The sequence below is a fragment of the Chelatococcus caeni genome (genome assembly GCF_014196925.1).
Classification (GTDB): domain Bacteria; phylum Pseudomonadota; class Alphaproteobacteria; order Rhizobiales; family Beijerinckiaceae; genus Chelatococcus_A; species Chelatococcus_A caeni.
Window position 1 is genome coordinate 1,341,923 of the sequence record NZ_JACIEN010000001.1, and the last position, 225,600, is coordinate 1,567,522.

General features: G+C 68.2%; 201 protein-coding genes, 1 tRNA gene and 2 pseudogenes (2 of these 204 only partly in view). 89 read left to right on the top strand and 115 right to left on the bottom strand.

Annotated elements, in window-relative coordinates; all coding sequences use genetic code 11:
• Together GGR16_RS06395 and GGR16_RS06400 are read left to right on the top strand one after the other, a co-directional pair.
• Positions 1-164, top strand: partial view of an SRPBCC family protein gene (locus GGR16_RS06395; RefSeq protein WP_183316036.1) — the 3' portion only. Its footprint begins 301 nt before the window's first position; the window shows 164 of its 465 coding nt (coding positions 302-465); its start codon lies beyond the left edge, outside the window; its stop codon occupies positions 162-164.
• 37 nt (positions 165-201) lie between these two features.
• Positions 202-612, top strand: coding sequence for a GFA family protein (locus GGR16_RS06400; RefSeq protein ID WP_019404790.1), 411 nt, complete (start codon positions 202-204; stop codon positions 610-612).
• Positions 613-665: 53 nt separating this feature from the next.
• Here GGR16_RS06400 and GGR16_RS06405 read toward each other — a convergent pair whose 3' ends face one another.
• Together GGR16_RS06405 and GGR16_RS06410 are read right to left on the bottom strand one after the other, a co-directional pair.
• Positions 666-3,056: a sensor histidine kinase gene (locus tag GGR16_RS06405; protein ID WP_183316037.1), complete on the bottom strand. Its 2,391-nt coding sequence runs from the start codon at positions 3,054-3,056 to the stop codon at positions 666-668.
• Positions 3,049-3,735, bottom strand: coding sequence for a response regulator transcription factor (locus GGR16_RS06410; protein WP_019404788.1), 687 nt, complete (start codon positions 3,733-3,735; stop codon positions 3,049-3,051). The genes GGR16_RS06405 and GGR16_RS06410 overlap by 8 nt, the downstream gene beginning before the upstream one ends.
• Positions 3,736-3,856: 121 nt before the next feature.
• Here GGR16_RS06410 and phnD point away from each other — a divergent pair, with 121 nt between their 5' ends.
• The 4 genes from phnD (at position 3,857) to phnE (GGR16_RS06430) (ending at position 7,464) form a co-directional block, all read left to right on the top strand.
• Positions 3,857-4,885, top strand: a complete 1,029-nt coding sequence (phnD, locus tag GGR16_RS06415) for a phosphate/phosphite/phosphonate ABC transporter substrate-binding protein (RefSeq protein WP_019404787.1) — start codon at positions 3,857-3,859, stop codon at positions 4,883-4,885.
• Between the two features lie 160 nt (positions 4,886-5,045).
• Positions 5,046-5,843 carry a phosphonate ABC transporter ATP-binding protein gene (gene phnC / locus GGR16_RS06420; RefSeq protein WP_019404786.1) on the top strand — a complete coding sequence of 266 codons (798 nt, stop codon included), beginning with the start codon at positions 5,046-5,048 and terminating at the stop codon, positions 5,841-5,843.
• Positions 5,840-6,643 carry a phosphonate ABC transporter, permease protein PhnE gene (gene phnE, locus GGR16_RS06425; protein WP_019404785.1) on the top strand — a complete coding sequence of 268 codons (804 nt, stop codon included), beginning with the start codon at positions 5,840-5,842 and terminating at the stop codon, positions 6,641-6,643. Before phnC ends, phnE (GGR16_RS06425) begins: the two co-directional genes overlap by 4 nt.
• Entirely contained in the window at positions 6,640-7,464 is an 825-nt protein-coding gene (gene phnE, locus GGR16_RS06430) for a phosphonate ABC transporter, permease protein PhnE (protein ID WP_183316038.1), read from the top strand. The genes phnE (GGR16_RS06425) and phnE (GGR16_RS06430) overlap by 4 nt, the downstream gene beginning before the upstream one ends.
• A 93-nt stretch (positions 7,465-7,557) precedes the next feature.
• On the opposite strand, the gene GGR16_RS06435 is transcribed toward phnE (GGR16_RS06430), so the two are convergent.
• From GGR16_RS06435 to GGR16_RS06460, 6 genes are all read right to left on the bottom strand, one after another.
• On the bottom strand, positions 7,558-7,908 hold the full coding sequence (locus GGR16_RS06435) for a DUF2200 domain-containing protein (protein ID WP_019404783.1): 351 nt from the start codon (positions 7,906-7,908) through the stop codon (positions 7,558-7,560).
• Between the two features lie 341 nt (positions 7,909-8,249).
• Positions 8,250-8,438 (bottom strand): hypothetical protein, encoded by a 189-nt coding sequence (locus GGR16_RS06440; protein ID WP_019404782.1) that lies wholly within the window; start codon positions 8,436-8,438, stop codon positions 8,250-8,252.
• The gene (locus GGR16_RS06445) at positions 8,431-9,810 is read right to left on the bottom strand and encodes an amidase (RefSeq protein WP_183316039.1); all 1,380 of its coding nucleotides are present in this window, start codon (positions 9,808-9,810) and stop codon (positions 8,431-8,433) included. Before GGR16_RS06445 ends, GGR16_RS06440 begins: the two co-directional genes overlap by 8 nt.
• Positions 9,800-11,221, bottom strand: coding sequence for a TRAP transporter large permease (locus GGR16_RS06450; protein ID WP_019404780.1), 1,422 nt, complete (start codon positions 11,219-11,221; stop codon positions 9,800-9,802). The genes GGR16_RS06445 and GGR16_RS06450 overlap by 11 nt, the downstream gene beginning before the upstream one ends.
• Positions 11,218-11,859 carry a TRAP transporter small permease subunit gene (locus tag GGR16_RS06455; RefSeq protein ID WP_019404779.1) on the bottom strand — a complete coding sequence of 214 codons (642 nt, stop codon included), beginning with the start codon at positions 11,857-11,859 and terminating at the stop codon, positions 11,218-11,220. Before GGR16_RS06455 ends, GGR16_RS06450 begins: the two co-directional genes overlap by 4 nt.
• Before the next feature lie 72 nt (positions 11,860-11,931).
• Positions 11,932-13,011, bottom strand: a complete 1,080-nt coding sequence (locus tag GGR16_RS06460) for a TRAP transporter substrate-binding protein (RefSeq protein ID WP_246372930.1) — start codon at positions 13,009-13,011, stop codon at positions 11,932-11,934.
• A gap of 420 nt (positions 13,012-13,431) precedes the next feature.
• Between GGR16_RS06460 and GGR16_RS06465 the strand changes: the two genes are divergently transcribed.
• Positions 13,432-15,624 (top strand): malate synthase G, encoded by a 2,193-nt coding sequence (locus GGR16_RS06465; protein WP_183316041.1) that lies wholly within the window; start codon positions 13,432-13,434, stop codon positions 15,622-15,624.
• Positions 15,625-15,757: 133 nt separating this feature from the next.
• A complete protein-coding gene (locus GGR16_RS06470) occupies positions 15,758-15,928 on the top strand; it encodes a hypothetical protein (protein WP_019404776.1) in 171 nt (56 codons plus the stop codon).
• A 13-nt stretch (positions 15,929-15,941) separates the two neighbouring features.
• On the opposite strand, the gene GGR16_RS06475 is transcribed toward GGR16_RS06470, so the two are convergent.
• The 7 genes from GGR16_RS06475 to GGR16_RS26505 form a co-directional block, all read right to left on the bottom strand.
• Positions 15,942-16,748 carry an MBL fold metallo-hydrolase gene (locus GGR16_RS06475; protein WP_026015591.1) on the bottom strand — a complete coding sequence of 269 codons (807 nt, stop codon included), beginning with the start codon at positions 16,746-16,748 and terminating at the stop codon, positions 15,942-15,944.
• Entirely contained in the window at positions 16,745-17,548 is an 804-nt protein-coding gene (locus tag GGR16_RS06480; RefSeq protein ID WP_019404774.1) for a TatD family hydrolase, read from the bottom strand. The genes GGR16_RS06475 and GGR16_RS06480 overlap by 4 nt, the downstream gene beginning before the upstream one ends.
• Positions 17,548-19,113, bottom strand: a complete 1,566-nt coding sequence (metG, locus tag GGR16_RS06485; protein WP_183316042.1) for a methionine--tRNA ligase — start codon at positions 19,111-19,113, stop codon at positions 17,548-17,550. Before metG ends, GGR16_RS06480 begins: the two co-directional genes overlap by 1 nt.
• A 27-nt stretch (positions 19,114-19,140) precedes the next feature.
• Positions 19,141-20,226 carry a DNA polymerase III subunit delta' gene (locus tag GGR16_RS06490; RefSeq protein WP_183316043.1) on the bottom strand — a complete coding sequence of 362 codons (1,086 nt, stop codon included), beginning with the start codon at positions 20,224-20,226 and terminating at the stop codon, positions 19,141-19,143.
• Positions 20,216-20,902 carry a dTMP kinase gene (gene tmk / locus GGR16_RS06495; protein ID WP_183316044.1) on the bottom strand — a complete coding sequence of 229 codons (687 nt, stop codon included), beginning with the start codon at positions 20,900-20,902 and terminating at the stop codon, positions 20,216-20,218. The genes GGR16_RS06490 and tmk overlap by 11 nt, the downstream gene beginning before the upstream one ends.
• 9 nt (positions 20,903-20,911) lie before the next feature.
• Positions 20,912-22,126, bottom strand: coding sequence for a D-alanyl-D-alanine carboxypeptidase family protein (locus tag GGR16_RS06500; RefSeq protein ID WP_425486561.1), 1,215 nt, complete (start codon positions 22,124-22,126; stop codon positions 20,912-20,914).
• Positions 22,127-22,196: 70 nt separating this feature from the next.
• Complete coding sequence (locus tag GGR16_RS26505; protein WP_343059602.1) at positions 22,197-23,237, bottom strand: septal ring lytic transglycosylase RlpA family protein; 1,041 nt, start codon at positions 23,235-23,237, stop codon at positions 22,197-22,199.
• Positions 23,238-23,743: 506 nt separating this feature from the next.
• Between GGR16_RS26505 and GGR16_RS06510 the strand changes: the two genes are divergently transcribed.
• A complete protein-coding gene (locus GGR16_RS06510) occupies positions 23,744-24,355 on the top strand; it encodes a pyridoxamine 5'-phosphate oxidase family protein (protein WP_183316046.1) in 612 nt (203 codons plus the stop codon).
• A gap of 6 nt (positions 24,356-24,361) precedes the next feature.
• On the opposite strand, the gene rimO is transcribed toward GGR16_RS06510, so the two are convergent.
• The 5 genes from rimO to GGR16_RS06535 all read right to left on the bottom strand — a co-directional run bounded on the left by rimO (position 24,362) and on the right by GGR16_RS06535 (position 28,959).
• The gene (gene rimO / locus GGR16_RS06515; RefSeq protein WP_019401341.1) at positions 24,362-25,678 is read right to left on the bottom strand and encodes a 30S ribosomal protein S12 methylthiotransferase RimO; all 1,317 of its coding nucleotides are present in this window, start codon (positions 25,676-25,678) and stop codon (positions 24,362-24,364) included.
• A gap of 452 nt (positions 25,679-26,130) precedes the next feature.
• Entirely contained in the window at positions 26,131-26,958 is an 828-nt protein-coding gene (locus GGR16_RS06520; protein ID WP_183316047.1) for an SDR family oxidoreductase, read from the bottom strand.
• Positions 26,959-26,977: 19 nt separating this feature from the next.
• The gene (locus GGR16_RS06525) at positions 26,978-27,910 is read right to left on the bottom strand and encodes an SMP-30/gluconolactonase/LRE family protein (protein ID WP_019401339.1); all 933 of its coding nucleotides are present in this window, start codon (positions 27,908-27,910) and stop codon (positions 26,978-26,980) included.
• A gap of 192 nt (positions 27,911-28,102) precedes the next feature.
• The gene (locus GGR16_RS06530) at positions 28,103-28,456 is read right to left on the bottom strand and encodes a DUF1428 domain-containing protein (RefSeq protein ID WP_019401338.1); all 354 of its coding nucleotides are present in this window, start codon (positions 28,454-28,456) and stop codon (positions 28,103-28,105) included.
• Between the two features lie 137 nt (positions 28,457-28,593).
• Entirely contained in the window at positions 28,594-28,959 is a 366-nt protein-coding gene (locus tag GGR16_RS06535; protein WP_019401337.1) for a winged helix-turn-helix transcriptional regulator, read from the bottom strand.
• A 107-nt stretch (positions 28,960-29,066) separates the two neighbouring features.
• Between GGR16_RS06535 and GGR16_RS06540 the strand changes: the two genes are divergently transcribed.
• Positions 29,067-29,771 carry a glutathione S-transferase family protein gene (locus tag GGR16_RS06540; protein WP_183316048.1) on the top strand — a complete coding sequence of 235 codons (705 nt, stop codon included), beginning with the start codon at positions 29,067-29,069 and terminating at the stop codon, positions 29,769-29,771.
• Positions 29,772-29,820: 49 nt separating this feature from the next.
• Here the strand turns inward: GGR16_RS06540 and GGR16_RS06545 are convergent, their stop codons facing one another.
• The 3 genes from GGR16_RS06545 to GGR16_RS06555 form a co-directional block, all read right to left on the bottom strand.
• Positions 29,821-31,170 carry a ferredoxin reductase family protein gene (locus tag GGR16_RS06545; RefSeq protein ID WP_183316049.1) on the bottom strand — a complete coding sequence of 450 codons (1,350 nt, stop codon included), beginning with the start codon at positions 31,168-31,170 and terminating at the stop codon, positions 29,821-29,823.
• 170 nt (positions 31,171-31,340) lie between these two features.
• Positions 31,341-33,983: an autotransporter family protein gene (locus GGR16_RS06550; RefSeq protein ID WP_246372835.1), complete on the bottom strand. Its 2,643-nt coding sequence runs from the start codon at positions 33,981-33,983 to the stop codon at positions 31,341-31,343.
• A 428-nt stretch (positions 33,984-34,411) separates the two neighbouring features.
• Positions 34,412-34,627 (bottom strand): hypothetical protein, encoded by a 216-nt coding sequence (locus GGR16_RS06555; RefSeq protein ID WP_156332802.1) that lies wholly within the window; start codon positions 34,625-34,627, stop codon positions 34,412-34,414.
• 338 nt (positions 34,628-34,965) lie between these two features.
• On the opposite strand from GGR16_RS06555, the gene GGR16_RS06560 reads away from it, so the two are divergent.
• The 3 genes from GGR16_RS06560 to GGR16_RS06570 all read left to right on the top strand — a co-directional run bounded on the left by GGR16_RS06560 (position 34,966) and on the right by GGR16_RS06570 (position 36,897).
• On the top strand, positions 34,966-35,343 hold the full coding sequence (locus GGR16_RS06560; protein ID WP_183316050.1) for a VOC family protein: 378 nt from the start codon (positions 34,966-34,968) through the stop codon (positions 35,341-35,343).
• Between the two features lie 18 nt (positions 35,344-35,361).
• On the top strand, positions 35,362-36,255 hold the full coding sequence (locus tag GGR16_RS06565) for an arginase family protein (protein ID WP_183316051.1): 894 nt from the start codon (positions 35,362-35,364) through the stop codon (positions 36,253-36,255).
• Positions 36,256-36,537: 282 nt separating this feature from the next.
• Positions 36,538-36,897 (top strand): VOC family protein, encoded by a 360-nt coding sequence (locus GGR16_RS06570; RefSeq protein ID WP_183316052.1) that lies wholly within the window; start codon positions 36,538-36,540, stop codon positions 36,895-36,897.
• A gap of 192 nt (positions 36,898-37,089) precedes the next feature.
• On the opposite strand, the gene GGR16_RS06575 is transcribed toward GGR16_RS06570, so the two are convergent.
• Positions 37,090-37,179, bottom strand: a tRNA-Ser gene (locus tag GGR16_RS06575).
• Between the two features lie 131 nt (positions 37,180-37,310).
• Between GGR16_RS06575 and GGR16_RS06580 the strand changes: the two genes are divergently transcribed.
• On the top strand, positions 37,311-37,910 hold the full coding sequence (locus tag GGR16_RS06580) for a class I SAM-dependent DNA methyltransferase (RefSeq protein WP_183316053.1): 600 nt from the start codon (positions 37,311-37,313) through the stop codon (positions 37,908-37,910).
• A 30-nt stretch (positions 37,911-37,940) separates the two neighbouring features.
• Here the strand turns inward: GGR16_RS06580 and GGR16_RS06585 are convergent, their stop codons facing one another.
• Entirely contained in the window at positions 37,941-38,165 is a 225-nt protein-coding gene (locus GGR16_RS06585) for a hypothetical protein (RefSeq protein WP_183316054.1), read from the bottom strand.
• 132 nt (positions 38,166-38,297) lie between these two features.
• Here GGR16_RS06585 and GGR16_RS06590 point away from each other — a divergent pair, with 132 nt between their 5' ends.
• Positions 38,298-38,717 carry a hypothetical protein gene (locus GGR16_RS06590; protein ID WP_019402037.1) on the top strand — a complete coding sequence of 140 codons (420 nt, stop codon included), beginning with the start codon at positions 38,298-38,300 and terminating at the stop codon, positions 38,715-38,717.
• Between the two features lie 152 nt (positions 38,718-38,869).
• A complete protein-coding gene (gene parE / locus GGR16_RS06595) occupies positions 38,870-40,933 on the top strand; it encodes a DNA topoisomerase IV subunit B (RefSeq protein ID WP_019402036.1) in 2,064 nt (687 codons plus the stop codon).
• 11 nt (positions 40,934-40,944) lie between these two features.
• Here the strand turns inward: parE and GGR16_RS06600 are convergent, their stop codons facing one another.
• Positions 40,945-41,628, bottom strand: a complete 684-nt coding sequence (locus GGR16_RS06600) for an alpha/beta fold hydrolase (protein WP_183316055.1) — start codon at positions 41,626-41,628, stop codon at positions 40,945-40,947.
• 186 nt (positions 41,629-41,814) lie between these two features.
• Between GGR16_RS06600 and GGR16_RS26195 the strand changes: the two are divergent.
• A pseudogene (locus GGR16_RS26195) lies at positions 41,815-43,263 on the top strand (DEAD/DEAH box helicase); the annotation flags it as partial.
• Positions 43,264-44,120: 857 nt separating this feature from the next.
• On the opposite strand, the gene GGR16_RS06610 reads toward GGR16_RS26195, so the two are convergent.
• The 9 genes from GGR16_RS06610 to GGR16_RS06650 all read right to left on the bottom strand — a co-directional run bounded on the left by GGR16_RS06610 (position 44,121) and on the right by GGR16_RS06650 (position 52,159).
• Positions 44,121-44,441, bottom strand: a complete 321-nt coding sequence (locus GGR16_RS06610) for a TfoX/Sxy family protein (RefSeq protein WP_082312574.1) — start codon at positions 44,439-44,441, stop codon at positions 44,121-44,123.
• Positions 44,442-44,822, bottom strand: a complete 381-nt coding sequence (locus GGR16_RS06615) for a HesB/IscA family protein (RefSeq protein WP_019402032.1) — start codon at positions 44,820-44,822, stop codon at positions 44,442-44,444.
• A gap of 168 nt (positions 44,823-44,990) precedes the next feature.
• The gene (locus GGR16_RS06620) at positions 44,991-45,419 is read right to left on the bottom strand and encodes a VOC family protein (RefSeq protein ID WP_019402031.1); all 429 of its coding nucleotides are present in this window, start codon (positions 45,417-45,419) and stop codon (positions 44,991-44,993) included.
• A 7-nt stretch (positions 45,420-45,426) separates the two neighbouring features.
• A complete protein-coding gene (locus GGR16_RS06625) occupies positions 45,427-45,786 on the bottom strand; it encodes an SUF system Fe-S cluster assembly protein (RefSeq protein WP_050996591.1) in 360 nt (119 codons plus the stop codon).
• A 34-nt stretch (positions 45,787-45,820) separates the two neighbouring features.
• On the bottom strand, positions 45,821-47,065 hold the full coding sequence (locus tag GGR16_RS06630) for a cysteine desulfurase (protein WP_026015113.1): 1,245 nt from the start codon (positions 47,063-47,065) through the stop codon (positions 45,821-45,823).
• A 201-nt stretch (positions 47,066-47,266) separates the two neighbouring features.
• A complete protein-coding gene (gene sufD / locus GGR16_RS06635; RefSeq protein ID WP_053193942.1) occupies positions 47,267-48,589 on the bottom strand; it encodes a Fe-S cluster assembly protein SufD in 1,323 nt (440 codons plus the stop codon).
• Between the two features lie 10 nt (positions 48,590-48,599).
• Positions 48,600-49,349, bottom strand: coding sequence for a Fe-S cluster assembly ATPase SufC (sufC, locus tag GGR16_RS06640; protein WP_019404377.1), 750 nt, complete (start codon positions 49,347-49,349; stop codon positions 48,600-48,602).
• A 95-nt stretch (positions 49,350-49,444) separates the two neighbouring features.
• Positions 49,445-50,920, bottom strand: coding sequence for a Fe-S cluster assembly protein SufB (sufB, locus tag GGR16_RS06645; protein ID WP_183316056.1), 1,476 nt, complete (start codon positions 50,918-50,920; stop codon positions 49,445-49,447).
• 54 nt (positions 50,921-50,974) lie between these two features.
• Positions 50,975-52,159 carry a cysteine desulfurase family protein gene (locus GGR16_RS06650; protein ID WP_183316057.1) on the bottom strand — a complete coding sequence of 395 codons (1,185 nt, stop codon included), beginning with the start codon at positions 52,157-52,159 and terminating at the stop codon, positions 50,975-50,977.
• A 260-nt stretch (positions 52,160-52,419) separates the two neighbouring features.
• Here GGR16_RS06650 and GGR16_RS06655 point away from each other — a divergent pair, with 260 nt between their 5' ends.
• From GGR16_RS06655 to GGR16_RS06665, 3 genes are all read left to right on the top strand, one after another.
• Entirely contained in the window at positions 52,420-53,079 is a 660-nt protein-coding gene (locus tag GGR16_RS06655; RefSeq protein WP_019404380.1) for an alpha/beta hydrolase, read from the top strand.
• 77 nt (positions 53,080-53,156) lie between these two features.
• The gene (gene tyrS / locus GGR16_RS06660) at positions 53,157-54,410 is read left to right on the top strand and encodes a tyrosine--tRNA ligase (RefSeq protein WP_019404381.1); all 1,254 of its coding nucleotides are present in this window, start codon (positions 53,157-53,159) and stop codon (positions 54,408-54,410) included.
• A 102-nt stretch (positions 54,411-54,512) separates the two neighbouring features.
• Entirely contained in the window at positions 54,513-55,358 is an 846-nt protein-coding gene (locus GGR16_RS06665) for an alpha/beta fold hydrolase (protein ID WP_040405487.1), read from the top strand.
• A gap of 64 nt (positions 55,359-55,422) precedes the next feature.
• Here GGR16_RS06665 and GGR16_RS06670 read toward each other — a convergent pair whose 3' ends face one another.
• Both GGR16_RS06670 and GGR16_RS06675 read right to left on the bottom strand, forming a co-directional pair.
• A complete protein-coding gene (locus GGR16_RS06670) occupies positions 55,423-55,884 on the bottom strand; it encodes a cupin domain-containing protein (protein WP_019404383.1) in 462 nt (153 codons plus the stop codon).
• A 164-nt stretch (positions 55,885-56,048) separates the two neighbouring features.
• Positions 56,049-59,393, bottom strand: coding sequence for a YhdP family protein (locus GGR16_RS06675; RefSeq protein ID WP_019404384.1), 3,345 nt, complete (start codon positions 59,391-59,393; stop codon positions 56,049-56,051).
• A gap of 349 nt (positions 59,394-59,742) precedes the next feature.
• Here GGR16_RS06675 and bcp point away from each other — a divergent pair, with 349 nt between their 5' ends.
• Together bcp and GGR16_RS06685 are read left to right on the top strand one after the other, a co-directional pair.
• Positions 59,743-60,204: a thioredoxin-dependent thiol peroxidase gene (gene bcp, locus GGR16_RS06680; protein WP_183316058.1), complete on the top strand. Its 462-nt coding sequence runs from the start codon at positions 59,743-59,745 to the stop codon at positions 60,202-60,204.
• Positions 60,205-60,276: 72 nt separating this feature from the next.
• Positions 60,277-61,494 (top strand): M23 family metallopeptidase, encoded by a 1,218-nt coding sequence (locus tag GGR16_RS06685; RefSeq protein WP_183316059.1) that lies wholly within the window; start codon positions 60,277-60,279, stop codon positions 61,492-61,494.
• Between the two features lie 17 nt (positions 61,495-61,511).
• On the opposite strand, the gene prfB is transcribed toward GGR16_RS06685, so the two are convergent.
• The 3 genes from prfB to GGR16_RS06700 all read right to left on the bottom strand — a co-directional run bounded on the left by prfB (position 61,512) and on the right by GGR16_RS06700 (position 66,633).
• A protein-coding gene (gene prfB / locus GGR16_RS06690) for a peptide chain release factor 2 (protein ID WP_096335495.1) occupies positions 61,512-62,640 on the bottom strand; the annotation gives its coding sequence in 2 pieces (ribosomal slippage) (positions 61,512-62,570 and positions 62,572-62,640; 1,128 coding nt in all).
• A 131-nt stretch (positions 62,641-62,771) separates the two neighbouring features.
• Positions 62,772-65,186: a penicillin-binding protein 1A gene (locus GGR16_RS06695; RefSeq protein WP_026015462.1), complete on the bottom strand. Its 2,415-nt coding sequence runs from the start codon at positions 65,184-65,186 to the stop codon at positions 62,772-62,774.
• A gap of 169 nt (positions 65,187-65,355) precedes the next feature.
• Entirely contained in the window at positions 65,356-66,633 is a 1,278-nt protein-coding gene (locus GGR16_RS06700) for an N-acetylmuramoyl-L-alanine amidase (protein ID WP_183316060.1), read from the bottom strand.
• Between the two features lie 650 nt (positions 66,634-67,283).
• Here GGR16_RS06700 and GGR16_RS06705 point away from each other — a divergent pair.
• Complete coding sequence (locus GGR16_RS06705; RefSeq protein ID WP_183316061.1) at positions 67,284-69,710, top strand: Rne/Rng family ribonuclease; 2,427 nt, start codon at positions 67,284-67,286, stop codon at positions 69,708-69,710.
• 60 nt (positions 69,711-69,770) lie between these two features.
• On the opposite strand, the gene GGR16_RS06710 is transcribed toward GGR16_RS06705, so the two are convergent.
• Positions 69,771-70,784, bottom strand: a complete 1,014-nt coding sequence (locus GGR16_RS06710) for a heparan-alpha-glucosaminide N-acetyltransferase (protein ID WP_183316062.1) — start codon at positions 70,782-70,784, stop codon at positions 69,771-69,773.
• A gap of 193 nt (positions 70,785-70,977) precedes the next feature.
• On the opposite strand from GGR16_RS06710, the gene eda reads away from it, so the two are divergent.
• The 5 genes from eda (at position 70,978) to xylB (ending at position 75,171) form a co-directional block, all read left to right on the top strand.
• A complete protein-coding gene (eda, locus tag GGR16_RS06715) occupies positions 70,978-71,622 on the top strand; it encodes a bifunctional 4-hydroxy-2-oxoglutarate aldolase/2-dehydro-3-deoxy-phosphogluconate aldolase (RefSeq protein ID WP_183316063.1) in 645 nt (214 codons plus the stop codon).
• A gap of 66 nt (positions 71,623-71,688) precedes the next feature.
• Positions 71,689-72,492: an SIR2 family NAD-dependent protein deacylase gene (locus GGR16_RS06720; protein WP_210289417.1), complete on the top strand. Its 804-nt coding sequence runs from the start codon at positions 71,689-71,691 to the stop codon at positions 72,490-72,492.
• A gap of 77 nt (positions 72,493-72,569) precedes the next feature.
• Positions 72,570-73,184 carry a cold-shock protein gene (locus GGR16_RS06725; protein WP_019404086.1) on the top strand — a complete coding sequence of 205 codons (615 nt, stop codon included), beginning with the start codon at positions 72,570-72,572 and terminating at the stop codon, positions 73,182-73,184.
• Entirely contained in the window at positions 73,165-73,656 is a 492-nt protein-coding gene (locus GGR16_RS06730) for a DUF192 domain-containing protein (protein ID WP_183316064.1), read from the top strand. The genes GGR16_RS06725 and GGR16_RS06730 overlap by 20 nt, the downstream gene beginning before the upstream one ends.
• Positions 73,657-73,701: 45 nt before the next feature.
• Positions 73,702-75,171, top strand: coding sequence for a xylulokinase (xylB, locus tag GGR16_RS06735; protein WP_183316065.1), 1,470 nt, complete (start codon positions 73,702-73,704; stop codon positions 75,169-75,171).
• 55 nt (positions 75,172-75,226) lie between these two features.
• On the opposite strand, the gene GGR16_RS06740 is transcribed toward xylB, so the two are convergent.
• The 10 genes from GGR16_RS06740 to GGR16_RS06785 all read right to left on the bottom strand — a co-directional run bounded on the left by GGR16_RS06740 (position 75,227) and on the right by GGR16_RS06785 (position 89,381).
• Positions 75,227-75,946, bottom strand: coding sequence for a DUF1003 domain-containing protein (locus GGR16_RS06740; RefSeq protein WP_183316066.1), 720 nt, complete (start codon positions 75,944-75,946; stop codon positions 75,227-75,229).
• Positions 75,947-76,002: 56 nt separating this feature from the next.
• Positions 76,003-77,823, bottom strand: a complete 1,821-nt coding sequence (gene edd / locus GGR16_RS06745) for a phosphogluconate dehydratase (protein ID WP_019404090.1) — start codon at positions 77,821-77,823, stop codon at positions 76,003-76,005.
• A 24-nt stretch (positions 77,824-77,847) separates the two neighbouring features.
• Complete coding sequence (gene zwf, locus GGR16_RS06750) at positions 77,848-79,329, bottom strand: glucose-6-phosphate dehydrogenase (RefSeq protein WP_183316067.1); 1,482 nt, start codon at positions 79,327-79,329, stop codon at positions 77,848-77,850.
• Complete coding sequence (locus GGR16_RS06755) at positions 79,326-80,282, bottom strand: carbohydrate kinase family protein (RefSeq protein WP_183316068.1); 957 nt, start codon at positions 80,280-80,282, stop codon at positions 79,326-79,328. Before GGR16_RS06755 ends, zwf begins: the two co-directional genes overlap by 4 nt.
• Before the next feature lie 62 nt (positions 80,283-80,344).
• Positions 80,345-81,277, bottom strand: coding sequence for an ABC transporter substrate-binding protein (locus GGR16_RS06760; RefSeq protein WP_183316069.1), 933 nt, complete (start codon positions 81,275-81,277; stop codon positions 80,345-80,347).
• Positions 81,278-81,357: 80 nt separating this feature from the next.
• Positions 81,358-82,329, bottom strand: a complete 972-nt coding sequence (locus tag GGR16_RS06765; protein WP_425486570.1) for an ABC transporter permease subunit — start codon at positions 82,327-82,329, stop codon at positions 81,358-81,360.
• 71 nt (positions 82,330-82,400) lie between these two features.
• On the bottom strand, positions 82,401-83,933 hold the full coding sequence (locus GGR16_RS06770; RefSeq protein WP_019404095.1) for a sugar ABC transporter ATP-binding protein: 1,533 nt from the start codon (positions 83,931-83,933) through the stop codon (positions 82,401-82,403).
• The gene (locus tag GGR16_RS06775; protein WP_019404096.1) at positions 83,920-85,176 is read right to left on the bottom strand and encodes an ROK family protein; all 1,257 of its coding nucleotides are present in this window, start codon (positions 85,174-85,176) and stop codon (positions 83,920-83,922) included. Before GGR16_RS06775 ends, GGR16_RS06770 begins: the two co-directional genes overlap by 14 nt.
• Before the next feature lie 317 nt (positions 85,177-85,493).
• Entirely contained in the window at positions 85,494-89,015 is a 3,522-nt protein-coding gene (mfd, locus tag GGR16_RS06780) for a transcription-repair coupling factor (protein ID WP_183316071.1), read from the bottom strand.
• Between the two features lie 69 nt (positions 89,016-89,084).
• Complete coding sequence (locus GGR16_RS06785; RefSeq protein ID WP_019404098.1) at positions 89,085-89,381, bottom strand: FAD assembly factor SdhE; 297 nt, start codon at positions 89,379-89,381, stop codon at positions 89,085-89,087.
• A gap of 126 nt (positions 89,382-89,507) precedes the next feature.
• Here GGR16_RS06785 and recG point away from each other — a divergent pair, with 126 nt between their 5' ends.
• Complete coding sequence (gene recG, locus GGR16_RS06790; RefSeq protein ID WP_183316072.1) at positions 89,508-91,613, top strand: ATP-dependent DNA helicase RecG; 2,106 nt, start codon at positions 89,508-89,510, stop codon at positions 91,611-91,613.
• Between the two features lie 2 nt (positions 91,614-91,615).
• Here recG and GGR16_RS06795 read toward each other — a convergent pair whose 3' ends face one another.
• Positions 91,616-92,395, bottom strand: coding sequence for a DUF502 domain-containing protein (locus GGR16_RS06795; protein ID WP_183316073.1), 780 nt, complete (start codon positions 92,393-92,395; stop codon positions 91,616-91,618).
• A 153-nt stretch (positions 92,396-92,548) separates the two neighbouring features.
• On the opposite strand from GGR16_RS06795, the gene GGR16_RS26410 reads away from it, so the two are divergent.
• Positions 92,549-92,995, top strand: coding sequence for a YbaN family protein (locus GGR16_RS26410; RefSeq protein ID WP_343059605.1), 447 nt, complete (start codon positions 92,549-92,551; stop codon positions 92,993-92,995).
• A gap of 24 nt (positions 92,996-93,019) precedes the next feature.
• Here GGR16_RS26410 and glmS read toward each other — a convergent pair whose 3' ends face one another.
• Together glmS and glmU are read right to left on the bottom strand one after the other, a co-directional pair.
• Positions 93,020-94,846: a glutamine--fructose-6-phosphate transaminase (isomerizing) gene (glmS, locus tag GGR16_RS06805; protein WP_019404102.1), complete on the bottom strand. Its 1,827-nt coding sequence runs from the start codon at positions 94,844-94,846 to the stop codon at positions 93,020-93,022.
• Between the two features lie 138 nt (positions 94,847-94,984).
• Complete coding sequence (gene glmU, locus GGR16_RS06810; RefSeq protein WP_183316074.1) at positions 94,985-96,361, bottom strand: bifunctional UDP-N-acetylglucosamine diphosphorylase/glucosamine-1-phosphate N-acetyltransferase GlmU; 1,377 nt, start codon at positions 96,359-96,361, stop codon at positions 94,985-94,987.
• 244 nt (positions 96,362-96,605) lie between these two features.
• Between glmU and GGR16_RS06815 the strand changes: the two genes are divergently transcribed.
• The 3 genes from GGR16_RS06815 to aat are packed head-to-tail and all read left to right on the top strand — an operon-like array spanning position 96,606 to position 101,052.
• Entirely contained in the window at positions 96,606-98,195 is a 1,590-nt protein-coding gene (locus GGR16_RS06815; protein WP_183316075.1) for an OpgD/OpgG family glucan biosynthesis protein, read from the top strand.
• Positions 98,192-100,372: a glucans biosynthesis glucosyltransferase MdoH gene (mdoH, locus tag GGR16_RS06820; RefSeq protein ID WP_050996744.1), complete on the top strand. Its 2,181-nt coding sequence runs from the start codon at positions 98,192-98,194 to the stop codon at positions 100,370-100,372. Before GGR16_RS06815 ends, mdoH begins: the two co-directional genes overlap by 4 nt.
• A gap of 14 nt (positions 100,373-100,386) precedes the next feature.
• The gene (gene aat / locus GGR16_RS06825) at positions 100,387-101,052 is read left to right on the top strand and encodes a leucyl/phenylalanyl-tRNA--protein transferase (protein ID WP_019404106.1); all 666 of its coding nucleotides are present in this window, start codon (positions 100,387-100,389) and stop codon (positions 101,050-101,052) included.
• Between the two features lie 184 nt (positions 101,053-101,236).
• Here the strand turns inward: aat and GGR16_RS06830 are convergent.
• Positions 101,237-101,629 (bottom strand): annotated as a pseudogene (locus tag GGR16_RS06830) (DUF2155 domain-containing protein); the annotation flags it as partial.
• A 264-nt stretch (positions 101,630-101,893) separates the two neighbouring features.
• On the opposite strand from GGR16_RS06830, the gene GGR16_RS06835 reads away from it, so the two are divergent.
• Positions 101,894-102,532 (top strand): GNAT family N-acetyltransferase, encoded by a 639-nt coding sequence (locus tag GGR16_RS06835; protein WP_183316076.1) that lies wholly within the window; start codon positions 101,894-101,896, stop codon positions 102,530-102,532.
• Here the strand turns inward: GGR16_RS06835 and GGR16_RS06840 are convergent.
• Positions 102,508-102,918, bottom strand: a complete 411-nt coding sequence (locus GGR16_RS06840; protein ID WP_019404109.1) for an NADH:ubiquinone oxidoreductase subunit NDUFA12 — start codon at positions 102,916-102,918, stop codon at positions 102,508-102,510. The genes GGR16_RS06835 and GGR16_RS06840 overlap by 25 nt on opposite strands.
• Positions 102,919-103,749: 831 nt before the next feature.
• On the opposite strand from GGR16_RS06840, the gene GGR16_RS06845 reads away from it, so the two are divergent.
• From GGR16_RS06845 to GGR16_RS06860, 4 genes are all read left to right on the top strand, one after another.
• A complete protein-coding gene (locus GGR16_RS06845) occupies positions 103,750-107,499 on the top strand; it encodes a vitamin B12-dependent ribonucleotide reductase (RefSeq protein WP_019404110.1) in 3,750 nt (1,249 codons plus the stop codon).
• A 646-nt stretch (positions 107,500-108,145) separates the two neighbouring features.
• A complete protein-coding gene (locus GGR16_RS06850; RefSeq protein WP_019404111.1) occupies positions 108,146-108,601 on the top strand; it encodes a GNAT family N-acetyltransferase in 456 nt (151 codons plus the stop codon).
• Between the two features lie 501 nt (positions 108,602-109,102).
• Positions 109,103-109,393: a hypothetical protein gene (locus tag GGR16_RS06855; protein ID WP_026015469.1), complete on the top strand. Its 291-nt coding sequence runs from the start codon at positions 109,103-109,105 to the stop codon at positions 109,391-109,393.
• 441 nt (positions 109,394-109,834) lie between these two features.
• On the top strand, positions 109,835-110,443 hold the full coding sequence (locus GGR16_RS06860) for a GNAT family N-acetyltransferase (RefSeq protein ID WP_026015470.1): 609 nt from the start codon (positions 109,835-109,837) through the stop codon (positions 110,441-110,443).
• 26 nt (positions 110,444-110,469) lie between these two features.
• Here the strand turns inward: GGR16_RS06860 and arsH are convergent, their stop codons facing one another.
• From arsH to GGR16_RS06910, 10 genes are all read right to left on the bottom strand, one after another.
• On the bottom strand, positions 110,470-111,243 hold the full coding sequence (gene arsH, locus GGR16_RS06865) for an arsenical resistance protein ArsH (RefSeq protein WP_019404114.1): 774 nt from the start codon (positions 111,241-111,243) through the stop codon (positions 110,470-110,472).
• 46 nt (positions 111,244-111,289) lie between these two features.
• Positions 111,290-112,570: an arsenite efflux MFS transporter ArsK gene (gene arsK, locus GGR16_RS06870; protein ID WP_183316077.1), complete on the bottom strand. Its 1,281-nt coding sequence runs from the start codon at positions 112,568-112,570 to the stop codon at positions 111,290-111,292.
• Positions 112,563-113,978 carry an FAD-dependent oxidoreductase gene (locus GGR16_RS06875; protein WP_183316078.1) on the bottom strand — a complete coding sequence of 472 codons (1,416 nt, stop codon included), beginning with the start codon at positions 113,976-113,978 and terminating at the stop codon, positions 112,563-112,565. Before GGR16_RS06875 ends, arsK begins: the two co-directional genes overlap by 8 nt.
• A gap of 49 nt (positions 113,979-114,027) precedes the next feature.
• Positions 114,028-114,345 (bottom strand): ArsR/SmtB family transcription factor, encoded by a 318-nt coding sequence (locus tag GGR16_RS06880; protein WP_019404116.1) that lies wholly within the window; start codon positions 114,343-114,345, stop codon positions 114,028-114,030.
• A 99-nt stretch (positions 114,346-114,444) separates the two neighbouring features.
• Positions 114,445-114,834: a c-type cytochrome gene (locus GGR16_RS06885; protein WP_019404117.1), complete on the bottom strand. Its 390-nt coding sequence runs from the start codon at positions 114,832-114,834 to the stop codon at positions 114,445-114,447.
• A gap of 111 nt (positions 114,835-114,945) precedes the next feature.
• Positions 114,946-117,417, bottom strand: coding sequence for an arsenate reductase (azurin) large subunit (locus GGR16_RS06890; RefSeq protein ID WP_183316079.1), 2,472 nt, complete (start codon positions 117,415-117,417; stop codon positions 114,946-114,948).
• Positions 117,418-117,428: 11 nt separating this feature from the next.
• Entirely contained in the window at positions 117,429-117,950 is a 522-nt protein-coding gene (locus GGR16_RS06895; protein ID WP_026015471.1) for an arsenate reductase (azurin) small subunit, read from the bottom strand.
• 181 nt (positions 117,951-118,131) lie between these two features.
• Positions 118,132-119,451: a sigma-54-dependent transcriptional regulator gene (locus GGR16_RS06900; RefSeq protein WP_183316080.1), complete on the bottom strand. Its 1,320-nt coding sequence runs from the start codon at positions 119,449-119,451 to the stop codon at positions 118,132-118,134.
• Positions 119,441-120,895 carry a sensor histidine kinase gene (locus GGR16_RS06905; protein ID WP_183316081.1) on the bottom strand — a complete coding sequence of 485 codons (1,455 nt, stop codon included), beginning with the start codon at positions 120,893-120,895 and terminating at the stop codon, positions 119,441-119,443. Before GGR16_RS06905 ends, GGR16_RS06900 begins: the two co-directional genes overlap by 11 nt.
• Before the next feature lie 3 nt (positions 120,896-120,898).
• Positions 120,899-121,780: a substrate-binding domain-containing protein gene (locus GGR16_RS06910; protein WP_026015472.1), complete on the bottom strand. Its 882-nt coding sequence runs from the start codon at positions 121,778-121,780 to the stop codon at positions 120,899-120,901.
• A 458-nt stretch (positions 121,781-122,238) separates the two neighbouring features.
• Here GGR16_RS06910 and GGR16_RS06915 point away from each other — a divergent pair, with 458 nt between their 5' ends.
• A complete protein-coding gene (locus GGR16_RS06915; RefSeq protein WP_246372837.1) occupies positions 122,239-123,507 on the top strand; it encodes a low temperature requirement protein A in 1,269 nt (422 codons plus the stop codon).
• A gap of 481 nt (positions 123,508-123,988) precedes the next feature.
• Positions 123,989-124,984 carry an aldo/keto reductase gene (locus tag GGR16_RS06920; RefSeq protein WP_183316082.1) on the top strand — a complete coding sequence of 332 codons (996 nt, stop codon included), beginning with the start codon at positions 123,989-123,991 and terminating at the stop codon, positions 124,982-124,984.
• A gap of 118 nt (positions 124,985-125,102) precedes the next feature.
• On the opposite strand, the gene GGR16_RS06925 is transcribed toward GGR16_RS06920, so the two are convergent.
• Genes GGR16_RS06925 through GGR16_RS06935 form a run of 3 tightly spaced genes read right to left on the bottom strand, consistent with a single transcriptional unit; the run spans position 125,103 to position 129,785 of the window.
• On the bottom strand, positions 125,103-126,935 hold the full coding sequence (locus tag GGR16_RS06925; RefSeq protein WP_183316083.1) for an SLC13 family permease: 1,833 nt from the start codon (positions 126,933-126,935) through the stop codon (positions 125,103-125,105).
• A gap of 39 nt (positions 126,936-126,974) precedes the next feature.
• Positions 126,975-128,177: a M20/M25/M40 family metallo-hydrolase gene (locus tag GGR16_RS06930; protein ID WP_183316084.1), complete on the bottom strand. Its 1,203-nt coding sequence runs from the start codon at positions 128,175-128,177 to the stop codon at positions 126,975-126,977.
• 57 nt (positions 128,178-128,234) lie between these two features.
• Positions 128,235-129,785, bottom strand: a complete 1,551-nt coding sequence (locus GGR16_RS06935) for an AbgT family transporter (RefSeq protein WP_183316085.1) — start codon at positions 129,783-129,785, stop codon at positions 128,235-128,237.
• Positions 129,786-130,164: 379 nt separating this feature from the next.
• On the opposite strand from GGR16_RS06935, the gene GGR16_RS06940 reads away from it, so the two are divergent.
• The 11 genes from GGR16_RS06940 to GGR16_RS06990 all read left to right on the top strand — a co-directional run bounded on the left by GGR16_RS06940 (position 130,165) and on the right by GGR16_RS06990 (position 145,996).
• The gene (locus tag GGR16_RS06940; protein WP_343059618.1) at positions 130,165-131,301 is read left to right on the top strand and encodes an alpha/beta hydrolase; all 1,137 of its coding nucleotides are present in this window, start codon (positions 130,165-130,167) and stop codon (positions 131,299-131,301) included.
• A 542-nt stretch (positions 131,302-131,843) separates the two neighbouring features.
• On the top strand, positions 131,844-132,548 hold the full coding sequence (locus GGR16_RS26510; protein WP_183316086.1) for a helix-turn-helix domain-containing protein: 705 nt from the start codon (positions 131,844-131,846) through the stop codon (positions 132,546-132,548).
• A 360-nt stretch (positions 132,549-132,908) separates the two neighbouring features.
• A complete protein-coding gene (locus GGR16_RS06950; RefSeq protein ID WP_246372841.1) occupies positions 132,909-134,000 on the top strand; it encodes an efflux RND transporter periplasmic adaptor subunit in 1,092 nt (363 codons plus the stop codon).
• Positions 133,997-137,083: an efflux RND transporter permease subunit gene (locus GGR16_RS06955; RefSeq protein WP_183316088.1), complete on the top strand. Its 3,087-nt coding sequence runs from the start codon at positions 133,997-133,999 to the stop codon at positions 137,081-137,083. The genes GGR16_RS06950 and GGR16_RS06955 overlap by 4 nt, the downstream gene beginning before the upstream one ends.
• 65 nt (positions 137,084-137,148) lie before the next feature.
• A complete protein-coding gene (locus tag GGR16_RS06960) occupies positions 137,149-138,222 on the top strand; it encodes an efflux RND transporter periplasmic adaptor subunit (protein WP_246372842.1) in 1,074 nt (357 codons plus the stop codon).
• Positions 138,223-138,287: 65 nt separating this feature from the next.
• Positions 138,288-139,751 carry a M17 family peptidase N-terminal domain-containing protein gene (locus GGR16_RS06965; RefSeq protein WP_183316089.1) on the top strand — a complete coding sequence of 488 codons (1,464 nt, stop codon included), beginning with the start codon at positions 138,288-138,290 and terminating at the stop codon, positions 139,749-139,751.
• Between the two features lie 13 nt (positions 139,752-139,764).
• On the top strand, positions 139,765-140,277 hold the full coding sequence (locus GGR16_RS06970; RefSeq protein ID WP_019404134.1) for a DUF1269 domain-containing protein: 513 nt from the start codon (positions 139,765-139,767) through the stop codon (positions 140,275-140,277).
• Positions 140,274-142,010 carry a hypothetical protein gene (locus tag GGR16_RS06975; RefSeq protein ID WP_183316090.1) on the top strand — a complete coding sequence of 579 codons (1,737 nt, stop codon included), beginning with the start codon at positions 140,274-140,276 and terminating at the stop codon, positions 142,008-142,010. Before GGR16_RS06970 ends, GGR16_RS06975 begins: the two co-directional genes overlap by 4 nt.
• 37 nt (positions 142,011-142,047) lie before the next feature.
• Positions 142,048-143,112: a patatin-like phospholipase family protein gene (locus GGR16_RS06980; RefSeq protein ID WP_183316091.1), complete on the top strand. Its 1,065-nt coding sequence runs from the start codon at positions 142,048-142,050 to the stop codon at positions 143,110-143,112.
• A gap of 27 nt (positions 143,113-143,139) precedes the next feature.
• Positions 143,140-144,201, top strand: a complete 1,062-nt coding sequence (locus tag GGR16_RS06985; RefSeq protein ID WP_183316092.1) for an AI-2E family transporter — start codon at positions 143,140-143,142, stop codon at positions 144,199-144,201.
• Between the two features lies 1 nt (position 144,202).
• Positions 144,203-145,996 (top strand): SLC13 family permease, encoded by a 1,794-nt coding sequence (locus GGR16_RS06990; protein WP_026015474.1) that lies wholly within the window; start codon positions 144,203-144,205, stop codon positions 145,994-145,996.
• On the opposite strand, the gene GGR16_RS06995 is transcribed toward GGR16_RS06990, so the two are convergent.
• Together GGR16_RS06995 and GGR16_RS07000 are read right to left on the bottom strand one after the other, a co-directional pair.
• Positions 145,993-147,477 carry an alpha/beta hydrolase gene (locus GGR16_RS06995; protein ID WP_183316093.1) on the bottom strand — a complete coding sequence of 495 codons (1,485 nt, stop codon included), beginning with the start codon at positions 147,475-147,477 and terminating at the stop codon, positions 145,993-145,995. The two genes, GGR16_RS06990 and GGR16_RS06995, sit on opposite strands and share 4 nt — an antisense overlap.
• A gap of 118 nt (positions 147,478-147,595) precedes the next feature.
• Entirely contained in the window at positions 147,596-148,834 is a 1,239-nt protein-coding gene (locus tag GGR16_RS07000) for an MFS transporter (RefSeq protein ID WP_019404140.1), read from the bottom strand.
• Positions 148,835-149,229: 395 nt separating this feature from the next.
• Between GGR16_RS07000 and GGR16_RS07005 the strand changes: the two genes are divergently transcribed.
• A complete protein-coding gene (locus GGR16_RS07005; protein ID WP_246372843.1) occupies positions 149,230-149,898 on the top strand; it encodes a hypothetical protein in 669 nt (222 codons plus the stop codon).
• 172 nt (positions 149,899-150,070) lie between these two features.
• On the opposite strand, the gene msrA is transcribed toward GGR16_RS07005, so the two are convergent.
• Complete coding sequence (gene msrA, locus GGR16_RS07010) at positions 150,071-150,583, bottom strand: peptide-methionine (S)-S-oxide reductase MsrA (protein ID WP_019404142.1); 513 nt, start codon at positions 150,581-150,583, stop codon at positions 150,071-150,073.
• A complete protein-coding gene (gene msrB, locus GGR16_RS07015; RefSeq protein WP_019404143.1) occupies positions 150,580-151,038 on the bottom strand; it encodes a peptide-methionine (R)-S-oxide reductase MsrB in 459 nt (152 codons plus the stop codon). The genes msrA and msrB overlap by 4 nt, the downstream gene beginning before the upstream one ends.
• A 157-nt stretch (positions 151,039-151,195) precedes the next feature.
• Here msrB and GGR16_RS07020 point away from each other — a divergent pair, with 157 nt between their 5' ends.
• The 13 genes from GGR16_RS07020 to GGR16_RS07080 all read left to right on the top strand — a co-directional run bounded on the left by GGR16_RS07020 (position 151,196) and on the right by GGR16_RS07080 (position 160,713).
• Positions 151,196-151,639: a DUF305 domain-containing protein gene (locus GGR16_RS07020; RefSeq protein ID WP_019404144.1), complete on the top strand. Its 444-nt coding sequence runs from the start codon at positions 151,196-151,198 to the stop codon at positions 151,637-151,639.
• Positions 151,640-151,770: 131 nt separating this feature from the next.
• Positions 151,771-152,076 (top strand): hypothetical protein, encoded by a 306-nt coding sequence (locus GGR16_RS07025; protein WP_019404145.1) that lies wholly within the window; start codon positions 151,771-151,773, stop codon positions 152,074-152,076.
• A gap of 269 nt (positions 152,077-152,345) precedes the next feature.
• A complete protein-coding gene (locus GGR16_RS07030; RefSeq protein WP_183316094.1) occupies positions 152,346-152,876 on the top strand; it encodes a Spy/CpxP family protein refolding chaperone in 531 nt (176 codons plus the stop codon).
• Between the two features lie 70 nt (positions 152,877-152,946).
• Positions 152,947-153,231 (top strand): heavy-metal-associated domain-containing protein, encoded by a 285-nt coding sequence (locus GGR16_RS07035; RefSeq protein ID WP_246372844.1) that lies wholly within the window; start codon positions 152,947-152,949, stop codon positions 153,229-153,231.
• Between the two features lie 53 nt (positions 153,232-153,284).
• Positions 153,285-153,749: a hypothetical protein gene (locus tag GGR16_RS07040; RefSeq protein ID WP_019404148.1), complete on the top strand. Its 465-nt coding sequence runs from the start codon at positions 153,285-153,287 to the stop codon at positions 153,747-153,749.
• A gap of 151 nt (positions 153,750-153,900) precedes the next feature.
• Positions 153,901-154,119 (top strand): hypothetical protein, encoded by a 219-nt coding sequence (locus GGR16_RS07045; protein ID WP_072249431.1) that lies wholly within the window; start codon positions 153,901-153,903, stop codon positions 154,117-154,119.
• A complete protein-coding gene (locus GGR16_RS07050; RefSeq protein ID WP_183316095.1) occupies positions 154,116-155,567 on the top strand; it encodes a TolC family protein in 1,452 nt (483 codons plus the stop codon). Before GGR16_RS07045 ends, GGR16_RS07050 begins: the two co-directional genes overlap by 4 nt.
• 14 nt (positions 155,568-155,581) lie before the next feature.
• Positions 155,582-156,967 (top strand): multicopper oxidase family protein, encoded by a 1,386-nt coding sequence (locus GGR16_RS07055; RefSeq protein WP_019404150.1) that lies wholly within the window; start codon positions 155,582-155,584, stop codon positions 156,965-156,967.
• Positions 156,968-156,993: 26 nt separating this feature from the next.
• Positions 156,994-157,464 carry a cupredoxin domain-containing protein gene (locus GGR16_RS07060; RefSeq protein ID WP_019404151.1) on the top strand — a complete coding sequence of 157 codons (471 nt, stop codon included), beginning with the start codon at positions 156,994-156,996 and terminating at the stop codon, positions 157,462-157,464.
• A 26-nt stretch (positions 157,465-157,490) separates the two neighbouring features.
• Positions 157,491-157,781 carry a copper-binding protein gene (locus GGR16_RS07065; protein ID WP_019404152.1) on the top strand — a complete coding sequence of 97 codons (291 nt, stop codon included), beginning with the start codon at positions 157,491-157,493 and terminating at the stop codon, positions 157,779-157,781.
• Between the two features lie 181 nt (positions 157,782-157,962).
• Positions 157,963-159,306, top strand: a complete 1,344-nt coding sequence (locus GGR16_RS07070; protein WP_183316096.1) for an MFS transporter — start codon at positions 157,963-157,965, stop codon at positions 159,304-159,306.
• The gene (locus tag GGR16_RS07075) at positions 159,303-159,740 is read left to right on the top strand and encodes a YqaA family protein (RefSeq protein WP_183316097.1); all 438 of its coding nucleotides are present in this window, start codon (positions 159,303-159,305) and stop codon (positions 159,738-159,740) included. The genes GGR16_RS07070 and GGR16_RS07075 overlap by 4 nt, the downstream gene beginning before the upstream one ends.
• A gap of 274 nt (positions 159,741-160,014) precedes the next feature.
• Positions 160,015-160,713 carry a L,D-transpeptidase gene (locus tag GGR16_RS07080; protein WP_183316098.1) on the top strand — a complete coding sequence of 233 codons (699 nt, stop codon included), beginning with the start codon at positions 160,015-160,017 and terminating at the stop codon, positions 160,711-160,713.
• 56 nt (positions 160,714-160,769) lie between these two features.
• Here GGR16_RS07080 and GGR16_RS07085 read toward each other — a convergent pair whose 3' ends face one another.
• From GGR16_RS07085 to GGR16_RS07095, 3 genes are all read right to left on the bottom strand, one after another.
• A complete protein-coding gene (locus GGR16_RS07085) occupies positions 160,770-161,165 on the bottom strand; it encodes a (R)-mandelonitrile lyase (RefSeq protein ID WP_183316099.1) in 396 nt (131 codons plus the stop codon).
• Between the two features lie 292 nt (positions 161,166-161,457).
• Positions 161,458-162,888, bottom strand: a complete 1,431-nt coding sequence (locus tag GGR16_RS07090; RefSeq protein WP_183316100.1) for a DUF1254 domain-containing protein — start codon at positions 162,886-162,888, stop codon at positions 161,458-161,460.
• 450 nt (positions 162,889-163,338) lie between these two features.
• Positions 163,339-165,120, bottom strand: coding sequence for an adenylate cyclase (locus tag GGR16_RS07095; protein ID WP_183316101.1), 1,782 nt, complete (start codon positions 165,118-165,120; stop codon positions 163,339-163,341).
• Positions 165,121-165,257: 137 nt separating this feature from the next.
• Between GGR16_RS07095 and GGR16_RS07100 the strand changes: the two genes are divergently transcribed.
• The 4 genes from GGR16_RS07100 (at position 165,258) to GGR16_RS07115 (ending at position 169,396) form a co-directional block, all read left to right on the top strand.
• Complete coding sequence (locus GGR16_RS07100) at positions 165,258-165,515, top strand: hypothetical protein (RefSeq protein ID WP_183316102.1); 258 nt, start codon at positions 165,258-165,260, stop codon at positions 165,513-165,515.
• An 88-nt stretch (positions 165,516-165,603) separates the two neighbouring features.
• Positions 165,604-166,419, top strand: coding sequence for a hypothetical protein (locus GGR16_RS07105; RefSeq protein WP_183316103.1), 816 nt, complete (start codon positions 165,604-165,606; stop codon positions 166,417-166,419).
• A 255-nt stretch (positions 166,420-166,674) separates the two neighbouring features.
• Positions 166,675-167,034: an HdeA/HdeB family chaperone gene (locus GGR16_RS07110; RefSeq protein WP_183316104.1), complete on the top strand. Its 360-nt coding sequence runs from the start codon at positions 166,675-166,677 to the stop codon at positions 167,032-167,034.
• Positions 167,035-167,587: 553 nt separating this feature from the next.
• Entirely contained in the window at positions 167,588-169,396 is a 1,809-nt protein-coding gene (locus tag GGR16_RS07115; protein WP_183316105.1) for a calcium-binding protein, read from the top strand.
• On the opposite strand, the gene GGR16_RS07120 is transcribed toward GGR16_RS07115, so the two are convergent.
• The 11 genes from GGR16_RS07120 to GGR16_RS07170 all read right to left on the bottom strand — a co-directional run bounded on the left by GGR16_RS07120 (position 169,390) and on the right by GGR16_RS07170 (position 181,589).
• Entirely contained in the window at positions 169,390-169,728 is a 339-nt protein-coding gene (locus GGR16_RS07120; protein WP_019404327.1) for a hypothetical protein, read from the bottom strand. The two genes, GGR16_RS07115 and GGR16_RS07120, sit on opposite strands and share 7 nt — an antisense overlap.
• A gap of 151 nt (positions 169,729-169,879) precedes the next feature.
• On the bottom strand, positions 169,880-172,114 hold the full coding sequence (locus tag GGR16_RS07125) for a xanthine dehydrogenase family protein molybdopterin-binding subunit (RefSeq protein ID WP_183316106.1): 2,235 nt from the start codon (positions 172,112-172,114) through the stop codon (positions 169,880-169,882).
• Positions 172,111-173,088: an FAD binding domain-containing protein gene (locus GGR16_RS07130; protein ID WP_183316107.1), complete on the bottom strand. Its 978-nt coding sequence runs from the start codon at positions 173,086-173,088 to the stop codon at positions 172,111-172,113. Before GGR16_RS07130 ends, GGR16_RS07125 begins: the two co-directional genes overlap by 4 nt.
• Positions 173,089-173,090: 2 nt before the next feature.
• Complete coding sequence (locus tag GGR16_RS07135) at positions 173,091-173,699, bottom strand: (2Fe-2S)-binding protein (RefSeq protein WP_183316108.1); 609 nt, start codon at positions 173,697-173,699, stop codon at positions 173,091-173,093.
• Positions 173,700-174,101: 402 nt separating this feature from the next.
• Entirely contained in the window at positions 174,102-175,004 is a 903-nt protein-coding gene (locus GGR16_RS07140; protein WP_019404332.1) for a helix-turn-helix domain-containing protein, read from the bottom strand.
• A gap of 321 nt (positions 175,005-175,325) precedes the next feature.
• A complete protein-coding gene (locus GGR16_RS07145; protein ID WP_183316109.1) occupies positions 175,326-177,059 on the bottom strand; it encodes an SLC13 family permease in 1,734 nt (577 codons plus the stop codon).
• A 107-nt stretch (positions 177,060-177,166) separates the two neighbouring features.
• Positions 177,167-178,264, bottom strand: a complete 1,098-nt coding sequence (locus GGR16_RS07150; protein WP_183316110.1) for a sulfate/molybdate ABC transporter ATP-binding protein — start codon at positions 178,262-178,264, stop codon at positions 177,167-177,169.
• Between the two features lie 9 nt (positions 178,265-178,273).
• Positions 178,274-179,152: a sulfate ABC transporter permease subunit CysW gene (gene cysW, locus GGR16_RS07155; RefSeq protein WP_019404335.1), complete on the bottom strand. Its 879-nt coding sequence runs from the start codon at positions 179,150-179,152 to the stop codon at positions 178,274-178,276.
• Complete coding sequence (gene cysT, locus GGR16_RS07160) at positions 179,142-180,002, bottom strand: sulfate ABC transporter permease subunit CysT (RefSeq protein WP_019404336.1); 861 nt, start codon at positions 180,000-180,002, stop codon at positions 179,142-179,144. The genes cysW and cysT overlap by 11 nt, the downstream gene beginning before the upstream one ends.
• Before the next feature lies 1 nt (position 180,003).
• Entirely contained in the window at positions 180,004-181,023 is a 1,020-nt protein-coding gene (locus GGR16_RS07165; RefSeq protein ID WP_019404337.1) for a sulfate ABC transporter substrate-binding protein, read from the bottom strand.
• Positions 181,024-181,139: 116 nt separating this feature from the next.
• Positions 181,140-181,589: an RrF2 family transcriptional regulator gene (locus GGR16_RS07170; RefSeq protein ID WP_183316111.1), complete on the bottom strand. Its 450-nt coding sequence runs from the start codon at positions 181,587-181,589 to the stop codon at positions 181,140-181,142.
• A gap of 181 nt (positions 181,590-181,770) precedes the next feature.
• Between GGR16_RS07170 and GGR16_RS07175 the strand changes: the two genes are divergently transcribed.
• Genes GGR16_RS07175 through GGR16_RS07185 form a run of 3 tightly spaced genes read left to right on the top strand, consistent with a single transcriptional unit; the run spans position 181,771 to position 183,873 of the window.
• Positions 181,771-182,286 (top strand): DUF2231 domain-containing protein, encoded by a 516-nt coding sequence (locus GGR16_RS07175; RefSeq protein WP_246372845.1) that lies wholly within the window; start codon positions 181,771-181,773, stop codon positions 182,284-182,286.
• A 52-nt stretch (positions 182,287-182,338) separates the two neighbouring features.
• Complete coding sequence (locus GGR16_RS07180) at positions 182,339-183,385, top strand: type III polyketide synthase (RefSeq protein ID WP_183316113.1); 1,047 nt, start codon at positions 182,339-182,341, stop codon at positions 183,383-183,385.
• A complete protein-coding gene (locus GGR16_RS07185) occupies positions 183,382-183,873 on the top strand; it encodes an isoprenylcysteine carboxyl methyltransferase family protein (RefSeq protein ID WP_019404341.1) in 492 nt (163 codons plus the stop codon). Before GGR16_RS07180 ends, GGR16_RS07185 begins: the two co-directional genes overlap by 4 nt.
• Positions 183,874-183,884: 11 nt before the next feature.
• Here GGR16_RS07185 and GGR16_RS07190 read toward each other — a convergent pair whose 3' ends face one another.
• A complete protein-coding gene (locus GGR16_RS07190) occupies positions 183,885-185,306 on the bottom strand; it encodes an ATP-binding protein (protein ID WP_019404342.1) in 1,422 nt (473 codons plus the stop codon).
• Positions 185,303-186,025 (bottom strand): response regulator, encoded by a 723-nt coding sequence (locus tag GGR16_RS07195; RefSeq protein WP_019404343.1) that lies wholly within the window; start codon positions 186,023-186,025, stop codon positions 185,303-185,305. Before GGR16_RS07195 ends, GGR16_RS07190 begins: the two co-directional genes overlap by 4 nt.
• A gap of 332 nt (positions 186,026-186,357) precedes the next feature.
• Here GGR16_RS07195 and GGR16_RS07200 point away from each other — a divergent pair, with 332 nt between their 5' ends.
• From GGR16_RS07200 to GGR16_RS07245, 11 genes are all read left to right on the top strand, one after another.
• Positions 186,358-186,741 (top strand): c-type cytochrome, encoded by a 384-nt coding sequence (locus tag GGR16_RS07200; protein WP_019404344.1) that lies wholly within the window; start codon positions 186,358-186,360, stop codon positions 186,739-186,741.
• A gap of 140 nt (positions 186,742-186,881) precedes the next feature.
• Positions 186,882-187,046, top strand: coding sequence for a hypothetical protein (locus tag GGR16_RS07205; RefSeq protein ID WP_019404345.1), 165 nt, complete (start codon positions 186,882-186,884; stop codon positions 187,044-187,046).
• Positions 187,047-187,126: 80 nt separating this feature from the next.
• A complete protein-coding gene (locus GGR16_RS07210) occupies positions 187,127-187,594 on the top strand; it encodes a (2Fe-2S)-binding protein (protein ID WP_055458249.1) in 468 nt (155 codons plus the stop codon).
• Positions 187,595-187,605: 11 nt separating this feature from the next.
• A complete protein-coding gene (locus GGR16_RS07215) occupies positions 187,606-189,771 on the top strand; it encodes a xanthine dehydrogenase family protein molybdopterin-binding subunit (RefSeq protein ID WP_183316114.1) in 2,166 nt (721 codons plus the stop codon).
• Between the two features lie 39 nt (positions 189,772-189,810).
• The gene (locus tag GGR16_RS07220; RefSeq protein ID WP_063186527.1) at positions 189,811-190,101 is read left to right on the top strand and encodes a c-type cytochrome; all 291 of its coding nucleotides are present in this window, start codon (positions 189,811-189,813) and stop codon (positions 190,099-190,101) included.
• A gap of 22 nt (positions 190,102-190,123) precedes the next feature.
• Positions 190,124-191,365 (top strand): FCSD flavin-binding domain-containing protein, encoded by a 1,242-nt coding sequence (locus GGR16_RS26210; RefSeq protein WP_343059609.1) that lies wholly within the window; start codon positions 190,124-190,126, stop codon positions 191,363-191,365.
• A complete protein-coding gene (gene soxX / locus GGR16_RS26215; RefSeq protein WP_050996761.1) occupies positions 191,362-191,802 on the top strand; it encodes a sulfur oxidation c-type cytochrome SoxX in 441 nt (146 codons plus the stop codon). The genes GGR16_RS26210 and soxX overlap by 4 nt, the downstream gene beginning before the upstream one ends.
• A gap of 3 nt (positions 191,803-191,805) precedes the next feature.
• Entirely contained in the window at positions 191,806-192,279 is a 474-nt protein-coding gene (locus tag GGR16_RS07230; protein WP_183316115.1) for a SoxY-related AACIE arm protein, read from the top strand.
• Complete coding sequence (soxZ, locus tag GGR16_RS07235) at positions 192,276-192,596, top strand: thiosulfate oxidation carrier complex protein SoxZ (RefSeq protein ID WP_183316116.1); 321 nt, start codon at positions 192,276-192,278, stop codon at positions 192,594-192,596. Before GGR16_RS07230 ends, soxZ begins: the two co-directional genes overlap by 4 nt.
• Complete coding sequence (gene soxA, locus GGR16_RS07240) at positions 192,593-193,375, top strand: sulfur oxidation c-type cytochrome SoxA (protein WP_183316117.1); 783 nt, start codon at positions 192,593-192,595, stop codon at positions 193,373-193,375. The genes soxZ and soxA overlap by 4 nt, the downstream gene beginning before the upstream one ends.
• A 128-nt stretch (positions 193,376-193,503) precedes the next feature.
• Entirely contained in the window at positions 193,504-193,803 is a 300-nt protein-coding gene (locus GGR16_RS07245) for a hypothetical protein (protein ID WP_183316118.1), read from the top strand.
• A gap of 23 nt (positions 193,804-193,826) precedes the next feature.
• Here GGR16_RS07245 and GGR16_RS07250 read toward each other — a convergent pair whose 3' ends face one another.
• The 3 genes from GGR16_RS07250 to GGR16_RS07260 form a co-directional block, all read right to left on the bottom strand.
• Complete coding sequence (locus GGR16_RS07250; RefSeq protein ID WP_183316119.1) at positions 193,827-194,279, bottom strand: pyridoxamine 5'-phosphate oxidase family protein; 453 nt, start codon at positions 194,277-194,279, stop codon at positions 193,827-193,829.
• A gap of 103 nt (positions 194,280-194,382) precedes the next feature.
• Positions 194,383-194,856: a Cys-tRNA(Pro) deacylase gene (gene ybaK, locus GGR16_RS07255; RefSeq protein WP_183316120.1), complete on the bottom strand. Its 474-nt coding sequence runs from the start codon at positions 194,854-194,856 to the stop codon at positions 194,383-194,385.
• Positions 194,822-195,490: a TetR/AcrR family transcriptional regulator gene (locus GGR16_RS07260; protein ID WP_183316121.1), complete on the bottom strand. Its 669-nt coding sequence runs from the start codon at positions 195,488-195,490 to the stop codon at positions 194,822-194,824. Before GGR16_RS07260 ends, ybaK begins: the two co-directional genes overlap by 35 nt.
• Before the next feature lie 60 nt (positions 195,491-195,550).
• Between GGR16_RS07260 and GGR16_RS07265 the strand changes: the two genes are divergently transcribed.
• Positions 195,551-196,471 (top strand): alpha/beta hydrolase family protein, encoded by a 921-nt coding sequence (locus tag GGR16_RS07265; protein WP_183316122.1) that lies wholly within the window; start codon positions 195,551-195,553, stop codon positions 196,469-196,471.
• A gap of 12 nt (positions 196,472-196,483) precedes the next feature.
• Here the strand turns inward: GGR16_RS07265 and GGR16_RS07270 are convergent, their stop codons facing one another.
• From GGR16_RS07270 to GGR16_RS07310, 9 genes are all read right to left on the bottom strand, one after another.
• Positions 196,484-197,482 carry a Gfo/Idh/MocA family oxidoreductase gene (locus tag GGR16_RS07270; RefSeq protein WP_183316123.1) on the bottom strand — a complete coding sequence of 333 codons (999 nt, stop codon included), beginning with the start codon at positions 197,480-197,482 and terminating at the stop codon, positions 196,484-196,486.
• A gap of 31 nt (positions 197,483-197,513) precedes the next feature.
• On the bottom strand, positions 197,514-198,689 hold the full coding sequence (locus tag GGR16_RS07275; protein WP_040405479.1) for a Gfo/Idh/MocA family protein: 1,176 nt from the start codon (positions 198,687-198,689) through the stop codon (positions 197,514-197,516).
• 5 nt (positions 198,690-198,694) lie between these two features.
• Entirely contained in the window at positions 198,695-199,462 is a 768-nt protein-coding gene (locus tag GGR16_RS07280; RefSeq protein ID WP_019404361.1) for a sugar phosphate isomerase/epimerase family protein, read from the bottom strand.
• 60 nt (positions 199,463-199,522) lie between these two features.
• Complete coding sequence (locus GGR16_RS07285; RefSeq protein ID WP_019404362.1) at positions 199,523-200,602, bottom strand: ABC transporter ATP-binding protein; 1,080 nt, start codon at positions 200,600-200,602, stop codon at positions 199,523-199,525.
• A gap of 3 nt (positions 200,603-200,605) precedes the next feature.
• Complete coding sequence (locus GGR16_RS07290; protein WP_019404363.1) at positions 200,606-201,490, bottom strand: carbohydrate ABC transporter permease; 885 nt, start codon at positions 201,488-201,490, stop codon at positions 200,606-200,608.
• A complete protein-coding gene (locus GGR16_RS07295; protein WP_183316124.1) occupies positions 201,490-202,422 on the bottom strand; it encodes a carbohydrate ABC transporter permease in 933 nt (310 codons plus the stop codon). The genes GGR16_RS07290 and GGR16_RS07295 overlap by 1 nt, the downstream gene beginning before the upstream one ends.
• 115 nt (positions 202,423-202,537) lie before the next feature.
• Positions 202,538-203,773 (bottom strand): ABC transporter substrate-binding protein, encoded by a 1,236-nt coding sequence (locus GGR16_RS07300; protein WP_183316125.1) that lies wholly within the window; start codon positions 203,771-203,773, stop codon positions 202,538-202,540.
• Positions 203,774-203,960: 187 nt separating this feature from the next.
• The gene (locus GGR16_RS07305; protein ID WP_019404366.1) at positions 203,961-204,845 is read right to left on the bottom strand and encodes an NAD(P)/FAD-dependent oxidoreductase; all 885 of its coding nucleotides are present in this window, start codon (positions 204,843-204,845) and stop codon (positions 203,961-203,963) included.
• On the bottom strand, positions 204,835-205,296 hold the full coding sequence (locus GGR16_RS07310) for an RrF2 family transcriptional regulator (protein ID WP_019404367.1): 462 nt from the start codon (positions 205,294-205,296) through the stop codon (positions 204,835-204,837). Before GGR16_RS07310 ends, GGR16_RS07305 begins: the two co-directional genes overlap by 11 nt.
• Positions 205,297-205,540: 244 nt before the next feature.
• Between GGR16_RS07310 and GGR16_RS07315 the strand changes: the two genes are divergently transcribed.
• The 3 genes from GGR16_RS07315 (at position 205,541) to GGR16_RS07325 (ending at position 208,975) form a co-directional block, all read left to right on the top strand.
• Positions 205,541-206,170 carry a hypothetical protein gene (locus GGR16_RS07315; protein WP_183316126.1) on the top strand — a complete coding sequence of 210 codons (630 nt, stop codon included), beginning with the start codon at positions 205,541-205,543 and terminating at the stop codon, positions 206,168-206,170.
• Positions 206,171-206,331: 161 nt separating this feature from the next.
• The gene (locus GGR16_RS07320; protein ID WP_183316127.1) at positions 206,332-206,928 is read left to right on the top strand and encodes an HD domain-containing protein; all 597 of its coding nucleotides are present in this window, start codon (positions 206,332-206,334) and stop codon (positions 206,926-206,928) included.
• Positions 206,929-207,037: 109 nt separating this feature from the next.
• Positions 207,038-208,975: a cytochrome C oxidase Cbb3 gene (locus GGR16_RS07325; protein ID WP_246372847.1), complete on the top strand. Its 1,938-nt coding sequence runs from the start codon at positions 207,038-207,040 to the stop codon at positions 208,973-208,975.
• 20 nt (positions 208,976-208,995) lie between these two features.
• Here GGR16_RS07325 and GGR16_RS07330 read toward each other — a convergent pair whose 3' ends face one another.
• The 9 genes from GGR16_RS07330 to GGR16_RS07370 form a co-directional block, all read right to left on the bottom strand.
• The gene (locus tag GGR16_RS07330) at positions 208,996-209,355 is read right to left on the bottom strand and encodes a hypothetical protein (protein WP_183316128.1); all 360 of its coding nucleotides are present in this window, start codon (positions 209,353-209,355) and stop codon (positions 208,996-208,998) included.
• A 1-nt stretch (position 209,356) separates the two neighbouring features.
• Complete coding sequence (gene ctaD, locus GGR16_RS07335; RefSeq protein ID WP_183316129.1) at positions 209,357-211,903, bottom strand: cytochrome c oxidase subunit I; 2,547 nt, start codon at positions 211,901-211,903, stop codon at positions 209,357-209,359.
• Positions 211,900-212,985 (bottom strand): sodium:calcium antiporter, encoded by a 1,086-nt coding sequence (locus GGR16_RS07340; protein WP_183316130.1) that lies wholly within the window; start codon positions 212,983-212,985, stop codon positions 211,900-211,902. The genes ctaD and GGR16_RS07340 overlap by 4 nt, the downstream gene beginning before the upstream one ends.
• Positions 212,986-212,989: 4 nt before the next feature.
• Positions 212,990-213,988: a cytochrome c oxidase subunit II gene (locus GGR16_RS07345; RefSeq protein ID WP_183316131.1), complete on the bottom strand. Its 999-nt coding sequence runs from the start codon at positions 213,986-213,988 to the stop codon at positions 212,990-212,992.
• Positions 213,988-215,040 carry a c-type cytochrome gene (locus GGR16_RS07350; protein WP_183316132.1) on the bottom strand — a complete coding sequence of 351 codons (1,053 nt, stop codon included), beginning with the start codon at positions 215,038-215,040 and terminating at the stop codon, positions 213,988-213,990. Before GGR16_RS07350 ends, GGR16_RS07345 begins: the two co-directional genes overlap by 1 nt.
• Before the next feature lie 64 nt (positions 215,041-215,104).
• Positions 215,105-215,677 (bottom strand): cytochrome c oxidase assembly protein, encoded by a 573-nt coding sequence (locus GGR16_RS07355; RefSeq protein WP_183316133.1) that lies wholly within the window; start codon positions 215,675-215,677, stop codon positions 215,105-215,107.
• Positions 215,678-215,736: 59 nt separating this feature from the next.
• Complete coding sequence (locus GGR16_RS07360) at positions 215,737-216,528, bottom strand: SDR family NAD(P)-dependent oxidoreductase (protein WP_183316134.1); 792 nt, start codon at positions 216,526-216,528, stop codon at positions 215,737-215,739.
• The gene (locus tag GGR16_RS07365; RefSeq protein WP_183316135.1) at positions 216,518-217,714 is read right to left on the bottom strand and encodes a zinc-dependent alcohol dehydrogenase; all 1,197 of its coding nucleotides are present in this window, start codon (positions 217,712-217,714) and stop codon (positions 216,518-216,520) included. Before GGR16_RS07365 ends, GGR16_RS07360 begins: the two co-directional genes overlap by 11 nt.
• Before the next feature lie 12 nt (positions 217,715-217,726).
• A complete protein-coding gene (locus tag GGR16_RS07370) occupies positions 217,727-218,527 on the bottom strand; it encodes an SRPBCC family protein (RefSeq protein WP_246372849.1) in 801 nt (266 codons plus the stop codon).
• A 103-nt stretch (positions 218,528-218,630) separates the two neighbouring features.
• Here GGR16_RS07370 and GGR16_RS07375 point away from each other — a divergent pair, with 103 nt between their 5' ends.
• Complete coding sequence (locus GGR16_RS07375) at positions 218,631-218,807, top strand: hypothetical protein (protein WP_183316136.1); 177 nt, start codon at positions 218,631-218,633, stop codon at positions 218,805-218,807.
• A gap of 6 nt (positions 218,808-218,813) precedes the next feature.
• Here the strand turns inward: GGR16_RS07375 and GGR16_RS07380 are convergent, their stop codons facing one another.
• The 5 genes from GGR16_RS07380 to ku form a co-directional block, all read right to left on the bottom strand.
• Positions 218,814-219,890, bottom strand: coding sequence for a DNA topoisomerase IB (locus GGR16_RS07380; RefSeq protein WP_183316137.1), 1,077 nt, complete (start codon positions 219,888-219,890; stop codon positions 218,814-218,816).
• A 68-nt stretch (positions 219,891-219,958) separates the two neighbouring features.
• Complete coding sequence (locus GGR16_RS07385) at positions 219,959-220,666, bottom strand: BON domain-containing protein (RefSeq protein ID WP_183316138.1); 708 nt, start codon at positions 220,664-220,666, stop codon at positions 219,959-219,961.
• A 368-nt stretch (positions 220,667-221,034) separates the two neighbouring features.
• Complete coding sequence (locus GGR16_RS07390; protein WP_019401351.1) at positions 221,035-221,343, bottom strand: hypothetical protein; 309 nt, start codon at positions 221,341-221,343, stop codon at positions 221,035-221,037.
• A 114-nt stretch (positions 221,344-221,457) separates the two neighbouring features.
• Positions 221,458-223,998 carry a DNA ligase D gene (ligD, locus tag GGR16_RS07395; RefSeq protein WP_183316139.1) on the bottom strand — a complete coding sequence of 847 codons (2,541 nt, stop codon included), beginning with the start codon at positions 223,996-223,998 and terminating at the stop codon, positions 221,458-221,460.
• A 7-nt stretch (positions 223,999-224,005) separates the two neighbouring features.
• On the bottom strand, positions 224,006-224,884 hold the full coding sequence (ku, locus tag GGR16_RS07400; RefSeq protein WP_183316140.1) for a non-homologous end joining protein Ku: 879 nt from the start codon (positions 224,882-224,884) through the stop codon (positions 224,006-224,008).
• 184 nt (positions 224,885-225,068) lie between these two features.
• On the opposite strand from ku, the gene GGR16_RS07405 reads away from it, so the two are divergent.
• Positions 225,069-225,600 carry the 5' portion of an inositol-3-phosphate synthase gene (locus GGR16_RS07405; RefSeq protein ID WP_183316141.1) on the top strand. 569 nt of this gene lie beyond the right edge of the window, so only the first 532 of its 1,101 coding nucleotides appear in the window; the start codon lies at positions 225,069-225,071; its stop codon lies beyond the right edge, outside the window.

Consider the following 225,600-nt stretch of genomic DNA (forward strand, 5'->3'; position numbering starts at 1 on the left):
ACGAGAACATGGTCCGGCTGACGGTCACCCATGACGAGCTCGAGCCGGGCAGCGGCATGGACAAGGGCATCAGGCGCGGTTGGCCGGTCGTCCTCTCCAGCCTGAAATCCTTCCTCGAAACCGGGCGCGGGCTCGACGTCTTCGCCAAGCCGAAGGCGGCCTGATCACGGGTGATCTGCGGGCTTTTCAGGGAGGGCCGTGATGAAGCGCTACACCGGCGGATGCGCCTGCGGGGCGATCCGCTATGAGACGGCCAGCCGGCCGATCTTCGAGAACCATTGCCAGTGCCGGGACTGCCAGAAACGGAGCGGCACTGGCCACGGCTCCTACCTGACCTTCCCCCGGCGAGCCGAGGTGACCGTCACGGGCGAGGCGAAAAGCTGGAGCGTCAAGGGCGACAGCGGGAACGAAAAGATCCACGCCTTCTGCCCGACCTGTGGAACGCCGGTCTATCTCACCTTCCCGGCTATGCCGGACCTCATCGCGGTCCACGCGGCGAGCCTGGACGACCCGGGCCAGTTCACGCCGCAGGTGGTCACCTACAGCATCCGCGGCCTTGCCTGGGACACGATCGATCCCTCGTTGCAGAGGTTCGAGCGCATGGCCCCCTGACGTGATGATGGACGTGGGCGGGCGGCTGGCCGTTCAGCAAGGCGTCCCCCGGCCTAGGGCCCGACGATGAGCTGGATCCAGGTGTCGAGAAAGCGGGTGCGCTTCAGAGGATCGAGAAAGACGAGAAGTTCCGGGCCGAGCGCGACGGTCTGCCGGATGCTGTCGGTGCGGCCGGGCGTGAGGGGAGGGCCGGCGCCGATACCGCCGGCCTCCAGCGCCCGGGCGCCGTCGCGGCCCACGATGAGATCGAGCGCGCGCCGGGCGCCGAAGGGGTTCGGGGCACTGTTGGGAATGGACACCGTCCAGGGCACGGAGACGGTATAGTCCTCGGGCACGACGATCTCGATCGCCGCCCCGCGCGCGATAGCCGCCTGGGCGGCCGACAGCGGCACGTTGTAGGCGAGGTCGAGCTCGCCGGCCGCCATGGCCTGCAGGAGTTCGCCGGCATGGTCGAAGATGCGCACCTGCGCGGCGCCGAAGCCGCGGGTCACCCGCCAGAAGAGGGGCGAGCGCAGCGAATCCTGGGCCGCGGCGACATAGCTGACGCTGTCGATGCCGATATTGACGAGGCCAACCCGGCCGGACAGGCGCGTCGCCGCTCGCTCCAGCAACTGGGCGAGCGCAATGCGGCTGCGCGGCACCTCGGGGCCGGGCAGGGCATCCTTGCGCACGACGATCACTGACGGATCGGCCGCGACGGCGAACACCTCGCCGCGCCAGTGGATGGGCGGGTCGCCTCCCGCCGGCTGGGCCGCGTGCGAGATGACGTAGCCCTCGTTGGCGAGCTGCACGGCGAGGTCCGGCGACGACAGGAGCAGGAGATCGGGCGAGCTGGCGCCGGCCGCCACGGCGATCACGCCGAGGGCGGCCTCGGTGGGCAGAACGGCGCGGTAGTCCACCGTCGTGCCGGGATCGTTCGCCTCGATGGCGGCGATCAGCGGCGCCATCTGTTCGGCCGGCGCCGTGCCGAGGATGGAGAGCTTGGCCTGTGCCGCCGCCTGAAGCGGCAGGAGCGCTGCAACAAGGACGATGGGGAGCGCCAGAGCGATTGCGGTGCCGCCGCCCGGAGGGCGGGGCCGCTGGTCTGCGAGCGGCAGTCTCACCAAGGCGCACAGGCCGCCGCCCTCGCGCGGGGCGAGCGTCACGTCGCCGCCGCAAGCGCGCGCCACGGTGCGCGCGATCGGCAGCCCGAGGCCGGAGCCGGGCGTCGTCTCGTCGCCGCGCACGAAGCGCTCGAACACGCGCTCGAGCAGGTCGGCATCGAGGCCGGGGCCCCGGTCGAGCACCTTGAGCCGCGCTTCGCCGGCGTGGCAGGTGAGGGACACCTCCACCGGGCCCGCAGGGGCATGGACGAGGGCGTTCTCGACGAGATTGCGGACCATCTCGCGCAATACGAACGCGTCGCCCCGCACGGGCACGGGTTCGCCATGGCAACCGGCCAGGCGAAGGCGTTGCGCCTGCAGCGGATCGATGCGGCGCACGGCCTCCTGCACCGTGGCGGCGAGGTCGACGATGGCGCGCGGCTGCGCTTCGAGCCGGTGCAGGATCGTGGCGTCGCTCAGGATCTGGCTCGCCAGCACGCTGGCGTTCACCGCATTGACGTGGATGCGGGCCAGCCGCTCGCGCACGCTTCCGTCCGGCGCCTCGTCGAGCGCTACCTCCGACTGGGCGCGGATGTTGGCGAGCGGTGTGCGCAGCTGGTGGGCGGCATCCGCGGTCACGCGCTTGAGCCCGTCGAGCGTCGAGCCGAGGCGGTCCATGAATTCGTTGAGCGCGGCGACGAGCGCACGCACCTCGCGTGGCACGGGCCCCCGGATCGGTGCGAGGTCCGACGCCGCACGGCCGCGGATGTCGGCCTCGACCACGCCGAGGGGCAGGAAGGCGCGCCGCACCGCAAGCCAGATCAGGCAGAAGGCGACGAGTGCCACGGCAAGCGTCGGGAGGAGTGCGTTGCGCGTCAGCTGGCCGGCGAGCTGCTGGCGAGCCTCCCGGGTTTCTGCGACCAGCACGTCGACCCATCCGCTGCCGCTCGTGCCGGCGTGGTAGCGCGCCACGGCGGCGATCCGGATGGGCGTGCCGCGATAGACGCTGTCGTGGAGGCGCGGTTCGGGCGTGCTGGCCTGCGGCACCTCGAGCCCGAGCGTCGGCGAGCCGGTGACGAGCCCGCCGTTCGGCGCCACCACGCGATAGAAGATGCGGTTGAGCCGCGAGGTGCCGAGGATGGCGAAAGCGGCGTAGGGAATGTCGACCGTGACGTCCCCCTCCTGGATCTCCACGGTATCGGCGATGGACAGGGCCGCGGCGGCGAGCACCCGGTCGAACGCTTCATCCGCGGCACGCACGGCGTAGACGCGGATGGCCATGAAGAGCAGGAGCCCGATGACGGCGAGCACAGCCGCCGCCCCGGCCATGACGCTGCGGCGGATCGAGCGGTCCTCAGGCAAGCGGAGCGTCCCCGTCGCCGGTGCGCAGGAAATAGCCGACGCCGCGCTGCGTCACGATCTCCGTCCCGCAGCCCTCGAGTTTGCGGCGCAGGCGCGAGACCAGCAGTTCCACGGCATTGGGCGAGCCCGTGTCGTCGTGGCCGAACAGGTGTGCCACGAGCCGCTCCTTGCTCACCGGCCGGCCAACCCGCGCCATCAGCAGTTCGAGCAGGCCGAACTCGCGCCGGCCAAGCTCCACCAGCGCGCCGCCCACCATGGCGGTGCGCGAGACGAGGTCGATGGACAAGTCGCCATAGCTGATGAGCGATTGCGCCTCGCCCATGCGGCGGCGCAGGAGCACGCGGATGCGGGCCTCGAGCTCGCGCAGGTCGAAGGGCTTGACGAGGTAGTCGTCGGCGCCGAGGTCGAGCACGCTCACCTTGTCGTCGATCTCCGCCCGGGCGGTGATGACGAGGACGGGCATGGTCGTGCCGGAGCGGCGCATCTCGCGCAGGATGGAAAAGCCGTCCCGCCCCGGCAGGTTGATGTCGAGCACCACGAGGTCCACCGGCTCGTGGGCGGCGAATTCGGCGCCCTCGTCCCCGTCGGCGGTCCAGACGACGCCATGCCCCTCACGCTGCAGCCGGGCGACGATCGCCTCGGCGAGGTCGGCAGAATCCTCGATCAGCAGAATCCGCATTTTTCATGACGGTGCGTTGACAGGCTTATGACAGCGAACCGAGCCTAGCCTATCGCCCGTCAATGACAAGCACTCGGCGTCGCCCACAAGGCGCGACCGGCGGACAAGCGAGGAAACGCACATGATTCGCAACCTATTCCTGACGCTGGGCATCACTGCCGTGGCCGCGGCATCCTTCTCTCCCGGTCCGGCCCGGGCCGACGAGTGCGCCAACCGCGGCGAGCTCGACACGCTCTATTGCGACGCCGACCGGGACCTCGTGGCCGATGCGCCGACCGATCCCGCCAAGTGGCGCGATCCGTCGGCCCTGGTCTGGGCCTACACCCCGGTCGAGGATCCTGCCGTCTACGCCAATATCTTCAAGCCGTTCACGGAGCATCTCGAGGCCTGCGTCGGCAAGCGCACCGTCTACTATCCTGCGCAGTCCAACGCCGCCCAGATCGAGGCGATGCGCTCCGGCCGGCTGCATTTCGCCGGCTTCTCGACGGGGCCGACCGGCTTCGCCGTCAACCTGGCCGGCGCCGTGCCGTTCGCCGCCAAGGGCGTCGGCGAGCAGGTGCGCGGCTATCAGCTGCTCGCCATCGTCAAGACGTCGAGCCCTTACGAGAAGCTGTCGGACCTCAAGGAAAAGCGGGTGGCGCATACGTCGCCTTCGTCCAACTCGGGCAACCTTGCCCCCCGCGTGCTGTTCCCCGAGGAGGGGCTGACGCCGGAGCAGGACTACAAGCCGCTGATGTCGGGCGGGCACGACAAGTCGGTGCTCGGCGTCGGCTCGGGCGACTACGACATGGCCGCCGTCGCCTCCGACGTCTTCGAGCGCATGGGCGTGCGCGGCACCGTCAAGTCCGAGGACTTCCGCGTCATCTACCGCAGCCCGGTGTTCCCGACGTCCTCCTTCGCCCACGCGCACGACCTGAAGCCCGAACTCGCGGCCAAGCTGCGCGAGTGCTTCTTCTCCTTCCGCTTCACGCCCGAGATGCAGAAGGAGTTCAACGGCGACGACCGCTTCCTGCCCATCACCTACAAGGACGACTGGGCCGTGGTGCGCGACGTGGCCGAGAAGTCCGGCACGCCCTACAACAAGGCTGCCTACGACGCCGAGGCCAAGCGGGAGGCCGAGGCCCTCGCCAAGCGCAAGCAGCAGAAGTAACCGCCGACAATGAGCCGATCGGCCGGGCCGAAGAGCCCGGCCGATCGCAGCCATGCATCCGCCGGCCTTCGAAAATCGCGCTGCAGACGCGTGCCGTCGGCGCGGGCAGGGCGCTCTGCGCCGTTTCACCTTTCACGACGATCGTTCCAGGGATCGCCCCATGACACATGCTGCGTCCGCCGCAACGCCCGCCGAGGGATCGGCCGGCCTTCTCGCCATCCGTCATCTGCGCAAGGAATACCGGGCCGGCCAGCCGGTGCTGAAGGACATCTCGCTCGACATCGAGGGGCGGGGCGTCACCGCCATCATCGGACCTTCCGGCACCGGCAAGTCGACCCTCATCCGCTGCATCAACCGGCTGGTCGATCCGACCTCGGGCGAGATCTGGTTCGAAGGCCGCGACCTCGCGCGCCTGCGCGGTGACGCGCTCCGGCTCGCGCGCCGGCGCATCGGCATGGTGTTCCAGGAGTACAATCTCGTCGAGCGGCTCAGCGTCATCGAGAACGTGCTGTCGGGGCGGCTCGGCTACGTGCCTGCCTGGCGCGCCTTCCTGCGCCGGTTCCCGGCCGACGACGTGGCACGCGCCTTCGACCTCATCGATGCCGTGGGCCTCGGCGAGGACTTCGCCACGCGGCGGGCCGACCAGCTCTCCGGCGGGCAGCGCCAGCGCGTGGGCATCGCCCGCGCCATCATGCAATCGCCCGGCCTGATCCTCGCTGACGAGCCCACGTCCTCGCTGGATCCCAAGACCTCCGTCGAGATCATGGAACTGATGGCGCAGATTTCCCGCGAGCGCTCCATTCCCATCGTCATCAACATCCACAATGTCGAGCTCGCCCGCCGCTATGCCCAGCGCATCATCGGCATGTCGCGCGGCGAGGTGGTCTATGACGGCTCGCCTGACGGCCTCGGCGACAGCCACCTGAAGGAGATCTACGGCGGGGAGGACTGGCTATGAGCGCCCCGGCCGCACCGGGCCGGCTGCGCCCGCCCGCCTTTCCCGCCAACTGGCCTGCGCGCCTCGCCTGGGCCGGGCTCGTCATCTACACGATCTACGCGACGAGCGTGCTCGACGTCACGCTGGCGCGCTTCATCGCCGGGCTCGGCAATGCCGGCCACTTCCTGTCGCGGATGTTCCCGCCGAACATGGCGCCCGACAAGCTGGCGCTCATCTACACGGGCATGGTGGAGAGCCTGCAGATCGCCGTTCTGGCGACCTTTGCGGGGGTGCTCCTGTCGCTGCCGCTCGGGCTTGCCGCGGCGCGCAACCTCGCTCCGGTGGCGGTCTACGGGCCGGCGCGGGCCTTCATCGCCATCTGCCGCTCGTTCCACCCGGTGATCGTCGCCATCCTCTTCGTCAAGGCGGTCGGGTTCGGGGCACTCGCCGGCGTGCTCGCGCTCATCGTCGCCACGATGGGGTTCGTCGCCAAGCTCTTCGCCGAGGTGGTCGAGGAGATGAACCCCAAGCAGGTCGAGGCGGTGCGGGCCACCGCCGCCCCGTTCCTCAACGTGCTCATCATGGCGGTGTTCCCGCAGGTGATGGCACGCTTCGTCGGCCTCACCGTCTACCAGTTCGATTCCAACCTGCGTAACTCCACGATGGTCGGCATCGTCGGCGGCGGCGGCATCGGCGCGCCGCTGTTCACCGCCTATCAGCGCTTCGACTACGACGTCGTCCTCACGATCCTGATCATCATCGTCGCCCTCATCATGTTGTGCGAACTGGTGTCGGGCCGGGTGCGGAGGATCTTCCAGTGAATGCCCTGTCCCCCGTCACCCAGGCGGCGAAGCCGCCGCGCGTCTGGCACCGCTTCACGCCGGCCGAGCGCATCGGACGCTCGATGGTCTACGTCCTGAGCGCCATTGCCGTCGTCTGGTCGCTGCGCACCATCGAGGTCATCCCCGAGTTCCTCTACGATGCTCCGGAGCAGACGGCCGACCTTTTCCGGCGCATGTGGCCGTTCGACTGGGCCTTCTATCCCGAGCAGGTGCACGACGCGCTCATCGAGACCTTCCACATCGCCACCCTCGGCACCTTGCTCGCGCTCGTGCTCGCGCTGCCGCTCGCCTTCCTCGCGGCGCGCAACTTCACCAGGAACCCGGCCCTCAACTGGTTGGCGCAGTTCATCTTCGTGTCCTCGCGCTCGGTCAATTCCCTGATCTGGGCACTGCTCTTCGTCGCCATCTTCGGGCCCGGGGCGCTGGCCGGTGTCATGTCGATCGCCTTCCGCTCCATCGGCTTCATCGGCAAGCTCTTCAGCGAGGCGCTCGAGGAGGCGCAGAAGGGGCCGGTCGAGGCCCTGACGGCCACCGGGGCTCCGCGCGCGATGATCCTCGTCAAGGGCTACTGGCCGCAGGTGGAGCCCGCTTTCTGGTCCGTCGCGCTGCTGCGCTGGGACATCAACATCCGTGAATCGGCGGTGCTCGGCCTCGTGGGTGCGGGCGGCATCGGCGTCGCGCTCGATGCCTCGCTCAACAACCTCTACTGGGACCAGGTGGGCCTCATCCTCGCCGTGATCTTCAGTGTCGTCGTGGTCACCGAGATCGTGACGTCGTGGCTGCGGGCGCGGCTGATCTGAGCCATCGGGGAGGGGGCAGGGCTTGCTCTGCCCCGCCCGTCTGCAGAGGGCGCCAATCCTCCAGCTGCAGCCGCATGAGAAATGCGGCCGGCCCTATTTTCGCAGTATCTTCTCCATCGCCTTCCCCTTGGCGAGTTCGTCTATCAGCTTGTCGAGATAGCGAATTTCCCGCATGGTCGGTTCCTGGATGTCTTCCACGCGGACGCCGCAGATCACGCCCGTGATCAGGTCGCGCGAGGGGTTCATCCGAGGCGCACGTCCAAAAAAGTCCTCGAAGGACGTGTTCTTCGCCAACTGGTCGTCCAGCGCCTCCTGGCTGTATCCCGTCAGCCAACGAATGATCTCGTCGACCTCCGCCTTCGTGCGCCCCTTCTTTTCCGCCTTCGCGACATAGAGCGGATAGACGCTCGCCACGCTGACGGAATAGATGCGATGTTTCGTCATGCGTTCTCCCTGGCTCTGCGCAGATCAGCCGATCGAAGGTAGCCGGAATGAAGCTGCCACATCCAGCGGGGGCGTTCATGAACGGCCGAGGCCGGCCGGGATGCCGGAAAGGGACATCCTCCTGGAAGGGCGAGGTCTCGTCGGATGGTCGACGAGACCTGGACGCTGCGGTGAGGGTGCTCGCGCTCGGTGCCGTCACGGCCACCGCGACACGGCTGCTAACGCAGGCCTGAAAATCGCATAAGGAAGATTATGGAACTTGCGACGAGTTGGCTGCAGCCGTTTCCGATGGCGTGATCGCGCAATGCTGCGGCCCTGTTGAGCTGACGAGCACGCCTCAGCTAAGGGCCTCGGCGCCGATCGCGGCCGTGGTGGCGGCGCGGACGCAGAGCGAGCCAGAAGTCCCAGGCCACCATGAGCAGCACGACGGCGAAGACGATGATGAGGTCCGGTTCCGGCACGCGCAGCACGATGATGGCGAGGAAGGCGGCGAAGGCCGCGAAAGCGACGATGCCGAACAGCCTATCCATGACACTCACCCCCTTGTGTCGCCGCGGCGATATGGGCGGCGAGCCACCGTGCCGTCCTCAGCAGGCGCCCGTCATAGCCCCGCCGTCCGACGAGTTGGACGCCGACAGGCAGCCCGTGCGGCCCCTGGAGCAGCGGCAGGCTTACGCTTGGAAGTCCGCAAAGGGTCCACAGCACCGAAAATGCCGGGCTGCCGGTGGAGCCCAGGCCGTGCGGCGCCTCGCCGGGCGTGGCCGGCGTGACGATGGCATCGTAGCGCTCGAAGATGCGATCGAGGCCCACACCGAGCACCTCGCGCCAGTCGAGCGCCGAAAGGTAATCGACCGCCGTCACCGCGCGGCCTTCCGCGAGGGTCGCCTGCATGGTCTCGCTGAGCGCATCCCAGCCGCTCTCGCCATAGCGGCGCAGGTTGCGCGCCATGCCCGCCGTGACGAGCCGGCGGTGGGCGGAGGCCGCCTCGTGGAAGATGTCCGGCAGCTGGACCGTGGCGACCGCTTCGCCCAGCACCTCCTGCAATTCGGCAAAGGCGGCCTTGGTCTCGGCGGCTGCCTCGTCCCAGGCCGGCCCACGCACGAAGGCGAGGTCGGGCCGCACCGGCGGGCGCGACGAGGCGATCGAAAAGAGCTGCGGCGGGGCTTCCACGCGCGTGTCGGGATCGGCCGGGTCGTGCCCGGCCATGGCGTCGACGAGGAGCGCCACGTCCTCGACGGTGCGGGCGAAGCCGCCCACCGTGTCGAGCGGAGCGGCAAGCTGCAGCACCCCTGCCCTCGAGACGAGCCCGTGGGTCGGCTTGAAGCCGACGATGCCGCAGAAGGAAGCCGGCCGGATCACCGAGCCGGCCGTCTGCGTGCCGACGGCGAGCGGCACCATGCCGGCCGCGACGGCTGCCGCCGAGCCGGAGGACGAGCCGCCCGGCGTGCGCTCCGGATCGTGCGGATTGCGCGTGCGCGCCGGGTGGAGGAAGGCGAGTTCGGTTGCCGCCGTCTTGCCCACCACGAGGGCTCCGGCGGCCTTCAGACGCGCGACGAGCGTCGCGTCCCGGTCCGGGCGCCGGCCGGCGTCGAGCACCGTGCCGTTTTCCGTCGGCATGTCGGCGGTGTCGATCACGTCCTTGATCGCCACCGGCACGCCGTGCAGAGGGCCGAGCGGCCGGCCGGAAACGCGGTGCCCGTCGAGGCGTCGGGCCTCGGCGCGCACGCGGGCCGCATCGACGAAGGCGAAGGCGCCGATCGCCTCGTCCTCCGCCGCGATGCGCGCCAGCACGGCCTCCGCCACCGTTGCCACCGTCACCTCGCCGCCCGCAACGCGCTCGCGCGTCTCGACGGCCGTCCATCCGGCAGGATCGCTTGCTGCCGTCGTCTTCTCAGCGGCCATAGACGAGCCTCGGCAGATAAAGGGCGATGTCGGGGAAGATATAGAGCACGATCATCGCCACGAAGACCAGCATGAGGTACGGCAAGCAGCCCTTGAAGATCTGCACCAGATGCACGTGCGCCGGCGCGATCCCCTTCAGGTAATAGGCCGACATCGCCATCGGCGGTGTCAGGAAGGAGGTCTGCAGGTTGAGCGCGACGAGGATGCCGAAGAACAGCGGGTCGACGCCGAAATGCGGCAGCAGCGGCAGGAAGATCGGCACGAAGATGATGATGATCTCCGACCATTCCAGCGGCCAGCCGAGCAGGAAGATGATGATCTGGGCGAGGATCAGGAAGGTCAGCGGCGAAATGTCGAGGCTTGTGACGAATTCGGTGATGACCCGCTCGCCGCCGAGATAGGAGAACACGGAGGAGAAGGTCCACGAACCGACGAAGAGCCAGCACACCATCGCCGTGGTGCGCACCGTCAGGTAGACGGATTCGCGCAGGCGCTGCCACGTCAGCGCCCTGTAGGCGACGGCGAGCGCGAGGCCGCCGAGCGCTCCGACCGCCGCCGCTTCCGACGGCGTCGCGAGCCCGAAGAGAATGGCCCCGAGCACGGAAAGGATGAGCAGGGCGAGCGGCAGGAAGGATGTGGCGAGCAGGAAGAGAAGACGGCCGGTCGAAATCTGCTCGACCTCGCTCTCATCCGGCTTCGGCGCGAGTTGCGGCTGCAGCCAGGCCCGGCCGATGACGTAGATGAGATAGAGCCCCGCCAGCAGAAGGCCCGGCAGCAGCGCCCCCGCATAGAGCTGCACGATGGAGACGCCGGACGAGGCCGCATAGACGATCAGCATGATCGAGGGCGGAATGAGGATGCCGAGCGTGCCGCCGGCGCAGATGACGCCCGAGGCGAAGCTGATGTCGTAACGCGCCCTGAGCAGGGCCGGAAAGGCGAGCAGGCCCATCAGCGTGACGACTGCTCCGACGATGCCGGTGGCGGTCGCGAACAGCGTGCAGGTGACGAGCGCCGCCACCGCCATGGCACCGGGCACGCGCCGCGTCGCGAGCGCGAGCGTGTGGAACAGCCGCTCGACGATGTTCGCCCGCTCGACGATATAGCCCATGAACAGGAACAGCGGCACGGCGGTGAGCACGTCGTTGGCCATGACCGAATAGGTCTGGTTGACGAAAAGGTCGAAGATCCGGTTGTTGAAGAAGCCGGAGACCCAGGTCTCCACCAGCGTCCAGCTGTCGGCGCCGCTGTCGAGCGCACGATAATAGGGGCGCCACATGCGCCCCGCGTCGTAATAGGCGTAGTAGCCGAAGCCGACGCCCATCGCCATGAGCGTGAAGGCAATGGGAAAGCCGAGCAGGATGATGAAGATGAACGCCCCGAGCATCAGGAGCGCGATATGCGGGTCGCTCATCGCGGTGCTCCCGTCGGGCGGTTGTCGTCGTCGCGGTCGGGCACGTCTATCGCCTCGGAGCCGTGCAGCAGCACCTCCCGTTCGTGCTCCTCGATCAGCCTTTTCTCCGTTTCCTCGACGTCATCCCTGGCGCGGACCCACTCCCCCGTCCTCATGCAGATGATGCAGCGCATGACCTGGGCGATGCCCTGGATGAGGAGCAGCACGCCGGCGGCGACGATGACGGTCTTGAACTGGAAGATCGGGATGCCGGCCGGGCTGTTGACGCTGACCTCCCCGAAGCGCCAGGAGCGCTCGGCATATTTCCACCCGGCGAAGATGAGCGCCAGGATGCCGGGAAAGAAGAAGAGGAAGTAGAGGACGAATTCGATCTTGGCCTGGGTGCGCGGCTGCCACAGCCGGTAGAGGAAGTCGCCACGCACGTGGCCGTCGCGCGACAGCGTGTAGGCGCCGCCCATCATGAACAGCGTGCCGTACATGATGTAGGAAACGTCGAACGACCAGCTCGTCGGCGCGTTCAGCACATAGCGGACGAAGACCTCGTAGCCGGTGCCGAAGGTCATCACCATGATGGCCCAGGCAAAGGCCTTGCCTACCCATGCGGACAGGCGGTCGGCGAGCGAGATGAAGCGATCCATGGAACCCCGGCCGTGCGAGAAAGGGAAACGGGCGGCCCGCGAAGGGGTCGCCCGGGATCTCTCAAGCCGGGCTCAGAGCTTCAGCTTGCCGGGGAAGTAGTGCTCATAGGCCAGCGCATAATCGGGCGCGTTCATGAGCTCGTAGAACACCACCCGCTCGACGAACTGCCGCTGGCTTTCCATGACGCGGCGCATGTAGTCGTCCTGCTCCAGCGTCGGGATGATCTTGTCCCAGGCCGCCAGCTGCGCATCGAGCACATCCTGCGGCGTACGCAGCACGTTGACGCCGCCATCCTGCAGCTTGCGCAGGTCGCTGGAATAATTGTCGAGAGCCGACGCGTAGTTCGACGTGCTGGCGGCTTCGACGCCGTATTCCAGGATGGCTTTCAGGTCGTCGTCGAGATCGTCGAAGAAGTCCTTGTTGAACAGGAACTCGAAGGACTCGCTCGCCTGGTGGTAGGACGACAGCATGTAGTTCTTCGCCACGTCCTGGGCGCCGAAGCGCAGGTCGGACGAGGGGTTGTTGAACTCGAAGGCGTCGATGACGCCGCGTTCCATGGCCGGCACGATCTCGCCGCCCGGCAGCTGCGCCACGCTCATGCCCATCTGCTGCAGGAGGTCGGCGGCGAGGCCCACGGTGCGGTATTTGAGGCCCCTGACGTCGGCCGCCTTCTCGACCGGCCGCTTGAACCAGCCGAAGGGCTGCGCCGGCATGGGAAAGCCGTAGAAGCCGTAGACGTTGAGCTTGAGGATCTCCTGCGTCAGCTCGGCATACAGCTCCTTGCCGCCGCCGACGTGGAACCACGCCAGCATCGTCGCAGCGCTGCCGCCCCACACCGGCCCCGTGCCGAAGAGCGAGGCGGCCTTGTGCTTGCCGTACCAGTAGACGGGCACGGTATGGGCGGCGTCGATGACGCCGTCGTTGACGGCATCGAGCACCTGGAAGGCACCGACGACGGCGCCTGCGGGCAGGAGGTCGACCTTGAGCCGGCCTCCGGACATCTTCTGCACGCGGTCTACATATTCCCGGGCGAAATCCATCCAGATATCGGACGCCGGCCAGGACGTCTGCATCTTGATGACGACCGGTGTCTGGGCGCTGACCACGGCCGGAGCCGCAACCGCACCGGCGGCTGCTCCGGCGGCGACCATGCCGCCCTTGAGAAAGCTTCTCCGGGTCTGCTTGGCGTGTTCACGCGTTGCCATGTCCGTACTCCTCCCTGAGCCGGCTCCCGCAACCTTCTTCTTGTTGTTCGCACCGGCTTCCGACGGCCTACGAGGTTGAGGCGACAAAGAAGGTTCCCGCATTTCGCGTGTAGGCGCAACCGCTTTCGGCAGTATTGGTTCCCTCCCCGACAGTCTCCGCAGGCCGAGGCAACCTTCTCGCACTGCACAACTTTCTTCGCCTTTCGCTATCGCACGCGTTCAGGCCGCCCCCCCTCGCCTCGCGTTCCATTTTTTCCCCCGCGTTGAAAGTCCATCTCATTGCGGCGCGGTGCCGGGGGGCTAGACTTGGCCTAAAGCTCGGCCACGCGGCGGCGCATGCCGATGAATGAGATTCTGGAGGTAGCAATGGGCGGTTCTGGCCTGACGGCGAACGGATATATCGCATGCGGCAAGCTCAAGGTCGCGGCACCGCTTCATGCCTTCATCGCCGAGGAAGCGTTGCCGGGCACGGGCCTCGAGCCTGCCGTCTTCTGGCAGCGTTTCGAGGCGATCATCACCACCTTCGCACCGCAAAACCGGACGCTGCTGGAGAAGCGCGACGCCCTGCAGGCGCGGATCGACGAGTGGCACCGCAGCCGTGCCGGTTCGCCGCACGATGCGGCGGCCTATGAGCAATTCCTGAAGGAAATCGGCTACATCGTTGATGATGTGGGTGATTTCTCCGTGGGGACGGCGAACGCGGATCCGGAGATTGCACAGCTCGCCGGACCGCAGCTCGTCGTGCCGGTGATGAACGCGCGCTATGCGCTCAATGCCGCCAATGCCCGCTGGGGCAGTCTCTACGACGCTCTCTACGGCACCGATGCCCTCGACGGCGTAAAGCCGCCGCAGGGCCCTTATGATCCGGCCCGTGGGGCCGAGGTCATCGCCTTCGGCCGGCGCGTGCTCGACCAGCACGTGCCGCTGGCTTCCGGCTCGCATGCCGAGGCTCGGCGCTATGCCATCGACGGCGCTGCGCTGACGGTGCAGCTTGCGGACGGCAGCGTCACGGGCCTCGCAGATGCAGCACAATTCGTCGGCTTCGCGGGCGGCCGCGACGCGCCGGAGGCGCTCGTCTTCGCGAAGCACGGCCTTCACATTGTCGTGCATTTCGACCGCGGCCATCCCATCGGCGGCACCGACGCGGCCGGCATCAGCGACATCGAGCTCGAGGCGGCTCTGTCGACCATCATGGACTGCGAGGATTCCATCGCGGCCGTCGATGCGGAGGACAAGGTCGCCGTCTACCGCAACTGGCTCGGCCTGATGCGCGGCGATCTCGTCGAGACCTTTGCGAAGGGCGGCCGCACGGTGACGCGCCGCCTGGCGGAAGACCGCCGCTACGAGCGGCCCGGCGGCGGCGAGTTGCGCCTCAAGGGGCAGAGCCTCATGCTCGTGCGCAACGTCGGTCACCTCATGACGACCGACGCCGTGCTGGACGAGAACGGCGGCGAGATCCCCGAGGGCATCCTCGACGGCATGGTGACCGCCGCCATCGCCCTGCACGACATCGGCCCCTCCGGCCGCCGGGCGAACTCGACGACGGGCCAGATGTACATCGTCAAGCCCAAGATGCACGGGCCCGAGGAGGTCGCCTTCGCCGATGCGCTTTTCGCGGCCATCGAGGATGCCCTGGGCCTAGCCCGCAACACGCTCAAGATGGGCGTGATGGACGAGGAGCGCCGCACCAGCGTCAACCTCAAGGCCTCGATCCGTGCCGCCAGAGACCGTATCTGCTTCATCAACACCGGCTTCCTCGACCGCACGGGCGACGAGATACACACCTCGATGGAGGCGGGCCCGATGATCCGCAAGGCGGACATGAAGGCCTCCGCCTGGATCAAGGCCTATGAGGACGGCAACGTCGACACCGGCCTCGCCGCCGGCCTCGACGGCCGCGGGCAGATCGGCAAGGGCATGTGGGCCATGCCCGACCTGATGCATGCCATGCTCGAGCAGAAGCTCGGCCATCCGCTCGCCGGCGCGACCACCGCCTGGGTGCCCTCGCCCACTGCCGCGACCCTGCACGCCCTCCACTACCTGGCGGTCGATGTCGCGGCCCGGCAGGCGGAGATCCGCAAGCGCGCGCCGGCCCGGCGGGCGGACCTCATCACGCTGCCGCTGGCCGACCGCGTGAACTGGTCGCCGGAAGAGATCGCGGAGGAGGTCGACACGAATGTCCAGAGCCTCCTCGGCTATGTGGTGCGCTGGGTGGACCAGGGCGTCGGCTGCTCCAAGGTGCCGGACATCCACGATGTCGGCCTGATGGAGGACCGCGCCACGTTGCGCATCTCGGCGCAGCATCTCGCCAACTGGCTGCGCCACGGCATCGTCTCGCAGGATCAGGTGATGGAGGCGCTGAAGCGGCTCGCGGCGGTGGTCGACCGGCAGAACGCCGGCGACCCGACCTATCGTCCGATGGCGCCCGATTCCGAGGCTTCCCTCGCTTTCCAGGCGGCCTGCGCCCTCGTCTTCGAGGGCACGCGCCAGCCGAACGGCTATACCGAGCCCCTGCTCCACCGCTTCCGCCGTCTGCGCAAGGAGAAGGACCGGGCCTGACCGGTCCCTCACCCGCCCTGCTCCGCCCGGGCTGCCGGGCGGATGCGGCCGGAACCGCATGGCGGTCCGCGGCGTTGCTTCCCATATGACCAGTGAGGTCGTGTGGCACTACGCCAAACCGAAGGAGCCGGGCATGGGTGATCCGCGCAAGACCCGCAACGAGCAGGAGCGCGACAAGGCTGAGAAGAAGCAGCATCAGGACGAGCTGCTGGACGAGGCGCTGGAGGAATCCTTCCCCGCCAGCGATCCGCCGTCACAGACCCAGCCCACGCCGAAGCACAAAAAAGAAAATAAAGACAGATAGTTGCGGATCGAACTTAATCAGAAACCGTAATCGTCATGCCGTCATAGGCCGGCTCGACGTGGGCCGGCACTTGCCGGCTCAGGGTGGCGTAGTCGAGATCGGTGTGCAGGTTTGTCAGCACGGCACGCCGCGGCGCCACCTCGTCGATCAGCGCCAGCGCCTCCGCGAGGCTGAAATGGCTCGGGTGCGGCGTGTAGCGCAGCGCGTCGATGATCAGCACGTCGAGGCCGCGCAGCAGCGCCTTCGCCTCCTCCGGCATGGCGCTGACGTCGCTTGCATAGGCGAGGCTGCCGAAGCGGAAGCCGAGGGCATCGATATTCCCGTGCACCATGCGGAAGGGCAAGGCGGCGAGCGTGCCGCCGGGCCCGTCGATGTGCACCTCGCGCCCGCTCGTGAGGCGGTGCTCGACGAGGATGGGCGGATAGTCGCTGCCGGGCGGCGTGATGAAGCAATAGCCGAAGCGGGCCCGCACCTGCGCGCTGGTGCGTTCGTCGAGATAGACGTCGATGCAGCGGCGCATCGTCAGCACCAGCGGACGCAGATCGTCGATGCCGTGCGTATGGTCGGCGTGCTCGTGCGTGAAGAGGACGGCATCGAGGTGGCGCACGTCGCTGTCGAGCAGTTGCTCGCGCAGGTCGGGTGAGGTGTCGACCAGAACGGTCGTCGCCGCCGCCTCCGCCTTGCGCCGCTTCTCGACTAGGATCGAGCAGCGGCGGCGCCGGTTGCGCGGCTCGGCAGGGTCGCAGGCTCCCCAACCCATTCCGACGCGTGGCACCCCGCCGGAGGACCCGCAACCAAGGATGGTCACGGTCAGCGTCATGCGGCGCTTTCCCCGGCCCCGTGGCCGAGATCGGCTTTGGTGAAGAGGCGCCGGAAGTTGTCGGTGGTGATCGCCGCCATCTCGGACGCCGTCACGCCGTGCACCTCCGCCAGCACCTTGACCGTATGCACCACGAAGGCGGGCTCGTTGCGCTTGCCGCGATTGGGCACGGGCGCGAGATAGGGCGCATCCGTCTCGACGAGCAGCCGCTCGCGCGGCACGCGCGCCGCGATGTCGCGCAGCTCCTGCGAGCCCTTGAAGGTCAGGATGCCGGAGAAGGAGACATGGAGCCCGAGCTCGATGCCGACGCGGGCAAGCTCCGGCCCCGACGAGAAGCAGTGCAGGATGGCCTGGAATGCGCCCTTCCCCATCTCGTCACGGAGAATGGCGATCATGTCCTCGTCTGCGGCACGCGCATGGATGACGAGCGGCAGGCCCGTCTCCCGCGCCGCGGCGATATGGGTGCGGAACACCGCCTGCTGCACGTCCCGCGGGCTGCGGTCGTAATGATAGTCGAGCCCCGCCTCGCCGATGGCGATGCAGCGCGGGTGGCGCGACAGCGCGACGAGCTCGGCGGCCGTGACGTCAGGCTCCTCGCCAGCATTGTGCGGATGGGTGCCGACTGTGCAGGAGACGCCGGAAAATCGCTCCGTGATCGCCGCATAGGTCGGAAACTGCCTGACGCGCGTCGAGATGGTGACGAGATGGCCGACGCCGGCCGCGCGCGCCCGCGCCACCACGGCATCAAGCTCGCTGGCGAAGTCCGGGAAGTCGAGATGGCAGTGACTGTCGACCAGCATCAGGCCTTGGTCTCCTGCAGCTCCTCCTCCACGAAACGTGGGAAAACAGGCGCCGGAGCCGGCAGCACGGTGCCCGCGGCGAGGCGCCCGGCAGGACCGAGCGCATCGAACCGGCGCCGATCTTCATCGACGGCGAGAAGATCGAGCAGGCGCGCGGCGGCGGCCGGCGTGACGGGCTGCGCGAGGATGGCGACGTTGCGCAGCACCTCCGCCGTCACGTAGAGCACGGTCGCCATGCGGGCGGGGTCGCTCTTGCGCAGGGCCCAGGGCTCCTGGCCCGCGAAATAGCGGTTCGCCTCGCTCACCACCGCCCAGACGTCAGCGAGCACGGTGTGCAGGGCATAGTTCTGCATCGCCGCCCGCGCCTTGGCGAGAAGTCCGTCCGCCGCGCCGAGCAGCGCTTCGTCTGCGGCAGTGAAGGCGCCGGGTTCGGGCACCCTGCCTTCGCAGTTCTTGGCGATCATCGACAAGGAGCGCTGCGCGAGATTGCCCAGGTCGTTGGCGAGGTCCGCGTTGATGCGGTTGACGATGGCCTCGTGGCTGTAGTTGCCGTCCTGGCCGAAGGGCACCTCACGCAGGAAGAAGTAGCGCAGCTGGTCGACGCCGTAGGTGCCGGCGAGCGCGAAGGGGTCGATGACATTGCCGACCGACTTCGACATCTTCTCGCCGCGGTTGAACAGGAAGCCGTGGCCGAAGACGCGCTTCGGCACCGGCAGCCCGGCCGACATCAGGAAGGCCGGCCAGTAGACGGCGTGGAAGCGCACGATGTCCTTGCCGATGATGTGCACGTCCGCCGGCCAGTAGCGCCAGCGCGGCGAGCCCTCGGTGTCGGGATAGCCGAGCCCGGTGATGTAGTTGGTGAGCGCGTCGACCCACACATACATGACGTGGCCGGGCGCGTCCGGCACCGGCACGCCCCAGGTCAGTGTGGTGCGCGAGATCGAGAGGTCCTGCAGCCCGCCCCTGACGAAGCTCATCACCTCGTTGCGCCGGCCTTCCGGGCCGATGAAGTCGGGATTGCTCTCGTAGAGCGCGAGGAGCCGGTCCTGATAGGCCGAGAGGCGGAAGAAGTAGGTCTTCTCCTCCGTCCACTCCACCGGCGTGCCTTGCGGGCCGAGGCGCACGCCGTCGGCGTTCAGCGTGGTCTCGCTCTCGTCGTAGAAGGCCTCGTCGCGGACCGAGTACCAGCCCGCGTAGGTGTCGAGATAGATGTCGCCGGCGTCCGCCATGCGCTTCCACAGCGCCTGCGAGGCGGCGTAATGGGCAGGTTCCGTCGTGCGGATGAAGCGATCGCGCGCCACGGCGAGCGCATCGCACATCTTCTCGAAGAGCGCCGTGTTGCGGTCGGACAGTTCGCGCGGGCCGATGCCTTCCTTCGCCGCCGTCTGCGTCATCTTCAGGCCGTGCTCGTCGACGCCGGTCATGAAGAAGACGTCGTATCCGTCGAGCCGCTTGAAGCGGGCGATGGCGTCGGCCGCCACCGCCTCGTAGGCGTGGCCGATGTGCGGCGCGCCATTTGGATAGGAGATGGCGGTCGTGATGTAGAAGGTCTCGGGATGGCCCATGCCCAACCGTGTCCGAATATCGCTGGCTCAGGCGGCTTCGCCGTGGCGGAGGGCGCCTGCCAGGTCGTTGAATATCGACAGAACCAGGGGGCGGCGGTCGAGATTGAGCACCTGCGCTTCGCGCGCCGCACCGCGGCTCTTCTCCCACACCTCGACCAAGGGCGCAAGGCGAGCCGCGCCTTCAGCCGCCCGGGCATGAATGGTCTGCGTGACGAACATGTCGATGGTCGCCATCAGGGCCGCGAAGGCCTCCTCGCCGTCCCTGCCTGCGCAGAGCTCGGCAAGGCCGAGCACCTCGCGCATGTCGAGCGCCGGCAGGCGGGCGAGCATCGCCCGCACCCGCTCGACAAGGGCGATGCGCTCCTCGTCGAGGAGTTCGAGCGCGCCTTGCACCGAGCCCTGCGCCAGGGCGGCCGCGCGCGCCCTGAGGCCGGGCTCGATCGCATCCCAGGGCGCACCGAGCCCCTCCACGACCGTCTCGATCTCGTCCGGCGCGAGCTCTCCCAGCGTCAGCTTGCGGCAGCGCGAGCGGATCGTGGCCATGACGCGGCCCGGGCTGTGCGAGACGATGAGGAAGATGGAGCGCGGCGGCGGCTCCTCGACGACCTTCAGGAGCGCGTTGGCGCTCGCGACATTGAGGTCGTCGGCGCTGTCGACGATGCAGATGCGATAGCCCCCCGCGCCCGCGGTGGAGCCGAAGACGGCAAGGGCCCGGCGCACGGAATCGATGGCGATGACGCTCGACGGGCCCTTCTTGTCGGTGCCCGGCGTGCGCCGCAGGACGACGAGGTCGGGGTGCGACAGGGCCGCCACCTTGCGCGCCACCGGATGGTCCGGCGCGACGGCGAGGTCTCGCACCGCAGGCGCCGCGGCGGGATCGGGATTGGCGAGCAGGAAGCGCGCCACCCTGTAGGCGAAGGTCGCCTTGCCGATGCCGCGCGGCCCGCCGATGAGCCAGGCATGGTGCAGGCGGCCTGTCCGCCAGGCGTCGAGGAAGGCGCGCTCAGCCTCGCCATGGCCGACGAGGTCGAAACGCTCGCGCGGATGGGGCGTCAGGCCGTAGCGGTCCGGCTCGACGCCGTCTCCATGCGCGGAAACCGGTTCACGCGCCATCGCCTGCCTCCCCGATCGTTGCCCCGAGAAGCCGGGCTTCCACATGCGACCAGATGTCGGCCGTGACGGCATCGGCGTCGCGGCTCGCGTCGATGACGACACAGCGCGCCGGCTCTTCCTCGGCGATTGCCAGGAAGGCGGCGCGCAGCGCCCGGTGAAAGCCGATGTCCTCCGCCTCGAACCGGTCGGTCGCCTCGCTCCGCACCTGCCGCCGCGCATCCGCCCGCGCCAGCCCCAGCTCCGGCGGAAGGTCGAGGATGAACGTCAGATCCGGCCGCGTGGGGCCGACGACGACCTCCTCGAGGCGGGTGAGAAAGGCCGGATCGAGATCGCCCAGCGCCCCCTGATAGGCGCGGGTCGAATCGCAGAAGCGGTCGCACAGCACCCATTGCCCGCGCGCCAGCGCCGGGCGGATCGTCGTCTCGAGGTGGTCGTTGCGGGCGGCCGAGAAGAGGATGGCCTCGGCCGCCGGTCCGAGCGCCTTGGCCTTGCCCGCGAGCAGGAAGCTGCGGATGCGCTCGGCACGCGGCGCGCCGCCCGGCTCGCGCGTCGCGATGGTGTCGAGGCCGTGTTGCGACAGGCGGCTGCGCAGGCGCTCCACCTGGGTGGACTTGCCCGCGCCCTCGCCGCCTTCGAACGTGATGAACCGGCCCGGCGACCGCGTTTCTCCCGGCAAGACGGCCTCTTACAATAGCTTGCTCAGCGCATCGCGAATGGCGCCGGTGCTGAGTTCGAACAGCGCATCGAAGGCGCGCTGCGACAGGCTGCCCGACTCCACCGCCTCGCCTGTGTATAGCGGGACGACGAGCGCGTCGACATCGTCGCGCGTGACGCGCAGGTGGCCGACCTCCATGCCCGCGGCGACCGGCGCCCGCAGCGGGCCGCGGTAGACGACCTTCACGTCGAGGCGGTCGCTCGTGCCGCGCGGCACCAGCACGCGCACCGCTTCCCGGGCGAGGAGCGGGACGCGCCCTCTCGCGCCGCCATAGACCTGCGCTTGGTCGATCACCTCGCCGGACTTGAAGAGCTCGCGCGTCTCGAAATTGTTGAAGCCCCAGTCGAGCAGCTTGCGGCCCTCGTTGCCCCGCTCGCGCGCGTTGGGCAGGCCGTTGAGCACGACGACGAGCCGCTGGCCGTCGCGCACCGCCGAACCGACCAGCCCGTAGCCCGATTCCGCGAGATTGCCCGTCTTCAATCCGTCGGCCCCAATATCCATGGCGAGGAGCGGATTGCGGTTCTGCTGGCGGATCTTGTTCCAGGTGAATTCCCGCTCGCCGAATATCGCGTACAGATCCGGAAAATTCTCGACGAGGTAGAGCGAGAGCTCGGCGAGATCGCGCGCCGTCGTCCGCTGCTCGGGGTCGGCATAGCCGGTTGCGTTGCGGAAGGTGCTGTTCCGCAGCCCGATCGCCTTCGCCCGCTCGTTCATGAGGCGGGCGAAGTTCTCCTCGGTGCCGGCGATGCCCTCCGCCAGCGCGATGGCTGCATCGTTGCCGGAATGGACGATGAGCCCGCGCAGGAGGTCGGCGATGGGAACGCGGCTGTTGACGATGGCGAACATCGTCGAGCCGCCGGACGGCGCCCCGCCCCGCCGCCAGGCGTTCTCGGAGACGGCGAACGTGTCCTCGAGCGACAGGCGGCCGGCCTTGATCTCCTCGAAGACGACGGCCGCGGTCATGACCTTGACGAGGCTGGCCGGGACCATTGGCGTATCGGGCGCCTTGGCGAACAGGATGCCGCGCGTGCGCGCATCCATCAGGATGGCGAAATCGGCCGAGGTCTGGAAAGTCTGCGCCGTGGCGGTTCCTGCGGCGGCAAGGCACGCGAGCGCCAGGAAAACGGCAATCAGACGCCGGCCGATGCTCCGGCCGAAACCCGATACGGACAACAAAACCGACATCGCTCCCCCATATGGAGGGGGAATGTGCGATGCCGGCGCCGCAAAATCAACGGATGCGGCGAAGCTGCCCTCAGTTGGCCGCCGTTCCCTTGCGGAACGACACGAAGCGCTGCTCCTTGACGAGCGCGAACGGGGTCTCCGCCGCGAAGCGGGCGTTGGCGTTCTGCGGCGCCGCGTAGAAGAGGCTGGCGACGACGGGCTTGCCGGCGGGCGGCACGGCCACCGCCACCGGCACGCCGGCGTTCGGAATGGTGTTGAGGTCGAGCAGGTCGTCGATGGTGGCGACCTCCGCCCGCTGGAGGTGAACCGCCGGCGCGGGCGCCGCGGGAGTGGGAGCCGCGGAGGCCATCGCAACGCCCTGCTGCCCGAAATCGGGACGCGGCACCGGCATCGGGATGGCGCTCGCCGCGGCGGTCGCGACCGGCGCCTGCGCGGCGGCGGGAGACGCATAAGCCATGCTGGGCGCGGCGGCTGCGGGCGCCGGCTGGACCGGCTCGGCCGAGGCCACCATGACTGGTGCTGCGACAGGCGCCACCGGCGCACCGCCGCCGGCCGGGCGGCCATCGATCTGCAGCGTGGCGAGCAGCTTGCGGTCGTCGCTGCCGCGCAACGAGGCCCGGCCCACGTATTCGACCTTCACCTGGGCCGTGCCCGCGCGGCGGAAATCGAGCGCATCGGCGACGCTGCGCGAGACGTCGATGATGCGGCCACCGTGGAACGGGCCACGGTCATTGACGCGCACGACCATCGACCGGCTGTTCGCGAGATTCGTGACACGCACGTAGCTCGGCAGCGGCAGCGTCGGATGGGCGGCTGCGATCGAATGCTTGTCGAACACTTCCCCGTTCGCCGTCAGGCGGCCATGGAAGTCGGCGCCATACCATGAGGCCGTGCCCGTGGCGGTATATTTCTCGTTGAGGTTCGGAACGTAGGTCTTGCCGGCCACCCTGTAGGCTTTGCCGGTGTGGTCACGGCCACCGCCCTTGGGGATCGGCTTGCCGTCGGCGACGACTCGCGGGCTCGGCGCGACGCCATACTTGGGATCGACCTTGGCGGTGCCGACCTTCTGCGTGGCGCTGCTGCAATTGGCGAGGCCGAGCGCCAGGACCACGATGCCGGCGCCCTGCAGCGCGAGGCGAAGGGGCGATCGGCCTTCGTCGGGGCCTTCGGAACCGGAAAATGCCGATGCGATGGACGGGGAAACGTTCGCTTTGGGGGCGCCAAGCTCAGTTGTCGCTCGATCCATCTGCTGCATCGGCTCGTTCCGTTCTTGCCTGTCGATGGCCGCAAGCTACCGTCGGAAGGGCGCGACCGATGCGCCGGACCTTGGACTTGAACTCACCACCGAAGTGTCGCTGTAACCCGATGAATGGAGCGTTAAGGCCTCACATCCGACAAAGCAAGCCTGCAATGCGAAAGTGCAGCCCACGTTCCGAAGGCGAAACGAGCCTTCAGATTGCGACGGAATTGCGGCACATCTGCCCCATTGTCGTCGCGCGGTGCGTTCCACGGTGTCGCGGCTGTCGCGCCTCTGCGCAATAAACCTGTCACGTGATGCCGGCCAAATCGGCTATAGCCTCGTCATCGATCCGAGGTATCGGCGGACCAGGAGCCCCTATGAAGACCATCGCGACCATCGCCGAACTCGAGGCGATCTATGGACAGCCCGGCGAGACCTCGACCGTCAAGGTGACGGATCACGTCACGCCCCATTATGCCGCCTTCATCGAGGCTTCGCCCTTCGTCGCCCTTGCGACGAGTGGGCCGGAGGGGCTCGACTGCTCGCCCCGCGGCGACGGCCGCGGCTTCGTGCGCATCCACGATCCGCGCACGCTGATGCTGCCCGACAGGCACGGCAACAACCGCATCGATTCCCTGCGCAACATCGTGCGCGACCCGCGCGTCGCCCTGCTCTTCCTCATCCCCGGCTCCGGCAGCACGCTGCGCGTCAACGGCCAGGCCCGGCTGACGGCGGACGAGACGCTGCGCGCCTCCTTCGCCGTCGAAGGAAAGCAGCCGCGGACGGTGATCGTCATCGAGGTGCGCGAGGTCTATTTCCAGTGCGCCCGCGCCATCATCCGCGCCGGCCTGTGGGACCCGTCCAGGCACGTGGCGCCGGACGCGCTGCCGACGCCGGGTGCGATCCTCGCCGCCCTGTCGCAGGACCGCGTCGGCGGTGATGAATACGACAAGGCCTGGCCGGAGCGGGCCAGGCAATCGATGTGGTGAGAAGCCTCAGACCGCGGTGCCGTGCAGGTCATAGGCGTCCGAGCGCTCGACCTTCACGGTGACGATGTCGCCGACGCGCAGCGGGCGGCGTGAGGCGACATAGACATTGCCGTCGATCTCCGGCGCATCCCACTTGGACCGCCCCTTGGCGACCGTCGGTCCCGCCTCGTCGATGATGACGGGAATGCGCCGGCCAACGCGGCTCTTCAGGCGCTGGGCGCTCACCTTGGCCTGCGCCTGCATGAAGCGGTGCCAGCGCTCTTCCTTGACCTCGTCCGGCACCGGCGCGGCGATCTCGTTGGCGGGCGCGCCCGTCACCGGCTCGTAGCGGAAGCAGCCGACCCGGTCGAGCTTGGCCTCCTGCAGCCATTCGAGCAGGAAGTCGAAATCCTCGTCCGTCTCGCCCGGAAAGCCGACGATGAAGGTCGAGCGGATGGCAAGGTCCGGGCACTCCTCGCGCCAGCGGCGGATACGGTCGAGCGTCTTCTCCTGATGCGCCGGGCGGCGCATGTTCCGCAGCACCGACGGGGCGGCGTGCTGGAAGGGAATGTCGAGATAGGGCAGCACCTTGCCTTCCGCCATGAGGCCGATGACCTCGTCGACATGGGGATAGGGATAGACGTAGTGCAGCCGCACCCAGACGCCGAGCTCGCCGAGGGCCGCCGAAAGGTCGAGGAAACGCGCCCTCACCTCGCGGCCCCCATGGGTGCTCGGCGCATATTTGAGATCGAGCCCGTAGGCGCTCGTGTCCTGCGAGATGACGAGCAGTTCCTTCACGCCGGCCTTCACCAGGCGCTCGGCTTCCCGCAGCACATCCGCGGCCGGGCGGCTGACGAGATCGCCGCGCAGCTTCGGGATGATGCAGAAGGTGCAGCGGTTGTTGCAGCCTTCGGAGATCTTCAGATAGGCGTAGTGGCGCGGCGTGAACTTGATGCCCTGCTCTGGCACGAGATCGATGAACGGGTCGTGCGCCGGCGGCACGGCCTCGTGCACCGCGTCGACCACCGTCTCGTACTGCTGCGGCCCGGTGATGGCGAGAACGTCGGGGAACTGATCGCGGATCTGGCCCGGCTCGGCGCCCATGCAGCCCGTGACGATGACCTTGCCGTTCTGGGCCATGGCCTCGCCGATGGCGCCGAGCGATTCCGCCTTGGCGGAATCGAGGAAGCCGCAGGTGTTGACGATGACGACGTCCGCACCCTCGTGCGTCTTCGTCAGTTCATAGCCCTCCGCCCTGAGGCGCGTGACGATGCGCTCGGAATCGACGAGCGCCTTCGGGCAGCCGAGGGAAACGAAACTGATCTTGGGAGCGTGCTCGCCCATGCCTGTCGCCACCGCTTGAGCGCCGGCATCGCGACGAGAGCCGCGGACGACGCATCATGTCCTTGATGATGATCGTATTCTCGGATCGCGGGCCGGGCCTTCGCCACCCTGGAACGGCTCCAGCCAAAATCCGGCGCCTCGATTGGCACGGAAAGGGCGCCGACGCAACGGTCTTGATGCCGCAAGGTTTCACAAGAGAAGCCCGGCAGTGCCTGACTGCCGGGCTCAAGGCTTCGGGAGGAGCCTGCCAAGACCGCGTGGAAGAAGACCACATCAACCCGTTGCCGAAGCAGCCAGTCAGACGAAGGCTTCATCGCGTGAAATATTCATAACAGATTCGCACGGCACATACCTCCCGAAAATGCCGCATCGGAAAAGACAGCATTTCCACAACGCCCGCGTGCACTGCACGGCGCGACAGGATCGATTCAATTTTATTCTTATGCGATCTGTTACGACGCCCAGTTGTGCTGGAAATCAGCATAAAGCGTCAGGCCACCGCAGGCGAAGATCGTCTGGCCGGTGATGTACCGGGCCTCCTCCGAGGCGAGGAAGGCGAAGACCGGCGCCATGTCGTCGGCGTCGGCGGCGAAACCCATAGGGATGTGGCTTTCCACCTTGGCCCGCGCCGCCGGGTCCTCGACCCAGCCCCTGTTCAGCTCCGTCGTCGTGGCTCCCGGCCCGACGGCATTGACGCGGATGCCGTTGGCGGCGAACTCCAGCGCCAGCGTCCGCGTCAGATTGGCGAGCCCGCCCTTGCTGATGGAATAGGCGAGATAGCCGGGCTTGGGGATGATCTCGTGCACGCTCGTCGTGTTGATGATCGCGCCGGGAGCCTTGCGCGCGAGGAGATGGCGCGCGACGGCGCGGGCGCAATTGGCCGCGCCGACGAGGTTGACCGCGAGGATGCGCGTCAGGACCGCGTCGTCGAAGGCGTCCCCCGGCGTCGGCGCCTGGATGCCGGCATTGTTGACGAGGATGTCGACATGCCCCCAGGCGGAGACCGCCTCCTCGACCATCGCGTCGACCGCGCGCGGCACGGATACGTCCGCCGCCAGCGCCAGATGCGGGCGCTCGCCGTGCCCGGCATCCGCCGCGGCCGTCTGCACCGCCGCCAGCGCCGCCGCCATCGTGTCGGCATCCGCCAGGTCGTTGACGGCGACCGTCGCCCCTTCGGCGGCGAAGCGGCGCGCGACGGCGAGGCCGATGCCCCGCGCGCCGCCGGTCACGATGGCCGTGCGCCCCTCGAGGCGCTGCGGATTGAGAGCGTGAAAGGTCATGATGCGTCAGGTCCTGGCGTCAGAAGGCGTGCGGCTCGCCGGGCCGGGAGGCGCCCCTCGTGTTGAGGTAGACCGCATAGAGCGAGGTCGTTCCGCAGATGAAGAGGCGGTTGCGCTTGGGGCCGCCGAAACAGACGTTGGCCACCACCTCCGGCACGCGGATCTTGCCCAGGAGAACGCCGTCCGGATTGAAGCAGTGGACGCCGTCGCCGGCGCTCGTCCAGACATTGCCGTGGACGTCGATGCGCAGGCCGTCGAAAAGGCCGTGGCTGCAGGTGGCGAAGACCTCGCCGCCGCCGAGCCGCCCGTCCGCGCCGACCTTGAAGCGGCGGATGTGGCGCGGCCCGTCCTCGACATGGGTCGCGCCGGTGTCGACCACATAGAGCAGCTGCTCGTCCGGCGAGAAGGCGATGCCGTTGGGCTTGACGAAATCGGTCGCCACGGCTGCGATCGAGCCATCCGCCGGATCGAAGCGGTAGACGTGGGACGCGCCGATCTCGGACGGCGCCGCATCGCCCTCGTAGTCGGAATCGATGCCGTAGGTCGGGTCCGTGAACCAGATCGTGCCGTCCGATTTCACGACCACATCGTTCGGCGAGTTGAGCCGCTTGCCCTCGAAGCGATCGACGAGGATCCGCACGGAACCGTCCGGCTCGGTGCGCGAGATGCAGCGCCCCTGATGCTCGCAGGAGACGAGGCGCCCTTCCCTGTCGACCGTGTGGCCGTTGGTGTTCCGGGCCGGCTGGCGGAAGACCGAGACGGACCCGTCCGTCTCGTCCCAGCGCATGATGCGGTTGTTGGGAATATCCGACCAGATGAGATAGCGCCCCGCCGGGAAATAGGCCGGCCCCTCGGCCCAGCGGCATCCGGTATAGAGCTTTTCGAGATGGACATTGCCGAAGACGAGGCGCGAGAAGCGCGGGTCGATCACCTCGAAATCATCGCTCAGCATGGGCATTCTCTCCCGGATCGCCGTTGTTCTTGAGAAGGCGCGCCCGGGCCGCCATCGCTTCAGACGATCGCCGCGCGGGACGCAAGAGGCTTGAACGAGGCGAGATTGGGAGACTTGCCGGCGGAAAGCAAGGCCGGCCCCGAGCCGCTCCGCCCGGTTCCTGCACCGGGCCGGAGCGGTCGGAGTGCGCGGCTAGACGTCGAGGATCCTTTCAAAGCCGCCGAATATCATGCGTTTGCCGTCGAATGGCATCTCCTCGCCCATGGCATGCATGCGTGGGTCTGCCATCATCTTCTCGTTGGCGGCGTCGCGCGCCGCCCGCGTGGGATATTCCACCCAGCTGAAGACGACGACCTCGCCGTCCTTGGCCTGCACGGCCCTGCGGAAATCGGTGACCTTGCCCTCCGGCACGTCGTCGCCCCAGCACTCGACGACACGGGTGGCGCCGAATTCCTTGAACAGCACCGCCGCCTCCGCGGCATGTTTGCGAAACAGCTCCTTGTTCTCGGCCGGCACGGCCACGACGAACCCTTCGACATATGGCATTGCGTTACTCCTCCTTGGATGGCGCTGCAGACCCGCCGGTCCGCAGCACCGATTAATAAGTTGATATCAACATAATATGACACTGTCAAAACCCGGCCATAAGCCGCGCCCTGCCCCGGCCTGCGACGTATCGTGCGTTACCGTACCTGCGGCGCGCCGACGCTCTCCGTCTCGCGCGTGCCGTCCGCTTCGGCGCCCGCGGCTTCCTCCCACCAGTCGCCGAGGGCATCGATCAGCGGCACGATCCTCTCCCCCGCAGGCGTGAGATCATATTCGACGCGCAGGGGATAGCCGCCGAACTCCGTGCGCTGGACGATGCCGGCCGCCTCCAGCTTGCGCAGTTCGAACGCCAGCATCTTGTGCGAGATGGTGGGATTGTCCCGGCGCAGGTCGCTGAAGCGCTTCGTGCCGTCCTTCAGATAGTAGATCAGGAGGGTCGGCCAGCGCCCGCTGAGCACCTGCATCACCTCCTCGATGGGGCAACGGGAGACAAGATCCTTCATCGACGCCTCGTGGTTGCAAAAAAGTGCGTAATTTACTCGGCTCACCGGACGAGTAGGGTCCGGGCTCGCTGCGCAGCGTGATCACCAGAAATCACGGGAGATCGATTTTGGAGCCGATCCTACTTTACGGCTTCCCCTCGGGAAGCTCCATGGGCCTTGTCGCGGCCCTCGAATGGCTGGGCAGGCCCTACCGGCTGTGCCGGGTCGACATGCTCGGCGAAATGCGCGAGCCGTCCTACGCCCGGGTCAATCCGCGCCACGAAACCCCGGTCTTCATCACGGACAAGGGTGAGCTGCTGACGGAGACGATGGCGATCGCCGCCTGGCTCGAGGCGCGGGATAGCGAGCGGCGCATCAGCTTCGCCCCCCTTTCGCGGGAGGCGGACCGGATGCACCAGCTGATGGCCTTCGTCAACACAGGCTTCACCGGCGCCTTCTTCCCGCTCTGGTCGGCCCTGGAGATGAAGGATCCCGATCCCGCCATGCAATCGGCCCTGCGGAGCTGGGGGCGCGCATACGTGATCGAGCGGCATGACAAGCTCGAGGCCATGATCGGTGACGGCCCGTTCCTCGTTGGCGAGCGGCCGACCCTCGCCGACGCCGTCTTCGCCGGCGTGGCCCGCTGGCTCGACTACCACGCCGTTGCCGACCGCAAGCGCTGGCCGAAGCTGTCGGCCCTGCGCGAGCGGCTGGAAAGCGACCCCGCCGTCATCCATGCGACGATGCTGGAGAACGGGGAAGCGTCGGCCGGAAAGGGAGCCCTCGTCGGCCACCTGCCGCTTGCCGAGGTGATCGACAGATACGGCAAATGACCGCGTGAGCCACCCCGTGCTGCCCCGCGTCGGACAGCACGGGGTGCCGTCACCTCATCGCGAACAGTTCCTGGTGAAAGCGCTCTGCCGTCGGCAGGCCATGGGCGTCGAAGTCGTTCCGCAAGGCCTGGCCGAACCCCCACGGTCCGCAGAACCAGATGCTGGCTTCGCGCCAGTCCGGCACGGCGGCGCGGATGCCCTCGCCGCTCAGCAAGCCGTCGCGGGCATCGACCGTCACGTGCAGGCGGATGCCCGCCGCCTCCGCATCGGCCGTCAGCTTCTCGATGGCCCCTTCGTCGTAATCGGCCGTCGTATGGAACAGGTCGATGGTCGGTCGGGGCCGGTCGGGGCGTGCATGCCGTTCCCGCGCCAGGTGCTGCATGCCCGCGATGAAGGGCGTGATGCCGATGCCGCCGCCGATCCAGATCTGGCGGGGATGCCCGTTGTCGAAGTCGAAGCAGCCGTACGGCCCCTCGATCTTCACCTCCTGCCCCACCTTCAGCTTCTCGCGCAGGCGCCCGGTGTGGTCGCCCAGCTCCTTGGCGATGAAGCGGATGCGCCGGTCCTCGCCGCCCCAGGCCGAGGCGATGGTGTAGGGATGCGCCCCTTCGGACCCGTCCGAGGTGGCGAAGGCGAACTGGCCCGGCTTGTGGCCGCGCCAGTCCGGCACCTCGACCTCGACTTCGAGCGCCTTCACGCCGGGATAATACTGGAGCGCGGCGATCCTGCCCCGAAACTGCCGTCCGGCGCCGACGCGATTGCTGAGGGAGATCACGGCCGCATAGGTGCCGGCGGCGAGGAGCAGCGCCATCACCATCCCGATGGGCGACGTCCAGTAGCTGAATGTCGTCAGCACCACCGTGTGGAACACCAGCACCAGGTAGACGATGGCGAGGAGCTGGTGCGTCCTGCGGAAGAGGCGGTAGGGAACGAACCTGACGAGGGCGAGGCCGATCAGCAGCACGGCGGCATAGAAGGCCCATTCGCCGAGGCCCTCGGCCGGGCCGCGCAAGGTCGTGAGGAATTGCCCGACCGGGTTTTCGAGCAGAGGCCTCTGGCCGCGCTCCGGCCGCGCGATCAGGCCCCAGCCGACCGCCCATTTCGGCCCCTGGCTCCACAGCCAGTGGACCACCGCCACGACGAGCGCCGTGATGCCCAGCCACTTGTGCAGCCGGTACATCTTGTCGAGCCCGCCGAACCACCGTTCCGGCCAGCGCGGTCGCAGCGCCAGGATCATGGCGACGCTCATGGCCCCCATCGCGATGATCCCGCTGTATTGGACGAGGCTGGCCCGCAGGGCGAAGAAGCCCGCCGGCTGAAGCACCTGCGGCTCCGCCAGCAGCCACAGCACGGTCAGCGCGGACAATATTCCCCAGAGGGCTCGCCTGATATTCCGCATGTCGACCGCGCTCCGCTGCGCCTCTTTATGATTTGACTATTTAAAGAGGCAGCGGTGATCGTTGACATGCGTCAATCTACGGCGGGCGCGTCGACGCCGGAACATTACGATTATGTCATGAACATTCCGGTCGCTGGTCCGCGGATCTTTCCTTCACTCCGATCTCGCCCCTACCACCGCGCGCGGAAGCCGACGCTGCCCGACAGGACGTGGCTGTCGCCGAAGTTGTCGAGGCCGGTGCGCACCAGCGCCTCGCCGTAGAGCGAATACCGGTCCCCGGCGAAGTTCAGCGAGCCGCCGAGGCCGAGGCCGCCCCACAGCTCTTCGTTCTTGCTGCTGAACGGCAGTTCCGCCACCGCCACGCGCGTGCCGGCGGCGAAGTCGTAGTAGAGGTTGGCGATGGTATAGACATGGGCGCGGTTGAGGCGGCCGGCCGCATCCTGCCAGGAGCCGTTATAGTCGGCCGACAGGCCGAGCCGCCCCCACAGCCCGTCGCCGTCGTCGAGCCGCACCAGCGTCCCGAAGGCGTCGGTGAAGTCGTCGAAGCTCACTGCCGAATAGGCGAGCTGCGCCTGCGGCGTCAGCGAGAAGCCGCCCCCGAGCGCGATGCGCTGCCCCGCCTCGAGGCTCAGCCCGTAGCCGACGCCGCCGTTGCCGTCGGCGAGCTTGCGCGCCGCCGTGCTCGACTTGAGGTCGCTGTCGTACCACGTCACCCGCGTCTGGCCGTCCACATAGAAGCCGCCGTCGCCATACCAGGTGAGGCTCGCGCCGAGGCCGAAGCCGCTCGTATCGATGCTGCCGCGGCCGAAGAGCGAGGTAACGTCCGAGGAGATGGTGCCGTACTGCAGGGACAGCCCGCCCATCAGCCGCCCGCCCGGCTGCTCCAAGAGCAGCGCATCGATGCCCGCCTCGAGCTTCCAGATCGAGGTGTCATAGGTGGTGCCGGTGGTCGAGCTCTTCGGCTCGAAGCGGCCCTTGGAGGCGTCGATGCGCGCCCACAGGCCGGTGCCGTCGCGCGCGCCGTCGGCCCAGGCGCGGTTGCCGAGGCGCTGCTGCAGCGTGCCCGGCTGGTTGAAGGCCTGCAGCACGCCGGCATAGGCCTCGTAGAGCGGCACGCCCGGCTGCCACAGCGGCGTCGCCGCGGCGGTGACCGGATCGATCAGCACCGAGCGCAGGTACCAGTCGCCGTCGCCCGGCGTCGACACCCCGCCCTGGTAGAGCCGGTAGGCATAGGCACCGCCGACCACCGCCTGCTCGCCCTGGAAGACGAAGTCGCCGAGCAGCGAGAAGGTGCCGAGCGAGGCGCCGCCGACCTCGACGATCTTGATGCCCTCCACGGTCTGCCCGCCGGAGCCGCCGAGGTTGACGACCTGCACGTTGGTGGCGCCGGCGGTGTCGCCGGTGACGACGAGCCGGTCGCTCGGCGAAGCGTCGCCACCGAGCACCGCCTCGATCTCCAGCGTGCCGCCGCTGCCGGTGTAATTGCCGGCAATGGTCAGCGTGCCGATGGAATTGCCGGGGGCGACGCGGCCGCCCGCGAGCAGGCTCGTGTCGCCGACCGTGCCGTTGCCGCCGAGCGTTCCGCCGGACTGGACCGTCACCGCCGAGCCGGTCAGCGAGCCGTTCACGACGAGCCTGCCCTCGATCACGTTCGTCGGGCCGGTGAAGGTGCCGGCGCCGGTCAGCGTCCAGGTGCTGCTGCCCGTCTTCTCGAAGCTGTCGAAGTTCTGGTACTGCCCGGCCGGGCCGAGGGCGGAGATGTCGAAGCTGGCGCTGGTAGCGCCACCGAGGCGGAAGACGTCGTTGGTCGCCACGGCGCTGGCGAGCACGTTGCCTTCGATCACCGAGCCGGCCCACAGCTCCAGGATGGACCTGCTTGTCGCGGTCTGGCCGAATTCGATGGCGTTGGCGGAACCGGCGCCCCCACGGATCGTGCCGTTGTTGATGAGGAAGATGTTCGACGTTCCGGGATTGTCGGAATCGACGGCCGCCCTGTTGTTCCCGCCTTCGAGGATGCCGGCATTGCTGATCGTGACGAGCTGAGTGCCCCGAGCGAGGATGGCTGCGTTGCCATCATTGAGCCCGGTAAGGTCGGAGCCGCCACGGATCAAGCCGTAGTTGATTATGGTTGGCGTCCTGGACGGGGCGTTCGCAAAGACCCCTGCCCCCGCGCCCGTGCCCTGGCTGTTGCCGCCCAGGACCACACCGCCGACATTGTTGATCAGCGAGGCGCCGGAGAAGAGGTTGACGCCTGATGCGTTGTTGCCGCTACCACCGCCCACGCCGCTGCCGCCGCTGATCGTACCGTTGTTCACGACCGTCAAGACATTTAGCACCGACAGGCCGACGCCGCCGGCGCCGCTCGTCGTTGCAGAGCCGCCGGTGATCGATCCCAGATTGACGAACCGTGCGTCGCTGCTCGCCAGTTGGCTGTCGACGAACACGCCAACGCCGACACTCATGCCGCCGCCCTGATCGGCTCCCGTGAATGCTCCCGACAGCGTCAGTGTTCCGCTCGGAAAACTGCCGACGAAGCGGATCGAGCCAGCCGATGCCGGTGGAGCGTGAACGCCGGACAGGACGAAGCCCTGCGTGTCGATCGTCAGCGACTTCGTCGGTGTCGGAATGTTGGTGGGCGACACCCCGAAACTGCCCGTGAGCACGATCGTCGAGCTCGTGTCCGGGCTCGCGTTCGCCGCCGCGATGGCGTCGCGCAGCTCCGTCTCGTTACCGACAAAGTATTGCGCCGCCGACGCGGCCGTCGACAACGAGCAGGCCAGCCCCAATGCGGCAAAGCTGACGCCTGCGAGCAACCTGCCTCTTCCCCGATATCCCATGTCAGCCCCCGTCGATGCCGCGCGCCTGCGCGCTTTGAGAGGCCCGGCGCAGCCACTGCAAGTCGGGACTGTTGGAGAGATTCTATTGTCCAGGCAAGCGAATAGTCTTTAAAATGCGATGGATGGTAAATAACCGGCGCAATTTTACATACCGATGACAATGATGGACGCTTGCGGATCAAGCGAGCTGCAGATTATCCTGCAAACATTGCCGCCCCCCCCACCCGAGGAGCGCGACATTTCGTTCGTCGCATCGCCGAGGCAAATTCCAGCTCCGGCGTGGGTTGATAATCTCTATACCGTGCAACTCGAAACCGCCCCCGCGTGCACGCGCGCGGGTGGTCATGATTGGCCGGCCACAGAAGCTGGGCTCAAATCAGGAGGTCAGGCTGACGCAGCGCCTGTCAGCGATCCGCGCGAGGAGCGTCCTCAAGATAGTCCTCGGCGAGCTGGGCATTGGTCTGCGGTTCGATCGCCGCGCATTCCGGCGCATAGAAATTGCCGGGCGTCCGTGTAATCGGGTCGGCGCAGATAGCCTGCAACTCGGCGGTCCGTTGCGCCTGAGACTGGCATGCGGCGCTTGCCGCACACAGTGCCACCACCAATGCCAAGCGCCCCATGGCTTCCCCCTCGCTCCGCCAGCCTGCAGGAGATTTGACGCATTTGCCGGCGCCGCGGTCAAGCCATGGCCAGAGCCGCGGGCCAGTCGAAGCGCACCGTATCGCGCAGGACGCTCGAGAGGCTGTCCGGGAGTTGAGCCAATCCGACGCTGGTCTGATGAGGAGCAGGTGACTGCGCCCATATCAGCCCTACCTGCCCGGCGCGGCCGATCCTGAGCCGCAACACTCCCGAAGCTACGGCCAAGTGGCTCAAACGAGTTGAACAAGCGACGGTCTGCTTCGAGGGAACAATGGCCAGAAGCTGCCGTTGTGGAGCAATGTCAGAACGGGAGGTCGTTTTGATCCACCATGTCTCGGTCGGGACCAATGATGTCGAACGCTCCAAGCGCTTCTACGACGCCGTCTTGCCCATTCTCGGCATTGTTCCGATGACCGAGGATGAGGGCGGGCTAGGTTATGGCAGCGGCACGTTTCACTTCAGCGTGCAGGTTCCGATTGACGGAAAACCTGCAACCGTGGGCAACGGCACTCACATCGCCTTTGCCGCCGAGGACCGTTCGATGGTCGATCGGTTTTACGCCGCGGCATTGAGACATGGTGGCAGCGACGCCGGCGCTCCGGGGCTGCGGCCGAACTACGATGCCAACTATTATGGGGCGTTCGTCCGCGATCCAGATGGCCACAAAATCGAGGCAGTGACCTACTCTGCAAAATAGTCGCTGGCGGACACGAGCATGCCGACCCTTCCCTATGCAATTGTCGAAGCTCCCTCCACGCTGGGCTTGGCGACTGACGGTGCGGAGCACTTGCCTGACCGGCTCCTGGGGCTTGGTCTTGCGGAGCACATCCATGCGCGCCACGCCGGGCGGCTTGCAGTGCCTCCGAAGGACGCAACGCCCGATCCCGAAACCGGCATTCTGAACGCCAGGACAATCGCGGCGTGGTCACCCAAGCTCGCCGACGCGGTGGAAGCGGTGCTTGACGCCGGCGACTTTCCGGTAGTGCTGGGCGGCGATTGCACGATCGTCCTGGGCTCGATGCTCGCGTTTCGACGGCGTGGCCGCTACGGCCTGCTCTTCATCGACGGCAATGCCGATTTCTTCCAGCCCGAGGCGGAACCCAATGGCGAGGGCGCCTCGATGGACCTTGCCCTCGTCACCGGCTACGGCCCGTCGTACCTGACGGACATTGAAGGTCGCGGTCCTCTGGTCCGTCCCGAAGACGCAGTCGCGTTCGCGTATCGCGATCATAAGGATCAGGAGGAGTACGGAAGCCAGCCGCTCCCCGAAAAGCTCAAGGCGATTGATCTCCCCGCCGTGCGCGCGATGGGCATCGAAGCTGCCGCGCGCGAAGCGGTCGACCACCTGACGCGAGAGGAACTGGACGGCTTCTTCATTCATCTCGACGCCGACTGCCTCGACGATGCCATCATGCCGGCTGTCGATTTTCGCGTGCCGGGCGGCCTATCGTGGGACGAGCTACGGGCCACGCTTCGGGTTGCCCTGGCGAGCGGCAAAGCCGTCGGCATCGAGATCACCATCTACAATCCGCGCCTTGATGAGGATGGCAGCGCCGGGCGCGGCCTGGCCGACGTATTAGCCGCAGCGCTCGGGGCAGCAGCGCCCTGACTACGGCGAGCGACGTCTGCTTTCGGGCTCGGGCTGCCGCCTGGAATCGGCAGCCACCACGGAGGGCAATCGGCGGTGTGTGGCGGACCGAAGACGGCGAAGCCGAGAACTACGGCTACGCTATAGCTCTCCAAAACTGAGGCGAGCGCGAATGGCTGCAATTGGGTGGATTCCTGAGAATCCCGTTTCAACGGACAAACGGGCCATTAGATTATAGCCGGATACTATGAGAATCTCGCCGGTAGAGATGGCATTTTCATTTCGTTGACCCGGAGAAGAGGAATGTCGCTGCACAAAATCTACACTTTTTTGCTGACCGCCGACCTCGCGGCTGCCGAAGCCTGGTATACGAAATTATTCGGTCGCGGACCGGATAACAGGCCAATGGACACGCTGGTGCAATGGGAGTTTTTCGATCAGGCTGGGGTTGGGCTTTCAACCGACGATGAAATCGCCAGCAGAGGCGCGATGTTCCTTATCGTGGACGATGTGGCGGCCGAGCGCCATAGGCTGCAAAGTTTGGGGATCGTGCTGGGCGACGATATCGAGGGCGACTATTCGACACTGGCGCAGGTGCGTGATCCCGACGGCAACCTGATTACGCTCGCGACGCCGCCGTCGCCGAGCTATCCGCCGGCATAAGTGCGTTTGAAAAGCAAAATAGTCCCAGGCGTGAAATGCGAGAGCCAATGAAGGTCGGCTTTCGGGGGGCGGGCCGCAACGGCTGAGATGGGGTCGCCTTCTGCCGTCGCTGATTTCAAGATGTATCGGGCTGCAGCGTAGAATCGGCGGTTTTAAGCGTCGCTTGGTGCGAGTGCGGTAATCGACGGCAAATGGCGGATGGGGTGGGATTCGAACCCACGGTACGGTTGCCCGCACGGCGGTTTTCAAGACCGCTGCCTTAAACCACTCGGCCACCCATCCTCGCCGGCAGCACTCTTCTGACGGCACCGACCGCCGTTGACAAGGGCAAAGGCGCGCCTGCGGCGGTTGATCCGCGCGAAGCCCCACTGCCGCGGCCTTGCCGCCCATCGACCGTCATGGAAGATGGCGGCATGGACGATCCTGCCGACGACATCACGGGCCTTTACGAGCGGCATGCGCACGCCTTCGATCGCCAGCGCGGCCGCAGTCTCTTCGAGCGCGGCTGGCTCGACCGCTTCCTCGCGGCGATCGGCGAGGATCGCTCCGTGCTCGACCTCGGCTGCGGCTCGGGCGAGCCGATGGCGGGTTATCTCATCGCAAGCGGCTGCGCGGTCACCGGCGTCGATGCCTCGCCGACCCTCATCGGGCTCTGCCGCGAACGCTTTCCGGGACAGCGATGGCTCGTCGCCGACATGCGCAGGCTCGTTCTCGGGCGGGCGTTCGGCGGCATTCTCGCCTGGGACAGCTTCTTCCATCTTCCCGCGGACGATCAGCGGGCGATGTTCGGTGTCTTCGCCGCCCACGCGCGGAACGGCACGGCGCTGATGTTCACGAGCGGGCCGGCTCATGGCGAGGCCATCGGCGCATTCGAGGGCGAGCCGCTCTACCATGCGAGCCTCGATGGCGCGGAATACGAGGCCCTCCTGGCCGCGGCGGGATTCCGCGTCCTCGATCATGTCGTCGAGGACCCGTCCTGCGGCGGCCACACCGTCTGGCTGGCCCGGCGTTGACGGGCAGATAAACGCCCGGATCGGATCGCCTCAGGCGGCCTTGGACGACGGGCGCCGGCCGAGGACGACGCCCCTCGCCGGCTTCGCCTGGGACTCGTCGGGGGTGATCGTTCGCCAGATGACGGGAACGGGGTCCGGCGCCAGCATCCAGTGCCCGTCACTCTCGCAGCACCGGCCGAAGGCGCGGCCGGCGGCCTCGGCGGCGCGCACAAGGTGGGCTTCGTGCATCTCCTCAAGCAGCGCGGCAGCGATCATGGCTTCCTCCGACTGCGGCCATGAAAGATCATGCATGGTTAATGTTTTCTAAATGCGACACCTCGGGAGCCATGGCGAAACATCCTCGGACGCGGCATTCTGTCACCGGGCAGCACCGAGGGGACAACGACCATGATCGCCGGCACCACATCCACAACCCCGACGCGAGCCGTCGGGCGCCTGTTCCTGCGCACCGCCGTGATCGCCGCCCTGGCCGGCCTCGGCCTCGGCATCTTCATGGGCGCGTCGCACGACCACACCTTCCGCACCGTGCACGCGCACATCAATCTCGTCGGCTGGGTCTCGCTCTTCCTGTTCGGGCTGTTCTACGCCCTGATCGGGACGGTTTCGGCCCGCCTGGCGAAAATCCACTACGGGCTGGCAACCGGCGGGCTCGTCCTGTTCGCGGTCGGCCTTCCCGGCATTGCCTTGGGGCTCCCCTGGGGCGAGCCGGTCGCGATCCTGGCGTCCTTTGCGACCCTGTTCTCCATGGCGCTCTTCGCCTATGTGGTCTTCACGGCCGGCGAGGCGGCGAACCCCGCCGCAGGCTAGCTGGTCCCGCGGGATCTGCGCCGGTCGGGGAAAACAAACCTTGACCGCGCCCCCGCGGACGTGGTGTTTCCGATCCGTTCCCGTCCCTGCGGCAGCCATGCGATACTGCCGGCGGGGCGAATCGGTTTTTGACGAGGGGTTGGGCAGCGGCAATGACGGATGCGGGCGATCTGTTCGGCGGCGGAGGCAACGCAGCGGCGGCCCGCAAGGCGGCGCGCCCGTCCGCGAAGCTCCCGGTGGACCAGGCGTCCTTGCCGGGCCGCGCCAATGGCACGCCGACCGAGGCCGGCTATACCGCCGCCTCCATCGAGGTGCTCGAGGGACTGGAGCCGGTGCGCCGGCGCCCCGGCATGTACATCGGCGGCACCGACGAGAAGGCGCTGCATCACCTCTTCGCGGAGGTGATCGACAATGCGATGGACGAGGCGGTAGCCGGCCATGCGACCTTCATCGAGGTCGAGCTCGAGGAGAGCGGCTTCCTGCGCGTGACGGACAACGGCCGCGGCATACCCATCGATCCGCACCCGAAGTTCCCTGAGAAGTCGGCGCTCGAGGTCATCCTCACCACGCTGCATGCGGGCGGCAAGTTCGATTCCAAGGTCTACGAGACGTCCGGCGGCCTGCACGGCGTCGGTGTCTCCGTGGTCAACGCGCTGGCCGAGCGGCTGGAGGTCGAGGTGGCGCGCAGCCAGATGCTCTATCGCCAGGTCTATGCGCGCGGCGTCGCCATGGGGCCGCTGGAGACCGTCGGACGGGTGCAGAACCGCCGCGGCACCACCGTGCGCTTCAAGCCCGATGCCACCATCTTCAAGGAAGGCGCGACCTTCAATCCGCGCCGCCTGTTCAAGATGGCGCGCTCCAAGGCCTATCTCTTCGGCGGCGTCGAGATCCGCTGGCGCTGCGCCCCTGCCCTCGCCGAGAAGCAGGAAGGCGTGCCGAGCGAGGCGACCTTCAAGTTCCCCGGCGGCCTCAAGGACTATCTCGCGCGCGAGATCGACGGCAGCGAGCTCGTCTGCGACCAGATCTTCTCCGGGCGCATCGACAAGCCGGGCGGACACGGCTCGCTCGAATGGGCGGTGGCCTGGCTGTCGCGCGACGACGGATTCGTCTCCTCCTACTGCAACACCATCCCGACGCCGGAAGGCGGCACGCACGAGTCGGGCCTGCGCATGGCCCTGCTGCGCGGCCTGCGCGACCATGCCGAGCGTGTCGGCCAGGCCAAGCGCGCCGGCCAGGTCACCACCGACGACGTCATGGCGACCTGCGCCGGCATGCTCTCGGTCTTCATCCGCGAGCCGGAATTCCAGGGCCAGACCAAGGACAAGCTGGCGACGCTGGAAGCCTCGCGCATCGTCGAGGGCGCCGTGCGCGATGCCTTCGACCACTGGCTGGCGGCAGCCCCGCAGCAGGCCTCGCGCCTGCTCGACTGGACCATTGAACGCGCCGAGGAGCGCCTGCGCCGCCGCGCCGAGAAGGAGGTGGCGCGCAAGACCGCGACGCGCAAGCTGCGCCTGCCCGGCAAGCTCGCCGACTGCACCAACGCGGGCGCGGCGGGCTCCGAGCTTTTCATCGTCGAGGGCGACTCGGCCGGCGGCAGCGCCAAGCAGGCGCGCGACCGCGCGACCCAGGCCGTGCTGCCATTGCGCGGCAAGATCCTCAACGTCGCCTCGGCCGGCCGCGAGAAGCTGGCGCAGAACCAGCAGCTCGCCGATCTCGTGCAGGCGCTCGGCTGCGGCACCGGCTCCCACTACCGCGACGACGACCTGCGCTACGAGAAGATCGTCATCATGACGGACGCCGACGTCGACGGCGCCCATATCGCATCGCTGCTCATCACCTTCTTCTGGCAGCAGATGCCGCGGCTGATCGACAACGGCCATCTCTATCTCGCCGTGCCGCCGCTCTACCGGCTGACGCACGGCGGCAAGACGGTCTACGCCCGCGACGATGCCCATCGCCAGGAGCTGATGGACAGCGTGTTCAAGGGCAAGAAGGTCGAGATCGGCCGCTTCAAGGGCCTCGGCGAGATGCTGCCGGCGCAGCTCAAGGAGACGACCATGGCGCCGGCCAAGCGCCTGCTCTACAAGGTCGTCGTGCTGGCCGAGGCCAAGGGCGACACGACGGACACGGTCGACCGGCTCATGGGCAACAAGCCGGAGGCGCGCTTCGCCTTCATCCAGGAACGCGCCGCCTTCGCGCGCGAGCTCGACATCTGACCCCTGGAAGGTCAGCTGCGCTGCAGCCAGGCGGCGAGTGCCGCATTGACCGCGTCCGGCCGCTCCATCGTCGAGAGATGGCCGCAACCGGGCACAACGACGAGCGAGGACGCGGGGATGGCGCCCGCCATCTCCTCCGCCGTGACCGGCGGCGTAATCTCATCCTCCTGACCGACGAGAACGAGCGTCGGCACGGCGATCCGCGTCAGTCCGGGGCGCGCATCGGGCCGCGCCATGATGGCGCGCTGCTGGCGCACGAAGGCTTGCGCGCCGGTATCGACCATCATGCCGCGCACCTCCCCTTCGAGCGCCTTGTCCGAGAGCCGCTCCCGCGCGACGAGGCGCTGCCAGAGCACGGGATGCACCTCCTCGAAACGCCCCTGCTCGGCGAGGGCGATAAGGCGGCGGCGATTGGCGCTCGCCTCCTCGGTGTCCGGCCGCGCCGTCGTGTCGAGCAATGCAAGCCGCGTCACCCGCTCAGGCGCCAGGCGCATGACTGCGAGCGCCACATAGCCGCCCATGGACAGGCCGCCCAGGGCGAAGCGCTCCGGCGCCGCGGCGAGGAGGCGTTGCGCCATGCCTTCGAGCGTGTCGTCGAGCCGGTTTTCCGCCACGACGACGGTGCGCTTCCCCGCGAAGGCGCGTATTTGCGGGGCGAAGAGCGTCCCCGTGCAGTTGAGCCCAGGCACAAGCACCAGCGGCTCACCGCCAATGCTATGCAATCGTTCGACAACCGGCCTTTGCGACATTGACTTTGCCCGTGATCCTCTTATGGTCCGCGCAAGCGTAGCGGGCAGTGAGCGGCGACTGACGCGCCGTACGCGTCACAAGGTCTCCCTTGGCCTTAAACCCAATCCGCAGACGCATAATCACGGACGTCGATGTCATTTACTGATCTTGGCCTGAGCGAAAAGGTTCAACAAGCCGTCGCGGCCGCAGGCTACAACACGCCCACCCCCATCCAGCAGACGGCGATCCCGCATGTGTTGCAGCGGCGGGATGTCCTCGGCATCGCCCAGACCGGCACCGGCAAGACGGCGGCCTTCACGCTGCCCATGCTGACGCTGCTGGAGCACGGCCGGGCCCGGGCGCGCATGCCGCGCACGCTCATCCTCGAGCCGACGCGCGAACTCGCTGCGCAGGTGGAAGAGAGCTTCGAGAAATACGGCACCAACCACAAGCTGTCGGTGGCGCTCCTGATCGGCGGCGTCTCCTTCGGCGACCAGGATGCCAAGATCACCCGCGGCGTCGACGTGCTGATCGCCACGCCCGGACGTCTGCTCGACCATTTCGAGCGGGGCAAGCTGCTGCTCACCGGCATCGAGATCCTCGTCATCGACGAGGCCGACCGCATGCTCGACATGGGCTTCATCCCGGACATCGAGCGCATCTGCCGCCTCGTGCCCTTCACGCGCCAGACACTGTTCTTCTCGGCCACCATGCCGCCGGAGATCCAGCGCCTGACGGACACCTTCCTGCACAATCCCGTGAAGGTGGAGGTGGCGCGCGCCGCCTCGACGGCCACGACCATCACCCAGCGCCTCGTCGCCTCCGGCAGTGAGCAGCACCACAAGCGCGAGACGCTGCGGCGGCTCATCCGCAGCGCCGGCGACGAATTGCAGAACGCGATCATCTTCTGCAACCGCAAGCGGGATGTCGCCATCGTCCTGCGCTCGCTGGAGCGGCACGGCTTCAACGTCGTCGCCCTGCACGGCGACATGGACCAGCGCTCGCGCATGCAGGCGCTGGACAGCTTCCGCAACGGCACTATCAAGCTGCTCGTCGCAAGCGACGTCGCGGCACGCGGCCTCGACATCCCGGCCGTCAGCCACGTCTTCAATTACGACGTGCCCCATCACGCCGAGGATTACGTGCACCGCATCGGCCGCACGGGCCGCGCCGGCCGCACCGGCTATGCGACGACCATCGTCGCCCCGGGTGACGAGAAGTCCCTTGCCGCCATCGAGGCCCTGACGGGCCAGACCGTCGCCTGGGAAGGCCCGACCCTCGGCGAGTTCATCGCCTCGGTCGGCCATGCTCCGCAGGAGGATGGCGATCGCCACCGCGGCAGGCGCGGCGGCCGGGATCGCGAGCGTGACCGTGACAGGGGGCGTGGACGCGGCGAACGCAGCCGGGCCGCCGAGGCGGCCCCGCAGCAGCATGCGCCGATCACGCCGGACGGACGCCCCTCGCAGCGCCACGAAGAACGGCGCGGCGATCGGCAGCACCAGCAGCGACGCTATGCCGACAGGGACGACGAGATGGTCGTCGGTTTCGGCGAGCACGTGCCGAGCTTCATCCTGCGGCCGGTCGTCATCCCCGTCAGCAGCGACGATGAAGGCACGGCAGCCCCGGTGGTCGAGGAGACCGCGGTGCCGGTCGAGACCGCTTCGGAAGCCAAGGCTGAGCGCACGTCGGGCCGCCGGCGTCGTGGCCGCCGGCACGACCGGCCCGCCGCGGCGGAGGCTGCGCAGCCGGTCGAGGTTCCGGCCGCTGCCGCGCCGGAAGCCCCCGGTAAGGCCGAGGAGCTGGCGCCGCCGGTGACGGAGGTCGTTGCGCCCGAGGAAGCCCCTGCCCCGCGCAAGGCCGCCTCGCGTCGCACGGCGAAGGAAGAGCCTGCGGCGGAGGCTGATCCGGCCGGCAAGACCCGCAAGCGTGCGCCGCGCAAGGCTGCGGCGACCCCGGACGTCGCGGACGAGCAGCCGGCGCCGAAGCCGCGCGCCCGCAAGGCCACGGCGGAGCCTGCAGCTGAAGCCGAAGCCGCAGCTCCCGCGCCTTCGAAGGCGGCCAGCCGAAAGTCGTCCCGCAAGGGCGCTGCTGAAGCGGTGACGGCCGAAGCCCCGGCGCAGCCGTCCAGGACGCCCCGTCGCAAGAAGGCCGACGCCGAGGCTCCGACCGAGGCGGCCAAGCCGAAGAAGGCCGCCCCCCGCAAGGCTGCGGATGGAGAGGCGGCCAGCGAAGCCGCGCCTGCCGGCAAAACGGCGTCCAGGAAGGCGCCAGTTGCTCGCAGCACGGGTGTGAAGAAGGCGGCCTCCAAGAAGCCTGCCGCGAAGAAGCCAGCCGCGAGGAAGCCTGCTTCCAAGGACGCGGAAGCGCCTGCCGGCAAGCCTGCTGCGAGGAAGCCGCGCAGCAGGAAGGCCGAGGTCGTCGAGGCGGGCGACTGAGCGTACGGTGCAGGAGCGCGGCGCTAAGGCCGCGCTCCGGCGATGCTCAAGGCACGGGCGGAGAGATCCGCCAGCATGTCCGGCTCGTCATAGGCGGCGTCCGGCAGCAGCCAGTAGGACAGGGTCACCACCCGGCCGTCCTTGCGCGCATAGGCGAACGGCCGCGAGCCGAGATGCCCGAGGGCCTCGGCAAAGGCGGCGTCTGTCTTGAGATAGACCTCGCCGTCCACCGCGAGCGCGAACATCTTCCCTTCGGCATAGATGCCGAGACCGCCGAACATGCGCCTGATGCCGACCGGGCGGAAAGGCGCGAAGAGTTCGGCGATGTCGTCCGCGTCGCGCAATCAGGCGCCTGCGAGCTGCTCCGGCCGCGCGGGGGTGATGGCGACGGATTCGCCGCATCCGCAAGCCGACGTCTGGTTGGGATTGTTGAAGACGAACTGGGCCGACAGCTTGTCGACCTTGTAGTCCATCTCCGTGCCGAGCAGAAACAGGACGGCCTTGGGATCGACAAGGATGGTGACGCCCTTGTCCTCGATCACCTCGTCACCGGGCTTGATCGCCTCGGCATATTCCATCGTGTATTCCATGCCGGCGCAGCCGCCGTTCTTGACACCGACGCGCACGCCGACGATCGGCCTGTCGGCACTGGCGATGATCGCCTTGACGCGCTCGGCGGCCGCGTCGCTCATGCCCATGATCTTGAGGGAGCGAATTGCACCCATTCCGGCTCCTCCTTGCAGGGTTCAAGGCCCTGAGGTCGAGATTCCCACTAAAGATAGTCATTGGGCGGCACAACGTCGAGGGCACGGCGCCTGTCGCCGGTCTCATCTGGCGCTGCCCGTGCTGCAGTCCCGTCCCCCGGCTCGTCGGGCGCGCGCGAGAAATGCGACTCAGTAGACCGTCCAGACGCCGGGCGTGAGCAGTTCGACGAGATGCCCGTCCGGGTCGCGGAAATAGATGCTGCGCCCGCCGCGCGGCCATTCGGTCCGCCCCTCGATGGCGACGCCGTGAGTCGCGAGCCGCGCCTCCCAGGCCGCCATGTCCTCGGCAGCCACGCCAAGGCCGACATGCAGCGGCCCCTGCCCGTCGTGCGGCGGGATGGTGCCGCCGGGGAGCGTCACGGTCGCCAGCGTCTCGCCGCGCTTGAAGAGCAGCAGGACGCTCGCCGGCCCGAGCGGATAGGCCGCGAAGCGCTGGTCGCTCACCTGGGCCTCTAGCCCGAGCACCTTCTCGTAGAAACCACACGCCCGGCCGAGGTCGTCCACGTAGAGCGCCGTCTCGACGACGGCCGTGATCCGCGGCCCTGCCTCGCCCGCCATATCGGCCTCACCACATGTCGAGGGCGATGCGCGCCTCGTCCGACATGCGGCTCTGGTCCCACGGCGGATCGAAGACCATGTTGACGACGACGGACTGCACGCCGGGCACGGCGGCGACCGCGCCCTCCACCCAGCCCGGCATCTCGCCAGCCACCGGGCAGCCCGGCGCCGTCAGCGTCATGTCGATCGTCACGTTGCGTCCGTCGTCGATGTCAACGCGGTAGATCAGGCCGAGCTCGTAGATGTCGGCGGGGATCTCGGGATCGTACACCGTCTTCAGCGCCGCCACGATGTCGTCGGTCAGCCGGTCCACCTCCTCGGGCGGCAGCTGGCCGGCGAGCTCGATGTCGGGCGCGTTCGGCTTCACGTCGCTGCTGTCGGCTTGCGTCACGAATGCCTCCTCAGGCGAACAGCCGTTCGGCCTTCATCAATGCGTCGGCGAGGTTATCGACCTCCTCGAGCGTGTTGTACAGGGCAAATGAGGCGCGGCAGGTCGACGTCGTCCCGAAGCGCGCGAGCAGCGGCATGGCGCAATGCGTGCCGGCGCGAACCGCGACCCCGGCGCGATCGATGACGGTGGCGACGTCATGGGCATGCGCCCCCTTCATCTCGAAGGACACGATGGCCCCCTTGTTCGCAGCGCGGCCGATGATGCGCAGGGCGTTCAAGGCGCCGAGCCGCTCATGCGCATAGTCGCGCAGCTTCTCCTCATGGGCGAGGATCGCCGTGCGCCCGAGCTTCTCGACGAAGCGCACCGCGGCACCGAGCCCGATCGCCTCGACGATCGGCGGCGTGCCGGCCTCGAAGCGATGCGGCGGGGCATTGTAGGTGACGGTGTCCGTCGTGACGGTCTCGATCATCTCGCCGCCGCCGTTGAAGGGCGGCATCGCCTCGAGCCACTTGCGCTTGCCGTAGAGCACGCCGATGCCCGTCGGCCCGTACACCTTGTGCCCGGTGAAGACGTAGAAATCGGCGTCGAGGTCGCGCACGTCGACCGGCAGGTGCACGGCGCCCTGGCTGCCGTCGACGAGCACGGGAATGCCGCGGGCATGGGCGATGCGCACGATGTCCTTCACCGGCGTCACCGTGCCGAGCACGTTCGACATATGCGTGATGGCGACGATCTTCGTGCGCTCGGTGAGCAGCTTCTCGAATTCGTCGAGGAGGAAGTTGCCCTCCTCGTCCACCGGCGCCCATTTGATGACGGCGCCGCTGCGTTCGCGGTGGAAGTGCCAGGGAACGATGTTGGAGTGATGCTCCATGATGGAGATCACGATCTCGTCGCCCTCGCCGATTCCCGCCAGCCGCCCGTAAGAGGCAGCGACGAGATTGATGGCTTCCGTCGCCGAGCGGGTGAAGACGATCTCCTCCGTGCTCTCGGCATTGAGATAGCCGCGGACCGCCTCGCGCGCGTCCTCGAAGGCCTCGGTCGTCGCATTGGCCATGTAGTGCAGGCCACGATGGACGTTGGCGTAGGCGTTCTCGAAGCTGTAGGTCATCGCCTCGATGACGGCGCGGGGCTTCTGGGCCGAGGCGGCGCTGTCGAGATAGACGAGCGGCTTGCCGTAGACCTCGCGGGCGAGGATCGGGAACTCGCGGCGCACGGCCGCGACGTCGAAGGTGCCGATCGGTTCGATCCTGTTCATGGTCGCATCACTCGCATGGGCACCCTGATCCTCCCCCTTCAGGGGGAGGTGGCTCGCGAAGCGAGACGGAGGGGGCATCTGCGCTTCACAGATGCCTGCCCCCCACCCGTCTCGGTCCTTCAACCGATCCACCCTCCCCTCAAGGGGAGGGATCAGAACCGCCATCCAATCCCAGAGCGCGGCCTGCGCCGCGCCCGTCGGTCACGTCCGCTCGCCGAGCCAGCCTTCCGCCCGGGCGACGAGTTCCTCGCGCACGGCCTCGTCCTCGACGAGTTCCAGCGCCTCGCCGAGGAAGGCCTGCACCAGGAGTGCCTCGGCCACCGCACGCGGCAGGCCGCGGGCCGTGAGGTAGAACAAGAGGTCGTCGTCGAGCTCGCCGCAGGTGGCGCCGTGGGCGCACTGCACGTCGTCGGCGAAGATCTCCAGCTCCGGCTTGTTGTTCATCGTCGCCGTCTCGGAGAGCAGCAGCGCGGCGGACATCATGCGCCCGTCGGTCTTCTGCGCGTCCGGGCGCACGATGATCTTGCCCTGGAAGACGCCGGTCGCCTCCCCGTCGATCACGGTCTTGAACAGCTCGCGGCTGTCGCAATGCGGCACCGCATGATCGACCACCAGCGTCGTGTCGGCGTGCTGGCGCCCGCGCAGCATGGTCGCCCCGCCGAGCGTCAGGCTGGAATGCTCGCCCGCAAAGGCGAGGAACACCTGGTGCCGCGACAGGCTGCCGCCCGTCACCGCGCCGAGCGAGGTCAGCTTCGCCTCGGCCCCCAGCGTCACGGCCAGGGTCGAGAGCGCGATGGCATCGGCCTGCTCGGCGTTGAGGCGCGCATGGGTGATCGTCGTGCCGTTGCCGGCGACGATCTCGACCACCGAATTGGCCTGGTAGGCCGCCGTGCCGACGCCCTCGTGGCTCTCGTGGACCGTAACCGAGGCGCCGTCCTCGACGAGGATCACGATGCGCGGCGCCGTGGCGAAGGGGCTGGCGCCACCGTTGACGAACCTGAGGTGCAGCGCCTTGTCCACGGCGGTGCCGGCCGCAACCTTGATGAGCGCGCCGTCCATCATGAAGGCACTGTTCAGCGCGAGGGCGAAGTTGCCCTTGGCGACCGCCACCTTGCCCATCTCGGCGAGGAGCGGATGCCCCTCGGCAAGCGCCGCCGCGAGCGGCGTCACCGTGACCCCGGCCGGCAGCGCGGCAAGGTCCGAGCGCTCGGCCACGAGGTGGCCGTTGGCGAAGGACAGCCGCACCGCATCGACCTTGGCGAAGGCGCGCCCCTTGTCGACGAGCGCGGCCGCATCGGCGGGGCGCTCGGCGAGTGGCGCCGCCTCGCGCACGGCGCTGCGCAGGTCGGTGTACTTCCACTCCTCCACGCGCCGGTTGGGAAGGCCGGCAGCGGCGATGAGGGCAAAGGCCTCGTCGCGCCCGCGCGCGATCTCGCCCGAGCCCGGGAGCTTGTCCTTGAGGTCCTCGAAACGCTCTACGAGCGCGACCTCGGCGGCAGTCCTGATCGGTGTGATTTCAGCCATCGTGCCGCCCTCACGCCGCCTGCTCGCGGTAATCCGCATAGCCGCTCGCCTCGAGCTCGAGGGCAAGCTCCTTGCCGCCGGAGCGCACGATGCGGCCATTGGCCATCACGTGCACCGTATCGGGCACGATATGGTTGAGCAGTCGCTGGTAGTGGGTGATGACGAGGAAGGCGCGGGCCGGGTCGCGCAGCGTGTTGACGCCCTCGGCGACGATCTTGAGCGCATCGATGTCGAGGCCCGAGTCCGTCTCGTCGAGGATGCAGAAGCGCGGCTCCAGGAGGGCCATCTGCAGGATCTCCATGCGCTTCTTCTCGCCGCCGGAGAAGCCGACGTTGAGGCCGCGGCGCAACATTTCCTGATCGATGTGAAGCTCTTGGGCTGCAGCCTTCACGCGCTTCATGAACTCGGGCGTGGTCAGCTCCGCCTCCTCGCGCGCCTTGCGCTGGGCGTTCATGATCGCCTTGAGGAAGGTCATGGTCGAGACGCCGGGGATCTCGAGCGGGTACTGGAAGGCGAGGAACACACCCCTGGCCGCGCGCTCGTTGGGCTCGAGCTCGAGGATGTTCTCGCCGTCGACGAGGATCTCGCCGTCGAGGACCTCGTACTCCTCCTTGCCGGCGATGACATAGGACAGCGTCGACTTGCCCGAGCCGTTCGGGCCCATGATGGCGGCGACCTCGCCGGCCTTCACGGAGAGGTCGAGCCCGTTGAGGATGCGCTTGCCCTCGATTTCGACGACGAGGTTGTTGATCTGAAGCATGTCTTTGTTCCGTCCGTTCGTGGCGCCGGATGGGATGCGGGCGGGAAGGATCGTTCCACGTCGCCCGCCGTCTCCGGCCTTGGTTGCGTTGCGTGTCAGCCCACCGAGCCTTCGAGGCTGATGGAGATGAGCTTCTGGGCCTCGACCGCGAATTCCATCGGCAGCTGCTGCAGGACATCCTTGACGAAGCCGTTGACGATGAGCGCCACCGCCTCCTCCTCGTCGAGACCCCGCTGCAGGCAGTAGAACATCTGGTCGTCCGAGATCTTCGACGTCGTCGCCTCGTGCTCGAAGACCGCCGAGGCATTCTTCGACTCGATGTAGGGCACCGTGTGCGCACCGCACTTGTCGCCGATCAACAGGGAATCGCAGTTCGTGAAGTTGCGCGCCCCGCTCGCCTTGCGATGGGCCGAGACGAGCCCGCGATAGGTGTTCTCGGAGCGGCCGGCGGCGATGCCCTTGGAGATGATCCGGCTCGTCGTGTTCTTGCCGAGATGGATCATCTTGGTGCCGCTGTCGACCTGCTGATAGCCGTTGGAGATGGCGATCGAGTAGAACTCCCCGCGGGAATTGTCGCCGCGCAGGATGCAGGACGGGTACTTCCACGTGATGGCCGAGCCGGTCTCGACCTGCGTCCACGAGATCTTCGAGTTCGCGCCGCGGCAGTCGCCGCGCTTGGTCACGAAGTTGTAGACGCCGCCCTTGCCCTCGGCATCGCCCGGGTACCAGTTCTGGACCGTCGAGTACTTGATCTCGGCATCGTCGAGCGCGATCAGCTCGACCACGGCCGCGTGCAGCTGGTTCTCGTCGCGCGCCGGCGCCGTGCAGCCCTCGAGATAGCTGACGTAGGAGCCCTTGTCGGCGATGATCAGCGTGCGCTCGAACTGGCCGGTGTTGCGCTCGTTGATGCGGAAGTAGGTCGACAGCTCCATCGGGCAGCGCACGCCCTCCGGGATGTAGACGAAGGACCCGTCCGTGAACACGGCGCTGTTGAGCGTGGCGAAGAAGTTGTCCGACACCGGCACGACCGAGCCGAGGTACTTGCGCACCAGCTCCGGATATTCACGGATCGCCTCGGAGATCGAGCAGAAGATGACGCCCGCCTTCTTCAACTCCTCCTTGAAGGTGGTGACCACCGAGACCGAGTCGAAGACGGCATCGACCGCGACGCGCGAGCCCGCGCCCTCGACGCCGGCGAGGATCTCCTGCTCGCGCAGCGGAATGCCGAGCTTCTCGTAGGTCTTGAGGATCTCCGGGTCGACCTCGTCGAGCGACTTCGGCGCCGGGTTCTTCTTCGGCGCGGCGTAGTAATAGAGCTCCTGGTAGTCGATCGGCGGGTAGTTGACGCGCGCCCACTTGGGCTCGCGCATCGTCTGCCAGCGGCGGAACGCCTCGAGGCGCCACTCCGTCATCCACTCCGGCTCGCCCTTCTTGGACGAGATGAGGCGGACGATGTCCTCGTTGAGGCCCTTGGGGGCCTTGTCCATCTCGATCGTCGTCTCGAAGCCGTACTTGTACTGCTCGACGTCGATCGCCTTGACGCGTTCTACCGTTTCCTGCACCGCAGGCATTGCACTACCTCCTCTCACGGCTTCAAGGGCCGCGGGTTGGTGACCTACTCGTCCTCAGGCGGCGTTCAGCCCCTTGCGACGAGAGATGAGTGCGCCGACCACTTTCTGAAAGGCCGTCGCAAAGGATTCCACGTCCGCCTCGGTCGAAGCCCAGCCGAAGCTCACGCGCAGCGCCCCCTCGGCGAGCGAGGGTGCGACCCCCATCGCCGTGAGCACATGCGAGCGCCGCACCTTGCCCGACGAGCAGGCCGAGCCGGACGACACCGCCATGCCCTCGAGATCGAGCATCATGAGCAGCGTTTCCGCCTTCAGGCCATCGATCGCGAAGGCGCTCGTGTTCGGCAGGCGCGGGGCCCTGGCACCGAAAACCACCACTCCAGGCTCGACCAGGCGAAGGCGGGCTTCGAGCCCGTCGCGCAAGGCACCGGTCAGGGCGGCATAATCCGCAAGCCCTGCCAGCGCAAGCGCACAGGCCTCCCCGAAGCCCGCTATGCCCGCAACATTCTCCGTGCCGGCCCGATAGCCGCCCTCCTGGCCGCCGCCGCGCACCAGCCGCTCGCGCACCTCGACGCCGGGCCGGGTGACGAAGGCGCCGACGCCCTTCGGTCCGCCGATCTTGTGGGCGGACAGGGTGATGACGTCCGCGCCCCAGGCGGCCATGTCGACGGACAGCTTGCCCGCCGCCTGCACGGCGTCGACATGCAGCAGCCCGCCATGGCGGTGCACGACCTCGGCCACCTCGGCGAGCGGCTGGACGACGCCGGTCTCGCTGTTGGACGCCTGCAGGCTGACGAGCGCCGTCGCTCCACCTTCGTTCGCCAGGCGACGCAGCCGCGCGTCGATGAAACCGAGATCGGCGATGCCGTCCTGGTCGACCGGGATCGTCTCGCGGGCGTTCTCGGGAAAGCGGCTGCCGCCGAGCACGCTCGCATGTTCGCCCGCGCCCATGAGATGGAGCGCGAGCGTCGTGAAGGACGGTTCGCGCCGCAGCGACGGCGTCATCACGGTATTGTTGGCTTCCGAGCCGCCGCTGGTGAAGACGACGTCGCGCGCCCGCGCGCCGACGAGGGCGGCCACCTTTTCGCGCGCCGTCTCGATCAGCGCGTGCGCCCGGCGCCCTTCCGCATGCACGGACGAGGGATTGCCGACCTCCTCGAAGGCACGCAGGATCACCTCGCGCACGGCCGGCCGCAGGGGCGCCGAGGCGTTGTAGTCGAGGTAATGACGCATGCCCGCCATGCTGTCTCCGCCGGCCTCCTCGCCTGCCGATCACAAACCTTGCTTTTTGCCCCTGTTGATGTGGTAGAGAAGAGCGACCACATCACCGGAGCCACCACCCACGCCATCCGGTTGCATATGCAACTCGATGCACGTATAAGTTGGCTCTTAGAACAGTTCTAACCGTGATTTAGAAGTGCGCGACCGGCATGTCAAGATTTGCACGGCCACTGGCGTGGCTTCCGGCGGCGCTGGCTTTATCGCGGTAACGGTGCCGGATCATGCCTGAAGTCATTTTCAACGGCCCTGCCGGGCGTCTCGAAGGCCGCTACCAGCCTGCGAAGAAGAAGGGCGCGCCCATCGCGATCATTCTTCATCCGCATCCGCAGTTCGGCGGCACGATGAACAACCAGATCGTGTACAGCCTGTTCTACACCTACGTGAACCGTGGGTTTGCGGTGCTGCGCTTCAACTTTCGCGGCGTCGGGCGCAGCCAGGGCTCCTTCGACCACGGCCACGGCGAATTGTCGGATGCGGCCGCCGCGCTCGACTGGGTGCAGTCGCTCAATCCGGACGCGCGCAGCTGCTGGATCGCCGGCGTGTCCTTCGGCGCGTGGATCGGCATGCAGCTCCTCATGCGCCGGCCGGAGATCGAAGGCTTCCTGTCGATCGCGGCCATGGCGAACCGCTACGACTTCTCCTTCCTCGCGCCCTGCCCCTCCTCTGGCCTCTTCGTGCACGGCTCCGAGGACCGGGTCGCGCCGGCGAAGGACGTCATCAGCGTCATCGAGAAGGTCAAGACCCAGAAGGGCATCGTGCTCGAACACGCGGTGATCGACGGCGCCAATCACTTCTTCGACGGCAAGGTCGAGGAGCTGATGCAGACGGTCGACGCCTATCTCGACAAGCGCATCGGCACCCCGCACGAAGACGCCGCCTGACGCGAAGACGCAAACAGGCTTCAGATCGCGGGGCGCCTCACGGCGCCCCGTCCCATTCCAACGCAAGACTGACCGACATGACGACGTACCGTTCCGATTTCCTGCGCACGCTGGCGGCGCGCGGGCTCATCCACCAGATCTCGGATGCCGAGGCGCTCGACGACCTCGCCGTGAAGGAACGGATCGTCGCCTATATCGGCTATGACCTGACGGCGCCGAGCCTGCATGTCGGGCACATGACCAACATCATGATGCTGCGCCGCCTGCAGCAGGCCGGCCACAAGCCCATCGTGCTGATGGGCGGCGGCACGACGCGCATCGGCGACCCCTCGTTCCGCAACGAGGCGCGCCCGCTGCTCGACGATGCGCAGATCGCCGCCAACAAGGAGGGCATCCGCAAGGTCTTCTCGAAGTTCCTCACCTTCGGCGACGGCCCGAGCGACGCCATCATGGTCGACAATGCCGAATGGCTCGACAGGCTCGAGTACATTCCCTTCCTGCGCGACATCGGCCGGCACTTCACCGTCAACCGCATGCTGAGCTTCGAATCGGTGAAGGCGCGCCTCGACAAGGAGGAGCCGCTCTCCTTCCTCGAGTTCAACTACATGATCCTCCAGGCCTACGACTTCCTGGAGCTCAGCCGCCGCTACGGCTGCCGCCTGCAGATGGGCGGCTCCGACCAGTGGGGCAACATCGTCAACGGCATCGAGCTCGCCCGCCGCGTCGACGCCACCCAGGTCTTCGCCCTCACCTGCCCGCTCCTGACCACCGCCTCCGGCGCCAAGATGGGCAAGTCGGCCGCCGGCGCCGTCTGGCTCAACGAGGACATGCTGCCGCCCTACGGGCTGTGGCAGTACTGGCGCAACTCCGAGGACGCCGACGTCGGTCGCTTCCTCAGGATCTTCACCGACCTGCCGCTCGACGAGATCGCGCGGCTCGAGCGGCTCGAGGGCGCCGAGCTCAACGAGGCCAAGAAGGTCCTCGCCACCGAGATCACCGCCCTCGTCCACGGCCGCGTGGCGGCCGAGACGGCGGCCGAGACGGCACGCAAGACCTTCGAGGAAGGGGCGCTGGCCGAGAACCTGCCGAGCATCGACGTGCCTTCGGCCGAGCTGCAGGCCGGGCTCGGCGTGCTCGCCGCCTTCGTCAAGGCCGGCCTCGTCGCCTCCACCAGCGAGGCGCGGCGCCAGATCAAGGGCGGCGGCCTCAAGGTCAACGACGAGGTCGTGAGCGACGAGCGGGCGGTCCTCGACCCCGGCAACCTGACGGCCGACGGCGTCGTCAAGCTGTCGCTCGGCAAGAAGAAGCACGTGCTGCTGCGGGCGCTCTAACGCGGTCCAGGATCCGTCGGGACGGGGAACGCGCGATTGGTACGGTCAGCGTCCGCCCCCGACGGAGGTGGCGCGGCCAAGGCATAGCCGTGGAGCGAACGAATGCCCGGATCAGAAAGAACGATCAACCACGGATCCGTGAGCCTTCGGGCGGAGTCGTTCGGAGAACCTACGGCTCCTGCCATTCTAATGATCATGGGCGCGACTGCGTCCATGCTGTGGTGGCCGGATGAGCTTTGCCAGATGTTGGCCGAGGCTGGCCGTTTTGTCATTCGATACGACAACCGGGATACAGGCCGCAGCACCACTCAGCACCCGGGAGCCCCGCTCTACACGATCGACGACATGGCCGATGACGCCATTGCCATTTTGGATGGCTATGGAATCCCACATGCGCATCTGGTCGGCATGTCTCTGGGAGGTATGATCGCCCAGCTCGTTGCTCTGAAGCAGCCGCGTCGCGTGCAGTCCCTAACGCTCATCAGCACATCGGCTTTTGACGAGGATGATCCGGACCTGCCACCGATGGATCCTGCCCTTCTTGCCCATTTCGGCAAGATCGAAACACTTGATTGGAGTGACCGCGGTGCCGTGGTCGACTTCCATGTCGAGAGCTTTCGCATTTCGGCAGGATCGAACGCCAACTTCGACGAGAGCCGTGCCCGAAGTCTGGCTGAGCGGGAGTATGATCGGGCGCTCAACCCCCAGAGCGCGCTGAACCACAGCATGCTTGGCGGCGGTGAGGAGTGGGCGGGGCGACTTTCGGAAATCGTGGTCCCGGCACTCGTCATCCACGGCAGAAGCGATCCGATCCTTTCTTTCGAGCATGGCAAAAAACTTGCGGCCAAGCTTGCCTCTGCCCGCCTAGTGGCATTGGAGGCGGGGCACGAACTGAATGCGAAGGATTGGCGCAGGATCGTCGATGAAATTCGGCGACAAACCGTTTGACGTGGCCACCGCCATCGGCGCCCGGCAGGATTGAGCGGCCCGATGGAACGCCGCCCCTGCCTCGTCATGTCTCCGTGTACGGCGTGCCATCCTTGTGCACGAAGCGGCCGTCGGCATTGGCGCTCATCATGTCGATGTCGGAGCAGGTCGTCAGGTCGTCGGGATGGCGCGACCCGATTTCCAGATAGACCGCGACCTCGTTCGACCTGTTGATCATGTGGTGGCCGTCGCCGGTGCCCTTCGGAAAGGCCGCGCAGTCGCCCGCGCGAAGAACGGTCTCGCCATGGTCCTCGACGAGCGTCAATTCGCCCGCGATCAGGTAGACGAACTCGTCCTCATGGGAATGCCAGTGCCGCTGGCTCGACCAGCCGCCCGGCGGCAGGCGCGTGAGATTGACGCCAAAATCCGTCAGCCCGCCGGCGTTGCCCAGGCGCTGCCGCAGCCTTCCTGCGCAAGGGGTGTTGAATTGCGGCGGATAGCCGGTTCCCTTGCTGACGGGGATGGCAGCGATGTCGATCTTCGGCATGGCAGTCCTCTTGGCGATCAGCGGGCGCGCTGGCCCGAGAGCGTAGGACCGTCGCCTTGCGCTCCGGCTCAAGGTCGCCGCCCTTCTCCGATGGCCCCGCGTCGGGGGGATCAGACCATGATGCCCCACCGAAAAGCCGCCCGAAAGCGGGCGGCTTCTGCTCCTCACCGCTGGCTGGGGCTCACCGGTGCCGGTGGAAGCGGGGTCGCTCCACCCTGCCCGCTGTCCGCACGTCCCGCGTCAAAGAACTTGCGCAGGAAGCCCGGCGCGATGGCTGACAGGGGATTGATGGTCATGGTCGGCCCCGCCATCGGGCCGCGCACGCGGAAGTTGACGGCGAAGAGCCCCTCGTACTGCCCGCCGCCGAGCAGCAGGCCGATCACCGGCAGCTGGCTGAAGATGTTGTTGAGGGCATAGGCCGGCACGTAGGTGCCGGAAAGGTCGAGCGTCTCGTTGCCGAGGTCGAGATGGCCCTCGAGGCTGATGCCGACCTGCGGCCCCCAGATCACCGCCTCGCGCATGTTGATTCGCCCGCTCGCGCGCGTGAAGTCCACCTTGAGCTTGGTGAAGGGCACGTCGTTGACGGTGACCCGCTCGCCCTCGCGCGGCTGGGCCGAGACGATGCGGCGCAGGGCCGGCTCGTCCACCAGCGAGAAGTCCCGGATGTTGAGGATGCCGGCTGCGCGTCCGTTCGCCGGCGGCAGCTGGAGCACGAGTTGCCCGCCGGCCATGCGTTGGTAGATGTCCACGAAGCGCAGCGCCGCGCCGGCGTCGGCCGTCTGCACGATGGTAAAGGATTCGCCCGAGCTGCCGCGCGACAGGGAGGCGGTGACGGGCGAGCGGCCGAACGAGCCGTTGAAGGCGAGCCCGGACACGTTGCCGCCGCGCATGGCGAGCTTCAGGGCCGCATTGGAGACGAGCTCGTTGTTGAAGCCGCCGAGGATGTCCACGGCGACATCGAGATCGACGTCCGTGGCGTCGTCGCCGCCGCCCCGGCCGAAGACCTGACGCAGGAACGGCCGCGCATCGAGCACGTTGCCGCGCACCGTCGCCTTGAAGCCGTCGCGCGCGCGGGCGACCTGCAGGCGCACGTCGTCCCCCGGCGACAGCTTGATCTGCGAGAACTCGGCCTCGCTGAAGCTGCCGTCGCTGCGCAGGACGACCCGGCCGCCCTTTGCAGAGGCGCCCGCGCCGTCGAGCGTGAGCTTCTCGAGGATATAGCCGTCGCTCTTCTCGACGAGGTCGAACGCCAGGCTCGCCTCGCGGCCCGCGGCCTTCGTCCAGCCGGGCAGCAGCTCGTTGACCGCCGCCTTGCTGAGATCGACCGTGATGCTCTTCGGCCGCTTGGCCGCCTCGCTCAGCGACAGGTCGGCCGCGACCGTGACGGGCCCCGTGAGCTTCCGCCCGAAATCGAAGCCGAGCCGCGTACGCGCCGCGTCGTCCGCGGTGACTTTGATTGCTGCCTGCCCGCCTGCCCCGGTGAGGGGCTGCCTGAGCGTGACGGTCGCAGGCAGGTCCGCGAGGCGCGCATCCCCGTCGAGCGTCAGGAGGTCGCCGTCGAGCGTGAGCGTGAAGCTGCCCTTCTCGATGTTCTTGTCGCCGGCAATGCCGGTCACGACGAGGTCGCTCAGCTGGCCGCTCGCTTCCGCCTTGACGTCACGCGTCGTCAGTTCGTCGATGAGCGGCAGGGCCAGTTCGAGGCGGATGTCCGCATTGCCGGACACCTTCGCCGGGTCGAGCTCGACCGCCATCCGATCGCGCATGGCCTCGCTGCGGGCGAGCGCGAGGACCGCGTCCGCACCGCCCTGGATGCGCAGGCTGATGCGCGCCTGCGCCGGCTTGCGCAGGTCCTCCACGGCAAAGAAGCCTTCCGACAGGGAAAGCTTGCGCTCTCCCTCCAGGGACACCTCGGAACGCGGCAGGTAGATGCTGACGCTGTCGCCGTCGACCGTGCCGCGCGCCGCCGTATCCATCAGGACCGGCAGGCCTTTCGCGGCCGCGAGCTGCGCGCCCGACATCCGGAACCTGACGTCGACCGTCTCCCGGGGCAGCGGCTTCTTCTGCCGCGAGGCGGCGAGCTCCTCGCCATTGAGATCGACGGTGACCGACAGCTCGTGGACGGTTCCTGCCTGCAGGTTGTCGATGAGGTAGCGCCGGACCCCCGAGGCGACGAAGGCCGGCCACAGCCGGAGGAGCGCGCGCGCATCCGATTCCGAGCTCGATACCGCCACTTTGAGGCCGCCCTCGTCGTCGGGCGTTCCCGCGCTGCCCGACATCTCGACCGCAAGCTGCTGACCGGTGACGGAGAGACGCCTGAGGACCACGCCCCCCTCGTCCCCGCCGACGATCTCAGCGGCGATGTCGTCGATGGTGAGCGGGTCTTCGCCACCCGTCAGGCGCTCGATCACGGCGGCCTTGCCGGCGAGGTCGAGCCGCCAAGGCACGCCCTGGCCCTCGCCGGCAGAGAGCCGGCCGGCGAGGTTGATGCGGGTTTCGCCCGCAGTGAAAGACGCCGAGGGCAGCTCGAATGCCCGCGTGCCGGGGTTCCAGCTCAGGCGCAGGCCGATGTCGTCCACCTCGATCGGCGGCTGGTCGGGATCGTCGATGTAGACGATGGCGGCATCACCGGCCAGGCTCGCATCGAGCGCTTCGAGATGTCCCTCGCCGTCGACCGACAGCGACACTTCGCCCGAGAGCGGCATGCGCGTCGTCACCAGCGAATGGCTGAGGCCGCCGAACAGGAGGAGGTCCGACACCGGCGCGCGCGCGAGGTGCACCTGCGCCTGGCGGGCTCCCTTCTGCTCGCCGCGCACCACCCCCGAGACGCTCCATGGGCCGTGCTCGCCGCGCAGGCCGAAATTGAAGTGGGTCAGCGTCGCCTTGGCGCGGGTGAACTGCAGCGACACATCGGCGAAGCGCGCGCGCGGCCGGCGCTGGGCATCGACGATCGTCAGCCGCGCGTCGCTCAGGCCGAAATGGTCGATCGTGCCGAACAGGCTATCCCGGTCCGTGATGAGATCGACCAGGGAGACGACGGCGGCGGCGAGCGGCAGTTCCTCCTGGGCGGCCCCTTCCGCCACCACGGGAGGCTGGGCCTGCGGCGCGGCCGGTGACGGGGCCGCTTCCTCGTCGGTCGCGGCGAAGGACAGCTCACCCGTCGACGAGACGTTGAGGCGCAGGTCGAGCCCGCTGAAGACGACGGCGCTCGGGCTCACCCGCCCGACCATCAGCCCCAGGGAGCTGACCGATATCTCGCCCGCCTGCGCCTTCAGGACGCTCGCGCCATCGGCGTTGCGGATGTCGATGCCGGAGACGCGCAGGGTCGGGCCATAACGCGTGTAGTCGATGGCGGCGCTCGCGATGCCGACGTCCCAGCCCCTGCCGACGCGCTCCGAGAGCGCCGCCTCGATGCGCTGCGGCAATCCGTCGATCTCGATGGGCGACCAGGCGATTCGCCCGGCAAGGCCGCCGATCAGCAGGAGGACGAGCGCGACGAGAACCAGGAGCACACGGCGGGCTCGGCGGCGACCCCGGGGGCGCGCACGATGCGCCTTCCCTTCGCCGTCGGCGGCCTCGATACGTCTCCTGGCGAACAGCTTGTTCACTCCGGTCCGTTCCCCTTGGGGCGTTCCATTCGTCTCCCACGATTCGTGCGACACGGGAACGCCAACCCGGCCCCATGGCGGCCGACGGGCTGGCATCCTCGTGATCGCGTGGACGTTTTCCGCGCCGCCCTTGACGAGGCGAACAGAACGGCCAGCCTGCTCCACTGCAAGCAATCGGTGGACGGGCGGGCGGACGCTTCGCCGCCTCACGAAAGGCTTAGCGCAAAGAATCAGACGAAAGGAAGGCGAGACGATGGTTCAGGAAGGCGACAAGGCGCCCGATTTCACCCTGCCCGGCGCAGGCGGCACCGAAGTGCGCCTGTCGGCGTTGGCCGGCAGGAAGGTCGTGGTCTATTTCTACCCGAAGGACGACACCAGCGGCTGCACCAAGGAGGCCATTGCCTTCAATGGCCTGCGCCGGGAATTCGAGGCCATCGACACGCACGTCGTCGGCATTTCCGCCGACAGCGTCGCCCGCCACGACAAGTTCCGCGCCAAGCACGATCTCGCGATCACGCTCGCCTCCGACGAGGACCGCAAGGCGATCGAGGCCTACGGCGTCTGGGGCGAGAAGACCATGTACGGCCGCAAGTTCATGGGCATCCTGCGCACCACCTTCCTCATCGGGCCGGACGGCCGTATCGCCCGCATCTGGCGGCAGGTGAAGGTCGACGGCCATGCGGAAGCGGTTCTCGCGGCCGCGCGCGAGCTGTAGCCCTCATTTGCGAATGCTTAACCCTAACGGACTTTAATCTTCAGGGTTTCCGCCTCCCTGGAGAAACCCGATTTGCGCCGCCTCTCCCCGCCCAACCTGCAACTTCGCTCCGAGGCGAGCCATGCCGGGGTGTCGCGCCGCCATCTGCAGGTCGGGGCTATCGTCGTCTTCGTGGCGGTGCTGGCCTGGGCGGGGGCGGCGACCTGGATGCTGTTCTTTCGCGACGCGGTCGTCGCCGGCCTCATCGTGCGCCAGCAGCGCATCACGCTTGCCTACGAGGACCAGCTTGCCGCCCTGCGCCGGCAGCTCGATCTGGTCGCCAGCCGGCAATATCTGGAGCAGGAGCGCGTGGAAGCGCGCGTGGCGCAGGTTCTGGAGCGCCAGGAAGAACTCGAGCGCCGCCAGTCGCTGGTTGATGCGCTGCAGAGGCAGGCGAGCGGCATCGAAGCCGTCGGCCGTCCGGCGGGCGGGATCGCCGCGCCGGTCGCCGCCGGCACGACGCGGCCCTCCCCTCCGGCCAATCGGCCATCACGCGGCGAAGCCGCGCGGGACAGGCTCGGCGCCTTGCGCTACCTGCCGGCCCCGGAGCGTCTCGCCCGCACGGACCAGGCGCTCGAGAGGCTGACGCATCGACAGACATCGGCGCTCTCCGGCATGCTGGCCTCCTCGCAACGCCGGCTCGACCGATATGTCGACATCGTGGCCTCCGTCGGCCTGCCGACCGGGCCGCTCACCCGCCTGCCCGGAAAGGCGGCGGGGGGAGTTGGTGGGCCCTATGTGCCGGTGCAGGCCGACGCGCCGATGCATTTTGGCAGCCTCGCCGACACGCTGAAGGGCAGCCTGACCCTGGCCGCGCGGGCCGCGGGCGTGGTCGCCGCGCTCCCCCTCGGCCGGCCCGCGGAGACGGAGGAGACGAGCCCCTTCGGCGTCCGGCTGGATCCTTTCCTGCGCGCGCCCGCCCTTCACACCGGGCTCGACTTCCGCGCCTCCTACGGCGCGCCGGTCCGCGCTACCGGGCCGGGCACCGTCGTCTTCGCCGGTTACAGCGGCGGCTATGGCAACATGGTGGAGATCGAGCACGTCAGCGGCGTGATGACGCGCTATGCGCATCTTTCCGGCTTCGCGGTCACGGAGGGCGACACGATCGCCGCCGGCGACGTGGTGGGGCGCGCCGGCAGCACGGGCCGCTCCACGGGCCCGCATATCCATTATGAAACGCGGATCGGCGGTGACCCCGTCGATCCGCAGCGCTTCATCGCAGCCGGCGCGCGCCTCTATGGCAGGCGATAGCCGGCACCCTCGCCCGCTCAGTCGATATCCTCGACCTCGACCTCGCCGCCATAGACGCGCTGGGCGAGCGACGCCTCGATGAAGGGATCGAGCCTGCCGTCGAGCACGTCCTGAGGGCTCGTCGACTGGACGCCCGTGCGCAGGTCCTTCACGAGCTGGTAGGGCTGCAGCACGTAGGAGCGGATCTGATGGCCCCAGCCGATGTCGGTCTTCGACGCCGCCTCGGCCATCGCCTTCTCCTCGCGCATCTGCAACTCGCGCTCGTAGAGGCGCGCCCGCAGCATCGCCCAGGCCGTGGCCCGGTTCTTGTGCTGGGATCGCTCCGCCTGGCAGGCGACGACGATGCCGGTCGGGATATGGGTGATGCGGACGGCCGAATCCGTCGTGTTGACGTGCTGGCCGCCGGCGCCCGAGGCGCGGAAGGTGTCGATCCGGCAGTCGGACTCGTTGACGGCGATGTCGATGCGGTCGTCGACCACGGGATAGACCCATACGGAGGCGAAGCTCGTATGCCGCCGCGCATTCGAATCGAACGGCGAGATGCGGACCAGGCGGTGCACGCCCGATTCGGTCTTCGCCCAGCCATAGGCGTTGTGGCCCTTGACGAGGAGCGTGGCCGACTTGATGCCGGCCTCCTCGCCGTCGGTCACTTCCATGACCTCGACCTTGAACCGGCGCCGCTCGCCCCAGCGGATGTACATCCGCATGAGCATCTGCGCCCAGTCCTGGCTCTCGGTGCCGCCGGCGCCGGAGTGGATTTCGATATAGGTGTCGTTCTGGTCCGCCTCGCCGGACAGCAGGGCCTCGATCTGGCGCCTCGCGGCCTCCGCCTGCAGGGACCGGATGGTCTCCTCCGCCTCCTCGACGACCGAGGCATCGCCTTCGGCATCGCCGAGTGCGATGAGCTCGACGGCATCGGCGAGATCACGCTCGATCTGCTCGATGGCCGTGATGCTCTCCTCGAGGGCGGTGCGCTCGCGCATGATCTTCTGCGCAGCTTCCGCGTCGTTCCACAGCGAGGGATCCTCGGCGAGGTTGTTCAGCTCGGCGAGCCGGCGTTTGGCCTGATCCCAGTCAAAGATGCCTCCTCAGCAGTCCGACAGACTGCTTGACGGCATCAACCAACGTCTCGATTTCGGCGCGCATGCTCGCCTTCATCCTGCAATCGGTGGAAGATTGCGCCCGGCCATGCCGTTCACGCCGGACGCATCAGCGCTCTTAGCCAGCCCGGCCCCGGATGTAAACCGTGGCGAGGCGGCAAGGGGCGATGGAGGCCGTCAATAGAGGCCGCCGGAGCCGCTGCCGACGTCACCGGGCGGGGCGGCACCGTAGCTTTCGGGCGCAGCGTCGCTGTAGCCGACGAGATAGCCGTCCGGAGGCGCCGTCCCGGGCTTGAACGCCTCGAGAATCGTGCGCCCGCCCGCCCCGGCGCGCTGGCCGGACGCGAGATCGACGCGGATGAGCTTGATGCCCGGGGGCACGCGGAACGGCGTCGCCGGCTTGCCGTCGAGCGCGAGCGTCATGAAGTCGCGGAAGATGGGCGCGGCATACTGGCCGGCCGTCGCCGAATTGCCGAGCGAGCGCGGACGGTCGTAGCCGAGATAGATGCCCACCGCCAGATCGGGCGAGAAACCGACGAACCAGACGTCCTTGGCCTCGTTCGTCGTGCCGGTCTTGCCGGCGAGCGGCTTGCCGACGCTCTTGACCACGGTCGCGGTGCCGCGCTGCACGACGCCTTCGAGGATCGAGACCATCTGGTACGCCGTCATCGGATCGATGACCTGCTCGCGGTTGTCGACGAGCTGCGGCTCCGGCTGGTTGCGCCACTCGTCGGCGTCGCATCCCTGGCAGATGCGCTCGTCGTGCTTGTAGATGGTGTGGCCCCACCGGTCCTGGATGCGGTCGATGAGCGTCGGCTTGATGCGCTTGCCGCCGTTGACGAACATCGAATAGGCGGTCGTCATGCGCAGCACCGTCGTCTCGCCGGCGCCGAGCGACATCGGCAGGTAGGGCGCAAGATCGTCGTAGATGCCGAAGCGCTTCGAATAGTCGCCGATCAGCGGCATGCCGACGTCACGCGCCAGGCGCACGGTCATCAGGTTCTTGGAGCGCTCGATGCCGTAGCGCAGCGTGTGCGGGCCGGTGGACTTGCCGTCGTAGTTCTTGGGCCGCCACACCTCGGTGCCGGACATGATCTCGATCGGCCCGTCGACGATGATCGAGGACGGCGTATAGCCGTTGTCGATCGCCGTCGCATAGACGAACGGCTTGAACGAGGAACCCGGCTGGCGCAGCGCCTGCGTCGCGCGGTTGAACTCGCTCTGGTCGAAGGAGAAGCCGCCGACCATGGCGAAGACGCGCCCGGTGTTGGGGTCCATCACCACCATGGCGCCGGACACCTCGGGGATCTGGCGCAGCCGGTACTGCCCCGGCTTGTCGGCGACGGGCTCGACATAGACCACGTGGCCGGGCTTGAGCGCCTGGGTCAGACGGGCCTTGCGCGTCCACTTGATGCCGTCCGGCAGGATCTTGCCGGTCTCGCGCTCGCTCGACAGCTTGCCCGAGATCTCGCGCGCCGGCTGCAGGCCGATGGTGGCCTCGCGGTCGCTCACCTCGAGCACGACGGCGAGCCGCCACGGCTGCACGTCGCCGAGCGCCGGAATGTCGGCAAGCGCCGCCCCCCACTCGCCGCTGGCGAGATCGATCGTCTCGACCGGGTCGCGCAGCCCCCGCGCCTCGTCGTAGCGCACGAGGCCGTCGACGAGGGTCTTGCGCGCCATCGCCTGCATCTTCGGGTCGAAGGTCGAGCGCACCGACAGGCCGCCGTCGTAGAGCGCCTTCTCGCCGTAGCGCTCGACGATCTCGCGCCGGATCTCCTCGGCGAAGAAGCCGGCGGAATAGGTATTGGGCGAGAGCGTGCGGGGATTGACCTCGAGCGGCTGGCGCTTGGCGGCATCGGCCTCTTCGCGCGTGATGTAGCCGTTGTCGAGCATGCGGTCGAGCACCCAGTTCCGCCGCTCGATGGCCGCCTCGCGCTGGCGGAAGGGGTGATAGTTGTTCGGCGCCTTCGGCAGCGCCGCAAGATAGGCGATCTCCGGCAGCGTCAGCTCGTGCACCGACTTGCCGAAATAGTTCAGCGCGGCGGCCGCTATGCCGTAGTTGCCGAGGCCGAGGTAGATCTCGTTGAGATAGAGCTCGAGGATCTTGTCCTTCGAATAGACCGCCTCGATTCGCAGGGCGATCAGCGCTTCCTTGATCTTGCGCTCGTAGGTCTGCTCGTTGGTGAGCAGGAAGTTCTTGGCGACCTGCTGCGTGATCGTCGAGGCGCCCTGCTGCCGTCGGCCGGACGACCGCAGGTTGGAGACCACGGCCCGCGCGATGCCTTCGGGATCGACGCCGTTGTGCCGGTAGAAATTCTTGTCCTCGGCCGACAGAAAGGCCTCAATGACGAGGTTCGGGACGGCCTGGATGGGGAGGAAAAGCCGCTTCTCGCGCGAATATTCGGCGACCAGGCTGCCGTCGCTGGCATGGACGCGCGTCATCACCGGCGGCTCGTAATTGGCGAGCTGCTTGTGGTCCGGCAGGTCCTGGGAATATTTCCAGACGAAAAAGCCGACCACGGACGCCCCGATGACGAAGAGAATCGCCCCGGCCGTGAACAGAAATCCAAGAAAGCGAACTATCAAACGCATCCGTTGAAGGCCCGTCGCCCGTTGCTTCTCCCCGCCGCCACAGCGGCGCCGGTGGTCATCCCCCGATGCGCCGGCGCTCCCTCCCTAACACGAGCCGGCCCCGCGTGACCAGAAACGGCAGCCTGAAAGAGCACGGAAAGCCGAACGATTCGGTTCTTATCCCGCGCATCTATGGAGAAACTGCGGCGTCGGGCTGGGCGGCGAGGCGTGTCGCGAAGAAGCGGTCCACGGCCTCGACGAGGGCGGCGCTCGATTTGTCGCGCCAGGCGTCGGACACGAGGAGGTCGGCGTCCTTGGCGCTCGACAGGTAGCCGAGCTCGATGAGCACGGAGGGAATGTCGGGCGCCTTGAGGACGATGAATCCGGCCGAGCGCAGCGGGTTCTTGTTGAGCGCGACGACGTCGCGCAGGCCGTTCACCACCTTGTTGGCGAAATCGAGCGAGAAGACCCGCGTCTCGCGCTTCGTCAGCTCGGCCAGGATGCCGGCGATCTCGTTCGGATCCTCGACCACGTCGACACCGGCGATCTGGTCGGCGAGGTTCTCCTTGGCGGCGAGGCGCTCGGCCTCGGCGTCGCTGGCGAAGGCCGAGCCGGTGTAGACGGTCGCCCCGCGCACGCGGCTGCTGTCGGACAGCGTGTCGGCATGGATGGAGACGAACAGCGACGCCCCCGCCTTCTGGGCCATGCGCCAGCGCCCGCCGAGCGAGACGAAGGTGTCGCTGGTGCGGGTCATCATGACCCGGTAGCGCCCCGTCTCCTCCAGCCGCAGCTTGAAGCGCTCGGCGAAGGCGAAGACCACGTCCTTTTCGGCGACCCCGTTGACGCCGATCGCCCCGGGATCGACGCCGCCGTGGCCGGGATCGATGACGATGAGCGGCTTGTCGCCCGCGGGCGGAACCGGCTGCGGTGCGGCGGCGGCCGGTAGCGGCTCGGGCTCCACCATCGGCTTGAGCGCCGTCTTGCGATAATTCGCCCGGTCGGTGCGGGAAAGCTCGATGACGAGCAGGGTGCCCTCCCCCAACGCCCGGCTGTCGATGCGCTCGACGAGGGCCGGCTGCGCGAGGTCGATGACGATGCGCGAGCGGCCCGGGGCGAAGAGGCCGAAGCGATAGGAAGCGACGAGCCCCGCGCCCTTGCGCCCGGCATTGGCCGGCAGCTGGAAGTTGACCTCGGGCAGGTCGATGATGACCCGGTCGGGCCGCTCCAGCAGGAAGGCCTTGGCCTCCACGGGGCGGGACAGGGTCAGGCTGAGACGGGTGACCGCACCTTCGACCTTGATGTCGGCGGCCACGGCGACAGCCGCTCCTGAAGGCGCCGCGGAATCCTGGGCCGAGGCAGGGTGCGCGAGCAGCAGGCCGACGGCGGCAAGGCAGGCCGCGAACAGCCTCGCGGCGCGGCGTTTCACCGCCCCGCCCTTCCCGCCTGCCTCGATGCCGATGCGCGCCATTGGGAGCGGCCCCTGTCCCACCGCCGTTTCTTCAAGGAACCATCCATTAAGAGATAGGAAGGCCTTGGTTAATACTTCTTCACCAGCGCGGCCACGCTGGCATTCCATGCGTGGCCTTCCTGCAACAATCGCTCATGACTCTTGCCAAATGGCCGCATGCGTCTGTAATGAAAAGGCGACTCTGTTTTCGGCGTCGCCGTTGGTCGCCTTTTTCAAATCGGGCGGCTGTGCCGCGGCAGTCCCCCTCCCCATGGGCAGGCGGGCGCGGCCTTGAAGCGGCGTGCCGAAGCGGCGGTTGTCATTTCGTTGCGGGATCGTCCGCAACGCTTTCACGTCGGTCCCGGTCCATCCCGCGGCACCGGCGTTTCGAGGCTAAGGATCGGAGGACTATGGGCAGCCCGACAGCGATCGCCCGGCTTGCTCCATCGCCGACCGCAGGACGCGGCGCGATGGTCGGGGGATATTCGTACGGCTTGCTCCAGCTCTTCCACACCACCGCATTCCCGTCACCCCATGCGCCCGTATCCAGCGGTGCGCCAGCGACCTGTCGACGGACGCCGCCTGCCGCCTTCCGGCTGGCGGAGCAGACGTTGTTTCGCACGGAATTGCCCAGCGGCATGCGCCGGAGGTCGCCCGTATGAGAGTTCAACATGGCAAACAAGATGCTCATCGACGCCTCCCACCCGGAAGAAACCCGGGTGGTGGTCGTCCGCGGTAACCGCGTCGAAGAGTTCGACTTCGAATCCGCCAATCGCAAGCAGCTGCGCGGCAATATCTATCTCGCCAAGGTCACGCGGGTCGAACCGTCCCTGCAGGCCGCCTTCGTCGAATACGGCGGCAATCGCCACGGGTTCCTCGCCTTCAGCGAGATCCATCCCGACTACTACCAGATCCCCGTCGCCGACCGTCAGGCGCTGCTGGCCGAGGAGGCCCAGGCCGAGCGCGAGGCCGAGAAGGACGAGGAGCGCGCCGCCCGCCGCCGCCAGTCCAAGCGCTCGCGCAAGGGTGACGACGCGACCGTGAGCGCCGAGCCCGAGGCGGATGAGAATGCCGCCGCGCCGGAGGGCGAAGCGGCCGAGGCGAACGGCGAGGAAGAGGTGATCGAGCACCTCGGCGGCGCCGACGTCGGCGAGGAGGTGCCGGACCGCCGTCATCGTCCCCTGCGCCGCCAGTACAAGATCCAGGAGGTGATCAAGCGCCGCCAGGTGCTGCTCGTCCAGGTGGTCAAGGAAGAGCGCGGCAACAAGGGCGCCGCGCTGACGACCTATCTGTCGCTCGCCGGCCGCTATTCGGTGCTGATGCCCAACACGGCACGCGGCGGCGGCATCTCGCGCAAGATCACCAACGTCACCGACCGCAAGCGCCTCAAGACCATCGCCCAGGAGCTCGACGTGCCCGAGGGCATGGGCGTCATCCTGCGCACGGCCGGTGCCTCCCGCACCAAGGCCGAGATCAAGCGCGATTTCGAATATCTCCTGCGCATGTGGGAGAGCGTGCGCGAGCTGACGCTGAAGTCGTCCGCTCCGGCGCTCGTCTACGAGGAAGGCTCGCTCATCAAGCGCGCCATCCGCGACCTCTACAACAAGGACATCGACGAGGTTCAGGTCTCCGGCGATGACGGCTACCGCGAGGCCAAGGACTTCATGCGCATGCTCATGCCGAGCCATGCCAAGGTCGTGAAGCCCTATAGGGACCCGCAGCCGCTCTTCGCCCGATTCGGCGTCGAGGCGCAGCTCGACGCGATGTTCTCCAACCAGGTGACGCTGAGGTCCGGCGGCTACATCGTCATCAACCCGACGGAGGCGCTCGTCTCCATCGACGTGAACTCGGGCCGCTCGACGCGCGAGCACAACATCGAGGACACGGCGCTCAAGACGAATCTCGAGGCGGCCGAGGAGATCTCGCGCCAGCTGCGCCTGCGTGACCTCGCCGGCCTCATCGTCATCGACTTCATCGACATGGAGGAGAAGCGCAACAACCGCGCCGTCGAGAAGAAGCTGAAGGAGTGCCTGAAGAACGACCGGGCGCGCATCCAGGTCGGCCGCATCTCGGCCTTCGGCCTGCTGGAGATGTCGCGCCAGCGCATCCGCACCGGCGTCCTGGAAAGCTCCACGGTGGTCTGCCACCACTGCGGCGGCTCGGGCTTTGTCCGCGCCACGGCTTCGGTCGCGCTGCACATCCTGCGCTCCATCGAGGAGGCGCTGCTCAAGAGCGCCGCGCACAACGTCGTCGTGAAGACGCGGACCGAGGTCGCGCTCTACATCCTCAACCAGAAGCGCGTGCACCTGCGCGAGCTCGAGACGCGCTTCGACGTCGGCATCTCGATCTTCGGGGACGATACGCTCTCCGGCACCACGAACTTCACCATCGAGCGCGGCGAGGCCGTCCTGCGCAGCGAAACGCGCGCGCCGGCCACGGGCATCCGCATCGAGAGCGCGCCGGTCATCGAGGAAGAGCCGGACGTCGCCGATGAAGAGGAGGACGTGACCGAGGAGGCCCCGCAGCAGGCCCGCGCCGGACAGGAAGGCAGCGAGGACGGCAACGGCAAGCGTCGCCGCCGTCGGCGTCGCCGTCGCGGCGGACGGGGTGGCGAAGGTCGCGAGGCTGCGCCGGCCGACGCCGGGATCGCGGCCGAGTACCAGTCGGATGAGGATGACGACGCGGATGTCCCGGCCGGCGAGCCGGACGCCGCGGCCGAGGTCGTGGCCGAAGCCGCCACCGAGGAGCCGGCCGAGACGCCCGCCGCCGAAGCGGAGGAGGCTGCGCCGGCCAAGCGCCGCCGCACGCGTCGCTCCACGCGCGGCAAGCGGGCGGCTGACGAGGCTGTAGCCTCGCCCGCCACCGAAGCCGAAGGCGCGCCGGAAGCTGCCGCCGAGATCGAAGCTGCGCCCCCCGCCGAGGAGCCGGAGGAGGAAGTCGTTGCTGCACAGCCGCAGCAGCCCGCCCCGGCCCCCGAGGCAATCCCCGCTCCGGCACCGCAGAAGCCGGCCGAGCCCGAGCCGGCGGAGGAGGATGCCAACCGCCCGAAGCGCACGGGCTGGTGGGCCCGCGCCAAGGCCAGCCTCACCGGCGGCTGAGCCGCGAGGAATTGTCGGTTTCAGGAAGCGGCGGGCCCCGGCCCGCCGCTTTCCTTTTGGCTATTCCCTCGCCGCGGCCCGGCAGCGGTTGACGATGGCGGTGACACGCCCCCGGGTGTCTGCCGACGTGTCCGCGAGGTCGATCTCCTCCTGCCGGATCGCCGCGTCGGCACAGGCGCAATAGCGCGTGCACTCAGCCGCCGCGACGCCGGCCTGCTCGCAGCTCGCACGGCACTGCGGCACGAAGCCGACCGCCACGGAAGGCTGGCGCGTGATGCCGAGCGCCTGGGCGGCAAGGAACATGAGGCCGAACAGCACGGGCTGGTGGACGAGATAGAAGGCCAGGCTGTGCCGGCCGGTCCAGGCGATGAGACGCTCGACCATGCCCGGCGTCCGGCTGGTCCGCAGCCATGCCGTCAGGTTTCGGTCGACCGCTATCCTGCCGGCCGCGACACCGAGCAGCACCGGCCCGAACCACGGGAAGAGCGGCACATAGTCGTTCGACATCGGTACCTGCGTGCCGAGGCCGACGAAGGCGAGCGCCGGCAGGTCGAACAGCGGCGATGCGACGAGCCACGGAGCCGCCACGACGGCGATGCCGGCGATCGCAGCGGCGGCCGGCGGCAGCCGCAGGAACGGCAGGGCAAGCAGGCTCGACAGGGCGATGCAATGCAGGATGCCGAAGAAGATGTAGCTCTGCGGAAAGGCGAAGAAGGTCACGATGGTGATCGCCGCCGCCGCCGCGACGATCACCGCGAGCCGCCGCAGGAAGGCCTGCCAGCGAATCCCGCTTCCATGGGCGAGCACGAGGCTGAAGCCGACGAGCAGGAGGAACGAGGCGGCGATGGCCCGGGCAAAGAGCCGCCAGCCTGGATCGTTGACGACGTCGACGCTCGTGAGACCGAGATGGCTCGCGTCCCATGCGCCGTGATAGACCGCCATGGCGAGGAGCGCGACGCCCCGCGCCAGGTCGATGCCGAGAAGCCGGCCGCGGCCATGGACGCCGGCGTCGCGCAGGGAGGCCTCGTCCTGCATGGTCGCGGACAGGGACGATCCGTGTCTGGCGGACGTCATGCATTCACCTCCGGCTCCTTCCGCATCTCCCGCGCGGGCTTCCTCGCTCATAGCCCCTTTTGCCCTCTGCGAGAACGTGCCACCCGATGAACGCCGGTACGGACCATTCTGCTAAATCGTTTGAAACGGGCTTGCGGCAGTCTGCGCTTCGCGTCAAAAGCAAGGGAAAGACCGGTGAGCCATGGAGCCAGAAATGAGCGACATCCATATCGAGCGAATGAAGGCCTGCGGCGTCATCCCGGTCGTCTCGGTGCCGGACGCGGCGGCCGCCGTGTCGCTGGCCCGCGCCCTTCTCGACGGCGGCATCGACGTGATCGAGCTCACGCTGCGCACCGAGGCCGGCCTCGCCGCCATCGAGGCGGTGGCCCGGGAATGCCCGCAGATGTTCGTCATTGCCGGAACGGTCGTGCAGCCGGCCCAGTTCGCCCAGGTGCGCGATGCCGGCGCCAAGGCCGTCGTCAGCCCCGGGTTCAGCGAGACGCTGGACGATGCCGCCAAGGCGGCAGGCCTGCCCTGGCTGCCCGGCGTCGCCACGGCCTCGGAAGTGATGCGCGCGGGCGAGCGCGGCCGCACGGCCCTGAAGTTCTTCCCGGCCGAGCAGGCCGGCGGCATCGCCATGATCAAGGCGCTCGCCGGCCCCTTCCCCAAGGTCGTCTTCTGCCCGACGGGCGGCGTCAACACGGCCAATCTCGGCGATTACCTCTCCCAGAAGATGGTGATGTGCGTCGGCGGGACATGGCTGACGCCGCCAGCGGCGGTCTCGGCCGGCGACTGGGCTGCGATCCGCGAGGAGGCCGCCAAGGCGCGCAGGCGGGTCGACGCGTTGCGCGCCGCCTGATCCGGTTGCGGCTGCCCTCGCCGGCTGCTTCAATGCACCCCACGTGGGTAAATGCGGCCGTGGGTGATGATTGCATCTGGTCCTGCAGCTCTCGACGAGGATCTCGGGGTGCTGGCCGAATGGCTGGCCTCGGCCGAGGTCGTCGCGCCCTTCACCGGCGCGGGGATCTCGACGGAGAGCGGCGTGCCCGATTTCCGCTCGCCGGGCAGTCCCTGGCTCACGAACCAGCCCATTGCCTTCGACGCCTTCGTGGCGAGTGCGGAGGCCCGGCGGGAGGCATGGCGGCGCAAGTTCGCCATGGACGACCTCTACGCCGGTGCGGCCCCCGGACGTGGGCATCATTTCCTTGCGGGTCTCGTCGCGACCGGCAAGGCGCCGGCCATCATCACCCAGAACATCGATGGCCTGCAGCAGGCGGCGGGCGTGCCGGAGGAGCGGGTGATCGAGCTGCACGGCAACGGCACCTACGCGGCCTGCCTCGACTGTGCGCAGCGGCAGGAGCTGGCGGAGATCCGCCCGGCCTTCGAATCGAGCGGGCGTCCACCCGCCTGCCCGCATTGCGGCGGCATCGTCAAATCCGCCACCATCTCCTTCGGCCAAACCCTGCCGCAGGCGGCGCTGCAACGGGCTCTGGCGCTGGCGGGCGCGAGCGATCTCTTCATCGCCATCGGCTCCTCGCTGCTGGTCCATCCCGCGGCAGGACTGCCGGTGATGGCGAAGCGGCACGGGGCGCGTCTCGTCATCATCAACCGTGAGGCAACACCGCTCGATGAGATCGCCGATCTTGTGCTCAACGGCGAGATCGGCGCAATCTGCATGCGACTCGCCGAACTGTCCGGCGACGCCGGGCGGAGCATTAATTATTCATGAATTCTGACTTTGCGCTGCGTCTGTGAGTGTTATCCTTGTCTGGGGAATCGTTCTCTACGATTCGGCTGGTGGTTTTCATGTCCGACGATTTTTCTTCAAATGGTTTCGACCCCAAGGTCGGCGCGCCGGATGAAGCGCGCCTGACGGGCAATGCTGATCTGGAATCGGTCGCCGAGCCGGTTGTCGAGCTCGCCGGTCACATCAAGTGGTTCGACGTCGCCAAGGGCTTCGGCTTCATCGTGCCCGACAACGGGCTGCCGGACGTGCTCGTGCACGTCACCTGCCTGAAGCGCGACGGCTATGAGACCGCGAGCGAAGGCGCGCGCGTGGTCTGCGAGGTGGCGCGCCGCGCACGCGGCCTGCAGGCCGTGCGCATCATCTCCATGGATGAATCGACGGCCCTCCATCCGAGCGAATTGCCGCCGCCGCGCACGCACGTGACCGTCGTGCCGACGAGCGCGCTCGAAACCGTCACCGTGAAGTGGTTCAACCGCCTGCGCGGCTTCGGCTTCGTCACGCGCGGGGAAGGCACCCCGGACATCTTCATCCATATGGAGACCCTGCGGCGCTTCGGCATCACCGACGTGAAGCCCGGCCAGCAGCTGCTCGTGCGCTTCGGCAACGGGCCGAAGGGTCTCATGGCGGCAGAGGTGCGCCCGGCGGACGGGGGCCATGCTCCCGCCACCCATTGAGGCCGGTGCCGCGGTGAGCTCATGGCGGCGCCTTCGGCTCGGCCTGGCCGCTGTCGTCTTGCTCGCCTCGGCCACGGCCGCGGTGGCACAATCCCTTGAGAACCTGACGATCCACACGGCGAGCGGCAGCCACGCCTTCGCCGTCGAGGTCGTGCGCACGCCGGAGGAGCGGGCCGTCGGCCTCATGAACCGCCGGTTCCTCCCGGCCGATCGTGGCATGCTCTTCGATTTCGGCGAGACGGCACCGGTCTCGATGTGGATGAAGAACACCTATATCTCGCTCGACATGCTGTTCATCCGGGCCGACGGCACCATTGCGCGCATCGCTCAGCGCACCGAGCCGCTGTCGACCCGCATCGTGCCGTCCGGTGAGCCCGTGCTGTCGGTGCTGGAGCTCAATGCCGGCACGGCGGCGCATATCGGCGCAAGGCCCGGGGACAAGGTGGAGCACCCGCTGTTCTCCGGCCGGTAGGACGCTGCAGCGACGAGGACGGGCGGTTCCGCGCCCGGTGAACGCATGTACCTCGGCATCGACATCGGCACATCGGCCGTGAAGGCCGTTCTGGTCGGCGAGAACGAAGCGCTGCTCGCCGAGGCGGAGGAGGCGCTCGCCATCGCGCGTCCGCACCCGCTCTGGGCCGAGCAGGACCCGCAGGACTGGTGGCAGGCGACGGAAACGGCCGTGGGCCGGCTGCGGCGCGCCGCACCCCGGGCCTTCGCCGCCGTGCGCGGCCTCGGCCTGTCCGGCCAGATGCATGGGGCGGTGCTGCTCGATGCGGCCGGCGATGTGCTGCGCCCGGCCATCCTCTGGAACGACGGTCGCGCCCATGCGGAATGCGCCGCGCTGGCCCGCCGCCTGCCCGCGCTCGGCCATATCGCCGGCGTGCCGGCCATGCCCGGCTTCACGGCGCCGAAGCTCCTGTGGCTGGCAACGAACGAACCCGAGACCTTCCGCAGGGTGGCCAGGGTCCTTCTGCCCAAGGACTATATTCGGCTTCGGCTCACGGGCGAGGCGGTCACCGACATGTCTGACGCGGCCGGCACGCTGTGGCTCGACGAAGCGCGCCGCGATTGGTCGGACGACATCCTCGCCGCGACCGGCCTCACGCGGGCGCACATGCCGCGCCTCATCGAAGGCACGGCCGCGGCCGGCAGCCTGCGAGCCGAGACGGCACAGGCGCTCGGCCTGCCGCGCGGCCTGCCGGTCGCCGGCGGCGCGGGCGATGCCGCAGCGGGAGGCATCGGCATCGGCGCCGTCAATGACGGCGATGCCTTCCTCTCGCTCGGCACCTCGGGGCAGTATTTCGTCACCACCAACAGCTTCCGGCCTTACCCGGAGGCCTATGTGCATGCCTTCTGCCACGCCCTGCCCGGCCGCTGGTTCCAGATGGCGGCGCTGCTCAACGGCGCGAGCGCGCTCGGCTGGGCGACGAAGATCCTCGGGGCCGACGATATTGGCGCTCTCCTTGCCCGCACCGAAGCCGCCTTTTCGGGCCGGCCGGCCCGCCCCCTGTTCCTGCCCTATCTCACGGGCGAGCGCACGCCGCACAATGACCCGCATGCCCGCGGCGTGTTCTTCGGCCTCGCGCCGGACGCGACGCGCGAAGAAATGGTCCAGGCGGTGCTCGAAGGCGTCGCCTTCTCCTTCGCCGAGGCGCAGGAATGCCTTGCCTATGCCGGGACGCATGCAGCCTCCGTCGCCGCGATCGGTGGCGGCTCGCGCAGCCGTTTCTGGATGCGCCTGATGGCGAGCGCGCTCGAGCGTCCCATCACGCTCTACAGCGGCGGCGCGAAGGGCCCGGCCTTCGGCGCCGCCCGGCTCGCCCGGATCGCGACCACGGGCGAGGACCCGGCCGCCGTGTGCCGGACGCCGCCGATTGCCGAGATGATCGAGCCGGACCGGGTTCTCGTCGAGGCCTATCGGCCGGCCTTCGCTCGTTTCAAGCACCTCTATCAGGCGCTGAAGAGCGAATTCCAGACGGATTAAGCAAGACTTATCAGCGCATTACACGATCCAGCTCAACCATATCCTTCGCGGCCGGCTATTTGCGGCGAAGGGTGCTGATCTCTTCCATCAGCTCGATCTGCAGTTTCTGCAGCTCCGTCAGCCGCTGCCATTGCCGGGTGAGGAGATGGTCGATCTTCTCGTGCAGATGGCGGATCTCGAGCTCGGCCTTGAGATTGATGAGATAGTCGTTGCGGGACCGCAGCCGGTCCTTCGCCTCCTGCCGCTTCTGGCTCATCATGATGATGGGCGCCTGCACGGCGGCAAGGCACGACAGCACCAGGTTGAGCAGGATGAAGGGATAGGGATCGAAGGCCTGCCCTGCGGCCGATCGCGCATTGAACGTGATCCAGACGGCGAGCGTGATGCTGAAGACGATGATGAAGGTCCAGCTGCCGCCGAAGCGTGCCAGATTGTCGGCCATCCGCTCGCCGAACGTGCGCTGGCCGCTGTATTCGTGCTCGACATTGGCGGCGAGCGTGGTCTCGCTCGTCATGCTCTCGGCGACGCGCCGGTCGAGATCCGAGAGCTCTCCCCGCTCCTGCCTGAGCAGGTCCTCGACATAGCCGGCGCGATGGCGCGCGAGGTCCAGCCGGTCGATGGCCCCCGTCTCGGCGAGCTGCGGCTGTTCGTGCAGCACGCGCTGCAGCAGCTGGGGGCTGACGACGTCCAGCGGCACGGTGTCGGACTTTTTCGACGCCCGCTGTTCCCTCCGAGAGCCGCCCTGCCCACGCGTGCGGTCGTTGCGCTCGGCCATGCTGCACCTCCAGGGGAGCCGTTTGCCGTCACCCTATCCGTGCGCAGCCTGCCATCTCAAGCCGGGAAGATGGCCGCTCCCTTGTCCGCCGTGCCGACCAGGTGGCGGAAGCCGGCGAAGAGCTCCCGGCCGACGCCGACGTGCGAGGCCGACAGGTCCGCCTCCACCGGCGCGCGCGCCGCAAATTCCCTCGCGTCGACCAGGACGTCGAGGCGACCGCTGACGGCATCGACGCGGATGACGTCGCCGTCGCGGATCCTCGCGATGGCGCCGCCGTCCGCGGCTTCGGGCGTGACGTGGATCGCAGCCGGCACCTTGCCCGAGGCGCCCGACATGCGCCCGTCGGTGACGAGGGCGACACGCTGGCCGCGGTCCTGCAGCACCGCGAGCGGCGGCGTCAGCTTGTGCAGCTCCGGCATGCCGTTCGCCTTCGGCCCCTGATAGCGCACCACGGCGACGAAATCGCCCGTGAGGGTGCCGGCCTTGAAGGCCGCCTGCAGTTCCTCCTGGCTGTGGAAGACGCGCGCCGGCGCCTCGATCACGTGCCGCTCGGGCGCCACGGCCGAGGTCTTGATCACGGCCCGGCCGAGCGGGCCGTCCAGCACCCGGAGCCCGCCGGTCGCCTGGAAGGGCTCGCCGACGCCGCGCAGGATGTCGGTGTTGCCGCTCTCGCTCGCCGCCTCGCGCCAGGCGATGCCGCCGTTCTCGTCGAGGCCGGGCTCCACGAGATAGCCGTCGAGCCCCGTGCCCCAGACAGTGGTCACGTCCCGGTGCAGCAGGCCGCCGCCGAGGAGCTCGCGGATGAGAAAGCCCATGCCGCCGGCGGCGTGGAAATGGTTCACGTCCGCCTTGCCGTTCGGATAGACGCGCGCGAGCAGCGGCGTCACCTCCGCGAGGTCTGCGAAGTCGTCCCAGGTGAGGGCGATGCCGGCCGCCGCCGCCATGGCGACGAGATGCAGGGTGTGGTTGGTCGAGCCACCCGTCGCGTGCAGGCCGACGACGCCGTTGACCACGGCCTTCTCGTCGATGATGCGCCCGACCGGCGTATATTCGTTGCCGAGCGCCGTGATGGCGATGGCGCGTTTCGCCGCCGCCTGCGTCAGGGCATCGCGCAGGCTGGTGTTCGGATTGACGAAGGACGCGCCCGGCAGGTGCAGGCCCATGATCTCCATGAGCATCTGGTTGGAATTGGCCGTGCCGTAGAAGGTGCAGGTGCCGGGCCCGTGATAGGACTTCATCTCGGATTCGAGCAGCGCGTCGCGCCCCACCTTGCCCTCGGCGTAGAGCTGGCGGGTCTTGGCCTTGTCGTCGTTGGAGAGGCCCGAGGTCATCGGCCCCGCCGGCACGAAGACGGCCGGCAGATGGCCGAAGGACAAGGCGCCGATGACGAGGCCGGGCACGATCTTGTCGCAGACGCCGAGGAAGACGGCGGCATCGAACATCTGGTGTGACAACGCGACCGCCGTCGACAGCGCGATGACGTCGCGCGAGAACAGCGATAGCTCCATGCCGGCCTCGCCCTGGGTGACGCCGTCGCACATGGCCGGCACGCCGCCGGCGACCTGGGCAGTGCCGCCCGCCTCGCGCACGGCGGCGCGGATGAGCTCGGGAAAGCGCTCGAACGGCTGGTGCGCCGAGAGCATGTCGTTGTAGGCGGTGACGATGCCGAGGTTCGGCGCGTCCGAGCCGGCGAGCCGCTCCTTGTCCTGCGGCCCGCAGGCGGCAAAGCCGTGCGCGAGATTGGCACAGCCGAGATGGCCGCGCCGCGGTTTGGCCTCGGCCGCGGCGGCGATGCGTTCGAGATAGCGCGTGCGCGCGTCGCGGCTGCGCCTTGCGATGCGTTCGGTGACTTCACCGATCCGCGCCTGAACGGTCATGGCAATCTCCGTTGATCCGCTGCGCTACAGCGCGCCGTCTTCGTACCAGGTGCGGCCGTCGCGCTCGATGAGGGCGATCGACGCGGAGGGGCCCCACGTGCCCGCCGTGTAGGACTTGGGGGCGTCGCGCGTCTCCTGCCAGGTCTCGATGATGGGGTCGATCCAGGTCCAGGCCGCCTCCACCTCGTCGCGGCGCATGAACAGCGTCTGGTTGCCACGCACCACGTCGAGGATGAGGCGCTCGTAGGCGTCCGGATTGCGCACGCCGAAGGCCTCGGCGAAGCTCATGTCGAGCGGCAGGTGCTGCAGGCGCATGCCTCCGGGGCCGGGATCCTTGATCATCAGCCACAGCTTCACGCCCTCGTCCGGCTGCAGCCGGATGACGAGGCGGTTCGGCGTGATCGGCCCGGCGCCGGCATCGAAGACCGAATGGGGAATGGCGCGGAAGGTGACGACGATCTCCGACACCCGTGTGGCGAGCCTCTTGCCCGTGCGCAGGTAGAACGGCACGCCGGCCCAGCGCCAGTTGGCGATCTCGGCCTTCAGGGCGACGAAGGTCTCCGTGTTGCTGACATGGGCGCCGAGCTCCTCGAGGTAGCCCGGCACCGCGCCGCCGGCCGACGCGCCGGCGCGGTACTGGCCGCGCACCGTGAGCTGACCGGCATTGTGCGGGCCGATCGGCACCAGCGCCTTGAGAACCTTGAGCTTCTCGTCGCGGACAGGGTCGGCCGCGATCGAGGTCGGCGTCTCCATTGCGACGAGGCAGAGCAGCTGCAGGATGTGGTTCTGCACCATGTCGCGCATGGCACCGGCGGTGTCGTAATAGCCCGCCCGCCCCTCGACGCCGAGGGACTCGGCCACCGTGATCTGCACATGGTCGATGTGCGCGGCGTTCCACAACGGCTCGAACAGCGCATTGGCGAAGCGCAGCGCCATCAGGTTCTGGACGGTCTCCTTCCCGAGATAATGATCGATGCGGTAGATGCTTTCCTCGGGAAAGACGCGGCCGATGGCCTCGTTGAGCCGCTGCGCCGAGGCAAGGTCCTTGCCGAGCGGCTTCTCGACCACGACGCGTGAGCGCCCGTCGACGAGGCCGTGCGCGCCGATGTGTTCGCAGATCGGGCCGAAGAGATCGGGCGACGTCGCGAGATAGAAGACGCGGACGAAATGCTCCTCGGCCTCGGCGGCGCGGGCAAGGGCGTCCCAGCCCTCCTTGCCGCCGGCATCCGCCGCGACATAGCTCAACCGGGCGAGGAATCTCTCGAGCGCGAGAGGCTCGATATCGCGCGCCGCGACATGTTCTTCGATCGCCTTCTTCGCCAGCGCGCGAAACGCTTCATCGCTCAGGCTGCGGCGCGAGGTGCCGACGATCCGCGCCTCGTCCGGCAGTTGCCCGGCCTGGTCGCGGTGGTAGAGCGCCGGCAGCAGCTTGCGCTGGGAGAGATCGCCCGTCGCCCCGAAGACCACGAGCACGAACGGAGAAACAGGAATAACACGGCTCGTCATACCATTGTTCTTTCGTGCAAAATCGCTTCCACGTCCTGCCGCGACGGCAGGTCGGCGCCGCGTCGGCTGCAGGTGATCGAGGCGGCGCTCGCCGCATAGTGCAGCGCTTCGGTGACGGTCTCGTGGTCGATCGTCGCGATGGCCGGCCGGTCGAGCTTGCCGCGTCCGGCGAGGAAGGCAAGAAGCGCGGCATGGAAGGTGTCGCCGGCGCCGACGGCATCGACGAGCCTGATCGGCCGCGCCGGCACGTGGAGAACGGCCCCGTCGGCGAGATAGGCGCTGGCGCCCTTCTCGCCCCGGGTCACCGCGACGAGCTTCACTCCTGCCGCGAGCCAGGACGCCGCCATCTCGCCGACATCGGCCGCCTCGCCATAGGCGGTGGCGATGTCCTCCGCGCTCGCCTTGACGATGGTGGCATGGGTGACGAGCCGGGCGAAGCGCTCCCGCCAGGCGCCCATGTCACCGATGAGGTCCGGCCTCAGATTGGGATCGATGCTGACGACGCGGCGCGCGCCTTCCCGCGCGAGAAGCGTCTCGATGGTCGAGCCCACCGGCTCGACGCCGAGGCTGTAGGAGCCGACGGCGATGGCGGCGAAGCCGCTGCAATCCGGCAGCGCCTCGGCCGGCAGGTCGCGGTCCGCCGCCTGCTCGCCATAGAACCGATAGTGCACGCTGCCGTCGTGGGTCGCCGTCGCCAGCGACAAGGTGGTCGGCCGGTCGCTGCGCCGCACGTGGGCGACATCGACGCCGTTGCGCACCAGCGTGGCGACGAGTTCCTCGCCGAGCGGATCGCGGGCGATGGCGCCGCAGAACGCGGCGGGGCAGCCGAGGCGCGCGAGGCCGACGGCGACATTGAAGGGCGAGCCGCCGACGACGGCTTCGGCATCGAGCCCCCCCGCGCCGCGCGCCTTGATGAAGAGATCGACGAGCGCCTCGCCGCAAACGAGAATCATGACCCTGGCATGCCTCTTGTTGTGCGGGCGCCGGTCGCCGGCGCCCGCCAAGGTGGGACGGCTCAGCTGCGCGGCGCCGACCAGCCCTTGTAGTCCTTCACGTTGTCGCGCGTGACGAGCGTCGAGGGCATCAGCACCATCGGCTGGTCCGGCTTCTTGCCGTTCATGATGCCGTAGCCGACCTCGACCGCCTGCTGCGCCATGGCGTAGGGGTCCTGGCTGGCGGAGGCCTCGACCATCGTGTTGCCCTTGAGAGCGGCCTCGATGTCCGGCGCACCGTCGACCGAGGTGATGATGATGCCGGTGCGGTTCAGCTGCTTGGCGGCGAGATCGGTGCCGATCGCCTGCGGGTCGTTGATGGCGAAGACGGCATCGATCTTCGGGAAGCGCGTGAGGTGCCCCTGCATGACGTTGAGGCCGCCCTCGCGCGAGCCCTTGGCGTCCTGATCCAACGACAGCACCTTGATGCCCGGCGTCTTCTCGAACACGGCCTTGCAGCCGTTGACGCGGTCGATGACCGCCGAGACCTGCGGGCCGTTCTGGATGATGACCTCGCCCTTGCCGCCGAGCTTGTCGACGATGTACTGGCAGGCGATCTCGCCGGCCTGGACGTTGTTGGTCTGCACCGTCGCATCCGCGCCGGAGGCCGCGACGTCCACCGCCATCACGACGATGCCGGCCGCCTGCGCCTTCTTCACCGCCGGCTCGATGGCCTTGGGATCGACGGCGTTGAGAAGGATGAGATCGACGCCGGAGGCGATGAAATTGTCGATCTGGGTGAACTGCTTGTTGAGGTCGTAGTCGGCCGAGACCGAGGTGACGCGTGCGGCCGGGTTGATCTCCTTGGCCTTGGCCTCGGCGCCCTTGGCGAGCGTGACGAAGAACGGGTTGCCGAGCGAGCCGAGCGTGATGCCGACCGCCTTGAGGTCCTTGGCGCTGGCGACGGAGGTCGCGAGTGCAAGAGCGGCACCGGCAAGCAGAACGCGTTTCAGCATGATGTTTCCCTCCCTGGTCCTGTCGTTGAGCGTCCGCGGCGCCGGACCAGTACGGCGCCGATCATGAGCCGGACGGCCTGTCAGGTGCGGGCGCTGCCCTGCAGGCGGAAGCGGTCGAGCGCCACGGCGCCGATGATGACGAGGCCCTTGATGATGAACTGCCAGATGTCGGACACGCCGAGCAGGATGAGGCCGTTCGACAGCACGGCGATGATCAGCGCGCCGATGAGCGTGCCCCAGATGGAGCCGATGCCGCCGACGAAGCTCGTGCCCCCGAGGATCACGGCGGCGATGGCATCGAGTTCGTAGGACTGGCCGAGCTGCAGGCCGTTGGCGGCATAGAGCCGCGCCGCCGACATCGCTCCGCCGAGGCCGGCGAGCAGGCCGGAGACGGCATAGACGAAGAGCAGCACGGCCCAGACCTTGATGCCGGACAGGCGCGCCGCATCGGCATTGCCGCCGACGGCATAGATGTGAACGCCGAGCACCGTGCGCCGCAGGATGAACCAGGAGGCGAGGATCACCGCGACGGCGATGACCGCGAGCCACGGGATCGAGAGGATGCCCGGGATGATGACGAGCGAGCCGTTGCCGATGAAGGCGAAGGGCAGCTCCGGGTTGAACACCGTCGTGTCGTTGCCGAGCAGGCGCGCGATGCCGCGCACGGCCGTCAGCGAGCCGAGCGTGACGATGAACGGCGGCAACCGCACGAAGGCGATGAGCGCGCCGTTGAGGAGGCCGAAGAACAGGCCCGTCGCCATGGCGGCCGGCACGCCGAAGACGCCGAAATCCTGCGAGGCGATGACGGCGACCATGGCCGAGGCGGCGAGGATCGAGCCGACGGACAGGTCGATGCCGCCCGTCAGGATGACGAAGGTCATGCCCGCGGCGAGCACCGTGTTGATCGCCGCCTGCTGGGCGACGATGGACAGGTTCTGCGCCGTCAGGAACCGTCCGTCCCCGGTGACGTAGATGGTGAGCAGGTGAATGAGGATGCACAGGATGACGAGCACCGGCAGCATGCCGACGGTGCGCACCAGTCCCTGCAGCATGATGCGCCGATGTGTGGCGAGCGCGGCTTCTTCGGCTGCGGACATGGGGACGTTCCCTCTCGTCTGGTCGCTCATTCGGCCGCCATGAGCGAGCGGTCGACACCGGTTGCGAGCGCGATGATGTTTTCCTGGGTGATGGCGTAGCCGGTCTCCCCGCCGACCTCGCCCGCGATCTCGCCCTCGCGCATGACGAGGACGCGGTCGGCGATGCCGACGATCTCGGGCAGTTCCGACGAGATGACGAGGATGCCGACGCCGGTCTTCGCCAATTGGTCGATGATGCGATAGATCTCGGACTTGGCGCCGATGTCGACGCCACGCGTCGGCTCGTCGAGGATGAGCACCTTGGGCTCCGTCTCGAGGAGGCGCGAGAGCAGCACCTTCTGCTGGTTGCCGCCCGAGAGGGAGCCGACCGTCACCTCCGGGCTCGCGACGCGGATGGCGAGCGACTTGATCGCCCGCGCCGCCCGCCACCTGCCCTTGCCGCGGTTGAGGACGCCGGCCCGGGCGTCGCGGCCGATGACGCCGAGGTTGAGGTTCTCCGCCACCGTCATGTCGAGGAAGAGGCCCTGGGCCTTGCGATCCTCCGTCAGATAGACGAGCCCGGCGTCGATGGCATCCTGCGGCCGGCGGATGTCGGCCGGCTTGCCGGCGACGACGATCTCGCCGCTCGTGCGCGTGTCGGCGCCATAGACGAGACGCGCCAGCTCCGTGCGCCCTGCGCCGACGAGGCCGGCAAGGCCGAGCACCTCGCCCGCATGGAGCGTGAAGGAGCAGTCCTTGACGCGTGTGCCGTCGCCGACGTCACGCACCTCGAGCACCGGCGCGTTGCGCACGCCCGGCACGTGGTCCTTCTTGTAGAAGGACGACAGGTCGCGGCCCACCATCATGCGCACGATGGTCTCGGGCCGGATCTCGTCACGGCCGAGGGTGCCGACATAGGTGCCGTCGCGCAGCACCGAGACCCGGTCCGACAATTCGTAGACCTCGGCCATGCGGTGCGAGATGTAGATGATGGCGAGCCCCTCGGCCCTCAGCTGGCGCACGAGCGCGAACAGCCGGTCCGTCTCGCGCGAGGAGAGCGCCGTGGTCGGCTCGTCCATCACGAGGATGCGCGACTTGGCGTGCACCGCGCGGGCGATCTCGACGAGCTGGCGCTCGGCGATCGACAGGTCCGCGACCAGCGTGCGCGGTCCGAAGGTGGCGCCGAGGCGCTTGAGGATCTCGCCGCAGCCCTCCGCCATCGCCTGGCGATCGATCATGCCGCGGCGGCCGATCTCCATGCCGAGATGGATGTTCTCGGCCACCGTCAGGTTCGGCGCGAGCGCCAGCTCCTGGTAGATGATGGCGATGCCGTAGGCCTTGGCGGCGAGCGGGCCGTCGATCACCACAGGCTCGCCGTCGATGCGGATCTCGCCGCCGGGATCCGCCTGATAGGCGCCCGACAGCACCTTCATCAGCGTCGACTTGCCGGCGCCGTTCTCGCCCATGAGCGCGTGGATCTCGCCGGGATAGATCGTCAGCTGGACGTCGTTGAGCGCCTTGACGCCGGGGAAGGTCTTGGAGATGGCGCGCATCTCGAGGATGGGCTCAGGCGAAGACATGCTCGCTGCCTCCCTTGACGCCGACGGCCGCCTCGCCGGTCAGGATGCCCGCGCGCGGGCTGAAATGGACGAAGAGCGGCAGGCTCGCGGCCCCGAGCGCGCCGGCATAGGGGCCGAAGTGCCCGGCCCGCACGACCGGCGGCGTACGCGCCTCGGCGACCCCCGCAGCGAGCGCCTTCTCGAGCCGCGCGATCAGCCGGTCGATCCAGACCCGGTCGAGATCGCTGTCGACGGCGACGAGCGAGATGTCGAGCAGGGCGCGCATGGCGAGCAGCGGCCCGGCCAGCGCATCGACGCAGTCGTCCATCCATTCCTCGACCGCGTCGGGATGAGCATTCATCGCCCCTGGCAGGTCGCCGAGGCCGGTCACCTGCGCGCCGCAGTGGCGCAAATGGCGGATGAGGGCATTGAGCGAGGCCCGCGTCAGGAGGATGTCCGTCTGCGGCCCCTGCGGCGCCGACGGCAGCCGGCTCGGCCCGGCGGGCATCACCGCGACGTCGGCGGCATTGCCGGTCTCGCCGCGCAGGTAGTCGCCGCCCATGGCAAGGCCGCCGCCGATGCAGGGCCCGATGAAGAGATAGAGGAAGTTGTCGGCCTCGTGGCCGAGCCCATGGAACAATTCGGCGATGGCCGCCGCGGCGCCGTCGTTCTCCTCCACGGTGGCGAGGCCCGTGGCCCGGGCGAGCTCGCCGGCGAAATCCGTCTCGTCCCACTCGTGCAGCGACGGCACCTCGACGAGGTCGAGCTGCTGCAGCCAGCTGCCGAGATTGTAGGGGCGGCCGATGCCGATGCCGGTGATGCGCTCGCGCATCTCCGGCGTGCAGAAGGCGCGCAATTGCTCCACGTCGCGCTGGACGATGTCGAGCGCCACGGCCGGCGACGGCAGGTCGATGTCGTGGGTGTACTGGGCAAGGAGGTGGCCGCCGAGGTCGACGAGCACCGTCTCGATGCGGCTGCGGTCGAGCCGCACGCCGATGCCGTAGGCTCCCGCCCTGTTGAGGCGCATAATCGTCGCCGGCTGGCCGCGCTGGCCGCGGTGGCGCTTGCCGACGGTCTCCACGAGCCCGAGGGCGTCGAGTTCATCGACGATCTGGCCGACAGCCGTGCTGGTGAGGTCCGCGGCGCGGGCAAGGTCCGCCTTGGACGCTTCGCCGAGACGGCGCAGGCAGCGCAAGACGAGACGCTGGTTGTACTGCCGGATCTGCAGGGAATTCGTCCCCTGCCCGGCCCGCATGGCACGCATGGCCCGTCCCTGTCGTTCCCCGGCCGCTTTGGCGACCTTTTTATAAATCACGTTGACTTATTAAGGAGCGTTCTGCCGCCGCTGTCAAGTTTGCCGTGCAAGGATGGTGAGAGCCTCGGGGCGGAATGACCGCACAGGCGATAAAACCTATATATATGACAATGGATTACCATGATATCTTTGCGCCTATGCCCAGTTGGTCATGGCCGGGCTCGTCCCGGCCATCCACGCTTTTGACGCTGCTTAACTTCTCAAGGCGTGGATGCCCGCGACAGGCGCGGGCATGACGGCGACCCGGTTTTCTGCGGCTGCGAAAATCACGCCGCCTTGCGCTGTTCGGCGATGCGCACGAGGTCGCGCAGCACGCGGGCCGTGCCCTTCAGGCGCGCCTCGGCGCTGTCCATGTCCTGGATGAAGACGATGCGCATGTCCGGCCGCACCTTGGCGAGCGTGCCCTCGCCGGCGACATAGGCGATGAGGCCTTCCGGATTGGCGAAGGAATTGTCGCGGAAGGCGACGATGAGGCCCTTCGGCCCGGCCTCGACCTTCTCGACATTGGCGCGCCGGCACAGGGCCTTGATGGCGACGAGCTTGAGGAGCTGGTCCACCTCTTCCGGCAGCGGGCCGAAGCGGTCGATGAGTTCGGCGCCGAAGGCATCGATCTCGTCGTCGCGCTCCAGCGTCGACAGGCGCTTGTAGAGGCCGAGGCGCAGCTGCAGGTCGGGCACGTAGCCCTCCGGGATCATCACCGGCGTGCCGATGGTGATCGACGGCGACCATTGCTCCTCGGCCTCCTCGTCGGTGACACCGGCCTTGAGCTGGGCCACCGCCTCCTCCAGCATCTGCTGGTAGAGTTCGTAGCCGACCTCCTTGATGTGGCCGGACTGCTCCTCGCCGAGGAGGTTGCCCGCGCCGCGGATGTCGAGGTCGTGGCTGGCGAGCTGGAAGCCGGCCCCGAGCGTGTCGAGCGACTGCAGCACCTTGAGCCGGCGCTCGGCCGTCACGGTGAGCGTGCGGTTGGCCGGCACGGTGAAGAGCGCATAGGCGCGCGTCTTCGAGCGGCCGACGCGCCCGCGCAGCTGATAGAGCTGGGCAAGGCCGAACATGTCCGCCCGGTGAACGATGAGCGTGTTGGCGCGGGGGATGTCGAGGCCCGATTCGACGATGGTCGTCGACAGGAGGATGTCGAACTTGCCCTCGTAGAAGGCCGTCATGGCGTCTTCGAGCTGGCCGGCCGGCATCTGCCCGTGGGCGACGACGACGCGCGCCTCCGGCACCTCGGCGTCGAGGAAGGCCTTGACCTCGGCGAGGTCCTCGATGCGCGGGCAGACGTAGAAGGCCTGGCCGCCGCGGTAGCGCTCGCGCAGCAGCGCCTCGCGCACGACGAGCGGATCGAAGGGCGTGATGAAGGTGCGCACGGCGAGACGATCGACCGGCGGCGTCGCGATGAGCGACAGTTCGCGCACGCCGGTGAGCGCGAGTTGCAGCGTGCGCGGAATGGGCGTCGCCGACAGGGTCAGCACGTGCACCTCGGCGCGCAGCTCCTTCAGTCGCTCCTTGTGGGCGACGCCGAAGTGCTGCTCCTCGTCGACGATGATGAGGCCGAGGTCCTTGAAGCGGATGGCCTTGCCGAGCAGGGCATGGGTGCCGACGACGATGTCGACGGTGCCGTCGGTGAGCCCCTCCTTCACCTTCTTCATCTCGCCCGCCGCGACGAAGCGCGACGCCTGGGCGATACGGACCGGCAGCCCCTGGAAGCGCTCGGCGAAGGCCTTGTAGTGCTGGCGCGCCAGCAGCGTCGTCGGCACGACGACCGCCACCTGGCGGCCCGACAGGGCGACCGCGAAGGCCGCGCGCAGCGCCACCTCCGTCTTGCCGAAGCCGACGTCGCCGCAGATGAGCCGGTCCATGGGCCGACCGGCGGCGAGGTCGTCGAGCACGGCGTCGATGGCGTTCTGCTGGTCTTCCGTCTCATCGTAGGGGAAGCGCGCCGAGAACTCGTCGTAGAGCCCTTCCGGCGGCTGGATGCGCGGCGCCTCCTTGAGGGCCCGCGCGGCCGCGATCTTGATCAGCGCCCCGGCCATCTCGCGGATGCGCTGCTTGAGCTTGGCCTTGCGCGCCTGCCAGGCGGCACCGCCGAGCTTGTCGAGCACCGCCTCCGTGTCCTCCGAGCCGTAGCGCGACAGGAGCTCGATGTTCTCCACCGGCAGGAACAGCTTGTCGCCGCCGGCATAGTGCAGCTCGAGGCAGTCGTGCGGCGCTCCAGCCGCGTCGATGGTCTTCAGCCCGACGAAGCGGCCGATGCCGTGGTTGACGTGCACCACGAGATCGCCGGCCGTGAGGCTCGACACCTCGGCGATGAAGTCCTGCGCGCGCTTGGCCTTGCGCTTGGCGCGCACGAGACGGTCGCCGAGGATGTCCTGCTCGCCGACGATGGCGAGGTCATCGGTCTCGAAGCCGTGCTCCAGCCCCCAGACGACGAGCGCCGCCTCGTTGCGGGCGAGCGCCGAGACATGGGCGAGACGCGAAATCGGCTTCGCCTGCGTCAGGCCATGGTCGGCAAGCACATGGCCGAGGCGCTCGCGCGAGCCCTCCGACCAGGCGGCGAGCACCACATGCTTGCCCGCCTTCTGCAACTCGCGCACGTGGCGCACGGCGACGTCGAAGACGTTCGCCGTCTCGTCCGCCCGCTCGGCGGCGAAGCTGCGCCCCTGCCGGCCGCCGACATCGACCACGAGCCGTCCGCTCGTCTCCGGCTGGGCAAAGGGCGTCAGGCGGACAATCGCTTCTTTTCCAACCTGTTCCGCCCATTCGCTCGCACCGAGATAGAGCGCGTCCGGCGGCAGCGGCTTGTAGGGCGCACCGCCGACGACCGGCTGGTCGAGGGCGGCCTTGCGGGCATCGTAATAATCGGCGATCTGCGCGAGACGCTCGCCCGCCGCGTCATCGGCGAGCGCGTCGAAGACGAAGGGCACGCCCGGCAGATAGGTGAACAGCGTGTCGAGGTGGTCGTGGAACAGCGGCAGCCAGTGCTCGACGCCGGGATGGCGCCGCCCCTCGCTCACCGCCTCGTAGAGCGTGTCGTCCCGCGTCGCCGTGCCGAAGGCCGCCACATAGCCCTGGCGGAAGCGGCGCATGGTCTCGGTGGTGAGCTGCAGTTCGCTCATCGGCACGAGGTCGAGCGCGCGCAGCTGGTGCGTCGTTCGCTGCGTCTCGGGATCGAAGGCCCGGATCGATTCGAGCGTGTCGCCGAAGAAATCGAGGCGCAGCGGCTCCGGCATGCCCGGGGCATAAAGGTCGACGATGCCGCCGCGCACCGCATATTCGCCCGTGTCACGCACGGTGCCGGTGCGCAGGAAGCCATTGACCTCGAGCCAGCTGACGAGCGCCTCCATGTCCATGACATTGCCGGGCGCGGCCGAGAGCGTCTCGGTGGCGATGCGGGCGATGGGCGGCACGCGCTGCAGGATGGCGTTGACTGTCGTGAGCAGGATGCGCGGCTTGTCCTCTCCCGCCCGCGTGCGGGCGAGCCGGGCGAGCGTCGTCATGCGCCGCGCGGTCACGGCGGCGTTGGGCGACACCCGGTCGTAGGGCTGGCAGTCCCAGGCGGGAAAGGAAAGGACATCGATCTCCGGCGCAACGAACGACAGCGCCGTCTCCATCGCCGCCATGCGCTGGCCGTCGCGGGCCACGTGCACGAGCGTCGCCGCCTTCTCCTCGCCTTTGGCGAGGGCGCGTGCGAGATCGGCCGCGACGATGGCGTCGAGCCCGTCGGGCACGCTCGCGACGGTGAGGCTTTCGGCCCGCTTCAGGGCCTCGATGGCGCGTTTGAGCTGCATGGCATTCTTGGATGATGGATGTGTCTGCCGGCTGTCCGAAGCAGCCGGGGCGCCGCAAGTTCCCGGGCGTTACGATCGGGCGGGCGCGCCGTCGGCGTGGAAGTCCCGCATGCGGCGGAAGAGCGGCGTGTCGTAGGCTGCCGGCACCGGCTCGCTGCCGCTGATCCAGGAGAAGAGGTCCTTGTCGATGAGCTCGATCAGCCGCTCGAACTCGGCGATCTCCCCTTCGTCCAGCTCCGCCACATGGGCATCGGCGAAGCGGCCCATGATGAGGTCCATCTCGCGCATGCCGCGATGCCAGGCGCGATAGAGGATGCGCCGCCGGCGCATGGCGAGGTCGCTGTCGTCCGGCTGGTTGTCGTTCACGGTTTGTCTCCTTCGCGGCCGAACACGCGAGAGTCGTCGCGCCGGGCTTGGGCGGGTATATAGCGCCCGACAGGATGTCTGTCAGCCCGCCCGCGATTCCCTTTCGAGCCTCGAGCAGCTCCAGCGATGCGCCCCTCGCCCCTCGATCCGCTCTTCGCCGAAGTGACCTCGCTGCCCGGCGTCGGCCCGCGCATGAGGCTCCTGTTCGACAGGCTCATCGGCGAGCCGGGCAAGTCCGCCCGCGTGCTCGACCTGCTCTTCCACCTGCCCCATGGCGCCGTCGACCGGCGTGCGCGCCCGACGGTGGCCGAAGCCGTGCCCGGCGAGATCGTCACGCTCACCGTCCGCGTCGCCTCGCATCATCCCTCGCCGCCCGGCCGCTCGCGCGCGCCCTATCGCGTCGTCGTGGAGGACGAGACGGGCGACGTCACCCTCGTCTTCTTCAACGCCGACCGGCGGCGCCTCGACAAGCTGCTGCCCATCGGCGAGGAGCGGTTCGTCTCCGGCAAGATCGAGCTGTGGGACGGGCGGCGCCAGATGGTCCACCCCGACCGCGTCGTCGATGCCGCCGGCCTTGCCGACATGCCGGTGGTGGAGCCGACCTACGGCCTCACCGAGGGGCTGACGGCGCGCTATGTGAACCGCATCGCCCGCGCCGCCCTGGCCCGCGTGCCGGAACTGCCCGAGTGGCAGAAGGAGAGCTGGCTGGCGCGCAACGATTTTCCCGATTTCCGCACCGCGCTCGAGCGCCTGCACGCGCCGCAGGACATGGCCGCCTTCGCCCCGGACAGTGCTGCCCGCCGCCGCCTCGCCTATGACGAGCTGCTCGCGACCCAGCTCGCCCTCGCGCTCCTGCGCAAGAGCCTGCGCCGTGCGCCGGGACGGGAGAACGTCGGCGACGGCCGCCTCGTCGCCCGCCTGCGCGAGGTCCTGCCCTTCGCCCTCACCGGCTCCCAGGAACAGGCGGTGGCCGACATCCGCCGCGACCTCGCCGCGCCGCAGCGCATGCTGCGCCTCTTGCAGGGCGACGTCGGCTCCGGCAAGACGGCGGTGGCGCTGATGGCCATGGCGAGCGCCGTCGAGGCCGGCCGGCAGGCGGCGATGATGGCGCCGACGGAGATCCTCGCCCGCCAGCATTTCGAGCGCCTCGCGCCGCTCGCCGAAGCCGCCGGCCTGCGGCTCGGCCTCCTCACCGGCCGCGACAAGGGCGCCGAACGGCGCCGCACACTCGCGGCGCTTGCCGATGGCGGCCTCGACATCGTGGTCGGCACCCATGCGCTGTTCCAGGAAGACGTCGCCTTCCACGACCTTGGCCTTGCCGTCGTCGACGAACAGCACCGCTTCGGCGTGCACCAGCGCTTCGCCCTCGGCGCCAAGGGCGCGGCCGTCGACGTGCTCGTCATGACGGCGACCCCCATCCCGCGCACCCTGGTGCTCACCTATTTCGGCGACATGGACGTGTCGGTCCTCAAGGAGAAGCCGGCCGGCCGCAAGCCGATCGACACCCGCACCGTGCCGCTGGAGCGGCTCGACGAGGTGGTGGGCGCGACCGGCCGGGCGATCCGCGGCGGCGCGCGCGTTTATTGGGTCTGCCCGCTCGTCGCCGAATCGGAGACGCTCGACGTCGCGGCGGCAGAGGAGCGCTACGCGAGCCTCGTCTCGGTCTTCGGGAGCGAGGCCGTCGGCCTCCTGCACGGCAAGATGCCGGGGCGGGAGAAGGACGCCGTCATGGCGCGCTTCGCGGCGGGAGACCTCAAGATCCTCGTCGCCACCACGGTCATCGAGGTCGGCGTCGACGTGCCCGAGGCGACCGTCATGGTCATCGAGCACGCGGAGCGATTCGGCCTCGCCCAGCTGCACCAGCTGCGCGGGCGCATCGGCCGCGGGGCGGCCGCCTCCACCTGCCTTCTCCTCTACAAGGCGCCGCCCGGCCCGGTGGCCGAGGCGCGCCTCAGGATCATGCGCGAGACGGAGGACGGCTTCCGCATCGCCGAGGAGGACCTGAAGCTGCGCGGCGAGGGCGAGATCCTCGGCACGCGCCAGTCCGGCGCTCCCGACTTCCGCCTGGTGCGCACCGAGACCGATGCGGACCTCATCGCCGCCGCCCGCGACGATGCCCGGCTCGTCATCGAGCGCGATCCCAGGCTCGCGGGCCCGCGCGGCGAGGCGCTGAAGCTGCTGCTCTATCTCTTCGAGCGCGACGAGGCCATCCGCCTGCTGCGCGCCGGCTGAGCTTACGGCTGCGCCGGCTCCAGCCCCTTGCGCTTGCGCGCCGGCAGCGCCTTCGCCGGCGCCGGCTTCGAACTGTCCGGCTGGATGACACCGCCGGACATGATGAGCTTCGCCGCCTCCTCCACCGTCATGGAGACCTCGATGACGTCCTTGCGCGGCAGGTAGAAGAAGAAGCCCGTCGTCGGGTTGGGCGTGCACGGCATGAAGACGCCGACATAGTCACCGGCATCCGGCAGCCGCTCGGCGATGGTCCTGGCCGGCGGCGTCGACAGGAAGGCGATCGACCACACCTCGCGCGAGGGATAGGGGATGAGCACCACCGAGCGGAAGGAGGTGCCCTGCTCCGAGAACACCGTCTCGAAGACCTGCTTCACGCCCTTGTACAGGCTGCGCACCACGGGCATGCGCGCCAGGATGCGTTCGCCGAAATTGAGCAGCGAGCGCCCGACGAGATTGGCCGTCAGGAAGCCGAGCAGGGTCAGGCCGATGAAGGCCACGACGAGGCCGAAGCCCGGGATGGCGAAGGGCAGATAGGTGTCCGGCAGGTAGGCCGCGGGGATGAGCGGCTTCACCCAGCCGTCGATGAGGCTGATGATCCAGGTGACGATATAGGCCGTGATGGCGAGCGGCCCGGCGACGACCACGCCGGTCAGGAAATAGTTGCGCAACCGGGAGCCGGCCGTGTGCGGCCGGACGGCCGACGCGGCGGCCACCTCCTGAGCGATCTGATGCGCCGTCGGGACGAACCTTTCGTCCTCCGGCTGCTTCTGCCTGTCATCCATGCGATACAACCTGTTCCATGAGGCTTGCCGGGGCGTGTCATGCAGCCGCATCCCCGCCGCGAGGCCCTTTCACAATTGATGGGGCTTTGCCATTTTCCTTGCAAGCACGCCGATCATCGCAGGCATTTCGGACAGATCGAATCGGAACGGCACGTGGAAGGCAGGAGGACCGATCAGGATCGCCACGGCGGCGCAACCGACGCAGGGCGGCGGATTGCGACCCGCTCGCCGGCTGCGCGCCTCATCTATCTCGGCCTCGGCTGCCTCTTCGTACCGGTCGGAGCCATCGGCCTCGTCATGCCGCTCCTACCGGGCACGGTCTTCCTCATTCTCGCGGCGGCATGCTTTGCCCGGTCCTCGCCGCGTTTCGAGCAATGGCTGCTCGAGCACCGCTATCTCGGGCCGTCCGTCCGCGCCTGGCGCGCCAACGGCTCCATCCCCCGCCGTGTGAAGTGGATCGCCTGCATCAGCCTCGTCGTCAGCTACGGCATCGTGCTGGCCTCGGCCGCGCCGATGGTGGGCCGCATCGCGGCCGCCGCCTGCTTCATCGCGGTGGCGGCCTATATCATCACGCGGCCTGAGCCTGTCGCGGAATTGTGAGCGGCGGGCGGCCGCCCACCGGCCTCATTCGACGGTCACGGACTTGGCGAGGTTGCGCGGCTGGTCCACGTCCTTCCCCATGAAGAGCGCCGTGTGATAGGCGATCAGCTGGGCCGGTATGGCATAGACCAGCGGCGCGATGATGGGGTTCATGGCCGGCATGGCGACGGTCGCCATCGTCTCCACGGCCGCCTCGCGCGCCGCATGCGCCTCGCCGACGAGGACGATGCGCCCGCCGCGCGCGGCCACCTCCTGCATGTTCGACACGGTCTTCTCGAAGACGGCATCGCTCGGCGCCAGCACGATGACGGGCACCGTCTCGTCGATGAGGGCGATGGGGCCGTGCTTCAGCTCGCCGGCGGCATAGCCCTCGGCATGGATGTAGGAGATTTCCTTGAGCTTGAGCGCGCCTTCGAGGGCGAGCGGATAGGCCATGCCGCGCCCGAGATAGAGCACGTCACGCGCCTTGGACAATTCACGCGCCAGGCCCTCGATATCCGCCTCGCTCTTCAGCGCCTCGGCCATGAGGCCCGGCACCGAGATGAGGGCGGAGACGAGCCCCTCCTCGTCCCGTTCGCTCAGGGTGCCGCGCGCGCGCCCGGCGGCGATCGCCAGCGCCAGCAGCACCGCGAGCTGGCAGGTGAAGGCCTTGGTCGAGGCCACCCCGATCTCGGGGCCGGCGAGCGTCGGCAGCACGGCCGTGCTCTCGCGTGCGATGGTCGAGGTCGGCACGTTGACGACCGACAGGATCGAGGCGCCGCCCGCCTTGGCATAGCGCAGCGAGGCGAGCGTGTCGGCGGTCTCGCCCGACTGGGAGATGAACAGCGCCACGTCTGTCTCGAACAGCGGCATCTCGCGGTAGCGGAACTCGGAGGCGACGTCGATCTCCACCGGGAGGCGCGCCAGCCGCTCGAACCAGTAGCGCGCGACGAGCCCGGCGTAATAGGCCGTGCCGCAGGCCGAGATGACGATGCGGTTCACCTTGCGGAAATCGACGGCGAGCTCGGCCGGCATGCGCACCCGGCCCGCGGCGAGGTCGACATAATGGGCGACCGTGCGGCCGACGACCTCCGGCTGCTCGTGGATCTCCTTCGCCATGAAATGGCGGTGGTTGCCCTTGTCGGCGATGAAGGCGCCCGGCGAGAACCGCTGGCGCTCGCGCTGCACCACCTTGCCCGAAATGTCGCGGATGACGGCGCCATCGTGCGACAGCACCGCCCAGTCGCCGTCGTCGAGATAGGAGATCTCGTCCGTCAGCGGCGCCAGCGCCAGCGCATCGGAGCCCAGATACATCTCGCCCTCGCCGTAGCCGATGGCGAGCGGCGCCCCGTGGCGCGCACCGATGAGAAGGTCGTCCTCGCCGGCGAAGACGAAGGCGAGCGCGAAGGCGCCGCGCAGCTGCGGCAGGACGGCGGCGACGGCATCGGCCGGCGCCTTGCCCGCCCGCATCTCGCGCGTCACCAACTGCGCGACGACCTCGGTGTCCGTCTCGGTCTCGAAGACGACGCCCTCGGCCTGCAGCTCTTCCTTGAGCGCGCGGAAATTCTCGATGATGCCGTTGTGGACCACGGCGAGACGGTCCGTCGCATGCGGATGCGCATTGGTCTCGTTGGGGCGCCCGTGCGTCGCCCAGCGGGTGTGGCCGATGCCGACGGGGCCGGACAGCGGCGAGCGCGCCAGCTTGTCCTCGAGATTGCGCAGCTTGCCCTCGGCCCGGCAGCGCTCCAGCCGCCCGTTCTCCAGCGTGGCGACGCCGGCGGAGTCGTAGCCGCGGTATTCGAGGCGCTTCAGCGCATCCACCACGAGCGGGGCGGCCGGCTGCCGCCCGAGTATTCCCACGATGCCGCACATGGATGGTCTACTCCCCGAAAGGCCAGAACAGTCGTATCGTCGATCACGACGGATCGACGTGGTATCCGATCGCGATGCGCAGGCTCAAATCACGTTCGATATCCGTTTGTGACGTAAGAGCGCAGATGAGCATGCGCCTCATTCGGCCTTTTTGGTAGAAGCGCCACTAAACGTTTCGCGGAATTTCTGTGCCCAGCCGTCCTTGGTAACCTGCCGCGCGCGGCCGACGGCGAGCGCATCGGCCGGCACGTCCATCGTCACCACCGAGCCGGAGCCGACGAAGGCGCCATCCCCGATGGTGACCGGCGCGACGAGGGAGGAGTTGGAGCCGACGAAGGCGCCGGCGCCGACCTCGGTGCGGTGCTTGCGGAAACCGTCGTAGTTGCAGGTGATGGTGCCGGCGCCGATGTTCGCCCTGGCGCCGATCGTCGCATCGCCGAGATAGCTCAGATGGTTGGCCTTGGCGCCGGCCCCGAGCGTCGCGTTCTTGACCTCGACGAAATTGCCGACCCGCGCGCCCTCGCCGATGTCGGCGCCCGGACGCAGGCGGGCATAGGGGCCGACGGATGCGCCGGCGCGGACCCGCGCCCCTTCGAGATGCGAGAAGGCATGGATGACCACCCCGTCCTCCACCGTCACGCCCGGCCCGAAGACGACGTGCGGCTCCACCACCACGTCCCGGCCGAGGCGCGTGTCGGCGCTGAGGAAGACCGTCTCCGGCGCCTGCAGCGTCACCCCTTCGCGCATCGCCCTGAGCCGCAGCTGCGCCTGCAGCGCCGCCTCTGCCTGCGCAAGCTGGACGCGGTCGTTGATGCCCTGGACTTCCGCTTCATCGGCAACGACGACATGGGCCTTGAGGCCCCGCGCCCGCGCCACAGCCACTGCGTCGGTCAGGTAGAACTCCCGCTGGGCATTGTCCTGGCCGATCGCGTCGAGCAGCGCGAGCGCTTCGCCGCCGGCAAGCGCCATCAGGCCCGCGTTGCACAGGCCGACGCGCCGCTCCTCGTCGTTCGCGTCCTTGTGCTCGCGGATGGCGAGAAGGTCCTCGCCTTCGATGATAAGACGCCCGTAACCGTTGGGATCGGCGGCCTCGAAGCCGAGCACGGCCACGGCGGCACCGCGGGCGAGCTCCGCCCGCAGCCGGCCGAAGGTCTCGGCGGTGACGAGGGGCGTGTCGGCGAAGGCCACGATCACATCGTCATAGCCCTGCGCGATCTCGTCGCGCGCCGCGAGGACGGCATGGGCCGTCCCCAGGCGCTCCGCCTGGACATGCACCGCCGCATCGGCCCGCACGCGGCGCGCCTCGGCTGCGACGTCCTCGCGATCGGGGCCGACGACGACGGATACCGCATCCGCCCCCGCGGCCGAGATGGCCTCGAGCACATGGGCGAGGAGGCTGCGTCCGGCAAGCGCGTGAAGGACCTTGGGCTTGCGCGATTTCATGCGCGTGCCCTCGCCCGCGGCCAGTACGACGACGAGGCAGCGACGCGCCGCCGCCGAATCCGATGCCTTCATCAATGTCATCTCCCGCGTCTCATCCGCTGTGTGGAAGCGGACAGCGTCCAAATTTCGGCCTCTTTACGACCGCAAATCGTTGCCACTGTCAAAGGTGCATGCGTCCGGCGTGGAAGCTGTTCGCGACTCTACGAAATTTCGCCGCTGGCATCGAAAGCGTGATAGAAGCCCGCCGACACCCACGCCAGCATCCCGAACCGAACAATAGGTCGAGTTGACTGCCAAAGTGCCGAACGAATCGCCTATGTCCTCCGGCCCCATCGCGTCCGCTCGCCATCCCGACCGCCGGGAGGCACTGCGCCTCGGCCTCGGCCTCGCCGGCGGGGCCGCGCTCGGCTTGGCGGCGAGGCCCGCCCTCGCCCAGGAAAAGCCCTTTCCGCAGATCGCCATAGAGGCCGTCCTCGCCGAGGGGCAGCCCTTCCACGCCGCACGCGTGGCGGAGGTGGCGAGCGCCATCGCCCGCAAGGCCTACGTTCCGCCGCCGACGTCCCTGCCCGACGCTTTCTCCAACCTGTCCTTCGAGGACTACTCGGCCATCCGCCTGCGCGAGACGGCGCGCGTGTGGGCCGGCGAAGGGCGCAGCTTCTCGATCGAGCCGCTGCATCGCGGCTTCATCTATACGAATGCCGTGACGATCTATGTCGTCGAGGACGGCACGATCCGCCGGGTGGCCTATGATCCGAGCCGCTTCGCGTTCGGCGCGCAGCAGCCGCCGGCCGACGTCGGCAACCTGGATTTTTCCGGCTTCAAGGTGTTCTTCGGCTCCGGCCGCGAGCCCAAGCGCGAGGTCGCCGTCTTCCAGGGTGCGACCTTCTTTCGCGCCATCGCCTCCGGCCAGAACTACGGCATCACCGCGCGCACGCTCGCATTGCAGCCGGCGGATTCGCGGGGCGAGGAATTTCCGCTGTTCCGCGCCTTCTGGATCGAGCGGCCGGCGCCCGGCTCCGACAGCCTCGCCATGCACGCGCTCCTCGATGCGCCGAGCGCGGCCGGCGCGGTGCGCTTCACGCTGCGCCCCGGGGACATGACGATCACGGACGTCGAGGTGGCGCTCTTCCCCCGCACCAACCTCGACCACGTCGGCATCGGCGCCATGAACGCGACCTATGTCTTCGGGCCGAACGACGGCGCGGCCGACGACGTGCGTGTCGCCGCCTACGAGGTCAAGGGCCTGCAGATCCTGAACGGCCAGGGCGAGTGGATCTGGCGCCCGCTCTCCAATCCCGAGACGCTGCAGATCTCCGCCTTCATCGACGAGAACCCGCGCGGCTTCGGCTTGCTGCAGCGCGATCGCGACTTCTCGGCCTTCCAGGACGACCTGCGTCGCTTCGAGCTCAGGCCGAGCCTGTGGCTCGAACCCTTCGGGGAATGGGGCAAGGGGAGCGTGCAGCTCATCGAAGTGCCGACGGATTCGGACCGCAACGACAATGTCATCGCCTACTGGCGCCCGGCCCAGCCCTACAAGGCCGGCGAGGAAGCGAACATCTCCTATCGCCTCTTCTGGTGCTGGACGCCGCCGGAGCGCCCGCCGCTCGCCATCGTCGCCAACACCCGCGCGGGCCGGGGCGCTTCCGGCAACAGGCGGCGCTTCGCCATCGACTTCGTCGGCGAGCGCCTTGCCGATCCTGCCGCCATCGTCGAGATCAAGCCGTCACTTTCGGCTACGCCCGGCCAGATTCTCGATCTCAGATTGTGGTCTTATCCGGAAAGGCGCACACTGCGCGTGACTTTCGAGCTCGATCCAGGAAACGAGACGGCTTCCGAGCTGCGCCTGCTGCTGGAAGCGGCTGGCAAAGCTGCGAGCGAGACGTGGCTATATCGTTGGACGCCATGACGGACCACGCTGATCCGCGCCTGATGACGACGACCGTTCCCGATGCGATGCCGCCCGAGGCGCCGCTCGCAATGCCGACCCAGTCGCTGCGGCGGTTCGAGCCGAGCAAGGAGCGGCGTCGGCCGATCCGGCGCTTTGCCGTGCCCTGGCTCGCCCGGCTCGCCGTCTTCGGCGGCGGCGCCGCCCTCACCGCCTATGGCGTGTGGGAGATGGTGCAGGTCGTGTCGGTCAGCCGCACCACCGTGCTGCAGTGGGTGCTGGTCGCGCTCTTCTCCGTCAATTTCTCGTGGATCGCGCTGGCCTTCAGCTCCGCCGTCGTCGGCTTCATCGCCCTGCTCTGGAGCCGGCGCCCCCCGCCGGTGCCGACGACGCTCACGCGGCGCACCGCCGTCGTGATGCCGATCTACAACGAATCGACCGCCCGGGTCTTCGCCGCCGTCGCCGCCATCCGCGAGTCGATCGAGGAGACCGGCCTCGGCGCCCATTTCGACTATTTTCTCCTTTCCGACACCACCGATCCCGATGTCTGGATCGCGGAGGAGCAGGCCTTCCTCGCCCTGCGCCAGCGGCTCGGGCCGGATGCCCGCCTCTACTATCGCCACCGGCCGAAGAACACCCACCGCAAGGCGGGCAACATCGCCGATTTCGTGACGCGCTGGGGCGGCAGCTACGACCACATGCTGGTGCTCGATGCCGACAGCCTCATGACGGGCGAATGCATCGTGCGGCTTGCCGCCGCGATGGAGGCCGATCCGGACGCCGGCATCATCCAGAGCCTGCCGCTCGTCATCAACCGCAACACGCTGTTCGCGCGCCTGCAGCAGTTCGCGGCGCGCATCTACGGTCCCGTCATCGCCAAGGGCCTCGCCGTCTGGATGGGGCGGGACGGCAACTACTGGGGCCACAACGCCATCATCCGCACCGCCGCCTTCGCGGCCCATTGCGGCCTGCCGGACCTGCGGGGCAAGCCGCCGTTCGGCGGCCACATCCTCAGCCACGACTTCGTCGAGGCGGCGCTCATCCGCCGTGCCGGCTGGTCCGTCTACATGCTGCCGGAGCTCGAGGGCAGCTACGAGGAAAGCCCGCCCTCCCTCATCGATGTCGCCGCGCGCGACCGCCGCTGGTGCCAGGGCAACCTGCAGCACATGCGCGTCATCGGCGCGCGGGGCCTGAAGCTCGCCAGCCGGCAGCATTTCGCGACCGGCATCATGTCCTATCTCGCCTCGCCGTTCTGGCTCATGCAGCTCGTGGTCGGCCTCGTGCTCGTGCTGCAGACGCGCTACGTGAAGCCCGAGTATTTCACGAGCGAGTTCGCCCTGTCGCCGATCTGGCCGCGCTTCGACGCCGAGCGGGCGCTCGCACTCTTCGCGCTGACCATGGGCGTGCTGCTGGCGCCGAAGATCTTCGGCCTCATCCTCGCCCTGCTCAGGGGCTCCATCCGCCGGCCGAGCGGCGGCGGCCTGCGCCTCACCTTCTCGGCGCTGATCGAGATCCTCCTGTCGGCCATGCTGGCGCCGATGATGATGCTCATCCAGTCCGGGGCGGTATTCCAGATCCTCGCGGGGCGCGACACCGGCTGGCAGCCGCAGCGGCGTGACGACGGCTCCATTCCCTTCCGGGACATCGTGCGGCGCCATCGCATGCACGTCGCTCTCGGCATCGTCACGGGCGTCTCGGCCTTCCTCATCTCGACCTCGCTGTTCGCCTGGATGTCGCCGACCATCCTCGGCCTCGTGCTCGCCATCCTGCTCTCCTGGCTCAGCGGCACGCTGGCGGCGGGCCTCGCCCTCAAGCGCTGGGGCCTCCTGCTGACGCCGGAGGAAGCGGTCGCCCCGCCGATCGCGCTGCGTGCTTCGGAGCTCACCAGGGAGCTCGCCGTCCATGGCTTCGACGAGACCGACGGGCTGCGCGCCATCCATGCCGATCCGGCCCTTAGGGCGGCGCACGAGGCGATGCTGCCCCCCGCGGAGCCGCGCCGGCGCGGCGCGATCGACGCGGAGCGCGCGCTGGCGCAGGCCAAGCTTGTCGACGCCCGGTCCATCGACGATGCTGTAGCCTGGCTGCGGCCGAAGGAACGCATGGTGCTGTTGCACGACCGCGCGCTGGTGGCGCTGCTCGCCGGATTGCCCGGCGAGGCGCCGGCCGACCGCCCGGCCTACGACGAGGCGGCGGAATAGCGGACGCCGAACCGATGAGCGAAGGTGGGCGCAGCGGCGAGATCACGGCGGGGCTTCTGCTCAAGGCCTACGCCTGCGGCCTATTCCCGATGGCCGAGAGCGCCGATGAGCCGGGCCTGTTCTGGGTCGAGCCGCGCGAGCGCGGCATCCTGCCGCTCGACGATTTCCATCTGCCGCGCCGCCTTGCCCGAAGCGTCGCTGCGGACCGGTACGAGATCCGCATCGACGGAGATTTCGAAGCCGTCATCGCGGGCTGCGCCTCGGCGGCGCCGGGCCGCGAGCGCACCTGGATCAACCGCCGCATCAGGTCGCTCTACGGCGAGCTGTTCGACCTCGGCCACTGCCACACCGTCGAGGTGTGGGAGAACGGGAATCTGGTCGGCGGCCTCTACGGCGTGGCGCTCGGCGGCGCGTTCTTCGGCGAGAGCATGTTCCACCGTACGCGCGATGCCTCGAAGATCGCCCTCGTCCATCTCGTCGCCCGCCTGCGTCGCGGCGGCTTCACGCTGCTCGACACCCAGTTCGTCACCGAGCACCTGCGCCAGTTCGGCGCCACGGAGGTGCCGAAGAAGAAATATCTGCAGATGCTGCAGAAGAGCATAACGACGTCGGCCGACTGGTGGACGCTCCCGGCCAGCGCCCATCAGTTCGGCACCTATATCATTTCGACAATTCGATGAGTTCTTTCAGCGCCTGGCACGGTGCCGGCCAAATCGATGCCCGCCGATGACGCGGCCACATCATTCAGCGACGCGAGCCGGCCGTTGCAACTGCGGCACGGGAACGTGACGCCAGGCCCGTGGAGGGAGCTCAGCCGCCGCGGCCCGGCGCCGGCGCGTTGGCCGCGGGCTGCGTGGGCGCCGGCTCCGGAATGATCTCGGTTCCGCCCGTGCAGCCGGTCAGCCAGATGTCGTAGACCGGATGCTCGATGCCGTGCAGGCCGGGCGAGGCCGCGAACACCCAGCCGGTGAAGATGCGGCGGTATTCGTTGTTCACCGTCACCTCGTCCACCTCGATGAAGGAGGTCGTGTTCGGCGTCTCGGTGTCCGGGCGCGTGTAGCAGACGCGTGGCGTCAGCTGCAGGGCGCCGAACTGCACCGTCTCCTCGATGGCGACCTCGAACGAGACGATGCGTCCGGTGACCTTGTCGAGACCGGAAAAGATGGCCGTCGGGTTGCTGATCTTGTCCGCGCTGGCGTGCGAGACGGCCAGCGTGCTCAGCACCAGGGCGGACAGAAGGGGCACAGCCAAGCGCATCAACCAAGCCTCGTTCGCGGAAGACCGGCATGCCCGCCGGCGCCACTGCCTCTCGGCACCGTGTCCCGGTTAACATGGCGGAGATGGTGGAAAAAGGGCGCGCGCGCAGAAAATGACGGCAGCCGCGATGTTCGGTCTGCAGTGCGCGTCGCCCCTGTCGCACATGCCCCTCTCCAGCCCCTTGCGCGAACGGCCGCTGTACACGTCCCGGCAGACAGTTTAGTGACCCGTTCCCCGCCGCCTGACGCCGGAGAGCGCAAGCCCATGCAATGTCCCCGGATCACGACGCCGCGCCTCGTGCTGCGACCCTGGCGCCAGGCCGACCTTGCGCCCTTTGCCGCCCTCAACGCCGACCCGCACGTCATGGAATTCTTCCCCGGCTGCCTCGGCGCCGCCGAGAGCGATGCCCTGGCCCTTCGGATCGTCGAACACTTCGCCGCGCGCGGCTTCGGCCTGTGGGCCGTGGAGGTCGCCGGCGGTGCGCCGTTCATCGGCTTCGTCGGCCTTTCCGTTCCCCGCTACGAGACGCCCTTCACCCCGTGCGTCGAAATCGGCTGGCGCCTGGCGGCCTCCCATTGGGGACGGGGCTATGCGAGTGAAGCGGCGAGAGGTGCCCTCGCCTGCGGATTCGACCATCTGGGCCTCGCGGAGATCGTCTCCTTCACGACGGAGGCGAATGCCCGCTCGCGCCGCGTCATGGAGCGGCTGGGCATGCGCCGTGACCCGGCTGACGATTTCGACCACCCGCTGCTCGCAGCCGACCACCCGCTGCGCCGCCATGTGCTCTACCGTTTATCGAAAAGCGCTTGGACGAAACGAAACAGGGCCGCGATGGCGGCCCCGGATCAGAGAATCGAGCTGGTGGATGCGCCGCCGCTTCAGCTGCCCGGCGACCACGCCTGATAGTCGCCCGTCGCCTGCGGCCTGCGGCCGCTCGCCAGCGTCGAGCCGGCGGGACGATAGGCCTTCGGCGTGCCGGTGAAGTTGGGCCGGTGCGGCTTCTGCCAGTCGCGCGGCTTGTAGTCTTCCTGCGTCGGCGGCACGTCCACCGTGTGGTGCAGCCAGCCGTTCCAGCCAGGCGGGGTCATCGAAGCCTCGGCCTCGCCGTTGTAGATGACCCAGCGCCGCTCGATGCCGAGCGCCGGATCCTTCCTGCCGCCGCGGGTCCGGTAGTACTTGTTGCCGAACTCGTCCTCGCCGACGAACTCGCCGTTGCGCCACGTGTTGAAGCGCGTGCCGAGCGTCTGGCCGCTCCACCAGGTAAAGAACTGAAGCAGGAAGCTCTTCAAGGCTGACCCCGGTCTCGTTGCATGGGCTGCGATCGCGGGCTGCGACGCAGCGAAATCGCGCGGAATATGACCGTCTCGCCGCGCAATGTCCAGCTACGCCTTGCCGCAGGAGACGGCGGAGAATCGCCGCCGTTGGTGCCGGCCGTCCGTCAAGAGGGCATGGCTCCGGCCGGCTTCGCAGTCATCCACACCGGCCGGCGCGGGGCGGCGCCATTCCCCCTCACCCCACGACCGCGATTCGTTCGTTGGCCGGCATTGTTTTCAGCACCGCTGATGCCCCTGCCGCGCCACAACTCCCGGTCGGGAGGCAGTGTCGATAACCGCCCTTGAGATGCATGTCGCCCGCCCCCGCCATGCGCTGATCGCCGCCCGGCGCGTGGCTGCGGCACCTGCGCCTCGTTCAAGCATCACTTCAACGCGGGGTAAATCCTGCCACAGTTTTCGATACTTACGCAGGACGCGCAACACCGTCCCCGTTGTTCACATCCCCGTCACAAGATATAGGGGGCGCGAGAGTGCGCTCGCACTAATTCTTGACGGATAAGGCTTTCTAGCACTAGTTTAGGCGTTACGTCGCGGCGGCGCCGCACCGGGCTGGAACCGGCCCGGAACAGTTCCCGCAGAGGGGTGGCGAAGGCAGCCGGGCGGCGTCGGACGACGTTCCTGGAGCGGTCTTTGTCCTTGCGGGACAAGCGGTCGCCGGTGGCGGTTCACGAGCGAGGCGGGTCCAACCTGCCCGAGCGTTTCGAGGCAACAGACAGAGCTGCGGGTGGGGGCCGCCGGTTGGCGGCTTCGAGGGCGGATTCTGCCCGGCTCATGGGGATGACGACAATGCGGATCGAGCGGCGATACACCAAGGCGGGCCATTCTCCTTATTCCACGATCGAGTTCCGGCTCGCCACCAGTGAGATCCGCAATCCCGATGGCTCCGTCGTCTTCCGCCTCGAGGGCATCAGCGTGCCCGCGTCCTGGAGCCAGGTGGCCACGGACGTGCTGGCGCAGAAGTATTTCCGCAAGGCCGGCGTGCCGGCGCGCCTGAAGAAGGTGGAGGAGAACGACGTCCCCTCCTTCCTCTGGCGGTCCGTGCCGGACGAGGAGGCCCTCGCCGCCCTGCCCGAGAACGAGCGCTACGGCTCCGAGACCTCGTCCACCCAGGTGTTCGACCGGCTCGCCGGCTGCTGGACCTACTGGGGCTGGAAGGGCGGCTATTTCTCGAGCGAGGAGGACGCCTCCGCCTTCCTCGACGAGCTGCGGTACATGCTCGCCAACCAGATGGTCGCGCCCAACTCGCCGCAGTGGTTCAACACCGGTCTGCACTGGGCCTACGGCATCGACGGCCCGGGCCAGGGCCACTACTACGTCGACCACACCACGGGCCGTCTGGTGAAGTCGAAGTCGGCCTACGAGCACCCGCAGCCACACGCCTGCTTCATCCAGTCCGTCGCCGACGACCTCGTCAACGAGGGCGGCATCATGGACCTGTGGGTGCGCGAGGCGCGCCTGTTCAAGTACGGCTCCGGCACCGGCTCCAACTTCTCGGCCCTGCGCGGCGAGGGTGAGAAGCTCTCGGGTGGCGGCAAGTCCTCCGGCCTCATGTCCTTCCTCAAGATCGGCGACCGGGCGGCCGGCGCCATCAAGTCGGGCGGTACCACGCGCCGCGCCGCCAAGATGGTGGTGGTCGACGTCGACCATCCCGACATCGAGGCCTATATCGACTGGAAGGTGAAGGAGGAGCAGAAGGTCGCGAGCCTCGTCGCCGGCTCCAAGATCGTCAAGAAGCACATGAAGGCCGTGATGAAGGCCTGCGTGAACTGCGAGGCCGAGGGCGACGCCTGCTTCGATCCGGAGAAGAACCCGGCGCTCAAGCGCGAGATCAAGCTCGCCCGCCGTGCCATGGTGCCCGACAACTACATCAAGCGCGTCATCCAGTTCGCCCGCCAGGGCTATTCGGACATCGCCTTCGACACCTACGACACCGACTGGGATTCGGAGGCCTATGCGACCGTCGCCGGCCAGAACTCCAACAATTCGGTGCGCGTCGACGACGCCTTCCTCAATGCCGTCGAGGCCGACGGCGACTGGGAGCTGAAGGCGCGCCTCACCGAGCGCGTCACGAAGACGCTGAAGGCCCGGGACCTCTGGGAGAAGATCGGCTATGCCGCCTGGGCCTCGGCCGATCCGGGCATCCAGTTCCACACCACCATCAACGACTGGCACACCTGCCCGGCCTCGGGGCCGATCCGCGCCTCGAACCCGTGCTCGGAATACATGTTCCTCGACGACACGGCCTGCAACCTCGCCTCGGCGAACCTCTTGCAGTTCTACGACCGTGCCTCGCGCCGCTTCGACATCGGCTCCTACGAGCACGCCTGCCGGCTGTGGACCGTCGTGCTCGAGATCTCGGTGCTGATGGCGCAGTTCCCGTCGAAGGAGATCGCGGAGCTGTCCTACGAGTTCCGCACGCTCGGCCTCGGCTATGCCAATATCGGCGGGCTGCTGATGACCATGGGCCTGTCCTATGATTCCGACGAGGGCCGCGCTCTCGGCGGCGCCCTGACGGCCATCATGACCGGCGTCTCCTACGCCACCTCGGCCGAGATGGCGGGCGAGCTCGGCCCCTTCCCCGGCTACAAGAAGAACGCCCAGCACATGCTGCGCGTCATCCGCAATCATCGCCGCGCCGCCTATGGCAAGAGCGAGGGTTACGAGAAGCTGGCCACGCCGCCGGTGCCGCTCGACCACGCCTCCTGCGAGAAGCTCGCCCAGGGCGAGGAATTCGTCACCCACGCCAAGCACGCCTGGGACAAGGCGCTCGAGCTCGGCGAGCAGCACGGCTACCGCAACGCGCAGTCGACCGTGATCGCGCCGACGGGCACCATCGGCCTCGTCATGGACTGCGACACCACCGGCATCGAGCCCGACTTCGCCCTCGTGAAGTTCAAGAAGCTCGCCGGCGGCGGCTATTTCAAGATCATCAACCGCGCCGTTCCCGACGCGCTGCGCGTGCTCGGCTATTCGGAAGCCGAGATCGCCGAGATCGAGGCCTATGCGGTGGGCCACGGCTCCATCGCCCAGGCGCCCGGCATCAACCACGGCTCGCTGCGCGCCAAGGGCTTCTCGGACGACAAGATCGCCGCCGTCGAGGCGGGCATGAAGTCGGCCTTCGACATCAAGTTCGTCTTCAACAAGTGGACGCTCGGCGAGGACTTCCTGCGCGACACCCTCAAGGTGCCGGCCGAGAAGCTGAGCGACCCGGCCTTCGAGCTCCTGCCCTTCCTCGGCTTCTCCAGGGCCGAGATCGAGGCCGCCAACATCCACGTCTGCGGGGCGATGACGCTCGAAGGCGCGCCGCACCTGAAGGCGGAGCACTATCCGGTCTTCGACTGCGCCAATCCGTGCGGGCGCATCGGCAAGCGCTACCTCTCGGTCGAGAGCCACATCCGCATGATGGCGGCGGCGCAGCCCTTCATCTCGGGCGCCATCTCCAAGACCATCAACATGCCCAACGACGCTACGGTCGAGGACTGCAAGAGCGCCTATCTCCTCTCCTGGCGCCTGGCGCTGAAGGCCAACGCCCTCTACCGCGACGGCTCCAAGCTGTCGCAGCCCCTCAACGCCGCCCTCATCGCCGATGAGGACGAGGACGAGGAGGACGCGGTCGAGGTGCTCCTCGCCCAGGCCCCGGCAGCACGGGCGGCACAGGTGGCCGAAAAGATCGTCGAGAAGGTCATCGAGCGCGTCGAGCGCGTGCGCGAGCGCGAGAAGATGCCCGACCGGCGCACCGGCTACACCCAGAAGGCCATCGTCGGCGGCCACAAGGTCTATCTGCACACCGGCGAATATGCCGACGGGCGCCTCGGCGAGATCTTCATCGACATGCACAAGGAAGGCGCCGCCTTCCGGGCGATGATGAACAACTTCGCCATCGCGGTGTCGCTCGGCCTGCAATACGGCGTGCCGCTCGAGGAATATGTCGAGGCCTTCACCTTCACGCGCTTCGAGCCGGCCGGCTTCGTGCAGGGCAACCAGTCGATCAAGAACGCCACCTCGATCCTCGACTACGTTTTCCGCGAGCTCGCCATCTCCTATCTCGGTCGCCACGACCTCGCCCACATCGATCCGGGCGAGATCGGCCACGACGTGCTCGGCGGCGGCGTTGCCCAGGGCAAGGCCCCTGCCCCGCAGGCAACGGCCCCGCAGGTGGTCTCGCGCGGCTTCGTGCGCGGCCGGGCGACGAACTTCCTGTCGATCGCCGGCGGCGGCGACAGCCGCCCCGCCCCGACCGCCGGCCGCGGCTCCACGGTCGTCGCCCTCGCCTCCGGCGCCACGGCCCTGAAGGGCGAGCCCGCCTTCGAGGAGGACGAGGAGACCGTGGGCGAGGCGCAGATGGCCGAGCTCGGCTTCGCCGCCCCCTCCCAGCCGGCGACGGGCACCGAGCGCTCCATCGCCGACCGCCGCGCCGAAGCCCGCATGAAGGGCTACGAGGGCGAGGCCTGCCCGGAATGCGGCAACTTCACGCTCGTGCGCAACGGCACCTGCATGAAATGCGACACCTGCGGCGGCACGACCGGCTGTTCGTGAGCGGTCCTAGGTGTTGGCGGAACGCTCAAAGTTCCTTTGAAATGTCATTCAGATTGCCTCATTGACGCAACAGCCCGCCGCAGTCACATGCGGCGGGCTGTTTGGCTAGGCCAGGTTGCCGAAGGGCCAGAGGCGCGTGCTACTCCAGGCCTCGAAGCCGTAGCCGAGCTCGCCAAAGGCTTAGAAGGTGCCGGCGTCACAGTCCGCCGACAGACTGTCCCCCAGGCCCGGATGAACACCGAGCGGCTGGTCGCCAAGTCGTGCCAATTGTAGCCCCCCGGCCCTGAAGGAAACCCTGCCCATACCGTGGCGCCATAAGGCCCGACATGGTAGTTGCCGCTTGAGCCCCACGATGCACGCGCATCGACGTCGAAGCCGCCTCGACTCCTTCGGCCTCCAGGCGACATCATTGGAAGGTGAACAACCTCGATGAGGTTCCGAAGTTGCCCCGGCCGAGGGGCCACATGTTGACCGCCGACCGGAACTGCCAATTCGCCGTGGTCCTCAAGGACAACTGGAGGCTGATTTTCGAACCCGCCCACGCGCCCCTCCCCCGGCGAGAGGATGGTCCATCAACCGACAATGCCGTTGAGACGCCCTATATCGCAGGTTTAAACGTCCGGGTTGGTCCGAAGGAGACGGTGCCGTGCACTACCTTATCAGAGCCGCTCAGCCCCACGATGCCGAGGGCATCAGTCGCGTCATCCTAGCGGCGCTGCGCGAAACCAACTCCAAGGACTATCCTGAGGAGGTAATCGCACGTGTCGAGCAAAGCTTCTCGCCCGCCGCCGTGTCCGACCTCCTAACGCGGAGGCTCGTCTTCGTCGCGACCAACGGCGATGCCATTGTCGGAACGGCAAGCCTCGATGGTAGGGTGGTCCGAACTGTCTTTATTGAGCCGGCATGGCAACGCCTCGGCATCGGGCAAGCGTTGATGGCCGAAGTCAAGCGCGCGGCAGTTGAACGAGGCGTTGTGACCCTGATTGTTCCCTCATCCATAACGGCTGAGCCATTCTACACGAAGCTGGGGTTCAATTCGATCCAAGACCGCTACCACGGGGAGGAGCGAACGATCATGATGGAACGTCCGCTGGACCGATAAGCAAGTTGGCTGCGGTTGCGGCTCTCAACCGCGATCTCGACGAGGCGCAGGAGATCACCAGCGACCGCCCGAGCAAGCGTTCAGTGACTGCCCGCGCCACCTCGATCAGCGCCTTCCCGGCGAGTTCGACCGTTGCGACAACCTCGACGACCGTGCGGCCGAACCTGACGAGCGAGTTGGCCGCGTCTCCTGGTCGCGCTCGTATTCCGCCACGTGTCCGGAGACGCTGGCGCCCTTGAGCACCCCGCCGACGGCGTTAGAGTTGAAGCCCGCCTGGACACTCCAGGACGAGCCCTTGTCGTGATCGTCGTGACGGTTGAGGAATGCTGGCCAGGCGTCGTCGAAAGGGGGCATTTCCGACGGGATGAGCCGTAAAGCTCCTGGAGGAGATATTCAAGGACGCGTTGCAATCGACTTTCGGCGGTCACCTAGGCCGTGAACCCATAAACGCCGGATGATTGAAACGCTGGAAAGCAATCACCCGCCGGCCTACAATCTGACATGCCGCTCGCTCGGAAAATAATTCTGCACGTTCCAGTTTCAGATGAGAACTTGCTCTATGGCTTTGTTGAGCAATGTCTGATTGACGATGTGTCGCTTGTGGCCGTGGTCGGACCAGGCTGCGCGAGGGTTGAAGACATTATCGACGATATCGTCGTCGGTGACGGAAGCGACAGGACACGCTTTCTCTGCACAACTTCTCATCCCGATGACCCCTTCGAGGAGGTGTTGAACATGGCAAGGGCATGGGAGTTCGAACGCAGCGATCCCGTCGAAGAGGTCCGGCTGTAAGAGACCCAGACCGTCCGCAATTTGGCTTCAATGTTACGCCGTTTTCCGATTCATGCTCCGCATGAGCCGATATGACCTGAGACTTGACTTCGAATGGCGCCCTATCGAGCCGCTGTTGCCCGGAACTCGGCAGCAAACGCCAAGCAGCAGATACGCGCCTGCATAGCAGGATATATTTCCAGGCGCGCTTACTGAAAGCCCCGTGCGGTGGTTCCCGTTCTGCGAAATTGCCGCCCCATGATCGGGCTTGGTTTTGAGGGTGCCCACGCTAAGATTAAAGCCATGATCACCCAGTCGTTCAATGAAGCGCAATTCCATGCACCTGAGAGGGGATGCGGGAGCGGTGCTGCGTTGACGACGGCCTGATCATCCCGCGGACCCTCCCAAGGCGGGTGGGGTCCTGACTTCTGCTCTCCTCGTAGCCAAATCTTGGAGAGCTTGATGAACAACGCCCTCCTTCCCCAGAAACCTCCACCGCCTGTTCGACGCATCAATCGTACAGGGATCGAACTTGTCGCTCCTAGTCCGGAGCGGCTACCTGGCTACGAGGCCGCTCTTGAGAAAGGGTGGTCCTCCGACACAACCCGGGACGTGAGCCAGGAGCAGCTCACCGCACTGCGTGCTGATCCAGGATCCTTCATCGAGGGCCTCACTGATCAGAACGGTACTGTGACGCTTGCTGACGGGCGGGTTGTGCCGCGTCTGCCATTCCATCTGTTCTGGATCTGGGATGGCGAGTTTTGCGGAAGCATCATGTTGCGCTTTCGGCCTGGGACAGAGGAGTTGCCGCCCTACACCCCCGGGCACATCGGCTACTCGGTGGTGCCGTGGAAGCAGCGCCGTGGCTATGCCACGGCTGCCTTGGGGCTCCTACTTCCGATTGCAAAGGCAGAGGGCCTTGAGAGAATTTTGATCACCTGCAAGGACACGAACCTTGCCTCGATCAAGGTCATCGAAGCGAACGGCGGCGTCCTGGCTCGGGTAGAGCGTATAGAAGGAATGCCTTGTGAGATGAGGCTGCTTTACTGGATACCCTGCCCTGCGCCGTGAGAGTTTCGAGGACCGGATCGGCTTCGTCACCTGCCCGTTCCTTTCGCCTGCCGCGCGATGGCGATGGCCGAGAGGTCCTTCGCCGCATCGATCGGTGCGGCCGCTCCGATCCTACTACGTTCGGAATAGCGGTCGGTCAGCGTCCGGACATGGGGGCGCAGGAGCACCGTGAAGCGCACGAGTTCCTCGACGACGTCGACGATCCGCTCGTAGTAGCTCGATGGCCGCATGCGTCCGTTCTCGTCGAATTCCTGGAACGCCTTGGCGATGCTCGACTGGTTCGCAATGGTGAACATCCGCATCCAGCGGCCGAGAAGGCGCAGCGTGTTGACTGCGTTGAAGGATTGCGAGCCGCCCGAGACCTGCATGACGGCCAGGGTTCGCCCCTGGGTCGGGCGCAGGCCGCCGATGCTGAGCGGCAGGTGGTCGATCTGGGCCTTCATCACGCCCGTGATCTGACCATGCCGCTCCGGGCTGCACCACACCTGCCCCTCCGACCACATGGCGAGTTCGCGCAGGTCGCGCACGGCGGGATGATCGTCGCCCTTGACCTGATCCGGAAGAGGCAGGTCGGACGGATCGAAGATACGCGGCTCGGCTCCGAAATGCCGCAGTAGTCTCGCTGCCTCCTCGACCGCGAAGCGCGAATACGAGCGTTCGCGCAATGATCCGTAGAGAAGCAGGATGCGCGGCGGGTGGTCGAGCCCGCCGTTCGGCAAATCGAGCACCGGATCGCGCGGAGCATGGCGGCGGTCGAAGGCGGGCAGCGTGTCGGGATCGGGAAGCGTGCGAATTCTCATATGTTCTCCATCGTTTGCGGGCAACGCGAGAGCGTCTGCCGTGCCCTCAGCCCGCGTCCGCTCCGGATTCGGCAATCACGTTGCCTTGGGCAGGATGGCGGTGTTCTCTCCGGGCACGCTGCTTGACCATGTCGATGAGCACGAAGGCGGAAAGGCCGAGGAGGCCCGCCACGGCCACGCTCCACAACGACGTTTCGACCGCCGTTCGCGACATCAGGAAGGCAAAGGCAAACGGGCCCAGGGCCGAGGTGAACTGGCGCGCTGCCGATACCCATCCGAGCCTTGCGCCATAGCCGTCGCGGCCGAACAGCTCCAGCGGCAGCGTGCCGCCCACGATGCTGATGAGACCCGAGCCGAGCCCGAAGAGAACCGCGAAGAGGACGGCACCGGCCAGCCATGGGGCCGTCGCGGCGAGAACGGCGACGCCGAGCGCAAGAAGCACGGCGGCGATGGTGGCGAGATGCGTCTGCGCCAGCCGGCCGCCGAACAGCATGTTGACGAGACGGCTGGCGACCTGCGCCGGTCCGAACAGCGTCGAGACGAAGAGCCCCGCCGCGCCCAGCCCGAGCGCCGTCATGAGTGGCACCATGTGCATGAGGAGCGCCGAGAGGACGAAGCCCTCGATGGCGAAGCCGGCGAGCATGAGAAGGAAGGCCGTCCGCCGCGAACGCGGGGCGAGCGTGCCGCCTCCGTTCGCCGCCGGTCCCGCGACGGAATGCACCTCCTCGGGGGCCGGCACCGCCAGCCGGGACCGACGGCGCGCCATGCGCAGGAGAGCCCAATGGACCGGCATGCACAGGCCGAGGTTGAGGGCGGCGAAGACGCCATAAACCTCCCGCCAGCTCAAGTGGGCGTGGAGGGCCGACGTCAGGGGCCAGAACAATGTCGAGGCGAAGCCGGCGATCAGCGTCAGATGCGTGATGCTGCGCTGGGCCTGGGGTGAGCCGGCCTGCACGATGGCAGCGAAGGCCGCGCCATAGAGCACGAAGCAGGAGGTGAGCTCCATCGCGAGAAGAGCGGTCACGAAGGTCGCGCGCCCGGGCGCCAGGGCACACAGGACAAGCGCCAGTGCCGCGGCAGCCGAACCGATGGTCATGAGCCATGCGGCGCCGAAGCGGTCCATCCAGCGCCCTGCCGTCGGGGCGAGCAGGCTGCCGGCGAGGAGGGACGCCGACAGCGCCGCGAAGATCCATTGTTCCGAAAGAGCGAACTCCCGCGCGATCGCCGGCGCCAGGACCGGGAAGCTGTAGTAGAGCGTGCCGTAGCCGGTGATCTGGGTCAGGCCGAGAGCCCAGATGGCCCAGGCGGGAAATGCGCGATCACGCATCGAGCACCGCCGATCGGGCCGCTGAACCCTGCGCCCCGCAGCCGCAACCCGCACGCCCCGACTGTCTGGCCTCGGCATCGGCAACGCAGCAGGCCTCGACGTCTTCCGGCGCCGGACCGCCGCAGCAGCCGGCAGCCGTTTGCGTGGTCCCGGCGACCTGCGTCGTGCATACGCCCGTCTCCGGCAGCACGAGATGCACGTCATCCGCCGCGGCCACGTCGCCGGCGAGCGCGGCGGCCACGGAACGGACCTGCTCATAGCCGGTCAGCAGCAGGAAGGTGGGCGCACGGCCGTAGCTCTTGATGCCCACCGTGTAGAAGCCTGGCTCGGGGTGGGAGAGCTCGCGGTGGCCGTGCGGCGGTACGGATCCGCAGGAATGCACGTTCGGATCGATGAGCGGACCGAGCGCCCGGGCGCTTTCCAGCCACGGATCGAGATCGAGGCGCAGTTCGCGCGTCAGCGACAGGTCCGGCCGCTGGCCCGTGGCGACGACGATGCGGTCGACTGGCCCGAGACGGCGCTGACCGTCGGCTGTCTCGCCGGTCACGACGAGGCGGCCGGCCTCCTCGTGCAGCCCGGTGATGGCAAAGCCGGTGGCGAGGGCAACACGGCCGCTTGCGACGAGCCGGCGCATCTCGGCGCCGAGTTCGCCGCGCGCCGGCAGCCGGTCGGCGCTGCCGCCGCTGTAGACGCGCGAGAGATCGCGGCCGCGCGTCGCCCACAGGATCGATGTCGACGGCTCGGCCTCGGCGAGACGGGCAAGATCGAGCAGCACGTTGGCCGCGGAATGGCCGGCGCCGACCACCAGTGTGGTCGCTCCGGCAAAGAGGTCACGCTCCCGTCCGGCCACATCCGGGATGCCGTAGGCGATGCGCCCGGCGAAGGCCGTCTCGCCCTCCACGGCGATGCCGCTGGCTCCGAGCGGATTCGGCGTTCTCCAGGTGCCGGAGGCGTCGATGATCGCCCGTGCGAGGTCCCGGCGGCGGCCGCCGGGAGCCTCGACCGTCACGACGAACGGACGCTCCTCCCGGCCGCGGCTGACGACCTTGTCGAGGCCTTGCCGCGAAACAGCCGTGACGCGGGCGCCGGTCTCGATGGCGCGTGCCAGCGCCGGCACCGCGGCCAGCGGCTCGAGATAGTGTGCAACGATCTCGCCGCCGGTCGGGAAGACGTCCGCCGGCGGCCGGTGCCAGCCATGCCTGGCGAGGAGCGCGGCCGCCATCTCGTCGACGCAGTATCGCCAGGGCGTGAACACCCGCACATGGCCCCACTCGCGCATGCTGGCGCCCACGGTGGAACCGGCCTCGTAGAGCTTCACCGGCACTTTGCGGGCGATGAGATGGGCGGCCGCGGCAAGGCCGACGGGTCCCCCGCCGATGATGGCGACGGGCAGGGTCTCGATAAACATATTCGATCCTCCCAAAAATATCGAATTAATGAGCACGAAAGAGACGGCCTCAGGCCGCCTTTCCCTCTTCCCCGGCGCAGGACGATTCGATGCAGCATTCCTCCGTAAGGAAGCCGATGAGGCTCTCCATGGCGGGATAATGCGCCCGGCAGATCAGCGTCGTTCCCTGCCGCTCCTGCGTCACGAGCCCGGTCGAGATCAGCCGGTGCAGGTGGTGCGACAGGGTGGAGGCCGCAATCCCTAGCCTTTCCTGCAGGCGGCCGACCGGCAATCCCGCGCCGCCCGCGCGCACCAGCGTGCGATAGACCTCGAGCCTGGTGGGATTGCCCAGCGCCTCGAGTTGCCGGGCCGCTTCTTCGATTTTCATGGAAACAGGCTATGCTTCGGACAGAGCCGCGTCAACAGCTATTTCGATGGAGATCGAAATTCAATGGCGATCGCGGCGCGCCCCTATCCCCTGGATGGGTCACTCGGGTTGGCCGTCCGCACCGAAGGACTGCAGATAGGCCGTGAGATCCCTGACCTCCTGCTCGTTCCTGATGCCGGCGAAGACCATCTTCGTTCCCTTGATCGTGCCGCGAGGATCCTTGATGTAGGTCGCGAACGTCTCTTCGGTCCACGTGATCCCGGATCGCTTGTTGGCCGGCGAGTATGTGTAGCCCTCGACGGAGCCTGCGGTGCGGCCGAACAGCCCGTTGAGCTCCGGGCCGATCTTGTTGGGCGCGTTCGGCCCGACTGCGTGGCATGCGGTGCATTTGTTGAAGACGCGTTTTCCCGCCTGCGCATCCTGCGCGAGGGCGAGGCGGGGGACCAGGAGAAACATGGCGGCGAACGCGAGCGTGAGCAGTCTTGTCATCGGGAGCCTGTGCTTCAAGGGACCGGAAGGCGCGATATGCCCGCCTGAGCGACGGGCACGAAGAAGCCCACGGGTGCCGAAGCGCCCGTGGGCCGCGAAGTTGCGGGAGGATCAGGCCGGGCTCGCCGGATATTCCGGCGACTTGAAGGACAGATGCCGGACACCCTCCGGAGCATCCGCGATCTTGCGGATGTTGCCCCAGGTCTGTTTGTAGTTGGGGATGATGAACTCGTTGACGCCGGCCGAGACCACGTTTCCCTGCACGCCGGCGGGATAGGCGAAGAGCATGAACGCCTGTTTGCGGCGCGCCGTCGGGGTCGGATAGGCCATCGCCTGGGTCGAGCCGTTGTCGTTATAGACCTCGACGAGGTCGCCTTCCTTCAGCGTGAGCTCCGCCATGTCATCCGGGTTCATCTCGATGAACGGATAGGGCCAGCGGTCCATGACGAACTCGTTCTCGACGTCGAGATAGGCGCTCTGCCACACGTCGTTGGTGCGGCCGTTGTTGATGAGGAAGGCGAACTTCTCCCTTTCGGCTTCCTTTCCGGCCGCCTGGAGGCCGCGCCATGCGGTCTCCATGAACTGCGCCTTGCCGTCGGGCCGGCTGAACTTGCCGTCGGCATAGAGCCGCTTGGTGCCGACGATCCGGCCGTTCTCGACGGCCACCGCCGGCTCCTGGAAGCCGTTGGTGCCCATCGCCCGCAGCCGCTCGTAGGTGACGAACGCGCCGCCTTTCTCATGGGCGTGGTAGCCGTCCATGAAGGCGTCTTCCTCGCTCTTCCAGTCGAAGCCCTTGAACTTGTCGGCGACCTCCGCCTTGCCCGCGGCGCGGAAGACGCGTTCGAGATGGTTGGCGAGCCGCGCCGCGATCAGGCAGTCGGGCATCGCCTGGCCCGGCGGGTCCATGTAGCGCTCGGTGAGCCGCATGCGCCGCTCGCCGTTCATGGAGGTGAGGTTCATCTCGCCGGAGGTCGCCGCCGGCAGGATGACGTGGGCCGCCTCGCCGATCTTCGTCGGCACGATGTCGACGTCGACGCTGAACAGTCCGCCCTGCCGGATGGCGCCCATGATCGCGGCGACCATCGCCTCCCGATCACCGTAGGGGACGGAATTCATGGCGTCCTTCACGAGATCGGTGCGCTTCTTGTAGACGCGCTTGAACTCCATGGCGTTGAGCGTCGTCTTATAATGATCGCAGGCCCAGACGTGATGGACGCCGCCGCCCCCCTCGATGAGAAGCTTGTCGACATAGGCCGCCGGCCGGCCGACATGGGCATCCGACGGGCGTGAATAGCCCTCCTGGTGGCCGCCCATGCGCACGCAGCCGCCGCCCGGCCGCCCGATGTTGCCGGTGGCGAGGGCAAGGTTCACCAGTGCGCCATTGGTGCGGTAGTTGTCGTTGCCCCAGATCAGCCCCTTCTCGTAGGCGAACATCGTGCGCCGGCGGGCTCCGCCCTCCTTGGGCCCGGCGATCCATTCCGCCGCCCGGACGATATCCTCTGCGGCCAGGCCCGTGATCTGCGCCGCCTCCCCGACTGTCATCCTGTTCGCCGCCAGCGCCTTGTCGAAATCGCTCGTCGAGGCATCGATGAAGGCTTTGTCCGTCCATCCCTTCTCGGCGACGTGGGTCAGGAGCGCGTTGAACAGCGCAAGGTCGGTGCCCGAGTTGATGGCAAGATGCAGGACGTTGTCCTTGCCCGCCTCCACCTCGCAGGCATTGACCGTGACCGTGCGGCGGGGGTCGACGATGATGATCCGCGCGCGATCCACCGGCTCGTTGCCGAACTCGGCCTGCTTCTTGGCGAGCGACGTGCCGCGCAGGTTCGGCACCCAGTGGTTGAGGAAATAGTTGGTCTGCGTCTCGAGCGCATTGGTTCCGACGGCGACGATCGTGTCGGCGAGTTCGGCATCCTCGTAGCAGTTGTTGAGTTCGCCGACGCCCATGTCGCGGCTGGCGTGGACCTCCGAATTATAGGCGGGCCGGTTGTGGATGCGGATGTTCTTCACCTTCATGGCGCCGAAATAGAGCTTGCCGGTGCCCCAGGTGTTCTCGTAGCCGCCGCCGGCGCCGCCGTGGTCGAAGGCCGAGACGAAGAGCCCGTCCTCTCCCTGCTCGTCGATGACGGCGGCGGTGACGCGCGCCACGAGGTCGAGCGCATCGTCCCAGCTCGTGGGCTGCAGTTGCCCGTAGCGCCAGACGAGCGGATCGGTGAGCCGTTGCAGTTGCGTGTTGCGCTGGCGCGAATAGCTCATCTCCGCCATGCGCGCCCCGCGCACGGAGCCGAGGCCGGAATTGACGACGCACTCCTTGTCCGGCTTGATGACGAGATGAACGTCCCGCCCGTCCTGCCGGACGGTGTTGTACATCGACGGCGCGTACCAGGCGGCGGTCTCCGCCTCCTGCTGCGCGGCGAGATCGACGCCGAACTTGTTCTCGGACGCAGCCGTGCCGCCTTCGTAGCGGGCATCCCAGCTGTAGGCCTTGTAGCCGCAGCCGACGATGCAGTAGTGGCAGACGACGTTGTGTTCCTTGGCATCGGCCGGGATGATGGGCAGCCGGCCGATCTGACGCTTGTAGGCCATTCTCCCCTCCCTCACAGCACGTTCGACAGGCGGCCGTAGATGAGCTCGTCGACGCCCTCGGCGTAGATGTCGCCCTTCTCGTCGACGCGCAGCGCGTATTGCGGCAGGTTCTGGGTCGCGTGGCCCCAGATCTGCTGCCCGCCGCGCTCGCAGTCGAAGCGGGAATAATGACCGGGGCAGTTGAGCGTCCTGTCGGAGGCGTCGTAAGCCATCGGGAAACCCTTGTGCGGGCACAGGGTGGTGAAGCCGACGATGTCACCGTCGGGGCCGACGCCGGTCGGCACGCGCGTGCCGAGCTTGATGAGGACACCCGGCGCATCGTCGTCCGGATAGGCGACGTCGAAGGGCTCGTTCACCTTGAGATCGCTCACATTGGCGAGCCGGTTCGGCGGATAGTTAACGAGCGCGGCGCCGGGGGCCGCCTTCGCCTCCTGCGGCAGCACCGTCGCAGCCGCAGCCCCCGCCGTCATGGCGCCCGCCCCGGTCAGGAAGCGCCGCCGGCCCACGTCGATCAACCTGTCGCATCTTTTCATGGCTGTCCCCTCCCGCAGGGAATCATCGTCCCGGAGGGGCCTTGCAGGACGCGGGCCAGAGCGAGAATTTCTTAAATATCAATCTGGTAACGAGAAAAGGCGCAGACGGCATTCCACCGCGTGTCCGGAGTTCCGAACATGGTGCGACGCCGAAGGTTCGGGGCCCCGAACATGCGGGACGCTACTGCACGGCGATGCCGAGGCGCCGCATCTTCTCCCAGAGCGTCGTGCGGCCGATGCCGAGGAGCCGCGCCGCGGCCCCGATCTCGCCGCCGGTTGCGGCGAGCGCACGCACGATGTGCCGGCGCTCGGCCTCGAGCCTCGCATCCTCGAGGGAGCCGAAACCGGACGGCCCCGGCCCGCCGTATTCCGCCTTGTCGGGAAAGAGGTCGCCCGGCATGAGCCAGGGGCCGAGCGCGAGTGCCATCGCCCGCTCCATGCGGTTGCGCAGCTCGCGGACGTTGCCCGGCCAGGCATGGGCCCGCGCCGCCTCTTCCGCGAGGGCGCTGACGCCCTTGACCGCAGTGTCGTTCAGGTCCGCGAATTCAACGAAGAAGCGGTTCATCAGCCAGGGAATGTCGTCGGGCCGGTCCCGCAGCGCGGGCATGCTGACGGTGATGACGTTGATGCGGTAGTAGAGATCCTGCCGGAAGCGCCCCGCTTCGACGAGCGCCGGCAGATCGGCATTGGTCGCCGCGATGATGCGGCCGTCGAAGGCGACCGGCCGCTCGCCGCCGACGCGATGGAAGCTGCGCTCCTCGATGAGACGCAGCAGCTTGGCCTGCAGCTCCGGACGCAATTCGCCGATCTCGTCGAGGAAGAGAACGCCGCCGGCTGTTCGCTCGGCATAGCCGATGTGGCGCTGCACGGCGCCGGTAAAGGCGCCCTTCTCGTGGCCGAAGAGTTCGCTTTCCATCAGGTCGGCCGGAATGGCGGCGCAGTTGACGGCGACGAACGGCTTCGCGGCAGCCTCCGAACGGGCGTGCAGGAAGCGGGCGGCGACATCCTTGCCCGTACCGGTCTCGCCGCAGATGAGGACGGGAGAGGACACGCTGGCAAGGCGGGAGAGCAGCCGCTCGACCTCCCCCATGGCCTGCGATACGCCGAGGACAGGCGTCTCATCGCCCGCGGCGGGGCGGACGAGCTCCGTCAGCCGGACGAGGAAATCGTCGAGATCGAAGGGTTTCGTCACATAATTGGCGGCACCGGCACGCATCAGCCGCACCGCCTGGTCGATGTCGCCGAAACCGGTGATGAACAGGAACGGCGGAGCATCCGGCCTCTGTGCGATCTCGCGAAAGAGGGCCTCCCCGTCGATGTCGGGCAGGCGGATATCGCAGACGACCGCCTGCACGCGGGCGTCGCGCAGGGCGGAGACGGCCTCGCGCCCGCGCTGCCACCAGCGGACGGTGAGACCCTCGAGCGAGAGGCGCTGCACGAGGCTCTCGCCCATGATGGGATCGTCCTCGACGAGCGCGATGGTGGCGGGCTCAAGCGACATCGGACAGCTCCTGCGCGGATCGCAGCGGGATGACGAGGCGGAGCAACGTACCGCCTTCGCCGGGGTGATCGACCTCGATACGCCCGCCAAGCTCGCTCACGAGGCGCCTGGTGGTCCACAGGCCGAGCCCGCCGCCATCGCGCAGCGGCGTCACGGCCATGGGCCCGACGAGAACCTGCGCTGCGGCCTCCGGCAGGCCTGGCCCACGGTCACGCACCGAGGCGACGAAGAGACCGCCGCTCACGCTGGCGTTGAGGACGACGCCGGCCCCCTCGGGCGAGGCGGCCACCGCGTTCAGCAGCAGGTTGAGGATAGCCTGTCGCACCGGCGTGCTCGGCAACGGCAACGTGCCGTCGAGCGCGTTCTCGAGCGTCACGGAGACGGACTTGCGCCGCGCCTCGGGCGCAATCAGCAGCTGAAGGTCGGCGAGGTCGGACGCGACGAGATCGCGCGGCCGTTTCTCCTCGCGGTAGACGGCCAGCGTGGTGCGCACGACGTCGCGCATGCCGACGAGGCCGCGCTCGAGCAGGCCGATGGCATTGGCGCGGACATGCGCAAGATGGCCGTGCGTCCGGAGCGTCGCGAGCGCATTGAAGAGCCCGCCGAGCGGATTGTTGATCTCGTGCGCGAGCGCCGAAGCAAGGCGCCCGAGGCTGCCGAGGCGCTCCTCCTCGGCCAGCTTCTTCACGAGCGTCTCGCGCTCATCCATGGACGCCGCCAAGGCGTTGTAGGCGCGGAAAAGACGGCCGAACTCGCCACGCTGGCGTATGACGACATCCTCGGCGATGGGCACTGCGGAAGCGCCGCGGGCAAGCCCCAGATGGTTGGTGAGGATGGTGACCGGCCGCATCATGCGCGCCACGAGGAGCCAGCCCGCCGTCGCGAGGAGGAGCGTGAGAAGGCCGTTCGTCGCAACGAGCGCGAGCATGACGCTGCGCCGCTCCGCAGCGAGATGGCGCGTGTCGAACACCGCCTCGATGAAGCCGACCGTCTGCCCCGGATAGGACAGCTTGCGCACGGCCGTCGCCGTGTCAGCCCCCGCTTCGAAGCTGAAGCTCTCGGCACCGGCCACCTGCACGCGCTGGCGCTCCTCGTTCGACGATCCAACGGGATGCCGGCGCGGATCGGAGGCGGCGATCACCCGGCCGTCGGCATGGCTGACGACGGTTTCGAGCGGGCGCAGGCTCCTGTGCAGGTCCCGCGCGCGTTCGATCGCATCGAAGACTTCCCAGGTATCGTCACGCAGCATGGAAGGCGCGACCGCCGAGGACAGGCCGTCGAGATAGCTCTGGGCCAGATCGCGCAGGTGCCGCTCCTGCGTGTCGGCGAGCCGGGCGAGGACGCGTTCGGAGAGGATGAGGCCGACGAGCACCATCAGGCTGGCGACGGCCAGCGGCACCTTCACCGTGATGGGCCAGGAGCGCGGATCGAGGCGGCTGAGCATCGTTCAGCCCGCCCGCGCCAGAAGGTCGACCTTGGCGGCAATCGCGTCGAACAGGCTCGCCTCCTCGCGGGCAAATCCGTCAAGGCGCAGCATGGCGAGGACCGCGCGTCCGTCGAGGTGCGCCGGCATCGCAAGGAGTGCCTCGGCGAGCTTCGCGAGCCGGATCTCGTCGAGTGGCGTGCGCGGCGCCGCAACGGGCGGAAAGGCGAGCCATTCCGATCGCCGCAGAACGCGCGTGCGCCCCGTCAGCTCGGGCTCGATCTGGGCCATGACCTCATAGACATAGCCGTCGACCGAGCCTGATCCCGCGAGGCCGCTCGCAACAGCGCGGATGACGTTGCGATGGCCGTAGGTGAAGAACGCCCGGGCGAAGAAGCGTTCGGGCCGCAGGCCCATCTCCGCCAGCAGGGCGCGCGTGACGAGGAAGCCGGAATTGGAATCGGGATCGGAGAAGGCGTGAATGCCGCCGGCGAGATCGGAGACGTCACGCGCTTCGCTGTCGCTGCCCACGATGACGTAGGATTGATAGAGCGGTCGCGAGCGCCAGAGCGGGACGGCAACCAGCTGCAGTTCGCTGCGGTGCGTGACGAAAGGATAGCCGCAGATCCACGCCGCATCGATCTGGCGCGTGGTCAGGAGCGCCGTGATCTCCTGGTAGGTCCGCCGCGTGATGAGGCTGACCGGATGGCCGGTGGCACGTTCGAGATAGCCCTGAAGCCGGCCGAGCAGCTCGAGATCGTTGTTGAGGAAGACCGGCGTCAGGCCGAAGCGGATCTGCCCGGCTGGCGCTGCTTCGCCGGCCTGCGCGCCACGCGCCAGGAGGACGGCCGCGGCAGCGGCCAACACCCGTCGACGATCCGGCGAGGCCGAACCTTGCGCGAGCATGTCCCTCCCCCTCGTTCTTGTGATTGTACAAAATGATAGCTCCGACCACGCCAGGCGGAAACCCTGGACAGTGGGCACTTGCGCAGCAGGTCGATGGAGCCTCCCGAGCCGCGGCTGACGATTGAAGGACAATGCTCGGCCGAGACCGCTCTTTTCATGAATTCAGGCCGCCACACTCTCCGCTGACCTTGGAGCGCGCGAGCGCGCGCTGCGGTTACGGGCCCTGAATGGGTATCCTCGATACGCTGACTTCTCCCTGGTTTCGCCCTGAAGAACGGTTCGAGCGGACGGTTGCTGCCGTTCGCCTGGGACGGGCGTGACATGCGCTCCCCATCTCCCAAAGCAGCGACCTGCCATTCCGCCTCGCATCCATGGCGTGTCGCCCGTCCACTTCTCTGCTTTCGCTGTCGGCGGGGGTCCGATAGCCTCTCGTCGCCTTGACTACGAATGCACCGGCCATGAGCACCGCGACCCCCGTACCGGACAGCCTGCATCACCATGCGCGGAGAATGGGCGGGCGCGACCCGCGCGAAGCGCATCGTGCGGCAACACCGCTCGAGCTGTTCTTCGACCTGACCTTCGTGACGAGCTTCTCCTTCGCGGCGTCCCGCTACGCTCACGCGCTGGCGGAAGGCCACTACGCCGTCGCCCTGATCGGCTTCGGCTTCGCGAGCTTCGCCATCTGCTGGGCCTGGGTGAATTTCTCGTGGTTCGCCTCGGCCTATGACACGGACGACTGGGTGTTCCGCGTCGCGACCATGGGGCAGATGATCGGAGTGCTCATTTTCGCGGTCGGACTGCCGCCGATGTTCGCCTCCCTCGAGCACGGCGGATATCTCGACAATTCGGTCATGGTGCTCGGCTATGTGATCATGCGCGTTGCCCTGGTCTTCCAGTGGCTGCGCGCCGCCAGCCAGAATCCAGCGCGCCGGCGCGCCTGCCTGACCTATGCGGTCGCGATCTTGATCGCACAGGTCGGCTGGGTTTCGCTCAGCCTCTCGCATTTGACGCTCGGCCCGACCTTCGCCTTCGTCGTCGTTCTCGTCCTGATCGAGCTGGCGGGACCCGTCATCGCCGAGCGCAGGGACGGCGGTACGCCCTGGCACGCCCATCACATCGCGGAGCGTCACGGTCTGTTCGCCATCATCGCTCTCGGCGAGGGCGTCGTCGGCTCAGTCGCCGCGCTGTCGATGGTGGTCGAGGAGCACGGCTGGTCTCTGGATGCGGGACTGGCAGGCCTCGCCGGCACCGGGCTTACCTTCGCCATGTGGTGGGTCTATTTCATCCTGCCCTCGGCGCGAATCCTGCACACGCGACGCGACAAGGCCTTTGGCTGGGGCTACACGCAGATGGTGATCGTCACGTCGATCGTGGCGACGGGGGCCGGTCTTCATGTCGCGGCCAGCTTCATCAAGCACGAGGCTCACATCGGCCCGCTTGCGACCGTGCTCACCGTTGCGGTTCCGATCAGCGTATTCGTCGGTTCCATATACGCGCTCTACAGCTATCTCATGGGCAGGTTCGACCGCTTCCACACCTGGCTTCTGCTCGCGACCGCGGCGGTGGTGGCGCTCGCCGTCATTGCCCCGCCGTCCGGCGTCGATATGGCAGTCTGTCTCGTCATCCTGATGTTCGCGCCCGTCGTCACCGTCGTCGGCTATGAGTTGAGGGGCTATCGCCACCAGCTCGGCGCCTTGGCCCAGGAGGAGGTCAGGCCGGCGGAATAAGCGAACCGATATAGCCAGCTTCGCTGCTTCGTCGTGCAGAAGCCCTCGTGCTGCAGTCCTGTCAGACGTCCAGCCTGCAGGGATCGAGGTCGTGATCGGCCTTTCCTGTCATCGAAGTGCCTCAGATTTGGTCTGTCGATTAGCGACCAGGCCTTTGCAATCCTTCCCATTAGCCCTTTGCGGACGTTGGAAAGAGCCGTAAAAACCATCTCGGCAGGTTCGATCGCTCAACTGTTAGCGACCGCTTCGTCCGCAACAACGACCTATATTCTTCTTCGCCGCTATTTCCGCTTCCGGGCAGACGCAGAGATTACCTCTCGGACCAAAAATTGGGCGCGCAGCCGCCAAGCTCGTCCCTCAGATGAGGGCAGCTTTCCCGGCGCCTTCGCCCTAAGTCTCCCACGCCGCTTCCCTTCCGCGCGCCGCGGAAGCGATTCAGGCCCATAGCTGAGAAAATACAGTCAAAACAAGGAAGCAACCGATGAAGAGACGTCAACTCGGCCCTGACCTTACCGTTTCCGCCGTCGGGCTCGGCTGCATGGGCATGAGCCACGCCTATGGGGGGCAGGACGAGAACGAATCCATCCGCACGCTCCACCGAGCGGTCGACCTTGGGGTCACCTTCTTCGACACGGCGGAAGTCTATGGCCCCTTCGAAAACGAAATCCTCGTCGGCAAGGCGCTGAAGCCCCACAGGGACAAGGTGGTGATCGCCACCAAGTTCGGCTTCAAGATCGATCCGAGCAAACGGGGGGTGGGCGCCATGGCGGGTGTCGACGGCCGGCCGGAGCACGTCCGCGCGGTGGCCGAGGCATCGCTGAAGCGGCTCGGCGTTGACGTGATCGACCTGTTCTATCAGCACCGCGTGGATCCGCAGGTGCCGATCGAGGACACCGTCGGCGCCATGGCCGACCTTGTGAAGGAGGGCAAGGTGCGCGCTCTCGGTCTTTCGGAGGCGGGAGCTGACATCATCCGCCGGGCCCATGCCGTCCATCCGATCTCCGCGCTTCAAAGCGAATATTCCCTCTGGACGCGTGATCCGGAGGGGGAAGTCCTCGACACCTGTCGCGAGCTGGGTATCGGTTTCGTGCCGTTCAGTCCGCTCGGACGCGGCTTCCTGACGGGCAAATTCCAGAAGCCGGACGATTTTGATGCCGGGGATTTCCGGCGGGCGCTGCCTCGCTTCAGTCCGGAGAACATGACCGCCAACGTCGCGCTCGTGAAGTTGCTCGAGCAGATGGCTGCTGACAAAGGGGTGACGGCTGCACAGCTCGCGCTGGCGTGGGTCATGGGCCAGGGAAATTTCATCGTGCCGATCCCCGGCGCCCGGAAGATCGTCCATCTGGAGCAGAACGTCGCCGCAGCGGATATTGCTCTTGCGCCGGAGGAGATCGCCACGCTTGGCAACATGCTGGCGCCGGAAAAGTTCGCCGGCTCACGCTATGGCACTGTCGGCGCATGGGTGAGCAAGAAGTGAGCTGAACGGCGTTCTTGGTCGACGCCATCCAGCCATTCGGCGTGTAGGGCCTTCGTCTTAGCCCTGGCCTGATGATCGAGGCGGGACACTTCGACCTGTTCAAGAATCGATCGCACGGTCAAAACGGCCAGATCAGTGGGACGAGAAAGACCGAGACGACGAAGAACCAGAGCATCAGCGGCAGGCCGAGCTTCCAGTAGTCGCTGAATGCGTAGCCGCCCGGGCCCATGACCATCAGGTTGGTCGGGGTGGCGATCGGGGTCAGGAACGCCGCTGCCGCCGCGACCGCCGTGCTCATCAGCACCGGCTGCGGTGAGATGCCCATGCCGGCCGCGGCTGCAACGCCGATCGGGATGACGATCAGCGCGGTCGCGGTGTTGCTGATCAACTGCCCCATGATGGCGGTCAGGATGAACAACCCGGCGAGCAGGGCCGTCGGGCCCGCGTCGCCGACCATGTAGACGAGGCGTTCGGCCATGAGCTGAGCGGCCCCGGTTTCGACCATCGCCGTGGAGAGCGGCATCATGGCGCCGACGAGGATGACGGTGGTCCAGCTGATCGCCCGATAAGCCTGCTCGACGCTCATGATCCCCGAAAGGACGATTGCGCCGGCTGCCAGCAGCCCGGCGATCGCCGGCGGCACGATCCCCGTGGCGAGCAGGATGACCATTGCGACGAGAATGGCGACCGCCTGCTTCGCGCCCGGCCCCATGGGCACCGCCTGGCGGCGGACGAGTTCGGGCGAGCTGACCACGAGGACATCCGGGTCGTCGAGGTGGATGTCGAGGGCCTTCCACGTCCCCTGCAGCAGCATGGTGTCGCCGGCCTGCAGCTCCACGCCGCCCGCATCCTTCGTCGAGCCCACTGCGGCGTCCGCACCGGCCCTCTGTACGGCAAGGACGATGAGATCGCCGCTCTCGGTCACCATGCCGGGAAAGACCGTCTCACCGATGAGGCCCGAGCGCGGGGGGATCACCACCTCCGCGAGGCCTGATCGGGTGTTGAACAGCGTCTGCGCCCCCTCGCCGTCCTTCGCCTCCTCCCGGAAGGCGAGGTGCTTGTCGGCCGCGAAGGTCGCCGCCGCTTCCGCGTCACCGCGCACCAGCAGGTAGTCGCCCTCGGCGAGCGTCGCCCGGCGCAGAGGCCCCACCGTTGCACCGTCCTGAACGGCGACGAGCTGCAGGCCCGGATAGGCCGACAGATCGACCGCTGCCGCCGCCTGTCCGACGAAGGGCGCCGTCGCGCGTACGCGCATCTGGTAGATGCCGCTGGCGAGCCCGTATTGCTCGACCAGCGTCTTGGCGTGGCGGCTGAAATCCGGCGGCATGGTCGCGCCGTTGCGCTCGGGCAGCAGTCTCTGGCCGAAGAAGATGATGATCGCCATCGTGCCGGCGAGCAGCGGTATGCCGGCGAGGGCAAACTCGAAGAAGCCGAACTCGCCGGCACCGGCATCGGCACTGGCCTCCGAAACGAGGACGTTCACCGGTGTGCCCGTCAGCGCCAGCATGGACCCGGCGTGGGCAGCGAAGACCAGCGGCATCAGGAGCTGGGAGGAGTACCGCTTCAGGCGAACCGCGATCACGACGACGACGGGGAGCAGCGCGGCAACGGCCCCGTTGACGCTGATGAGGGCGGTCAGCACTGCGACCAGGCTCATCATCAGGACGAAGAGGCGCGTCCTGCTCTCCTCCCCTGCCCCCTTGATGAGCAGTTGCCCGGCCCAGGCCGTGACGCCGGTCATCTCGAGCCCGGAGCTCACGACGAACAGGGAGGCGATGAAGATGACGGCGGGATCGCCCATCCCCCCGAGTGCCTGCGGCAGTGTCAGGACGCCGGTCGCCCACAGCGCGAGCGCCGTCATCATGGAGACGATGACAACCGGGACCTTGTTCGAGACGAAGAGGACGACGGCCAGAGCGACGATCGCGCCGGTGTAAGCTATCGGGCTCAAGCGTTCACCTCCTCCCCGCTTGCCGTTCCGGCCGCAAGATCAGTCCTCGAGCGTCGCCAGGAGCACGCCGAGGCGGCAGCCCTTCTCGTATTCGACGAGATTCACGTATTCCTTGAGGGTGTGTATCTCGGCCTGGCCGGCACCGATGGTGATGGTCGGAATTCCATGCTTGTCGAGCCAGTTGGCGTCGAGCCCGCCGTTGGAGAACAGATAGGTCGGCTCGCTGCCGAGCAGTCTCAGCGCTCTGGCGGCACGCTCCACGACCGGGCTGTCCTTGGCGAGTTCGAAGGGCGGATAGGCCGGGGCGTGCGTGAAGCTGACCTCGGCGGTCTGTCCCTCGTGGTCCGTCACGGCCGCCGCAGCCTTGGCGAAGGCCTCCTTGTAGCCTTCGACGATCCGCGTCGCGAAGGCGGCTTCGGGGCTGCGCGCCTCGCCGCGGATATAGGCAAAGTCCGTCACGACATTGGTCGCGTCGCCCGCCGGCTTGCCGTCGCGGCCGCCGAAGATGCCGACATTGCTCGTGCCGCTGCCGTCAGGCCTGACCACCTTGCCGAACCAGCCGGCGCGGTGGGCCTCGGCGAGCGCGATCGCGCCGACCAGGGTCGCCGAGATGCCCTTGTCGGGCGCGACGCCGGCGTGGGAGGCGCGCCCCTTGATCTCGACCTCCCAGTTCTCCTGGCCGACGGCTCCGACGATCAGTTCGGATGCGAGCTGACCGTCGACGTTGATACACATCACCGGTCCGCCGAGGTCCGCCGGGTTGAGCTCGCGCGCGCCGTGCAGGCCGCTCTCCTCGCGCACGGTGAAGAGCAGCGTGATCGGCGGATGCGGAAGATTGTTCCGGATGAGCGTCTCGGCGAGCACGACAAGGAGGGCGACGCCCGTGCGCGCATCGCCGCCGAGCGCCGTCGTGCCATCCGAGACGATGCGGTCGCCCTCGCGCCGGGGCTTGGCGCCGGCGCACAGCGGCACCGTGTCGAGATGCGTCGAAAACAGCAGCCGCGGCCCGGGCCGCGTGCCGGCGAGGTCCACGATGAGATTGCCCGTCTGCGTCGGCAGCGGGATGCGCTTGTTCACGTCGTCGAAACGGATCGCGGAAGCGGGAACACCGATCTGCTTCAGCGCGTCACTGACGGCGGCGGCGATGGCCGCTTCCTGTCCTGTCACGCCTTCGACCGAGAGGAAGCGCATGAGGTGATCGATCGCGGCATCGACGTCGAGAGGGATGGAGGGGCTGCTCATGATGTCCACCCGATCAGTTAGGTGTTGTCTCGTCGGGGGCTGCGGCGGTAGGGCCCGTCACAGGCCCCATGGCAGGCCGAGCATCTTCCAGACGGCGAAGAGCGCGGTCCACAGCACGAACATCCAGACGACGTAGGGAAGCATCAGCGAGACGATCGTGCCGACGCCCGCCGTTCGGTCGTATTTCTGGCCGAACCCGACGATGAGGGCGAAATAGGCGTTGAGTGGCGTGATGGCGTTCATCGGCGAGTCACCGACGCGGTAGGCGGCCAGCACCGCCTCCGGCTCGACGCCGAGCTTCATCAGGAGCGGCACGAAGACCGGCGCGAAGATCGCCCACTTGGCGATGGCGCCGGTGAGCAGCAGGTCGATGATGGCGACCACGACGATGAAGCCGATCAGCAGCGGCAGCGGCCCGATGTTGGCGGCCTGCAGGGCGCCCGAGAGGCTAAGCGCCATGACGGTGCCGATGTTGGTGTAGGTGAAGTAGGAAACGAACTGGCTCAGCACGAAGAACAGGAAGATCGTGCCGCCGAGGCTCTTGACCGACTTCTCGATGGCCGCGATCACCTCGGGCAGGGTACGCAGCGTGCCGGCACCGATGCCGTAGGTCCAGCCGGAGACCAGGAACACCAGCATGATGAGGGCTATCAGCCCGTTCATGAACGGCGAGTTGCCGATCAACTCGCCGGTTTCCGGATTGCGCAGCGGCGATCCCGAGGGGATCGTCAGCAGGCAGAAGACCGCGATCAGCCCGAGCAGGCCGAGGCCGGCAAACCGCAAGCCGCGCGATTCCTGTTCGCTGAGCATGGCGTTCTGGTCCGTCGTCGTGCCCTCGGCGGCCTTGGCGGGGTCGTAGGGCCCGAGACGCGGCGCGATGATCCGATCCGTGATGAAGGCGATGAGGACCGTCAGGAAGAGCACGGAGGCGATCGAGAACCAGACGTTCGAGGCAAGGCCGATCGAGCGGTTGGGATCGACGAGACGCGCCGCGTCGTTCGTGAACTCGACGAGCACGGCGTCGAGCGGCTTGATCAGCATGTTGACGGTGAAGGCGCCAGCCACGGCGGCAAAGCCGAGGGCGAGCCCGGCGAGCGGATGCCGTCCGACGGCCAGATAGGCGATGCCGGCGAGCGGGATGAGGACGAGATAGCCGGCATCGGCGGCGATGCTGGCAAGAATGCCGACGAAGGACAGGATATAGGTCAGCGCCCAGCGCGGCGAGACGATCACCAGCTTGTGGATCAGCGCCGTGACGAGCCCGGATTCCTCGGCGACGCCCGCGCCGATCATCGCCACGATCATGAGCCCGACGGCCGTGAAGCCCATGAAATTCGGGATCAGCGACGTGTACATGAAACGGATACCGTCCACCGTCAGCAGGCTGCGGATTTCGGTGCGCGCGCTCTCGATCTCGTGCGTGTCGGGATTGATCCGCTCGAAGGCCACCGATGCCCCGAAGAGGCTGAGCAGCGCCGACAGCACGACCACGATGCCGATGAGGATCAGAAAGATGACGACCGGATGGGGCACCATGTTGCCCACCTTCTCGACGCCATCGAGAAACCGCTGCATCGTCGTTTTCGGTACGGCAGTTGCTGTGGACATGCCATGCCTCCCCAGGAGCTGCGCGCTCGCGCGGAGCGGGCGGTCCAGTCATCTGACGGCCCGCACCTGGCATCGGCCCAACGTTCCCGGCACAGGTCTCCGGCTCGGACCTTAATTGCTTGGGCGTGGAGGTCATCGGCAAGGAATCCCAAACTTTGGCCTCCTTGTCCCAAATTCCGGATACAAAAAGCCCGGCTTCCGGGGCCCGCTTGCTGCTGTCTGGGCGGGGCAATACTGTATATTCTTGAGCCTCCCACCTTCCCCACCATCCGGATGGAGAAACGCCAGCGATGCCAGTGCGCCGTTATGGGTCACCCTCCGCATCCGGATCCTCCCGCCGTTCCAGCGATGCGCAGCCGCATGCGGGTGCCGGTTGAGCGTGTGGTCAGGCTACGCCTGGCGACTGGTGGCTGCCTGCCTCGCCCTCGGCGCCGCAGGCTGCGCGTCGAGGCAGGGGCTGCTGCAGCCGGTCGAGCCGGCCCCCGATACGGATCGGGTGACCATCCTCGCGGCAACGACCCGCGCCCCTGATCCGGATGCCGGCATTCTGTTTTCCGGCGATCGCGGCGACGGCGTTTCGTTCAGCAGCATCGTCGTTTCCATCCCGCGCGCGCGGGAGGTCGGCACCCTCCAGCTGCCTCGCACCGTGCCGGGCAATCCGGCGACGGATTTCGTCGTCGTCTCGGCCGAGCCGGTGGCGAGATCGGAGCTCACCGGCTGGTTCAGGTCTGCCAGTGGGCATAAACGGCGCATCTTCGTCTTCGTGCACGGTTTCAACACGCCGTTCGACCGCGCCGTCTTCCGCTTTGCGCAGCTCGCCCATGATACGGACGCGGCGGCCGCACCGGTCCTGTTCTCATGGCCCTCGCGCGGCCGCCTGCTCGACTACCGGCGTGATTTCGACAACGCCACCTACTCGCGATCCGACCTCGCCTATCTGCTGAAGGCCGCGGCGAACAGCCCGTCGGTCGGCGAGATCGTCATCCTCGCCCATTCCATGGGCGGCTGGCCGGCGGTCGAGGCCGTCAGGCAGCTCGCCCTCGAACGGGGCGGCGTTCCCCGCAAGATCAGCAATCTCGTCCTGGCCTCGCCCGATCTCGATATCGGCGTGTTCCGACGGCAGGTCGAGGATATGGGTCCCCGCCGCCCGCACATCACGCTGTTCGTCGCCCGGCACGACAGGGCGTTGCAACTCTCCCGCTTCATCTCGCGCGGGGCGACGCGCCTCGGCGGGATCGACCCGGCCCGTGAGGATTATCAGCGGCAGCTGTCGGGACTGTCCGGCGTTACGGTGCTCGACCTGACCGCCATCAGGGCCGGGGACCGGGTCAATCACGATCTCTTCGCCGCCAGCCCCGATGCCGTCCGCCTGATCGGCGACAGGCTGCTTCAGGGCCAGGTGATCACCGATTCCGACGTTTCTCCCCCGCTCCTCGCGGCCGACGCCCTCGGCTCAGCCGCCGGCCTCATCGTCACCGCGCCGATCCGCGTGTTCGACATGGCGGCCTCGCGGTGAGGGTTGACGCCGCGACGCCAGGAGGAGCAAAGTCATTCAGCGTGGTGAGAGCCCCACGCGGGGCCACTATCCGCCGATTTCACTGGGCACACCCGCTATTTCCAGTCTCGACACAAGCCGCCGGATGCCAGCTAGGACACGAATACCCTGACGGGAACGACAGACAGCTGGAGAATTCCATGCATGCGCGTTCGTCTGGCCACTCGGATACGGAAACCGGCTCCTTTTCTGTAGATTACTGGCCGGCAGAAGAATGGCATGCCAGCAGGCCCACCGGATGGAATGCCGCCGGAAGCATCGGCCCTCTCCCGGCACGGGCGGTCACGAACCCCGCTACCGCAGAAAGTGTCTCCTGGAGGCTCGGAGACATCGTCTTCACCCGTACCCTCTGCTCGGGAGCGCCGTTGCTGCTGAGGCGCCGCACCCCGGGATCCTTGGGCGATCACTGGCGTGTTACGTTTGCTCGCCCTCTTCGACAGGACGGGTCTTTCCCGGTCGTCCCGCACGAGGCCAGGAGTGCCCGCCCCCGGTCTCCGCCCGGGGTGGGACCGATCAAGGACTGGGAGATTCTGACCCTCCATATTCCCCGGCGGTCGGACTGGGCTGACGAGGACGAGCAGTCACGGCGGCGCGAGGTGAATCCGCAGATGGCCGGCCTGCTCGCAGGTTTCATGGGCACACTCTGCCGCCTGCTGCCGAACATGTCCGCCGAGCATGCGCATAGCCTCTCTGCGGCCACGCGCGCGCTGGTCGCGGCCTGCGTCACGCCTTGCCTCCTCCGCACGATCGGTGATCTTCCTCACGCATCCCGGCTGATCGACCGGGCACGGCTCCTCGTGCGCCAGAACATGGCCTGCCCCGAGTTCGGCCCGCGGCACCTGGCGCGGCTGCTGGCGATGTCGCGGTCGAAGCTCTACCGCCTGTTCGAAAATCATGGCGGCGTCGGCCATTTCATCAACCGGGAACGCCTGCGCGAGGCGCACCGGCGGCTGAGCTCCCATCAGGACGTGGCCTCGATCCACGTCATCGGTAACGAGGTCGGCTTCCTCGACCACTCGACTTTCAGCCGGGCATTCCGGCGGGAATTCGGCTACAGCCCGACAGAGGCACGCCTGCGCAGCCAAGCCCAGCAGCCCTCCCCCACTGGCACGTTCCTGCCCGAAGGAACAATGAGGCTTGGGCCCGGGCCAATGCCGCCAGCCTCTTCGCGCCGTGATACCGCGGCAACTGGCGCAACGCAGGCTTAAGGGCTCGGCGGCACATTCCGACGGCGCGCCGTGGACGCCTCTTCTCCGCGGCTCGCAATGCGGCGTCCCTTGCCTACACGGGTTGCCTGTCCGCCTCCCTCGGCCCGAAAGGATCACGAAACCCGGCGCGGAATTTGGGATGACCGGCGCAAAAGTGGGATTCTGTGCTCATCCACGCTCCGGGGACTGTTGCTAGCCTCCCCCTGCCAACTGGGGAAAGCTGAACGGCTCGGGCCGTCCAGGATCTGATCGCGGCCCTTTGCGCCGCACGATCGCCGGAGGAACGACGCGATGGGCTTCAGCGGCGGGTGCCGCGTGCCCGTTTCGGGTGTGGCGCAGCAGAGGTTGCGGGGTGCCGGCATGATCAGCTTGCGCGCGTGCGCGTTGCTTGCCCTGACCATGGTGCTCGCGGCGACAACCGCCTCCTGCCGGCCGGCCGGCGACGAGCCGCCTGCTCCCGTCCGGATGGTGCAGACCATCACGGTGGAGCCGGCGCCCAAGATGGCGGATTCCACCTTCACCGGCCACGTCGAGGCGCAGGATCAGGCGGTGTTGTCGTTTCGCATCGCAGGCCGGCTCTCCGAGCGCAGCGTCGGCGTCGGGGCCAGCGTCAGCGAAGGCGACACGCTCGCTCGCCTCGATCCCGAAGACGAACTCAATGAGTTGCGCTCCGCCAGGGCTGTGCTGGCAGCCGCTCTGAGCGATTCGAGGAAGGCGGAAAACCAGTTCGAGCGGCTGCGCCACCTGCAGGAGCGCAACGTGGCGACGAGAGCTGATCTCGAGGCAGCCGAGCAGGCCCTTACGGCGGCCCGCGCCCAGGCCGATGCCGCGCAGGCCCGCGTGAGGAGCGCGGAGGACTTCGTCGGCTTCACGACCCTGAAGGCGGACGCGCCGGGCATCGTCACCAGGGTCGGGGCCGAGCCGGGGGAAGTGGTTCCTGCCGGCCGCATGATCGTGCAGCTCGCGCGGCGGGAGGGCCGCGACGCCGTTTTCGAGATACCGGACGATCTCATCCGCCGGATCGGGCCGGACGTAGAGGTGCGCGTGGCGCTTGCCGGCGATCCTTCGGTCTTCACAAGCGGCCGGGTTCGTGAAATCGCGCCGCAGGCCGATCCGGTGACGCGCACGTTCCGGATACGGGTCGGGCTGAGTGATCCGCCGCCGAGCTTCCGGCTCGGTACCGCCGTCACGGGCACGATCCGCGGCAGCGACGCAACCGCCGTTGCTCTACCCGCGGCCGCCTTGACCCGGAGCGAAGTGGGAACGGGCGTCTGGCTCGTCGACCCCGGCACCCTGACGGTCTCGCTGCGCAAGGTCGACGTGCTGCGCGACGATCCGGCGACAGCTCTGATCGGGCACGGCCTTGCCGCGGGCGATATCGTGGTCACGGCCGGCACCAGCCTCCTGCGGGACGGCCAGCAGATACGGCTGGTCGGGACGGAAGCGCCATGAGGTTCAATCTCTCCGAATGGGCGCTGAGGAACCGCTCCATCGTGATCTATCTCATGATCGTCGCGGTCGCGGCCGGCTTCTTTGCCTTCGTCCAGCTCGGGCGGAACGAGGACCCGGCGTTCGTGATCAAGACGATGGTCGTCTCGGCCGCGTGGCCAGGCGCGACCATGGAGGACACGTTGAGCCAGGTCACGGAGCGACTGGAACGCCAGCTCGAGGAGACGCCCGGCCTCGACACGGTGCGCAGCTACACCACGCCTGGCGTGACGACGATCTTCGTCAGTCTCAAGCAGTCGGTGCCCGGACGCGACGTGCAGGACACCTGGTTCAGGGTGCGCAACCTCGTCACCGACATCCGCCACACCCTGCCCGCCGGAACCCTTGGACCGTTCTTCAACGACCGGTTCGGCGATACCTTCGGCATCATCTACGGCTTCACGGCCGACGGCTTCACCGACCGCGAGCTGCGCGACCACGTGGAAGCCACCCGCTCGCGGCTGCTGCTCGTGCCCGATGTCTCCAAGATCGAGGTCATCGGCGCCCAGGACGAGCGCATTTTCGTGGAGTTCTCGGTTCGGGAATTGGCCAATCTCGGCATCGACCGCGGCGCCCTGCTGGCAGCCCTGCACAGCCAGAACGTGGTGCGGCCGGCCGGCATCATCCAGACGCAGGACGAGAAGTTCTCGGTGCGTGTCTCGGGTGCCTTCCAGTCGGAAGCAGACCTCAACGACGTGAACTTCGCCGTGGGCGACCGGATGGTGCGCCTTGCCGACATCGCGACCGTGCGCCGGGGTTATGCCGATCCGCCGCAGCCCATGTTCCGGGTCAACGGCCGGCAGGCGATCGGCCTCGGCATCGCCATGCGCGACGGCGGCGACATCCTCGCGCTCGGCAGGAACGTCAAGGGCGCCATGGCGGAGATCACCGCCAACCTGCCGCTCGGCATCGAGCCGACGCTGGTCGCCGACCAGGCGGTGACGGTCGACCACGCCATCCACGATTTCATGACGTCGCTGTGGCAGGCCGTCGTCATCATCCTGACGGTCAGCTTCATCAGCCTCGGCGTTCGCCCGGGCCTCGTGGTGGCCCTGTCGATCCCCCTGACGCTCGCCATCGTCTTCGCCTGCATGCAGGTCACCGGCATCGACATGCAGCGCATCTCGCTCGGCGCCCTGATCATCGCGCTGGCGCTTCTCGTCGACGACGCCATGACCACGACCGACGCCATGGTCACGCGCCTCGCCGCGGGCGAGGAGAAGATGAAGGCGGCCACATACGCCTTCGAGAAATATGCCCCTGCCATGCTGGCCGGGACGCTGGTGACGATCGCGGGCTTCGTGCCCATCGGCTTTGCGGCGAGTTCGGCGGGCGAATACACCTTCTCGCTCTTCGCGGTGGTGACGATGGCCCTCGTCATATCGTGGTTCGTTGCCATCGTTTTCGCCCCGGTGCTCGGCGTTGCCATGCTGAAAGCCCCGAAGAGCGCCCATGCGGCCGGTCCCGGGCGCCTGGTGCTGACGTTCCGCAAGCTGCTGTCGGGAGCGATCAGGCTGCGCTGGGTGACGATCGCCGTGAGCGTCGGGCTGTTCGTCGCGTCCGTGCTGGCCCTGCCGCTGGTGCCGCGCCAGTTCTTTCCCGCGTCCGATCGCCCCGAACTCCTCGTTGACCTGACCCTGCCCCAGAACGCTTCCATCTATGCGAGCGCGGACCTTGCCGCACGCTTCGATGCGACGCTGCGAGACGATCCGGACGTCGAGCGCTGGAGCACCTATGTCGGACGCGGGGCGATCCGTTTCTACCTGCCGCTGAATGCACAGCTGCCGAACGATTTCTTCAGCCAGGCCGTGATCGTCGCGAAGGACGTGGCGGCGCGCGAGCGTCTGCAGATGAAGCTCGAGGCGCTTCTCGCGCGGGATTTCCCGAACGTCGTCGCGCGCGTCTATCCGCTCGAGCTCGGCCCGCCCGTCGGCTGGCCGGTGCAGTACAGGGTCAGCGGGCCGGAGATCGCGGAGGTCCGCGCCATCGCGATGCGGCTCGCCCAGCTGGTTGCGACCAACCCGCAGGCCAAGCAGGTCAACTTCGACTGGATCGAACCCGCCCGCGAGCTACGCCTGCGCGTCGACCAGGACGAGGCGCGCCGCCTCGGTCTGAGCTCCCAGGCGCTCGCCGCCATTCTCAACACCGTCGTCACGGGCACGGTCGTGACCCAGGTGCGCGACGCCATCTACCTGATCGACGTCGTCGTCCGCGCCCAGGACATGGACCGCGCCTCGCTCGACACCCTGCGCAGCATGCAGGTGGCCCTGCCGAACGGCCGTTCCGTCCCCATCTCGCAATTCGTCAGCTTCAGCTATGGCCTCGACACGCCCCTTGTCTGGCGGCGCGACCGGGTGCCGAACCTGACGGTCGCAGCCGACGTCACCCCCGGAACGCTGCCCGAGACGGTCGTTTCCGCGCTGCAGCCGGGGATCGACGAATTGCGCCGCACCTTGCCGGCGGGCTACGGCATAGCGGTCGGCGGCACGGTCGAGGAAAGCGCCAAGTCGCAGGCCTCCGTGATCGCCGTGGTGCCCGTGATGCTGCTGATCATGCTCTCGGTGCTCATGGCGCAGCTCAAGCAGTTCCGGCTCCTCGCCATCGTCCTCAGCATCGCTCCGCTCGGCCTCATCGGCGTCGTCGGCGCCCTCCTCCTGTCGGGCAAGCCGCTCGGCTTCGTGGCGATGCTCGGCGTCCTCGCCCTCATCGGCATCATCACCAAGAACGCGGTGATCCTGGTCGGACAGATCGAGGACGAGCGGGCCGCCGGCAAGGGCGTTGTCGAAGCGGCGCTCGACGCGAGCACGACGCGCCTGCGGCCGATCGTCCTCACCGCCATCTCGACGGTGCTGGGCATGGTCCCCATCGCGCCGACCGTGTTCTGGGGGCCGATGGCTTTCGCCATCATGGGCGGGCTCCTGGTCGCGACCGCGCTCACGCTCGTTCTGCTGCCCGTCCTCTACGTCACCGCGTTCGGAGCCGACGCGCCCGCCCCGCGAGAGGCCGGCGTGCGCCGCCGAACACCTGCGGGAGTATCGGCGCCATGACATACGGCGAGGCCATGCACGCGAGACCGGCAGCCTTGCGGATCGGCGCGCTCGCGGCCCTGACGATGGCGCTTGCCGCCTGCCAGAGCGAAGAGGCGCGCGAGCCCGCGGCGCGACCGGTCAGCGTCGTCACGGTCGAGGCCGGCAAGGTCGCGAACGACATCGAATTTGCCGGCGAGATCCAGGCGAAGAAGGACGTCGGCCTTGCCTTCCGCATCGGCGGCCGCGTCAGCGAGCGGCCGGTCAACATCGGGGATCGCGTCGGGGCCGGCCAGCTCGTCGCACGTCTCGACCCTTCCATCGAGCAGAATGCGCTCGCGGTGGCCAAGGCGGCGCTCGCGGCTGCCCGGGGCGAGCTGGTCACCGCCCGCAGCGCCTTCGATCGCCAGGAGCGGCTGATGGCACAGGGATTCACGACCCGGCCACGCTTCGACCAGGCGCTGAGGGCACAGGAGACGGCCCAGGCCCAGCTCGAGAACGCCGAGGCGCAGGTGGCGCTCGCTCGCGATCGCCTCGCCTTCACCGAGCTGCGTGCGGACGCCGACGGCGTGGTGACGGCCCGCAACGTCGAGCCGGGTGAGGTCGTGCAGCCGGGTCAGGTCGTCGTGCAGATCGCCCGCGACGACGGCCGCGATGCCGTCTTCAACGTCCCTGCGCGATTGCTGGAGGCGCAGGCCGGCGACGCGACCATCCGCGTCGCGCTGGCTGACGCGCCCAAGGTGGCGGCAAGCGGCCATGTGCGCGAGATCTCCCCCCAGGCCGATCCGCAGACGCGGACCTTCGAGGTGCGTGTCGGCCTCCAGGACCCGCCGGAGGCGATGCGGCTCGGTTCGACCGTAATCGGTACTCTCGAGCTCACATCGGCCGCCATAGTCTCGATACCGGTCGGTGCGTTGACCCAGCAGGGCGCAGCGCCGGCCGTGTGGATCGTCGATCCCGGACAGATGACGGTGTCGCTGCGAAACGTCGACGTGCTGCGCTTCGACCCCGGAAAGGTCGTTCTTTCCCAAGGCCTCGAACCTGGCGAGATGATCGTCTCGGCCGGCATTCAGGCCCTGCATCCGGGCCAGCGGGTGGCGCCGTTGCAGGTCTCCGAAGAGGCTCCGCGTCAGGGAACGTCGGCGGTGCCGCCCTCCTGACGAGGCAGCTTTCCCCTGCGCCGGGCATCCCGACGCAGGCCGCTAGATCAAGGCTGGTCCTGGCAATGATCGCTTCGCGCAACAGATCCGTCGACATCGTGCCCCTGGTGGGGGATGCCGGGCAGCTCAGGACCGGGCTCCTCGTCCTCGGTCTGTTCAGCTACGGTCCGCTGACCGGTTCGGCACGCGCCGTCGACGACCGGTCCGGCGGGCAGCTGTCGCGCATCCTGGAGCACGGCGCGCTCGGCGAATCTGCCGGCGCGACGCTGCTTCTCCATCAGGTTCCCGGAATCGCCGCATCACGCGTCCTGCTCGTCGGTCTCGGGAGGGCGGAAGACTACTCGGACACGGCCTATCGGCGTGCGCTGGCCGCTGCTGCCTCAGCCCTGGCCGATGATGCCGCTGCGGACGCGATCGTGGCACTAGCCGAAAACGAGGTGCCCCGGTGCACCCTCGGCTGGCGGTTGCGGGTGGCGGGCCAGCTGCTCGCCGAGCAAGGTTGCCATTTCGGCGTTCACGCGCCGGCGCCGTCCCGCTGCGTGCGCGTCGTCATGCTGCTGATTGCGCAGGCCCTGACCTCGGAGTTGGTCGGCGCGTTGCGGCAAGGCGTGGCAATCGCGGAGGGCGTGGCCCTCGCCAAGGAAATGGGGAACCTCCCGACACACCCCGGCACGGCCGATCTCATCTGCGAGAGCGCGCAGGCGATGGGATGGGAGTTCGGCTTCGAGGTCAAGATCCTCGAGCATCGCCATTTCGAGGGGCTTGGCATGCCGGCATTCGCCCGCTCGGTGTGCACCGCCGGCTCCGCCTCCAGGATCATCGTGATCGGCTGCAAGGGACGACGGGAGAAGCGGCGTCCTGTCGTCTTCGTCGGCCATGGCACCGCTCAAGGAACGCGCGGTGCCGGCGCCGTTCTCGGCGCCTTGCGGGCCGCGGGCCTGCTTGGGCTCCCTGTCCATGCGGTCGGGCTGGTCTCTACGATCGAGGCCGCCTCTTCCCCCCTCCCCAACCTGCCTCGGCGCCTGCCCTTGCCGGCGGAGCCGATCGCGCTGCCGGGCGAGCCCGCACATCGCGCGCAGCTGCGGTGCGACGTGCTGACCTATGCCGGGCGCCTGGCACCGGCCTGCGTCATCGACGTCTCCACCGGGGTCGGGGCCTGCGCCGCGGTGCTCGGTTCCTATGCCAGCGGGCTCTTCGCCAATGACGACGCGCTGGCGAGCGAGTTGCTGACCTGCGGAAGCCTCGCGGGCGACCGGGTCTGGCGCCTGCCCATCTGGGACGACGAGCAGGCACGGGCGGACGATCCCACCGGGCCTGCAGTGCGGCCGCGAATGGCGGTGAACGCCCTCGCCCGGTGTGCCCGGAGCTTTCCCTGGGCACATCTCGATGCGGCGGCGACCGCGACCGATGAAGGAGAAACGGGGGTCTCAACCGGCCGCCCCGTCCCACTGCTCGCGGAGTTTCTGATGGGCCGCGCGACGCGAGCCGAAGTGCAACAGGCCCACCGTCACCCTTCTTCACGCCGATAGAGGAGCAGCACCGATGAGCGATCTTGTCTTCATTGCCTTCCCCACCGAGCAGAAGGCGGAGGAGGTGCGCCAACGGGTTCTCGCGCTGCAGCGCGAGTATCTGATCGAGCTGGGCGATGCGGTCGTCGTGGTCAAGGACGACAAGGGGCAGATCAAGCTCAACCAGATGCTGAACCTGACCGCCGCCGGCGCCGCGTCAGGTGCGCTCTGGGGCGCCCTGGTCGGGCTCATCTTCCTGGCGCCGCTGCTCGGATCCGCAATCGGGGCCGCATCGGGCGCCCTGGGAGGCAAGCTCAGCGACGTCGGCATCAACGACCAGTTCATGAAGGACGCAGCGGACGCGCTGCAGCCCAATACCGCAGGGCTCTTCCTGCTGATCCGCAAGATGACCACCGACAAGGTCCTCGCCGATCTCAGGGGCATCGGCGGCACGCTGATGCGCACCTCTTTCGACGAGACGAAGGAGGCTGCCCTGCGCGAGGCTCTCGCAGCCTGCGCCGAGGCGGCGCCGCCGGCCGCCTCATGACGCCGGACTGGAGGCTGGCGGCGGAGGCGGAAAGGGCCGCATGGGCCGTGGCCACCGCCCGGCTCGACGACTTCCGGCCACTGTCATCGGCGGAGGAGGATGTCGTCGCCAAGCTGCTGACCGGCCAGTTCGATCGCCTGGGGGACGGCACGCGCCCGGACGCCCCGGACCCGTTGCGGGTCGTCCGGGCCGCGTTCCTGCGTTTCCTCATCCTCGGCGGCGAGGAGGGCTGCCGCCCGCATGAGAAGGGCATCAGGATCACCGGCGCATGGATCACCGGCGTTCTCGATCTGGAGGCCTGCAGCGTGTTTCGGGACATCGGCCTCAACGACTGCCATTTCGAGGCGGCGCCGGTGCTGCGGGCGGCGATCATCAACCGGCTCTTCCTCAACGGCTCACGGCTTCCGGGCCTGCAGGCCGAGCGCCTGGAGGCGCGCGGCGGCATCTATCTGCGCGGCGCGGAGGTGGAGGGCGAGATCAATCTCGAACAGGCGCGCCTCGGCAGCAACCTCGAATGCGACGGGGCGGTCATCCGCAACCCACGGAACCATGCCCTGCGGGCCCAGAGCCTGGAGGTGCGCAACGTTTTGCTGCGCGGAGCGGACCTGACCGGCAGCATAGCCCTTTCGGGCGCACATCTGACCGCGGACCTCGATGCCGCCGGCGCGCGCATCAGCCGCCCCGAAGATGTCGCCTTCGACGCGAGCGAGGTCGAATGCCGCGGCAACGTCATGCTGCGCAGTGCCCATGTCGAGGGCGCGGTCCGGCTGATCGCCTCCCGGATCGACGGTGACGTGGATTGCACGGCAGCCGTCATCGAGAATGCCGGAGGCGGTGCACTCGATCTCAGCCGCACGACGGTCAAGGGCGCCTTCTTCCTGCGCCGCGACGCCCGGCTCGACGGGATGCTGGCGCTGACGGGCGCCTCGTTGGGCACCATCCACGACGAGGCCGCCAGTTGGCCGGGGCCAGGCGACCTTCTGCTCAACCGCTGCCGGTATGAGGCTTTCATCGACGGGCCTGTCGACGCCGGGAGCCGCCTCGACTGGCTGGCCCGCCAGGCACCGGAGCGCTGGGGCGAGGATTTCTGGCCACAGCCCTACGAGCAACTGGCGAGCGTCTTTCGCGAGATGGGGCATGGCGAGGATGCGCGCGCCGTGTTGATCGTGAAGGAACGGCTGCAGCGCAAGGCGCGGCGCGCCCGCGCCCGTCATCCACTCTGGCGGCTGCTGCTCGCCGTGTCGGACGGTGTCCTTGGCGCAACGCTCGCCTACGGCCGGCAGCCGCTGCTCGCCATCCTGTGGCTGTTCGGCTTCTGGCTCCTCGGCGTCGCGGTCTTCACGCTTGCGGAACGACAGGGCGCCGTGATGCCCAACAGCCCGGTCGTCCTGCGCGCGCCAGACTGGACGCTTTGCGGCTTCGAGGAGCAGGAGCGACGGCCGCTGATCGCCTCGGGCGAGACGCATGGGCTGGCGGCTGCCGGACAGACACAGCTCGCCTGCTTCCGCGATCGCTGGGAGGCCTCGAGCTATCCGGCCTTCAGTCCCTGGATGTACTCGCTCGACACGTTGCTGCCCGTGCTCGATATGGGCCAGAGGGCCTTCTGGCGCCCCAATCCCACCAAGCCGGGCGGCGGGATCGCGATCAGCTATTTCTACTTCCAGTCCATCGTCGGCTGGGCGCTGAGCCTGCTGGCCGTGGCGGGCTTTTCAGGATTGGTGAAGTCGTCGTGATGCGGCCGGCTCGCCCTGCAACCGGGATGGAAGAGACGTGACCAGGAGCCCTTCGTCCCGCCCCGCGCCGCAAGCCCGCAACGGCCGGCCGGCCCCCCTCGCCATCGACCTCGCCCTGCAGGGCGGCGGAGCCCACGGCGCCTTTACCTGGGGCGTGCTGGACAGGATCCTGGAGGAGGACTGGCTCGAGATCGAGGCGATCTCGGGCACGTCGGCGGGCGCCATGAACGCGGCCGTGCTCGCGTCCGGCTATGCCGGCGGCGGGCGCGAGGGCGCGCGCGAGGCGCTCGGCCTCTTCTGGCGCCGCGTCGCCGAGGCGGCTCGCTTCAGCCCCTTCCAGCGCAGTCCGCTCGACGTCCTGCTCGGGCGCTGGACGCTCGACCATTCACCGCTCTTCGCCGCCATGGACATGATGTCGAGGGTCGTTTCGCCCTACAGCCTCAATCCGGCGGGCGCGAACCCGCTCGCGGGCATCCTGAGCGAGGTGATCGCCTTCGACAGGCTGGCCGACAGCCGCATCAAGCTCTTCATCACCGCCACCAACGTGCGCACGGGCCGGGGGCGCGTCTTCCGCAACGGCGAGATCACGGTGGACGTCCTCCTCGCCAGCGCCTGCCTGCCGACCCTGTTCCAGGCCATCGAGATCGACGGCGACGGCTATTGGGACGGCGGCTATTCCGGCAACCCGACAATGACGCCGCTGATCCGGGAAAGCAGCGCGCTCGACACCATCCTCGTCCAGATCAATCCGGTGGAGCGTCCGGGCACGCCGCGGCTGGCGCGCGACATTCTCAACCGGCTCAACGAGGTCTCCTTCAACGCCGTCCTGCTCAAGGAGCTGCGGATGATGGCCCTTCTGCGCCAACAGGCGAGTTCCGACGCCGGGGAAGGGTCCCGCTGGGCCCGCATGCGCATCCACCGGATCACCAGCGTCGTCATGACCGAGCTCGGCTATTCCTCCAAGCTCAATGCCGAATGGGCGTTCCTGTCCATGCTGCGCGACGAGGGCCGGCGCGCCGCGGAAGCCTTCTACCGGACGCACAAGGATGATCTCGGCAGGCGGTCGACGCTCGCGCTCGACGAACTGACCGAGGGGGTGTGACGCGCCACAGGGAGCCAGGAATTGCAGATGATCGCCGGCAAGGCCCAGCCAATCGCGCCGATCGTGATCGCGACCGTCCTGACGGTCGCGGCGCTGGCCGTAGCCAGCTCCGTCTTCGCGCCGATCGCTTTCGCCCTGTTCATCATCGCCCTCGTCTGGCCGTTGCAAAAGGCCCTGCAGGCCTTCCTGCCCCGGCTCGTGGCGCTTGCGCTCAGCGTCGTCGTCATGGTGGTCGCCTTCGGGGCCTTCGGTTCGCTGATCGTGTGGGCCTTCGGCCGCGTCGGCCGGTGGATCATCAGCGATGCGGCACGCTTCCAGTCCTTCTACGACGGCATCGTCCTGTGGCTCGAAGGACACGGCGTGGCCGTGGCCGGTGTCTGGTCCGAGAACTTCAACGTCTCCTGGATGCTGCGCACCGCGCAAACGATCACCGGGCGGCTGAACAGCACGATGAGCTTCTGGCTCGTCGTGCTCGTCTATGTGGTTCTCGGCCTCCTGGAGGTCGACGACTTCGGGCGCCGGCTGTGCGCGATGCGCAACTGCGGGATGGCCGAGATCCTGCTCCGGGGCAGCGTCAGGGCGGCTGCCAAAATCCGCCGCTACATGCTGGTGCGGACGTGCATGAGCCTGATCACGGGCGTGCTCGTCTGGGCCTTTGCGAGGACCGTCGGCCTCCAGCTCGCCGAGGAATGGGGCTTCATCGCATTCTCGCTGAACTACATCCCTTTTCTCGGGCCGCTGGTGGCCACCGTCTTCCCGACGCTCTTCGCCATGACGCAGTTCGAATCCTGGCATGCCGTGATCGCCGTCTTTGCCTGCCTCAATCTCATCCAGTTCATCGTGGGCAGCTATGTCGAGCCCCGCGTCGCCGGCAGCGCCCTTTCGATGTCGCCGGTAACCGTCCTGTTCTCGGTCTTCTTCTGGAGCTATCTCTGGGGTGTCTTCGGAGCCTTTATCGGCGTGCCGATCACCGTCGCCCTCCTCACCTTCTGCGCCCAGCATCCGGCAAGCCGCTGGATGGCGGAACTGTTCGGCTCGCCGGAACAGGATGACGCGGCGACGGCAAGCGATGCGGCCCTGGAGGCCTGACTTGACCGCGATCGAAAGCACCGCCGCCGTCACAGCCGCCGCGATCGCACTGTTCGCCTGGAACAGGTTGCCGGTCGTCATCGTCGCCACGGGCGCCGCCCTGGCGCTGTGGGCCACCGGGGTCGTGACTCTCGACCAGGCACTCGCCGGCTTCGGCGATCGTGCGGTCATCTTCATCGCCAGCCTGTTCATCGTCAGCGCCGCCCTGGAGAGGACCGGCGTCACCGCCTGGGCCGGCCAGTTGCTGATCGCGAAGGCCGGCGACACGCGCACACGCCTGCTCATCATCATCATGACCGCCTCCGGCCTGCTGAGCGCACTGATCAGCGGTGGCGGAGCGGTGGCCGCGCTCATGCCGGTGGTGGTGATGGCGGCGATCCGGCTGCATCAGTCGCCGGCGCAGCTGCTGATGCCGCTGGCCTTTGCGGCCCATGCCGGTTCGAACGTCCTGCTGACCGGCGCGCCCAAGAACATCCTCGTCTCGGAAGCGCTGGAGGATGCCGGATTGCAGGGCTTCGCCTTCGCGGAATTCGCGCTCGTCGGACTGCCCCTCCTCGCCGGCACGATGGCGCTCATCCTGCTGCTCGGAAGGCACCTGCTGCCCGAACAGAGCGGCGCACGGCTGCCTGCGGACTTCAGCCGCCACGCCGAAACCCTGGTCGAACATTATGGGCTTCGGGATGGCGTCTTCCGGCTGCGCGTGCGCACCACCTCGCCGTGGGTCGGCAAGGCGCCGGCTGAACTCGACCTCGCCGGTCCGCGGCTCAGCCTCATCGCCGTGCAGGCCGGAGCCTCCGGGCTACCGCTGCGCGCACCGACCCTGTCGGAGGGAGACTATCTCCTGGTCCGGGGGGATGCGGAAGCGGTCGCGACGCTCGCGGCCGACATGCATCTCGCCCTGCGCGACGACGAAGCCGAGAATGGCCTTTTCAACCGGCGCTCGGGCCTTGCCGAGGTGGTCATCCCGCCGCGCTCGGCCCTGATCGGCAGCGCCATGTTTCCGGGCATGGTCACCGAGAGCGGCGACCTCGTCGTCCTCGCCGTCCAGCGCGCCGGCGTCGATCTCGATCCGGCGGAGGTGCTGCAGGCCGGCGACACGGTGCTGCTGGAGGGGACCTGGAAGGCGCTCGATCTTCACCTCGACGATCCCGACGTGCTCGTCGTCAACTCCCCCGAGCTCGTCCGGCGCCAGGCCGTACCCATGGGTGCGGGAGCGGGTATCGCCCTCGCGGTGCTCGGGGGCTTCGTCGTGCTGCTCGCCACCGGGATCGTGCCTCCGGCGGTCGCGGGGCTTATCGCAGCGGGCCTGCTCATCCTTGCGGGCACCGTCACCGTCGAGCAGTCCTATCGCGCGATCAACTGGACCACCGTGATCCTCGTCGGCGCGATGATGCCGCTGTCGACCGCCATGGTGCAGTCGGGCGCCGCGCAACTGGTTGCCGATCACCTCGTCGCACTGACGGGGGGCAACGGTCCCGTCGTCTTCCTCACCGGCCTCTTCGTGCTGACGGCCGGTCTCGGCCAGATCATGAGCAACACCGCGACGACGATGCTCGTGATCCCCATCGCGATGGCCGCGGCCGAAGGGCTCGGCGTCTCGCCGCGGCCCATCCTGATGAGCCTGTGCGTCGCCGGCGCGGCCTCGTTCCTGACCCCGATCGCCACCGCGACGAACATGATGGTGATGGGCCCGGGAGGGTACAGCTTCAACAGCTATTGGAAGCTCGGAGCGCCGCTGATGCTCTGGTTCTTCGTCGTTGCCGTATTCTACGTGCCGCTGGTCTGGCGCTTCTAGCGCCGCGCCGGCATCGCAGAGGCCCGATCCGCCCGAGGCAGCGGCTCGTCGATGCGGTCGATGAGATAGGGAAAGAACGGGTTCGACGACATGCGCAGCAGCGAATCGAGATTGACGATCAGTGCGCCGCGCTCCCCGCGTGCGGCAACCGCGCCGAGCCTGATGCCGAAGTCCTCCGCCGGGTCGGGTTTCAGCCCATAGAGCGAATCCGTGACCGGGAACGGCAGGGCGACGTGCGACAGCGAGAACACGTCGAAGGGATAGATCAGGCCGAGACCGCGCACGGTTTCGCTCGTCTGCCCCGCGTTCGTAGCCCGCTCGACGACCTCGCTCGAATCCTCGTCTGCATTCGTGATGATCGCCACCCGGAAGTTCCGTGGCGGCGGCGGCAGAATGCGCGTCAGCACCGTGTCGGATGCCGAATTCAGCAAAGGTCCGAGCTTGGTCGACCGGTTCAGGTCGAACAGGACGAGCTCGCTGCCATTGGCCGGCAGATGCGCGTAAAGCGCCGTGATGACCGCCCGGGTGCTGACGGTGAAGTCCATCACCGACTGGAAGGTGATCACGGGGGCGAGATCATCGAGACGGCGCGCGCGCGACAGGCGCACGATCTTTTGCTGCAGCGCCTGGGTCAGCAGGTGCGACTGGCGGGCGCCGTTCACCGGAAAGGAGTTGTACTTGAAGGGATTGAACTCGGGCAGGATGCTCAGCCACGCCGCCTTGGCGAAAGCCGGCAGGATCGCCGGCAGGCCGGCGAGCCCGGCAAAGCGCGCAAAGGCCGTGATGCCGATCATGGGCGAGATCAGAATGACGCGTTCCGGCCGCGCCAGCGTCGCGTCCTCGAGCGCTTCGAGGGCGTACATCAGGGCGAGTGCGCCGCCGTTCGAGAAGCCGACGAGATGGAGCGGCGCATCGGCCGGCGCCCGCTTGCGCCCTTCCCTGACCGCAAGATGCGTCGCCGCCAGCCAGTCCTCCCACTCCGCCTCGACGAGCCCGGCCGGCACCGTGCCGTGCCCCGGCAGCCGGATGGCGACGGCGACGAAGCCCCGATCGCGGTAATGGCGCGCGACGTGGCGCAGGCTGTAGGGAGAATCCGTTAGCCCGTGCAGGAAGATGGCGACGCCGACCGGCGTTCCCCGCGGCTCGAGGATGTAGGACCGGTTCCAGTCCTGGTCGAAGCGCCCGGGATAGATGGCGCTGCCGTCGAAATAGCGATTGACCGGAATGCGTTCGTCGGGCGCGAGCTTCTTCGTCACCTCCTCACGCACATAGGCGAAGGCGGCCTCCTCCGCCCGCAGGTAGTCGTCCCAGGAGGCGTGTTCGAGCTGCTTGGGAGAAAGTTCGTCCGGGATCGCGGTATGCCAGGGCTCGAGCGAGGGCCCTCGCTGGGTGTCGTAGATGCGCAGCGCCAGCAGGGACAGCGCGGCAACGAGGAGGATGACGGCTCCTCGTCTCAACGTCCTGGCGATGAAGCCGCGCATCTGCCCCCCACTTCGCGCCGCCAGGGCCGGCCAGCGGTGCTGTCTTCCGCCGGAGTTTAGTCCAGCATCCGCACTTCGGGAACAATCGCGCTCTGGATGCCTGGAACGGCCGCGCTCCTCAGAATGAAGGGTTTGAAGCCGCTTGCAGCCTCGGCCTCGCCTTCAGCATCAGCCAGCCGACGATGGCGAGATTGACCAGGTTCCAGGCGAGGCCGTTCAGGAAGGCCATGCGGTAGGATGCGAAGAGATCGAAGATCAGCCCCGAGACATAGCCGCCGAAGGCCATGCCGACGATGGTCGCCGACATGACGATGCCGATGCGCATGCCGGCTTCCCTCGGTGGCAGGTAGTCCCGGATGATGACCGCATACATCGGCACGATGCCGCCCTGGAACAGGCCGAAGATGCCGGTGACGATATAGAGCGAGCTCAGCCCGTCGAACCAGAGGTAGAGGAAGAGCGCCAGTCCCTGCATCAGCGAGCCGAGCGCCAGGGTCGCCGCTCCGCCGATCCGGTCCGCGACGAAGCCGGACCCGATCCGGCTGACGATGCCGAGGAAGAGCATCAGGGACAGCATTTCGGCGCCGCGCGCGACGCCGTAGCCCAGATCGCCGCAATAGGCGACGATATGGACCTGCGGCATCGCCATGGCGACGCAGCAGCAGAAGCCCGCGACCGCGAGCAGCCCCTGCAGCTGGTTCGGCGACAGTCCGAGGTCACCCCGCGCGCCGGCGCTCGATATCTCGGCCGCCGCCAGCGTCTCGGCCGCGGGCCGCCGGCGGAAGAACAGCGCGAGCGGCAGCATCACGGCGAGCGCCACGACACCGATGCCGATATGCGTGGCGCGCCAGCCGTGGCTTTGAAGGCCCCAGGTGATCACCTGCGGCCAGATCACGCCGGCGAGATAGCTGCCGGAAGCGCCGAATACGACCGCAAGCCCGCGATGCCGACGAAACCAATGCGACAGGTCCGCGATGAGCGGTGCAAATCCCGCGCCGCCGCCGATGCCGATCAGCAGACCATGCGCCAGAGCGAAGTGCCAGAGGGTGCTCGATAGTCCGGCCAGGACATAGCCCGTCCCGAGCAGGACAGCCCCGCTCACGATCGGCACCACGATGCCGTAGCGATCGGCGATGCGGCCCATCACGATATTGCCGAAGCCGAAGCCGAGCATCACGCAGGTATAGGGCAGCGAGGCACCCGCCCGCAGCGTGCCGAACTCCGCCTGAACGGTCGGCAGCACCACGACGACCGACCAGGTACCGACACAGGCGACGGTCCCGAGCAGGAGCGACAGCGCCAGCCGCAGCCAGGAATAAGCGGAATCCGGCGCATAGCGCTGCTCTTGGGGCGTCATGTTTCCTCGATGGCCGCTTTCGCAGAACGGTCTCTCAGCTGCGCCAATGATTAGGCACCGGCACCGGGCGGACAAGCGCGTTTGCCGCAGCGGTGCACGGCGTCAGCAGCAGGGCGACGTCGATCGGCGGCCACGTCGGACAGCCCGGGGAGCTTCTCGGTCAGGAGCTCGGCCTGAAGTTCAAGGCCCGTGCGGGGCGCCGCAGACGTGTCGCCCCCTCGCCACGCAGTAGCCTACCGTATCTTACGCTCCGGTCCGGCGCACACGGCTTAAGATCAACCCGTTCGATCATCAGGTCCCCTGAAGGCAGGCGGGGACATGAGCAGCCAGGGAATTGAGCGCCGGTCGATGGTTCGGTCCAAAGCCTGCGAGGAATCGATGATGGAGACGCCCCAATGCCGTCACGTAGAATTCTCATCCCGATAATATTCTCGCTGTCGGTGTTTTCGCTTGGTGCCGCTTTTGCACAAGAGCCTCCGAACGCGATCACGGCTCCGGCGAGCAAGACCATCGGCACCGGCAAGCCAAGGATGGAGCCGGCCCTCATCGTCATGAACGCGAAAGGCGCGCGCCTCGAAGGCGACAAGCTCGTCCTCACGGGGATTTCACCCAACGCGATCATGTTTGCGGATCGTCCGGTCCGCGCCGCGGGCCATGCCTCGACGAGCACTCTTCTCGAAGAATGGACGCCCGACACCGGCAGCTTTGCCAAGGACCCGCCGAACGCGACCGTTTCGGTTCTGAATGGCCGTGAGGACTCGGTAATCGACGCCGTGGTGACGCTGACCTCACCGAAGCTCGATGGGGATACGCTGACTTTTGACGTCGCAGTCCTGGAGGGGGATCTCTCCGGCGGCGACGGGCCGGCATCCGTGTTCATCGACATCATCGGCTTGCCGTTCACGCCGTTATCCTTTGCCGGCGCAGCTCGCCGCACCGCCTTCCGCGGAGCATGGTATGCAGGCGCGGCAGCGGGGGCAGCGGCAGCAGCCGCTCCCTATTATCATTATCCTCCCTATTATCGCCCGCCCTGCGGGTACTATCCCTACCCGCCCTGCTACTGAAGCAGCGGGAGCCGACGATGCCGGTGCGCTTCGAATGCACGCGCACCGGCTGGCCATTTGACGGGCTTGGCGGCCTTCCCTTCAGACGAACACAGCAGCCGCCATCGGATGATGGCGGTGCACGGCATTCCGGCAGAGCTGACAGCCTGCCTGAATACCGGGCCCGCAAGCGTCAAGCGGTGGCGCGGCGCGGCAGCTTCCAGCCCGGGCGCACGAAATGGCAGGTGTAGCCGCCCGGGTTGCGCTCGAGATAATCCTGATGCTCCGGCTCGGCCTCCCAGAAGTCACCCGCCGGCTCGAGTTCCGTAACGACCTTGCCCGGCCACAGGCCCGAGGCGTCCACATCGGCGATGGTGTCCTCGGCCACGCGTCGCTGCTCGTCCGACGTGTAGAATATCGCGGAGCGATAGCTCAGGCCGATGTCGTTCCCCTGCCGGTTCTTCGTGGTCGGGTCGTGAATCTGGAAGAAGAACTCCAGCAGTTCCCGGAAGCTCGTCGTCGTCGGATCGAACGTGATCTCGATCGCCTCGGCGTGCGTACCGTGGTTGCGGTAGGTCGCATTCGGCACGTCTCCGCCGGAATACCCCACGCGTGTGGAGATGACACCAGGGAGGCGGCGGATGAGATCCTGCATGCCCCAGAAGCAGCCTCCGGCCAGGATGGCCTTCTCGGTTGCACTCGTCATGGGCTTGTTCCCTTCTCTGCAAAAAGCTGCCGAAACGCGCCGTAACCCTCGCTCTCGAGGTCGTCGTAATGGACGAACCGCAGCGAGGCCGAGTTGATGCAGTAGCGCAGGCCGCCGGCTTCGGGCGGACCATCGGGAAACACGTGTCCCAGGTGACTGTCGCCATGGGCCGATCGCACCTCGGTGCGCACCATGCCGTGGCTCAAGTCGCGGCGCTCGATGACGTTTGCCGCATCCAGCGGCTTGACGAAGCTGGGCCAGCCGCTGCCGCTGTCGTACTTGTCGAACGAGGCGAACAAGGGCTCGCCCGAGACGACGTCGACATAAAGCCCCGGCTCCTTGTTATCCCAGTACGCGTTGGCAAACGGCCGCTCGGTCCCGTCCTGCTGCGTCACCCTGTACTGCTCCGGGCTCAGGCACGAAAGAGCCTCGGGATTCTTGTGATATGTCTTCATCCGCTATTCTCCTTCCCTTGCATGGGCGCCGTGGCCGACAGGCGAGCGGCACGTCGAGCGGCCCCGGGCGCCGCCTTTGTCGATCGAGGTGCCGCCATCAGGCGATGAGCGACCGAGCCTTGGCCCGTCCCCCACGGCCTCGCGGCGAGGAGGAACCATGAACGCGCACTACGGCAAGCTTGCCATCAACCTCGCGATGAGCACGATCATCATGTATCTCGTGATGTTCGCGATGATCGACAACCTCGGCGCATTCTTCAACAATCTGAACATGCTCTATATGGCGTTGATGATGGTCGCACCCATGGCCATCCTCATGCTGCTCCTCATGCGGTCGATGTATCCGAACAGAACGGCAAACCTGTTTCTCCACGCCTTCTTTGCCGTGGTGTTCATCGTGGCTTTCCTGTTCATCCGAGGGCAGACGGTGATTGGCGACGAGCAGTTCCTGCGGTCCATGATCCCGCACCACTCCGGCGCCATCCTGATGTGCCGCGAAGCGACCCTGACGGACCCGGAGATCATCGATCTGTGCCAGGCCATCATTCGCTCGCAGCGCGACGAGATCGAGCAGATGGAGCGAATTCTCGCGCGCTACTGACGCGCATTACCCGACCGACGCTGTCCGTCCGAGCGGAGATTGACGTGGATCAATGCAGGGAGATCCGCGCAGAGCGTTCACTGGAGCGCTGAAAAAGCGAACATTGCCCCCCATGCTGATGGAGAACGACGATGGTCAACTCCATTCTTCACGTTCGCAGCAACGGCCTGTCGCCCCCGGCAATTCACGTTTCGGTTCCCGCGGCTGCGGCCACGCTCGCGAGCTTCGTTCTGATCTCGTTCTGGCTGTGCATGCTGCTTGGTCTGGTTGCTCCTGATTGGGGGCTTCACCGGCCGTGGCTGCAGTTCTATCTCGGCCTGTCGGGCTTCGATCTCCGCAGTCTTGCCCTCGGCACCGTTCAGAGCATCGCCTTCGGTCTCTACGCCGGGGCCGCTATCGCATTGTTGTTCAACGTCTTCAGCCGGCGACTGGGATAGAGGCCAGCATGGCATCCCGCCGGGCGCGTCGGCGGCTCTTGCCGGGAGGCGCTTCAGTGTCCGGCGCTCTCCTTTCTTCGGCACGGTCCTCATAATTCATCCATACTGGAGAAACGGCCGTTCGCCGCGACCGACGCCTTGGGCGCGTCGATGGTCGCTTCAGAAGGAGAACCGCCATGAAGCCAGCCACTTATGCTGCCGTTCTCATCGCCATCACCGCGCCGGCGGCAGCCCAGGTGCAACCCCGGACGCCGCCGGACCATGTGCCGATGGCGCAGATGATGCAGAACATGCCGCAGGGCGGCATGGGCATGATGCAGCCCGGCATGCGCGGCGGCATGATGGGCCGCTTTTCGGCGGAAGACATGAGCGCCTTCGCCGATGCCCATATCGCCGCATTGAAAGCCGGCTTGAAGCTGTCAGCCGATCAGGAACGGCTTTGGCCCCCGATCGAGGAAGCCATGCGTGAGCTTTCACGTCTGCACCTTTCGCGCATGCAGGCGATGCGCCAGAACCGGCAGACGATGATGCGCGATCCCATCGCCGGGCTCCGCAGCATGGCCGATGCCATGAGCCAGGGAGCGGACGGGATGCGGAAGCTCGCGGACGCCGCGGCCCCGCTCTATGAAACTCTGGACGAGGCCCAGAAGCGGCGGCTGCGGGTTCTCGTCCGTTTCGGCCCGCGCGGGATGATGGGAGCCGGCATGATGGGCGGCGGCATGATGGGTGGCCCCCGCATGATGATGCGCGGCTGGTCGGGCGGCAGCGACTCGGGCGACGGCGACGAGGATGACCGCTGAATTGAAATTGCGACTGGCCGGCGAGGACGGCTCTTGACCTTCCCATGGTGGGAAGGGGCAGGAATGGCGCATGGTCCCCGAAGCGGAGAGCGAATCCATGTGCGGGTGCAATGCCCATCAGTCGCAAACGAACCTCGTCCCGGAGCCCGGCCGTGAGGCCCTGAGCCTGCGGGTGGAGGACATGACCTGCGGCCACTGTGCCGCCGCCATCAAGACCGCCATCGAGACGCGCCTGCCGGGTACGCAGGTCGAGACGAACACTGCCTCCCGGCTCGTTTCCGTCCGAGGCGGAACGGACCTGGCGGCGATCAAGGCGCTCGTGATCGAGGCGGGCTACACCCCGTCCACGGTCTGAGGCAGCCCTTGCCCGCCCCGGTTTTCCGGGCGGGCGAAGTATCCAGCCTTGCCATGGCCAAGATCGCGCTTATCGTTCATCCGATGCTGCAGGCATTTCGCAGATTGGTGATTCTCATCGCCGCCCTCGCCTTCTCGGCGACGAGCGTCGGCTGGGGCTATGCCAATACGCCCGGACAAATGCCTGCAGCAGGAGGCGCTGTGGCGGAGACGCCGCGGCATGCGCACGTTCATCACGGCCATGGCCAGGATGCCGACAGCGATCACGGCCCGGCCGCCGGCCAGGCCTGCCCCGCCACGAACGACGGCTCGTGCAAACCCGAGAGGCACCAGGGCGCTGGCATGAACTGCTGCGCCCTCGCCTGCCATGTCGCCATACCGCCGGCCGTTTGCACGCCGTCTCCGCACAGGATCGTCGGCGCCATCGAGCCGGCCTTCTTTCGCGTCGGCATCAAGGAAGCCCTCGCGGCACGCCTCGAGCGGCCGCCGAGATCGATGAGCGCGCAAGCGTCGGCCTGATTCCGGCACCGGACCACAAGCGGTCCACCACATTCCCCGGATCCTGGCCGACCTCTTTCGCCGGTAGCCGTATCACGTGCTGTCGTTGAGCGAGCGGTTCGTGGCGCGCCCGCGCCACCCGCGCCCGCGTCGGCCTGTCCGAGGTCCAATCATGAAAGCCTTTTTTGCGACGGCTTGCGCCGTCCTCCTGTCCGCATGTTCCGGCCCCCCTCCCATCACGGCGGGTGCCGATCCGGCCGATCCCGGCGCGCGGGTGCCGCCCCTGCGCTACGTGCCGGTGACGGCCGGCACGGCCGATTACCAGCCCGTCGCACCCCGGGCGTGGTCCAGGAGCAACGAGAGCGTCGCTCCCCGCGGGAGGAGCGAATGACGTCAGTAGCCCAACCCGATCCTGCCGTGCCGATGAAGCGTCTCGCCGCGGCCGGCGCGCTCGCCTTCGCCCTCGGCGGCTGCGCCGCCTTCACGCCGGACGGCGGCATGGGGCCGGTCGCGGCGCAGGTCTCCGCCGACCTCGGCAAGGACACGGTCAAGATCGCCTCCGCAGCTGACGCCGCCGCGGCGCAGCAACGCGTCAAGACACTGCTCGCCCGGCCGCTGACGGCAGACGGCGCCGTGCAGGTCGCGCTTCTCAACAACCGCGGCCTGCAGGCGGCCTACAACACCCTCGGCATCTCGGAAGCGGCCTTCGTTCAGGCGAGCCTGCCGCCGAACCCCGTCATCGGCATCGAGCGCCTGTCGGCCGGCGGCGAGCTCGAGATCGAGCGGCGCCTCGTTGCCAATATCCTCGCGCTTCTCACGCTGCCGGCGCGCAGCGGCATCGCGAAGACCCAGTTCGAGGCAGCCCGGCAGCGGGCCATCGAGGCGACCTTCCGCACGGCGGCCGAGACGCGGCGGGCCTATTATCGCACTGTCGCGGCGCGGCAGACGGTCGCCGTCCTCGACGAGGCCCGCACGTCGGCCGACGCCGCCGCCGACCTCACCCGCAAGCTCGGCGAGACGGGCGCCGCCAACAAGCTCGACCAGGCCCGGGCCGGCGCCTTCTACGCGGAGATCTCCAACCAGCTGGCCGAGGCGCGCCTTGCAGCCGCGACCCAGCGCGAAGCCCTGACGCGTCAGCTCGGCCTCTGGGGCGCCGACATCAACTACAGGCTGCCGGGACAGCTGCCGCCCCTGCCGCGGCTGAGGACGGCCAAACAGGTCGAGGAGGAGGCGGTGCGCCGGCGCGTCGACCTCATCGCGGCCCGCCTCGAGCTCGAGGCCATGGCGAAGGGCCTCGGGCTGAGCGAGGCGACGCGCTTCGTTTCCATGCTCGACGGCAGCCTGCGGCGGAACTACGAGCGCGTCATCGAGGACGGGCACAAGGAGAAGGCCTATCCGAAGGGCTTCGAGCTCGAGATCGAGATCCCCATCTTCGACCTCGGCGAGGTGAAGGTGCGGCAGGCGCGCGAGACCTACATGCAGGCGGTCAACCGCCTGCTGGAGAAGGCCGTCAACGTGCGGTCCGAGGCGCGCGAGGCCTATCTCGCCTATCGCGGCCGCCACGACATCGCCCGCCAGTACCAGAACCGCATCCTGCCCCTGCGGAAGACGGTCAGCGAGGAGGCGCTGCTGCAGTACAACGGCATGCTCATCGACGTGTTCGAACTGCTGACGACCGTGCGCGAGAGCATCGCCAGCAACGTCGCGGCCATCGGCGCCAGGCGCGATTTCTTCCTCGCATCGGTCGATTTCGACACCGCCATCATCGGCGGCGGCGCCTCCGGCGGAGCCGGAGAAGGCCCCGTCGCGCTTGCGGCCGCCGAGGCCGGCGCACACTGAGAAAGGCAAAGCTCATGACGGTTTCCCGTCGATCGTTCCTCGGCGCCTCGGCCGCGCTCGTCAGCGCCGGTGCCGTCTCCGGCCGCGTCGAGGCTGCCTCCATCCCCGAGGCTCCCACCATGAAAGAGGCGGTGACGCAGCCGCCGCTCGTGCCGGCGACCGGGCCGGACTACCAGCCCGTCGTCACGCTCAACGGCTGGACGCTGCCCTGGCGCATGAACGGCGAGTGGAAGGAGTTCCACCTCGTCGCCGAGCCCGTCGTGCGTGAGCTCGCGCCGGGCATGGTGGCGCATCTGTGGGGCTACAACGGCCAGTCGCCCGGGCCGACCATCGAGGCGGTGGAAGGCGACAAGGTGCGCATCTTCGTCACCAACAGGCTGCCCGAGCACACCACGATCCACTGGCACGGACAGATCCTGCCCAATGGCATGGACGGCGTCGGCGGGCTGACGCAGCCGCACATCAAGCCGGGCAAGACATTCGTCTACGAGTTCGTGCTGACGAAGAGCGGCACCTTCATGTACCACCCGCATGCCGACGAGATGGTGCAGATGGCCATGGGCATGATGGGCTTCTTCGTCGTGCACCCGCGGGATCCCGCCTTCCGCCGCGTCGACCGCGACTTCGTCTTCCTCATGTCCGCCTACGACATCGAGCCGGGGGCCTATGTGCCGAAGGTGGCGGAGATGACCGACTTCAATCTCTGGACCTGGAACAGCCGCGTCTTTCCGGGCATCGACCACATCGTGGCGGCCAAGGGCGACAAGGTGCGCATCCGCTTCGGCAATCTCACCATGACCAACCACCCGATCCACATGCACGGCTACGACTTCAAGGTCTCGTGCACGGACGGCGGCTGGGTGCCGGAGGAAGCCGCCTGGCCGGAGGTGACCATCGACTGCGCGGTGGGCCAGATGCGCGCCTTCGATTTCGTCGCCGACAAGGAGGGCGACTGGGCCATCCACTGCCACAAGTCGCACCACACCATGAATGCCATGGGCCACGACCTCAGGACCTTCATCGGCGTCGACAAGAGGGAGGTGGCGAAGAAGATCAGGAAGCTCGTGCCCGACTACATGCCCATGGGCACGGCCGGCATGGCGGACATGGGCGAGATGGAGATGCCGCTGCCCGACAACACGCTGCCGATGATGACGGGCTTCGCCCAGTTCGGCGCCGTCGAGATGGGCGGCATGTTCTCGGTGGTGAAGGTGCGCGAGGGGCTGGCGCGCGATGACTACAAGGACCCGGGCTGGTTCGAGCACCCGCCCGGCACCGTCGCCTACGAATGGACGGGCGCGCCGCCCGATGCCGAGCGCGCCGCACCCGCACCGACAGAAGGCGCTGCCGAATTCCGGGCCGTGAAGCCCGGCGGCGCATCCTCCCACGGCAACCACTGACCCCGATCATCGACCCCGGAGCAGACATGAAGATCCAGACGATCCTTGCCGCCCTTGCGGCCCTTTGCATACCGGCCGCGGCGCTCGCCGACGCCGGCCATTCCCATGGCGACGAGCGCGCCTACGGCCAGCCGGGCGATCCGAAGAAGCCCGCCCGTATCGTGCAGGTGACGATGCGCGAAGCCGACGGCCGCATGGAGTTCGTGCCCCGCACCATCGAGGCGCGCAAGGGCGAGCAGGTGAAGTTCGTGCTGCGCAACAACGGCGCGATCGACCACGAGATCGTCGTCGCGACGCTCGCGGAAAACCTCAAGCATGCCGAGGAGATGCGCAAGAACCCTGACATGGAGCACGAGGATCCCAATGCCCGGCGTCTCGCCCCTAGGGAGACCGGCGAGATGGTGTGGAAGTTCACCAAGGCGGGCGAATTCGACTTCTCCTGCCTCATTCCCGGCCACCGCGAAGCCGGCATGACCGGCAAGATCATCGTCAAGTGACGAGAACCGAAGGAAGGATGAGAAGGATGCGCAAATTCGCGATCGCCATGACCTCGTTTCTGTCCCTCGCCCCTGCCCTTGCGCTGGCGCAGGCCGCCCCCGTCGACGGCCAGGTGACGAAGATCGACACGGCGCAGAACAAGGTCACCCTCAAGCATGGCCCGATCAAGAACCTCGACATGGACGCCATGACGATGGTCTTCGTGGTGGCCGATCCCGCGATGCTCGAGACCGTCAAGGTCGGCGACAAGGTCCGGTTCGAGGCCGACCGCGTCAACGGCCGCATCACCGTCACGAAGCTCGAAAAGGCGAAGTAAGCGCCGTCGGGGGCGCCAGCGGCGCCCCCTTTCCCGGGCGAAGACGCCGTCCAAGCGGATGTCAGGCGTTGTTTTTTCGACCGATCGCGATCGCGGGGGGCGCGATGCCTTGCGCAGTTTCAATCCGGCCGGGAAACGCTGATTGTGGACGGCGCGCCGCCCGGACGCACGGAATCGACGAATGCTGCAGGTCCTCACCAACCGCGTCTATCGCCGGCTCTTCCTCGCCCAGGGGATCGCTCTCCTGGGGACCGGCCTTGCCACGGTCGCGCTCGGCCTCCTTGCCTACGATCTTGCCGGCGCCGACGCCGGCGCGGTTCTCGGCACGGCCCTTGCCGTCAAGATGGTCGCCTATGTCGGCGTGGCGCCGGTCGCCGCCGCTTTCGCCGAGCGCCTGCCGCGGCGCACGATGCTCGTCAGCCTCGATCTCGTGCGCGCCGCCGTCGCCGTCCTCCTGCCCTTCGTCACCGAGATCTGGCAGGTCTATGTCCTCATCTTCGCCCTGCAGTCCGCTTCCGCGGGGTTCACGCCCGCATTCCAGGCGACCATCCCTGACGTGTTGCCGGACGAGCGGGACTATACCCGCGCGCTGTCCCTGTCGCGCCTCGCCTACGATCTCGAGAGCCTCGCCAGCCCCATGCTGGCGGCAGCCCTGCTGACCGTCGTCAGCTTCCACGGCCTGTTCACCGGCACCGTGATCGGCTTCCTGGCCTCGGCCCTGCTCGTCGTTTCCGTCGTGCTCCCGAGCCCCAAGCCGGTCGAACGGCGAAGCATCTACGACCGCACGACCAGGGGGCTGCGCATCTATCTCGCCACGCCGCGCCTGCGCGGCCTGCTCGCGCTCAATCTCGCCGTCGCAGCCGCCGGTGCCATGGTCATCGTCAACACCGTCGTCCTCGTGCAGGCCGGATACGGCCTCGGCCAGAGAGAGACGGCGCTCGCGCTGGCCGCCTTCGGCGGCGGCTCGATGATCGCCGCGCTCCTCCTGCCGCGCCTGCTCGACAGCGTTCCCGACCGGCGCGCCATGCTTGCCGGCGCCGTCCTGCTCGTGCTCGGCCTGTTCGTCGGCCCTGCCATCGCGAGCTACGCGCTCCTCCTGCCGCTCTGGTTCGCGCTCGGCCTCGGCTATTCGCTGACGCAGACGCCGGCCGGCCGCCTGTTGCGCCGTTCCTCGCATCCGGAGGATCGTCCCGCGCTCTTCGCCGCGCAGTTTGCCCTGTCGCACGCCTGCTGGCTGGTGACCTATCCGGCCGCCGGCTGGCTCGGCGCCACCGTGGGCCTCCCCTTCACGTTCACGGCGCTCGGCATCGCCGCCGGGCTGGCGGTCGTTCTTGCAATGCGCCTGTGGCCCGCCCCCGATCCCGACGAGATCGAGCACATCCACACATCGTTGGAGGACGGCCATCCCCATCTGGCGGATGCGGTACCCATCGCCGGCGGCCATCGCCATCGCCACGCCTTCGTCATCGACCGGCTCCATCCGCAATGGCCCCGTGCGCCGCTCTCGGACGACGCCGCCTCATGAGTGACCTTGCCGTCTATGCCGGACTGTTCCTCGCCGCTCTTGCCGCGGCAACGCTCCTGCCGATGCAGTCGGAAGCGGTCCTGGCGGGACTGCTGCTGTCGGAAGCCTATTCGCCCTGGCTGCTGGTCGCCGTCGCGAGTGTCGGCAACGTGCTGGGGTCATCCGTCAACTGGCTGCTCGGGCGCGGCATCGCGCGTTTCCGTGATCGGCGCTGGTTCCCTGCGAAGGCCGATGCGCTGGAGCGTGCGCAGCGCTGGTACGGTCGCTACGGCCGATGGTCGCTCCTCATGAGCTGGGCGCCCGTCATCGGAGATCCGCTGACCGTCATGGCCGGGGTTCTGCGGGAGCCGTTTCCCACCTTCCTTCTGCTGGTCACCATCGCCAAGGTCGGCCGCTATCTCATTCTCGCTGCGGTGACGCTCAGTCTCGTCTGAAGGCTACGCCCCGCAGCGGCGGGCCTGTGCGGCCAATCGTTTTCCGAGCGAGATCGGCGTAGCGTTTGTACGGGCGGAGACTAGGCCGAGGGGCAACGCACGTCGCCTGATGCCCTGTGGCAAGACTGCACGACCGCCCGGAAAAGCCGCGCACAGCAAAGGGCGAACTTGCCAATCGAGCCACGGCGCGGCAGTCTCACCGGCAAAGATGTTCAGCGGGTGACTGCGGAACTATTCTCTCGCCGGGCGACAGGACATGGGAAACTCCGACATCATGATCAGCAATGGTGGAACTGCCGACGCCGGCAAGATAAACGAGACGGCTCTTCCTGGGCTTCTCAACCGCCGCTCGTTTGTGCTCGGCTCTGCCGCCGGTATCGGCGCGCTGGGACTGGCCGGCTGCGTGACGTCCGACGGCATGAGCCTTGCCGAGGCAAAGCTGGCCTACGGGCCGGTGCCCGACGAGAAATTCCCCATCCCGGCGGTCGATGTCAGCAAGGTCGATCCGAAATATTTCCGTCGCACCGTTCGCTACGACACCAATGAGGCGCCCGGTACGATCATCGTCGATCCGGCCAATTACTACGTTTATCGCATCGAGGACGACGGCAACGCCACCCGCTATGGTGCCAATGTCGGCCGCGACGGCTTCCGGTGGAGCGGCGACGCCTATGTCGGGCGCAAGGCCGAATGGCCGACCTGGACACCGCCCAAGGAAATGATCCGGCGCCAGCCCGAGGCGGCCAAATACGCCGGCGGCATGCCGGGCGGTCTCGACAACCCGCTCGGCGCCCGCACGCTCTATCTCTATCAGAACGGCGCCTATACGCTCTATACGATCTACGCCAGCAGCGATCCGGAATCGATCGGCAATGGCGTCACGAGCGGCTGTGTCGGCCTGCTCAGCCAGGACATGATCCACCTCTACGAGCGAACGCCGGTCAAGACGAAGGTGGTCGTCCTGCCGGCATAGGCAACGGCGTCAGGTCCCTGTCCAGGCGCCGGGCGGAAAGGCCGAGGCGTTCGCCCTCAGTCGCCGTATTGTTCGTCAGATACCTTCTCGAGCCAGGTGACGGTGCTCCCGTCCACGGCTTCCTGGATGGCGATATGCGTCATGGCGACGTCGGGCGATGCACCGTGCCAGTGCTTCTCGCCGGCCGGGAACCAGACCACGTCGCCGGGCCGGATGTGCTCCACGGGGCCGCCTTCGCGCTGAACGCGGCCGTAGCCGGCCGTGACGATCAGCGTCTGACCTGCAGGATGCGTGTGCCAGGCGGTTCGAGCGCCCGGCTCGAACGTCACGGCGGCTCCGACGGCCCTGCCGGGAGCTTCCGCCGCGAAGAGCGGGTCGATGCGAACCGTCCCCGTGAACCAGTCTTCCGGTCCCTTGGTCGAAGGCGTATCGCCTGCTCGCGTGATCTTCATGGGTCGTCTCCGTTCCGCTTCGAGGGGCTGCTGCCCGTCCATTACATAGCGCATCAGGCGGCGGCATTGGGTGCCGCAATGCTGTAATGAATCCGGCTCAATCGGCCGCAGCGGCGACCGCTTGCCCCGAACGGAGACGAAGCCCGTCCTCTTCGGCGAGGACGTCGAACATGGGGCGTTCCCAGCCGGCCGCGTGTAGAAGCGGCCGGAGCCGCTTCTACAACTTGGGTTCCATCCTGGCATCTCCAGGAGTGGTTCCGGAAGGACGCTCCGGACAGGCGGGTGACAGCCTCTAGGATGCTCTCTTCACCGGCGGGATCGTCCAGGTGCCATCGAGGATCGAAGGGTTGCTCTCATCCGGCCAGTACATCCGCAGCATCAGGTAGAACTTGCCGGCCGGCGCCGGCAGCCAGTTCGATTCCTTGTCCGCGCCGGGCGAGTCCTTCTGCAGGTAGAGATCGAGCGACCCGTCCGCATTGTACTTCAGGTCCTGCCGCGGGCTGATGGAATAGCGGTTCAGCGGATTGTCGACGAAGAAATATTGCTCGTCGTACATCGTGAGCGACCAGAAGCCCTCGACCGGCGGCGTCTGGCCCTTGTCGAAGTGCATGACATATTTGTGGGCCCCGTCGTAGCTCTCGCCATCGTGTTCTTTCAGGGACGTCGGATAGACCGCATCCTGCGGCCGGTTGGCTCCGAGGCCGATGGCGGTGACGAGCGCCCGCATGAGGTAGTCGGTGCCGTACAGGCCCGTCTTGGTCGTGAAGCCCCAGCCGTTGATGTCCTGCACGTCCTTGTTGATCTTGAACTGCAGCATGATGCGATCGAAGGCGATCTGCGGGATGCGCTCCGCGAAATCCGCCCGCAGCTTGCTGGCATCGAAGTCCTGGCCGGCAACGAGGCCGATCTTCGCGAATTTGGCGAGAGCCGGCGCGTCGGCCGCCGAAGGCGGGTTCTTCTTCATGAGCTCGGCCAGCAGCGAGAAGAACTCCACCGCGCTCATGCGGTTCACCTGCTCGCGCACGGCGGTCTTCATGTCGATCGAGGCATCCACATGCCCCGCCGGCACGGTGTAGGCCTTGTCGTAGGCGCTCAGCGGAACGAGCTTGAACTCGTCCTGCAGGGCATGAACGGCGGCGTAATCCTCCGGCGTGCCGGTGCAATAGATCCGGCCGAGGAGCCACACGATGTTGGTCGGCGACTTGTATTCCTTCATGCCGTCCGGGAGCCTGCCGCTCCAGCCGGGGCCGGTGATCGCAAATGTCTGCGCCCCCGTGCCGGTCGTGCGCTTGCCCGGAACCTGGAAGACGTTCGTCCAGCCGTCGAGCATCGGCAGGAGGAAATAGCGGTCCTTCATGTCCGGGACGCTGAGGACCCACGGCTCCTCGCCGACATCGAGGAATGCGGTCGTGTAGAGCGTGTCGGCGTTCGGCGCCGTCACGTCCCGGAAGGATGCATTCGGATACTCGCGCATCTTGATGAGCTGGCCCATGGGCGCCCGCGTGCCCTCGGGCTTGGCGACATTGGTCATGACCCGCCGCGTCATCTCCATGGTGACCAGCGGATAGCCGAAGATGTAGGCATCCGTGGCCAGCCAGAAGTCCTCGAGCCCCTGCCCGACACCGCGAAACGCGTCGAAATTGGCGAGGCCGGTTCCGCTCGCGAGCCCTCCCGCAAACAGGCTCAATCCCCCTAGTCCAAGCTGCCGACGGGTCATTTTCATAGCTCGTCTCCAATGTTTACGTGATGCGAGGCATCCGCGAAGGACTTCCGCGGCAGGCCGTAGGCCAGGCACAGGCTGGATCAGAGCGACAGCCAGACGCTGCGGAACCCCGGGTTCATCCGGGTTGGCCGGCCGATGTCACGGCCATGTTTCCGCGCGGGTGAAGCGTATCGCCGACAGCGACGAACCTTGTCTCGAGCGTGCGAGAAAGGCTCGCGCAAGGATCCTCCCCTCGACTGCCGCCTGCCAGTACACCGATGGTCGATCTGCTGGTCAGGCTGCTGGGGAGCGTAGTCGTCGCGCGATCAGCGGGAAGTAGGTTACGGTAACAAACGGTCTTGCCGGAGCTGATCGAGATGTTCCGCACGCCAGGGCAAAGCCGCCCGACGGGGCCATGCGGCCCTCTTCGGAAGGGTCCGTCACCTCGCCCGCGCACGGGCCTGGCGCGGATCAGGGCACGGGAAATCCCGCCGCCCGCGCGGCATCGGTCAGGATGCGGCGGTCTTCGGGACGATAGTTGCGCTTGATCAGCTCGTCCTCGAGGTTGTCGAAGAACCGCGGCCGCATCGCGAGGAACTGGTCGCGACTTGCGGCAGCTTCCTGCGTGAGGCCGGCCCGCGCATAGATGAGCGCCGCAACGACGTGATAGAGGGGAAATTTCTCCATATCGGCCCGCCGGATCAGCGTAACGGCCCGTTCGTCGTCCCCCTGCATGTAAGCGATGAGCCCGAGCACGCCGGTATAGTATCCCGCGTTGCCCGGATTGCGGATGAGCGCCTGTTCCAGCAGTTCGGACCCGCGCTGCCAATGCCCCGCCATGGCGAGGCGGCTTCCGTATTCGCCCAGCAGTTCCGTGTCGTTGGGGTTCAGCGCCAACGCCCGCTCGCCGACGCGCAGGGATTCCTCAGCCTCGCGATTGAAGAACCGCGCCATCATCAGCGCCTGAAGGGCGCGCACGTTCTCCGGGTCGAGACGGACCGCCCGCTGCGCCGCCTCGAGAGAACGCTCGATCGGACCGCCTGCATCGTTGCGCCAGTTGAAGCCGAAACGATCCTCATCGAGGTAGATATACGACAGCATCGCCCAGGCCGTGGCGTAGCCGGGGTAATGCGCGACGGCCCGCTCCAGGCAGTTGCGGACGCTCGCATGTTCTTCGGTGCCGAGGACGGCCCGATAATTATAAAAGCGCAGCGTGCAGCGATAGGCTTCGAGATCGTCCGGAGGCACGCGGGCCGTGCGCTGCTCGTCGGCCCGGAAGATGATCCCGTAAGGCTGGGCGACGGCGGTCGCCACCTTGTTGGCGATATCGACCTCGATCTGAACGATATCGCTCGAGCGCAGATCCTCGTCATAGGTCTGCGACCAGAGAACCTGGGAGGTTTCCGCATCGACGACCCGGCTGGTGACCCGAAGCCGTCCGCCGAAAATGCGCACGCCGCCTTCGAGGACGTAGCGGATGCCGAGCCGCCGGTTGAGTTCGGCCGCGTCCGCGGTGGCGGGCAGGCTGCGTGAGGTCTCGCTGCCGAGAACCCTGATCTCCCTGAAACGCGCGATCTGCGACAGCACCTCCTCGGTCAGGCCGGCTGCATAGAGCGCCGCGTCGGCCTCCGCTCCCAATTCGGCGAAAGGACGCACGATGAGGACAGGCATGTTGGGCGATGCACCCCCTGCGATCGCCGAAGGGCCCTCGCGGTTCACGGCGAGATAGACGGCGCCGAGAACGCTGGCCGCCAGGGCGATGGCAAGCGCCATCCGCCAATCGACCAGCCGGCGGATGGAGAATCGTGCCGGAGCCACGGAGGGAGGAAGGACATCCCCGTCCGGCTCGGAACCTGCCGGGGTTTCATCCCCCTGCCGCGGCTGCTCGACGAAGACGGGAGCGTACCCGCCCTTGGGAATGTCGATCCTGACCGGATCGTCCTGGCCGGCGACGAGATAATATCGTTCGAGCGCCCGTCGCAGCCGGCCGGCCTCGATGCGCACGACCGGATCGTTCTGCGCGTCGAAATTCGCGTCGCGGCCGAAGACCTCCACCGCAATGGCGAAGGCCTTGATGCGGTCCGCCCGACCGGCCACCGATTCTTCGACGACATAGCGCAGGAATTTATGGGCGCGCTCCGGCGCCTTGAACTCGGGGCTCGCGAGGATCCTCCCGAGCTGTGCGATGACGGCATCCGGTGACGGCCGGATGTTCCATCCCCCCTCGGCGGCAAGCGGCCTCGTCTCCGACATGGTCCCCCCTTCGCCGAACGCGCCATGCTGCTCTATGCGCGATCCGCCTCGGCGCCGACCATGTTTGTTACGGTAACATACTCCCAAGTCGCGGGCGATGGGCGAAGATCAGCCGAACAAGGGGAGGCTCGTCTGCAATGCATCGAGGCGTGCTCGCTGCGATCCATCAATTCCCCGCTAAACGCCGGGCCATCGAAGAACTCGCCCTGAAGAGCGAGACTTTTCGTCTGCTTTGTACCGATCTCGCTGATGCCGAAGCAGCTCTGTACAACTGGAAAGGTTCGGATTCTCCCCTCAAGGACGAGCGCTGTGCGGAATATCTGTCACTCGTCACGGCGCTCAAAGCCGAGATCCTGGAAATCCTCGATGCGGAACAATCCAATGCGGCCGAATGAAATTGCGCATGACGGGCCACATTGCTGGCTTTCCCCTGAGAAGGGCAACAGGCCGGACGGCCGAGCCCGGACCGAGCGGGATTTCGCCTTGTCGAGACTGAAGCGGTTCGCCGTCGCCGGCGCCATGGGCTGCACGCTGCTGTCCGCCCCCGCGGCGGGAGCGGATCTCCAGCCGCAGCCGCCGGTGCCGGCGCAGCCGGCGCCGAGCTCCTGGCAGTTCCAGGCGACGATCTACGGCTGGGCGACGTCGCTCACGGGCACCGTCGGCGTTCGCAACCTGCCCGCGGCGAAAGTCGATGCATCCTTCGCCGACGTGCTCGAGAACCTCGACGGCGCCCTGATGGGCTCCTTCCTCGCCAAGAACGGCGACTGGATGTTTCTGATCGACATCGTCGGGGCGCAGCTTTCCGACAGCGCGACGCTGAAGATAGCGAACGCGCCCACCGTCAAGTTCAGGCAGGGCCTGTTCATCGCCTCCGCCATCGCGGGTTACCGGCTGCCCCTCGGCGACCCGAACCTCGACGTCAGCCTCACGGCCGGCGTGCGCTACCAGCAGCTCACCGCCAAGATGACGTTGTATCCCGGCCTTCTGCCGGGCCTCAGCCTGACGAACGAGGAAACCGAGGACTGGCTCGACCCCATCGTGGGCGTGGCCCTGCAGTACCGGATCAACGACCGCTGGTTCGTCAACGCGCTTGCCGACATCGGCGGTTTCGGCGTCGGCTCCGACCTGACCGCCCAGGGTCTCGTTTCCGTCGGCTACAAGTGGACGGACACGGTCTCGACCGCGATCGGCTACCGTGCGCTGTACACCGACTACAGCACCAGCGGCCATCGCACGGGCACCTTCCGCTATGACACGACGATGCACGGGCCGTTCCTGAGCCTCGCCTTTCATTTCTGATGCTCGCGCGGACGACCGAGGGCACCGTTTGAAGCACCGGAGGCGGCGCTGGGCGCCGGTCGCCACGGGGTAATCTACCGTATCTTACGCCCCGGTCCGGCGCAGACGGCCTAGGATCGGCTTGTTCAATCACCACGTCCCCTGAAGCCAAGCGGGGTCTTCGGCGGATCCGCGCCCCGGCGACGCGAGGGCGCAAGGGGGCGATCACGCAGCAGGCATTTCTTCCCGTTTCATCCAGTGAGAAAGGTTGGCCTCATGCTGAAGAACATCGCTTTTGTCGCCATTTGCCTGGCATCGGCAGCAACTGGAGCATTCGCCCAGGACGCGACCCCGCTCTCGACCTATGCAGACAAGGACGGCTATCTCGACGTCCAGGCGCTGACGTGCGCACAGCTCGCCGGCACGTATCAGGAGGATGCCGACGCCCTGACCTCCTGGTACAGCGGCTGGTACAACGGCCTTGCCAGGAAGCACATGTACAACGTGCAGCGGGCCAAGGAGCTCGAGCACGAGGTCATCGTCTACTGCAAGGCGAACCGCGACAAGAAGGTCATCGAGGCCATCGCCGTCGTCTTCAAGGACGAGCGTGCCAAGCTGGGCATTAAGATGAATTGACCGGCCAGAGCCCCCGCTCAGCTCCCTCGGCCTCGACCCTGGTGCGGAAGCCCCGGGGGTGGAGGCCGGCGGGACCCGGCTCAGGCCTCATCGATCAGAGCCCGGGGATAACGGCCGCTGCGAGGCAGACGGGCCGAGAAGACGGTATGGGCGCATCGGCCGTTCCGGATGGCGATGCCGCGCGTCCTTGATCCTGCGAAGAGATTCCCGCCCTCGGCTGCCGGCCGACAAGGGCCTTGCCGCGAGCAGTCTTGCAGCCGCGGCGCGAGCGATTGCATGCCTCGATGGGCGCGCGTTCCTGACGGACGCAGGTCCTGGCGTAGCCGCAATCGAAGCCGGGGCCCCTCATCGGCCTGCGCGCAACAGGCAGTCGGTGCATCAGGAGGCGCAAACGACGCAAGGAAGCGCAGGAAAGAGACTTGAATTCGGCATATGAATCCTTCTGTTGGTGAAAAATATAGTGATTTTCGAACAAAATTGACGGCATATATTTATATTGCCTTCCGCGTAACCTTCGGAAATCCTGCGCTGCCACACCACGCAGGAGGCTGCCATGCCTGTGGGAACCGATGACGATGACAGGCTTTACGGAACCAGGTTTGCCGATGTTCTAGAAGGTCTTGGGGGCGATGACGATCTCGTCGGCTATGCCGGCGACGACAGCCTTTTCGGCGGGGATGGCAACGACCGCCTGTGGGGTGGTCCCGGCGCCGACCTGCTCGATGGCGGCGCCGGCCGCGACACGGCGGTCTATCTCTCCTCGCTCGCCGGCGTCACGGTCGACCTGCGCCTCTCCGGACCGCAGGAGAGCGCCGGCGACGCCGCAGGCGACGTTCTTGTCGGCATCGAGAACATCACCGGCTCGCGCTTCGACGACGTCCTCATCGGCGATTCCGGGAACAACACGCTGCGCGGCGGCGCGGGAGCGGACATCATCGATGGCGGCGATGGCATGCGCGACAGGGCGAGCTACGCCTTCTCGCCCGAGGCCGTCGACGTCAACCTCGACCGCCCGGGACCGCAGATCGGCGGCGATGCCCAAGGCGACATGCTTTACAATATCGAGGACCTGACGGGCTCCAGCCATGACGACCGGCTGACCGGCGACAACCGGGACAACGTCATCAATGGCGGCGCCGGAGCCGACATCATCGACGGGCGCGGCGGTTCCGACACGGTGGAATACACCGGCTCGCCCACGGGCGTGAACGTCGACCTGACGCGCAGCGGCCCGCAGATCGGCGGCTATGCCCAGGGCGACGTGCTGATCTCCATCGAGAACGTCTACGGCACCGAGCACGACGACTACATTGCCGGCAATTCCGGCGCCAACCGCCTGTCCGGTGGAGCCGGAAACGACGTCATCATCGGCGGGACCGGCTGGGGCTACGATCACATCAACGCCGGCACCGGCGACGACCTCGTGGTGCTGAACGGTGTAGGCCGCGCAGACGGCGGCGAGGGCACCGACCACCTCGTCCTCGACTTCCGCGCCGCGCAGACCCAGCTCGCGCCGGGCCCAGGTGGCAATTGGGAGTTCGTCGGCTTCAGCGCCACCCATAATGCCGATACGGGCGAGATCTACCTGTCGAGTCTCGGCGTCGGCAAGTCGGGAGCTGCGGTCGGTTTCGAGCAGCTGACCATCGAAGGCTCGACCGGCCGCGATTCCTTCATCGGCACCCCGGGCGCCGACGTGATCCGCGGCCATGAGGGCAACGACTTCATCAGCGGCGGCGGCGGCGCCGACTTCCTCGACGGCGGCACGGGCTTCGACCGGCTCATGATCGACGAACGCGATGCGACCGACGACCTCCTCGTCGACGTCGCCTCCGGCATCATCCCCGGCGGCGCGACGGCGATCGGTTTCGAGCACCTCGTCGTCATGACCGGATCCGGCAACGATACCGTCTACGGGCTCGACGGCGACAGCGGCCTCGGCAACCTGGCCGGCGTCACGCTGACGGGCGACTATTTCCTCCTCGGCGACGGCGATGACGTCGCCTATGGCGGCGCCGGGGGCGATCGCCTCGACGGTGAAGCGGGCAATGACCGGCTGTATGGCGAAGCCGGCAACGACCATTTCTACGGCGGCGACGGCGACGACCAGCTGTGGGGCGGCGCCGGGGCGGACGTGTTCAACTACGTCGGCAACGAGACCGGCTACGACCGCATCGAGGATTTCGAGGACGGCAGCGACCGGATCCGCTTCCTCGGTGGACCTCTCACGAATGTCGACGAGGTCCTCGCCGCCTCGCGCGAGGTCGACGGCGGCGTGGCGATCGAATTCGGCGATGGCGGCATTTTCATCGCCGGCATCGAGCTGTCCGATCTCGATGCCGGAGATTTCCTGTTCGGCTATTGATTCTGGGCAGGTCCGCCGGCCGGGGCACCGCGCCCTCGCGCCGGCGGAACCGGCACCTTCGTCGGCAGGGGCCGGCTGACGAGGTTCATCAGGATCTGCTCGGCCCGTCGGCCGATGGTGACCTCGCCGATCTCCGGCGTCTCGAACACCCGCTCCTCCGCCACGAGCGCGACCAGCTGGCGTGCGTTGTCGACCGTCACTTCGATGCGCCTGTAGGCCGCCACGCTCAGCGCCTGGGCCGCAATTACCTGGGCTATGAGGTCCTTGATGACGATCTTCTGTCGCATGTCGCCCTTGAAGGCCCCGTCCAGCATATTGATCGTCAGCAGCATCGCCACGCCTCCCGCTCCCCGCTTGCTCTAGGAGGCCGTTTTGCCGGCGGCGGAACAAGTCAAATGCGCGCCATTTTCTTTACCGATGCGGAACCGAGGCGCCGCCGAGTGAAGGAGGCCGGCATGCCGTCGCATGCCGGCCCCTGTCGCGCTAGGAGGTCAACACGTCCTCGATGCGGATCGGCAGGGTGCGCACGCGGATGCCCGTCGCGTGGAAGACCGCATTGGCGATGGCCGGGGCCATGCCGACGAGGGCGATCTCCCCGAGCCCCTTGACCCCGAGCGGATTGACGTGCGGGTCGACCTCGTCGACGAAATGCGCCTCCAGGTGCGGGATGTCGAGGTTCACCGGCATCAGGTAGTCGGCCATGTGGGCGTTGACCGGTCGGCCGTCACGCCCGTCGAGTGCCGTGCGCTCCATCAGCGCCATGCCGATGCCGCCGATCATGCCGCCGATGCACTGGCTCCTGGCGAGGCGCGGGTTGACCACCCGCCCGATGCCGTAGGCCCCCACGGCCCGGCGCACCCGGATGGTGCCGACGTCGGGATCGATGGCAACCTCGACCATCACCGCGCCGAAGGCGTGCATCGAATAGCGATGTGCGACCTCCGGATCGCGCTGGGCCGAGGCATCGGCCTCGATCGCGCGTCCGGCGCTCGCCACGATATCGCGATAGGGCTGCCCGGGCGCCTGATCGCCACGTCGCCTGAGGCGGCCTGCCGCCCATTCCACGTCCTCGACATTCGCGCCGAAGACGGGCGAGCGCTGGTCGGCGACGGCGAGCTTCGCCGCCTCCTCCTGCGCCGCGAGGCAGGCGGCGCGGATGGCGGAGCCGACGGACGCCATGGTCCACGAGCCGCCATGCGAGGGTGCCGGCGGAAAGTCGGAGCGGCCGAGGCTGAAGCGCACCCGCTCCATCGGCAGCCCCAGCGTCTCGGCCGCGACCTGCGTCATCGAGGTATAGGTGCCCGGTCCCATGTCGCTCGCCGCCACCTCGACCTCGGCCGTGCCGTCGGGCCGCAGGCGCACCAGCGCGCTCGCCGGCGCGTGATAGGCGGGATAGGTCGCGGACGCTGCGCCCATGCCGACGAGAAGGCGCCCGTCGCGCATCGCGCGGGGCTTGGGATCGCGCCGTGACCAGCCGAAGTGCTCCGCCGCCTGGTCGTAGCATTGCAGCAGCGAGCGGCTGGAGAACGGCTTGCCCTCGGCCTCGTCGATCTCGGGCTCGTTGCGGCGGCGCAGCTCGACCGGGTCCATGCCGAGCGCATAGGACAGTTCGTCCAGGGCGCATTCGAGCGCGAAGATGCCGCTCGCCTCCCCCGGGCCGCGCATGTGGTTGGGCGTGCCGGTGTCGAGCGGCGTCAGCCGGTAGCGGGTGCGGACGTTGGGACAGGAATACATGTAGCCGGTGGCGGCGGTCAGCGCCTCCAGGAACTGTTCGTAGCGGCTCGTCTCACCCGTCCCCTCGTGCACGACGGCGGTGAGCTTGCCTTCCCGCGTCGCGCCGAGCCCGATCCGCTGCAGCGTGCGCGGCCGGTGGCCGGTCGTGAAGAACATCTGCTTGCGCGTCAGCACGAGCTTGACCGGGCGCCCCACCTGCCGCGCCGCGAGCGCGGCGAGGGTCACGTGCGGCCAGGTCCTGAGGCTCGTGCCGAAGGCCCCGCCGATGAAGGGACAGTTCACCTGCACATGCTCGGCCGGGATGCCGAAGATGGCGGCGATCTCGGCCTGCTCGTTGACGACGAACTGGCTCTTGCTCCACAGCGTCAGCCGGTCGCCGCTCCAGGCCGCCACCGTCGCATGCGGCTCCATCGGGTTGTGGTTCTCGCGGGCGATGTCATAGGTCTCGTCGACCTTCACTTCTGCATTCGCCAGCGCATTGTCGGCTTCGCCGCGCGCGGTATCGGCGGGAATGCGCGCGTCGGGCTGCGCCGCCGCTTCCGGGATGATCGCCTCCGCCCGCGGGTCCTGGGGATCGACCGTCGGCTGTTCGCTCTCGTAGCTGACCTGAAGGGCAGCCGCCGCGCGCTCCGCATGGTCGAGCGTGTCGGCCACCACGATCGCGACCGGCTGGCCGTAGAAGCGGACCTTGTCGTCCTGCAGCACGTGCAGCCGCTCGCCGACGGCCGGGTCGATGTAGGTCTTGTGGGCGCCATAGGCGAGCCGCGGCGCATTGCGGTGCGTGATGACCGCGACGACGCCGGGCATGGCTTCCACGCGCGCGCTGTCGATCGCGGTCACGCGCCCGAGGCCCACGGTCGCACTGACGATCACCGCGTGGAGCTGGCTGTCCTGGTTGAAATCGGCCGCATAGCGCGCGGCTCCGGTCACCTTGGCGCGCCCGTCGACGCGGGGCAGCGGTTGTCCTACGATCGTGCCGGTCATGCCACTTCCCCCGTCATCTCGAGAGCCCGGACGATCGTCCGGGGCAGGAGTTCGAGCTTGTAATGGTTGTGGCTGAGGGGCCGGGCCCCCTCGCCCGCCAGCCGCGCCGCCTCCTCGAATGTCCGGCGCTCCGCCGGCTGCCCGACGAGCGCTGCCTCCGAGGCGCGCAGGCGCCAGGGCTTTGTGCCGACGCCGCCGGCCGCAAGCCGCGCCTCGCGGATCACGCCGCCCTCGATGACGAGGATGGCCGCAGCCGAGACGAGGGCGAATTCGTACGAGGCGCGGTCGCGCACCTTGAGATAGCGCGCCCGGCGGTTGTCCGGCCCGCCGGGAACGCGCAGCTCGACGATGAGTTCGCCCGGCGCCAGCGTATGTTCGAGATGCGGCGTGTCGCCTGGCAGGCGGAACAGCTCCTCGATCGGGAAGGTGCGCTCGCCCTGCGGCCCGCGGACGCGCATCGTGGCATCGAGCGCCACGAGCGCGACGGCCACGTCGGAGGGATGCGTCGCCACGCAATGCTCGCTCGTGCCGAGAATCGCATGGCCGGCGTTGAGCCCGTCGATGGCCGCGCAGCCCGACCCCGGCGTTCGCTTGTTGCAGGCGGCGTCCAGCATGCGGAAATAGGGGCAGCGCACCCGCTGCAGCAGGTTGCCGCCCATGGAGGCCATGTTGCGCAGCTGCGGCGAAGCGCCCTCGATGAGGCTCTCGGCGATGACCGGCTGCAGGCGCTGCACGTCCGGATGGGCGGCGACATCCGACATGCGGGCCAGGGCGCCGATGACGAGGTCGCCGCCCTCGACGCGGATCTCGTCGAGCGGCAGGCCGTTGATGTCGACGAGCCGCTCGGGGCGTTCCACCTCCTCGCGCATCAGGTCGACCAAGGTCGTGCCGCCGGCGATGTAGCGGGCGCCGGCAGCGGCGGCGGCAATGGCGGCCTCGGCGCTCTGCGCCTTCTCGATCGTGAACGGCAGCATGCTCACGTCCTCCCGGCTGCGTCGGCGACGGCCGCGACGATGCCCGGATAGGCGCCGCAGCGGCAGATGTTGCCGCTCATCCAGAACTGGACCTCCTCCGGCGATCCGGCATGCCCCTCGGCGATGCAGCCGATGCCGGACATGATCTGGCCGGGCGTGCAGAAGCCGCACTGCAGCCCCTCGTGCTCGATGAAGGCCGCCTGCAGCGGGTGCAGCTCGCCGCCGTTGGCAAGGCCCTCGATCGTCTCGATGCGGGCGCCGTCGTGCATGGCCGCGAGGGTCAGGCAGGACACGATCCGCCTGCCGTCGACGAGGATGGTGCAGGCGCCGCAGGCCCCCTGGTTGCAACCCTTCTTCGTGCCGGTGAGGTCCAGCCTCTCACGCAGCACGTCGAGCAGCGACTGCCGGGGATCGACATCGAGTTCGTGAACCTGGCCGTTGACCGTCAAGCGCACGCGGGACGCCATGGCCGCCTCCTGTGCTGAAGGCGCTGCGCCCTGGGCGGCAGCGCCCGGGATCGCCGCGAACGAGGCGGCACCACCGGCCAATTGTAGCACGCCACGGCGCGACAGCGCCCCGGCATCACCCGGGTTCGGGTTGCGGTCTATCATTGGAACCCTCCTGAGAGGCCGCGGCCCGACGAGGTAACGGAACACAGATGCCGCAGCTCTTTTGCCTGCGGGAAGGCTAGCCGCGCGCCAGCTGAGGCAACCAGCGCATGGAGTGCTGCGTTTTGTACGTGGGTGCTGTCATGTCGCTCACGAAACCGTGCTCGCCCGCGCCGACGCGGCAGTCCCGCCCCGCGCGTACGACGGCGTGCGCGATGGCCGGCACGAAAGGCGCCACCTCCCGGATTCGGCCGCTACTTCGGTCCGGGACGAGGATATGCTGGAGCGCGCCGCCACACCGGGTGGGAAGGTATTGCCGCGATGCGAGCGGATCGACCGCGCCGGGCGATCGCGGTCCGATTGTTCAAAAAATGAGCATCCACGCGCCGGGCGGCGGGCCGGCCGTCAGAGGCGGCTCAGGCGCCGCCAGAGGCCGGGCGTGACCTTCAAGGCCTTCTGGAAGACGCGGGTGAGATGGCTCTGGTCGACGAAGCCGCACTGATGCGCGATCTGGTCGATGCGCAGGTCCGATTTCAGCAGCAGGCCCTTGGCCCGCTCCAGGCGCTGCGCAAGCAGCCACTGGAGCGGCGTCGTGCCCGTCGTCACCTTGAAGGCGCGCGCGAAATGGCTGCGCGAGAGGCGGCAGGCGGCGGCCAGCTCGTCGAGGCCGATGCGTCCGTCGATATTGGCGAGCAACATCTCCTTGGCCCGGCGCTCCTGCCAGGGCGCCAGCGCGCCGCGCGGCGGACGGGATGCGGCCTGCCCCCCGTACGATGCCGTAAGATGCGCGAGCAGCGCCAGAGCCACATAGTCGACGAACAGGCGGCTTGCTGCGTCCGGCCGTTCGAGGGCCGGCAGCAGGCATTCCCCGAGGTGCCGGATGACCTCGTCGTCGAGGATGACGTCCGGCGAGGCGCGTAGTGCTGCGAGGCGCGGCCGCTCGTGCTCCTCCTGGAAGCGGTCGAGCGCTTCGCGCGGCATGTAGAGGGAAATGCAGTCGACGGCCGCCTGCACCACCGCCGAATGCTCCTGGTTGAGGTCGGCGATGAGGGATTGTCCATCCCGGATGGCCGGCCGCAGGACAGCCCGTCCGTCGACCCAATGGGGCGCAGCCGGCAGGTCGAGCCTCTGCAGGCACATCAGATAGCCGTCCTTGCGCTCGAACTGGACGGGGAAGCCGGTCCTGGCCTTCTGCCACGTCATGCGCGAGGCCATCAGCTCGGCCGACTGGAGCGTGCGGATGGCGAGCGCCTCCGGCTGCTCGGCTCCGTGGAAACTGGCGGAATTCCGGTCAACTCGTTCCGTCATCGGCGTATCTCCGGAGTGGACGACCTGAATCGATCTGGCAAGACAGCCCGATAAGTATTTCCACCGTCGACCAAAAGACGCCCGCTCGATCAGGCGCCATGCAGGACGGTCGGGAATGCTGCCGCTTCGGTGCGGGAACGGCGCGGCAGGATCCACGTGGACGGCGAAGGGGAGAAATAGCGCGGCCGGCGGCGGAGGCATGTGCACCGACCGGGCATCAACGGCATCCCCGCTAGCTTGGATTGGATTGATTCCAAGATAGCGGCGCCGGTGCCAAACGCCAAGACGGACGTCGGCACCCGCTGCTCGTTGGCGATAACCTCACATCCAGAAAAAGGGGATGGCGAGAATGGCCGTCGCGCAGGCCGCGAGCGTCGCCGGCCAGCCGATGCGCAGGAAATCGGCGAAGCGATAGCCGGCGATGCCCATGACGATGGTGTTGTTGTGGTGCCCCACCGGCGTCAGGAAGTCGATCGAGGCACCGAGGGCGACGGCGATCAGGAAGGGCTCCGGCGGCAGGGCAGCAGCGCCGGCGATGTTCATGGCGATGGGCGCGAGGACGATCGCCGTCGAGGCATTGTTGACGAAGGGCGTGACGACGACCGCCAGCAGGAGCACGGCACCGATCATCACGAGCGGGTGCTCGCCCGGCAGGGCATGCATGAGGCCGTCGGCGAGCACCGCCGCAGCGCCCGTGGTCTCCACCGCCTGGCCGAGCGGGATCATGGCCGCCAGCATGATCAGGATCGGCCAGTCGAGTTCGGCAAGACCGCGCCGCAGGTTGAGGCTGCCGGCCGCCGCCAGCACAAGGACGACGCCGCCGAAGGCGAGCGGCGGGGCGGCGCCGAGAATGCACGCGACGACCCCCGCCGCGAAGATGCCGAGCGGCAGGCGGGACGTGCCGCCGTCCTCCGGGCGTTGCGGCGTCGGCCAGAGGGACAGCAGCTCCGTCTCCTCCACGGCCTCGTCGATCGCGTCGCGATCACCTTCGAGATAGAGGATGTCGCCGATGCTGAGCTGCAGGTCGTCGAAGCGGCCCTCGATGCGCGGCGTCTGCGCGGCGACGGCCAGGATGCGGATGCCCCGGCTGTGGAAGCTCTCCAGCGAGCGCAGGCGCGAGCCGACGAGCGTGCTCTCGGGCATGATCACGGCCTCGACCCGCTCGGGCCTGCCCGTCAGCGGGGCGGAGAACGGCAGGCGGGCCAGCATGCCTTCGGCGATCCAGTCACTGACGCGGGTGCTCTCGGCCTCGAGCAGCAGGATGTCGCCTACCTCGAGCTGCGCCTGGGGACGCCGCAGCACGTGGCGGTCATTGCGGATCAGGGCATGCACCCTGACCGGCAGCGCCGCGACGGCCGTGCCGACGAAGGCCGAGCCCGGCGGGATGACGGCTTCGGTGACGACCCGCCGCCGCATCTGCCCCGGATGGCCCGGCATACCGGCGCCCCCGTCGCGCAGCGCCCGCCCGGCCCAGAACACCGTCACGATCACCCCGGCCAGCATGACGGGCACGCCAGCATAGGCGAAGTCGAAGAAGGCGAAGGCCCGGCCGGTGCGTTCGCCGAGCTGCTGGGAGACGATCAGGTTGGCCGGCGTCCCGCTGAGCGAGCACAGGCCGCCGAGGAGCGCCGCGAATCCGACCGGCATCAACACCCGGCGCGGATCGAGCGCCGTGGCCCGGCAGACGCTAAAGACGACGGGGATCATCAGCGCCAGGGCGGCGATGTTGTTCATGAAGACGGAGATGACCGCCGTCACGGCGCACAGGATGGCGCTCGTGCTGCGGGTGCTCCACCCCGCGGCGCTGATGCGGCCGGCGAGCCCCGAGAAGAGGCCGGAACGACCGAGCACCTGCGCGATCAGCAGAAGCTCGACCACCGTCACGAAGGCCGGGCTGGAGAGGCCCGAGAAAATGGCCGGGGCAGGCAACAGCCCGGCGAGCGCGGCGAGCCCCAGGCCCGACAGCGCCACCACCTCCATGCGCAGCCTGTCGAGCGCGAAGACGACGAGCATGCCGACGAGGAGAAGAAGGATGCCCGCCTGCTCGAAACTCATGCCGCGCTGCCCCGCATGCCGCCTCGCCGTTGACGGACGAACGCCGTCGATCGCACCGATAGCACGGGGCACGGCCCGGGCGCGATGCGGCTGCGACGAAGGTGCGGTCAGCTGCCTGTCAGCGCATAGGCCGGCGGCACTGCTTCGGCCGTCTCCGCGGCCGCCGCGGCATCGGAATAGAAGCGCCACTTCGTCGGCCGGAAGGCGATGCGCCCCCCGAGCGCGACCGGCTGGTCGGCCGGCAGCTCGATCTCGACGCGTTCCCGGCCGCCGCCGACGGCGAGTTCCACGCGCCGGTTGCCGGCGACGCGGCGCACGGCCGAGACGATGCCGGCGATGCAGCCGCCGCAGCCGTCGACGAGCGTGATGTCGTGGGGCCGGAAATAGAGAGACCCCTGCCCGTCCGGAGCTCCGTCGGCCTTCAGCCCCGTCGCGCGGTCATCGAGCCAGATCGTGCCGTGCTCCGCCCGGGCGGCCAGCGTGCTCGAATCGCCGATGAAGCCATAGACGAAAGGCGACGTCGGCCGGTCGTAGACCTCGTCGGCGGTGCCCACCTGCTCGATGCGCCCCTCGCTCATCACGACGACGCGGTCGGCGAGTTCGAGCGCCTCCTCCTGGTCGTGCGTCACGAAGAGGCTGGTGTGGCCGGTCGCATCGTGGATCTCGCGCAGCCAGCGCCGCAATTCGCGCCGCACCTGGGCGTCGAGCGCGCCGAAAGGCTCGTCGAGAAGCAGCACCTGCGGCTCGATGGCAAGCGCGCGGGCGAGCGCCACGCGCTGCCGCTGGCCGCCCGAGAGCTGGTGCGGATAGCGCCGCTCCAACCCCGTGAGCTGCACGAGATCGAGCAGCTCCGACGCCCGGCGGCGGATCTCCCGGTCCGACGGGCGGGTGGCCGCCGGCCGCACCCGGAGGCCGAAGGCGATGTTGTCCGCCACCGTCATGTGCCGGAACAGGGCGTAGTGCTGGAAGACGAAGCCGACGTTGCGCTCCTGCACGCTGCGCCGCGAGGCATCCTCGCCGCCGAAGAAGATGGCGCCCCGCGTCGGCCGTTCGAGGCCGGCAATGAGGCGCAGCAGCGTCGTCTTGCCGGAGCCGGACGGGCCGAGCAGCGCCACGAGCTCGCCCGAGCGGATGTCGAGCGAGACATCCCGGAGCGCCGGGAATTGCTCGAAGGCCTTGCTGACGTTTCGGATGGAAAGGTCCATGGCTCGCTCCTAATGCGGGGCCGCGGCGCCGGCGATCGCGTGGCCGTAGCGCATTTCGAGGATTGTCTTGAGGACGAGGGTCACGAGCGCCAGCAGGGCGAGCAGCGAGGCGACGGCGAAGGCCGCGACGAAGTTGTACTCGTTGTAGAGGATCTCGACCTGCAGCGGCATCGTGTTGGTGAGGCCGCGCACGTGGCCGGAGACGACCGAGACCGCGCCGAACTCGCCCATGGCGCGCGCGTTGCAGAGCAAGACGCCGTAGAGCAGGCCCCACTTGATGTTGGGCAGGGTGACGTACCAGAAGGTCTGCCAGCCCGAGGCGCCGAGCGCGATGGCCGCCTCCTCGTCGCCGGTGCCCTGCTCCTGCATGAGCGGGATCAGCTCGCGCGCGACGAAGGGGAAGGTCACGAAGATCGTGGCGAGCACGATGCCCGGCACGGCGAAGAGGATCTCGATGCCATGGCTCTTGAGCCAGGGCCCGAGCGCGCTGCCGGCACCGAAGAGCAGCACGTAGACGAGGCCGGCGATGACCGGCGAGACCGAGAACGGCAGGTCGATCAGCGTCGTCAGGAAGGCCTTGCCCTTGAACTCGAACTTGGCGATGGCCCAGGCCGCCGCGACGCCGAAGACGAGGTTGCAAGGCACGGAGATGGCGGCGACGAGGAGCGTCAGCCGGATGGCGGCGAGCGTCTCCGGCTCGGCCAGAGCCGCGAGGAAGACGCCGGCGCCCCTCCTGAACGCCTCGACGAAGACGATGACGAGCGGCAGGAAGAGAAAGAAGGCGAGAAAGGCGAGGGCCACGGCGATCAGGATGCCGCGGGCGAGCGGGGTCTCTGTCGTCGGCCGCAGCGGCACGGTGGCGGCGGGGGCGTCGATATCAAGCGCCATAGCCGAATCTCCTGCGGCTCCAGGCCTGCACGAGGTTGATGACGAGCAGCATCACGAAGGAGATGGCGAGCATGACCGCCGCGATCGCCGTCGCCGCCGGATAGTCGTATTCCTCGAGCCGGATGACGATGAGGAGCGGTGCGATCTCCGACACATAGGGGATGTTGCCGGCGATGAAGATCACCGAGCCGTATTCGCCGACGGCGCGCGCGAAGGCGAGCGCGAAGCCCGTCAGGATCGATGGTGCGAGGCCCGGCAGGAGCACGCGGGAGATGGTCTGCCAGCGGCGCGCGCCGAGCGTCGCCGCGACCTCCTCGACCTCGCGGTCGATCTCCTCCATCACCGGCTGCACCGTCCGCACGACGAAAGGCAGGCCAATGAAGACGAGCGCGATGACGATGCCGACAGGCGTGAAGGCGACCTTGAAGCCGAGCGCGACGAGCGGCGCGCCGATCCAGCCGTTGGGCGCGTAGATCGCAGTCAGCGCGATGCCGGCGACGGCCGTCGGCAGGGCAAACGGCAGGTCGACCGCGGCATCGACGATGCGTCGGCCGGGAAAGCGGTAGCGCACCAGGACCCAGGCCACGATGACGCCGAAGACGACATTGACCGACGCCGCGACGAGCGAGGCGCCGAAGCTGATCTTCAGCGCCTGAACGGTGCGCTCGTCCGTAGCGATCGCCCAGAACTGCGGCCACCCCAGAGACGCCGAGCGCCAGACGACGCCGGCGAGCGGGATGAGGACGATGAGCGAGAGATAGACGAGGGCGAAGCCGAGCGTCAGCCCGAAGCCGGGCAGGACGCTCGGCCGGCGCCAGCGCCAGCGGGGAGCGGCAAGCACGAGCGACATGTCAGCGCCTCGGCTTGTAGACCTGGTCGAAGATGCCGCCGTCGCCGAAGAAGCGCGGCTGCACCTCCTTCCAGCCGCCGAAGTCGTCGATAGTGACGAGCTTCACCTCGGGGAAGCGCTTGAGATCCTCAGGATCGGCGGCCTCCGGCTTGGAGGGGCGGTAGAAGTGCTTCGCCGCCAGCCGCTGGCCGACATCCGAATAAAGATAGTCGAGATAGGCCTCGGCGACCTTGCGCGTGCCCTTGGCATCGACATTGCCGTCGACGAGAGCGACCGGAGGCTCGGCCTTGATCGAGATCGACGGCACGACGATCTCGAAGGCGTCCGGCCCGAGTTCCTCGAGCGAGAGGAACGCCTCGTTCTCCCAGGCGAGCAGCACGTCGCCGAGGCCGCGCTGCACGAAGGTCGTCGTCGAGCCGCGCGCCCCGGTGTCGAGCACGGGCACGTGGCGGAAGAGTTCCGTGACAAAGGCCTGGACCTTGGCCTCGTCGCCGCCGAAGGCTTCGCGCGCGTAGGCCCAGGCGGCGAGGAAATTCCAGCGCGCGCCGCCCGAGGTCTTCGGATTGGGCGTGATGACCTCGACGCCGTCCTTCACCAGGTCGCCCCAGTCCTTGATCCCCTTGGGATTGCCCTTGCGCACCAGGAAGACGATGGTCGAGCTGTAGGGCGCGCTGTTGTTGGCGAGCCGCCCGCGCCAGTCCGGCGGGATCTTGCCGGTGCGCTGCGCGATGGCGTCAATGTCCGCTTCGAGCGCGAGGCTGACGACGTCCGCCTCGAGCCCGTCTATGACGGCCCGCGCCTGGGCGCCGGAGCCGCCGTGCGAGGTGCGGATCGTCACCGTTTCGCCCGTATCCGCCTTCCACTTCTCGGCGAAAGCGGCATTGAACGCCCGGTAGAGCTCGCGCGTCGGATCATAGGAGACGTTGAGGATGGTGGTGTCGGCGAGCGCCATACCGATGCCACCGAACTGGACCATGGTGGCAAGAGCGGCGGTGAACAGGAACGTGTTGCGGTTGGCCATGAGATGTCTCCGCACTTCCTAATCCCTATCGGATTAGTCGTGTATTGGAATTCAACTTCCCGCCGCGATCAAGTCCCTTCAATCTACAAAAATATTATGTGTAACCGCCCGCCGGCCTAGCTTGCGAGGTGCCGCAGGCCGTCCGGCACCTCTTCCGCGAGGCTATCAGCGATCGTGGTGCCGTCGAGAACCTCGCGTGTGGCCGTGGCGACGCGGGCGAAGACCCGGCGGATCTCGCAGGCTTCCTCGTCCCGGCAATCTTCGCAGCGCCGGTAGGCGATGCGGCTGAGGCAGGGCAGCGGCGCGATCGGCCCGTCGACGATGCGCAGGATCTCGCCGAACGTGATCTCGTCCGCCCGCTTCAGGAGCATGTAGCCGCCGAATTTTCCCCGGCGGCTCGCCACGATGCCGTGATGCTTGAGATCGAGGAGGATCTGCTCGAGGAACTTGCGCGGAATGCGCTCCTCCTCCGCGATGTCGCCGATCATGCGCGAGCCGCCCGGCTCGTCCGCCTTGGCGAGGGCGACGAGAGCTCTCAGGGCATATTTGGCCTTCTGCGAGATCATCGTGGCGTCGGATGCCTCCGGGCAGGTGCGCTCTGCGGGAGCGCGCGATCCATCCTTATTCTCTATCGCTTCGGTCGTCTTTCGATCAAGGGGCCCGTGACCCGCTGGCGCCCATCCGGGAACATAGGCGGGAGCCCGACCGTTGGATGGCGGAACAATGTCGAAGCCGCAGGAGGACGCGATGGATCCGCATTATGCAACGGGAAGCGGCAGCGCCGCTGCCGTCGGGCGCCATCCGATCCACCCTCTGCTCGTCCCCTTGCCCATCGGCCTGCTGATGGGCGCGCTGGTCGCCGACATCGTCTTTGCCATGACCCAGGATCCCTTCTGGGCACGAGGGGCCTATTGGCTGCTCGTCGGCGGTGGCGTCACCGGTGTCCTCGCCGGCGCCGCGGGCCTGGTGGAGCTCCTCGGCGTCCGCCGCGCGCGCCGGCTCGGCATCGCCTGGGCGCACGGCCTCGGCAACCTCGCCGTCCTCGTCCTGACAGGCGTGAACATCTATATTCGCACGGGTGCCCCCGAGGCGGCCGTCGTCCCGGCTGGTCTCGCACTGTCCGCCGTCGTCGTCCTCGGCCTCGGCGTCACCGGCTGGCTCGGCGGCGAGATGACCTATCGCCACGGCATCGGCGTCACCCGCAGGCTCGGCGCTCCCCAGGAAGCTCCCCCGGGAACTCCCCAGGGACATCCGGCCGAATAGGCGCCGAGCCTCGCCGCGATCAACGCTCGGCAACGGGTGACCGGAGTCCGCCATGGCCAATGTCAGCCTGTTGTCGACCGCCACCGCCGTCCCGCCCTACACCCTCTCCCAGGAGGAGATCGCGCGCGCCGCCTGCGAGGTCTTCGCCCCGCAGATGCCCGACTTTGCGCCGCTCGCCGCAGTCTTCCACACGGCCGGCATCACCAAGCGCCACGTCACACGGCCCCTCCAGTGGTTCCTCGAACCGCGCGGCTGGGCCGAGCGTAACGCGGCCTATCTCGACATGGCCTGCGACCTTTTCGTGGAAGCCGCCGGGACCGCGCTCGCGAGGGCCGGGATCGCGCCGCAGGACGTCGGCACCGTGGTCACCGTCTCCTCGACGGGCATTGCCACGCCGACGCTCGAGGCCCGTGTCGCCGGTCGGCTCGGGCTGCGGCCGGATGTCGAGCGCGTGCCGCTCTTCGGCCTCGGCTGCGCCGGCGGCACCTCGGGCCTGTCGGTGGCGGCACGCCTTGCCGGCTCCCGCCCCGGCGAGGTCGTGCTCATGGTGACCGTCGAGCTCTGCAGCCTCGCCTTCCGGCTCGACAAGCTGACGAAGGAAAACATCGTCGCCACCGCCCTCTTCGGCGACGGGGCGGCCGCCTGCGTCCTCGCCGCAGACCGCGACGGCCTGGCCGTCATCGAGGCCTCTGGCCAGCACACCTGGCCGGACACGCTCGACATCATGGGGTGGAAGGTCGAGACGGAGGGCTTCGGGGTCATCTTCGACCGCTCGATCCCGCCCTTCGCCGAGGAGAATGCCGCCGCCGCCATCGGCACCATCCTGGCGCGGGGTGGCCTCGCGCTCACCGACATCGACCGCTTCATCTGCCATCCGGGCGGCGCCAAGGTGGTCACGGCGCTGGAAGCCTCCCTCGGGCTCGCGCCCGGCAGCCTCGATGCGGAGCGCGACGTCCTCGCCGGCTACGGCAACATGTCCGCCCCCACCGTCTTCTTCGTGCTGGAGCGCATCCTCGCCCGCGGCCTGCCGCCGCGCGCCGCCCTCACCTCCATGGGACCGGGCTTTTCGGCGAGCTGCGTCGCGCTGCGCGCCGCATGACGCCGGCGGTCGTCATCCTCGCCCTCGTCACCGCCCAGCGGCTCGCAGAGCTGTGGCTCGCCCGGCGCAACACGCGCCGCCTCCTCGCTCGCGGCGGCCGGGAGCACGCGGCCGGCCATTATCCGCTCATCGTGCTGCTGCATGCCGCCTGGCTCGCGGGGCTCTGGCTCCTCGCCCGCGACGCGCCGCTCGCTCTGCCCTGGCTCGCCGTCTTCCTTGCCCTGCAGGGGCTGCGCATCTGGATCATCGCGACGCTCGGGGAGCGATGGACGACGCGCATCATCGTCCTGCACGGAACGCCGCTCGTCCGCTCCGGCCCCTTCCGCCTCATGGCGCATCCGAACTACGCGGTGGTCGCGGCCGAGATCGCCGTGCTGCCGCTCGTCTTCGGTCTCGGCTGGTATGCGCTCGTTTTCTCGCTGCTCAACGCCGCCGTTCTCGCCATCCGCATCCGCGCCGAGAACGCCGCCCTGCGTTCGGTGGCCTGACGGCGGCTGCCTCAGCCGACCCGCGGCAGGCTGATGACTGCCCTGAGGCCGCGCTGGCGGTTGGTGAGCACGACGTCGCCGCCATGATGGCGGGCGATGGCGCGGGCGATCGACAGGCCGAGGCCGACCCCGCCGGTCTCGCGGTTGCGCGAGCGCTCCATGCGGAAGAAGGGGGCGAAGACGCGCTCCACATCCTCGCGCGGGATGCCCGGCCCGTCGTCCTCGATGACGATATCGATGTTCTCGCCCGAGCGGTCGAGGTGGACACGCGCGCGCTCGCCGTAGCGGACGGCATTCTCGACGAGGTTGCGGATGGCCCGGCGCAGCGCGTCGGGCCGGCAGCGGTATCGGATCCTGGCGCCATCGACGAAGGTGACGTCCTGGCCGAGCTCGGCGAGGTCGTCGCACAGGCTTTCCACGAGCGCCGAGAGATCGACCGTGCGCGTCGCCTCGACGGTCGCTTCCTCGCGGGCGAAGGCGAGTGCCGCTTCCGTCATGGTCTGCATCTCGCCGATCGTGTTCAGCATCTTCTCCTGCACCTCGGTGTCGGAGACGAATTCGGCGCGCAGCCTGAGCGACGTCAGCGGCGTGCGCAGGTCGTGGCCGATGGCCGCGAGCATGCGCGTGCGATCCTCGACGAAGCGCTGCAGGCGCTCCTGCATGCGGTTGAAGGCAACTGCCGTCTGGCGGATGTCGTCCGGCCCGGATTCCGGCAGCGGCGGCACGGATTCCCCGCGCCCGAGGGCCTCCGCCGCGACCGCGAGCCGGCGCATGGGCCGGGCGATGCCGCGCGCGACGACGATGGCGATGACCGACAGCACCCCGGCGGTGATGGCGAGCGAGACCATCGACTGCGAGGTCCAGATCGAGCCCGGCATGGACTTGGCATAGGCCGCGTTGAGCCATGTGCCGGTGTCGAGCCCCACGGCGAGCCCCATGCCGTTGCCGTCGTCGAAATAGAGGAACTTCGCCGGCCGCGACAGCGGCCAGGCATGGGCCGGCAGGTTGACCCAGGGGCCCGGTGCGTCTGCGGCGATGGCGGCGATGTTGCCCGCCCTCACCTCCTCGACGCCCTGCGGCGTCGGCGGCGCCTTCGGGCGGCGCATCAGGGTCGGCAAGGGCGTGGCGAGCCGCCGCTGCGCGTCGCGCTGCCAGGCAAGCGTGTCCGCCGGCTCGTCACCCGAGACCCAGAAGCGCGTATAGGCCGTGGCGCTGGCGCTCAGGATGTCCTCCTTGAGCGAAGCGGGCGTCGCCTCGAGCACGCGGGCGAGCGAGGCCGCGCGGCTCAAGAACTCGCTCTTGGCCGCGGCCTTCAGCGCCTGGCTGCGCTCGTCCCAGGAGATCAGGAAGCCGATCCCCTGCGACAAGGCGAGCGCCAGCAGCATCAGGACGATGATCTGGGCAGCGAGGCTGCGCGCCCACAAGCGGCTCATGCCTCCTCCACTTCGGCGGCGAAACTGTAGCCGCCACCCCAATGGGTCTTGATCAGCATCGGGTTCTTCGGATCGGATTCGATCTTCTTGCGCAGGCGGCTGACCTGGTTGTCGATGCTGCGGTCGAAGCTCTCGGCCACGCGCCCCACCGTCAGGTCGAGCAGCTGGTCGCGGCTCAAGACCATGCCGACATGGTCGAGGAAGGCCTTGAGCAGGCGGAACTCGGCCGTGCTCAGGGCAATCGCGACGCCGTCCTCGCCGACGATCTCGCGCCGCCCGACATTGAGCACCCAGCGGTCGAAACGCAGTGTGCGCGCCTGCAGCCGGTCGCGCCGCTGCGGCGGCAGGCTGTTGACGCGCCGCAGCACCGCCTTGATGCGGGCGAGCAGCTCGCGCGGGTTGAACGGCTTCGTCAGATAGTCGTCGGCGCCGATCTCGAGGCCGATGATGCGGTCCGTCTCCTCCGCCATGGCCGTGAGGAGGATGATCGGCAGGTCGGTCGTGCTGCGCAGCTGCCGGCAGACGCTGAGCCCGTCCTCGCCCGGCATCATGATGTCGAGCACGACGAGGTCAGGCGCGCTGCGTTCGAGCAGCCGGCGCAGGGCAGCGGCATTCTCGGCCACGCTGATGCGATAGCCGTGCTGGGCGAGGTACTTGCCGACGAGATCACGGATGTCGCGATGGTCGTCGACGACGGCGATGTGCGGTGTCGGTTCCATGGAGCGCTCCACGCCCCCTAGATACGTTAGCCGGCCGCTGCCGCGCTCGAAAAAAGTGTAACAGAATGTAGCCGCACGAGCCCGGCAGCTGATCCGGGCCGGGCGCCTGCAGCAATCCGGCGGCACGTCGCTGTCCATGCGGCCCGGCTCCTGCAACCCGCGGCCAGCGATACATTTAGCGACAAAAAGGGCGGGCCCGCGGCAAAGTTCTGCGACAAGCCCTGCCCATCCTGCGGCCATCGATCGGCGGCCGCCATCCAGTCTTTCCCTCGCGGCCGCGTCTCCCAAGCCCGGTATCCGGGCGCACCTGCATGAATCGCGAGAGGAAACGGATGATCGCGCGAAGGATCGCCATCGCCACCCTTACCCCCTTGTTCCTCGTGCCGCTTCCCGCCGCGGCGCAACAGGCCGCCCCCGACGGCGAGCGGCTGTTCCGCACCCGCTGCGCCTCCTGCCACAGCACCGACCCCGGGCAGAACCGCATCGGCCCGCACCTCGCCGGCGTCCTCGGCCGCGATGCGGGCAGCATCGACGGCGCCCGCTATTCGCAGGCGCTCAAGGCGGCGGACATCGTCTGGGACGAAACCACGCTCGACAGCTATCTCGCGGACCCGCGCGGGCGCGTGCCCGGCACCACGATGACGGTCGCCCTGCGCAACGACAGCGAGCGCGCCGCCGTCATCGCCTATCTGCGCGACCTGCCGGCGGCGAAGTGAACCCGTGAACGCGGCCGCCGAATGTAACGGAATGTGTCGAGGAGCCCATTCCGTGACAGGCCGCGACAAAGGCCGTCGGCAGAGACAACCTTCTGCGACAGCTGCGCCCTAGGCTTCTCTCGTCAACCCTGGAGGAACCCATGATGAAGCACATCGCAGCGGCTGTCGCCGCCCTCGGGCTCGCCGCCTTCGCCACCGGAGCCCTTGCCCAGGGGCAGGGCTGCGCCTGGCAGGCGTCCGCCGGCGTGGACAAGGAGGCGCCGGCCCAGTCCGCCGCGGCCTCCACGGCCGACAAGAAGAGCTGATCGCGGCTCGGCCGGCACGCGCTTGTCGCCCACCGGCGCGTGCCGGCGCCCTCCGCCCTTTCGCCCGAAGGAGTTCCTCCATGGCCCGCCTGACCATCAACGGCACTCAGCGTGACATCGACGTCGAGCCCGATACGCCCCTGCTCTGGGTGTTGAGGGAACAGGCCGGGCTGACCGGCACCAAATACGGCTGCGGCGTTGCCCAGTGCGGCGCCTGCACGGTCCATATCGACGGCGTCGCCACCCGCTCCTGCGTCATGCCGGTGAGTGCGATCGAGCCCGAGCAGCAGATCGTCACCATCGAGGGCCTGTCTCCCGACGGCTCGCACCCCGTGCAGAAGGCCTGGCTCGCCCTCGACGTGCCGCAGTGCGGCTACTGCCAGGCGGGCATGATCATGGCCGCCGCCTCGCTCATCGCCCAGAACCCGAGCCCGACCGACGCCGACATCGACGCCGAGATCACCAACATCTGCCGCTGCGGCACCTACAACCGCGTGCGGGCCGCCATCAAGGCCGCGGCCGACGGCAGCGCCACGAGCAACGGCTGAGGAGGCGAACCATGACGATCGTTCAGAGCGTATCGCGCCGCAATTTCCTCGTCGGCTCCGCGGCCGCCCTCGGGGGCCTTTCCCTCGGCTTCCACCTGCCCCTGCCCGGCAAGGCGCTCGCCGCCGACGCCGCGCCCGAGATCAACGCCTGGGTGGTGGTGAAGCCGGACGAGACCGTGGTGATCCGCATCGCCCGCTCGGAGATGGGCCAGGGCACCCTCACCGGCCTCGCCCAGCTCGTCGCCGAGGAGCTCGATTGCGACTGGGCGCGGGTGACCACCGAATATCCGACGCCCGGCGAGAACCTCGCCCGCAGCCGCGTCTGGGGCAACTTCTCGACCGGCGGCAGCCGGGGCATCCGGGAATCGCACGACTACGTGCGCCAGGGCGGCGCCGCCGCCCGGCAGATGCTGATCGCCGCCGCAGCCGCCGAATGGGGCGTGCCGGCCGCCGAATGCACGACCGACAAGGGCACCATCACCCATGCCGCGAGCGGCCGCTCGACCACCTACGGCAAGGTGGCGGACGCGGCCGGCCGCATGACGCCTCCCGCCGAGGTGACGCTGAAGGATCCGAAGGACTGGACCATCGCCGGCCAGCCGCTGCCGCGGCTCGACACGGCCGACAAGCTGACCGGCAAGCAGATCTACGGCACCGATCTCCAGCTCGACGGCATGCTGAACGCCGCCATCAAGGCCTGCCCGGTCTTCGGCGGCAAGGTCCAGAGCTTCGATGCGGCGGCCGTCGCCGACATGCCCGGCGTGCGCAAGGTGGTGCAGGTCGGGGAGACGGCGGTCGCCGTCGTCGCGGACACCTGGTGGCGCGCCAAGACGGCGCTCGACGCCCTGCCGATCGTCTGGGACGAGGGACCGAACACGGGCGTCACCAGCGCCACCATCGCCTCGATGCTCGAAGAGGGGCTCGACGCGGACGAGGCCTTCATCGGCAACCAGGCGGGCAATGCGCGTGAGGCGCTCGCCGGCGGGGCGAAGACGGTCTCGGCCGTCTATGGCTTCCCCTACCAGAACCACGCCACCATGGAGCCGATGAACGCGACGGCCCTCTACACCCCCGAGAAATGCGAGGTGTGGGTGCCGACGCAGAACGGCGAGGCGAGCCTCGCCGCGGCGGCCGAGGCCTCCGGCCTGCCCGTCAACCAGTGCGAGGTCTACAAGATCCACCTCGGCGGCGGCTTCGGCCGGCGCGGCATGCAGGACTACGTCACGCAGGTCGTCCACATCGCCAAGGAGTTCCCCGGCACGCCGGTGAAGCTCATCTGGTCGCGCGAGGAGGACATGCTGCAGGGACGCTACCACCCCGTCACGCAGGGCAAGCTCACCGGCACGCTCGATGCCGATGGCAATCTGACAGCGCTGCACATGCGCATCTCGGGCCAGTCGATCCTCGCCGCCGTCATGCCCCAGCGCATGCAGGACGGCATGGATCCGATCATCTTCCAGGGGCTCACGGCCGACAGCCCGGAAGGGCATCTCGGCTACACGATCCCGAACCTCCTCATCGATCACGCCATGCGCAACCCGCCGGTGCCGCCCGGCTTCTGGCGGGGCGTCAACCTCAACCAGAACGCCATCTATCTCGAGTGCTTCCTGGATGAACTCGCCCATGCGGCCGGGCAGGATCCCCTCGCCTTCCGCCGCAAGCTGATGGCGAACCATCCGAAGCACCTCGCCGTGCTCAATGCCGTGGCCGAGCGCATCGGCTGGGAAGAGCCGGCGCCCGAGGGCCGCCACCGCGGCCTTGCCCAGATCATGGGCTTCGGCAGCTATGTGGCGGCGGCGGCGGAGGTCTCGGTGGCGGATGGCCGGCTCAGGATCCACCGCATCGTCGCGGCGACCGATCCCGGCCACGCTGTCAATCCGGCCCAGATCGAGCGCCAGGTCGAAGGTTCCTTCGTCTACGGCCTCTCGGCCTGCCTCTATGGCGAATGCACCGTGAACGGCGGACGCATCGAGCAGGAGAACTTCGACACCTACGACGTGATGCGCATGGCGGACATGCCGGCGGTGGAGACCATCGTCATGCCGTCCGGCGGCTTCTGGGGCGGCGTCGGCGAGCCGACCATCGCGGTCGCCGCGCCGGCCGTGCTCAACGCCATCTTCGCGGCGACGGGCAAGCGCATCCGCCAGCTGCCGCTGAAGAACCACTCGCTCGTGTGAGCGGTGGCGTCCGTGGCCACCACGCGCCATCGCCGCCTGATGCGCGGAGGGCTTGCCCTCCTCGCCGCCCTCTGGGCCGCAAGCCCCCACGCGGCCCAGAGGGCGCCGCTGCCGGCACCGGCCGGCGCCACCGCCTGTTCGGGCTGCCACGCCCCCGCGGGCAACGGCCCGGTCCCGGGCCTTGCCGGCCGGCCCGCCGCCGAGATCGCGGCCGCCATGGCGGCCTTCCGCAGCGGCGAGCGGCCGGCCACCGTCATGGATCGCATTGCGAAGGGCTTTTCGGATGAGGAAGCGCGCGCCATCGCCGAGTGGATCGCGGCCGGGCCGTAGCACGGTCAGCCGCAGGACGGTGGTGGCGGGGCTCGCCGCCGGCACCGCCGCGCTCGCGGCCCCGCGCGTTCTCGCCCAGGCCCCGCCCCATGTCGCCGTCGTCGGCGGCGGCTTCGCGGGGGCGAGCGCGTCCCGCGCCCTGAAACGGCAGGGCACCGACATCCGCGTCACGCTCGTCGAATCCAAGGCACGCTATGCGGCCTGCCCGTTCAGCAACGCCGTCCTCGCCGGCCTGCGCGACCTCGACGCCCAGTATTTCGGCTATGACGGCATGAAGCGCGACGGCATCGACGTCGTTGCCGCGAGCGCAACCGCGATCGATGCCGAAGCCCGCCGGCTGCGGCTCGACGACGGTTCCGACCTCGCCTTCGACCGCCTCATCCTCGCGCCCGGCATCGACCTGATGCTCGACGCGATCCCCGGCTATGGCGCCTCGGGCGCGGAAGTGATGCCGCATGCCTGGCAGGCTGGTGAGCAGACGGCGCTGCTGCGCCGGCAGCTCGAAGCCATGGACGACGGCGGCCTCGTCGTCATCGCGGCGCCGGCCAATCCGTTCCGCTGTCCGCCCGGCCCCTACGAGCGGGCGAGCCTCGTCGCCCATTACCTGAAGGCGCACAAGCCACGCTCCAAGCTCCTCATCCTCGACGCCAAGGATAGCTTCTCGAAGCAGCGCCTCTTCGAGGAGGCCTGGGAGGAGCTCTATCCGGGCCTGATCGAATGGGTCTCGCTGTCCTTCGGCGGCCGGGTGACGGAGGTCGACGCCGCAACGAAGACGCTGACGACCGAGTTCGGCAGCCACCAGGCGGCCGTCGCCAACGTCATCCCGCCGCAACGCGCCGGCGCCATCGCCGCGGCCGCCGGCGTCGCCGACCGCACCGGCTGGTGCCCGATCGATCCCGTCACCTTCGAATCCCGGCTCCGGCCCGGCATCCACGTCATTGGCGATGCGGCCATCGCCGGCGCCATGCCGAAATCCGCCTTCTCGGCCAATGCCCAGGCGAAGGCCTGCGCCGCCGCCGTCGCCACCCTGCTTGCGGGCGGGCAGCCGGCTGCGCCGAAGCTCATCAACACCTGTTACAGCCTCGCCGCGCCCGACTATGGCATCTCCATCGCCGGCGTCTACGAGCCGCGCGAGGGCCTTCTCGCCGAAGTCGCGGGCGCCGGCGGCGTGAGCCCGCTCGATGCCCCCGCCGATGTCCGCGCCAGCGAGGCGGTCTATGCCGAAGCCTGGTTCGACACCATCACGGGCGAAGTCTTCGGATGAGGTGGTGGAACAGCCTTTGCGTGCTCGCGATGCTCGCCCCGCCTGCGGCGGCCGAGCCGCTGCGGCCTTACGTGGTGGAGGGTGACGCCATTACCCGCTCCCTCACCGGCCGCCCCGGCGATGCGGAGAACGGCCGGCGCCTCGTCATGGACCGGCACAGGAGCCTGTGCATCCTCTGCCATGCGGCACCCTTGCCCGATCCGCACCTGCAGGGAACCCTCGCTCCGACGCTCGCCGGCGCCGGCAGCCGCCTGAGCGAGGGGCAGATCCGCCTGCGCGTCGTCGACATGAAACGTCTCGTCCCTGACAGCATCATGCCGGCCTATTATCGCACCGGCGGGCTCGCGCAGGTCGCCGCCTCGTTCCGCGACCGGCCGATCCTGACGGCCGAGGAGATCGAGGATGTCGTCGCCTTCCTCGTCACGCTGAAGGAGTGAGTCATGCGGGACAAAGCGACCACCAGCGGCCTCCGCCGGCGCGACCTCGTCGCCGGCGGTGCGGTGCTGGCCCTCACGCTCGTCGCGCCGCGCACTGCCCGCGCCCGCCCCTCGCTGGAGGAGGCCATCCGCGCCTTCACCGGCGGCGCCGCCGTGAAGACCGGGCGGGTGCAGCTCGCGGTGCCGCCACTCGTCGAGAACGGCAATGCGGTCGGCCTCTCGGTCAAGGTCGAGAGCCCGATGAGCGAGACCGACCACGTGCGGCGCATCGCCCTGTTCAACGAGAAGAACCCGCAGGCGGACGTCGCGGTGTTCCACATCGGCCCGCGGGCGGGGCGCGCCGAGGTCGCAACGCGCATCCGCCTCGCCACCTCCCAGACCGTCGCGGCCATCGCCGAGATGAGCGACGGCAGCTTCTGGTCGCATCGCGCCGACGTGATCGTGACGCTGGCGGCCTGCGTCGAAGACCTCCTATGACCCGCGCCCTCATCAATGCGCCGAAGACGGCGCGCCGCGGCGAGATCATCGAGATCCGAGCCATGCTCGCCCACCCGATGGAGACCGGCTTCCGCACGGGCACCATGGGCAAGGCGATCCCGCGCGACATCATCAACCGCTTCGTCTGTACCTGGAACGGCGAGGAGATCTTCTCCGCCGACCTCTTCCCGGCGATTGCGGCCAACCCCTATCTCGCCTTCACCGCGGTCGCGACCGACAGCGGCACCATCGCCTTCGCCTGGACCGGCGACGACGGCGAGACGCGCACGGCGGAGACGGAGATCACGGTGACATGACGGGGCGCGCGCCGCGTCTTCTCGCCGGCCTCCTTGCCGCCTGCCTTGCGGGCTCGTCAGCCCCTGCCGGCGATATGCTCGACAAGCGCTCGGGCGCCGACTTCATGAGCCCCGAAAACCGCGCCATGCAGGCGGACGACATGAGCAATCCCGGCATGTTCGCGGTCCTCGACGGCGAAGAGCTGTGGAACCGCCCCGAAGGCGCGAACGGGCGCAGCTGTGCCGGCTGCCACGGCGAGGCCGCAACGAGCATGCGCGGCGTCGCCACCCGCTATCCTGCGTTCGACGAAAGAAGCGGCCGCCCCATCGACCTTGCCGGCCGCATCGGCGAGTGCCGCCGGACGCGGCAGGAGGCGTCGCCCCTGCCGCACGAGAGCCCGGAGCTCATCGCGCTGACGGCCTATGTCGCCCACCAGTCACGCGGCATGCCGATCAGCCCGCCGCAGGACGAGCGGCTGGCCCAGTTCCGCGAGAATGGCCGCCGGCTCTACGAGCGGCGCATCGGCCAGCTCGACCTCTCCTGCGCCTCCTGCCACGACGCGCGCTGGGGCGAGCGCCTCGGCGGCAGCGTCATGCCCCAGGGCCATCCGACGGCCTATCCGCTCTACCGGCTGGAATGGCAGGCCGTCGGCTCCCTGCAGCGGCGCCTGCGCAACTGCATGATCGGCGTGCGCGCGGAAGCCTTCGCCTTCGGCGCGCCGGAGCTCATCGAGCTCGAGCTCTACCTCATGGAACGGGCGGCGGGCCTCACTGTGGAGACGCCGGGGGTTCGCCCCTGAGGAAATGTTTGTCGAGATGTCGCAAGCCCGGGAGCCGACACGCCCTGTGACAAAATCGGCCCCTGACGGGCAAAGTTCTGCGACGGCAGGCCCCGACAATGCGGCCGCTTCATCACCGAGGAGCCGTCATGAGCAGCCGCCTGCCTTTCCACGACGACGAGGCCTTCGCGAGCTGGTCCGAGATCAGTGACCATCTCGCCGCCAATCCCGTCGACACCGTGCTCAACACGCTCGTTCTCTTCAGCGTCGCCGTCCTCTTCGTCGTTGGTCTCTTCGCGGGCCCCAGGAGCGACTGGAGCCCGGCCCACGCGGAGCCGGCGAGCTTCTTCGGTCCGGCCAAGACCGACGAGAGCTGGCGGCCGGCGCCGAACAAGCAGGAACTCCTGTCATCGTGGTCGTGCGAGGGCCGGTCCCCCCTCACCATCTGAGAAAGCTGCGCCCGCCGGATCCGTCAGCAGGTGACGAGATCCGTGTGCCCGAAGCCCCTGGAATAGTCGAGCACTGAGATGACTGTCGGCGTCAGCCGGAAGATGCGCACGTCGTCCGGCGTCGGCATGGGAAACGGCAGGGGCCCCTGCTCGGGATATTTCTGCGGCAGGAGGGCGAGGACCTTCTCGGCTTCGGCCCGATCCGTCACGAGATGGGCATGGGCCGCCATGGAGAGGCCCGAGATCGCCATCAGATCCGACGTGTCGTGGTCGATCGTCAGCGACACGCGGTCGTCGGCGGCAAGGTTTGCCGCCTTCTGGCTGTCGGGCCCGCAGAGGAAGTAGAGCGTGAGGCCGTCGTTCACATAGCCCACCGTGGTCGCCTGGGGCCAGCCGTCCGGCCTGAGCGTGGCGACCGTCATGATGCGATGCTCGTCGAGCAAGGCCAGTATCGTCTTCCTGATCGCTTCGTCCATCGATCGCCTCTCGCGCTGAAGGGCACCGGCGAAGAACGAGCATAGCGGCCCCGCCTGCCCTCCCGCCTTGACCGGCATCAACCGGAATGCGCGGCTCGCGGCGTCAGGCGATCACCGGCGCGACGCGGGCATCGAGCAGCGCGATCACGTCCTGCGGCCTCAGCTGCACCTGCAAGCCGCGCTGGCCGCCGTTGACATAGACGAGATCATGGGCGAGCGCCTGCTCCTCGACGGCGGCGGGCACCTTCCGCATCTGCCCGAAGGGGCTGATGCCGCCCACCTTGTAGCCGGTTATCCGTTCGGCATCCGCCGGCTTCATCATCTGCGCCGACTTGCCGCCGAAGGCGGCGGCGAGCTTCTTCATCGACACCTCGTGGTCCGAGGGCACGATCACGCACACGGGCTTGCCGTCGACGTGCGCCATCAGCGTCTTGAGCACGCGAGCGGGCGCCTCGCCCAAGGCTTCGGCCGCCTGCAGGCCGGTGCTCTCGGCATCGGGATCATAGGCGTAGCTGTGCAGCGTGAAGGCGATGCCCGCCCCTTCAAGCATCTTCGTCGCGCGCGTCGCCTTCGACATCCGGGTCTCCTGCAGTGATCGGGGCGCCGTTCGGCCCCTCCTTCTCGCGGCCGGTGGCGAGCCTTGCCCGCACCAGGCTGGCCGCCGCCGCGCCGGCCGCTTCCATATAGGCGGGGTCGCGGTGGAGCAGCACGACGGAGAAGGCCCCGTCGATGAGCAGGATGACCTGTCGCGCGAGCTGCCGGGCATCCGTTCCCTCGATGCCGGCATCCACGAACACGCCGCACAGCCAGTCCTCCACCCGCTTCTTGTGCGCGCGGCCGGCGACGATGGCCGGATGGCCCGGCATGTTGATGAGCTCCACCGACGTGCGCAGGAAGCCGCAGCCCTTCCACTTCGGGTGGCGCGCCGAGCGGGCGAGGTTATGGAAGATCGCCTCCACCTTGTCGGCGACGTTTCCCGCGGCCTCGTCGAACCATTGTCTGAACACGACGAGATTGGGCTGGTCGCGCGTCTCCAGATAAGCCGCGATCAGGTCGTCCTTGCTGCGGAAGTGATAGTAGAGCGTGCGCTTGGTGACGCCGGCCTTCGCAGCGACGGCATCGACGCTGACGGCGCGGATCCCTTCGCCGTGGAAAAGCTTCACCGCCGCCTTGATGATGCGCTCGCGCGTCGTGACCGACCTTTCGCCCATGCCCCAACGTATACCGACCAGTGAATATACACAACGCGCCCCGCCCCCTATCCTCCCTGCATGAACGAGCGAGCCCATTTTCCTTCTGTCGAGGACGGCGAGGCCTGCGAGATCGTCTGCACGGACGGCGTGCGGCTCGGCGCCCGCCTCTGGCCAGCGCGCGCGGACAGCGCCGGCAGCGTCATCATCAATCCGGCCACGGGCGTCCTCGCGCGCTATTACCACCGCTATGCCCGCTTCCTCGCTGGGCACGGCTTCGAGGTGCTGACCTACGACTATCGCGGCATCGGCACCTCGCGGCCGCAAAGGCTGAAGGGCTGCGGCTATCGCTGGCGCGACTGGGGCGAGCGCGACATGGACGCCGCCATCCGCCTGATGCACGCCCGCCGGCGGACGGGACCGCTGATCGTGGTCGGCCACAGCATCGGCGGCTTTCTGCCCGGCCTTGCGCGCAGCGCCCCGCTGGTCGACCGGATGCTGACCGTCGGTGCCCAATATGCCTGGTGCGGCGATTATGCGCCGGAGCGGCGCTTCGCCCTGTTCCTCAAATGGCACGTCCTCATGCCGGCCCTGACGGCGGTCTGCGGCTATTTTCCCGGCCGCCGCCTCGGCTGGCTGGAGGACCTGCCGGCCGGCGTCGCCACCGAGTGGAGCTTCCGCCGCCCCCGCTTCGAGCAGAGCCACCCGCGGGCCGAGCAGCCCGACGTCCTCGCGCGCATGGCGGCGGTGACGGCGCCGATCCTCGCCGTCACCATGGCGGACGACGAATTCGGCACCGTGCCGGCGATCCGCCGCGCGCTCGGCTATTACACCAGCGCCACGCGAACCGCCGTGCGTCTCGCCCCCGCCGATTACGGCCGGGAGGCCATCGGCCATTTCGGCCTGTTCCACGACAGCCACGCCTCGGGCTTCTGGCTCGACACGCTCCTGTGGCTGCGCGACGGCCGCAATCCCTGGCCCGGACGTGTCATTGCGGTCTGAACCGGCGCTGCGTCAGACGCCTTCCCAGGCCTCGCTCTTCGCCGACCGGTAGAGCGCATCGAGGATGCGCATGTTGGTGACGGCATCCTCGATGCCGGCCGCGAGCGGCGCGACGCCTCGCACGGCCCGGGAGAAGGCCTCGCCCTGCAGCGTGTACTGGTCGCAGGGCGCGATCGCGACGACCCGCGCCGCCGCATCGTCATGCGCGGCGCCGTTGTCGACGAGGATGCGCGTGCCCTCCCCCTGCGGCGCATTGAAGGGGATGCGGATCTCGATGCGCCCCTTCGTGCCGAGCACCTCGACGCGCTGGAAGGGCACGAGTTGGGTCGAGACCGAGAAGACGAGCTGGCGCTCGCCGCCGAAATCGGCAAGGCCGCTCGACAGACGGTCGGTGCCGAAGACGGGGTCGCGCTCGATGAGGCTGACCACGCGCTGCGGCTCCGCCTCGAACAGGTAGCGCCCGCTGACCACGGCGTAGCAGCCGATGTCGTAGAGCGCGCCGCCGCCGATCTCCGCCATGTTGCGGATATTGGCCGGATCGGCATTGAAATAGGAGAAGAGCACGTTGACGAGGCGCAGTTCGCCGATCTCGCCGGCGCGGACCATGTCGCGCACGGCGAGCCACTGCGGGTGATGGCGGATCATGAAGGCCTCGGCGACGAGGACCTTGTCCGCCACCGCCTCGAGCTGCCGCGCCTCGGCGGCATCGAGCGCGATGGGCTTCTCGCACAGGACATGCTTGCCCGCCGCCGCGGCGGCGAGCGTCAGCGGCACGTGCAGGTGGTTGGGCAGCGGATTGTAGACGGCTTCGATCTCCGGATCGGCCAGCAGCTCCTCGTAGGAGCCGTAGGCCCGCTCGATGCCGAGCGTCGACGCCATGGCGCGAGCCGCCTCGAGATCGCGCGAGGCGACCGCCACGACCTTGCACGACGGGCTCTTCATCATGGCGGGCACGACCTTCTCCCGGCCGATCCTGGCCGTGCTCAGGATGCCCCAGCGAACAGGCTCCACGGACCCATCTCCCTTGTTGGCCGCCCGCGCGTCAGGCGGCGCTCGCCGTCTCCGGCAGCCCCTTCCACAGCGCGCCGGCGGCATCTTCCTCGAGGGCCGGCGGCCGGTCGAGCGCCGTGGTGATGGCGATCGCCTGCCCGGTCGCGGCGGATTCGAGGATGCGGTGCATCACTTCGAGCACGTGCAGCGCGAGCCGTCCCGTCGAGCGGTGGGGCGTGCCGGCGAGCGCGGCGCTGGCAAGATCGGCGAGGCCGAGCGCCCGGTAGTTCGCCCTGTCCGGCATCTCCGGCGGCCAGTTGGGCGCGCGCCAGTTGGGTGCTCCGAGCGCCAGGGCGCCGGCATCGTGGCCCCGCCACTCGCCGCCCCGCTCGGTGGTCTCCACCACGCCCCCGAAGAAGTTCGGGTCCGGCACGCGCATGGAGCCTTCCGTGCCGTAGAGCTCGATGGCGGGATGGCCGTGCTTCCACACATCCCAGCTCATGGTGAAGGTCACCTGGGCGCCGGAAGCGAATTCGATCAGCGCCATGACGCTCGTCGGCGTCTCGACGGTGATGCGCTCGCCCTTGCGCGGCGATTCCGCCGTCACGACCCGCTCGGGAAAACCGATGCTCGCCATGGCGAAGACCCGGGCCACGGGCCCCACGAGATTGATGAGCGCCGACAGGTAATAGGGCGCCATGTCGAGGATCGGCCCGCCGCCCGGCTTGAAGAAGAACTCCGGATCCGGATGCCAGTGCTCCATGCCGTGCGACATCAGGAAGGCGGTGCCGGACAGGATCCGCCCCACCGCCCCCTCGTCCACCAGCTTGCGGGCGAGTCGCCCGCCCGCGCCGAGGAAGGTGTCGGGCGCGCAGCCGAGCAGGAGCCCCCGCGCCTCGGCTTCGTCGACGAGCTTGCGCCCCTGCGCGAAATCGACCGCGAGCGGCTTCTCCGAGAAGACGTGCTTGCCGGCTTGGAGCGCCGCGAGCGAGACGCCGAAATGCGCAGCGGGAACGGTGAGGTTGACGACGAGGTCGATGTCCTCGCTGGCGAGGAGCTGGTCCACGCTCATCGCCTCGATGCCGGCGGAGGCGGCCTTCGCCTGCGCCACCTCCGGCCGCATGTCGGCGCAGGCGCGCAGGGTGAGGCCGCGGTAGGCGAGGATGTTCTTCAGATAGATGCCGGAGATGACGCCGCAGCCGACGATGCCGACGTTGAGACTGGCCATGGCGATCACCCTTCGATGCCGTTGAGGAAGGCGAGGCTCGCCCGGGCCGTGCGGGCGGGATCGGCCGGCTTGTCGTGCTCCACCACCATCCACCTGGCGCCCGCCGCCCGGCAGACACGCCACAGGTCGCGCCAGTCGAGGACGCCCGCGCCGACGTCGGCCCAGCCGTCCTGATCCTCGTTCTCTCCGGCCGGTGCGATGTCCTTGACATGGGCGGCGGTGATCCGGTTGCGGTAGCGCTCGATCCAGGGCTTCGGGTCGACATGGCCGCGCACCAGCCAGGCGACGTCCACCTCCCACGTCAGCGGGCTCGCGCCGGCGCCCTCGAAGAGGAGTTCGAGGGCCGTCGTCGGCCCCGCCTTCGGCTGCAGCTCCCAATGGTGGTTGTGATAACCGAGGCGGATGCCCTCCTTCGCGAAGCGCTCGGCCATCTGTCCGAGTTCGCGGCCGACGGCGCGCCAGCCCTCCGCCGCCATGTCCCGGTCCTCCGGCGGCACCGCCGGCATGTAGAGATCGGTGATGCCGAGGGTGCGGCAGGCCTCGACGACGGCCTCCGGCCGCTCGCGCAGGGCCGCGAGGCTGACGTGGCTCGACGAGGCGGCGAGCCCTCGCGCGTCGAGCTTGGCCTTGACGCGCGCGGCGTCGTCGAGTTGCGAGCCCACGGTCTCGACCCGGCGGTAGCCGGCCTCGGCCGCCGTATCGAGGATGCGGTCGAGGTCTTCGAGCGAGCGCAGGGTGTAGAGCTGGATCGACAGGCAATCGGTGACGGACATGAGAGCCTCATGCATAGCGGAAAGGCCGGCGCGGAACGCCCGCGCCGGCCGAGGGAGGGTTCACAGGCGCTCGCCGGTATCGGCGGCGAAGAGGGAAGCCTGTTCGGGATCGAGGCCGAGGCCGACGCGCTCGCCGCGCGTGATCCGGCTCGTCCCGGTCGTGCGCACCTGCAGGGTATGGGTGCCGTCGGAGCACCACAGCACCGTGTCGGCGCCCATCGGCTCGACGATGTCGACGCCGAAGCCCTGCCAGAGGCCCGCCTCGGCGAGCGCCAGATGCTCCGGCCGCACGCCGAGCACGACCTCCTGGCCGACGGGCGGCGCGCCGTTGAAGGCATAGCCGGCGAGCGGCAGGCGCAAGGTGCCGGCGACGAAGGACAGGCCGCCGCCCTCGGCCTCAAGCCGGCCGTTGAGGAAATTCATCTGCGGCGCGCCGATGAAGCCGGCGACGAAGAGATTGGCCGGCCGGCCGTAGATCTCGGCGGGCGAGCCGATCTGCTGCACCTTCTGGTCGCGCATGACGACGATGCGATCGGCCAGCGTCATCGCCTCGATCTGGTCGTGGGTGACGTAGATCATCGTCGCCTTGCCGAGGCGCGCGTGCAGGCGCTTGATCTCGACGCGCAACTCGTTGCGCAGCATGGCGTCGAGGTTCGACAAGGGCTCGTCGAAGAGGAAGACGGCGGCATCGCGCACGAGCGCCCGGCCGATGGCGACGCGCTGGCGCTGGCCGCCGGAGAGCTGGTCCGGCCGCCGGTCGAGCAGGTGGCCGATCTGCAGGAGCTCGGCCGCCTGGGCCACCCGGCGCCCGATCTCCGCCTTCGGCGTCTTCGCCATCCTGAGGCCGAAGGACATGTTCTCGCGCACGCTCATGCGCGGGTAGAGCGCGTAGGACTGGAAGACCATGGCGATGCCGCGGTCCTTCGGCTCCTCCCAGGTCACGTTGCGCCCGCCGATGAAGATCTGGCCGTCGGCAACGTCGATGAGACCGGCGACGGCGTTGAGCAGCGTGGACTTGCCGCAGCCGGAGGGGCCGAGGAGAACGACGAACTCGCCCTCCTCGATGTCGAGCGAAAGCCCGTCGAAGACGCGGACCGCCTCGAAGGCGACGGAGACGTCACGGATGGAGACAGCCGACATGGATCATCCTTTCACTGCGCCGGCGGCGATGCCGCGGACGAACCAGCGCCCGGAGACGAAGTAGACGACGAGCGGCACCAGCGCCGCGAGCATGGTGGCGGCCATGTCGACGTTGTAGGCGCGCTCGCCCTGGGTGGAGTGGACGATGTTGTTGAGCTGCACGGTCATCGGCAGGTTTTCGCGGCCGGCGAAGGTGAGCCCGAAGATGAAGTCGTTCCAGATGCCGGTGACCTGGAGGATGGTGGCGACGACGAGCATCGGCACCGACATCGGCAGCATGACGCGCAGAAAAATGGTCCAGAAACCGCCGCCGTCGATGCGCGCCGCCTTGAACAGTTCGATCGGGATGCCCGCGTAATAGTTGCGGAAGAGCAGCGTCATCGTCGGCAGGCCGAAGATGACGTGCACCAGCACGATGCAGGTGAGCGAATTGTAGATGCCCATCTGCGAGAAGATGCGCACCAGCGGATAGAGGAACACCTGGTAGGGGATGAAGGCCCCGATGAGCAGCACGCCGAAGAGGACGTTCGCCCCCTTCACCCGCCAGAACGACAGGGCGTAGCCGTTCACCGCGCCGAGCGCGATGGACAGGATGACCGACGGCACGAGGATGCGCACCGAGTTCCAGAACCCGACGCTGATGCCGTTGCAGTCGAGTCCCGTGCAGGCCGACGACCAGGCCTTGCCCCACGCTTCGAGGGTCGGCGCCATGGGCAGCGCAAGGATGTTGCCGAGCCGGATCTCCTCCATCGGCTTCAAGGAGGTGATGAGCATGATCCACAGCGGCAGGAGGAAGAAGACCGCCGCCGTGAGGAGGAAGGCATAGAGGCCGATGCGGCCGGGCGTGAGGCGGCGCGGCCGCGGGCCGCTGGGCAGCGACGCGCTCATCAGCGCCTCCCCTTGCTGCGCACGTAGCGGGCGTAGATCCACGGCGCGATGATGATGACGACGGTCACCAGCATCAGCGTCGCGGCGGCGGTGCCGAGCGCGATGTTGTTGCGCTCGAAGAGGTGGTCCATGACGAACTTGGCCGGCACTTCGGTGGCGATGCCGGGCCCCCCGCCCGTCATGGCGACGACGAGGTCGTAGAGCTTCACCACGCTGATGGCGAGGAGCACGGTGGCGGTCACCACCATCGGCCGCAGCAGGGGCAGGACGATGGAGAGGTAGTAGCGCCAGGGCGGCACGCCATCGACGCGCGCGGCCTTCCACAGGTCCTCGTCGACGCCGCGCAGGCCGGCGAGGAGGATCGCCATGGTGAGCCCCGCCCCGTGCCAGATGCCGGCGATGACGAGGGTGTAGATCGCCATCTCCTGGTTGACGAGCCAGTCGAAGGTGAAATTGGAAAAGCCCATGTCGCGCACGAGCTTCTCGAGCCCGAGGCCGGGATTGAGGAACCACTGCCAGGCAACGCCCGTCACCACGAAGGACATGGAATAGGGAAAGAGGAAGACGGTGCGGAAGGCGCCCTCGCCCCTCACCCGCTGGTCGATGAAGACCGCGAGCAGGAAGCCGAGCACGAGGCAGCCGGCGATGAACAGGACGCCGAAGATGACGGTGTTCTGTGCCGAGACGACGAAGCGGTCGTTGACGATCAGCCGCTCGTATTGCGCAAGGCCCACGAAGTCGAACTTCGGCAGCAGCGTCGAGCTCGTGAAGGACAGCCGCACGGTCCACAGCATGCAGCCGACATAGACGACGAGCACGATGAGCGCCGTCGGCACCAGGGCGAGCGCGGCGGGAAGGCCTCGTCCGATGCGCGGGCGTGCCGCTGGCGCCGCGGCGCCGGTGGCGGCGGCACGGACGGTGACGGTAGCCATGGGACCTCCTCCCGGTTCCGCCCGCCTCCCGCAGGAGCGGCGCGGCGGCTTGCGTTGGCAGAGGTTGGAACGGGCGTGAGGCCGGTCCGGGCGATGGCCGGACCGGCGCCGCGGGTCAGCTTGCGCTGCGCATTGCCGTGACGACCTTCTCGACGAAGGCGTCGGCCGACATGGAGGACGTGTTCCAGTACTGGGTGATGGCGTCCTGCATGGCGCCGGTGAAGTTCGGCGTGCTGATGATCTCCGTCGCCTCGACCTGGTTGGCGGGATCCTTCAGCACGGCGTGGGACTTCTGGGCGCAGGCATCCATGCTCGACACATCGACGTCGAGACGCACGGGGATGGAGCCCTTCTTCTTGTTGAAGGCGAGCTGGGTCTCGGGGTCGAGCAGCACCGCCGCGAGCTTCTGCTGCGCCGCCTGGGCGCCGGCGTCCTTGGTCACCGGGAAGACGAAGACGTCGCCGCCGATGACGAGCTTGCCATCGCCGACGATGGTGCAGCCATATTCCTTGCCCGCCGTCTGGCCGGCGGCGATGAACTCGCCCTTCGCCCAGTCGCCGTTGAAGTGCATGGCCGCCTTGCCGGTGATGACGAGCGAGGCGGCATCGTTCCAGTTGCGCCCCGGGCTGCCGGGGTCGACGAGGCCGCGCATCTTGCCGTAGAGCTCGGCCACTTCCTTGAACTTGTCGCTCTTGGCGGCCTCGACGTCGCGGACTCCGAAGATCTTGCGGAAGAGGTCCGCCCCGCCGTGGCCGACGAGGACCGCGCTGAACAGATTGCGCTCCCAGGTGGGCTGGCCGCCGAGCGCGATCGGGATGATGCCGTTGGCCTTCAGCTTCTCGCCCGTCTCGATGAGCTCGGGAAAGGTCTTCGGCGGCTCGAGCCCGGCGTCCGCAAAGACCTTGGTGTTGTAGAACATCCAGTTCTGGCCGTGGATGTTGACGGGCACGGCGTAGAACTTGCCGTCGCGGACGCTCGCCTCGATGATCGGCTTCGGCATCAGCTCGCGCCATTTGCCGGCCTCGGCGATCGCCTCGACGTCGATGAGGAGGCCGTTCTCGATGAGCTCGTCGAACTGCTTGCCGGTGTTGAACTGCGCCATGGTCGGCGGATTGCCGCCCACCATGCGGTTGACGGTCGCCGCACGGGCGTTGACGCCGCCGGCGATGGCATTGTCCACCCAGGTGCCGCCGCCCTTGGTATAGGCGTCGGCGAAGACCTTGACCGCGGCGGATTCACCGGCCGAGGTCCACCAGTGCATCACCTCCGCCTTCTCCTGCGCGAAGGCGGACGTACCGCAGAGCAGAGTGACAGCAAGCGTGCACGCTGAAAGGCGTGAGAACGAGCCCATGGCTTCCTCCCAGAAGCGTTGCGATCGACGTTTGTAATCGATTACATTTTTTCAGCAGGTTGGGGCGGAAGCCGACCGGTGTCAAGCGTGAATTGATGATACGCCAGCACCCGGCGCCCCGCCGGAGGGCGCGCCACGCCCGATATGTCTGGTGCGATTGCCTTTTCTCAAGCCGCGGGCTGTGGCGCTAGCCGAGGAGCAGCGAGCGGTGCACTGCCGCTCCGGTGAGCGCCCCGTCGCCCACCGCGAGTGACACCGTTCCCGTGGCCCGGGCGACATCGCCGCAGGCGAAGGCTCCGGGGATCGATGTCTGCTTCATGGCATCCGTGCGGATGAAGGGCCCGAGCGGCCCTTCCTCGTGGGCGCAGCCGAGTTCCTCCGCGAGCGGGCTTGCAGGACGGGTCGTGGACACCGTGAAGAGGCCGGCGAGCGCGATCGTGCGGCTGTCGGCGAGATGCACATCGGCATGGCCGGCGATGCCGTCGACCGGCACGGCCTCCACGCTCACGCCACGCGCGGCGAGCTGCGCCAGCTCCTCGTCGCCCGGCGAGAAGGCGCCGTTGGTGAACAGCGTCGTCGGCCCCCACTCGGGGATGAGCAGCGCCTGGTGCATCGCGGCGGGCCCGGTGGCGAGCACGCCCAACGGGCCGCCGCCGAGCTCGTAGCCGTGGCAATAGGGGCAGTGGAAGACGCTCCTGCCCCAACGCTCCGCGAGGCCGGGCACGTCGGGCAGCCGGTCGACCACCCCGAGCGCCAGGACGAGGCGCCGTCCCTCGAAGCTTTCCCCGGCCTCCGTCGCGATGCGGAAGCCGCCGTCCACCTGCTCGGCGCTCTCGGCCCTGCCCTCGGTCCAGGCGACGTTCGGATAGGCGAGCAACTGCTCCCGCGCCTCCGCCGCGATCCGCTCAGGCTCATGGCCGTCCCGGCTCAGGAAGCCGTGCGAATGCCGCGCGAAGCGGTTCCGGCGAAGCCCCGCATCGATCACCATGATCCGGCGGCGGGCGCGCGCCACCTGGAGGGCTGCGGCCATGCCGGCATAGCTGCCGCCGACGACGATGACGTCAAACTGCATCGGGCTTGTTCCTCATCTGTTGCCGATGGGCGGCGAGGCGCCGGGCAAAGTCCTCGGCGAGCTGCGCCAGCGTCAGGCGGCTGAACCGCTCCAGCAGGAGCGCCTCCACCTCTCGAAAGGTATCGTCGAGCGCGGCGTTGACCGCCTGCTCCACGAGGCACTCAGGCGCCTCGTTGCGGTGGCCGATGGCGAAGACCGCGGGCTCGCCGAGCGCCGCATGAATATCCCGCAGCGTCACCGCCTCGAGGTCGCAGGCGATCGACCAGCCGCCGTTGTGTCCCTTCTCGGACTTCACGAGGCCTGCCTCGCGCAACCCCGCCATCGTCCGCCGCACCACGACCGGGTTCGTGCCCATGCAGCGGGCGAGCACGTCCGACGTCATGGGCGCATCGTGGGCGGCCATATGCAGCAGGGCATGCAGGACGGAGGAAAGACGGCTGTCGCGCTTCATGTAACTTTTGATATTACGAAACTTGGGAATGTGCAAGCGGCGACGAAAATGGTGGCGGAAGCCCACACAAGCACTTGCCGGGTCAGATGAAATCCGTGTTCGGTCTGCGCTGATGGCGTACAGGCAGGCACCCGATGGCGGCAGATGCTGGTGCAAGGTGCAGCGAGCGCTATAGTTCTCGACGGCTGGGGGCGAGCCGGCAGGTTTGCTCCCGATCGCGGCGTCTGCGTTCGAGGGGCTCCGGATGATCGTCTCGCTGCCGGGAATCAGCGCCAGGAGCGGCCGCCTGCTGTCGCTCCTCCTGCTCCTCTCCCTCCTGTCTGCCGTCGACGGCGCCGGCCGCCCGGCAGCGGCGCAGGATGTGATCCACGTCTGCCACGGCTACGGCTGCTGGTTCAGGGCCAGCCTTGCCCTCGATGCCGCCGATGCCCGGCGCTTCGCCGCCATCCTCGCGGCGGGACGTCGATCCCCGGCCGCCGAGCGCGCCGCGATCTCGGACGCCGTGCGCTATTTCGAGCGCCGCGCCTTCGACGTGATCGGCATCCGCGACGAGCCGCGCTCACGCTTCGGCGCCTCGGGCGAACCGGGCCAGATGGACTGCATCGACGAATCGGCCAACACGCGCGCCCTCCTCCTCTATCTCGCCGAGCACGATCTCCTGCGCCATCACACGGTGGGGTCCGTCGCCTCGCGCGGCTTCCTCCTCGACGGCCGCTATTTCCACTCCACCGCCGTCATCCGCGATGCGGGCGGCACCGACTGGGCGGTCGATTCCTGGTACGCCCCGATGGGCGGAGCGCCCGACATCCTGCCGCTCAGCGAGTGGAAGGTGCAGGGTCTTTCCAGCCAGGGCGCACGGCGGCGAACTGGCTGACCTGCAGCCGCGGCCTCGCAGGAACGCTCCCGGGCCTTTCCACACGGCACCGGCGGTGTCGAAAATGCGTCGGAACGATCGGCTATCGAGAGATTCGGCGCCTCGTGGGGCCGAAACCGCCCGTGCGCTGGCGCAGCACGAAGACCCCGAAGGACAGCGGCATGCGACCCGTGATCGACAGCGAAAGGCTCACCGGCATCATCGACTTCATCCAGGCGGCGGAGCGGCTGAAGGACACGCTGCGCAGCGGCAGGACGTCGAACGGCCGCGCCGAAAGCACCGCCGAGCACAGCTGGCGCCTGTGCCTGCTGGTGATCATGTTCGAGAAGGAGCTCGCCGGCTGCGATCTGCATCGCCTGCTCAAGCTGTGCATCGTGCACGATCTCGGCGAGGCGATCTCGGGCGACATCCCGGCCATCGACCAGCGCGCCAACGACGACAAGGCGGCCCGGGAGCGGGCGGACCTGATGCAGCTCTGCGCGCCCCTGCCCGAGGACCTTAATCGCGACATCCTCGCCCTGTGGGACGAATACAACGCCGCCGCGACGCCGGAAGCCATCCTGGCCAAGGGTTTCGACAAGCTGGAAACCATGCTCCAGCACAATGTCGGCCGTAATCCGCCCGGCTTCGACTACGCCTTCAACCTGGATTATGGCGTGCATCACACTGCCCGCCACCCGCTTCTGGCCGAGATCCGCGCTCTGGTGGACGAGGCGACGCGGGCGCGCATGCGCGCATCGAGCAACATCCCCGGCTGATCGCGACGCGGACGATACGGCGGAACAGACGGGGCCGGGCGCGGTTGGGAGGGACCGACGCCATCCTTGCCTCTCCCTGCCGTGCCGTGATGGAACCGCGCCACCCGTCATGAGATTGCTTCTCGTCCTCCTCGCGATCGTGGCCACGCTGGTCGCCGCCGCCTTCCTGGTGCGCTTCGAATACGCGCCCGTGCCAGCGACCTCCGACCTCCTCAATCCCGAGCGCCGCACGCTCGACGTGGCCTATGACGTTCTCGGCAGGGAGATCACCCGGAGCGAGGCGGAAGAGCTGCAGCAGACCGATGACGGCAGGCGGCGCCTGTCGCCGGCCGAGGGCGCCATCCGTGTCGACGAGGACCTGCGGCAGCTCGGCCGGCGGGCGTTCTACAACGAGACCTTCGGCAACGAGTGGTTCATGACCGACGTCATGGGCCTGACGCGCGGCGCGCTGACGCCCTTCCAGGTCGCCAAGGCGGTCCTCAAGCTGCGGGGGCGCGGCACCACCGACCTTCAGGTGGAACTCGCCGAAACCGTGACCTTCGGCGGCAGGACCTACGAGAAGGGAACCCTCGTCTCCACCGGCATCGACGTGCCGCGCGGCAGCTTCGCGCCCCTCGGCATGAAGGTGATCTACGACCGCGGCACCATCCGCGTGGGCGCGACCTGCGCCCTCTGCCACGCGACGGTCGACCCCGAGAGCGGCCGTGTCGTCGAAGGCGCACCGAATGCCGATCTCGCCGTCGGCCCCCTGCTCGCCATGGCGACGAATTCGGCGGCCTATCTCGGCCACGTGGATATCAACGGCATCGACCGGCAGGGTGGCGATCCCGCCCGCACCGTCACGGGGCGCAACGGCGAAGCCCTGCCTTTGCCCGATCCAGCGGCGACGGAACGGGCCGTCGACGACATGCTCGCCGCCTGGGCGCCGGGCAATTTCGATTCGACCCCGGACGGGATCAACAACCCGACGCAGATCCCCGACAGCTTCACCCGCCACGACCATCCCTTCGGCTGGAGCGGCTTTGCCGCCGTGGGGCCGTTTCGCGGGCTCAACACGCTCACCAACAACGTGCACGGCCTCAATGCCGACATGACCACCATCGCCGAGGCGGCCGATGCGCTGCTGGACATGGATCCCGAACTCTACCTCGGCATCCTCCTGCAGAATGCCGCCAACCCGGACCTGCGCTTCGATCCGGACGGCGGCCGGCGGCCGAGCGAGGTCCTGAAGGCCGCGACACCCTGGCCGGCCGGGCCCGCCCTCATCCGCTCGGTGGCCCTGCCCTCGTTTCCCAAGGGCAGCTACGTCGCGACCAACAGCGTGCTCGCGAGCGAGCCGGATCATCCGGTCTGGCACCATGTCAGCGCCATGTCCGCCTTCCAGGAAACGCTCCTGCCGCCGCCCTCGCCGCCCGCCGGCGACGCGGTCGCGCTCGGCCGGCAGGTCTTCGAGGAGGCGGGCTGCGGGCAATGCCACGCCGGGCCCGGCTATACCAACAACCGGGTCCTGCCGGTCGCCGAGATCGGAACGCAGCCGTCGCGGGCGCAGGCGCTGATGAAGCAGGGCCAGAACCTGGCGCCACCGGTCCTCTATACACCCGACACGTCCGTGCCGTTGCCACAGGCGCCGAAGACGCTTCCCGTCCTCGTCGGGGAGGACGAGGCGGCGCAGCTGCAACTCGCCTTCGCGGCCGATGGCCGGGGTGGCTACAAGGTCAAGGGCCTCGTCGGGCTGCGCTGGACGGCACCCTATCTGCACGACGGCGGCGTCGCCGTGGGGCCGGACCCCGAGCGCGACATCGGCCTGCCGGGCACGGTCCATGCCGGCGTGCGGCCGGACCCGGCCAATTCCTTGCGCGCCCTTGTCGATCGCGAGCTGCGGCGCCGCGTCATCGACGCGAACAGGCAGGACGCCCGGCCGCGGGCGACGAACGTGAGCGGCGAAGGCCACGACTTCTACGTCGATGCCGCAGAAGGCTTCACGGAGGCGCAGCAGGATGCGCTGATCGCCTTTCTCCTCTCGCTCGACGGCCGTGACCGCCGCTAGCTGGCGGCCCTCCCGGGCCGTCAGCGCCCTGCGAGACAGCTGTCGACCAGCGCCAGGGCGAAGCCGCTCCAGATGACGGCCACGAGCGCGAGCAGCACAGCGATGCGGGCGATGGCGTGAAGGGCTGCGGCGCGCGGCGGCTCGGGCGCGCCGAGCGCCCGGGCGAAAGCCTCCTGCCGGAGGATGAAAGCGACGGCGGCCAATGCGGCGGCGACGGTCGGGACGGCGACGAGGGGAACGGCGAGTGTTTCCGGCACCGCCGGCAGGCAGGCGGCCGTATGGCCGGCATAGATCAGCGTGAACTGCACCGCCCACAGGAGCGGCCCGGCGAGGATGTAGAGGAGTGTGCCCCAGAAGGACGCCGTCGGCTCGCTGCGCATGTCACCCCGCCATCCGTGGGAAGCCGTGAACGAGAAGGAGCGACAGCAGGATCTGCACCGCGCCGTAGGGGTAGAGAATGGCGCAGTTGTCGAAATTGACGCGCCGCACGGCATCGAGACAGCCGACAAGGCTGCGCGCGATCGCGTAGCCCGCAAGGAGCACGACGGCGATGCCGACCTGCACGTTGAGGACGCTCGCCATGTAGGTGGCCGCCGCATAGGCGTTCTGGCCCGGCCGCAGCCCGCTGTACCAGTGGCCGAGCACTTCCAGCACCACGGCGCCCGTCATCGCGAGGGCAGCGAAGGCGAGGAGCAGCGGTGCCGTGGCCGATGGCCGTCCCGGCGCCGGCAGGCGCCGCCCCGCGAGGAGCATGGCCGCCGCCCCCGCCGCGACGAGCGCGCCGCTCGCGAGCGGCCAGGTGGCCGGCGGCAGGGCCGGCGCGCCGTGCGGCGACCACGCGTCCGGCGAGACCACCCAGAGATAGAGGTAGGAGAAGACATAGGCGATGTAGAGCGAGGTGGCGACGAAGACGAGGACGATCATCGCCCACCAGGCGTGCGAGCGCGGTCCACTCACATAGGTCGGCAGGACGATGCCGGCGCCGATCGGCACGTCGCCCTTGACGGGGCCCGGATCGAGGCTCCAGCCCCACCAGATGCAGGCGATGATGCAGGCGATGCCGGACAGGACGGCCGGCACCACGAGCTTGACGGTGAGCAGCAGGAAGAAGCCCGCCATGAAGATGGCGGCGAGCACGTGCGACCAGCCCGGCCCCGGCATCTGCAGCACGTATTCGGGCTTCGCCTCGACCGGCGAGCAGACCAGCGTCTCGCGCCCGCCCGTCGGCGCATTGGGCAGGAAATGGCGCCCCTCCTCCACCTCGCGGGCGAGGTTCGGCTGGTCCCAGAGCGGCTCGCGGCTGCGCACCAGGGGAATGCTGCGCGCGGCATAGACGTCGCCCGGCAGCCATTCGAGCGTGCCCGCACCCCAGGGATCGCCTGCACCGCCGCCGCCGGCGGTCGGGCGGAAATTGCGCAGAAGATCGACGATGAAGACGAGGACGCCGGCGGCAAGGATGAAGGCCCCCACCGTCGAGATCATGTTCAGCATGTCCCAGCCGACGTCGCCGGGATAGGTCCACACCCGCCGCGGCATGCCGCGCAGGCCCGTCAGGTGCATCGGCAGGAAGGCGACGTTGAAGCCGATGAACATGAGCCAGAACGTGATGCGCCCGAGAGTCTCGGACAGGCGCCGGCGGCTCACCATCGGCGCCCAGTAATAGAAGGTGGCGAACAGCGGGAAGACCATGCCGCCGATGAGCACGTAATGGAAATGGGCGACGACGAAATAGGTGTCGTGCACCTGGAGATCGACCGGCACGAGCGCCACCATCACGCCCGTCAGCCCGCCGAGCGTGAAGATCGCGAGGAAGCCCAGCACGAAGAGCGACGGAGTGGTGATGCGGAAGCGGCCCTCGCTCGCGGCGATGGTCGCGATCCAGGAGAACACCTGGATGCCGGAGGGGATGGCCACCGCCATGCTCACGGCCGAAAAGAAGGCGAGGCTCAGCGCCGGCAGGCCTGTGGCGAACATGTGGTGCACCCACAGGCCGAAGCTGAAGAAGCCGGTGCCGATGAGCGCGACGACGATGAGCCGGTAGCCGATGAGCGGCCGCCGCGCCATGGCCGGCACGATCATCGACACGAGACCGGCCGCCGGCAGGAAGATGATGTAGACCTCCGGATGGCCGAAGAACCAGAAGAGATGCTGCCACAGGAGCGGATCGCCCCCCTTCTCGGCGGAAAAGAACGGCCAGCCGAAGGCCCGCTCGATCTCGAGCAGCATGGTGGCGAGGATGACCGCCGGAAAGGCGAACATGATCATCGCCGCGAAGATCAGCATCGCCCAGGCGAAGATCGGCATCTTCGTCAGGCTCATTCCCGGCGGGCGTGTGCGCAGCGTGCCGACGACGATCTCGATGGCGCCGGCGATCGCGGATATCTCGATGAAGCCGATGCCGAGCAGCCAGAAATCGGCGTTGTCGCCCGGCGAGTATTCCGTCAGCGTCAGCGGCGGGTACATGAACCAGCCGCCCTTCGGCGCAAGGCCGTAGAAGATCGTGGAGAAGAAGACGAGCCCGCCGATCACATAGGCCCAGATGGCGAAGGCGCTGAGGCGTGGGAACGGCAGGTCGCGCGCCGCCAGCATCTGCGGCAGCAGCAGCACGCCGAGCGCCTCCATCGCCGGCACGGCGAAGAGGAACATCATCGTCGTGCCGTGCATGGTGAAGAGCTGGTTGTAGAGGTCCTGGCCGACGACATCGTTGCCCGGCACCGCGAGCTGGGTGCGCATGACGAGCGCGACGACGCCCGCGAGCAGGAAGAAGAGGAAGGCGAAGCCGAGATAGGCGACGCCGACGACGGTGTTGTTGACCGCGCTCAGGATGCGCCAGCCGCGCGGCGTCGCCCATACCCGCTTGAGCTTCTCCTCCTCGCCCGGCGGGCGGGGCAGCGCATTCGGCAGGTCGTCGGGTCCGGCGCGGTTCATGGCTGTTGCCGCAGGAAGTAGAGGAAGACGAGGCCGCCGGCATAGACGGCGAGCACCAGGATGGAATCGTAGCCCATGCGCAGCAGCGACCTGTCGCGCCGCTCGGCGAGCCCGGCGAGGAACAGGGCCGTCACGACGACCGCAAGCAGCACGCCGAAGACGGAGAAGGCGCCCGCCCGCGTCATCACCGGCTCGCCGGGCGCGACGAGGTCGATGAGGAAGACCATGGCGACATTGATGAGATTGGTGCCGAGGATGTCGGAAATGGCCATGGTGAAGAGACCCTGCCGGGCCGACGACAGAGCCGTGCTCAGTTCCGGCAGCGACGTCGCGAAGGCGACGAGGACGAAGCCGATGAAGCTCGAGCCGATGCCGGTCTGGTCCGCCAGGGCCTCGCCGGACTGCGCGAGGATGAAGCCGGCGATGAGAATGGTGATGCCGGCCGCCGCCGTGCGTGGCACGAGCGAGGACAGGCTGCCCTGCGCGCAGCCGCCGTGCGTGCCCTTCCGCCCGCCCTGCCCGCCCCCGGCAGGCTCCTCCACGATCGCGCGGTCGACCCGGCCGTCGCGGGCGGCGAGCCACGGCCGCCGCCCTTCGGCGCCGGCAAGCACCCACACCGAGACGAGATAGGCCAGCATCAGCCCCCAGGCCCACAGCCCGATGCCGAGGACGGGGACGTCGCCGACGATCATCGCCGCGGCGGCCGCGGCGATGAGGATGACGTTGAGGCTGCCTTGCAGCATGACGCCCGGCTCGGGGACGACGGCGGTCAGCGCCCTGCGGCCGATGACGAAATCGACCACCGCGAGCAGCGCGACCTGAAGGGCGATGCTGCCGAAGATGCTGTTGAGCGCGAGATCGGCATTGTCCCGCGCCGCCGAGGTGAGGACGACGCCGATCTCGGGAAGCGACGTCACGCCGGCGAGCAGGACGATGCCGATGACAGCCTGGCCGAGCCCCGTCACGGCGCTGATGGCCGCGGCATAGCGGGCGAGCCGGGCCCCGGCCAGCCAGACGACGATCGCCGCGACGGCGAAGAGCGCGACGTTGAGCAGCGGGCTGAAGGAGGAGAAGTCCGGCATCGCCCTACTCCAGCAGGTCGAGAAACGCGCCGAGGGCCCGCAGCTCGTCCGGCGCAAGGTTGCGATAGGGCGGCATCAGGTTCTCGGGCTTGATGTGGTCGTTCTCGGCGATCCAGCGCGCGAAGGCGGCGGCATCGTTGGGCAGCGTCGCGGCGCCGATGGAGCGCCGGCTTCCCACGTGGGTCAGATCCGGGCCGAGGCGGCCCTGCGCCCGCGTGCCGGCGATCGTGTGGCAGGCGCCGCAGCCGTTCGCCGTGAACAGGGCCGCCCCCCGCTCCTCCTCGGCGCTCGCCGGCACCCGCGCCGGCATGGCCTCGCGTGCGAGCCAGGCGTCGTATTCCGCCGCCGGCATGGCGACGACGTGGAAGGCCATCAGCGCATGGGCCCCGCCGCAATATTCGGCGCATTGGCCGCGGCTGATGCCGGGCTCCGCCGCCTCGAGCGTCAGCACATTGATGCGGCCCGGGATCATGTCGAGCTTGCCGGCGAGCTGCGGCACCCAGAAGGAGTGGATGACGTCGTCGGAGAGAAGCCGCACCATGACCTTGCGGCCGACGGGCAGGCGCAGCTCGTTGGCGCTCTCGACCTCCCGCCCCTCCGGCGTGCGGTAGACCACGCGCCACCACCAGCGCTTGCCGGTGACGGTGACGACATGCTCTCCGGCCGCGCTCATCCGGGTGGCACCGGCCTGCATCACGAGGAAGCCGTAGACGAGCAGAAACGTCAGCACCACGATGGGCAGCACGATGCCGCCGCCGGTCAGGAACCACTCGCGCGAGAGCACCTGCCGCCAGCGCACGGGCCCCCGGAGCGCGACCGCGACGAGGATCGTCACCATCGCCATGACCGCCATGGCGACGCCGGCCGAGGTCCAGAACAGCGGGTCGATATCGAGCGCCTCGCCGCCCTTCGGCACGAGGGCGGACTGGATGCCGGCGCATCCCGCCAGCGGCAGCATCGCGGAGCTGCAGGTGCAGGCGAGGACGCGCGCCGGGCGTGCCATCACTCGCCCTCCCGGCGGGCCTCGGCGGGCACCGGCGCCCGCTCGCCCCCGCTGTCGAGAAAGGCCGCGATGTCGGCGATCTGCTCCGGGCTCAGCCGCTCGGCGATGACCGACATGATGCGGCCGTGGGTCGTTCCGCTGCGCACGCCGCTGCGGAAGAGGCCGAGCTGCGCCTCCACGTAGTGGCCGGAGAGACCGTCGAGCAGCGGAAACTGCGCGGAGGTCTCGGGCGCGTGGCAGGAACGGCAGGCGGGCAGTTCCTGGCGCGGCACGCCCTCGCGGAAGATCCGCCGCCCCCGCGCGACACGCGCATCTCCGGGCCTTGCGACCGCAGCGGGCCGGTCCGCCTCCGCAAAGTGGCGGGCGATCCGCCCGATGTCCTCGGCCGACAGAACCGCCGCCAGCGGCTCCATGATGCCGCTTTGCCGCCGGCCGTCGTGGTATTCGCTCAGCGCCCGGGCGAGATAGCCCTCCTTCTGCCCGTGCAGGACAGGGACGGACGCATGGACGGGCCGGCGCCTGCCGTCGCCGTGGCAGGCGGCGCAACGCGCGAGCGGCGACGGCTCGTCGATGCCGAAGCCGAGTGCCGGGGTCCTTTTCTCCCGGGCGGGGACCGTGTCGTCGTCATGCGGCATCCGCTGCAGATAGGCGACCACGGCCCAGACCTCGTCATCGCGGTCCCGCCCCGTCCACGCCGGCATGCCGGTGAACTTGAGCCCGTGGCGGACGATCCAGAACAATTCGCGCGTCTCCCAGCGGCTCGCCGCGCCCTCGAGGCGCGGCGGCGACGGCAGCATGCCGCGGGCGATCGGGTGGCGCGCATGGCCGGGCTGCGAATGGCAGGGGGCGCAGCCGGTCGCGAAATGCTCCCGGCCAAGCTGCGCGAGCGCGGGATCGGTCAGATCCGGCAGCAGCACGCCGAGACTGTGGAGCGAGATGGAGCGGCGCAGTGCAAACTTGATGAGGTGGTCGACCGGACGGAAATGCGGCCTCGTGGCGGCGACGTTGTAGAGGCCGGAGACGGCCAGGAGACCGAGCCCGATCGCCACCATGCCGACCCCTGCAGCAAAGCCCCAGGCTGCACGGCGAAGGCGTGGGCTGCGCCTGGCCATGGGATCAGGCCGGCCGCGCAGGGCCCGGCCACTCCTGCGCGCGATCGACCCGCGACAGCCAGCGCGCGGTCACGACAATACCGGCCAGGACATAGGTCATGGGACAGGCGACAAGCATCAGGAGCCCGGCCGTCTGCTGGTCGGCGAGCAGCCCGGCCGCCGGCACCTCCCCGTGCGAAGCGAACGCCGCCGCATAAAGCGGGGCCGGCGCGAGGACGAGCAGCGCCCCGACGAGACAGAACACCTTGCCGGTGACGAGCAGGGCAAGAAGGCTGCGCCACGCCTCGCCATCGGCCGCGGCGAGCGCCGCATGCCAGAACCACAGCGCCGCGAGGAAGAGCGACAGATGCATCGCGGCCATGGCGGCGGGCTGGTGCATGGCGAGGGCGAGCATCGACGGCAGGTGCCATATGGCGATCAGCGCAAGCTGCGTGACGGCGGCTGCGAGCGGCCAGCGTGCCCCGGCCAGCACGACGGCGCGCCGCCGCAAGACGAGGGCGGCCACGGGCGCGACGACGTTCATCGCGCCGATGTGCACGGCCATGTGGTCGGTCAGGGAGCCGCCTTCGCTCAGCATGATTGAGCAAACAACCGGCTGCCGCTCCTGTTCCACGGCAGCCGCGGGCCGCGGCGATTTCAGTCGGGCGCCGTGCCCGGCGCCGCCATGCGGCGATGCTGCTCGGCCAAGAGGCTCGCCGGCAGGAGATGGGCCATCGCCGCCTGGATCTTGTTGCTGAAGCCGCTGATGACGCCGGCCTCGCCCTTCATCATCGCCTCGAAGCCGAGCCGGGCGACCTTCGCCGGGTCTTCCTTGCCGCCGTCGTCCGCGCCCACCTTCGTGTCCATCATGTCCGCCCGCTCGAAGAACGCGGTGTCGGTCGGGCCCGGCATCAGGCAGGTGACGGTGACGTTCGTGTCCTTGAGCTCGTTGCGCAGGGCCCAGGCGAAACTGTCGATGAAGGCCTTGGTGGCGTTGTAGACGGCCTGGAAGCTGCCGGGCATGAAGCCGGCGATGGAGCCGGTCAGCAGGATGCGGCCGCGGTTGCGGGCGCGCATGTCCTGCCCGACGCGGTGGATGAGCAGGACGGTGCCGGTGACATTGGTGCCGATCACCTGGCGGATGTCGTCGAAATCCTGGTCGAGGAAAGCATGGCCGAGGCCCCGCCCGGCATTGGCGAGGAGAAGGTCCACGGGCCGGCCGCCGATCGCGTCATAGAGCATGCCGACGCCTTCCTCCGTGGCAAGGTCCGCCTCGAGCGCATCGACCTTGACGGCATACGGCCTGAAGTCCTCGGCGGCCTGGACGATCGCCTTCTCGTCGGCTGCGATGAGAAGATCGTAGCCCTCGGCGGCACAGCATCGGGCGAGTTCGTAGCCGATGCCGGTCGAGGCACCGGTGACGACGGCAATTCCACGATCAGCGGCCATTCGCTGCCTCCATTCCCGGCTTGAGCACCACCTTCGTCGTCTCGTTCTGCTCCTCGTCGAACAGGCGGTAGCCCTCCCGCGCCTCCTCGAGCGGCAGGCGATGGCTGATGAGGAAGGTCGTGTCGATGCGCCCCTCGCGGATCATGTCGAGGAGGCGTGGCAGATATTTCTGCACGTGCGTCTGCCCGGTGCGGATGGTGAGCCCCTTCTCCATCACGGCGCCGATGGGGAAGTGATTGACGAAGCCGCCGTAGACGCCCGGGATCGAGACCCGCCCGCCCTTGCGGCAGGCGTGGATGGCCTGCCGCAGGGCGTGCGGACGGTCCGTCTCCAGCATCACCGTCTGCTCGGCCCAGTCGAGGATGTTGTCGGGCGCCATGCCGTGGCTCTCCATGCCGACGGCGTCGATGACGGCGTCCGGGCCGATGCCGCCCGTCATCTCGACGAGGGCGGCATGCACGTCGACGTCCTTGAAATTGATGATCTCGGCGCCGAACTTGCGCGCGAGTTCCAGCCGGTGCGGATAGTGGTCGATGGCGATCACCTTGTGTGCACCCATGAGGAAGGCGCTCTGCACCGCGAACAATCCGATGGGCCCGCAGCCCCAGACCGCGACGGTATCGCCCTCCTCGATCTCGCAGTTCTCGGCCGCCATCCAGCCCGTTGGCAGGATGTCCGACAGGAACAGCACCTTGTCGTCCTCCAGGTCGTCGGGCACGGCGATGGGGCCGACATCGGCGAAGGGCACGCGCACATATTCCGCCTGTCCGCCGGCATAGCCGCCGGTGAGGTGGGAATAGCCGAAGATGCCGCTCATCTGGTGCCCGAACAGCATCTCCGACATGTCCGCCTTGTCGACGGGGTTGGAGTTGTCACAGGCCGAATACTGCAGCTTGCGGCAGAAGAAGCACTCGCCGCAGGCGATGACGAAGGGCACGACCACGCGGTCCCCCTTGCGCAGCTTCTTCTGCTTGGCACCGGTCTCGACGACCTCGCCCATGAACTCGTGGCCGAGAATGTCCCCCGCGCGCAGCGTCGGGATGACGCCGTGGTAGAGATGCAGGTCCGAACCGCAGATGGCGGTCGACGTGACCTTGATGATCACGTCGCGCGGATTGACGATGGCCGGGTCTTCGACGGTGTCGACACGGACGTCGTTCTTGCCGTGCCAGACGAGCGCTCGCATCCTCGTCCTCCTTCAGGCTCTGGCGGCCGGACGCGGGGCCGCGTCGGCGATCTCGCCGGTTTCCATCAGCTGCTTGAAGCGCTTGAGCTCGCGCCGGGTCTGGATCTCGGGCTCGCGCCCGGCGAGCTTGGCGAGAAGCTGGCCGAGCCTGCCGCCCGGCGGCACATAGGTGATGGCGGCCTCCACCTCGGTGCCGCGCCCGTCCGGCGCGTCGCGGAAGAGGATGCGGCCGCTGTGCTTGACGTCCGCGTCGTCGCTGGACCGCCAGGCGATGACCTCGCCGGGGACTTCCTCCGTGATCTCCGTCTCGAAGGTCACATCCATCTCGCCGGGCCCCTTGACCACCCAGCGCGAACGCTTGTCGTCGATGACGGTGATCGACTGGACGTTCTCCATGAACTGCGGCAGGCGGGAGAAGTCGCGCCAGAAGGAGAAGAGATATTTGCGCGGCCGGTTGATGGTCACGGTGCGCCCGACATGGACGGCGTTGTGGCGCCCTGGCAGACGGCGCCTGCGCACGGTGTGGCGCGGGGCATCGCCCGCGTCGATGCGCCGGTTGTTGCGCATGGAGCTGCCGCGCGTGATCGCGAACGCGGCAACGCCCGCGGCCAGGGCGCAGAAGGCGATCACGAGCACCGCATTCCCGTGCCCGTGCCCGTCGTTCCGATGGTGGCGCCCGCCGGCGAGATGGTCCCGGATCTGGCGGCCCCAGGTGCCTACCGTCGAACCCTCTCCCCAGTTGACGCCCAGGTTGGCACCCAGGTTGGCGCCCCACGTATCCCGCCTGTGCCCGCGGTGTCTGCCGAGATGCATGTCGTGCTCCCTGCTCGATGCGCCGAGCCCAACCGGCGGGCCCGGTGAATGTTCCGGGGAACGTTCGCATGCGCCACCCGTTCGGCCGGCAAGGAGGCCAGAGATGAACGAAGACCGGCGCGACGGGGGCGGAACGCAGGACGGCGAGCAGAAGGTCTATTCGGCCGAGGACGTCCGCCAGGGTGAGATCATCCTGCGCACGCCCCTGCGGCGGGCCATCTTCATCGCGGGCCTCGCCGCCGCCGTCATCCTGCCGCTGCTCCTCATGTGGCTCGCTTGAGGCTGTCTATCCCCCTTCCCGCTCGAGCCAGGCGAGCACCACCGCCTCGTTGCTGGCAAGCCCGGCCGGCGGGCGGCCGAGCCCGGCGCGCACATCGGCGAGTTCCTCGGCGAGCCGGCCTTCCTCCCACGCGCTGATCAGCCCGGGATGGATGTAGCAGCGCCGGCAGATCGCGCGCGTGTTGCCGAGCTGGGCGGCCACCGCGTCGATCACCTCGTTGAGGCTCCGCGCCCTTTCACGTTTCGTTTCCGGCAGCGGCGTCCCGGAGAGGAGGCGCGCAGCCAGCACCGTACCGCCCCATGTGCGGAACTGCTTGGAGCTGAAGGGCTCGCCGCCGCTCGCGGCGCGGATGTAGTCGTTCACGTCCTGGGAGGCGACCGGGCGGCGGCTGCCGTCCTCGTCGCGATACTGGAAGAGGTGCTGCCCGGGCAGATCCTGGACGCTGCGGATCACCTTGGCGATGCGCCGGTCCTCGATCCGAAGGTTCCATTCCTTGCCGGACTTGCCGCGGAAGGCGAAGCGCAGCGACGCGCCGCGCACCGCGACATGGCGGGCCCGCAGCGTGGTCAGGCCGAAGCTCTTGTTCTGGCGCCGGTAGGTCTCGTTGCCGATCCTGATCATGGCGCGGTCGAGCAGCCATACGACCGCGGCCAGCACCCGCTCGCGCGGCACCCCCTTCAGCGCGAGGTCGCGCCGCACCCGCCGGCGCATCCGCGGCAGGGCGCGGGCGAAGGCGGCGAGCGTCGCGTATTTCACCTCGTCGCGGCAGGCGGTCCAGAGCGGATGATAGCGATATTGCTTGCGGCCGCGCTGGTCCCGCCCCGTCGCCTGGATATGGCCGCGGCCCGTCGGGGCGATCCACACGTCGGTCCATGCAGGCGGAATGGCGAGGCTGCGGATGCGCGCCATCGTCGCCTCGTCCTCGACACGCCGGCCGGCGGCATCGACATAGAAGAAGCCGCGCCCGGCGCGCCTGCGCCGGATGCCCGGCTCCCCGTCGTTGATGTAGAGAAGATCGGCGGCCTCCGCGCTGGCGGGCGGATCGGGCGGGAGGACGGAAGCCGTTTGCGCATGGGCGAGCATGGCGTCTCACGAAAGCGCCGGCCGCGAGCCGGCCGGCGCAGGACGGCGGGCTGCCGATCCGGAAAGTGTCAGAAGGTCGTGTTCACGCCCGTGTCCGGGCCTGTCGCTCTGGCATTCACCCTCAGATTGTTCTGGACATGGGTGACGCCCGACACGTCCTCGGCGATATCCTCGGCCCGCCGCTTGTCGTAGCGGCTGTAGACCTCGCCGGAGAGGGTCACCTCATGCGATTCGACGCTCACCTCGATGCCCGATGCATCGAGCGAGGGGTCGTCGCTCAAGCGGTCGCTCACATCCTCCTTGATGCGCTCGTCCGAGCGGGTGTAGCCCTTCGGGCCGTGACCGCGGTACTGGTCCTGCCGCCGGCGCCTCTCGGCCTCCTCGTCGCCGAACCAGGACGAGATCTCGTCACTCGCCTTGTCCCAGAAGTCGCGCTCCTCGGGCCGGCGAGCACGATAGTCGCGCGCGTAGTGTTCCCGTCCGCCGTAGGGCTGGCGCTGGCGGCGCCCGCCGGTGCCGTAGGTGCCCTCATAGAGGGCCGAATAGCGCCCGGCCCCGGTCGGGGCGAGGTCATAGCGCGGGTCGCGGCGCGGCCACTCGTTGTAGCCACGGCCGTAGCGGCGCTCGTAATAGTCCTCGTAGGGGTTGTTGCGGCGCACCTGCCGCGCCCATTCATCCTCGCTGATCGGCCCGTAGTCACGGTCGCGATAGCGCAGGTCGTCGGTTTCGAAATACTCCCGGTCGTCGCCGTACCAGGGGGAACGTTCTCTCGGCATTGTCCGTGCCCCTTCTTAGTCTCGTTGAGGTCCGGCACAGCCTGCCCTGCACGCTGTCGCAGGGCGCGGCTGTGAATGCCCTCCGAACCCTGGCGGGGCTGGAAAGGTTCCGGAGCCGGGGGAGCATGCCGCCGGGCGACCCGCCGAATTTTTCATCCTATTTTTTTCATCACGGAGCGGAACAACGCCCTTCGCCGATGGTTGGTTGAAGTCCAGCCGGCGGTGGTGCGTCGCCCCCATCCCCCCTTCCCCTGGTCTGCGACGTAGCGGACGCCGGCTGGGCCCCTTTTCCGGGGTCCGCCGTGGGCACACGACAGCGCGACCCGAAACGAATTCATCACGCCCCGCCCACTGCCTGTCGCGGCTCCTCACCCGAGGGCCGCGACAGCCATGATGAAGACGATGGCCGCACCGGCGATCGCGGCCGCGACGATGATGGCGCGGCGGCTGTGGGGTGGCGAGGAAGGCTGCGGCGTCAGGGCATGGCTTTCCGCGTGCAGTTCCGCAGTCGTGACGGGCGTTCCGGCCGCCTCGTCGTCGGTGCCGAGCGGCGCGGCTGCGGGGTCGGGAAAGGGCACCTTGTCCCCCGTCTTTCCGAGGTCGATGTCGCGCCGCAGACGCTCCACGGTCGCCGGCGCTTCGGGCGGCGGCACCTGCGTCGGTCGTGCCTGTTTCATGGGACTCACCTTGCTTGCGGGCTGTTGCGAAAGGGCGCCCGGAGACGCGCGTGTGCCTCCCAACCACTCCCCAAGCGGACTGTTCCCGGCCCGATGACGCGGCCCGGCTCCTTCTCAGCCCTCCTCGGCGCCCAGTTTCCCGAGCATGGTCTTCGTGATCGCCTGGCGCCCCTCGGCTTCACCCGCCCAGGGATCCGGCATCGACAGGCGCCTCTCCATGTCGGCGATGGTGAAGGCCTGGGCGGTGTCGAGGGTCCGCAGTTCCTCCCAGCCCACCGGCGTCGCGACCGGCGCGTTCTTCTTCGCCCGCGTCGAATAGGGCGCGATGGCGGTGGAGCCGCGCTCGTTGCGCAGCCAGTCGACGAAGATGCGGCCGGCGCGCTTTGCCTTCGAGGCCTGGGCGACATAGCGGTCCGGCTCTTCCCCGGCGATGAGCCGGGCGAAGCCGCGGGCGAAGGCCTTGACCATCGGCCAGTCCGCCCGGCGCACGAGGGGGGCGATGACATGGATGCCCTTGCCGCCGGTCAGCAGCGGCACGGTCTGAAGGCCGAGCGCCGCGAGCCGCTCGCGCAGGTCGAAGGCGGCGGCGCGCACGGCGGCGAAGTCGAGCCCCTCGTCGGGATCGAGATCGAAGACGAGCCGGTCCGGCTGGTCGAGGCGATCGATGCGCGAGCCCCAGATGTGATATTCGAGCGTCCCCATCTGCACGCCGGCGACGAGACCCGCGAGATCATCGACATAGAGATAGACGCCGCGCTCGCCGTCGCTCTCGGTGATCTCGCGGCGCTTGAGCTCGCGGGCCACGGTCTTGTTGCCGTGCTTCTGGAAGAAGCACTGTGTGCCGGCCCCCTCGGGACAGCGCACGAGGCTGAGGAGACGCTCCGAGACGAAGGGCAGGATCCGCCCGGCCACGCGCTCGTAATGGGCCGCCAGATCGGCCTTCGTCACGCCCTGCTCGGCGAAGAGCACCTTGTCCGGGTTGGACAGCCTGATGCCGCCGATGACATCCCGCGCTTCGTGCTCCTGCATGGCCGTCCCCCTGGGTGTCTCCAGCACCACCTCGCGCGCCGGCTTGTCCTCGCGGATGCCCTTCAGAACGCCGTGGCGGACGGCGCCTTCGCGCGTGAATTCAGTAAAGCCGACTTCGACGACGATGTCCGGCCGCACGAAGCGGGCCCGGCGGGCGATGTCGCGCGGCAACTCGGCGAAGGGCGAGGTCTTGCGGCCGCGGCTGGCGAGGAGCTGCTCCAGCCGCGCCAGATGGTCGCCCTCGAAGGCCCCCACCCGTCCTTTGTAGACGAGCTTGCCTCCCTCGTTGACGCCGATCAGCAGGGAGGCGACGGTGCGGCCCTTCTTGTCGCTCGGCCTGTAGCCGCCGATGACGAACTCCTGGCGCGCTCCGCATTTCACCTTCAGCCAGCTGCGCCCGCGGCCGGAGCGGTAGGCGTCCTCCGCCCGCTTGGCGACGATCCCCTCGTGCCCGGCCGCGCACAGCCGCCGGTTCACCTCGGACGCATTGCCGACGACATGCGCCGAATAGATGAGCGGCGGCCCGGCCTCGCCGAGGAGCTGCTGCAGCAGGTCCTTGCGCTCGGTGAGGGGACGCCCGCGGACGTCCTCGCCGTCGAGCCACAGGAGATCGAAGGCGAAGAACGTCAGCCCTCTCCCGCCCTCCTGCAACGCCGCCTGCAGGGTGGAAAAGTCGGTCTTGCCCTTCTCGTCGAAGGCGACGATCTCGCCATCGATCAGGGTGCCCGACGTGTCGAGATGGCTGGCCGCCTGCGCGATTTCGGGGAAGCGATCGGTCCAGTCCTTGCCGTTGCGGGTATAGACGCGGCAGGTGCCGCCGCCGATGGCGACCAGGGCGCGGTAGCCGTCGTATTTCATCTCCGACAGCCATTGCCCGCCCTCGGGCGCGGCGTCGACCAGCGTGGCGAGCTGCGGCTCCACCCAGCGCGGCAGCGCATGCCCGCCCCGGCCGCCCTTGCCGGCCTTTTTCTCCGCAGCCTTCGCCGCCGGCCGCCGGGCGCGCCGCTTGGGCGCGACGTCCTCGGGGGCGATCGTGCGCCCCCCAGCGGCGATTTCCTCCATCGTGCGCCCGGAGGCGACGCTGCGGGTATGGCGCGCCAGGATGTCCGGCGGGCGGCGTCGGCCGGAGGTTTCCTCCTGATGCTTGATCAGCAGCCAGTTCTCCCGCTTCTCGCCCGGCTTCGGCGCGATGCGCACGAGGGCCCATTCGCCCGACAGCCGCTCGCCGTGGAGGCGAAAGGTCAGCTTGCCGCGGCGCAGGCCCTCGTCAGGGTCGCCGACAGGCTCCCAGGTGCCGCGGTCCCACAGCATCACGGTGCCGCCGCCGTACTGGCCCTTGGGAATGATGCCCTCGAAGTCGCCATAGGCGAGCGGATGGTCCTCGGTCCGCACCGCGAGCCGCTTGTCGGCAGGGTCGAGGCTCGGGCCGCGCGTCACCGCCCAGCTCTTCAGAACGCCCTGCCATTCGAGGCGGAAATCGTAGTGGAGGCGCGTCGCGGCATGTTTCTGCACGACGAAGAGCAGCCCCTCGCCGGTGCCGGCCTCGGCCGTGACGTCGGGTTCGGCTGTCCTGGTGAAATCCCGCCGCTCCCGGTATTCCCTGAGGAGATGCCGCGCCTCGGCCATGGGCCCCTCACGCCGACTTCTTGCGCCGCGAGGCCGGGGCCGCCTTCGCGGCCGGCTTCTTCTGCGCCGGCGGCTTCTTCTGCGCCGACGGCTGCTTGCCGGATTTCTCGAGGCTCTCCTTGAGGGCCGACATCAGGTCGACGACATTGCCGCCGCGCGGCCGGGCCTCCTCCTCGGCCCTCACGCGCTTCGGCTTGCGCCCCTTGACCTTCTCGTCGATGAGGGTCCGGATGGCCTCGGCATAGCGGTCCTCGAAGGCGCTCGCGTCGAAGGGGCCGCTCTTGCGGTCGATCAGCTGCTTGGCGACCTCGAGCAGGTCCTTCTCGGCGGCCTTGCGCGAGATCGAGGAGAAGAAGGCGTCGGTCTTGCGGATCTCCTCCTCGTAGTGGAGCGTCTCCGCCAAAAGGCCGCTGCCGCACGGCCGCACGGCGACGAGATATTCCCGGCCGCGCATGGCGAGCTGGCCGAGGCCCGCCTTGCGCGTCTCCGCGAGCGCGTCGCGCACCACCCGGAAGGCGTCTTCCGCCAGTTCGTCGGTGGGGGCGAGGAAATACGGACGGTCGAAGTAGAGCGGAGGGATCTCGCAGGCATCGACGAAATGCACGAGCTCGAGCGTCTTCTTCGTCTCGAGCCTGATGGCGTCGATCTCGTCCGGATCGATCAGCACATATTCGTCGTCCTCGACCTCGTAGCCTTTCCAGACATCGTCGTTCTTCACCGGCCCGACGCCGGGCACGACCTTCTGGTACTGCACGCGCTTGCCCGAGGGCTTGTGTATCTGGCGGAAGGAGATGCGCGCCGACGTGTTCGTCGCCGAATACATCTCCACCGGGATGGAGACGAGCGACAACCGCAGCTGGCCCTTCCAGACCGGGCGCTCGGCCATGGCCTGCTCCTCGGCTGATCCCTGCGAAATGGTCCCTTCGCTCAACGGCTTCGCGGCGCGGATGTTCCTTCTCCCGCCCCCCTTCGGCGCCGGCACCGAGCATCTACTCTGGAACAAGAGCGGAGCGACGTTGTTCGGAGCGGACATTCGGTCCGCCGGGGCGGCCGCGTACGGAGGTGACAGCATGCAGCAATCCGCTCTGAGAGTCGGCATCGTCGGCGTCGGCAATTGCGCCTCGTCCTTCGTGCAGGGTCTCGGCTACTACCGCGACGCGCAGTCGAACACGCCGATCCCCGGGCTGATGAGCAGCGACATCGGCGGCTACCGCGTCGAGGACATCGCCATCTCCTCCGCCTTCGACGTCAGCGCCGAGAAGGTCGGCCGCGACGTTGCCGAGGCCATCTTCGCGCCTCCCAACAACACCATCCGCTTTGCGGACGTGGCGCCGACGGGTGTCACCGTGGCCCGCGGGCCGACGCTCGACGGCATCGGCCGCTATCTGCGCGACGTGGTGCCGGAATCGTCGGAACCGGTCGCGGACGTCACCGAGGTGCTGCGCAGCAGCGGCACGGACGTCGTCGTTTCCTACCTGCCGGTCGGCTCGGAGGAGGCTTCGCTCTGGTATGCCGAGCGCGCTCTCGAGGCGGGCTGCGCCTTCGTCAACTGCATCCCCGTATTCATCGCCTCGCGGCCGGAGTGGCGCCGGCGCTTCGAAG

What these genes read in the sequence shown, in the direction of transcription:
- GGR16_RS07230 (WP_183316115.1), top strand. Translation starts at nt 191,806, where the DNA reads ATGCGGGACAAAGCGACCACCAGCGGCCTCCGCCGGCGCGACCTCGTC.
- phnC (WP_019404786.1), top strand. Translation starts at nt 5,046, where the DNA reads ATGACACATGCTGCGTCCGCCGCAACGCCCGCCGAGGGATCGGCCGGC.
- GGR16_RS06445 (WP_183316039.1), bottom strand. Translation starts at nt 9,810, where the DNA reads ATGGCCGCTGAGAAGACGACGGCAGCAAGCGATCCTGCCGGATGGACG.
- GGR16_RS06920 (WP_183316082.1), top strand. Translation starts at nt 123,989, where the DNA reads ATGAAGAGACGTCAACTCGGCCCTGACCTTACCGTTTCCGCCGTCGGG.
- GGR16_RS06670 (WP_019404383.1), bottom strand. Translation starts at nt 55,884, where the DNA reads ATGCCGAAGATCGACATCGCTGCCATCCCCGTCAGCAAGGGAACCGGC.
- soxZ (WP_183316116.1), top strand. Translation starts at nt 192,276, where the DNA reads ATGACCCGCGCCCTCATCAATGCGCCGAAGACGGCGCGCCGCGGCGAG.
- GGR16_RS06985 (WP_183316092.1), top strand. Translation starts at nt 143,140, where the DNA reads ATGATCGCCGGCAAGGCCCAGCCAATCGCGCCGATCGTGATCGCGACC.
- GGR16_RS06995 (WP_183316093.1), bottom strand. Translation starts at nt 147,477, where the DNA reads ATGCGCGGCTTCATCGCCAGGACGTTGAGACGAGGAGCCGTCATCCTC.
- GGR16_RS06500 (WP_425486561.1), bottom strand. Translation starts at nt 22,126, where the DNA reads ATGTCGGTTTTGTTGTCCGTATCGGGTTTCGGCCGGAGCATCGGCCGG.
- GGR16_RS07100 (WP_183316102.1), top strand. Translation starts at nt 165,258, where the DNA reads ATGCATCGAGGCGTGCTCGCTGCGATCCATCAATTCCCCGCTAAACGC.
- glmS (WP_019404102.1), bottom strand. Translation starts at nt 94,846, where the DNA reads ATGTGCGGCATCGTGGGAATACTCGGGCGGCAGCCGGCCGCCCCGCTC.
- GGR16_RS07175 (WP_246372845.1), top strand. Translation starts at nt 181,771, where the DNA reads ATGGATCCGCATTATGCAACGGGAAGCGGCAGCGCCGCTGCCGTCGGG.
- GGR16_RS07205 (WP_019404345.1), top strand. Translation starts at nt 186,882, where the DNA reads ATGATGAAGCACATCGCAGCGGCTGTCGCCGCCCTCGGGCTCGCCGCC.
- GGR16_RS06860 (WP_026015470.1), top strand. Translation starts at nt 109,835, where the DNA reads ATGAACAACGCCCTCCTTCCCCAGAAACCTCCACCGCCTGTTCGACGC.
- GGR16_RS06730 (WP_183316064.1), top strand. Translation starts at nt 73,165, where the DNA reads ATGCTCCCGCCACCCATTGAGGCCGGTGCCGCGGTGAGCTCATGGCGG.
- GGR16_RS07320 (WP_183316127.1), top strand. Translation starts at nt 206,332, where the DNA reads ATGCGACCCGTGATCGACAGCGAAAGGCTCACCGGCATCATCGACTTC.
- GGR16_RS06620 (WP_019402031.1), bottom strand. Translation starts at nt 45,419, where the DNA reads ATGGCGGGCGAGGCAGGGCCGCGGATCACGGCCGTCGTCGAGACGGCG.
- GGR16_RS07290 (WP_019404363.1), bottom strand. Translation starts at nt 201,490, where the DNA reads ATGAGCGCGTCGCTGCCCAGCGGCCCGCGGCCGCGCCGCCTCACGCCC.
- mdoH (WP_050996744.1), top strand. Translation starts at nt 98,192, where the DNA reads ATGACGGACCACGCTGATCCGCGCCTGATGACGACGACCGTTCCCGAT.
- GGR16_RS06875 (WP_183316078.1), bottom strand. Translation starts at nt 113,978, where the DNA reads ATGTTTATCGAGACCCTGCCCGTCGCCATCATCGGCGGGGGACCCGTC.
- GGR16_RS06795 (WP_183316073.1), bottom strand. Translation starts at nt 92,395, where the DNA reads ATGGATGACAGGCAGAAGCAGCCGGAGGACGAAAGGTTCGTCCCGACG.
- GGR16_RS06580 (WP_183316053.1), top strand. Translation starts at nt 37,311, where the DNA reads ATGGACGATCCTGCCGACGACATCACGGGCCTTTACGAGCGGCATGCG.
- GGR16_RS06510 (WP_183316046.1), top strand. Translation starts at nt 23,744, where the DNA reads ATGAAGACCATCGCGACCATCGCCGAACTCGAGGCGATCTATGGACAG.
- GGR16_RS07350 (WP_183316132.1), bottom strand. Translation starts at nt 215,040, where the DNA reads ATGGTGGCGATCGGGCTCGGTCTCCTGGCCGTCTCCGGCCTCTACAAC.
- GGR16_RS07115 (WP_183316105.1), top strand. Translation starts at nt 167,588, where the DNA reads ATGCCTGTGGGAACCGATGACGATGACAGGCTTTACGGAACCAGGTTT.
- GGR16_RS07165 (WP_019404337.1), bottom strand. Translation starts at nt 181,023, where the DNA reads ATGGCCAACCGCAACACGTTCCTGTTCACCGCCGCTCTTGCCACCATG.
- GGR16_RS06700 (WP_183316060.1), bottom strand. Translation starts at nt 66,633, where the DNA reads ATGGCGCGCATCGGCATCGAGGCAGGCGGGAAGGGCGGGGCGGTGAAA.
- cysT (WP_019404336.1), bottom strand. Translation starts at nt 180,002, where the DNA reads ATGTCGCTCGTGCTTGCCGCTCCCCGCTGGCGCTGGCGCCGGCCGAGC.
- GGR16_RS06720 (WP_210289417.1), top strand. Translation starts at nt 71,689, where the DNA reads ATGATTGCATCTGGTCCTGCAGCTCTCGACGAGGATCTCGGGGTGCTG.
- edd (WP_019404090.1), bottom strand. Translation starts at nt 77,823, where the DNA reads ATGACCGTTCAGGCGCGGATCGGTGAAGTCACCGAACGCATCGCAAGG.
- GGR16_RS06755 (WP_183316068.1), bottom strand. Translation starts at nt 80,282, where the DNA reads ATGATTCTCGTTTGCGGCGAGGCGCTCGTCGATCTCTTCATCAAGGCG.
- recG (WP_183316072.1), top strand. Translation starts at nt 89,508, where the DNA reads ATGCGCCCCTCGCCCCTCGATCCGCTCTTCGCCGAAGTGACCTCGCTG.
- GGR16_RS06565 (WP_183316051.1), top strand. Translation starts at nt 35,362, where the DNA reads ATGCCGACCCTTCCCTATGCAATTGTCGAAGCTCCCTCCACGCTGGGC.
- GGR16_RS06900 (WP_183316080.1), bottom strand. Translation starts at nt 119,451, where the DNA reads ATGTCGCTTGAGCCCGCCACCATCGCGCTCGTCGAGGACGATCCCATC.
- GGR16_RS06655 (WP_019404380.1), top strand. Translation starts at nt 52,420, where the DNA reads ATGCCTGAAGTCATTTTCAACGGCCCTGCCGGGCGTCTCGAAGGCCGC.
- GGR16_RS07220 (WP_063186527.1), top strand. Translation starts at nt 189,811, where the DNA reads ATGCGCGGAGGGCTTGCCCTCCTCGCCGCCCTCTGGGCCGCAAGCCCC.
- GGR16_RS07030 (WP_183316094.1), top strand. Translation starts at nt 152,346, where the DNA reads ATGGCGCAGATGATGCAGAACATGCCGCAGGGCGGCATGGGCATGATG.
- GGR16_RS07355 (WP_183316133.1), bottom strand. Translation starts at nt 215,677, where the DNA reads ATGCTGAGCGAAGGCGGCTCCCTGACCGACCACATGGCCGTGCACATC.
- GGR16_RS07260 (WP_183316121.1), bottom strand. Translation starts at nt 195,490, where the DNA reads ATGGGCGAAAGGTCGGTCACGACGCGCGAGCGCATCATCAAGGCGGCG.
- zwf (WP_183316067.1), bottom strand. Translation starts at nt 79,329, where the DNA reads ATGACGAGCCGTGTTATTCCTGTTTCTCCGTTCGTGCTCGTGGTCTTC.
- GGR16_RS06585 (WP_183316054.1), bottom strand. Translation starts at nt 38,165, where the DNA reads ATGATCGCTGCCGCGCTGCTTGAGGAGATGCACGAAGCCCACCTTGTG.
- cysW (WP_019404335.1), bottom strand. Translation starts at nt 179,152, where the DNA reads ATGGCGCTTGATATCGACGCCCCCGCCGCCACCGTGCCGCTGCGGCCG.
- mfd (WP_183316071.1), bottom strand. Translation starts at nt 89,015, where the DNA reads ATGCAGCTCAAACGCGCCATCGAGGCCCTGAAGCGGGCCGAAAGCCTC.
- GGR16_RS06435 (WP_019404783.1), bottom strand. Translation starts at nt 7,908, where the DNA reads ATGACGAAACATCGCATCTATTCCGTCAGCGTGGCGAGCGTCTATCCG.
- GGR16_RS06855 (WP_026015469.1), top strand. Translation starts at nt 109,103, where the DNA reads ATGCCGCTCGCTCGGAAAATAATTCTGCACGTTCCAGTTTCAGATGAG.
- sufC (WP_019404377.1), bottom strand. Translation starts at nt 49,349, where the DNA reads ATGCTTCAGATCAACAACCTCGTCGTCGAAATCGAGGGCAAGCGCATC.
- parE (WP_019402036.1), top strand. Translation starts at nt 38,870, where the DNA reads ATGACGGATGCGGGCGATCTGTTCGGCGGCGGAGGCAACGCAGCGGCG.
- GGR16_RS07050 (WP_183316095.1), top strand. Translation starts at nt 154,116, where the DNA reads ATGACGTCAGTAGCCCAACCCGATCCTGCCGTGCCGATGAAGCGTCTC.
- GGR16_RS07145 (WP_183316109.1), bottom strand. Translation starts at nt 177,059, where the DNA reads ATGAGTTTCGAGCAGGCGGGCATCCTTCTTCTCCTCGTCGGCATGCTC.
- GGR16_RS06725 (WP_019404086.1), top strand. Translation starts at nt 72,570, where the DNA reads ATGTCCGACGATTTTTCTTCAAATGGTTTCGACCCCAAGGTCGGCGCG.
- GGR16_RS06465 (WP_183316041.1), top strand. Translation starts at nt 13,432, where the DNA reads ATGGGCGGTTCTGGCCTGACGGCGAACGGATATATCGCATGCGGCAAG.
- GGR16_RS06885 (WP_019404117.1), bottom strand. Translation starts at nt 114,834, where the DNA reads ATGACAAGACTGCTCACGCTCGCGTTCGCCGCCATGTTTCTCCTGGTC.
- GGR16_RS06765 (WP_425486570.1), bottom strand. Translation starts at nt 82,329, where the DNA reads ATGCTGCAGGGACTGGTGCGCACCGTCGGCATGCTGCCGGTGCTCGTC.
- GGR16_RS06930 (WP_183316084.1), bottom strand. Translation starts at nt 128,177, where the DNA reads ATGAGCAGCCCCTCCATCCCTCTCGACGTCGATGCCGCGATCGATCAC.
- GGR16_RS07150 (WP_183316110.1), bottom strand. Translation starts at nt 178,264, where the DNA reads ATGGACCTTTCCATCCGAAACGTCAGCAAGGCCTTCGAGCAATTCCCG.
- GGR16_RS07020 (WP_019404144.1), top strand. Translation starts at nt 151,196, where the DNA reads ATGAACGCGCACTACGGCAAGCTTGCCATCAACCTCGCGATGAGCACG.
- tyrS (WP_019404381.1), top strand. Translation starts at nt 53,157, where the DNA reads ATGACGACGTACCGTTCCGATTTCCTGCGCACGCTGGCGGCGCGCGGG.
- GGR16_RS07310 (WP_019404367.1), bottom strand. Translation starts at nt 205,296, where the DNA reads ATGAAGCGCGACAGCCGTCTTTCCTCCGTCCTGCATGCCCTGCTGCAT.
- GGR16_RS06530 (WP_019401338.1), bottom strand. Translation starts at nt 28,456, where the DNA reads ATGCCATATGTCGAAGGGTTCGTCGTGGCCGTGCCGGCCGAGAACAAG.
- GGR16_RS06490 (WP_183316043.1), bottom strand. Translation starts at nt 20,226, where the DNA reads ATGGCGCGTGAACCGGTTTCCGCGCATGGAGACGGCGTCGAGCCGGAC.
- GGR16_RS07295 (WP_183316124.1), bottom strand. Translation starts at nt 202,422, where the DNA reads ATGGCTACCGTCACCGTCCGTGCCGCCGCCACCGGCGCCGCGGCGCCA.
- GGR16_RS07060 (WP_019404151.1), top strand. Translation starts at nt 156,994, where the DNA reads ATGAAGATCCAGACGATCCTTGCCGCCCTTGCGGCCCTTTGCATACCG.
- GGR16_RS07110 (WP_183316104.1), top strand. Translation starts at nt 166,675, where the DNA reads ATGCTGAAGAACATCGCTTTTGTCGCCATTTGCCTGGCATCGGCAGCA.
- GGR16_RS07120 (WP_019404327.1), bottom strand. Translation starts at nt 169,728, where the DNA reads ATGCTGCTGACGATCAATATGCTGGACGGGGCCTTCAAGGGCGACATG.
- GGR16_RS06915 (WP_246372837.1), top strand. Translation starts at nt 122,239, where the DNA reads ATGAGCACCGCGACCCCCGTACCGGACAGCCTGCATCACCATGCGCGG.
- GGR16_RS07095 (WP_183316101.1), bottom strand. Translation starts at nt 165,120, where the DNA reads ATGTCGGAGACGAGGCCGCTTGCCGCCGAGGGGGGATGGAACATCCGG.
- GGR16_RS07035 (WP_246372844.1), top strand. Translation starts at nt 152,947, where the DNA reads ATGGTCCCCGAAGCGGAGAGCGAATCCATGTGCGGGTGCAATGCCCAT.
- GGR16_RS07190 (WP_019404342.1), bottom strand. Translation starts at nt 185,306, where the DNA reads ATGAGCCGCTTGTGGGCGCGCAGCCTCGCTGCCCAGATCATCGTCCTG.
- GGR16_RS07365 (WP_183316135.1), bottom strand. Translation starts at nt 217,714, where the DNA reads ATGCGAGCGCTCGTCTGGCACGGCAAGAACGACGTCCGTGTCGACACC.
- GGR16_RS06935 (WP_183316085.1), bottom strand. Translation starts at nt 129,785, where the DNA reads ATGTCCACAGCAACTGCCGTACCGAAAACGACGATGCAGCGGTTTCTC.
- GGR16_RS07215 (WP_183316114.1), top strand. Translation starts at nt 187,606, where the DNA reads ATGACGATCGTTCAGAGCGTATCGCGCCGCAATTTCCTCGTCGGCTCC.
- GGR16_RS07045 (WP_072249431.1), top strand. Translation starts at nt 153,901, where the DNA reads ATGAAAGCCTTTTTTGCGACGGCTTGCGCCGTCCTCCTGTCCGCATGT.
- GGR16_RS07380 (WP_183316137.1), bottom strand. Translation starts at nt 219,890, where the DNA reads ATGCTCGCCCATGCGCAAACGGCTTCCGTCCTCCCGCCCGATCCGCCC.
- soxA (WP_183316117.1), top strand. Translation starts at nt 192,593, where the DNA reads ATGACGGGGCGCGCGCCGCGTCTTCTCGCCGGCCTCCTTGCCGCCTGC.
- GGR16_RS07325 (WP_246372847.1), top strand. Translation starts at nt 207,038, where the DNA reads ATGAGATTGCTTCTCGTCCTCCTCGCGATCGTGGCCACGCTGGTCGCC.
- GGR16_RS06770 (WP_019404095.1), bottom strand. Translation starts at nt 83,933, where the DNA reads ATGTCTTCGCCTGAGCCCATCCTCGAGATGCGCGCCATCTCCAAGACC.
- soxX (WP_050996761.1), top strand. Translation starts at nt 191,362, where the DNA reads ATGAGGTGGTGGAACAGCCTTTGCGTGCTCGCGATGCTCGCCCCGCCT.
- ybaK (WP_183316120.1), bottom strand. Translation starts at nt 194,856, where the DNA reads ATGTCGAAGGCGACGCGCGCGACGAAGATGCTTGAAGGGGCGGGCATC.
- GGR16_RS06910 (WP_026015472.1), bottom strand. Translation starts at nt 121,780, where the DNA reads ATGCTCGCGCAAGGTTCGGCCTCGCCGGATCGTCGACGGGTGTTGGCC.
- eda (WP_183316063.1), top strand. Translation starts at nt 70,978, where the DNA reads ATGAGCGACATCCATATCGAGCGAATGAAGGCCTGCGGCGTCATCCCG.
- GGR16_RS07170 (WP_183316111.1), bottom strand. Translation starts at nt 181,589, where the DNA reads ATGATCTCGCAGAAGGCCAAATATGCCCTGAGAGCTCTCGTCGCCCTC.
- GGR16_RS06955 (WP_183316088.1), top strand. Translation starts at nt 133,997, where the DNA reads ATGAGGTTCAATCTCTCCGAATGGGCGCTGAGGAACCGCTCCATCGTG.
- xylB (WP_183316065.1), top strand. Translation starts at nt 73,702, where the DNA reads ATGTACCTCGGCATCGACATCGGCACATCGGCCGTGAAGGCCGTTCTG.
- GGR16_RS07000 (WP_019404140.1), bottom strand. Translation starts at nt 148,834, where the DNA reads ATGACGCCCCAAGAGCAGCGCTATGCGCCGGATTCCGCTTATTCCTGG.
- GGR16_RS07385 (WP_183316138.1), bottom strand. Translation starts at nt 220,666, where the DNA reads ATGCCGAGAGAACGTTCCCCCTGGTACGGCGACGACCGGGAGTATTTC.
- GGR16_RS06440 (WP_019404782.1), bottom strand. Translation starts at nt 8,438, where the DNA reads ATGGATAGGCTGTTCGGCATCGTCGCTTTCGCGGCCTTCGCCGCCTTC.
- GGR16_RS06890 (WP_183316079.1), bottom strand. Translation starts at nt 117,417, where the DNA reads ATGGCCTACAAGCGTCAGATCGGCCGGCTGCCCATCATCCCGGCCGAT.
- GGR16_RS07360 (WP_183316134.1), bottom strand. Translation starts at nt 216,528, where the DNA reads ATGGCCGCTGATCGTGGAATTGCCGTCGTCACCGGTGCCTCGACCGGC.
- GGR16_RS07195 (WP_019404343.1), bottom strand. Translation starts at nt 186,025, where the DNA reads ATGGAACCGACACCGCACATCGCCGTCGTCGACGACCATCGCGACATC.
- GGR16_RS07065 (WP_019404152.1), top strand. Translation starts at nt 157,491, where the DNA reads ATGCGCAAATTCGCGATCGCCATGACCTCGTTTCTGTCCCTCGCCCCT.
- glmU (WP_183316074.1), bottom strand. Translation starts at nt 96,361, where the DNA reads ATGAAGGCATCGGATTCGGCGGCGGCGCGTCGCTGCCTCGTCGTCGTA.
- GGR16_RS06650 (WP_183316057.1), bottom strand. Translation starts at nt 52,159, where the DNA reads ATGGCGGGCATGCGTCATTACCTCGACTACAACGCCTCGGCGCCCCTG.
- ligD (WP_183316139.1), bottom strand. Translation starts at nt 223,998, where the DNA reads ATGGCCGAGGCGCGGCATCTCCTCAGGGAATACCGGGAGCGGCGGGAT.
- GGR16_RS06950 (WP_246372841.1), top strand. Translation starts at nt 132,909, where the DNA reads ATGATCAGCTTGCGCGCGTGCGCGTTGCTTGCCCTGACCATGGTGCTC.
- GGR16_RS07200 (WP_019404344.1), top strand. Translation starts at nt 186,358, where the DNA reads ATGATCGCGCGAAGGATCGCCATCGCCACCCTTACCCCCTTGTTCCTC.
- GGR16_RS07265 (WP_183316122.1), top strand. Translation starts at nt 195,551, where the DNA reads ATGAACGAGCGAGCCCATTTTCCTTCTGTCGAGGACGGCGAGGCCTGC.
- GGR16_RS06555 (WP_156332802.1), bottom strand. Translation starts at nt 34,627, where the DNA reads ATGGGGCGCTTGGCATTGGTGGTGGCACTGTGTGCGGCAAGCGCCGCA.
- GGR16_RS06545 (WP_183316049.1), bottom strand. Translation starts at nt 31,170, where the DNA reads ATGCGGAATATCAGGCGAGCCCTCTGGGGAATATTGTCCGCGCTGACC.
- GGR16_RS07210 (WP_055458249.1), top strand. Translation starts at nt 187,127, where the DNA reads ATGGCCCGCCTGACCATCAACGGCACTCAGCGTGACATCGACGTCGAG.
- GGR16_RS06965 (WP_183316089.1), top strand. Translation starts at nt 138,288, where the DNA reads ATGATCGCTTCGCGCAACAGATCCGTCGACATCGTGCCCCTGGTGGGG.
- bcp (WP_183316058.1), top strand. Translation starts at nt 59,743, where the DNA reads ATGGTTCAGGAAGGCGACAAGGCGCCCGATTTCACCCTGCCCGGCGCA.
- GGR16_RS07080 (WP_183316098.1), top strand. Translation starts at nt 160,015, where the DNA reads ATGATCAGCAATGGTGGAACTGCCGACGCCGGCAAGATAAACGAGACG.
- GGR16_RS07125 (WP_183316106.1), bottom strand. Translation starts at nt 172,114, where the DNA reads ATGACCGGCACGATCGTAGGACAACCGCTGCCCCGCGTCGACGGGCGC.
- GGR16_RS06710 (WP_183316062.1), bottom strand. Translation starts at nt 70,784, where the DNA reads ATGACGTCCGCCAGACACGGATCGTCCCTGTCCGCGACCATGCAGGAC.
- GGR16_RS06480 (WP_019404774.1), bottom strand. Translation starts at nt 17,548, where the DNA reads ATGCTGGTCGACAGTCACTGCCATCTCGACTTCCCGGACTTCGCCAGC.
- phnD (WP_019404787.1), top strand. Translation starts at nt 3,857, where the DNA reads ATGATTCGCAACCTATTCCTGACGCTGGGCATCACTGCCGTGGCCGCG.
- GGR16_RS07130 (WP_183316107.1), bottom strand. Translation starts at nt 173,088, where the DNA reads ATGCTGCCGTTCACGATCGAGAAGGCGCAGAGCGCCGAGGCCGCCATT.
- GGR16_RS06590 (WP_019402037.1), top strand. Translation starts at nt 38,298, where the DNA reads ATGATCGCCGGCACCACATCCACAACCCCGACGCGAGCCGTCGGGCGC.
- GGR16_RS07140 (WP_019404332.1), bottom strand. Translation starts at nt 175,004, where the DNA reads ATGACGGAACGAGTTGACCGGAATTCCGCCAGTTTCCACGGAGCCGAG.
- GGR16_RS06835 (WP_183316076.1), top strand. Translation starts at nt 101,894, where the DNA reads ATGCAATGTCCCCGGATCACGACGCCGCGCCTCGTGCTGCGACCCTGG.
- GGR16_RS07375 (WP_183316136.1), top strand. Translation starts at nt 218,631, where the DNA reads ATGAACGAAGACCGGCGCGACGGGGGCGGAACGCAGGACGGCGAGCAG.
- GGR16_RS07370 (WP_246372849.1), bottom strand. Translation starts at nt 218,527, where the DNA reads ATGCATCTCGGCAGACACCGCGGGCACAGGCGGGATACGTGGGGCGCC.
- GGR16_RS06520 (WP_183316047.1), bottom strand. Translation starts at nt 26,958, where the DNA reads ATGACCTTTCACGCTCTCAATCCGCAGCGCCTCGAGGGGCGCACGGCC.
- GGR16_RS07185 (WP_019404341.1), top strand. Translation starts at nt 183,382, where the DNA reads ATGACGCCGGCGGTCGTCATCCTCGCCCTCGTCACCGCCCAGCGGCTC.
- arsK (WP_183316077.1), bottom strand. Translation starts at nt 112,570, where the DNA reads ATGCGTGATCGCGCATTTCCCGCCTGGGCCATCTGGGCTCTCGGCCTG.
- GGR16_RS06895 (WP_026015471.1), bottom strand. Translation starts at nt 117,950, where the DNA reads ATGAAAAGATGCGACAGGTTGATCGACGTGGGCCGGCGGCGCTTCCTG.
- GGR16_RS06705 (WP_183316061.1), top strand. Translation starts at nt 67,284, where the DNA reads ATGGCAAACAAGATGCTCATCGACGCCTCCCACCCGGAAGAAACCCGG.
- msrB (WP_019404143.1), bottom strand. Translation starts at nt 151,038, where the DNA reads ATGAAGACATATCACAAGAATCCCGAGGCTCTTTCGTGCCTGAGCCCG.
- ku (WP_183316140.1), bottom strand. Translation starts at nt 224,884, where the DNA reads ATGGCCGAGCGCCCGGTCTGGAAGGGCCAGCTGCGGTTGTCGCTCGTC.
- GGR16_RS07085 (WP_183316099.1), bottom strand. Translation starts at nt 161,165, where the DNA reads ATGAAGATCACGCGAGCAGGCGATACGCCTTCGACCAAGGGACCGGAA.
- GGR16_RS07250 (WP_183316119.1), bottom strand. Translation starts at nt 194,279, where the DNA reads ATGGACGAAGCGATCAGGAAGACGATACTGGCCTTGCTCGACGAGCAT.
- ctaD (WP_183316129.1), bottom strand. Translation starts at nt 211,903, where the DNA reads ATGAACCGCGCCGGACCCGACGACCTGCCGAATGCGCTGCCCCGCCCG.
- GGR16_RS07340 (WP_183316130.1), bottom strand. Translation starts at nt 212,985, where the DNA reads ATGCCGGACTTCTCCTCCTTCAGCCCGCTGCTCAACGTCGCGCTCTTC.
- GGR16_RS07090 (WP_183316100.1), bottom strand. Translation starts at nt 162,888, where the DNA reads ATGAAAATGACCCGTCGGCAGCTTGGACTAGGGGGATTGAGCCTGTTT.
- GGR16_RS06970 (WP_019404134.1), top strand. Translation starts at nt 139,765, where the DNA reads ATGAGCGATCTTGTCTTCATTGCCTTCCCCACCGAGCAGAAGGCGGAG.
- GGR16_RS06760 (WP_183316069.1), bottom strand. Translation starts at nt 81,277, where the DNA reads ATGCTGAAACGCGTTCTGCTTGCCGGTGCCGCTCTTGCACTCGCGACC.
- GGR16_RS06630 (WP_026015113.1), bottom strand. Translation starts at nt 47,065, where the DNA reads ATGAACAGGATCGAACCGATCGGCACCTTCGACGTCGCGGCCGTGCGC.
- GGR16_RS07300 (WP_183316125.1), bottom strand. Translation starts at nt 203,773, where the DNA reads ATGGGCTCGTTCTCACGCCTTTCAGCGTGCACGCTTGCTGTCACTCTG.
- GGR16_RS06460 (WP_246372930.1), bottom strand. Translation starts at nt 13,011, where the DNA reads ATGGTCGCCGCCGGAGCAGCCGCCGGTGCGGTTGCGGCTCCGGCCGTG.
- GGR16_RS06455 (WP_019404779.1), bottom strand. Translation starts at nt 11,859, where the DNA reads ATGGATCGCTTCATCTCGCTCGCCGACCGCCTGTCCGCATGGGTAGGC.
- GGR16_RS06470 (WP_019404776.1), top strand. Translation starts at nt 15,758, where the DNA reads ATGGGTGATCCGCGCAAGACCCGCAACGAGCAGGAGCGCGACAAGGCT.
- GGR16_RS06740 (WP_183316066.1), bottom strand. Translation starts at nt 75,946, where the DNA reads ATGGCCGAGCGCAACGACCGCACGCGTGGGCAGGGCGGCTCTCGGAGG.
- GGR16_RS07285 (WP_019404362.1), bottom strand. Translation starts at nt 200,602, where the DNA reads ATGTCGGCTGTCTCCATCCGTGACGTCTCCGTCGCCTTCGAGGCGGTC.
- GGR16_RS06905 (WP_183316081.1), bottom strand. Translation starts at nt 120,895, where the DNA reads ATGCTCAGCCGCCTCGATCCGCGCTCCTGGCCCATCACGGTGAAGGTG.
- GGR16_RS06535 (WP_019401337.1), bottom strand. Translation starts at nt 28,959, where the DNA reads ATGAAGGATCTTGTCTCCCGTTGCCCCATCGAGGAGGTGATGCAGGTG.
- msrA (WP_019404142.1), bottom strand. Translation starts at nt 150,583, where the DNA reads ATGACGAGTGCAACCGAGAAGGCCATCCTGGCCGGAGGCTGCTTCTGG.
- arsH (WP_019404114.1), bottom strand. Translation starts at nt 111,243, where the DNA reads ATGAGAATTCGCACGCTTCCCGATCCCGACACGCTGCCCGCCTTCGAC.
- GGR16_RS06525 (WP_019401339.1), bottom strand. Translation starts at nt 27,910, where the DNA reads ATGCTGAGCGATGATTTCGAGGTGATCGACCCGCGCTTCTCGCGCCTC.
- GGR16_RS07075 (WP_183316097.1), top strand. Translation starts at nt 159,303, where the DNA reads ATGAGTGACCTTGCCGTCTATGCCGGACTGTTCCTCGCCGCTCTTGCC.
- GGR16_RS06815 (WP_183316075.1), top strand. Translation starts at nt 96,606, where the DNA reads ATGTCCTCCGGCCCCATCGCGTCCGCTCGCCATCCCGACCGCCGGGAG.
- GGR16_RS06475 (WP_026015591.1), bottom strand. Translation starts at nt 16,748, where the DNA reads ATGACGCTGACCGTGACCATCCTTGGTTGCGGGTCCTCCGGCGGGGTG.
- GGR16_RS07275 (WP_040405479.1), bottom strand. Translation starts at nt 198,689, where the DNA reads ATGGCCAGTCTCAACGTCGGCATCGTCGGCTGCGGCGTCATCTCCGGC.
- phnE (WP_019404785.1), top strand. Translation starts at nt 5,840, where the DNA reads ATGAGCGCCCCGGCCGCACCGGGCCGGCTGCGCCCGCCCGCCTTTCCC.
- GGR16_RS06570 (WP_183316052.1), top strand. Translation starts at nt 36,538, where the DNA reads ATGTCGCTGCACAAAATCTACACTTTTTTGCTGACCGCCGACCTCGCG.
- GGR16_RS06695 (WP_026015462.1), bottom strand. Translation starts at nt 65,186, where the DNA reads ATGCGTTTGATAGTTCGCTTTCTTGGATTTCTGTTCACGGCCGGGGCG.
- GGR16_RS07245 (WP_183316118.1), top strand. Translation starts at nt 193,504, where the DNA reads ATGAGCAGCCGCCTGCCTTTCCACGACGACGAGGCCTTCGCGAGCTGG.
- GGR16_RS07025 (WP_019404145.1), top strand. Translation starts at nt 151,771, where the DNA reads ATGGTCAACTCCATTCTTCACGTTCGCAGCAACGGCCTGTCGCCCCCG.
- GGR16_RS07330 (WP_183316128.1), bottom strand. Translation starts at nt 209,355, where the DNA reads ATGCGCAGCGAGCCGACGGCGTCCTTCTGGGGCACACTCCTCTACATC.
- GGR16_RS06880 (WP_019404116.1), bottom strand. Translation starts at nt 114,345, where the DNA reads ATGAAAATCGAAGAAGCGGCCCGGCAACTCGAGGCGCTGGGCAATCCC.
- GGR16_RS07345 (WP_183316131.1), bottom strand. Translation starts at nt 213,988, where the DNA reads ATGGCACGCCCGGCGCGCGTCCTCGCCTGCACCTGCAGCTCCGCGATG.
- GGR16_RS06400 (WP_019404790.1), top strand. Translation starts at nt 202, where the DNA reads ATGAAGCGCTACACCGGCGGATGCGCCTGCGGGGCGATCCGCTATGAG.
- GGR16_RS07070 (WP_183316096.1), top strand. Translation starts at nt 157,963, where the DNA reads ATGCTGCAGGTCCTCACCAACCGCGTCTATCGCCGGCTCTTCCTCGCC.
- GGR16_RS07305 (WP_019404366.1), bottom strand. Translation starts at nt 204,845, where the DNA reads ATGCAGTTTGACGTCATCGTCGTCGGCGGCAGCTATGCCGGCATGGCC.
- GGR16_RS07280 (WP_019404361.1), bottom strand. Translation starts at nt 199,462, where the DNA reads ATGTCCGTCACCGATTGCCTGTCGATCCAGCTCTACACCCTGCGCTCG.
- GGR16_RS07040 (WP_019404148.1), top strand. Translation starts at nt 153,285, where the DNA reads ATGGCCAAGATCGCGCTTATCGTTCATCCGATGCTGCAGGCATTTCGC.
- aat (WP_019404106.1), top strand. Translation starts at nt 100,387, where the DNA reads ATGAGCGAAGGTGGGCGCAGCGGCGAGATCACGGCGGGGCTTCTGCTC.
- GGR16_RS06775 (WP_019404096.1), bottom strand. Translation starts at nt 85,176, where the DNA reads ATGCGTGCCATGCGGGCCGGGCAGGGGACGAATTCCCTGCAGATCCGG.
- metG (WP_183316042.1), bottom strand. Translation starts at nt 19,113, where the DNA reads ATGGGCCATCCCGAGACCTTCTACATCACGACCGCCATCTCCTATCCA.
- sufB (WP_183316056.1), bottom strand. Translation starts at nt 50,920, where the DNA reads ATGCCTGCGGTGCAGGAAACGGTAGAACGCGTCAAGGCGATCGACGTC.
- GGR16_RS06615 (WP_019402032.1), bottom strand. Translation starts at nt 44,822, where the DNA reads ATGGGTGCAATTCGCTCCCTCAAGATCATGGGCATGAGCGACGCGGCC.
- GGR16_RS07055 (WP_019404150.1), top strand. Translation starts at nt 155,582, where the DNA reads ATGACGGTTTCCCGTCGATCGTTCCTCGGCGCCTCGGCCGCGCTCGTC.
- GGR16_RS07005 (WP_246372843.1), top strand. Translation starts at nt 149,230, where the DNA reads ATGCCGTCACGTAGAATTCTCATCCCGATAATATTCTCGCTGTCGGTG.
- rimO (WP_019401341.1), bottom strand. Translation starts at nt 25,678, where the DNA reads ATGGGCGAGCACGCTCCCAAGATCAGTTTCGTTTCCCTCGGCTGCCCG.
- GGR16_RS07390 (WP_019401351.1), bottom strand. Translation starts at nt 221,343, where the DNA reads ATGAAACAGGCACGACCGACGCAGGTGCCGCCGCCCGAAGCGCCGGCG.
- GGR16_RS07135 (WP_183316108.1), bottom strand. Translation starts at nt 173,699, where the DNA reads ATGATAGACCGCAACCCGAACCCGGGTGATGCCGGGGCGCTGTCGCGC.
- GGR16_RS06960 (WP_246372842.1), top strand. Translation starts at nt 137,149, where the DNA reads ATGGCGCTTGCCGCCTGCCAGAGCGAAGAGGCGCGCGAGCCCGCGGCG.
- GGR16_RS06450 (WP_019404780.1), bottom strand. Translation starts at nt 11,221, where the DNA reads ATGAGCGACCCGCATATCGCGCTCCTGATGCTCGGGGCGTTCATCTTC.
- GGR16_RS06410 (WP_019404788.1), bottom strand. Translation starts at nt 3,735, where the DNA reads ATGCGGATTCTGCTGATCGAGGATTCTGCCGACCTCGCCGAGGCGATC.
- GGR16_RS07315 (WP_183316126.1), top strand. Translation starts at nt 205,541, where the DNA reads ATGATCGTCTCGCTGCCGGGAATCAGCGCCAGGAGCGGCCGCCTGCTG.
- sufD (WP_053193942.1), bottom strand. Translation starts at nt 48,589, where the DNA reads ATGGCTGAAATCACACCGATCAGGACTGCCGCCGAGGTCGCGCTCGTA.
- GGR16_RS06665 (WP_040405487.1), top strand. Translation starts at nt 54,513, where the DNA reads ATGCCCGGATCAGAAAGAACGATCAACCACGGATCCGTGAGCCTTCGG.
- GGR16_RS06845 (WP_019404110.1), top strand. Translation starts at nt 103,750, where the DNA reads ATGCGGATCGAGCGGCGATACACCAAGGCGGGCCATTCTCCTTATTCC.
- GGR16_RS06975 (WP_183316090.1), top strand. Translation starts at nt 140,274, where the DNA reads ATGACGCCGGACTGGAGGCTGGCGGCGGAGGCGGAAAGGGCCGCATGG.
- GGR16_RS07180 (WP_183316113.1), top strand. Translation starts at nt 182,339, where the DNA reads ATGGCCAATGTCAGCCTGTTGTCGACCGCCACCGCCGTCCCGCCCTAC.